Here is a 230686-nt window from a genome sequence, read left to right as displayed (position 1 = left end):
ACCTGGCAGCGCCGCAAGGCGGGCCGGCTGACGCTGGCGGGCTACCGCGCGGCCGGCGGCATCCAGGGGGCGGTGGCGGCGACCGCCGAGCGGGCCTGGTCGGACCTCGACCCGGCGGCCCGCACGGCCGCGCGGCTGCTGCTGCTCCGGCTGGTGCGGGTGAGCGAGGACACCCAGGCCACCCGCAGGCGGGGCACCCGGCGCCGGCTGGCCGCGGAGTCCCGAGACCCGGAGAAGACCGAGGAGTCCCTGGAGGCGCTGGTGCGCGCCCGGCTGGTGACCCTCGACGCGGACACCGTGGAGATCACCCACGAGGCGCTGCTGCACGCCTGGCCGCGCCTGCGCGACTGGATCGACGAGGACCGGGCCGGGAACCTGCTGCGGCAGCGTCTGGAGGAGGACGGCCGGGCCTGGGAGGAGTCGGACCGCGACTCCTCGCTGCTCTACCGGGGCTCCCGGCTCGAGCAGGCCCGCGGCTGGGCGGAGTCCGCCGACGGCACCTTCCTCACCCGCGGCGCGGTGGACTTCCTGGCCGCCGCGGTCAGGCTGCGCAGGCGCACCGTCCTGATCAGGCGCGCCGCGGTGTCGTCCCTGGTCGTCCTGGCGCTGCTCGCGGTCGGTTCGGCGGTGATCGCCTGGCAGCAGCGCAACGACGCCGTGTTCGAGCAGGTGGTCGCCGAGGCGGACCGCGTCCAGTACACGGACCCGTCGCTGTCGGCCCAGCTCGACCTGGCGGCACACCGCCTGCGCCCGGACGACGCGGACGTGAAGAACCGCCTGATCTCGATCGTGAACGCGCCCCTGGCCACGCCGCTCCTCGGCCATACCGGCGCCGTCTACCTGACCTCCTTCAGTCCGGACGGGCGGACCCTCGCGACCGCCAGCTACGACCGGACCGTACGGCTGTGGGACGTGTCGGACCCCGCCCGCCCCGAACCGCTGGGCCGGCCTCTCACCGGTCACACCAGCTGGGTGAGCACCGCGGTGTTCAGCCCGGACGGCCGCACCCTGGCCAGCGCCTCGGACGACGGCACGATCCGGCTGTGGGACGTGTCGGACCCCGGCGAGCCGCGCCGGCTCGGTGATCCGCTGCCCGGCCGCGGCGGCACCGTCTACCTGCTCGCCTTCAGCCCGGACGGCCGCACCCTCGCCTCCGCCCACGACGACCACGCCGTACGGCTGTGGGACGTTGCCGACCCCGGGCGACCGAAGGCCGTGGACACCCTGACGGGCGCCACCGCGGCGGTGCGTTCGGTGGCGTTCAGCCCCGACGGGCGGACGCTCGCGGCGGGCGGCGACGACGAGACGGTCCACCTGTGGGACGTCGCCGACCCGCACGAAGCGACCCGGATCGGCTCCCCGCTGGCCGGCCACACCGGCCTGATCCACTCCGTGGCCTTCAGCCCCGACGGCCGCACCCTCGCCAGCGGCAGCGCGGACGACACCGTACGGCTGTGGAACGTCGCCGACCCGCAAGAAGCCGCGCGGATCGGCTCACCGCTGACCGGCCACACCGGGCCCGTCTGGTCCGTGGCCTTCAGCCCCGACGGCGACACGCTCGCCGCGAGCAGCGCGGACAGCACGGCGAGCCTGTGGAACGTCAGCGACCCGGCCTACCCCTCCCAGGTCGGTGTGCCCCTCGCGGGCAGCAGCGGGGAGATGTACGCGCTGGGGTTCAGCCCGGACGGCCACACCCTCGCCACCGGCAGCGGCGACAGCAAGGTCCGCCTGTGGTCACTGCCCACGTCGGACATGATCGGCCGCATCGGCGCGTTCCGCACGGACGGACACGTGCTGGCCACCGCCGCCCGCGACGGACGGGTACGCCTGTGGAACGTCGCCGACCCCGCCCGGCCCGTGTCCCTGGGCGGACCCTTCAGGCCGGGAGAGGGCGACATCCGCTCCCTGGTGTTCTCGCCGGACGGCCACACCCTCGCCGTGCTGACGGGCAGCCGCGCGATGCAGCTGTGGGACGTCACGGACCCGTCCCGGCCCACCGCGCACGGCCCCCCGGTGGCGCTGCGCACCCGCTACGCCGGCCCCGACACCCTCGCCTTCAGCCCGGACGGCCGCACCCTGGCCACCGCCCAGGACGACCGCAGCGTCCAGCTGTGGAACACCGAGGACCCCTCCCGCCCCCGCCCGCGCGGCGAGCCGCTCACCGGCCACACCGGCTACGTCAACACCCTCGCCTTCAGCCCGGACGGCCGCACCCTCGCCAGCGGCGGCGCGGACGACACCGTACGGCTCTGGGACGTGACCGACCCCGAGCACGCCACCGCCCTCGGCGCCTCCCGCACGGGCCACCTCGGACCCGTCAACGCCCTCGCCTACAGCCCGGACGGCCGTACGCTGGCCAGCGGCAGCGACGACGGCACGGTCCGCCTCTGGAGCGTCACCGACCCGGGCCGCCCCACACCGGCCGGCGAGCCGCTGACCGGCCACACCGACTCGGTGGTGTCGCTGACGTTCAGCCGGGACGGCGCCACCCTGGCCAGCGGCGCCAACGACAACACGGTCCGCCTCTGGGACGTCGCCGCACCCGCCGACGCCTCCCCGATCGGCGAGGCGATGAGCCCCAACGCCAAGACGGGCGGCTTCCTCACCTTCAGCCCCGTGCGCCACATGCTCGGGGTGTCGAGCGGCACGGACAGCGTCCGCCTGTGGAACCTGGACGTGGACGACGCCATCGACCGCATCTGCTCCGCGACCCGGGGCGTACTGACCGAGGAGAGGTGGCACGAGTACCTGCCACGCCTCTCGTACGAACCACCGTGCGAGCGTTGAATCCTTCCCGCGCCCCATCCGCCCTTGTTAGCCTGAGCCACAGCCCGGCCGCCGACGTATCCCCCGTCGTCGGCGGCCGGGCGCGAACGAAGAAGACCCCCGGTCGAATCCGACTGGGGGTCTCTTTGCTGGTGGGGCTGACAGGATTTGAACCTGTGGCCTCACCCTTATCAGGTCGATCACTGGGGCGGGTCGACGCCGCTCGACCTGATTCACGCCGATGAGGGCGATGCGCAGAGATGCGTCGTCAACCGGCTCGGTTCGCTCTTGTTGGTGTCAGACACTGGTGTCAGCCAAGCGGACAGTCCTGACGGGCGTCTGACTCAGAGACGATCATTCGGGTGCGCGCCACCGGCCCCTGTGCCGCGACGGGTTCCCGTGTCGTGTGTCTTACGCCGACGAGGGATGAGACCGAGCAGCCCCAGAAGGCCGGCGAGACCCCAAAGGCCCCACCCTCCATCGTCATCATCCTTGTTGTCATCATCCTGCGCTTGACTTTGGGCGGCCTGCACGGCGGCTGCCTGGGCCACCACCGGTGTCTGCGCTTCTGCGGTGACCGCAGCGGGTCCCGCGAGGAGAGCGGCGGTCAGCAGAGCACCGATAGTCATGCGACGCATAGTTCCTCCTTGAATAACCCAATAAAATGGGCCTTACCCCTATATCCGGTGATTCTGGAGAGGCGCGCAACCCCGGCAGGCACCACAGCTCCTTCCAAAAGCGGGGTGGAGCCCATTTCCCGGGCCCTGCGGCCAGTAGGGCCATTCGGCCGAATGGGTGACTGGGCGGAACGTCCCCGCCCAGTCACCCCAGCTCCCATCCCGTCCGCCGTCGACCCACACACCGTTCAGGGCGTCCAGGTGGAGCGCGCCACTGTACGAACGACCTGGACGCCCTGGGCCGCGTCTGCTCGGTTCTGCCTGGTGCGACGGTGGCGGGATGGGAGCACCCCACTCACGCCCCGACGTGCCCGCGGTCGGCGACGGCGCCCCCTCCCTCCCGGTGCCGGCCGATCCCCCGCCGGAGGCATCCTCGACCGCGCCCCGTTCTATGCGGTGATCGACTCATGGCTTCCGGCCCTGTCCACATGTGGCGCGCGTCGGGGAGGCAGCGTGATGGCGAAGCGTCGGCCCAACGGTGACGGCACGATCTCGAAGCGGGCAGACGGCCGCTACATGGGCCGCGCGTATGTCACCGACACGGACGGCAATCGCGTCCGCAAGACCGTCTACGGTGCCACGTGGGACGAAGCGGACGAGAAGCTCGGCAAGCTCCAGGATCAGGAGCGCAACGGCATCTCCGTGCCCTCCCGGTCCTGGACGCTCGGAGTGGCTGGCTACTGGCTGGAGCACATCGTTGCTCCGGAGCGCGAGCAGGCCCGGCTGTACCTGCTGCCGCACCTCGGTAAGAAACCACTGGTCAAGCTCACCCCGGCGGCACAGCCAGATCAGCATGCCCATGGACGTCTATACGCACGTCGTAGGGGACAGTGAGTGGGAAGCGGTCGTAATGCTCGCCGAGCTGCTGGAGGATCCGCTCATCGGCTGACCGCCGCCGTTGGTGTCAAAAGACCCCCGAACCTGATGGTCCGAGGGTCTTTTCGCTGGTGGGGCTAACAGGATTTGAACCTGTGGCCTCATCCTTATCAGGGATGCGCTCTAACCAACTGAGCTATAGCCCCGCCGCGCTCTGCGGTGTGTGTCCCGCGCGCTGACTCCTGAAGATTAGCGCACGAGGCGGGCAGTCCCAAAATCGGTTGGCGCCGGGCCGGCGAGCGGTGATCACTCGTCCTCGGCGAGCGTCAGCTCCACACCGCCGACGAAGCCCGCGGACAGGTTGTAGATGAACGCGCCGAGCGTGGCCAGAGCCGTCGCGAGGACGACGTCGATGACCGCGATGACCGTCGTGAACAGCAGCACGTTGGGCAGCGACAGGAAGGACTGCAGGTCGAAGCCGTTGGACTCGTTGGAGCCGGTCGCCTCCGAGATGGTGCCGCCGACGGTCGAGAAGACGCCCATGGCGTCCATGACCATCCACAGCACGGCGGCCGCGACGATCGTGCAGATGCCGAGCGCGATGGAGAGCAGGAAGCTGACCTTCATCACCGACCACGGGTCCGCCTTGGCCACGCGCAGACGTGCCTTGCGGACGCGGGGCGTGGTGCGGGCGCCGGTGCGCGGGCGGCGCACCGCGGCGGCGTTGCCGCCCTGGGTCTGGTAAGCCTGCGGCGGGTGGTACGGGCCGCCGGGCTGCTGGGGCTGCCGTTCTCCCGGCAGCGGCGAGGCCGCCTGCTGGGTCTGCTGGCCCCGGGTGTCCGTCACAGTTCCCCCCTGGGAATGCGTCTTGGACGAGCTCCCCGAGTGCGAGTCGGTCGCTCCGTCTTCGATCTTGCGCAGTTGAGTCGTGTGCGGATCCGCCGCACGCGTGGCGGAGCCACGGCCGCCCCCGTCCGTTTCCGTACCCCTGGAGGTACCGGCCGATCCGGCGCCCGTGGCTCCGCTCACGATGACTCTCTCCTCGTGCTACTCGGCCGAGGGCGCCTCACCCTCGTCCGTGCCGGTGGTCGCGGCACCTTCGGCGGCCTCGTCGACGACCACGTCGCCGTCGACCTCCTCCGCCTCGCGTCCCGCCTCGGCGTTGCGTGCGATGCCGACCACGGCATCGCGCTTGCCCAGATTGATCAGTTGGACGCCCATGGTGTCACGGCCCGTCTCCCTGACCTCGCTGACTCGCGTACGAATCACACCGCCCGAGAGTGTGATGGCGAGGATCTCGTCGTGCTCCTCGACCACCAGCGCGCCCACGAGCGATCCACGGTCCTCGACGATCTTGGCAGCCTTGATGCCCAGGCCGCCGCGGCCCTGGACGCGGTACTCGTCGACGGAGGTCCGCTTCGCGTATCCGCCGTCGGTGGCAGTGAACACGAACGTACCGGCTCGAACAACATTCATCGAGAGCAGCTCGTCCCCTTCGCGGAAACTCATGCCCTTCACGCCCGAGGTGGCACGGCCCATGGGCCGCAGCGTGTCGTCGGAGGCGGTGAACCTGATCGACTGCGCCTTCTTGCTGATCAGCAGCAGATCGTCCTCGGCCGAGACGAGTTCGGCTCCGATCAGCTCGTCGTCGCTTCCGTCCTGCTGCTCGCGCAGGTTGATGGCGATCACGCCACCGGAACGCGGCGAGTCGTAGTCCTTCAGCGGCGTCTTCTTCACCAGGCCCGCCTTGGTGGCCAGGACCAGATAGGGCACCGCCTCGTAGTCGCGGATCGCGCGGATCTGGGCGATCGTCTCGTCCGGCTGGAAGGCGAGCAGGTTCGCCACGTGCTGGCCGCGCGCGTCCCGGCCGGCGTCGGGCAGCTCGTACGCCTTCACCCGGTAGACCCGGCCCTTGTTGGTGAAGAACAGCAGCCAGTGGTGCGTGGTGGACACGAAGAAGTGGTTGACGATGTCGTCTTCCTTGAGCTTCGTGCCGCGCACGCCCTTGCCGCCGCGCTTCTGCGCCCGGTAGTCGTCGGTCTTGGTGCGCTTGATGTAGCCGCCCCGGGTGACCGTGACGACGATGTCCTCCTCGGCGATCAGGTCCTCGATGGACATGTCGCCCTCGTACGGGATCAGCTTGGTCTTGCGGTCGTCGCCGTACTTCTCGACCAGCGCCGTCAGCTCCGCGCTGACGATGCCGCGCTGGCGGACCGGGGAGGCCAGGATCTCGTTGTACTCGTTGATCTTCGCCTGGAGTTCGTCGTGCTCCTGGACGATCTTCTGCCGCTCCAGGGCCGCCAGGCGCCGCAGCTGCATCTCCAGGATCGCGTTGGCCTGGATCTCGTCGATGTCGAGGAGGTCCATCAGGCCGCCGCGGGCGATCTCGACGGTGTCGCTGCGCCGGATCAGCGCGATGACCTCGTCGATGGCGTCCAGGGCCTTGAGCAGACCGCGCAGGATGTGCGCCCGCTCCTCCGCCTTGCGCAGGCGGAAGCGCGTACGGCGGACGATGACCTCGATCTGGTGGTTCACCCAGTGCCGGATGAACGCGTCCAGGGACAGGGTGCGCGGCACGCCGTCGACCAGGGCCAGCATGTTGGCGCCGAAGTTGGTCTGCAGGTCGGTGTGCTTGTACAGGTTGTTCAGGACGACCTTGGCGACCGCGTCCCGCTTGAGGACGATGACCAGGCGCTGACCGGTGCGCGACGACGTCTCGTCGCGGACGTCCGCGATGCCGCCGATCTTGCCGTCCTTCACCAGGTCGGCGATCTTCTGCGCGAGGTTGTCCGGATTGACCTGGTAGGGCAGCTCCGTGACCACCAGGCACTGGCGGTTCTGGATCTCCTCCACCTCGACCACCGCGCGCATGGTGATCGAGCCGCGCCCGGTGCGGTAGGCCTCCTCGATGCCCCTGCGGCCCACCACCAGCGCGCCGGTCGGGAAGTCGGGGCCCTTGATGCGCTCCAGGAGCGCGTCCAGCAGCTCCTCGTGCGAGGCCTCGTAGTTCTCCAGGTACCACTGGGCGCCGGCCGCGACCTCGCGCAGGTTGTGCGGCGGGATGTTGGTCGCCATGCCGACCGCGATACCGGCCGAGCCGTTGATCAGCAGGTTCGGGAAGCGGGCCGGCAGGACGGTCGGCTCCTGGGAGCGGCCGTCGTAGTTGTCCGTGAAGTCGACGGTCTCCTCGTCGATGTCGCGGACCATCTCCATCGACAGCGGCGCCATCTTGCACTCGGTGTACCGCATGGCCGCCGCCGGGTCGTTGCCCGGCGAGCCGAAGTTGCCGTTGGAGTCGACGAGCGGCATACGCATCGACCAGGGCTGGGCGAGGCGGACCAGGGCGTCGTAGATGGAGGAGTCGCCGTGCGGGTGGTAGTTGCCCATGACGTCGCCGACGACGCGGGCGCACTTGTAGAAGCCGCGCTCGGGGCGGTAGCCGCCGTCGTACATCGCGTACAGCACGCGCCGGTGGACGGGCTTGAGGCCGTCGCGGACGTCGGGCAGCGCGCGCGAGACGATGACGGACATCGCGTAGTCGAGGTACGAGCGCTGCATCTCCGTCTCGAGCCCGACGGGCTCGACACGCATGGCGAGGGCGTCACCCTCGGGCGTCGTCACAGGGGTGTTCTCGTCGGTCATTGCTGGTGAAGGTCCTTCCTGGTGCGGTCAGCTGAGACCGACTCAGATGTCGAGGAAGCGGACGTCCTTGGCGTTGCGCTGGATGAACGCGCGCCGGGCCTCGACGTCCTCGCCCATCAGCACCGAGAACAGGTCGTCGGCCTGCGCGGCGTCGTCGAGCGTGACCTGGCCGAGCACCCGGTGCTCCTGGTCCATGGTCGTGATGCGCAGTTCCTCGGCGTTCATCTCGCCGAGGCCCTTGAAGCGCTGCACGGAGTCCTCGCGGATGCGCTTGCCGGCGTTGCGGCCCATCTCGATCAGCGCGTCACGCTCACGGTCGGAGTACGCGTACTCGAAGTCGTCCCGACCCCACTTGATCTTGTAGAGCGGCGGACGCGACAGGTACACGTGCCCGGACTCGACCAGCGGCCGCATGAAGCGGAACAGGAAGGTCAGCAGCAGGGTGTTGATGTGCTGGCCGTCGACGTCGGCGTCCGCCATCAGGATGATCTTGTGATAGCGGAGCTTCTCGATGTCGAAGTCCTCGTGCACGCCCGTACCGAACGCGGAGATCATCGCCTGGATCTCCTGGTTCTGCAGGATCCGGTCGATGCGCGCCTTCTCGACGTTGAGGATCTTGCCGCGGATCGGGAGGATCGCCTGGTACTGCGGGTTCCGGCCGGACTTGGCGGAGCCGCCGGCGGAGTCGCCCTCGACGATGAAGATCTCGCACTTGGTCGGGTCGTTCGACTGGCAGTCGGACAGCTTGCCCGGCAGCGACGCCGTCTCCAGCAGGCCCTTACGACGCGTCAGGTCCCGGGCCTTGCGGGCCGCCACGCGCGCGGTGGCCGCCTGGATGCCCTTGCGGATGATGTCCGCCGCCTCGTTCGGGTTGCGGTCGAGCCAGTCCGCCAGGTGCTCGTAGACGATCTTCTGGACGAAGGTCTTCACCTCGGTGTTGCCCAGCTTCGTCTTGGTCTGGCCCTCGAACTGGGGCTCGCTCAGCTTCACCGAGATGATCGCGGTCAGACCCTCGCGGATGTCGTCACCCGTGAGGTTGTCGTCCTTCTCCCGCAGCAGCTTCTTGTCCCGCGCGTACTTGTTGATCAGCGAAGTGAGCGCCGCGCGGAAGCCCTCCTCGTGCGTACCGCCCTCGTGCGTGTGGATGATGTTGGCGAAGGAGTACACGCCCTCGGTGTAGCCCCCGTTCCACTGCATCGCGATCTCGAGGGACAGGTTCTTGTCCTTGTCCTCGGCCTCGAGGTCGATCACGGTGGGGTGCACCAGGTCTCCCTTGCGGGAGTTGAGGTACTTCACGAAGTCGACGATGCCGCCCTCGTAGTGGTACGAGACGCTCTTGACCTCGTGCTTCTCGTCCTCGCCCGCCTCGTCCGCTCCGGCGGTGGCCTTCGCCGACTCGCGCTCGTCGGTGAGGTTGATCTTCAGACCCTTGTTGAGGAAGGCCATCTCCTGGAAGCGCCGGGAAAGCGTCTCGAAGGAGTAGTCGGTGGTCTCGAAGATGTCGCCGTCGGCCCAGAAGGTGACCGACGTACCGGTCTCCTCGGTGGCCTCGTGCCGGGCGAGCGCGGCCGTGGGAACGCCCAGCTTGTAGTCCTGCGTCCAGCGGTAGCCGTCGGTCTTGACCTCCACCGCGACCCTCGTGGAAAGGGCGTTGACGACGGAGACACCCACACCGTGCAGACCACCGGAGACCGCGTAACCGCCGCCGCCGAACTTGCCGCCCGCGTGCAGCACGGTCAGCACGACCTCCACCGCGGGCTTTCCCTCGGAGGGGACGATGCCCACCGGGATGCCACGGCCGTTGTCGACGACCCGGACACCGCCGTCGGCGAGGATCGTGACGTCGATCGTGTCCGCGTGACCGGCCAGCGCCTCGTCGACGGAGTTGTCCACGACCTCCTGCACCAGGTGGTGCAGACCTCGTTCACCGGTCGAGCCGATGTACATACCGGGTCGCTTGCGGACCGCGTCCAGACCCTCGAGCACGGTGATGGCACTGGCGTCGTACGAGGCGGAGGCCTCGCCGGCCGGGGCGCTCACCACGTCGTTCACGCCGGTGTCGATGGACGGGTTGTTCTCGTTGGGGTTGCCGGAATCGGCCACGAAGCGCCCTTTCTGGCACAGCACGAGCCGGGCTCGTCGGCGGGTTGCCGGAGCGGCTGCGGCATGTTGCGTTGGTAAGCCTTGATCAGCGTTGCTCAGCTAGTCCCGGACGGTCCCCACGTTCGGGGCGGGATTGTCTTCCATTCTACCGGTAGCACTGACACTGATGGGGGTTTGCCGGTACCTGAGTCCGCATGTGCCGCCCTGAACCGGGCTCGTCCTACTCCCGATATGCGGATGGGGGCCTCAAGAGGCTCACGACGGCACTCAGCGCTTCCGGGCGTCAACCCTTGGCTACTTGGGAGTCAGATCGCGATTCGCACCCCTGTGCGGTGGCACGACGAAGCGGCCTCCGACGGTTCACACCGGCCATTGACGGCCAATTATGTGAGGTACATCACCCAGTGCTGACGGGGTGCCAGAGCACCCGCCGAGCCCCTCCGGGTCACCCGTAGGTGTCTCCCGGCCCCCGGCTGCCAGGTGCGCGCAACGGACCGTACCGACGACCGGCACCGGCGGGGCCACCCGGACCCAGCACCTTGATCATCCGAACCGACCCGTGCCCGAGGTCCTCGTTGAGACGCGCCACCAGCGTCGGCGCGAGCAACCGCAGATTCGTCGCCCACGCCGTCGAGTCGCAGCGGACGATCAGCACCCGCTCGTCCTCGTCGTACCGCTCCGGCACACAGTGCTTCGCCACGTCCTCGCCGACGATCTGCGGCCAGCGCCCCATCACACCGCCCACCGCGGCCGGCGTCTCCCAGCCTCGCTCGGTGATCAGACGGTTGATCGCCGACCCCAGCGCCATCGGATCACGACCGTCGGCGCGCGCACCGGAACGCAGGCCACCGCGACGCGCCTGCTTCTTCTGCTGCGCGGCATCCCCACGCGCGCGTGCCGCCTCCCTCGCCGCCCTGAGGGCGACACGGGCGAGGTCGACACCCGAAGGCTCCGGATCTCCCTGCCCCGGGCCCTGATCGCCGGACGGCCGACCGGGAAGCGGTCCCTCCGCGCTCATACGCGCTCCACCGTCCCCTCCGTCACCGCGAACCGCGCGCCCGCCAGCACGTCCGGCACATCGTCGTCGACCGCGGCAGTCACCAGCACCTGCTCACCGGGCGCCACCAGCTCCGCCAACCGCTCCCGGCGCCGCGCGTCCAGCTCGGCGAAGACGTCGTCCAGGACGAGGACCGGCTCGTTGCCTTCCGCCCGCAGCAGATCGAACGAGGCCAGGCGCAGCGCCAGCGCGTACGACCACGACTCGCCGTGGGACGCGTAGCCCTTGGCGGGCAGCGAACCGAGCTTCAGCAGCAGGTCGTCCCGGTGCGGACCCACCAGGGTGACGCCCCGCTCGATCTCCTGCTTGCGGGCCTCGGCGAGCGCCGCCATCAGCTGCTCGTACAGGTCCTCGCGAGTGTGCGCCTCGCCGGGCGCCGACGGCTTGTACTCCAGGGCGAGGGGGCCGCCGCCCGGGGCCAGCTGCTCGTACGCCTTGTCGGCCAGCGGCTGCACGGCGGCGATCAGGTCCAGACGCTGAGCGAGGAGTTCGGCGCCCGCGCGCGCGAGGTGCTGGTCCCAGACGTCCAGCGTGGACAGGTCCATCGTGCGTCCACCGTGCCGACGGGCCAGCGCGGCCGACTTCAGCAAGGTGTTGCGCTGCTTGAGGACCCGGTCGTAGTCGGAGCGCACACCGGCCATGCGCGGGGAGCGCGCCGTGATCAGCTCGTCCAGGAAGCGACGCCGCTCCCCGGGGTCGCCCTTGACCAGGGCGAGGTCCTCGGGCGCGAACAGGACGCTGCGGACGATGCCGAGCACATCACGGGGCCTGACCTGCGAGGACCTGTTGATGCGGGCGCGGTTGGCCTTGCCCGGGTTCAGCTCCAGCTCGATCAGCTGCTGCCGCTCACCCTGCCGGACCTGGGCGCGGATCACGGCCCGCTCGGCACCCATGCGGACCAGGGGGGCGTCGGAGGAGACCCGGTGGCTGCCGAGGGTGGCCAGGTAGCCGACCGCCTCGACCAGGTTGGTCTTGCCCTGCCCGTTCGGACCGACGAAGGCCGTGACGCCCGGGTCCAGCGGGACCTCGACCCGGGCGTACGAACGGAAGTCGGCCAGCGACAGATGCGTGACGTGCATGGTCGTGCGCCGACCTCCCCAGCCTTTCGCTACTTCTTCTCGACCGCGTGGCCGCCGAACTGATTGCGCAGCGCGGCGATCATCTTCATCTGCGGCGAGTCGTCCTGCCGGGACGCGAACCGCGCGAACAGCGACGCGGTGATCGCCGGCAGCGGCACCGCGTTGTCGATCGCGGCCTCCACAGTCCAGCGTCCCTCACCGGAGTCCTGCGCGTAACCGCGCAGCCCACCCAGGTGCTCGTCCTCGTCGAGCGCGTTGACGGCCAGGTCCAGCAGCCAGGAACGGATGACCGTGCCCTCCTGCCAGGAGCGGAAGACCTCGCGGACGTTCTCCACGGAGTCGACCTTCTCCAGCAGCTCCCAGCCCTCGGCGTAGGCCTGCATCATCGCGTACTCGATGCCGTTGTGGACCATCTTCGCGAAGTGGCCCGCGCCGACCTTGCCGGCGTGTACGGAACCGAAGTCGCCCTCCGGCTTGAGGGCGTCGAAGATCGGCTGCACCTTCGCGACGTTCTCCGCGTCGCCGCCGTACATCAGCGCGTAGCCGTTCTCCAGGCCCCACACGCCGCCCGAGACACCGCAGTCGACGAAGCCTATGCCCTTGGCGGCCAGCTCCTCGGCGTGCTTCTCGTCGTCCGTCCAGCGGGAGTTGCCGCCGTCCACGACGACGTCACCGGGCTCCAGCAGCTCGCCGAGGCGGTCGACGGTGGCCTGAGTGGCCTCACCTGCCGGGACCATCACCCAGACCACGCGCGGGCCCTCGAGCTTGCCCACAAGCTCTTCCAGGCTGTGGACGTCGGCGAGGTCGGGATTGCGGTCGTATCCGACGACGGTGTGGCCCGCGCGGCGGATCCGCTCGCGCATGTTGCCGCCCATCTTGCCGAGGCCGACGAGACCGAGCTCCATCAGTTGCGTTCCTTAGGTGTGCGAGGTGGCGGGGCGGCACGTCCGACCGGCCGGAAGGCGTACCGCGGCACTTTCGTACCCGCCCCGAGCCTAAACCCGGACGTCCGTGCACAGCTGTGGGCGTACGCGCTCATACGTACGCCCTCACCTGCACGTTTGTCCTCAACCTGTGGACAACCGGACGCCGGCCCCTGCCGGATCCCCTGAGGGACCAGCCGCTCAGCCGCTCAGCCGCACCGGCATGATCAGGTACTTGTAGGCCTCGTCCGCCTCGGCGTCCAGGGCCGGCTTCCCGCTGAGCAGCGCCGGCTTCGTGGACGTCGTGAAGGACAGCTGGGCGACCGGGGAGTCGATCGCGCTCAGACCGTCCAGCAGGAACGTCGGGTTGAAGGCGATCGAGATGTCGTCGCCCTCCAGCTGGGCGTCAACCCTTTCCACAGCCTGTGCGTCGTCGCTGGAACCGGCCTCCAGGATCAGCACGCCCTGCTCGAAGCTGAGCCGCACCGGGGTGTTGCGCTCGGCGACCAGGGCCACGCGCTTGACGGCCTCCACGAAGGGGGCGGTCTCGATCACGGCGACGCTGTTGAACTCCGTCGGGAACAGCGTCTTGTACTTCGGGAGGTCGCCCTCCAGCAGACGCGTCGTCGTCCGGCGGCCCGCACCCTCGAAGCCGATCAGGCCCTCACCCGCACCGGAACCGGACAGCGCCAGGATCACCTGGTCACCGCTGGTCAGCGCCTTGGCGGTGTCCTGGAGCGTCTTGGCGGGCACCAGGGCGACCGCGGAGACCTCCGGGTTCTCCGGCTTCCACAGGAACTCGCGGACCGCGAAGCGGTAGCGGTCGGTGGAGGCCAGCGTCACCGAGTCGCCCTCGATCTCGATGCGCACACCGGTGAGGACGGGCAGCGTGTCGTCGCGGCCCGCGGCGATGGCGACCTGCTGCACGGCCGAGGCGAAGACCTCACCGGGGACGGTGCCCGTGGCCTCCGGCATCTGCGGCAGCGCCGGGTACTCCTCCACCGGCAGGGTGTGGAGGGTGAACCGCGAGGACCCGCAGACCACCGTCGCCCGTACACCGTCTGTGGAAATCTCCACCGGCCGGTTGGGGAGGGCGCGGGAGATGTCGGCGAGCAGGCGCCCGGAGACGAGGACCGTGCCCTCCTCCTCGATCTCGGCCTCCACCGACACCCGCGCGGAGACCTCGTAGTCGAAGCTGGACAGACTCAGCTGCCCCTCCTCGGCCTTCAGCAGCAGGCCCGCGAGGACCGGCGCCGGCGGACGGGCCGGGAGACTGCGAGCCGCCCAGGCCACTGCCTCCGCGAGTACGTCGCGTTCCACCCGGATCTTCACTGTTGCCGCCTCCTGCTGTTGCCGGCGCTTCTCGCCCTGCCTGGCTTCGTCGTCTGACTCGGTGTCGTCGGTCCCCGTCCGGGGCAGGACACCGGGGAACAGTCTGACGCACCCCACTGACAGTAGGTGCCCTTCGGGGTCAAGTCGTGGCGAGGGGCGGTCGGGCTCGAGAGGGCGAGTTGTGCACAGGGCCCGCTTCGAAACGAATTCCGCTCTCTTACTGGTTGGGAGTAGTAGTAGGGCCTGTGGATACCGTGGATAACCTCGTTTGCCCAGGTCAGCGCAGGAATTTTGTCCACGGGGCCTGTGGGCGGAGCCGGTGGACAACCGGGCGCATCTGTGGAGAACAGAAAGTTCTGCACACTCCGTGCACAGGGAGGGGCGACTTCTCCCCAGGGCTGTCCCCAGCTTTACCCACCTTTCCCACAGCCCAATCCGGTGCCTTGGTGTGACGGCTTTCACTCGACGCGGTGAGAGGGCGCGTTGTGTTGCCGAACAGTGGACAGAGGTGTGGAGAAGCTGGGGATCGCTGGGGACAACCGGGCGCAGCCTGTGGGTTGTCCGTGGACAACTTGATGCACAGCTTGTGGACCGGCCCGTCGTCCACAGGCTGTGGAGATCGTTCGTCCACGAATCCACAGGCGGCTGACCTGCCCTGATGATCCCTCAACAGCCTGGCCTGTGGACAGGATCGGGACAACTTCCCAGTCCCCAAGGTGTGGACGGAAAAAAGTCACCGAATCTGTGGAGGGCGGCCGTAACCCGGCAGGTAATCGAACAGCGGGGACGCCGCGGTGGTGCGGCGGTTGCTGGTCTGCGGTCGGGCGATGGCATGGCGGCGGCACGGTGGTGGTGCGCTGGTAGCTCGGTGCTCTCGGCGGTGCGCGGCGGTGCGCGGCGGTGGCGGTGGTGCCGCGGAGGCGTCTGTGTGGAGGCGGTACCGCGAGGGCTTCCTGCGGGCAAGGAAAAGGCGCCCCGGGGGTGTCCGGGGCGCCTCGGAGGCCGGTGCCGGCGGCTGTCAGCCGTTCTTGATGCGGTTGGTCAGCTCGGTGACCTGGTTGTAGATGGAGCGCCGCTCGGCCATCAGATTGCGGATCTTGCGGTCGGCGTGCATCACCGTGGTGTGGTCCCGCCCGCCGAACAGCGCGCCGATCTTCGGCAGGGACAGGTCCGTCAGCTCACGGCACAGGTACATGGCGATCTGCCGCGCCGTCACCAGCTGGCGGCCGCGCGAGCTGCCGCACAGGTCCTCCACCGTGAGGCCGAAGTAGTCGGCGGTCTCGCTCATGATGGCCGTCGAGGTGATCTCCGGCGTCGAGTCCTCCCCGCCGGGGATCAGATCCTTGAGGACGATCTCCGTCAGCCCGAGGTCGACCGGCTGCCGGTTGAGCGACGCGAACGCCGTCACCCGGATCAGCGCGCCCTCCAGCTCGCGGATGTTGCGGGAGATCCGCGAGGCGATGAACTCCAGCACCTCGGGCGGGGCGTTGAGCTGCTCCTGCACCGCCTTCTTGCGCAGGATCGCGATGCGCGTCTCCAGTTCGGGCGGCTGGACGTCGGTGATCAGCCCCCACTCGAAACGGTTCCGCAGCCGGTCCTCCAGGGTGACCAGCTGCTTGGGCGGCCGGTCGCTGGAGAGCACGATCTGCTTGTTGGCGTTGTGGAGGGTGTTGAAGGTGTGGAAGAACTCCTCCTGCGTCGACTCCTTGTCCGCAAGGAACTGGATGTCGTCGACGAGCAGGATGTCCATCTCGCGGTAGCGCTTGCGGAAGCTGTCGCCCTTGCCGTCGCGGATGGAGTTGATGAACTCGTTGGTGAACTCCTCGGAGCTCACGTACCGCACGCGCGTGCCGGGGGAGAGGCTGCGGGCGTAGTGCCCGATGGCGTGCAGGAGGTGGGTCTTGCCGAGTCCCGACTCCCCGTAGATGAAGAGCGGGTTGTACGCCTTCGCGGGGGCTTCGGCGACGGCGACGGCCGCGGCGTGGGCGAAGCGGTTGGAGGCCCCGATGACGAAGGTGTCGAAGAGGTACTTCGGATTGAGGCGAGCGGTCGGCTCGCCCGGTCCGGTGGCCGGCGCCGGCTGTGCGGCCAGTGGGCCGGGGGCGCCGGTGGCGGGGCCGGGGCCGACCGGGCCGCCGCGGTGCACGTGGCCGGAGCCGGACGGCGGTTCGGGCAGGTCCCGGCGGGGGCCGCGCTGGTCGTAGTCGTCGCGTGACTGGTCGTAGTCGGCGCGCGGCTGGTCGTAATCCGGGCGTGGCTGGCCGTGGTCGCCGCGGGACTGCTCGTAGTCGCGCGGTTCGTACTCGCCGCCGCGGTCGTACTCGCCCCGTTTGAAGTCGCCGTGCTGCGAGTCGTACGACGGGCGCACCGGAGGCTGCTGGCGGTAGTTCTGGCCGTACGAGTCCTGCGGGTACGGCTCCTGGTCGTAGCCGTCCTGGGCCGGGGATGCGTACGGGTCCCGCTCCGGGAAGCCGAGGCGCTGCTGTTGCCAGCCGTAGTCGTCCTGCTGCGCCGGGCGCGGCCAGGAGCCGGGCTCGGGGCGCTGGTACTCCTGCGGGTAGGCGGGGCGGGCCGTGGGGAGCTGGTCGGCGCGGTGGCGGCCGTATCCCTCGTAGTCGTCGCGGCCGCCCTGGCCGTGGCCGGGCGCGGGGAGCTCGGGCTCCTCGTAGCGGGGCTGGGGGCGCGTGGGCGGTGCCTGCGGGGTGGGGGCCGGTGCGGCGGGCGCGGGCTCGCCGGCGGTGTCGTCGACGGTGATGGCGATGCGGATGGGGCGGCCGCATTCGCGGCTCAGCGTCTCGCTGACGACCGGGGCGAGGCGGCCCTCCAGTACGCCCTTCGCAAATTCGTTCGGTACGGCGAGGAGGGCGGTGTCGGCGACCAGCGCGAGGGGCTGGCAGCGCCGGATCCAGTGCTCGTCCTTCGACTCGACGCCCTGCCCGCGGCCCTCTCCGAGGAGTTGCTCCAATACGCGTGGCCACACTGCGGCAAGATCGGCAGGTACGTCAGCCACAGGGCACGCTCTCTCACGAGTCCCTCGAAGGTGTGATTCGGGGACGGGTCGGGATGAAACTCGGGTGGGGCAGGGATAAGGGAACGAATCGGAGTCCAGTCACGGTAGTCAGCGTGGCCGGTAGGGTTCAAGTTGTTGTCCCCAGGCTGTGGACAAGTGTCTCCCGGTCACCGCTGGTTTGACCGAATGGCGCAGTCCCACGTACCGTAACCAGGTCGAGTTGTCGATGGCTGCTGCCGCCTGCCTCCGATGGGCACAGGTCACGTTCAAGGTGATCGAAAAGCGGTGCACTCGGGCGTAACGCGAGCTACTCGTGGGCGCACGGTGACAGCCAGGACGGCACCCCGCCAACCCCGATTCTTTCTGGAGCCCCCGAGTGAGCAAGCGCACCTTCCAGCCGAACAACCGTCGTCGCGCCAAGACCCACGGCTTCCGGCTGCGTATGCGCACCCGTGCCGGCCGCGCGATTCTCGCGACCCGCCGCAGCAAGGGTCGCGCCCGTCTGTCCGCCTGATCCGGTCAGGTCATGACGTCGTGCTGCCCACCGAGAACCGGCTGAGGCGGCGCGAGGACTTCGCGACCGCGGTACGACGAGGCCGCCGGGCCGGACGCCCGGCCCTGGTCGTCCACCTCCGAAGCGGTGCCACGGACCCGCACGCGCCTGGGGAGAGCGCTCCCCGACACGTGCGGGTTTCGTCGTGAGCAAAGCCGTGGGTGGTGCGGTGGTGCGCAACAAGGTGAAGCGCAGGCTTCGCCACCTGATGCGCGACCGGATCGACCTGTTTCCCCCCGGTAGCCTGGTAGTCGTACGAGCGCTGCCCGGTGCGGGCGACGCCGACCATGCACAGCTGGCCCGAGACCTGGACGCCGCCCTGGAGCGGCTACTGGGAGGGGGCGCGCGATGAAGTACCCGCTGCTGGCTCTGATCAAGCTGTACCAGTGGACGATCAGTCCTCTGCTGGGGCCGGTGTGCAAGTACTACCCGTCGTGTTCCCACTACGGCTACACGGCCATCGACCGACACGGTGCTCTCAAAGGCACGGCGCTCACCGCTTGGCGCATCCTGCGATGCAACCCGTGGTCGCTGGGTGGCGTGGACCATGTTCCGCCGCGCAAACGCCCGCGGTGGCACGAAATGCTGCGTGACGCCTGGCGTGCACGCAAGGGCGGGACCTCCGCCGCCGAACCGGCCAACGAGGGACAGACTCCTCCCACGAGTCAGTCCAGTCCTTCGAGTCCGGCCGCAGAGACCCCGTCCCATGCCCAAGGAGCATGATTAGTGGACACGATTGCCAGCCTCTTCAGTTTCATCACGACACCTGTCTCCTGGGTCATCGTCCAGTTCCACAAGGTGTACGGCGCGATCTTCGGCCCTGACACGGGATGGGCCTGGGGCCTGTCCATCGTGTCCCTGGTGATCCTCATCCGTATCTGCCTGATCCCGCTCTTCGTGAAGCAGATCAAGGCGACGCGTGGGATGCAGACGCTCCAGCCGGAGATGAAGAAGATCCAGGAGCGCTACAAGAACGACAAGCAGCGTCAGTCCGAAGAGATGATGAAGCTGTACAAGGAGACGGGCACCAACCCGCTCTCCTCGTGCCTTCCCATCCTGGCGCAGTCCCCGTTCTTCTTCGCCCTGTACCACGTGCTCAACTCGATCGCGTCGAACGACACCATCGGCGTGATCAACGACCGCCTCCTGGAGAGCGCCCAGAAGGCTCACATCTTCGGCGCGCCGCTGGCCGCGAAGTTCACCGACGGCTCCTCCAAGGTGGAAGCCCTCGGGTCCTCGCTGACGGACGTCAGGATCGTCACCGCGATCATGATCGTGCTGATGTCGGCGTCGCAGTTCTTCACTCAGCGCCAGCTGATGACCAAGAACGTCGACACCACGGTGAAGACGCCGTTCATGCAGCAGCAGAAGATGCTGATGTACGTCTTCCCGGTCATGTTCGCCGTCTTCGGTATCAACTTCCCCGTCGGTGTCCTCGTCTACTGGCTGACCACGAACGTGTGGACCATGGGCCAGCAGATGTACGTCATCCGCAACAACCCGACTCCGGGTTCCAAGGCCCAGGCCGCCTACCTGGAGCGCCTGCTCAAGCACGTCACGGACACCGGCAAGACCCGCGGTCGTGGTCAGCGGTCCATCGTCAAGGCCATCGTCGCCAAGGGCCGGGACCGCAACGAGTTCGAGCGCAAGTTCATCAACGGACTGAACAAGGCGGGCCTCGCGGCCCAGGCCGACGGCACCGTGGAGAAGAGCGACGCCGCCGTCGCCGCCCAGAGCGCGGAAGGCGCACCCGGCACCACCGCGGCACCCAAGCGGCAGCAGCCCAAGCGGCAGACCAAGGCGCAGCGCCAGTCCGCGAAGCCGGGCGGTGAGTCCGCCGGTGAGCCGGAGGCCAAGACCTCCCTCACCAAGTCCGGCGAGCCGGAGAGCGGCCAGCAGGGCGGCAAGTCCGCCGGCGCCGCCAAGAAGCCCGCGCAGAAGCCCGGCGGCGGTGGCCGCAGCAAGGCCCAGTCCGGACAGCGCAAGGGCCCGCAGCGGCCCAAGTCCCCGTCGAAGAAGTAAGAAGGAGTCCATCCCGTGACGGAAGGCACCACCTCCGCCGCTGCCGAGGGCGCAGACACCCTGACCCGCCTCGAGCAGGAGGGCGAGATCGCCGCGGACTACCTGGAGGGTCTGCTCGACATCGCCGATCTCGACGGTGACATCGACATGGACGTCGAGGCCGACCGCGCCTCCGTCTCGATCATCAGCGACACGAACAGCCGTGATCTGCAGAAGCTGGTCGGCCGGGACGGCGAGGTGCTGGAGGCTCTGCAGGAGCTCACGCGCCTGGCCGTGCACCGGGAGACCGGTGATCGCAGCCGGCTGATGCTCGACATCGCGGGCTACCGGGCCACCAAGCGCGCCGAGCTCTCCGAGCTGGGCGCCAAGGCCGCGGCCGAGGTCAGGAGCAGCGGCGAGTCCGTGCGGCTGAAGCCGATGACGCCGTTCGAGCGCAAGGTCGTGCACGACGCGGTCAAGGCCGCGGGGCTGCGCAGCGAGTCCGAGGGCGAGGAGCCGGAGCGCTTCGTCGTCGTGCTTCCCGCCTGATCGGTCCACACGTTCTCCGGCCCCGTCTGTTGCGCAGACGGGGCCGAGTTTTGTCAGCCTGATAGTTCTGGTGTTTCTGGCAGCGGCGCCCGGTGCGCCGGTGCCGTACGGAAGGACGGTCCCCTCGTGACGGAGGCAGCGGAGCTTCCCCCTGTTCCCGAGCAGGCACGTGATGTGTTCGGTGCTCGGTACGCGGACGCGATCCGCTACGCCGAGCTGCTCGCAGAGGCGGGGGTGAAGCGTGGCCTGATCGGTCCGCGTGAAGTCCCCCGCCTGTGGGAGCGGCATCTGCTGAACTGCGCGGTGCTCTCGGAGGTCGTGCCCGAGGGCGTAACGGTGTGCGATGTCGGTTCCGGCGCCGGCCTGCCCGGGATCCCGCTGGCGCTCGTCCGGGAGGACCTGAAGATCACTCTTCTGGAGCCCTTGCTGCGGCGCACCAACTTCCTGACCGAGGTCGTGGAACTTCTGGGCCTGGACCATGTGACCGTGGTGCGTGGTCGGGCCGAGGAGGTCATGGGCAAGTTGCCGCCGGTGCATGTGGTGACGGCCCGCGCCGTGGCTCCGCTGGATCGTCTGGCCACCTGGGGGATTCCGCTGCTGCGCCCGTACGGCGAGATGCTCGCTCTCAAGGGCGACACGGCCGAGGAGGAGCTGAAGGCCGCGTCCACCGCGCTCAGCAAGCTGGGGGCGGTGGAGACCTCCATCCTCCATGTGGGCGAGGGCGTCGTGGACCCCATGTCGACCGTGGTGCGGGTTGAGGTCGGGGAGAGCCCGGGCGGCGTGCGGTTCGCCGCCAAGCGGGCCAAGGCGGCGCGGACGGGCCGAGCCCGGCGGCGTCGCGGGTAGCCGTACTCCACACAAGCTGCCATACCTACGCATGCCGGAGTGTCGCGGCTGTTCGGCTTCGGCCGCTGTGCATCGTGTTTCACGTGAAACGTCGCTCACTGCTGCACGGCATCATCAGTCGGGGCCGCGCTGCGGCCGACCCCCGCGACCGAAAGCCTCTCGGGTCACTCGGAGAGGGCACGGAGTTGTCCACAGAGGTGGATTTCTCCACAGAACAACAGGCCTCACTGGTTCATGACCCGGAAGACATGGGAGGCTCTGTTCATTGCGAGCCTGAAGTCGAGGAGAGTGAATCCTTGCGGTCCGACGCCAATATCGCGGGACCGATGACCGATCCGGTCCCCGGTCCCCGTACCGAGTCGATGGGAGCGGATGTTTCACGTGAAACACCGCCTCCGATGGACGACACTCCGATCGGTCGTGCTGCCCAACTGGCGGTGGAGGCTCTGGGCCGCGCCGGCGAGGGTCTGCCGCGGCCCGAGCAGACCAGGGTCATGGTGGTCGCCAACCAGAAGGGCGGTGTGGGCAAGACGACGACGACCGTCAACCTTGCCGCGTCGCTCGCGCTGCACGGGGCCCGAGTCCTGGTCGTCGACCTCGATCCACAAGGCAATGCCTCCACGGCGCTGGGGATCGACCATCACGCCGAGGTCCCGTCCATCTATGACGTCCTGGTCGAGAGCCGGCCGCTCTCAGAGGTGGTCCAGCCGGTCCCCGACGTCGAAGGTCTCTTCTGCGCACCAGCCACGATCGATCTCGCCGGCGCGGAGATCGAGCTTGTGTCCCTGGTGGCGCGCGAGAGCCGGCTTCAGCGGGCGATTCAGGCGTATGAGCAGCCGCTGGACTACATCCTCATCGACTGCCCGCCCTCCCTCGGTCTGCTGACGGTCAACGCGCTGGTCGCGGGCCAAGAGGTGCTGATCCCGATCCAGTGCGAGTACTACGCGCTGGAAGGACTGGGGCAGCTGCTGCGTAACGTCGACCTGGTCCGGGGCCACCTCAACCCCACACTGCATGTGTCGACGATCCTGCTCACCATGTACGACGGCCGGACGCGGCTCGCGTCCCAGGTCGCCGACGAGGTGCGCAGCCACTTCGGCGACGAGGTACTGCGGACGAGCATTCCCCGCTCGGTCCGCATCTCGGAGGCCCCGAGTTACGGACAGACGGTCCTGACCTACGATCCAGGATCGAGCGGAGCCCTCTCCTATCTGGAGGCGGCGCGAGAGATCGCGCTCAAGGGGGTGGGCGTTAGCTACGACGCGACGCACGCCCACATCGGCGCACAGAACGACCCGAACATGGTGGAGGGGATCCAGTGAGTGATCGACGGAGGGGGCTGGGCCGTGGTCTGGGCGCGCTGATCCCCAATGCGCCGACCGAGAAGTCGGTGGCCTCGGCGGCGCTGGGGAATGCGGCTCCCGCGTCCCCGGCCGCGATGCCCCTGCTGCCCAACGACCGTGGGGTGGCGGCGGCCAAGGTGACCACGCTGCCGCCTGTTCCACGTGAAACCGAGGAGGGGGCAGCTCACAGCGGACCGGAGCCTCTCCGGCCTCCGATGGGGGCACACTTCGCGGAGATTCCACTCGACGCCATCACGCCGAACCCGCAGCAGCCACGTGTGGTTTTCGACGGTGACGCGTTGGCCGAGCTGGTCACCTCCATCAAGGAAGTGGGCCTGCTCCAGCCGGTCGTCGTGCGTCAGGTGGGACCGGCGCGCTACGAGCTGATCATGGGTGAGCGCCGCTGGCGAGCCTGCCGTGAGGCCGGCCTGGAAGCCATCCCGGCGATCGTGCGTGCCACAGAGGACGAGAAGCTTCTTCTGGACGCGCTGCTGGAGAACCTGCACCGGGCCCAGCTGAACCCGCTCGAAGAGGCAGCCGCCTACGACCAGCTGCTCAAGGATTTCGACTGCACGCATGACCAGCTGGCCGACCGCATCGGACGTTCCCGCCCTCAGGTCTCGAACACACTGCGTCTGCTGAAGCTCTCCCCGAAGGTGCAGAACCGGGTGGCTGCCGGGGTGCTCTCCGCCGGGCATGCACGGGCGCTGCTCTCCGTAGAGGACTCGGAGGAGCAGGAGCGGCTGGCCCACCGGATCGTCGCCGAAGGGCTTTCGGTTCGGGCGGTCGAGGAGATCGTGACCCTCATGGGCTCCCGACCGCAGAAGCCTCAGCGTGCCAAGGGACCTCGGGCCGGCTCTCTGGTATCCCCGGCACTGTCCGATCTGGCGACACGGCTCTCGGATCGCTTCGAGACGCGGGTGAAGGTCGACCTGGGCCAGAAGAAGGGCAAGATCACCGTGGAGTTCGCCTCCATGGAAGACCTTGAGCGGATCCTCGGGAGCCTCGCTCCGGGCGAGGGGCCGGTACTGCAGAAGAGCCTTTCGGACGGCGAAGCCGAGGAGCTCGACTCCTGAGGCGCGCGGGAGTGGCGCGCTGAAATCGCGCTTCCCTGTCGACACGGCGGGTCGTGCCCGGTGCGTTCCGGAACACGGCCCGCCCTTTGCTTTCCGCCGGTGCCGAGGGCAGCTCTTCGTGGATACGATGCGAACGGGATGGCGCAAGCACCTGGCAGCACCTCTGAGAGGAAGGCAGGGGCCATGCGAACGATGAGCCGTACCGGACTGGTGAGCGCGGGCCTGGGGCTGGGCGCGGTCGGTGGCTTCATCGGCAGTCTGCTCAGGGAACGGAGCGCTTTGACAGCCGCCCGCGACGCGGCGGGCGAAGGAAGCGAGGAACAGCCTTCATGGGGCGCCGGCTCGTACCGCTCACGCTGGACAACCTTCAGGACCTTCCCCAGCGCTGTCGCTCGTGTGTCTTCTGGGAACTGGACCCCGTCAGCGGCGAAGCCGCGGTAAAGGCGGGTACGCCTGCTCTGGAGAAGGAGTCCTGGATCTCCGCCGTCCTGCTGGACTGGGGGTCGTGCGGGCGGGTGGTCTACGTCGATGACGTGCCGGTGGGCTTCGTGCTCTATGCGCCCCCCGCGTATGTGCCGCGGTCGACCGCATTCCCCACCAGTCCCGTCTCGCCGGACGCGGTCCAGCTGATGACCGCGTTCGTGATACCCGGGTACCAGGGCCAAGGGCTGGGCCGGGTGATGGTGCAGACGGTTGCCAAGGACTTGTTGCGTCGAGGCTTCAAGGCGATCGAGGCGTTCGGGGACGCGCGCTGGAAGGAGCCGGCCTGTGTCCTGCCTGCCGACCATCTGCTGGCCGTGGGGTTCAAGACGGTTCGCCCCCACCCCAGTCACCCACGACTGCGCCTGGACCTTCGTTCCACGCTCTCGTGGAAGGAAGACGTGGAGATGGCTCTGGACCGCCTGCTGGGGGCGGTCCAGAAGGAGCCTGCACTACGGCCGCTGTAGCAGCGTCGCCGTGCCGGGTACGGAGGCAAAGCGAAGGGGCCGACCCGCTCGGGTCGGCCCCTTCGTGTTTCACGTGAAACGTCACTCGGCGATGAAGTCCTCGAGGTCGCGAACGATCGCGGCCTTCGGCTTGGCGCCGACGATGGTCTTGGCGACCTCGCCACCCTGGTAGACGTTCAGGGTCGGGATGGACATGACGCCGTACTTGGCGGCCGTACCCGGGTTCTCGTCGATGTTCAGCTTGACGACCTCGATCTTGTCGCCGTACTCGGCGGCGATCGCCTCGAGGGACGGCGCGATCTGGCGGCACGGACCGCACCAGGCGGCCCAGAAGTCCACCAGAACGGGCTTGTCGCTCTTGAGGACGTCCTGCTCGAAGGAGTCGTCGGTCACTTGCTTCAGGGTGCCGGCCACGGCGGGCTCCTTAACTGGTTGGTGCGTGGGGTGGGTGAAGGTCAGACGGCGGTCTTCTCGGGCTCGGCCTTGTCCTCGTCGGTGAGCGCAGCGAGGAAGCGCTCGGCGTCGAGGGCGGCGGAGCAGCCGGTACCGGCGGCGGTGATCGCCTGGCGGTAGGTGTGGTCGACCACGTCACCAGCGGCGAAGACACCGGTGAGGTTGGTGCGGGTCGAAGGGGCTTCGACCTTCAGGTAGCCCTCCGGGTCCAGGTCGAGCTGTCCCTTGAAGAGCTCGGTGCGCGGGTCGTGGCCGATCGCGATGAACAGGCCGGTCACCGGCAGGTCCGAGAGCTCGCCGGTCTTGACGTTGCGCAGCTTCAGGCCGGACAGCTTCTGGTCGCCCTGGACCTCGGCGACCTCGCTGTCCCAGACGAAACTGATCTTGGGGTCGGCGAAGGCGCGCTCCTGCATCGCCTTGGAGGCACGCAAGGTGTCACGGCGGTGGACGATCGTCACGGACTTGGCGAAGCGGGAGAGGAACGTGGCCTCCTCCATCGCGGTGTCACCGCCGCCGATCACGGCGATGTCCTGGTCCTTGAAGAAGAAGCCGTCGCAGGTCGCGCACCACGACACGCCACGGCCGGAGAGGGCGTCCTCGTTCGGCAGGCCGAGCTTGCGGTGCTGGGAGCCGGTGGTGACGATCACGGACTTCGCCTGGTGGACCGTGCCCGCGGTGTCGGTGACGGTCTTGATCTCGCCGGTCAGGTCGACGGCGACGACATCGTCCGGGATCAGCTCGGCGCCGAAGCGCTCCGCCTGGGCACGCATGTTGTCCATGAGCTCGGGGCCCATGATGCCGTCCTGGAAGCCCGGGAAGTTCTCCACCTCGGTGGTGTTCATCAGCGCGCCGCCCGCGGTGACGGCGCCCTCGAACACCAGCGGCTTCAGCGACGCGCGCGCGGTGTAGAGCGCCGCCGTGTAGCCGGCGGGCCCGGAGCCGATGATGATCACGTTTCGGACGTCGCTCACGGCTTCATTCCTCGTCTCTGGACTGCGTCTTCAGGGCGGGGTGGAGCTTCTCTCGGAGCTCTCACCCCACCCAACGGATCCTAAGGGGCGCGCATTCCCGCTGTGTCCGGGCACACGGCAGACACACGTCGGACGAGGACTGGGTGAGCGTTCAGGAGCGTGCGTAGGAGTGCTTCAGCAGGACCTTGGCCTTGCTGACGGTGGGCTGGTCCACACATGCCGACTCGACGATGTAGGCGGTGACCCGGCTGTCATTGGAGGCATCGGGCAGCACCACGAGCAGCGCTTCCTTGCCTTTGTAGACGCCCTCCTTCGTGGCGAGGGCCGCATCGTCACGACCGATGCCCTGCCGGACGCACTCGGGGACCGTCGGCTGCTTGAAGACATGGTTCTCGGCGCCGGTCTCGGACTCCATGCCGAAGCTGCGCGGCGTGCGCGGCCCGTTTCGGGTGCCCTGCTCGTCGGAGATGAGTCCGGAGACCTGCTCCTTGAGCTTCCCCTCGGAGAAGGTGTCCGCGAGCGCGGTCTGCTGCCCATGGGCGGTGTCGTCGGCCCGGTCACCACCGGTGAGGGACGAGACGATGACGGAGCCGAGCCCAAGGGTCGCGGCAGCTGCAACGGCGCCGAGTACGGCGATCCTGCGGCGTCCGCCTCGTCGGCGTTCCTTGCGGCCCGGGCCGGTGGACGAGGGACGGGCGTTTCCGGCAGGGCGGTCCGTGGATGCCGATGTTTCACGTGAAACACGCGCGCCGTCGTGGTCGCCGGTTGAGCTCAGCGCCGCCTCGGCGGCCAGGGCGGCGTCGATACGGTCGGCCACGTCATCGGGCATCCGAGTCGGGCCGGGCAGTGTGCCGAGCAGGCCCTGGAGCTCCTCCAGTGATGCGTAGACGTCCGCACAGAGCTCGCAGGTCTCCAGATGCCGTCGTACGTCCGAGGTCCGTGACGGAGGGAGCAGGCCCTCGGCGAGGTCGGAGATCTCCGCGACGTCCGGGTGTCCGGTCAGGTCTGTCGTCGACGACGTCACGTTCGTCCACCTCCGCCCTTCACTGCGGCTGAATCGCTCGGTCCTGCGTCCGACGGACCCGCACGGCGCGGTCCCGCTGCCGGTGGGACGGATGTCCCCTGAGTCCGGTTCCGTTCGTCGCTGGGCTTCCTGTCCTGGCCGGCCTTCCTGCTCTCGCCGCTGCCGTCCGGACGCAGGTGTGTCAGCAGCGGCAGGAGTCTGGCTCTGCCACGGGCACAGCGGCTCTTGACGGTGCCGGTCGGCACATCCAGGATCCGGGCCGCCTCCGCGACGGGGTAGCCCTGCATGTCCACCAGGACGAGTGCCGCCCGCTGGTCGGCCGGCAGGGTGCCCAGGGCCTCCAGGAGCTGGCGGTGCAGGTCGTTGCGCTCGGCGGGGGCCGACGCCGACTCGTGCGGCTCCAGGAGCTGCTCCAGGCGCTCGGTGTCGTCGACGGGAGCGGTTTTCCGGGAGGCGGCTTTGCGGGCGCGGTCCAGACAGGCGTTCACCGTGATCCGGTGCAGCCAGGTCGTCACGGCGGCCTGCCCGCGGAAGGTGTGCGCGGCCCGGTAGGCGGAGACCAAGGCGTCCTGGACGGCGTCGGCGGCTTCCTCGCGGTCACCCAGCGTCCGCAGGGCCACGGCCCAGAGACGGTCGCGATGGCGCCGGACGAGCTCGCCGAAGGCATCGGGGTCGCCCTCCACATGGCGGGTGAGGAGATCCCGGTCGCTGACGTCGCCGTAGGCGGTGCCGTCTGCCATTGGACCCCCTTCCTTCAGCCGGCTGGCTCTCAGCCCTTGAACGTCACGTCGGTGATGGCCTGCTTGTAACCGGGGTCGCTGTACTTGTCGCCAGGTGCGTGGGGCAGGGCGGTGAGCCACACGAGGACGTACTGCGTCTTCACCGGCTTGGTGAGCTTGACCGTCGCGTTGGTTCCGCTCGTGGTGACCGTGCCGATCTTCCGCATCGCGTCGATCGACGAGGGCTGCAAGGAGTCTGCGGCGTACAGCTCCACCGTCGTGTGGTCGCCGCTGTAGAAGAGCCCTATGTCCGCCGTCGACAGCTCCTTGGCCGAACCGAGGTCATAGACGATGCCGACGCCGGGCTTGAACGGGCCGATGACCGGGCCCTCGTAGAAGCTGTTCGTCCGCCAGAGGGTCGCGGTATCGCCGTCGTACGTCTTGCCGACGTCGGCCGGGTGCTGTGCGTCGCCCTTGGCGACGAACTCCTGGGCACCCTGGACCGCGATGGGCTTCACCGGACGGGGCTGCTCGCCGTTCTTGTCGTCGCCGTCCGTCGTCTGCGTCTGGTTCTGGTCGTCGGCCTTGCCCCCGCGCTCCATCAGCGCGTCCGCCAGCTGCCAGCTGCCCAGACCGAGCGCGGCGATCAGCAGAGCGGAGACGCTCCACTTCAGCGCCCTGCCGGTGCGGCTCTGCAGCGGAGGCGGCGGAGTCGGTACCGGCCGGGTGGCACCGGGACGCGGTGTCGGGCGGCCGTAGGCGCCCTGCTGGTAGGCGGTGCGCTGGTACTCGGGCGGGGCGGTGTACGCCGGCTCCGGCGGGCGGATGCGGGGCATCTCGCCGATCGCCTTCACCAGTTCCTCCGGCGTGGTGCACGGGGACTCGTGGCGGGAGGCGGTGGCGCCGTCATTGGCGAGGGCACGCATGGCGAGCTCGGACAGGCCGCGGTGGACTCCCGCACGTACCTGGTCCGGCGGAATCAGCCCGATGTCCTTGGGCAGCCCCGCCAGACCGTGTGCGTCGGTCTCGTAGGGCCAGCGCTGGGTGAGCGCGGCGTACAGCAGGGCACCGATGGCCTCGGTGTCGGTGCGCTGAGGCGTCTCCGAACTGATGCCGCGCAGAGCGGCGTTGACGGCGAGCCCGCGGATCCGCCACTGGCCGGTCGAGGTCCGCAGCACCGCGTTGGGGCTCAGACGCAGGTGGGCGAGACCCTCGCGGTGGGCCGCCGCCATGGCGGACGCGACCTGACTGACCATCTGGTAGGCGTCGTAAGCCTCCAGCGGACCGGAGGCGAGCAGCGCGGTCAGCTCGGTGGCGTCGGGGAGCCACTCGTGGACGACGTAGACCAGGTCGTTGTCCTCGACGGCGTCGAGGACCTGGACGAAGCGGGGATCACCGAGCAGGGCGGAGGAACGGGCCGCGGCCAGCACGGAGCGGGCGCGGGTGTGGTCCGCAGGGAGGAGGTGGACTCCGACGGCGCGGCGGAGCTTCTCGTCGACGGCCCGCCAACTGCTGAAGCCGTCCAGACGGGTGACGCACTCCTCGAGGCGGTAGCGTCTGGCGAGTTTGTGCCCGCTGTGCAGTTCGGGAGGCGAGGCCTTGCCGGAATCCTCGCTCTTCGGGCTCCCCTGTGCCTCGTCGCTGTCCGTGTCCCGCTCCCGGTTGTTGGCCACCCCGTCGGCCGTGGACTGGTCCGCCTGTGCGGTCAGCGGCTCGTCACCGCTGTTGTCTGCCACGTCGACGGCAGCTGTGCTCCGTTCCGCCACCGTCGTTCTGCCTCCCCATTCGATGCGCGCCGACCGGCTCCCGATGCGCGCGGTCCGACGCCGAACCCAATTGTGCCCACAGTCCGCCGCTATGCACGACACACGGCGGTGAACGATGGTTGTGCGCCTACCCCAGCCCTCAGCGTCCCAGGCGTCCGCGCACCATGCCGACCAGTGAGTTGACTTCCTCGATGCGCATGCGGCGGGCGGCGACGAAGAAGACGCCGAACAGCAGCACACCCCCGGCCAGCAGCGCTGCGAGCGATCCGAGAGCGTCCTGGCCGAGCGCACGGCTGACCGCGTAGCAGGCCGCGCCGCTGATCAGGGCGGCCGGCACGGACGCGATGCACAGCCGCGCGTACGTCCGCAGCACCCGTGCGCCGTCCAGGTCCCCGCCGAGCCGCTTGCGCAGCCTGCGCCAGGCGACGCCGACACCGATCACGTAGGCGAGGCCGTAGGAGGCGGCCATGCCGACGACGGCCCAGCGCGACGGTAGCAGGAGGTAACACAGTCCGGAGGCCGCGGCGTTGACCACGGCCACGATGACGGTGTTGTAGAAGGGCGTCCGGGTGTCCTCGTAGGCGTAGAAGGCGCGCAGGACGACGTACTGGACGGAGTACGGGATGAGGCCGAGGCCGAAGGCCATCAGCATGTAGCCCATGTTGGTGGCTTCGCTCGTGCCCGAGGAGCCGAACATGAGCGTGCACATCGGGATGCCGAGGGCGACGAAGCCGAAGGAGACTGGAACGATGGCGACGGCTGTGGTGCGCAGGCCCTGGGAAATGTCGTCCCGGACCGCGCCGCCGTCGTTCTCGGACGCCGAGCGGGAGATGCGGGGCAGCAGAGCGGCCATCAGGGAGACGGTGATGATGGCCTGGGGCAGACCCCAGATCAGCTGCGCGTTGGCGTAGGCGGCGAAGCCGGTGCCGTCGACGGGCGACGCCTTGCCGGCGGCCGTGGAGAGCTGGATGACGATCATGGCGCCCGCCTGGTTGGCGAGGACGAACAGGACCGTCCACTTGGCGAGGGTGACGGCCTTGCCGAGACCGTGACCCTTCCAGTCGAAGCGCGGCCGGATCCGGAAGCCCGTCTCGCGCAGGTAGGGGATCATGGCCAGGGCCTGCACGACGAGGCCCAGCAGGACCCCGATGCCGAGCAGTCGCTCGCCCTCCGGCGGGATGCTCGTGACCTTCATGCCGGAGGTCTCCGCGGTGCCGTACACCCAGATGAACATCGCCAGGGTCACGATGATGACGATGTTGTTCAGGACCGGGGTCCACATCATCGCGCCGAACCTGCCGCGGGCGTTGAGGACCTGCCCCATCACCACGTGGAGGCCCATGAAGAAGATCGAGGGCAGGAAGTAGCGGACGAAGGTGATGCCGACCTCGTTGGCGGCCGGGTCGCTGGCCACGGGGTTGGACAGGAGCCGGATCAGCAGGGGCGCGGCGAAGACCGTGATCACGGTGAGCACGCCGAGGGCCACCATGACGAGGGTCAGCAGGCGGTTGGCAAAGGCCTCGCCACCGTCCTCGTCCTCCTTCATCGCCCGCACGAGCTGCGGTACGAAGACCGAGTTGAGACCGCCGCCGACGGTCAGGATGTAGATCATCGTCGGTAGCTGGTAGGCGACCTGGAAGGTGTCGCCGAGCAGGCCGACGCCCAGCGCGGAGACGATCAGCGCCGACCGGATGAATCCCGTCAGTCGCGACACCATCGTGCCCGCCGCCATCACGGCGCTCGACTTCAGCAGACCGCCCGCCCGTCCGCCCTTCCTCGGGGCGGCGGCCGGTGCGGCCGCGGGTGCGGGCTCGGGCTCCTGGAGAGGGGCCTCGGCCGCTTCCGGAGTGGGAGCCACCGCGTACTGGCCCGGAGCGGGCGCCGCGTGCTGCTGACCGTACGCCGGCGGTTGCCCGCCGTACTGGCCGGGTTGTCCGCCGTACTGCCCAGGCTGCCCGCCGTACTGCCCGGGTGCCGGAGCGTTCCCGTACGGGGCGGGCCCCTGCGGGGCGCCGTACTGGCCCGGCTGCTGCCCGGGTGCACCACCGTACTGGCCCGGTGCCGGGGCGGGGGCGGGGACGGAGGCGTGGTCGTCGTACGAGGGGTGACCGCCGCCCTGCTGCTGGTCGCGGAACAGGTGGGCGAAGGCGTCCGGCTCGTGGCGCTGCTCGCCGGCCTGGGTGACCAGGTCGTCGACGCCGACGAACTGAGTGGTGCGCGGGTCGTCACCGTAGGGCAGGTACTGCGTCGGGCCCTCCGGCTCGGGGGCCGGGGTCTGGGCCCAGACGCGTGGGTCGGGGGCGTAGGGCGATTGGGAGGGCTGGGAGTACAGCGGCTGCTGCGGCGGGTGGGTGCCCGGCGGCGGTGGCGGGTGCGCGGCGCGGTCGTAGAGCGCTTCGGAGACCGGGTCCTGGGCGGAGAGGTCGTGCGCCCGGTAGGGATCCTGGTCGTAGGCGTCCTGGAGGTACATGTCCGCGTGCGGCTGCGGCGGTGTCTGTCCGGGGTCGGACGGCGGACCCTCGGGGTGACCCGAGCCGTCCGCGGCCCGACCGCGGTCACCGTCGTACGGCGCGTTCATGGTTACCCCACCTCATCGTCCCGGGCCCACCGGCCACGACATCCTCAACGGTCCACTCTCTCACCCGTGCCGGACGGGTCGGCGCTTTCCGCTGCGGTGTCCGGTGTCGGGTCACTCGGCTGCTCCGGGTCGCCTGCCCGGGGACGCGCCCCGGACTCATCATCGGGACGCTCGCCGGGGCCTTCCGGGTTCTCCGGACCGTCCTCGGGGCCCTCGGCGGTCCCCGCGTCACCGTTCTCGCTCTTCTCGGCGTCGCGGGCCGCGGCCCGCTTGCGCTGGGTGTACATCCGGAAGCCGGCCAGGACGAGCAGCAGGACGCCGCCGCCGATGACCAGCATCACGGTGGCCGTGATCTCGGTGACCTTGACGTCGAAGGTGACGGGATCGCCGTACGCGCGCCCGTCCGTCGTGTACAGCTGGGCGATCACCGTCGCCCGGCCGTTGGCGTTGGCCGACGTGGTGAACTTCACCGACTGGCTGTGGCCGCCGGAGACCGAGATCGGCTGCTCCTCGTAGTCGGCGCCGCCGATCTCCAGACGGGTCGGGTTCGTGGAGGTGAGCCGCAGGACCAGGGGCCCGACGTCCTGCACCAGGTTGTTCTGCACCGTCACCGGGATCGTCGCGCTGCGGCCGGAGAGCTTCGTCTCCGACTTGTCGATCAGTCTGACCCGGCCGGTCAGACCGTCGAGGTACTCCTTGACCCCGGTACGGAAGGACGTCGCCTCGGCGGCTCGGCCGCGCCAGGACGCGGACATCTCCCGGTTCAGCGCGCGCCCGAAGGGGGTCACCACCCGGGACGGGTCGGACAGGACGACCTGGAAGTTGTCGAGCGTGTCCTGGGTGCGCGCGATCTGTGCGAACGCCGACGGGGGCAGCTCCTGCTTGCGCAGGGCGGCGGGGTAGGCGGAGGCCCCCGGGACCTTCGTGGTGGCGTCCGGGTCCGGCTTCGCCGTGGCGGCCGCCGACAGCTTCTGGGACTCGGACCAGGTGCCGCTCTGCAGTGCTCGCAGAGCCTCTGCCATCGCGCGGGCCTGGCTGCCGGAGGGCATCCGCTGCGGGGCGACGACGACGCTGCGCTCCTTGCCGACCTGGTGGTTCAGAGCGAGGCTCTGGGCGAGGAACCGCTGCACCGCGAGCGTCGACGCGGAGGCCGTCGACAGGTCACCCTCGAAGGCCGTGGACAGCCGGGAGTCCGCGACGACGGCCGTCGTGCCGCCGCCGATGGGGCGGGCCGCGGAGGGCGTGTAGGGCAGGCCGTCGGTCTCCCGGAGGCTGTCGCTGCGGGCGATCACCTTGTCGGCGCCCGCCGAGGTGGCGACCTTGACGATGGACCGGTCGATCGCGCCGTCCACGGGCCAGGCGAAGTCCGTGCTCGGCTTCACGTGCAGGATCGGATCGACCGTGTTGTGGATGACGTCTGTGGCGCTCTTGAGCTGGCTCAGGGAGCCGGTGACGCCGGTGCCGTTGTGGGCCAGGGAGGCCAGGTCCGGGTCGGCGAAGGGGAGGGAGATCACCTCCTTGTCGGCCACCGCGTCCTGCACGTCCGCGAGCCACTGCTTGGCCACGTCCTGGTGGGTGCCGGCGACCGTCTTGTCCCCGTCCCGGACGCTGTAGCTGCCCGTCATCGCGTCGACCGAGGCCAGCAGGTCGGGATCGACGACCCAGGTGACGTCGAGGTCCTTGCCGAGCGTCACCATCTGGTTGAGGCGTCCCCCGGGGGAGATCTCCTTGGCCAGGTCGTCGTCGAGGAAGACCGGCGTCTGCTCCTCGTTCGCCCCGGTCTCGGCGGCCATGTGCGTGGTGGAGACGAGCGGCCACAGGGCCGTTGTCTTCGTCGTGGTGCCGGCCTCGTCGGGCTGCCAGGGGAGGAAGGTCCGCTGGATGCCCAGGACCCGCTCCCACGGCTGGGAGGACGTCTCCCCGGAGAGGGAGACGGCGAATTCGTAGACACCGTCATCACCGAGTTCCAGGTCGTCGACCGGAACGGAGATGTTGAAGTGCTCGGCGACGCCGGGGGTGAGCTTGGAGAACTTCTCCGTGTACTTGTCGTCGATCTCCGGGGCGATGGAACCCTGGAGATCGTCACCGTCCTTGGCGATCGCGTCCACGGCCGACCGGGTGTCGATCTCCGGTCCCAGGCGCAGACCCACGTGGGCGTCGGTGACGGTCTGCTTGCCGTTGTTGGTCACGGTGCCGGACACCGTCACCGTGTCGCCGTCGGTGGGCGCCGAAGGGGTGAGCGAGTCCACGGCGACGGCCACGGACCCCGCATCGCCGTCGGCCTTCGCGGCGGGCTGCCCCGCGGCGTGGGCCGAGCCCGCGGCCGGCAGCTGGACCAGGCCGGCCAGCAGCGGCGCACCCGCGACCAGCGCCGTGGTACGCCGTAGCCACCGGCGGGCAGGTGAGGGACTGGTCCCCTGGAAGTCTGCCGCCTCGGCCACGCGCTCGCCCGTCCCTCGTCATCGTCAGCGGTCGTCGGAATGTGCGTCCACGCATGGTAACGATGCGCGCTGAGGGTAAGTGCCGCGACGTACGCCACAAGATCCGCCACCGAGCGCGGCCGCCCCGTATGTGCGCCTATAAGGGGACGGACGCTGAAGAGGGGTATTCGGTGCGAGATCAATCGGGGCGCGGGCGGCCGCGCGGGCCACGTACCCTTTTCTGTTGTGCCGAACGCCAAGGAAGCCAACCCCAGTGCCCCCAGCCAGGAGCAGCGCCGAGCGGTGAGTGAACTGCTGCGGGTCGCCCCTGTCGCCGACGACCTCGCCCGCCGTTTCCAGGAGGCCGGGTTCTCTCTCGCCCTGGTCGGCGGCTCGGTGCGGGACGCGTTGCTCGGCCGGCTCGGCAACGACCTGGACTTCACGACCGACGCCCGCCCCCAGGACGTACTGAAGATCATGAAGCCCTGGGCGGACGCGGTCTGGGACGTCGGGATCGCCTTCGGCACGGTCGGGGCGCAGAAGGCCGCCCGCGTCGGAGACGCTGACCGGACCTGGCAGATCGAGGTGACCACCTACCGGTCGGAGGCGTACGACCGCACCTCGCGCAAGCCGGAGGTGTCGTACGGCGACTCCATCGAGGACGACCTGGTCCGGCGCGACTTCACGGTGAACGCGATGGCCGTCGCGCTGCCGGAGAAGGAGTTCATCGACCCGCACGGCGGGCTGGAGGACCTCGCCGCCCGTGTCCTGCGCACCCCCGGCACGCCCGAGGAGTCCTTCTCGGACGACCCGCTCCGGATGATGCGGGCGGCCCGGTTCGCCGCTCAGCTCGACTTCGAGGTGGCACCGGAGGTCGTGAAGGCCATGACGGACATGGCCGGGCGTATCGACATCGTCTCGGCCGAGCGGGTCCGGGACGAGCTGAACAAGCTCATCCTCTCCCCCCACCCCCGCAAGGGACTGTCCCTGCTGGTGGAGACCGGGCTGGCCGAGCACGTCCTTCCCGAGCTGCCGGCCCTGCGTCTGGAGCGGGACGAGCATCACCGGCACAAGGACGTCTACGACCACACGCTGATCGTTCTGGAACAGGCGATGGCCCTGGAGACCGAGGGTCCCGACCTCACCCTCCGGCTGGCCGCACTGCTGCACGACATCGGCAAGCCGCGCACGCGCCGCTTCGAGAAGGACGGTCGGGTCTCGTTCCACCACCACGAAGTGGTCGGGGCGAAGATGACGAAGAGGCGCATGACCGCGCTCAAGTACTCCAACGAGCTGGTGAAGGACGTCTCGCGCCTGGTCGAGCTGCACCTGCGTTTCCACGGCTACGGCACGGGCGAGTGGACGGACTCCGCGGTCCGCCGGTACGTCCGGGACGCCGGTCCGCTGCTGGACCGGCTGCACAAGCTGACCCGCTCGGACTGCACGACCCGCAACAAGCGCAAGGCGTCGGCGCTCTCGCGTGCCTACGACGGCCTGGAGGAACGGATCGCACAGCTCAAGGAGCAGGAGGAGCTGGACGCGATCCGTCCGGACCTGGACGGCAACCAGGTCATGGAGATCCTCGGTATCAGCCCCGGGCCGGCCGTGGGTCAGGCGTACAAGCATCTGCTGGAGCTGCGCCTGGAGAACGGGCCGATGGAGCACGACGCCGCGGTGGCGGCACTCAAGGAGTGGTGGGCCGCGCAGGAGCGGTGAGAATGCGAGAGCGGGTCATGTTTCACGTGAAACATGACCGCTTTTCGTGCCCGGTTGAGGGTCCTACTTCACTTCCTTGAGGCAGAGGACCACCTTGTGGCTGCTGCTGCCAGTCTGGTAGTAGGCGATCGTCGCTTCCTTGACCGCCTCGCACTTGCTGTCGTCGCTGGTGTTGTCGAACTTCTCGACCACCTCGAACTCCGCGTCACCCGAGGAGCAGTCGACCGTCTTGAGCTCCGGGCTGATCTGCGTGCCCTCGTTGTGCATGCAGTCGCCCACCGCGGTGCTCTCGGCGTCCGACTGCCCCAGGTACCACTTGACCCCGCCGATCGCGGCGGCCACCACGATGACGCCGACGATGCTCAGCAGCTTCTTCTTGAACCGGTTGGAGCGGGAGGGCGGCGGAACGGGGGCGCCGGGCGGGGGGAACCCCGGCTGGCCTGCCTGCTGCGGGAAGCCCTGCTGGCCCTGCGCGTACGGGTTCATGCCCTGGGTCTGCTGCGGAGCGGGCGGCTGGCCCTGCGTGAACGGGTTGCCCTGGGGCGGCGGAGTGGTCACTGGGTTCCCCCTGAAGAGATAGGTGCGTGACGCGAACATGTCGCGGATAAGACGCACGTAAGCTATCGCTCCCCACTGACATCTCTGTAGCCCAGTGTGGCTTCGTGGCACTGATGTGACACTTACTGCCTCTCGAACCGGGTCATAGCCACCGCAACCGCTCCGTAGACCACGGCGACTGTCACGATCAGCGCGATCGAGCGGCCGTCCGGCGGCAGCATCAGAGCGGCCACTCCGGCGGCGCCGACGAAGGCGACGTTGAACAGCACGTCGTAGACGGAAAAGATCCGGCCGCGGAAGGCGTCGTCGACCGAGGACTGCACCACCGTGTCCGTGGCGATCTTCGCCCCCTGGGTGGTCAGCCCGAGGACGAACGCCGCGACGAGCAGCGGACCCGTGGCGAACGGAAGGCCGAGCGCCGGCACCAGTACGGTGGCGGCCCCCGCGCACACGGCCATCCAGCGGCCGGGGCCGAGCCGTCCCGCGGCCCAGGGGGTGAGCACGGCGGCGGCGAAGAAGCCCGCACCGGAGACACCCAGCGCCAGCCCCAGCAGGGCGAGCCCCTCGTCCGTGTCCGAAGTCAGGGAGTAGCGGCACAGCATCAGCAGCATGACCAGCAGCGCGCCGTAGCAGAACCGCATCAGCGTCATGCCCGCGAGCGACCAGGCAGCCTCCCGGCGCGCGGGCGCGGCCAGGTGACGTACCCCCGCCACCAGATCGCGGGCGGTGACGGCGAGCGCCGATGCCAGCCGCGGTGCCTGCGTGCGGTCGGGCCCCAGCAGCTCCACCGCGATGCACAGTGATGCGAGCGCCCCGCACAGATACAGAGCCGCCCCGAGCAGCACCACGGCGGCGTCGGAGTCCGCCACCACGAGGCGGACGACGAAGGCGAGCCCGCCGCCCGCCGTGGCGGCCAGGGTGCCGGCGGTCGGGGAGAGCGAGTTGGCGATCACCAGGCGCTCGGCGTCGACCACGCGCGGCAGCGCGGCGGAAAGGCCCGCGAGGACGAAGCGGTTGACGGCGGTGACGCAGAGCGCGGAGACGTAGAAGAGCCAGTCCGGGACGGAGGCGATCATCAGGACCGCCGTCACCGAGGCCAGCGCGGCGCGCAGCAGGTTGCCGTACAGGAAGACCTGGCGGCGGCGCCAGCGGTCCAGCAGGGCGCCGGCGAAGGGGCCCACCAGGGAGTAGGGGAGCAGCAGGACCGCCATCGCGGAGGCGATCGCGGCCGGCGAGGTCTGCTTCTCCGGGGAGAAGACGACGTAGGTGGCCAGCGCGACCTGGTAGACGCCGTCGGCGCCCTGGGAGAGAAGGCGCACGGCGAGCAGGCGCCGGAAGCCCTTCAGACGCAGCAGGACGCGCAGGTCACGGACGACGGCCATGGGGCACAGCCTCACATACGGGAAGGTCCCCGGGGCACGCGACCCGGGGACCTCCTACGGACCTCAGTCCGTGTCCGTTCAGCGCTCGACCTCGCCGGCGATGAACTTCTCGACGTTGGCACGGGCCTCGTCGTCGAAGTACTGGACCGGCGGGGACTTCATGAAGTAGCTCGACGCCGACAGGATCGGGCCGCCGATGCCACGGTCCTTGGCGATCTTCGCGGCGCGCAGGGCGTCGATGATGACACCGGCGGAGTTCGGGGAGTCCCAGACCTCGAGCTTGTACTCCAGGTTCAGCGGGACGTCACCGAAGGCGCGGCCCTCGAGGCGGACGTAGGCCCACTTGCGGTCGTCGAGCCACGCGACGTAGTCGGACGGGCCGATGTGGACGTTCTTCTCGCCCATGTCCCGGTCGGGGATCTGGGAGGTGACGGCCTGCGTCTTGGAGATCTTCTTCGACTCGAGGCGGTCGCGCTCGAGCATGTTCTTGAAGTCCATGTTGCCGCCGACGTTCAGCTGCATCGTGCGGTCCAGGACGACGCCCCGGTCCTCGAAGAGCTTCGCCATCACGCGGTGCGTGATGGTGGCGCCGACCTGCGACTTGATGTCGTCGCCGACGATCGGGACGCCCGCCTCGGTGAACTTGTCCGCCCACTCCTTGGTGCCGGCGATGAAGACCGGGAGGGCGTTGACGAAGGCGACCTTGGCGTCGATGGCGCACTGGGCGTAGTACTTCGCCGCGTCCTCGGAGCCGACGGGCAGGTAGCAGACGAGGACGTCGACCTGCTTGTCCTTGAGGACCTGGACGATGTCGGCCGGCTCCTCGGCGGACTCTTCGATGGTCTCGCGGTAGTACTTGCCGAGACCGTCGAGGGTGTGGCCGCGCTGGACCTGGACGCCGCTGTTCGGCACGTCGCAGATCTTGATGGTGTTGTTCTCGGAGGCGCCGATGGCGTCCGCCAGGTCCAGGCCGACCTTCTTGGCGTCCACGTCGAAGGCGGCGACGAACTCGATGTCGCGGACGTGGTAGTCGCCGAACTGCACGTGCATCAGGCCCGGGACCTTGGCCGCCGGGTCGGCGTCCTTGTAGTACTCGACGCCCTGCACCAGCGATGCGGCGCAGTTGCCCACACCGACGATGGCTACGCGAACCGAACCCATTCCGGTTGCTCCCTGTGTGTACGAGTGAGGCCCTGACTGGGCTCTCACGTGGCGGTGTCGCCGGGCGTATCCGGCCTGGGGTCGTCCCCGGGCCGGGGCAGGCCGCCCGTCGCTCCAGATGTCGTGTCCTGTTGAGCGGTCCCCTCCGAAGCGGAACCCCGAAGGTCCCGCCCCGCCCGCTCGCTCTCGATGAGCTCGTTCAGCCAGCGCACCTCGCGCTCCACGGACTCCATTCCGTGGCGCTGGAGCTCGAGCGTGTAGTCGTCGAGTCGCTCCCGGGTGCGGGCCAGAGAGGCCCGCATCTTCTCCAGGCGCTCCTCCAGCCGGCTGCGCCGGCCCTCGAGAACGCGCATGCGCACGTCACGCGACGTCTGGCCGAAGAACGCGAAGCGAGCGGCGAAGGTCTCGTCCTCGTACGCGTCCGGGCCCGTCTGTGAGAGGAGCTGCTCGAAGTGTTCCTTACCGTCGGCCGTCAACCGGTAGACGATCTTGGCGCGGCGTCCCGTGAGGGATGCGGCGGCCTCGCCGACGTTCCCCGGTTCCTCGATCAACCAGCCGTTGGCGACCAGCGTCTTGAGGCAGGGGTAGAGCGTCCCGTAGCTGAACGCCCGGAACACACCCAGTGATGTGTTGAGCCGTTTGCGCAGCTCGTAGCCGTGCATCGGGGATTCGCGGAGCAGGCCGAGTACGGCGAACTCGAGGATGCCGGAACGCCGGCTCATCGTCGCCTCCTCTCGTCCTTATGCCGCGCTGATGTATCGACTCGATACATCAGCACGATAGAACGAGCTTCCGTGCGCGACAAGAGGGGGACCGGTGAACGGGATCACATCAGGGTTTCATCACGAGCAAGTTGCCTGATTTGAGATGAACTTCGGGGCTCGGGGGTTTTGGCGGTGCGTAGTCTGTGCGCCATGCAGACCACCGGGAACCGAGTGACGTCTGGGGGCGTCCCTGTCCCTGGTGCAGTACGGGTGAATGCGGAAGGGACCGCATCCGTACTTCGGGGGGACCGGAAACCAGCCGCCTTTTCCAGGCGCGCAAAGGTGCGCCTGCCCGAGGAGTAGTCGTTCGATGAGCGAGCACCGTCGCAAACCGCCGCAGCCGCAGGGAGGCGGACGTGCCGCGGCCCGACGCGGCCAGTCCGGCTCGTCCTCCGGCCGCCGCGCGGCACCGCGGGGCGCCACAGGGTCTCCGTCCGGCTCGTACGGCCAGGAGGGCGAGGAGCGTCCGTACGGGAGCCGGGCCGAAGCCAGGCGCGCGGCACAGCGGAGTGGAGGCGGCCGTCGCAGAGCGGCCGATCCCGGTCGCGGTGGCCGGCGGGCCGCCCCCGGCGGCACGGCAGGACCCGGGCGGGGCCGTGCGGTCGCGTCCGGCAGGAAGCGGTTGATCGACTACCCGCGCCACGACAAGGACGGGTGGCGCCGCTGGATGCCCTCCTGGAAGCTCGTCACAGGCCTGTTCATCGGCTTCTTCGGCACCGGGGTGGCTGCCGCGGGCCTCGCCTACGCCATGGTGCAGGTTCCTGATCTGGACAAGACCGCTACGGCCCAGAACAACGTCTACTACTGGGCCGACGGCTCGCAGATGGTCGCCACGGGCGGTGAACGGAACCGCCAGATCGTGAGCCTCCCGCAGATTCCCGAGGCGATGCGCAACGCCGTCATCTCCCAGGAGAACAAGACCTTCTACTCCGACAGCGGCATCGACCCCAAGGGCATCGCCCGTGCCGTGTTCAACATGGCCAGGGGGGGCGACACGCAGGGTGGCTCCACCATCACCCAGCAGTACGTGAAGAACGCGATGCTGAACGACCAGTCGCAGACCATCTCCCGCAAGGTCAAGGAGATCTTCGTCTCGATCAAGGTCGGCGCCGAGGAGCCGAAGGACAAGATCCTCGAGGGCTATCTGAACTCGGCGTACTACGGCCGTGGCGCCTACGGCATCCAGGCGGCGGCCCGAGCCTACTTCAACGTGGACGCGGTCGACCTCAACCCCGGCCAGTGCGCCTTCCTGTCGGCGACGCTCAAGGGCGCCACCTACTACGACCCCGCGGGAGCGACCTCGATCGACCCGGCCGCGACTCCGGAGGCCAACCGTGAGCGGGCTCAGCGGCAGATGCAGGACACGCTCGACAAGATGGTCGAGTACGGGCATCTGAGCCAGGAGGACAGGGCGAAGTTCCCCGATCTCCCCGAGGTGAAGAACCCGCAGTCGAACTCGCAGCTGGGCGGGCAGATCGGCTACCTCGTCAGGCTCGCCAAGTCCTCCGTGGTCAAGAACGGCGTGGTGACGGAGCAGCAGCTGGAGAGGGGCGGCTACTCGATCTACACGACCTTCGACAAGAAGAAGGTCGAGGATCTCGAGAAGGCGGTCCAGAAGGTCTACAAGGAGAACATCGACCCGAAGAAGCGGCCTGAGAAGGACACCCACGTCCAGTTCGGCGGGGCGTCCGTCGACCCTGAGACCGGGGCGATCAAGGCCATCTACGGCGGTGAGGACGCGACCAAGCACTTCACCAACAACGCGGACGTGACCGGTGCCCAGGTCGGTTCGACGTTCAAGCCCTATGTGCTCGCGGCGGCGATGAAGTGGGGTGTGCGAGACCCCGAAGGCCCCCCGACCCAGGCGCAGGACGCACGAACCGTCGTCTCGCCGCGGAGCCTCTACAGCGGCGAGAACGACTTCAAGGTCAAGGAATACGACGGGACGGTCTGGAAGAACGAGAAGGGCGAGCAGTGGCTCCAGGAGAATGACGGTGAGCTGTCGGTCGGTGAGGCGCCCGACTACATGATCGACCTCCGGGAGGCCATGCGGGAGTCGGTCAACTCGGCCTACGTACAGCTCGGCATGGATGTCGGCCTCGACAAGGTGGAGGAAGCCGCCGTCGACTCCGGACTCCTCAAGGACAGCCTGGCGGGTACGTCCTACCCGTCCTTCTCCCTCGGCATCTCCGACCCCAGCGCGATCCGTATGGCGGGTTCGTACGCCACCTTCGCGGAGAGCGGGAAGCAACGTGATCCCTTCTCGGTCACCAAGGTGACGAGCAAGGACGGCACGATCTTCACGCACAAGGTCGAGACCAAGCAGGCATTCACCGCGCAGGTCGCGGACAACGTGACCGATGTCCTGAAGACCGTCGTCGAGGACGGTACGGGTTCGAACGCTCAGCTGCCCGGTCGTGAGGTGGCCGGCAAGACCGGTACCACCGACGGAAACAAGTCCGCGTGGTTCGTCGGCTACACCCCGCAGTTGTCGACCGCCATCAGCATGTTCCGCTATCCGGACGACGAGACCATCAAGAACCGTACGTTCCTGGAGATGTACGGAACGGGTGGCCAGAAGCAGATCCACGGTGCGTCGTTCCCCTCCATCATCTGGAAGGACTACATGGAGGACGCGCTGAAGGGCACCAAGCCGCAGAAGTTCCCGAAGCCGGAGCCCATCGGGGAGGTCGTCAACGACGCCCCGCCGCCGAGCCCGACTCCTTCGCCCTCTCAGAGCGAGGAGGAGACGAGTCCGTCTCCGTCTCCGTCGCCGAGCCAGAGCGAGACCACCAGTCCTTCGCCCTCACCGAGTGACACCTGTGGCGTCTGGGAGTGGAATTGCGACACCGGGGACAACGGTGGCAATGACAGCGCCGGCAACGATTCGGGAGGCGTGGGCACCAGTCCGTCGCCCTCGACGTCACCCAGTCCCACAGGCGAAGAGGACGACAGCAGAGGCAATCAGAACGGTGGCCTCTTCGCGGGACCGAACGGCTAGCCACAGAATGCACCGCATGGGTGTTTCACGTGAAACACCCACACGTTTCACGTGAAACAGGGGCCGCCGCACCGACGAGGGTGCGGCGGCCCCGGCCTTTTCCCAGACGCGTACGGCAGGATGTGCCCCATGCCCAGTGCAGAATCGACGCCAGCGAGCGTGCGCGACCCGGACTCGGTGCGGCCGACCAGGGAGGACGCCGTCGCCGCGGCCGGTAGTGAGCTGATCGGCGGCCCGGTCGGCCGACGGGCCGTCCTCGGGGCGTCCTGGTGGACGCCTGTGCGGGTGATCGCACTCGTGGCGATCGGTGTGTTCGCCCTCGGCCTGGTCCAGAAGGCCCCCTGTTACAACGGAGCATGGTTCTTCGGTGCCAGTTCGCAGTACACGCACGCTTGCTACTCGGACATCCCGCACCTGTACCAGGGGCGCGGGTTCGTCGACGGCCTGGTGCCGTACTTCGACAAGCTTCCCGGCGACATGGAGTACCTCGAGTACCCGGTGCTGACCGGAGTGTTCATGGAGGTCGCGTCCTGGCTCACCCCCGGCAGCGGCTCCATCCAGCACCAGGAACAGTGGTACTGGATGGTCAACGCCGGGATGCTCATGGTGTGTGCGGCCGTCATCGCCGTCTGCGTGACCCGCACCCACGCCCGGCGTCCCTGGGACGGTCTGCTGGTCGCCCTCGCGCCCGCCTTCGCCCTGACCGCCACCATCAACTGGGACCTGCTGGCGGTCGCCCTGACGTCCGCCGCCATCCTGATGTGGTCCCGGAGGTGGCCGGTGGCCTTCGGGGTACTGCTGGGCCTCGCCACGGCCGCCAAGCTCTATCCCTTCCTGATCCTTGGGCCGCTGCTGGTGCTGTGCTGGCGCGCCGGCAGATGGCGGGAGTTCGGGAAGGCGCTGGGAGGTGCGGCGGTCGCCTGGCTCGGGGTGAACCTGCCGGTGATGCTCTTCGCCTTCGACGGCTGGTCGAAGTTCTACACGTTCAGCCAGGAACGGGGCGTCGACTTCGGCTCCTTCTGGCTGATCCTGGTCCACAACTCCGACAACCCGCCCAGTACCGAGACCGTCAACACCCTCGCCACGCTCCTGATGCTGCTGTGCTGCGGCGCGATCGCGGGGCTCGCCCTCACGGCCCCTCGGCGCCCGCGGTTCGCTCAGCTCGCGTTCCTGATCGTCGCGGCGTTCATCCTCACGAACAAGGTCTACTCGCCGCAGTACGTGCTCTGGCTGGTTCCGCTGGCCGCGCTGGCCCGGCCGAAGTGGCGTGACTTCCTGATCTGGCAGGTGTGCGAGGTCGCGTACTTCCTGGGCATCTGGATGTACCTCGCCTACACGACCAGCGGTGATGCCCACAAGGGCCTGCCGACGGACGGCTATCACTGGGCCATCGGCGTACACCTGCTGGGAACGTTGTTCCTGTGCGCGATGGTCGTCCGCGACATCCTGATGCCGGACCGGGACCCGGTCCGGCGGACGGGCGACGACGACCCATCGGGCGGGGTGCTCGACGGTGCGCCGGACGTCTTCGCCCTGGGACCCGCGGCGCAGACCGGGCAGCACGCGGCCAACTTCGAAGGGCCACAGGTGCAGTGGGGCGCGAGTCGTCAGACAGGTGGTTCGCTCTGAGCGAACGCACAGAAGGCCGTACACGGAGGAACCGTGTACGGCCTTCTCGCTAGCGGTCGAGAATGCGGTCGAACTGCGTGGTGGTGTGCCGCAGATGGGCCACCAACTCGTCACCGACCGTGGGCTCCGGGGCGTCCGAGGGCACGAACAGGATGGAGACCTGCATGTGCGGCGGCTCCGCGAACCAACGCTGCTTGCCGCCCCAGACGAACGGCGAGAGATTCCGGTTGACCGTCGCGAGGCCGGCCCGGGCGACGCCCTTGGCCCGCGGCATGACGCCGTGCAGCGCCTTCGGGGCTTCCAGGCCCACTCCGTGCGAGGTACCGCCCGCCACGACCACCAGGAAGCCGTCGGAGGCCGCCTTCTGCTGCCGGTAGCCGAAGCGCTCCCCCTTGGCCACGCGCGTGACGTCCAGGACCGCGCCGCGGTACTCGGTGGCCTCGTGGTCCCCCAGCCACAGCCGGGTGCCGATCCGGGCCCGGAAGCGAGTCTGCGGGAACTGCTGCTGGAGGCGCGCCAGCTCGTCCGCCTTGAGGTGGCTGACGAACATCGTGTGCAGCGGGAGCCGCGCCGCGCGCAACCGGTCCATCCAGCCGATGACCTCCTCGACGGCGTCCGAGCCGTCGGTGCGGTCCAGGGGCAGGTGGATGGCGAAACCCTCCAGCCGGACGTTCTCTATGGCGGCGTGCAACTGCGGCAGGTCCTGCTCGCTGATGCCGTGCCGCTTCATCGAGGACATCACCTCGATCACCACACGCGCGCCCACGAGGCCGTACACGCCGTCCACGGACGACACCGAGCGCACGACACGGTCGGGCAGCGGAACGGGCTCCTCACCGCGCCGGTAGGGGGTCAGCACCAGCAGGTCGCCCCCGAAGTAGTCCTTGATCCGGGCGGCCTCGTACGTGGTGCCGACGGCCAGTACGTCCGAGCCCAGCCGCGTGGCCTCCTCCGCCAGCCGCTCGTGCCCGAAGCCGTAGCCGTTGCCCTTGCAGACCGGGACCAGCCCGGGGAACTGCTCCTGCACGTGCTTGTGGTGCGCCCGCCAGCGCGCGGTGTCGACGTAGAGGGTGAGCGCCATGGCCGGACCTGGAACCTTTCTCGTGGCTGTCAGAGGTGCGGGTGAGGGTGCGGTGGTTCAGCGGCGCGACATGTAGATGTCGAGCGCCTTGTGGAGAAGCTTGTTCAACGGGAAGTCCCACTCGCCGAGGTACTCGGCCGCCTGCCCGCCCGTGCCGACCTTGAACTGGATCAGGCCGAAGAGGTGGTCGCTCTCGTCCAGCGAGTCGGAGATACCGCGCAGGTCGTAGACGGTGGCGCCCAGCGCGTAGGCGTCGCGGAGCATCGCCCACTGCATGGCGTTCGAGGGCCGGACCTCACGGCCGATGTTGTCGGAGGCGCCGTAGGAGTACCAGACGTGCCCGCCGACGACCAGCATGGTCGCCGCCGACAGGTTCACGCCGTTGTGCCGGGCGAAGTACAGCCGCATGCGGTTGGGGTCCTCGTTGTTGAGGGCCGCCCACATGCGCTGGAAGTACGACAGCGGACGCGGCCGGAAGTGGTCGCGCACCGCCGTGATCTCGTACAGGCGCTGCCACTCCTCGAGGTCGTGGTAACCACCCTGGACCACCTCGACGCCGGCCTTCTCGGCCTTCTTGATGTTGCGGCGCCACAGCTGGTTGAAGTTCTTGTGGACCTCTTCCAGGGAGCGGTTGGCCAGCGGCACCTGGAAGACGTAGCGGGGCTGCACGTCTCCGAAGCCCGCGCCGCCGTCCTCGCCCTGCTGCCAGCCCATGCGGCGGAGCTTGTCGGCCACCTCGAACGCGCGCGGCTCGATGTGGTCGGCCTCTATGTCGCGCAGGCGCTTGACGTCGGGGTCCTGGATGCCCTTCTTGATGGACGCGGCGTCCCAGCGCCGGATGATCACCGGCGGGCCCATCTTCACCGAGAAGGCGCCCTGCTGCTTCAGGTGCGCCAGCATCGGCTCCATCCAGTCCTGGAGGTTCGGCGCGAACCAGTTGATGACCGGGCCCTCGGGGAGGTAGGCGAGGTAGCGCTTGATCTTGGGGAGCTGCCGGTAGAGGACCAGACCCACACCGACCAGCTGACCGGTCCGGTCGTCGAACCAGCCGAGGTTCTCGGAGCGCCACTCCGCCTTCACGTCCGCCCAGGCCGGGACCTGCATGTGACTCGCCGCCGGCAGGCTCTGGATGTAGGCCAGATGCTGCTCGCGACTGATGGTCCTCAGGGTCAGGGTCATTCGGGGCGCTCCTCGGGCTGGTGTGTCCCCATGGGTACAGGGGCTCCGGCTCTCGCGCGAAGCCTACTGCGCCCTGTGAGCGCCCCGTCCGGCGTACGGGGGGAAGGCGGGCGGAACGACGTGTCCGACAGGCCGACGGCGGCCGGTACTCAGCCGAAGAGGCCGCCGTGGTGAATGCCGAAGAACAGACCGAGCGCGGAAGCCCCGAGGCCCAGCACCAGACCGAAGCGCTCACGCGTCGTCGCGGAGATGAGCTGGCCGTATCCGCCGGTCAGGACCCCCAGCAGCCCTGCCCAGGAGGTCAGGATGTGGAGCCCGCGGAAACTCGCGGTGGCCAGCGCCAGCACTCCCAGCACCAGCGTCACCGCCAGCAGCGTGTCCTGGAGGGGGTGCGGTTTTCCGTCAGTGGCCAGCAAGCCGGTCCGGGGCTTGGCGGGTCGCATGATCTGTGCCATGGGGAACCTCCTGCCAACGGCAGTGTGTCTTCGCCCTCACATCCGCTGAGTACCGATTGTGTCCCCTCACGGCCGGATTTCAACCGCAAGCCGGTGGCCGGGTACTCTGTACCTTCTGCACTGGTGTCTGTTGCCGTCCACGGCCGGGCCGCCTCCTCGGAGGAAGCCCGATTGTCAGTGGGTCCTGGTTTACTCGTTGATGCCGGTGCCAACGCATCGCAACCCTCCTGCCACGGAACGACCGTGGCCGCTGAGTCCAAAGGAGGTGGGTTCCACATGCGTCACTACGAGGTGATGGTCATCCTCGACCCCGATCTCGAGGAGCGCTCTGTCTCCCCGCTGATCGAGAACTTCCTCTCTGTCGTCCGTGACGGCGGCGGAAAGGTCGAGAAGGTCGACACCTGGGGCCGTCGTCGTCTCTCGTACGAGATCAAGAAGAAGCCCGAGGGCATCTACTCGGTCATCGACCTGCAGGCCGAGCCTGCGGTCGTCAAGGAGCTCGACCGCCAGATGAACCTGAACGAGTCGGTCCTCCGGACCAAGGTCCTCCGTCCCGAGATGCACTGAGCCTTCCGCTCAGCCGATCCCGGGATTCGAGTAGCAGCACAAGCAGCCAGCAGCAAACCCGCCGAGAGGTTCCCCCATGGCAGGCGAGACCGTCATCACGGTCATCGGCAATCTTGTCGATGACCCCGAGCTGCGCTTCACCCCGTCCGGTGCGGCCGTCGCGAAGTTCCGTGTCGCGTCGACTCCCCGCACCTTCGACCGCCAGACGAACGAGTGGAAGGACGGCGAAAGCCTCTTCCTGACCTGCTCGGTCTGGCGCCAGGCGGCGGAGAACGTCGCCGAGTCGCTCCAGCGAGGCATGCGCGTCATCGTGCAGGGCCGGCTGAAGCAGCGGTCCTACGAGGACCGTGAGGGCGTCAAGCGCACGGTCTACGAGCTGGACGTCGACGAGGTCGGCGCCAGCCTGCGCAGTGCCACGGCCAAGGTCACCAAGACCTCGGGCCAGGGCCGCGGAGGCCAGGGCGGTTACGGCGGCGGTGGCGGCCAGGGTGGCGGCGGCTGGGGCGGCGGCCCCGGCGGTGGCCAGCAGGGCGGCGGCGCTCCGGCCGACGACCCCTGGGCGACCGGCGCTCCCGCCGGCGGCCCGCAGGGCGGCGGCCAGGGCGGCGGCGGCTGGGGCGGAGGCTCCGGCGGCGGTGGCGGCTACTCGGACGAGCCCCCCTTCTAGGCGGGCTCCACCCACACTTCTTGATCACACAGGAGAAACATCATGGCTAAGCCGCCTGTGCGCAAGCCGAAGAAGAAGGTCTGCGCGTTCTGCAAGGACAAGGTCACGTACGTGGACTACAAGGACACGAACATGCTGCGGAAGTTCATTTCCGACCGTGGCAAGATCCGTGCCCGCCGCGTGACCGGCAACTGCACCCAGCACCAGCGTGACGTCGCCACGGCCGTGAAGAACAGCCGTGAGATGGCGCTGCTGCCCTACACCTCCACCGCGCGATAAGGGAAGGGTGACCGACTCATGAAGATCATCCTCACCCACGAGGTCTCCGGCCTCGGTGCCGCGGGCGACGTCGTCGACGTCAAGGACGGTTACGCTCGCAACTACCTGATCCCGCGGAAGTTCGCTATCCGCTGGACCAAGGGTGGCGAGAAGGACGTCGAGCAGATCCGTCGTGCTCGCAAGATCCACGAGATCCAGACCATCGAGCAGGCCAACCAGGTGAAGGCCCAGCTCGAGGGTGTGAAGGTCCGTCTGGCTGTCCGCTCCGGCGACGCCGGTCGTCTCTTCGGTTCCGTCACCCCGGCCGACGTCGCCTCGGCGATCAAGGCCGCCGGTGGTCCCGAGGTCGACAAGCGCCGCATCGAGCTGGGCTCGCCGATCAAGACCCTGGGCGCTCACGAGACGTCCGTGCGTCTGCACCCCGAGGTTGACGCCAAGGTCAGCATCGAGGTCGTCGCTGCCTGAGCTTCGCTCTCGCTGAAGCGATGAGATGGGGCCGCATCTCCCGAGTGGGGATGCGGCCCCATCTTTGATCGGTCGTCCTTTACTGGGAGCACCATGTTTCACGTACTTGAAGCACCATGTTTCACGTGAAACGGGATGGTTCACACGGGACACTCAGCGCGTCGCGCCTGTGACGACCCAGCGCCCCGACCGGGTGCGCAGCCACAGCGTCACCAGTCGCATTGCCATCATCAGCGTCATGGACGCCCACAGTGCGGTGAGTCCGCCGCCGAACGTCGGGACGAGCAGGGCCGCCGGGGTGAAGACGGCCAAGGTGAGCAGCATGGCCCAGGCGAGGTAAGGGCCGTCGCCGGCACCCATCAGTACGCCGTCCAGGACGTAGACCACTCCGCAGACCGGCTGCGAGACAGCGACGATCACCAGCGCGGGGAGGGCGGCCTCCTTGACCGCGGAGTCACCGGTGAACAGGGGCAGGAACGCCGGGCGGGACAGCACCACGAGCAGGCCGAGGACGACTCCGACCGCGACGCCCCACTCCACCATTCTGCGGCAGGCGGCGCGGGCACCCTGGGCGTCACCGGCTCCCAGGTAGCGTCCGATGATGGCCTGCCCGGCGATCGCGATGGCGTCGAGGGCGAAGGCGAGCAGGCTCCACAGGGACAGGATGATCTGGTGGGCCGCGATGTCGGCGTCGCCGAGGCGTGCCGCCACGGCGGTGGCGATCATGAGAATGGCCCGCAGCGAGAGCGTACGCACGAGCAGCGGGACCCCTGCCTGGGCCGAGGCTCTGATGCCGGCGATGTCAGGCCGGAGGGAGGCACCGTGCCGGTGCGCTCCACGGATCACCACCCACAGGTACACCGCTGCCATGCCGCACTGGGCGATGACGGTGCCCCAGGCGGAGCCGGCGATGCCGAGGCCGGCGCCGTAGACGAGCACGACGTTGAGGACGGCGTTGGCGACGAAGCCGGCCACGGCCACGTAGAGCGGGGTCCGGGTGTTCTGCAGACCCCGTAGGACACCGGTCGCGGCCAGCACGACGAGCATGGCGGGGATGCCGAGAGCGGAGATCCTCAGATATGTGATGGCGTACGGGGCCGCGGTGTCGGAGGCGCCGAAGAGTTCCACGAGGGAGGGGGCGGTCGGCAGGACGACGGCGATGACCGCGGCGCCCAGCAGCAGCGCCAGCCAGATGCCGTCCATGCCCTGGCGGATCGCGGTTTGCAGGTCGCCGGCGCCGACGCGGCGGGACACGGCCGCCGTGGTGGCGTAGGCGAGGAAGACGAAGACGCTGACGGCGGTGGTCAGCAGTGCGGAGGCGATGCCGAGTCCGGCGAGCTGTGCGGTGCCGAGGTGGCCGACGATCGCACTGTCGGCCATGACGAAGAGGGGCTCGGCGACGAGCGCGCCGAAGGCCGGGACGGCCAGCGCGATGATCTCTCGGTCGTGCCGGCGCCGGACGGTCCGGGAGCGCTCGGAAGCCTGTGTCATGAGCACCAATCTAATCGTCCACAGGTAAGAGATGCAAAGCTTTTGGGACCCTTACCTGCTGCCCCGTCGGGCGCACTTCGGAGCGCGGTTCGAAGCGATCTTGATCTGACTGGCAAAGTTTTTCTTCTGCACAGGACGTGGACGATGAATGTGCAGGTCAGCAGGGTTTATCAAGATGGCGCGAGGGCTTGTTCACAGGGCTGTCCACCGGGTCGTGCACAGGTTTCGGGGAGTTCTCCACAGCATCTGGCCCGTCGTCCACATGGCCTGTGGATAACCAGATTGGCTGACGCTGCCGACGGGCCTACGGTGGTCCGGCGCCTGCTCCGTCCGTCGGCTTGTGAACCAACACAAAACCGACGCGTCTGAACCGGAGTTGGGCGTCTTATTTGTCAGTGTCGTGCCGTAGAAATGAGGGGCACGGCGAGGTCCGCTCGGCGGACGGGAGGAGGTGGCTCGGTGAGTATTTCCGAGCCCTTGGACGACCCGTGGGCCGACAGCGGTCCCAGTGATCGTCTGCCCGCTTCCCGCCGCCGCGGTGACGGTGGCAGAGGCCGCGACGAGCAGCACGAGCGCGGTCCGGACAACGGTGCCTGGGACGGTGGCGGACCGTCGTTCGAGCGGGTCCCGCCGCAGGACCTGGACGCCGAGCAGTCCGTCCTCGGTGGCATGCTCCTGTCCAAGGACGCCATCGCCGACGTCGTCGAGATCCTCAAGGGCCACGACTTCTACAAGCCGGCCCACGAGACGGTCTACCAGGCGATCCTCGACGTCTATGCCAAGGGTGAGCCGGCCGACCCCATCACGATCGCGGCCGAACTCACCAAGCGCGGCGAGATCAACAAGGTAGGCGGCGCTTCCTATCTGCACACGCTCGTCCAGACCGTGCCGACGGCCGCGAACGCCGCCTACTACGCGGAGATCGTGCACGAGCGTGCCGTGCTGCGCCGCCTGGTGGAGGCCGGTACGCGGATCACGCAGATGGGATACGCGGCCGACGACGACGTCGACGAGATCGTCAACCGTGCCCAGGCGGAGATCTACGCCGTCACCGAGCAGCGCACCAGCGAGGACTATCTGCCGCTCGGCGACATCATGGAGGGCGCGCTCGACGAGATCGAGGCGATCGGCTCGCGCAGCGGTGAGATGACCGGTGTGCCGACGGGCTTCACCGACTTCGACTCCCTGACCAACGGTCTGCACCCGGGACAGATGATCGTCATCGCCGCACGTCCCGCGATGGGTAAGTCCACGCTGGCGTTGGACTTCGCGCGGGCGGCGTCGATCAAGAACAACCTGCCGAGTGTCATCTTCTCGCTCGAAATGGGGCGCAACGAGATCGCGATGCGTCTGCTGTCCGCCGAGGCCCGCGTGGCGCTCCACCACATGCGTTCCGGCACCATGACGGACGACGACTGGACCCGCCTGGCCCGTCGGATGCCCGACGTCTCGGCTGCCCCGCTCTACATCGACGACTCCCCGAACCTGTCGATGATGGAGATCCGCGCCAAGTGCCGTCGTCTCAAACAGCGCAATGACCTCAAGCTGGTCGTCATCGACTATCTCCAGCTGATGCAGTCCGGCGGATCCAAGCGGGCCGAGAGCCGTCAGCAGGAAGTGTCGGACATGTCCCGCAATCTCAAGCTCCTGGCCAAGGAGCTTGAGATCCCGGTCATCGCGCTCTCCCAGCTGAACCGTGGCCCCGAGCAGCGCACCGACAAGAAGCCGATGGTCTCGGACCTGCGCGAGTCCGGTTCCATCGAGCAGGACGCCGACATGGTCATCCTGTTGCACCGTGAGGACGCCTACGAGAAGGAATCGCCGCGCGCCGGCGAGGCCGACCTGATCGTGGCCAAGCACCGTAACGGTCCGACGGCGACGATCACCGTCGCCTTCCAGGGGCACTACTCGCGCTTCGTGGACATGGCACAGACCTGATCCTCGCGGCGCGAGAGAAATCGGCTCGACGTGTGGAGCCCGGGTCGATGGACTGGGGGCATGACGACACCTCAGGAAGAACTGCTCCCCGCAACTCGCCGGGCTCTGCTGCACCGGATCGCCGTGGCCCAGACCGAGGGGCGGGCGCCGTCGCTCGTGGCGGCGGTCGTCCGGGACGGTCGGCCCGTCTGGCACGGCGCGCGGACTTCGGTGGACGGGCACGGGCCGGACGAGAACGTGCAGTACCGGATCGGCTCGATCACCAAGACCTTCACCGCTGTGCTTGTGCTTCGGCTGCGTGACGAGGGTGCGCTCGATCTCGCTGACCCACTCGAGAAGCACCTGCCGGGTACGGGGGCGGGGGAGGCGACGGTCGCCGAGCTGCTGGCGCACTCCGGGGGTCTGGCCGCCGAGTCGCCTGCGCCGTGGTGGGAGCGGACGCCGGGATCGTTGCGGCCCGAGCTCGCCGATGTGCTGGGCAAGCAGCCGCTGCTTCACCCGGTCGGCCGTCGGCACCACTATTCGAATCCCGGATACACGCTGCTCGGCGCGCTGGTCGAGAAGGAGCGCGGTGCTTCGTGGGAGGAAGTGCTGCGGCAGGAGGTGCTGGAGCCGCTGGGCCTGAACCGAACCTCCGGGCGTCCGCAGGCGCCGCACGCCGGCGGCTGGGCGGTGCATCCATGGGCCGACGTGATGCTGGCGGAGCCTGCCGAGGATCTCGGGCGGATGGCCCCGGCCGGTCAGCTCTGGTCCACCACCGGGGACCTGGCCCGGTTCGCCGTCTTTCTGACGCAGGGCGACGACAGGGTGCTGAGCGCCGAGTCCGTACGGGAGATGCGGGCACCGGCTGCACCGGTGGAGGCCGCGGATGTCGCGGACGGTTCGGCGTACGGCCTGGGACTGCAGATCCAGTACCGGGACGGACGGCTGCTCGTGGGGCACTCCGGCTCACTGCCCGGCTTCCTGGCCAACCTCACGATCAGCGTGGAGGACGACGTGGCCGCGGTGGTGCTGGCCAACTGCACGTCCGGGCCGCTGGTGGCGGGGGTCGGTGCCGATCTCGTTCGCATCGTCGCCGAGGCGGAACCCAGGATCCCCGAACCGTGGCGCCCGCTGCCGGAGGTCGACGCCTCCGTCCTGGAGTTGGCCGGGCAGTGGTACTGGGGCACGCATGCCTTCGCGCTGCGGCTGATGGCCGACAAGGGGGTCTCGCTGGAGCCTCTTTCGGGCGTCGGTCGTCGCTCGCGTTTCCGGTCGAACGGCGATGGCACGTGGACCGGGTTGGAGGGCTACTACGCCGGGGAGCTGCTGCGAGCCGTGCGACGCCCGGACGGGACCGTGAGTCACCTGGACCTCGGGTCGTTCGTGTTCACACGGCAGCCGTATGACGAGGGTGCGCCTGTGCCGGGAGGAGTCGACCCGGAGGGGTGGCGCGGAATCGGCTAGGTCCCGCGCCCAGCCTCGCAGTGTGGCCCTGTTTCACGTGAAACAGGGCCACACGCCTCAGAGCTGGAGCTTGAAGCCTGTGTGCGAGGCCGAGAAGCCAAGCCGTTCGTAGAAGCGGTGTGCGTCGGTGCGGGTCTTGTCGGAGGTGAGCTGCACCAGTTGGCATCCCTGCCGACGGGACTGGTCAACGGCCCACTCGATGAGTTGCGTGCCCAGGCCGCTGCCGCGCTCGTCGGAGTGGATGCGTACGCCTTCGATGATCGACCGGGTGGCACCGCGCCGGGACAGGCCGGGCACGATCGTCAGCTGGAGCGTGCCGACCACACGGCCGCCGCGGACGGCGACGACCAGGTGCTGGTTCGGATCGGCGCTGAGCCGTTCCAGGGCGGCCAGGTATGGGCTCAGGTCGTCGGGTGACTCGCGTTGGGCGCCCAGGGGGTCGTCGGCGAGCATCGCGACGACCGCGGGGAGGTCGTCCCCCGTGGTGGGCCGAATCTCAAGATCTGCCATGGCCGCACCCTATGCAGGGAGGGTCAGGCGGGCACTGGTGTTTTGAGCGTCTCGACGACCCGGACCAGCGGAGCCAGATCGGGGTTCCTGGCGGCTTCGTCGAGGGCCTCGCGCAGGGCGGCGTCATTGGTGGGTCGTGCCTCGTCCAGCAGTTTCAGGCCGGCCGCGGTGACGTTGGTGTAGATGCCACGGCGGTCGGTGGGGCACAGATAGCGCTCCAGGAGCCCGCGGTCCTCGAGCCGGGTGACCAGGCGTGTGGTGGCGCTCTGGCTGAGGACGACCGCGTCCGCGACCTGCTTCATCTGCAGGTGCCCGCCGTCGCCGTCGTGCTGTCGGCTGAGTACGTCGAGCAGGGAGTACTCACGCACGCTCAGATCGTGTCCGGCCTGCAGAGCGCGCTCGATGTGCGCCTCGATTCTTCCGTGCAGCAGAGAGAGGGCACACCAGCCCTGGGAGAGGGCGGTGAGGGCGGGGTCCGTCGCTGTCATGTGTTCCTCCGTCCCGGAGCGGCTGAGACCAGGGTAGACCAGAGCCGCGATTGCCCGCGTTTGCCAGTAGCCCGCGTCTGCAACTATTGTGGACGCACGCAAAGCGCTCCTGCAATCTTCTGGGAAGGTATCCCCCTCCATGCCTCTCGCGCTCCTGGCCCTCGCGATCGGGGCCTTCGGTATCGGAACGACCGAATTCGTGATCATGGGCTTGTTGCCCGAGGTCGCCAACGACTACGGGGTCTCCATCCCCACCGCCGGCTTCCTGGTGACCGGATACGCGCTCGGCGTGATGTTCGGCGCCCCGCTGATGACCGTGCTCGGCACCAAGGTCCCGCGCAAGCGGATGCTGATGCTGCTGATGGGCCTGTTCATCGCCGGCAATCTGCTCTCCGCCCTCGCCCCCGCCTTCTCCGTCATGCTGGCCGGCCGGGTCGTCGCCTCCCTCGCCCACGGAGCCTTCTTCGGCATCGGCTCGGTCGTCGCGGCCGACCTGGTCGCCCCGCACAAGAAGGCCGGAGCGATCGCGATGATGTTCACCGGACTGACCGTCGCCAACGTCGTCGGCGTGCCACTGGGCACGCTCGTCGGACAGTCCGTCGGCTGGCGGGTCACCTTCGCCATCGTCGCCGCACTCGGTGTCGTCGGCCTGGCCGGTGTCGCCAAGCTGGTCCCCGACATGCCCAAGGCCGAGGGAGTGCGGCTGCGACACGAACTGGCCGCGTTCAAGAACGCCCAGGTCCTGCTCGCGATGGCCATGACCGTCCTCGGCTTCGGCGGCGTCTTCGCGGCGATCACCTACATCGCGCCGATGATGACCCACGTCGCGGGCTTCGCCGACGGTTCGGTCACCTGGCTGCTGGTCCTCTTCGGCCTCGGCATGGTCGGCGGCAACCTCGTGGGCGGCAAGTTCGCCGACCGCGCCCTGATGCCCATGCTGTACGTATCCCTGGGTGCTCTGGCCGTCGTGCTCGCCCTGTTCACACTCACCGCGCATGACAAGATCGCGTCGGCCGTGACCGTCTTCCTGATCGGCGCCCTCGGCTTCGCCACTGTCCCGCCGCTGCAGAAACGTGTCCTGGACCACGCGCACGGCGCACCGACGCTGGCATCGGCGGTGAACATCGGCGCCTTCAACCTCGGCAACGCGCTCTCCGCCTGGCTCGGGGGCGTGGTCATCTCCGCCGGCTTCGGCTACACCGCCCCGAACTGGGTCGGTGCCGCGCTTGCCGCCGCCGCCCTGGTCCTCGCCTTCGTATCGGCCGCCCTCGAACGGCGCGAGCCCGCTGACCGCGCGGTTGTCGCGGGCTCCGTACCGGCCGAGCGGCGGACAGCCGCCGTACACCACTGAACGACCCGGCCGCCGGGGCGCGGGGCCAGGGCCGCCCCCGCACTCCCGCGGTCGCTCCCGCCTCGACACCACCGAGGCACATACCACTCGGCATCAACCAAGGAGAACTCTCGTGACCACCACCGCTGTCGCCCCGCTGACCATCCAGGACGCCGACGCCCTCGTCACCGTCGCCCAGCGCGCCGCCGAGGCCGCCGGGGTCACCGTCAGCGTCACCGTCCTCGACGCGGGCGGCCACCTCCTGGCCTTCCGGCGCGACGACCGGGCCGTGCTGATCTCCGGAGAGACCAGCACCCGCAAGGCCTACACGGCGCTCCAGCTGAACACACCCACCGCCGACCTTGTCGACGCCGTTCAGCCCGGTGGCCTCTTCCACACCCTGCCCACCGCGCTCGACCGGCCGCTGCTGTTCATCGCGGGCGGCGTGCCCGTGCACCGCGACGGCCGGCTGATCGGCGCGATCGGGGTCGGCGGCGGAGCGCCCGAGCAGGACCACGCCTTCGCCACGGCCGCCGTGGACGACCTTGCCTGACGAAAACCGTCGGCCGCACGAGGCCGGTTCCCGGGACGTAACCGGGGACCGGCCTCGCCGCACCGATCGGGTCAGCCCGCCGCCACCGTGAGTGGAGCGAACCGCCGCTGCCAGACCCCGGGCAGCTCCGTGACGCCGTACGTCATGACCGCGTTGGTGGAGAGGGACGTGAGGCCGTGCCCCTTCACCCAGGCCAGCAGCTCCTCGTGCCGTACGTCGATGTCCGTGCGCAGCGGGCGGTCGGTGCGTGCGGCGAGGGAGGTGAGCAGCGCCTTGGCCGTCTCGGTGTCGCGGGCGATCAGAGGGCCCACGACGTGGGTGTCCATGTTGGGCCAGGCAGCGGCGTACCCGATGAGCCGTCCGTCCTCCTCGGCGACCCGGAGCTGATCGGCGAAGGCGGGCAACCGCGTGATGATGTGGGTTCGGTCGGTGCCGAACACCTCCTCGTCGAGGCGGAGGATCGCGGTCAGATCCTCGGCCGTGGCCGCACGCGTGGCGATCGAGGGCGTGAGCCCGTCGGCGACGAAACGCCCACGCACCATCTCCGCCCGGCCGGTGGACTTGAAGCCGAGCTCCTCGTAGAGGGGCCGTCCGTACGGAGTGGCGTGCAGGGTCAGTGGGGTGGGGCCCAGGGCGTTGACGACGTGGCGCATGAGCCGGCGGCCGACGCCCTGGCGGGCGTGCCGCTGTGCGACCAGCACCATGCCGATGGCGGCGAGGGACGGGCGCCCGTGAGGTCCGTACTCGGTGACGGTGCAGGCACTGACGAGACCGCCGCCGGGATCGTCGATGCCGTACCCCTTCCCGGCTGTGAGGAGGAAACCCCACTTGTGCTCCTCACGAGGCCACCCCCGGTCCTCGGACAGGTCGGCGCAGGCGGTGAGATCGCGGAGCGTCAGACGGCGGATCGGCAGCGAGGCGAGGGAAGGTGTCGACACGCAGGTCAGGCTGTCCGACGACAGCCGTCGGCGTCCACCGCTTTCCGCGGAACGAGCGAGCTTTTGGCCACCCCGTGCGACGGCCGGGTCAGCCGAGGTCGGGTGCGTGCATGGCACGGACGCCCTCGATGTTGCCGTCCAGATAGTGCCGGAGCGAGAGCGGTACGAGGTGGACGGAGGCGATCCCGACCCTGGTGAAGGGCACTCGGACGATCTCGTACTCACCGGCGGGCTCGTCGACCTCGGGGCCGTGCCGCAGCGACGGGTCCATGGACTCCAGTCGGCAGACGAAGAAGTGCTGCACCTTCACACCGGTCGCACCACCGTCCTCGCCGATGTGCTCCACCGTGTCCACGAAGCACGGGACAACGTCGGTGATTTTGGCGCCCAGTTCCTCGTACACCTCGCGGTGCAGGGCGTCCACGACGGTGGTGTCGCCCGGCTCGACCCCACCTCCTGGAGTGACCCAGTAGGGATCGACACCGGGCTTGGTGCGCTTGATCAGAATCAGGTGGCCGCCGTCCAGGAGGACGGCGCGGGCGGTGCGCTTGACCACGGGTCGGACGGTCATGGGAGAAATGTGGCCCGGCTGGTTCCACGTGAAACATCGCGACGCCGACCGCCCGGACCGTCGGCTCAGCTCCAGTCGGCGGCCGCACGCAGCAGCCACTCATGGGCCCGGGCGATGTGTGGCATCGCGAGCGTCCCGGTACGCACCACCAGGAAGTACGTCCGCAGAGGTGGCACCGCGGGGTCGTGCAGGGCGACGACTTCACCGCGCGCCAGCGCCTCGGCGCACAGGTAGCGAGGCAGTACGGCGAGCCCGGCGCCCGCGACCGTACAAGCGAGCACCGCACGCAGGTCTGGAGCGACGACGGTGCCCGGGGCTGCCGGACGGGCGTCGAAGACGGACGCCCAGTAGCGGGCGACGAAGGGCAGCGACTCGTGCACCTCGACCACGGGGACGTGTTCCAGATCGGGTGCGGCGGTGTGTCGGAGCTGATCGGGGCCGGCCCGTTCCGCCCACTGGGGCGCGGCGACCAGTACGTGCTCCTCGTCGCAGAGCGGAGTCGCCGTGAGCAGCGCCCCGCGCGGACGGGCCGTACCGATGGCCAGATCGTGATGCCCGGCGGCCAACCCTTCCAGGGCTTCTTCGGCGTTCCCGAACGAGGCGCGCAGGGCGAAGCCCTGTCCGTCCTCGCCGGTGAGCTCCGTGAGCGCGGGCAGCGCCCGCTCGGCGGTGAACTCCGGGGGGCCGGCCAGATGCAGGGTGCGCAGCGAGGAGTCGTCGTCCAGCCCGGTCTCGGCGATCTCCACCAGGGCATCGAGGTGCGGGGCGGCTTTGTGGGCGAGTTCGTCGCCGATGGTCGTCGGCGTCACGCCGCGGGCCTGCCGCAGGAACAGAGGGCGCCCGAGCTGTCGCTCCAGGGTGCGGATCTGCGAGGTGACGGCCGGCTGGGACAGGCCGAGCAGGGCCGCCGCGCGCGTGAAGGAACCGGCCCGGTGCACGGTCACGAACGTGCGCAGCAAGGCCAGGTCCACGGAAGCCACCCCCCTCTTCTGTTCTCCACCGGCCCTCCGGCCGCGCCCAACTATAAATATGTCGATAGGTCGCTGTCGCTACCGTGATTGGACACTGACACAGAGTCAACTAGCCTAAGTCGCGCGGTTCTTCGCGCGCGAGAACCGGAGGACGGTCCGAGCCACGAGGGGGGAGGCTCGGACCGTCCGTCGCGTTGGGCCGGCCGACGAGGGACGGTCGGCCGTGGTCAGCCGGCCGATTCCTCGAGCGCGCGCAGCAGATCCGCCACGAGGTCCTCGGGGTCCTCAGCCCCGACCGAGAGCCGGACGAAGCCCTCCGGTACCGCGTCGCCGCCCCAGCGTCCGCGCCGCTCGGCCGTGGACCGCACCCCGCCGAAGCTCGTCGCACCCTCGACGAGCCGCAGTGCGTCGAGAAAACGATCGGCACGCGCGCGCGTGGGGAGCGTGAAGGAGACGACGCATCCATAGCGCCGCATCTGCTGCGAGGCGATCTTGTGCGAGGGATCGTCGGGCAACCCCGGGTAGCGCAGGCCGGTGATCTCCGGCCGAGCACGGAGCGCTTCGGCCACCTTGAGCGCGGTGGCGTTCTGCCGGTCCACGCGCAGTTGGAGGGTGGCGATCGAGCGGTGCGCGAGCCAGGCCTCCATGGGCCCGGGGATCGCGCCGACGATCTTGCGCCAACGCCGTACGGCGGCCATCGCCTCGGCGTCCCGACCGGCCACGTAGCCGAGGAGGACGTCACCGTGCCCGGTGAGCTGCTTGGTGCCGCTGGCCACCGAGAAGTCGGCGCCCAGGTCCAGCGGACGCTGCCCGAGAGGTGTGGCGAGCGTGTTGTCGACGGCGACCAGGGCGCCGCGCGCGTGCGCCGCGTCGGCGAGCCGCCGGACGTCGCAGACGTCCAGCCCGGGGTTGGACGGTGTCTCGATCCACAGCAGTCCCGCCCCGTCCAGGACGTCCAGCTGGGCGTCCCCGCCGGTCGGCGCGGTGCGCACCTCGATGCCGTACGCCTCCAGCTGGGTGCGGACCAGCGGCAGCGCCTGGTAGCCGTCCTCGGGCAGGACGGCCACGTCCCCGGCGCGCAGCTGTGAGAAGAGCACCGAGGAGATCGCGGCCATGCCCGAGGCGAACACCAGTGTCTCGACGTCGTCCTGCCCGGGTGCCTCCAGTTCGCCGATGGCGCGCTCGAGGTGGGTCCAGGTCGGGTTCTCGTCGCGTCCGTAGGTGTACGGGCCGGTCGGCTCCCCCGGCAGGTGGAAGTGGGCGGCGAACACGGGCCCGGGCAGCGTCGGCTCGTGCTTGACGGGCTCCGGGAGGCCGGCCCGCACCGCCCGCGTGCCGTCGCCGGTGCCGGGAAGGGGCCGTCGTGTGCCTGTGCCGTCCCTGTTGTCGGTATCGGATTCGCTCATGCTGCCCGTCCTTCCACCTGCTCGCGTACCGCGGCGAGCAGTCCGTCGCTCGCCGCCTCCACCATCTCAAGGCACTCCTCGAAGCCCTCCACGCCCCCGTAGTAGGGGTCCGGCACGTCGAGGTCACCGCGGTCGGCGGCGGGGTCGTAGGAGCGCAGCAGCCGCACCTTGTCCGCGTCCTGTTCCGTGGGCGCGAGGCGGCGCAGTGCCCGCAGGTGGCCGGCGTCCAGGGCGATGACGAGGTCGAGACGGGAGAACCAGGACGGCTTGAACTGCCGCGCCGTGTGGTCCAGGCCGTAGCCGTTCTCCGCCAGGACGGCCATCGTGCGCGGGTCGGCGCTCTCGCCCTCGTGCCAGCCGCCCGTGCCGGCGCTGTCGGCCTCGACCAGACCGTCCAGCCCGGCATCCGCCACGCGCGCGTGGAAGACGGCCTCGGCCATCGGGGAGCGGCAGATGTTGCCCGTGCACACGAAGCAGACGCGGTAGGTCATGGGATCAGTCCTTGTCGGGCAGGAACGCGTTGAGGGCCCAGGAGACGATCGAGATGATCAGGCCGCCCAGGACTGCGGTCCAGAACCCGTCGACGTGGAAGCTCAGGTCGAGCTTGTCGGCCAGCCACGACGTGAGCAACAGCATCAGTGCGTTGACCACCAGGGTGAACAGGCCGAGGGTCAGGATGAACAGCGGGAAGGTCAGCACCTGCACGATCGGCTTCACCAGCAGGTTCACCAGGCCGAACACCAAGGCGACGACGATCAGTGCGAGTGCCTTCTCGCCGGTGCTGCCCCCGGTCAGAGTGATCTTGTCGAGCAGCCATACGGCGACCGCGAGGGCGGCCGCGTTGGCGATCGTCTTGACTAGGAAATTCTTCATGTGTCTGATCGTGGCAGACGCGATCGGAAACGAACGGTGAGGCAGGGGCGGACGAGGCGATGAAGGCATTTCGGCTGGACGAACTGGAGGCGGAACGCGCCGCCAATGACGGTGCCTACCTGCAGTTCCTGCGTGAGCGGAACATGTCGGTCGGTCTCTACGCCCTCGACGCGGGCTCGTCCGACCTGCAGCAGCCGCACGCGCAGGACGAGGTGTACTTCGTCGTGAGCGGCCGGGCCGCGATCACCGTGGGCATGGAGACCACCCAGGTCGCCCGCGGCAGCGTGGTCTACGTGCCGGCCGGGGTCGCCCACAAGTTCCATCACATCAGCGAGGACCTGCGGGTTCTGGTGGTGTTCTCTCCGCCCGAGAGCTGAGCCGCGCCTCAGGGTTCCCTAGGGGATCGGTCAGGGGGAGACAAGGGATGCGAGGGCCCTGCCGGGGCCCTCGTCGGCCCTAGCATCGGGTGCAGGACATTCAGGAGATTCCCAGCGGGCTTCCGGGCCACCGAAGGCCCCGACACTCGACGGGCGGAGAGGTAAGGACGAGGGCGATGCGAGAGATCTTCACGGAACTGCCGTGGTGGGTGAAGTGGATCGCGGTGCCGGTCATCGCCCTGGTCGTGTTCGGCGGGCTGATCGCCAGCGTGCTCGGCTTCGTGATCGGACTGCTGTTCAAGCTGCTGGTCTTCGTGGCCCTGGTCGGCGGACTGATCTACGTCGTGCGGAAGTTCATGTCGAATTCATCGTCCCGCAGCGACTGGTGAGAGCTGTGTGACACCGGTGGCGGTAACAGGAATCGCGGGTTCCCTCGCGCGAGGGAAGTTTCCCGGACGGAACGTCAGCAAGCGGTGACCGACGGTTAGAGTCCGGAACTCGACGCGGGGGCGACCCCGCGAGCGGCGTACACCCCCACCCGTGTTCCCCGCACGGGGCTGCCCCCTCGCGTTCCGGGAGTGACCCTTGGCCACGGCCGACACCGCACTTGTTCCGCTGCACGCCTTGCCCGCGCAGCCCCACTCGACGGCTCGGACGCCCCCCACGTCCCCCTCCGATGCCCCGTCCTCCGCGACGCTCATCGGATCCGTGCAGCGGGCGATGCGCCTTCTGGAGCGCGTCGCCGAGCACGAGTACGGAGCCCCCGCCAAGCAACTGGCCCGTGAGACCGGACTGGCACTGCCCACGGCTTACCACCTGCTGCGCACGCTGGTGCACGAGGGCTATCTGCGCCGTGAGAAGGGCCTGTTCTTCCTCGGCGAGGCCGCCGAGCGGCTGAGTAGCAGAGAGGCCCAGCAGAAACGTCGCAGCACGGTGGTCGACGCGTTGGCGCGCTGGCGCGACGCGATCGGTGTTCCCGTCTACTACGCCATGTACCGCGACGGCGAGATCGAGGTCATGTGCGTCTCCGACACCCCGGGCAATCCGGCCGTGGAGGAGTGGGCGGACTTCCGCGAGACCGCACACGCGCACGCCATCGGGCAGTGCCTGCTCTCGCAGCTGGACGAGGAAGCCCGCCGCGACCACCTGGACCGGTACCCGGTGCGGCCCGTGACGCCGTACACGGTGCGTGATGGCAATGCCCTGATGAAACGGCTGGAAAGCATGCGTCGGATGGCGCCGGTGGTCGAACGCCAGGAGTACGCACTGGGCACGGTCTGTGCGGCGATCCCGATCACGGTCGGCACCACGGCCGCCACCATGGCCATTTCTCTGCCCCTCCAGCAGGCCGACCGGCTGCTGCCCGCGGCACAGCGATTGCAGGACGAAGTGGGGCGCCTTTTGGGGTCACTGGCGATCTCTATCAGTATCTGAAAACTCACTCCTTGTGATCTGGTGTGTACGTTGAGCAAGATGCCACCAGTGTTAGAGGTTTGATTCCCGGACAGTCGACGGCGAATGACGGGTGTGCGATGGGCGAGTCCGTACAGGCAGAGGTCATGATGAGCTTTCTCGTGTCCGAGGAACTCTCGTTCCGCATCCCGGTGGAACTGCGCTACGAGACCTGTGATCCCTATGCCGTGCGACTGACCTTCCATCTGCCCGGAGACGCGCCGGTGACCTGGGCTTTCGGACGGGAGTTGCTGGTCGACGGCGTGGGCCGGCCGTGCGGTGACGGCGATGTGCGCATCGCTCCCGTCGACCCGGAGCCCCTGGCCGAGGTGCTGATCCGCCTTCAGGTGGGCAACGACCAGGCGCTGTTCCGCTCGTCGGCGGCACCTCTGGTGGCCTTCCTCGACCGGACCGACAAGCTGGTGCCGCTGGGGCAGGAGGGGGCGCTCGCCGACTTCGACGCCCACCTCGACGAGGCTCTGGACCGCATCCTGGCGGAGGAACAGAGCGCGGGCTGAACCGTTACGGCACCTCTTCCGCGGTGCCGTAACGCTTCGCCGGGGCGGGCGCCCGTGGTTCAGCGCTTACGGCGTCGGCCCCGCCCACCGCGTACGGGCGCCGCGCTCGCGCCGGGAGTCGCTCCGGCGGCCCGGGCCGACGGGCGGTCGGTGGGCCGGTCGGCCGACACGACCAGGGCCGCGAGCGCGGTGGTGACCGGAACGGACGCCACCAGGCCGATCGAGCCGACCAGCGTGCGCACGATCTCCTCCGCGACCAACTCGCTGTTGGCGACCGTCCCCACCCCGCTCTGCGCGATGGAGAACAGCAGCAGCAGCGGAAGGGCCGCGCCCGCGTAGGCGAGGACCAAGGTGTTGACGACCGAGGCGATGTGGTCGCGTCCGATCCGGATGCCGGCGCGGTACAGCCCGCGCCGGCCCAGCGTCGGGTTGGCCTCGTGCAGCTCCCAGACCGCCGACGTCTGGGTGACCGTCACGTCGTCGAGGACACCGAGCGAACCGATGATGACTCCTGCGAGCAGCAGACCGCTCATGTCGATCGTCGGGTACAGGCCGTGGATGAGGCCGGTGTTGTCGTCCGTATTGCCGGTGAGGGCGGCCCAGCCGATGAACAGCGACCCGAGCACGCCGATCAGCACCAGGGAGATGAGCGTGCCCAGTACCGCCACGGAGGTGCGGGCCGACAGACCGTGGCACAGGTAGAGCGCGATCAGCATGATGGCGCTCGACCCGATCACCGCCACGAGCAGCGGGTTCGAGCCCTGCAGGATCGCGGGCAGGATGAAGAAGTTCAGCACCAGGAAGCTGATGGCCAGGGAGATGAGGGCCATGAGGCCCCGCAGCCGCCCGACGACCACGACGGCGAGGGCGAAGATGCCGGCGAGCAGGGCCATCGGGACCCGGCGGTTGATGTCGGTCACCGAGTACTGCAGATCCCTGGGCGCGGAGGGCTCGTAGGCGACCACGACCTCCTGGCCTTCGTGCAGCTGCCGTGACTGGTCCGGCTGCACGATCTCGTCGAAGGTACGGCCCTTGTCCTTGCCGCTGTCGACGCGGATCGTCGCGCGCTTGCAGTCGCCGTTCGCCTGCTGCACCGCGGAAGAGCCCTCGGCGGTCGAGGTGTCGCCGGTCGGGGGAACCCCCGATGCGTTGACGGACTGGCAGCTCAGCTCGACCACCTTGGTGACCGTGGCCTGCTGCGTCTGCCGGTCGAAGCCGACCCCGGTGCGTTCGTGCGGCGGTGCGCCGCCCGGCCACAGCACCGCGAGCCCGATCAGCACGGCCGCGGCGAACGGGATGAGAATCGCGGCGATGACCTTCCGAAGGTGCCGGGAGACGGGCGCCGCCGGTCCGTGACTGTGCGCGTGGGAGTGGCCGTGTCCGCCGCCCGGGCCGTGCCCGCCGCCCGGGCCGTGCCGTCCGCCGGCACCGTGTCCGCCTCCCGGTCCCTGTCCGCCCTCCGCGTCATGTCTGTCGCCGCCGGGACCATGAGCGCCAGGTGAGGCCGGACCGGCTTCGCGGCCGTCGCCGTGCTCGGTGCCCGGTCCGCGGCGGGGCTCGTGCGGCGGGAAGGGGGGATGCTGCGGTGTGGTCACCGACCGATCATCGCAAGAACAAGGGGGGCCCTCTGTTCACCGCGCCCGAATTGACGCTAGCGTGGAGGCACCTTTGTACACGCGGGAGCTCGGAGCACCGGGCTGAGAGGGCGCTGACCTCCGTCCCAGCGATGTTTCACGGGAAACGTCACCGAAGCCGAGTGACGTTCCCCACGAAGCGTCGGCGGACGGACACGGCTGCGTCGACCGCCGAACCTGTTACCGGGTAATGCCGGCGTAGGGAGTAGGTCTCATGACCATCAAGGACGCACGCACGCCTGCCTCCGCACAGAACTCCGCCCAGGAGGAGACCGCGGAGGCCGGGAAGTCCGTCGGCTGGCACAAGGCGTACGTCGAGGGCTCGCGCCCCGACCTGCGGGTGCCGGTCCGTCAGGTGCACCTCACCAACGGGCAGTCGGTCACGCTCTACGACACCTCGGGCCCGTACACCGATCCGCTCGTCGACACCGATGTCCGCAGGGGACTGCCGCCCCTGCGGGAGAACTGGATCATCGCCCGCGGCGACACCGAGGAGTACGCGGGCCGTCCCGTGCGCCCCGAGGACGACGGAATCAAGCACACCTCACCACGTGGTGGTCTGCGCAACCTCGACGCCGTCTTCCCCGGCCGCCCGCGCCAGCCGCGCCGCGGACGCGACGGCACCGCGGTCACGCAGCTCGCGTACGCGCGCCGGGGAGAGATCACGCCGGAGATGGAGTACGTGGCCATCCGGGAGAACGTGGCGCCGGAGGTGGTCCGCGAGGAGATCGCGGCGGGCCGTGCCGTGCTGCCCGCCAACGTCAACCACCCCGAGATCGAGCCGATGATCATCGGCAAGCGGTTCCTGGTGAAGGTCAACGCCAACATCGGCAACTCGGCGGTGACGTCCTCCATCGAGGAGGAGGTCGAGAAGATGACTTGGGCGACCCGGTGGGGCGCCGACACGGTCATGGACCTTTCCACCGGCCGCAACATCCACACCACGCGGGAGTGGGTGCTGCGCAACTCCCCCGTCCCCATCGGGACGGTGCCGCTCTACCAGGCCCTGGAGAAGGTCGACGGCCGGGCCGAGGAACTGACCTGGGAGATCTACAAGGACACGGTCATCGAGCAGGCCGAGCAGGGTGTGGACTACATGACGGTCCACGCCGGTGTGCGCCTGGCGTACGTACCGCTGACCGCCAACCGCAAGACCGGCATCGTCTCGCGCGGCGGGTCGATCATGGCGGCGTGGTGCCTGGCGCACCACAAGGAGTCGTTCCTGTACGAGAACTTCGAGGAGCTCTGCGAGATTCTCGCCGCCTACGACGTCACCTACTCGCTCGGCGACGGCCTGCGGCCGGGTTCCATCGCGGACGCCAACGACCAGGCGCAGTTCGCGGAGTTGCGCACGCTCGGGGAACTCAACACGATCGCCAAGCGTTACAACGTACAGACCATGATCGAGGGCCCGGGCCACGTCCCGATGCACAAGATCAAGGAGAACATCGACCTTCAGCAGGAGATCTGTGATGAAGCTCCGTTCTATACGCTCGGCCCGCTGACGACCGACGTCGCGCCCGCCTACGACCACATCACCTCCGGCATCGGTGCCGCGATGATCGCCTGGTGGGGTACGGCCATGCTCTGCTACGTCACACCCAAGGAGCATCTGGGCCTGCCCAACCGTGACGACGTCAAGACCGGCGTCATCACCTACAAGATCGCCGCCCATGCCGCCGACCTCGCCAAGGGGCACCCAGGTGCGCAGGAGTGGGACGACGCGCTGTCGGACGCCCGTTTCGAGTTCCGGTGGGAGGACCAGTTCAACCTGGCCCTCGACCCGGAAACGGCTAGGGAGTTCCACGACGAGACACTGCCGGCCGAGCCTGCCAAGACGGCCCACTTCTGCTCGATGTGCGGGCCGAAGTTCTGTTCGATGAAGATCAGCCAGAGCATCACGGAGCGGTTCGGCGGTACGGCCGCCGAGGGAGCGTCTCCGGAGGAGGTCGCCGAGGGGATGCTCCAGAAGTCGAGGGAGTTCGCGGCGAGCGGGAACAGGGTGTACCTGCCGATCGCGGACTGACGTCACCCGCCCCGGTGCTCCGTACCCCCGAAGGCAAGGGGGGTACGGGGCCCGGGCGGTGACTACTCGGGCCGGTGCTCCGGGCCACCGAAGTCCGGGCTGCTGTAGTCCGGGCGGGAGTAGCTCGGACGCGGGCCGGTGGCGGGGCCCTCCCCGGGGCTCGTGAATCCCGGGCGGCCGTAGCCGAGGTGCGGCATGCGGTTCGTGGGTGCCGTCGGTCCCGTGTGCAGCGCCGCGGCGCCGGGATCGGCGAGTGCCTCTCGCAGGAACGGCAGGATGCCCCGCTCGAGCAGGGCGTCGTGCCAGGCACCCCTGGCCCGGACCACTTCCTCGTCGAGTTCGTCGTGGTAGCCGGACTCGGCGAAGGGGCGGTTGCGCAGCGCGGTGAGCAGCAGCCCCACCGCGGCGACGAGGATCGCCACCGCGGTCACGGCGCCGAACACCCATCCGGTGGTGAGCATGGTCTGCGCGAAGGTCTGCCCCGGGTCGAGCATCTTCAGGAGATAACCGACGAACAGGAAGATCGCCGCGGCGGTGCCGGCCAGGACGGGCGCCAGGACGGCGACGACGGCCACGGCCCCCGCGCCGGTCGCCTCGGCGACCTCACCCATGGTGGCGGCGAGCCCCGCCGCGCCCGTGCCCTGCTCCTCGGAGCCGGACTCGCGCGTGGCCGGTGCCTGGGAGGACGGCGTCGGATGGCGCAGTTCCTCCCGGACCTTGACGTAGTGCTGGTACTCGGTGGCGGCCGCCGCGGTGATGAGGGCGGTGGCGTTGAGTGCCATGGTGCGCAGTTGTTCGGAGTTGAGCCGCTGTCCGACAGCGGCCAGCTCCGGGCGGTGTGGTGCGGAGCGCAGCGCCTCGTCGAGGACCCGCTCGTACTCCTGGCGGTCCTCGTTCGGCAGGTGCTGCGGAACGCTGTTCATGTGCATCCCCCGATGCTCCGTAGGGCTTGGGGCTCGCATGCCAACGAGCCGTCGGGCAGAAACGGAGGGGAGCCTGCTACGGATAAGCCGATGGTAGAGCGGTGACGGTGGAGGGTGACAGGGGGTTTCCAGAAATTGGGTGCCGACCTGTACGGAAGCCGCAGCGGAAAAGACCGTCCGATGAACGGTCAGGCCTCCAGCGGAAGTTGCTGGACCAGCAGCTTTCCGGCCATGGTCACGCCGCCGTCCATCGCGATGGCCAGCCCGTCCGCGTAGACGTGAGGTCCTTCGACCGCGGTACGGGTGTCGTCCTCGCCGTCCTCGGAGCCGACCTCACCCAGCAGATAGGGGATGGGGCTGTGGCCGTGAACGATCCGGGTGCCGCCGTACGTATCCAGCAGGGACCGCACGGCGTCGGCGCCGCCCTCGTCGCGGAAGGAGAAGCGCTTGGTGAACTTGCGGAACAGGTCCCACACCTCTTCCGCGTCGTTGCGCGTGAGCGTCTCGCGGACGGTGTCGTTGACCTCCTCGATGGAGCGGCCGTAGTCCAGGTAGGTGGTGGCGTCCGAGTGGACCAGGAGGTGGCCGTCGACCTCCTCCATGGCGTCGAGGCGGGCCATCCACTGCAGATGGTGGTCCTGGAGGCGGTCCATGTCGGTCTTCTGGCCGCCGTTCAGCAGCCAGGCCGCCTGGAAGGTGGCGGTGCCGGCGCCGGAGTTGACGGGCGTGTCACCGAATCGTTTGGCGCCCAGCAGCAGCAGCTCGTGGTTGCCCATGAGCGCCTTGCAGTAGCCGCCGGCCGCGGCGGCCTCGGCGGACAGTCGCATCACGAGGTCGATGACGCCGATGCCGTCGGGGCCGCGGTCCGTGAAATCGCCGAGGAACCAAAGCCGCGTGGTGCCGGCGCACCACTGGCCGGCGGCGTCGATGAGGCCCTTCTCCTGCAGGGCGGCCACCAGCTCGTCGAGGTAGCCGTGCACGTCGCCGACCACGAACAGCGGGCCCTGGCCCGTGGCGGGCTGCGCCACCTGAACCGGATCGGGTTCGACGGTCACCTGGACAGTGTCACCCCGACGGATGACGGGCAGATCCCGCTGGGTGGGCGTGTACCCGTCCGGCAGGGCCTCCTCGTACCCCTCCTCGGAGGGCGGTGCGGCCTCGCTCGCCTGCGTCCCGGGGACGGCGTACGGAGCGGTCTCATGGACGTAAGCGGGTACCCGGAAGTCGCGCACCGTCGCCGTCCGCTGCACCTCGGGTCCCTGACCGGCCCCCTGAGTCATCGACCCCTCCACCATCGCGCCGCATCTGCACCGCTTCGGACTGCCTGGTCGCAGCGGCCCGCGGTGTGTGGGCCCATCATAGGAATGCGGATCGCGCTGTGTGATGACCCAGGGGTGGTGAATCAGAACAGGACTCCGGTTCACCGCGGCTTTCGCCCCGATTGGGCCCGGCTTCGCCCGTCCGCGACAGCGGCACGACCACGCTCCGGACGCGACCCTACTCGCGCTCGGGCGACCTCGGCGGGCTGACCGTGGTCCGGGGCGGGCGGCGCTGCGACGACGTGCGCACGATCAGCTCCGTCGGTATCACCTGCTCGACCGGCTGGTCCGACGCGAGCCCTTCGATGGCGTCGATCAGGACCTGGATCACCGCCGTACCGATGCGCCGGGGCTTCAGCGACAGCGTGGTGATGGGCGGCTCGGTGCTGGCGTACACGGTGGACTCGCTGCAGCAGACCAGCAGCAGGTCCTCCGGGACGCGCAGTCCGTAGCGGCGGGCGGCGGCGAGCAGGTCGGTGCCGTTCGGGTCGAACAGGCCGTACACGGCGTCGGGCCGGTCGGGGCGGGCGAGCAGCCGGTCGGCTGCCACGGCCCCGGCGCACGGGTCGTGTGCCGGGTAAGCCTCGTAGACGGGATCCTGGCCGACGCGTTCGCACCAGCGCAGGTAGGCGGTGGTCGACAGATGCGTGTACGTGTCGGTCGTGGTGCCGGTGAGCAGGCCGATCCGGCGGGCGCCGGCGTCGGCGAGGTGGTCGAGGATGCCGAGCACCGCGGCCTCGTGGTCGTTGTCGACCCAGGCGGTGACGGGGAGCGTGCCGGCCGGGCGGCCGTCGGAGACGACCGGTAAACCCTGGCGTACGAGTTCACTGACGACCGGGTCGTGGTCGGAGGGGTCGATGACGACCGTGCCGTCGAGCGCGACGTTGGACCACACGTCGTGACGGGAGGTCGCCGGGAGGATGACGAGTGCGTAGCCCCGGGCGAGCGCGGCGGACGTGGCGGCGCGCGCCATCTCGGCGAAGTACGCGAACTCGGTGAAGGTGAAAGGTTCATCCCCGTACGTCGTCACGGTCAGGCCGATGAGTCCGGACTTGCCGGTGCGCAGCGTGCGGGCGGCGGCCGAGGGCCGGTAGCCCAGTCGGTCCGCGACCTCGCGCACATGGCGCCGGGTGGCGTCCGGGAGTCGGCCCTTGCCGTTGAGGGCGTCGGAGACGGTCGTGATGGATACTCCGGCGGCGGCGGCCACGTCCCTGATGCCCGCCCGACCCGGCCGGCTGCCTCGACGTGAGGTTTCCGCGCGGCTCACCTGGTGCTTCCCTGCTGCTGTCATGGCGAGCCGATAGTAGGGCTCATGGGGCGGGGTAGGGCGGACGCATATGCACGCGTTGACAGTCACGTTTCTGCAAGATCATTAAGGGCTAACTGCCATGGAAAGGAAGCCGGTTGACGTCACTCGCCCCAGTATCTGACGTACCGACGACTGGGGGCCTGTCCCGTGGTCGATGTTGCGAAGAGGTCTCAACTCACCTGCACGAGGGATGCGCGCCACGGCGCGAGCCACCGGCGCGTAGATATATGTTCGGCGCGCCCCCCGAATCGTGCGCCTTCGTGTCCTGATGCCCCTGATGCCAGTGTGACGGATGAGGTCTGACCGTGCCTATACGCAGCGGAGCCGAATCCTCTTAAGGTGAGAAGTATTCGATGCCGGTGGTGGTCATGAGGAGGACTGCGGTGAGCGAGACGAGCCCCAAGCTGCGCGCCGAGCTGGAGGGGATTCCCACCTACAAGCCGGGCAAGCCCGCCGCGGCCGACGGCCCGGCGGCCTACAAGCTGTCCTCCAACGAGAATCCTTACCCGCCCTTGCCGGGCGTGATGGAGACGGTGACGGCCGCGGCCTCGTCCTTCAACAGGTACCCGGACATGGCCTGTACGTCCCTGATGAGCGAGCTGTCGGACCGTTTCGGTGTGCCCCTCTCCCACCTGGCCACCGGTACCGGTTCGGTCGGTGTGGCGCAGCAGCTGATCCAGGCGACCTCGGGGCCGGGCGACGAGGTGATCTACGCCTGGCGCTCGTTCGAGGCGTACCCGATCATTACGCAGATCAGCGGCGCGACCTCGGTGCAGGTGCCGCTCACCCCGGGCGATGTGCACGACCTGGACGCGATGGCGGCAGCGATCACCGACCGGACCCGGCTGATCTTCGTCTGCAATCCGAACAACCCGACGGGCACGGTGGTTCGGCGGGCCGAACTGGAGCGCTTCTTGGACCGGGTGCCCAGTGATGTGCTGGTGGTTCTCGACGAGGCCTACCGGGAGTTCATCCGCGACCCCGAGGTGCCGGACGGCTGCGAGCTGTACCGCGAGCGGCCCAACGTCTGCGTGCTGCGGACCTTTTCGAAGGCGTACGGCCTCGCCGGCTTGCGGGTCGGATTCGCGATCGCCCACGAGCCGGTGGCGGCGGCGCTGCGGAAGACGGCGGTGCCCTTCGGGGTGAGCCAGATCGCCCAGGAGGCGGCGATCGCCTCGCTGCGTGCCGAGGACGAGCTGATCGGCCGGGTCGGTTCGCTCGTGTGCGAGCGCACGCGCGTGGTCGACGCGCTGCGCGCGCAGGGCTGGACGGTGCCGGAGACCCAGGCGAACTTCGTGTGGCTGCGGCTGGGGGAACGCACGGTCGCGTTCGCGGACGCGTGCGAGCAGGCCGGCGTGGTCATCAGGCCGTTCCCGGGTGAGGGAGTGCGGGTGACGGTCGGAGAGAGCGAAGCGAACGACATCTTCCTGAAGGTGGCGGAGGCGTTCCGCAAGGAGCTGTAGGCGACTGCGCGCGCCCACCGCAGGGCGGTTGGGGTGCGCCCACGCAGGGTCGTAGCAGTGGGAAGGGCGGGCAGTTACGCGTCGACGCGCTCGACGCTTACCGGGTCGCCGTCGCGCACCGTTGCCAGCAGCCGCGGGTTGCCGTCGAGACGGCCGAGGACATTGCACTCGCGAGGCGACACTCGGCGCCTCGCGAGATCGGCGTGGGACCGTAGGGGAGCGCCAGAGCGTCGCCGTCGATCCAGAAGGCGACCGTGCCCGGCTCCACGACCTGCCGGGCGTCCGTTTCACGTGAAACCGACACACCTGTGTCGAAGTACACCTCCTCGCCCCACGTGTGAGCGGAGGCGGTGATAGGTAGCGCCTTGGCGAGCGCCTGCGCGGTCGGGGTGTCGTCGAGTACTGCGGTGAGGTGGCCCGCAGGCCATGAGATGTGTATCTCCATGCGGCGAATTCAACAAGATGTTGAAGTTCCCGCCAAGGGGTTGACGTCACAGGGGACCCCCCTTCCGGTGTCGAAAAGCTGTAGGTCATAATTGCTTGTGAATGTGAACGCGTTCACAAGCGTGTCCCGGTTGCGCCCGAGTTAGGTGTGGCATACACGCACAAACTGCCGCCGACCATGGCGAGTGGCGATGCAAGGAGAGTGACGACGTGGACATAGCTCTGGCGCCGGAGACGCTGGCGCGCTGGCAGTTCGGCATCACGACCGTCTACCACTTCCTGTTCGTCCCCCTGACGATCTCGCTGGCCGCCCTCACGGCAGGCCTGCAGACCGCCTGGGTGCGCACCGAGAAGGAGAAGTACCTCAGAGCGACCAAGTTCTGGGGCAAGCTCTTTCTGATCAACATCGCCATGGGTGTCGTCACCGGCATCGTGCAGGAGTTCCAGTTCGGCATGAATTGGTCCGACTACTCCCGCTTCGTCGGCGATGTCTTCGGCGCCCCGCTCGCCTTCGAAGCGCTGATCGCCTTCTTCTTCGAGTCGACCTTCATCGGCCTGTGGATCTTCGGCTGGGACAAGCTGCCCAAGAAGATCCACCTGGCGTGCATCTGGATGGTCTCGATCGGCACCCTGCTGTCGGCGTACTTCATCCTGGCGGCCAACTCCTGGATGCAGCACCCCGTCGGCTATCGGATCAACGAGGAGAAGGGCCGGGCCGAACTCACCGACTTCTGGGCCGTCCTGACCCAGAACACCACCCTCAATCAGGTCTTCCACAGCTTCTCGGCGGCCTTCCTGACGGGCGGAGCCTTCATGGTGGGCATCGCCGCCTTCCACCTGATGCGCAAGAAGCACATCCCGGTGATGCGGACCTCGCTCCGGCTCGGCCTCGTCACCCTGGCGGTCGGCGGCATCCTCACCGCGGTCAGCGGCGACACCCTCGGCAAGGTCATGTACGAGCAGCAGCCGATGAAGATGGCCGCCGCCGAGGCGCTGTGGGACGGCGAGGAACCGGCACCCTTCTCCGTCTTCGCCTACGGGGACGTCGACGAGGGACACAACAAGGTCGCCCTGGAGATCCCCGGACTGCTGTCCTTCCTCGCCCACAGCGACTTCGACTCGTACGTGCCCGGCATCAACGACACCAACGAGGCCCTGCAGGAGAAGTTCGGTCCCGGTGACTACAAGCCCATCGTTCCCGTCGCCTACTGGGGCTTCCGGTGGATGATCGGTTTCGGTATGGCGTCCTTCTCCCTCGGACTGCTGGGCCTGTGGCTGACGCGGAAGCGATTCCTGTTGCCGGCGGCCCTGCGGACCGGCGAGGACGAGGTGCCGCACCTGGTCCTGCTGCGCAAGCCGCTCGGCACCAGACTCAGCCGTCTGTACTGGCTCCTGGCGCTCTGGACGATGGCGTTCCCGCTGATCGCCAACTCCTGGGGCTGGATCTTCACCGAGATGGGCCGTCAGCCCTGGGTCGTCTACGGCGTGATGCAGACCCGCGACGCGGTCTCCCCCGGCGTCTCCACGGCCGAGGTCATCACCTCGATGTCCGTCTTCACCCTGCTGTACGCCGTCCTGGCCGTCATCGAGGTCAAGCTGCTCGCCAAGTACGTCAAGGCGGGCCCGCCCGAGCTCAGCGAAGCCGACCTCAACCCGCCCACGAAGATCGGCGGCGACCTCCGTGACGCCGACAAGCCGATGGCCTTCTCGTACTAGGCCGAGGGAGCTGCACAGTCATGGAACTGCACGACGTCTGGTTCGTTCTGATCGCCGTCCTGTGGACCGGCTACTTCTTCCTGGAGGGCTTCGACTTCGGGGTCGGCGTGCTCACCAAGCTGCTCGCCCGGAACAGGGCCGAGAAGCGGGTGCTGATCAACACCATCGGCCCCGTCTGGGACGGCAACGAGGTGTGGCTGCTCACGGCCGGTGGTGCCACCTTCGCGGCCTTTCCGGAGTGGTACGCCACGCTCTTCTCCGGCTTCTACCTTCCCCTGCTGGCCATCCTCGTCTGCCTGATCATTCGGGGAGTCGCCTTTGAGTACCGGGTGAAGCGCCCCGAAGAGCGCTGGCAGCGCAACTGGGAGACCGCGATCTTCTGGACCTCGCTGATCCCGGCGTTCCTGTGGGGCGTAGCCTTCGGCAACATCGTCCGCGGCGTGAAGATCGACCGGGACCTGGAGTACGTCGGTTCGGTCTGGGACCTGCTCAACCCTTACGCCCTCCTCGGCGGCCTGGTCACCCTGACGCTGTTCACCTTCCACGGAACGGTGTTCACGGCGCTCAAGACCGTCGGTGAGATCCGCGAGAGGGCCCGGACCCTGGCCCTGCGCGTCGGTCTGATCACCACCGTGCTCGCCCTCGCCTTCCTGGTCTGGACACAGGTCGCCAATGGTGACGGCAAGAGCCTGGCGGCCCTCGTGGTGGCCGCTGTCGCCCTGGTCGTCGCGCTGATGGCGAACCAGGCGGGGCGCGAAGGATGGTCGTTCGCCCTGTCCGGCGTCACCATCGTCGCCACCGTGGCGATGCTCTTCCTGACGCTCTTTCCGAACGTCATGCCGTCCACGCTCGACGCGGACTGGAGCCTCACCGTCACCAACGCCTCGTCCAGCGCCTACACCCTGAAGATCATGACCTGGCTGGCCGCGGTCGCCACCCCTCTCGTCCTGCTCTACCAGGGCTGGACGTACTGGGTGTTCCGCAAGCGGATCGGTACCCAGCACATCGCCGAAACCGCGCACTGAGTCCGGCGGGGTGTGTTTCACGTGACATGGTCTCTTGTTCCACGTGAAACACACCTTCCGAACGGGAGGGCACGTTTCACGTGAAACCCATCGACCCACGTCTCCTGCGGTACGCCCGCGCCACCCGACTCTTCCTGACGGCAGTCGTCGTCCTGGGTGCCGTCGGGGCCGGACTGCTCGTCGCGCAGGCCATGCTCATCGCCGAGGTGGTGGTGGGCGCCTTCCAGCACGGAATGACGGCAGCCGAACTCCGCACACCCCTGCTGCTTCTGGTGGCTGTCGCCTGCGGTCGCGCGCTGGCCGGCTGGCTCACCGAACTGGCCGCGCACCGGGCCAGCGCGGCGGTGAAGTCGGAGCTGCGCGGCCGGCTGCTCGAGCGGGCCACCGCACTCGGTCCCGGCTGGCTGAGTGGGCAGCGGACCGGATCGCTGGTCGCCCTGGCCACGCGTGGAGTCGACGCCCTCGACGACTACTTCTCGCGCTACCTGCCCCAGCTGGGGCTCGCTGTGGTCGTACCCGTCGCGGTGCTGGCCCGCATCGTCACCGAGGACTGGGTCTCCGCGGCAATCATCGTCGGCACCCTGCCGCTCATACCGATCTTCATGGTGCTGATCGGCTGGGCCACGCAGTCCCGGATGGACCGCCAATGGCGGCTGCTGTCGCGGTTGTCCGGGCACTTCCTCGACGTGGTCGCCGGACTGCCGACGCTGAAGGTCTTCGGGCGGGCCAAGGCGCAGGCCGAGTCGATCAAGCGCATCACCGGTGAGTACCGGCAGGCGACCATGCGGACCCTGCGGATCGCCTTCCTGTCGTCCTTCGCGCTGGAACTTCTGGCCACGCTCTCCGTCGCTCTCGTCGCCGTCACCATCGGCATGCGGCTCGTCCATGGGGACATGGCCCTCTATGACGGCCTTGTCGTGCTCGTACTCGCGCCCGAGGCCTATCTGCCACTGAGGCAGGTCGGGGCCCAGTACCACTCGGCGGCGGAGGGCCTCGCCGCCGCCGAGGAGATCTTCTCCGTGCTGGAGCGGCCCGTACCGGCCGCGGGGGCCGGTCCGGTGCCGGACGGCGGCACCCTGGCGTTCGAGGGCGTGACCGTCCGCTATCCCGGACGCGCCACAGACGCCGTGACGGACGTGAGTTTCACCGTCGATCCCGGTGAGGCGGTCGCCCTGGTCGGCCCGAGCGGGGCGGGAAAGTCGACGCTTCTCAGTACTCTGCTCGGCTTCGTGGGCCCGACCGGGGGGCGAGTCCGCGTAGGGGGAGCCGACCTCACCGACCTGGACCTTGAGCAGTGGCACGCCCGCGTCGCCTGGGTGCCGCAGCATCCGCACCTGTACGCGGGCACCATCGCCGAAAACGTACGACTGGCGCGGCCCGACGCCGACGACGACGCCGTACGGCGCGCGCTGCGGGACGCGGACGCGCTGGCGTTCGTCGATGCGCTGCCCGAGGGGGCGGCGACGGTGCTCGGCGAGGGCGGCAGTGGACTGTCCGCCGGGCAGCGGCAACGACTGGCGCTGGCCCGGGCGTTCCTCGCCGACCGGCCCGTGCTGCTGCTCGACGAGCCGACGGCCGCCCTGGACGGTGCCACCGAGGCCGAGATCGTGGCCACTGTGCGCAGACTGGCCAAGGGACGGACGGTTCTGCTGGTCGTGCACCGGCCGGCCCTGCTGGAAGTGGCCGACCGGGTGGTTCGGCTGGAGGAGACGCCGTCGCGCGCCACGGCGATAGAAGGCGCCCACGGGGCGGCACCGGCTGCGCGCCACCAGGAGGACGTCGCTGGCGGCCCTGCCCGAGCGGTCCTCGACGCGCCGATCACCGGGACGGAGACCGGGGGCGGTGTCCTCGCCAGGGTGCGTGCCCTGTCATCCGCACGGCGCGGGCGGCTGGGTCTCGCACTGCTGCTCAGCAGCCTGGCGCTCGGCAGCGCCGTCGGACTGATGGCCACCTCCGGGTACCTCATCTCGCGCGCGTCCGAGCAGCCACCGGTGCTGTATCTGATGGTGGCCGTGACGGCGACGCGCGCCTTCGGGATCGGGCGTGCCGTCTTCCGTTACGCCGAGCGGCTCGTGTCCCACGACGCGGTCCTGCGGATGCTGGCCGACACCCGGGTCGCCGTGTACCGGCGACTGGAGCGGCTGGCACCCGCCGGACTGCGCCACAGCCGCCGGGGAGACCTGCTGTCCCGGCTCGTCGCCGACGTCGACGCCCTGCAGGACTACTGGCTGCGCTGGCTGCTGCCCGCCGGTTCCGCTGTGATCGTCTCCGTCGCGTCCATCGGTTTCACCGCCTGGCTGCTGCCCGAGGCGGGCGTCGTGCTCGCCATCGGTCTGCTGGCGGCCGGAGCCGGGGTCCCGCTGGTCACCGGCGCCGTGGCCCGGCGGGCCGAACACAGGCTGGCGCCCGCCCGTGGCGTGCTCGCCACCCGGGTGACCGACCTGCTCACCGGCACCGCCGAACTGACCGTCGCCGGCGCTCTGCCCGCGCGGGCCGCCGAGGCGCGCCGGGCGGACGGCGCGCTCACCCGGATCGCCTCGCGCGCCGCCACCGCCACCGCGCTCGGCGACGGGCTCACCGCCTTGATCTCCGGCCTGACCGTCGCGGGGGCCGCTCTCGTCGGTGTCCAGGCGGTCGCCGACGGCCGGCTCGCAGGAGTGGCCGTGGCCGTCGTGGTACTCACCCCGCTGGCCGCTTTCGAGGCCGTACTCGGGCTGCCGCTGGCCGTGCAGTACCGCCAGCGGGTCCGCAGGAGTGCGGAGCGTGTACACGAGGTGCTCGACGCTCCCGTGCCGGTGCGGGAGCCGGAGACGCCCCGGCAGGCGCCCGCGTCGCCGTTCCCCGTCGTCCTCGAGGGACTGACCGCCCGCCACGCCGGGCAGAACCGGGACGCTCTGGCGGGGCTCGACCTGACCCTGGCGAAGGGCCGCCGCATCGCTGTGGTCGGCCCGTCCGGGTCCGGCAAGACGACGCTGGCCCAGGTGCTGCTGAGGTTCCTCGACGCGGACGCGGGCTCCTACACGCTGGCCGGCGTGGACGCCCACGCTCTGGCCGGCGACGACGTGCGGCGGCTCGTCGGGCTGTGCGCCCAGGACGCGCACCTCTTCGACAGCTCGGTGCGTGAGAACCTGCTCCTCGCCAGGAAGGACGCTTCCGAGGACGCGTTGCGTGACGCGCTGGGGCGAGCCCGGCTGCTGGACTGGGCCGACGGCCTGCCCGACGGCCTGGACACTCTGGTCGGGGAACACGGGGCCCGGCTCTCCGGCGGTCAGCGCCAGCGGCTGGCACTGGCCCGGGCGCTGCTCGCGGACTTCCCGGTCCTGGTCCTGGACGAGCCCGCCGAGCACCTGGACCTGGCGACCGCCGATGCGCTCACGGCCGATCTGCTGGCGGCCACCGAGGGCCGCACCACCCTCTTGATCACGCACCGGCTGGCAGGCCTGGGGGCCGTCGACGAGGTGATCGTGCTGGACGAGGGCCGGGTCGTGCAGCGGGGGACCCACGCGGAACTGGCCGCCGTGCCGGGGCCGCTGCGGACCATGGCCGAGCGGGAGGCGACGGCGGAACTGCTGGTGGGAGCCCGGTGACCGGCAGACGGGAACCGCGGTGGCCGGGAAATGCCACGGCCACCGGTTCTAGCAGTTCACGACATTCTCAGGAAATCCGACTTTCCTGAACAAACGGCTCTGATTAGGCTCGGGTCATGCCCCCAGCACCGCCTCCCGGCCCTCCGCCGCCCGGCCAGGGGGCCACGGCCGAACTCCTGGCCCGGGTGCCGAAGCTGCTGGACGCGATGCGTTCCGTCGGCAGCGGACTGGAGCTGCACTGCACGCTGAACCGGATCTGCGAGACGGCGGCGGACCTGGCGAACGCCCGGTACGCGGCCATCGGCGTCGTCGACGAGGACGGCTACGGCCTCGCCGAGTTCGTGCACCACGGAGTCGACGGGCCGACCGCGCGACGGATCGGCCACCTGCCCGACGGGCACAAGGGCCTGCTGGGAGCCCTCATCCGCGATCCGGAACCGATCCGCCTCACGGACCTGGCCGAGGATCCGCGTTCCTGCGGTTTCCCCCAGCACCACCCGCCGATGCGCAGCTTCCTCGGCGTCCCCATCCGGGTGCAGGGCGAGATCTTCGGCAACCTCTATCTGAGCGAAAAGCTCGCCGGGGAGCCGTTCGACGACTACGACCTCGCGATGGTCCGTGTCCTGGCCACCGAGGCCGGCATCGCGATCGGCAACGCACGGCTGTACGAGGCCGCCCAGCAGCGGGAGCGCTGGATCGACGGGTCGGTCGCCGTCACCACCGCGCTGCTCTCCGGCGGTGACATGGACGAGGCCCTCCAGGTCGTCGCAGAGCAGGCCCGCCGGCTGTCGGGAGCGAGGGCGGGAATCGTACTGCTGCCGGCCGACGGGGGCGGCCTCGAGATCGTGGCCGTCGCCGCACAGCACTCCACGAACGCCCTCGGCACCGTCATCCCGCCGGACAACGGCGTCGTCGCCGAACTGCTGGAGGGCCGCCCGATGTTCGTCGACGACGCTGCCACCGACCCGCGCATGGATGACGGACCGGTGCGCGGCTACGGGCCCGTCATGCTGCTGCCCCTGTGCAGGGACGGGCGGGTCCTCGGAGGGCTCGTCATGCCCCGAGCCCGGGGCGCCCGTCCGTACACGAGGACGGAGCGCGCGCTCGGCGACCGGTTCGCCTCACAGGCGGCGCTGGCCCTGATGATGGCCGACGCCCAACGCGACCGGGAACGGCTCGCGGTCTACGAGGACCGCGACCGCATCGCGCGGGACCTGCACGACCTCGTCATCCAACGGCTGTTCGCCACGGGGATGATGCTGGAGAGTGCCCAGCGCAGGGAGCTCCCGCCCGAGGTGCGTGACGGGGTGGGCGGGGCCGTCGACGAGCTCGACGTCACCATCCAGGAGATCCGCTCCGCGATCTTCGCGCTGCGGCAGCCGGACGAGGCGCCCGAGGGACTGCGCACCCGAGTGCTGCGCGAGATCGCCATGGCCGCCGTGCCGCTCGGCTTCACGCCCTCGCACCGCTTCACAGGCCCGGTCGACACCGCCGTCGGCGACCTGACCGGCAAGAACCTCATCGCCGCGCTGCGCGAGACCCTGTCCAACGCCTTCCGGCACGCCGGCGCGACCCGGATCGAGGTGATGGTCGATGCCACGGTGACGCTGCCGGACGGCCGTCCGGGGGTGCGGCTGACCGTTGCCGACGACGGTATCGGCATTCCCGAGGGCGGTCGGCGCAGTGGCCTGCGCAATCTCGAGCGCCGCGCCGAGACCGTCGGCGGCACCAGTCGGGTCGGGCCGGGGATCGGGAGGGACGGCAGCGGCACGGCGGTCCTGTGGGAGGCCCCGTACTGAGTGCGTCGCCGCGTTGCCCCATGTGCAGCAGCGTTACTGCGCCGTGTGCAGCAACAGGTCCCCCACTCGTACGACCTGAACAAGACCCCGCGCACCCGCTCGGTCCACGATCGCTGACATGCGCTCACCTCGCCGACATCCGCTGCTGGTTCCGGTGCTGCTGTGTGCGCTCGCCGTGCTCGCCGCCCGTCCCACGGACGCCATGGACGGGAACGGTGGCTCCGGCACCGGCACGCAGGTGGCGCGGCTGTACGCGGACGCGGCCAGGGCCACCCGGCAGTACGAGGACGGGCGGCGCGAGGCCGAGGCGCAGCGGTCGAAGGCCCTGGAGTACGAGAAGCGTCTCGACCGACAGCGGCAGAAGATCGACGCCATGCACGAGGACCTGGGCCGGATCGCCAGCGCGCAGTATCGCGGTGCAGGCGGCCTCCCGCTCACCGCGCAGATGCTGCTGGCCGACGATCCCGACGGACTGATGCGCGGTCAGCGCGCTCTGGACCGCGCCGACACGGCCGTGAACAACGCCATCGGCCGGAGTCTGCGGGCCGAGGCGCGGCTGGCGGCCGACGAGGCCAAGGCGCAGGCCGCCTGGCGGGCGCTGGAGGAACGCAACGCGGATCTGGCCGAGTTGAAGAAGGAGATCGAAGGCAAGCTCGAGGCGGCGCGGGCACGCCTGGAGGGGGAGGCGGACGCCTCGGTCTCGGCCGGCTCCTGCCCCGGCGCCGTCCGCCCCGACCAGCCCGACACGGACTTCGGCCGGGACTGGGTCGCGCCCGTCGAGACGTACACGCTGTCGGCGTCCTTCGGCAGCGGCGGGGCACGCTGGGCGAACCGGCACACCGGCCAGGACTTCGCGGTGCCGGTCGGTACACCGGTGCGGTCGGTCGGTGCGGGACGGGTGGTGAAGGTTTCCTGCGGCGGCGCCTTTGGGATGCAGGTCGTGGTCCAGCATGCCGGCGGCTACTACACGCAGTACGCCCATCTCGCCGCGGTCGCCGTCGATCAGGGCGACCGGGTCCGTCCCGGCCAGTGGGTCGGGCAGTCGGGCAGCACCGGCAACTCCACCGGGCCCCATCTGCACTTCGAGGTGCGGGTGACACCGGAGATGGGCTCGGCCCTGGACCCGGTGCCCTGGCTGTCACAGCGTGGGGTGGCCCTGTGACAGCACCGGGCAACGCTGCGGGCGCTCGCTAGGGCAGGTCCGCCAGAATCCGCTCGATGACCACGGCGACCCCGTCGTCGTTGTTGGCGACCGTCCGCCCCGACGCGGCGGCGACCACGTCCGGGTGAGCGTTGCCCATCGCGTACGACCGCCCCGCCCAGGTGAGCATCTCGACGTCGTTCGGCATGTCGCCGAAGGCGACGACCTCCTCGTGCGAGATCCCGCGCTCGGCGCAGCACAGGGCGAGTGTGCTGGCCTTGGAGACGTCCGGACCGCTGATCTCCAGCAGGGCACTGGGGCTGGACCGGGTGACGTTGGCGCGGTCGCCGATGGCGAGGCGCGCCAGCGAGAGGAAGCCGTCGGGGTCCAGCTCGGGGTGGAAGGCAAGGATCTTCAGGACCGGCTCGGCGGCGGCGCGGCCGCCCGGGGCCAGGATCTCCTCGGCGGGCAGGAGGCCGTCGGGGACCTCCATGTGCAGCTTCGGGTACGCCGGCTCCTGGTGGAACCCGTACGTCTGCTCGACCGCGTACACCGTGCCGGGCGCCGCCTCGCGCAGCAGCCGTACGGCGTCCAGCGCGTTCTCCCGGGCCAGCTCGCGGACCTTCACGAAGCGGTGCGCACCGGGGCCGCCGTGGAGGTCGACCACGGCGGCGCCGTTGCCGCAGATGGCGAGTCCGTGTCCATGGACATGGGCACTGACGACGTCCATCCAGCGGGCGGGGCGGCCGGTGACGAAGAAGACCTCGATGCCCGCCTTCTCGGCGGCGGCCAGTGCCGCGACCGTGCGCGGGGAGACCGACTTGTCGTCCCGCAGCAGGGTGCCGTCGAGGTCGGTGGCGATGAGCCGCGGGTGGAGTGCGGCGGCCGGGGGATCGGGCTGTCGGGTCGCTGAGGTCACCCGGTCATTGTCCCGCATATGCCTGCACGCCCGTGCACGACTCCGCACATTTGTGAGCCACGGCTCTCATGCCCGCAGCTGTGCCAGGGACTCCATGGCGATCCGCTCGAAGACCTTCTCGTCCGCCGTGAAGTCCGAATCCGGGATCGGCCAGTGGACGACGAGTTCGGTGAACCCCAGGTCACGGTGGCGGCCGGCGAAGTCGACGAAGGCGTCCACGGACTCCAGTGGCCGACTGCGGTCCGGCGTGAAGCCGGTGAGCAGGACCTTGTCGAGCTCGCCCACGTCCCGGCCGATGGCGGCGCAGGCGTCGGCGAGCTTGTCGGCCTGCGCCCGCAGGGCCCGGTCCGACTGCTCGGGAGTGCCGTGCTCGAAGAGCTTCGGGTCACCGGTGGTCACCCATGCCTGGCCGTACTGCGCGGCGAGTCGCAGCCCGCGCGGCCCGGTCGCGGCCACCGCGAACGGCAGCCGGGGCCGCTGCACACACCCCGGGATGTTGCGGGCCTCGTGGGCCGAGTAGAAGTCGCCCTCGTACGACACCGCGTCCTCGGACAGCAGCCGGTCCAGCAGTGGCAGGAACTCGGCGAACCGGTCGGCCCGCTCACGCGGCGTCCACGGCTCCTGGCCGAGAGCAGTGGCGTCGAAGCCGGTACCGCCCGCTCCTATGCCGAGCGTGACCCGGCCGCCGGAGATGTCGTCGAGGGAGATCAGCTCCTTGGCGAGCGTCACCGGGTGCCGGAAGTTGGGGGAGGTCACCAGGGTGCCGAGGCGCAGTCGCTCGGTGGCGGACGCGGCGGCGGTAAGTGTGGGCACGGCGCCGAACCACGGGCCGTCCCGGAAACTCCGCCAGGACAGGTGGTCATAGGTGTACGCGGTGTGGAAACCGAGCTGCTCGGCGCGTGTCCAGGCCGAACGGCCGCCCTCGTGCCAGCGGCGGTACGGGAGGATCACGGTGCTCAGGCGCAGGGTCATGCCTCCGAGCCTAAGCGGCACCCGGGGTTTCACGTGAAACATTCACGGGCGTCACCGCACGCGGCTGCTCAGCCACGGGGTGAGCAGGATCATCGGGACGAACTCTTTGTGGGTGCGGTCGCCCGGCAGCGGCACGATCAGACGGTAGGCCGGTGGGAAGCGGCGCCCCTTGACGTAGGCGAGACCGCCGAAGACGGAGCGCAGGAACGCGGGTACGTCGTCGCGCGGGATGTCGGGGCACTCGACGCCCTCGACATCGATGAGGGCGTCGCCCTCGTGGAAGAGCCGGACGCTCACCCGAGGTACCCCGCCGAACTCGACGAAGGCCTCATGAGGGATGGAGCCGTCGGTGTCGACGACCACTCCCACACCCGCGGCGCTGCGGCGGGAGGTCTGGTCGGCGCCGATGTCGTCGGTGACCTCGATCTCCAGCGCGTACTCCTCGGCTATGGCGCGGAGGGCGGTGACGGCGGCTTGGGTGGTGGGCAACTGCATGCCGCCGATCATGCGGTATCAGTGCCGGGCGGGAAAGCGCAGATACCGTGGCGGCACCGCCTTCGTCAGCCAGACCCCGTTGGCACTGACATGGAAGACATGGCCGTCGTGGTGCATGGCGGCGGCGTCCACCGACAGTACGACCGGTCGGCCGCGTCGGGCGCCGACCCGGGTCGCGGTCTCGCGATCCGACGAGAGATGCACGTCGTGCCGGTTCATCGGCCGCAGCCCCTCGGTGCGGATGGCGTCCAGATACCGGGCGACGGTCCCGTGGTAGAGGTACGGCGGTGGGGTAGCCGGGGGCAGTCCGAGGTCCACCTCGATGCTGTGGCCCTGGCTGGCGCGGATGCGGGTGCCCTCGACCGCGAAGCGTTGCTTGTCGTTGGTGGCGACCACGTGGTCGAGCTCTTCGCGGGTGAAACGGAAGCCGTGCGCGGCCGCCGCGGTGATGAGCGTGTCGATCTCGACCCAGCCGGCCTCGTCCGGCGTGAGTCCGAGTCTCTCCGGCTGATGGCGCAGATGCTTCGACAGGTACTTGGACACCTTCACGGTGCGTCTGTCGTCCATGGGTTCCTGGTGCATGGAGTCAGCCTGCCGAGAGAGACGCGCGTCACGCGAACGATTTATGTTCCGAGGTTTGATCCACAGTCAAGTGCGGTTATCCACAGGGCGATTGGGCCCTCCTGTGGAAACTAGACCGGCGGTCTCACCCGAGCGGCTCTCCTCAACGCCCGGGGGAAGAAGCGGGACATGAGGTGGGCGCCGCGTGCCTCCGGCGTCACCGGCACCACGGCCCGGTTGTGCGCGACCGCATCCAGAACGGCGTCGGCGACCTTCTCCGGCGGATAGTTGCGCAGCCCGTACAGCCGTGCCGTGCGCCGCTGAAGCCGCTTCTCCTCTTCGGCGTCGACGCCTGCGAAGCGCGCTGTCGATGTGATGTCGGTGTTGACGAGGCCGGGGCAGATCGCCGTGACGCCGATCCCCTGCTCGGCCAGTTCGGCGCGCAGACACTCGCTGAGCGTCAGTACGGCCGCCTTGGAGGTGCTGTAGGCGGGCAGCGCCCGGGAGGGCAGGAACGCCGCCGCCGACGCGACGTTGACGATGTGGCCACCCTGCCCGCGGGCGGCCATCCGCCCGCCGAACAGGCGGCAGCCGTGGATCACGCCCCACAGGTTGACGTCCAGGACCTTCTTCCAGTCCTGCGGTGTGGTGTCGAAGAAGGAGCCCGACAGGCCGATCCCGGCGTTGTTCACCAGAATGTCCACCACGCCGTACTCTGCGGCGACCCTGGCCGCGAGATCCTCCATGGCCCGCTCGTCGGAAACGTCGACGGTCTCGGCCCAGGCCGACGGCGCGCCGATCAGCCGGGACAGCTCCGCGGTGCGGACGGCGGCCTCGGCGTTGCGGTCGACGGCCACCACGCGAGCGCCGGCCTCGGCGAACGCCAGCGCGGTCGCCCGCCCGATGCCGGCTCCCGCTCCCGTGACCAGCACCAGCTGCCCGCCGAAGCGATCGGCGTGCTTCCCGCTCGCTGCGGTTCCGGGCCGTCCTGCGTCGACGGCGGTGACGAACTCCGTGATCCAGCCCGCCAGCCGGTCCGGCCGGGTCCGCGGCACCCAGTGCTTGGCGGGCAGCGTGCGACGGGTCAGCCGCGGCACCCACCGCTCCAGCTCGTCGTAGAGCCGCTCGGAGAGGAAGGCGTCCTCCAGCGGGGTGATGAGCTGTACCGGGGCATGCGCGTGGGCGTCATCACGCGGGCGGCGCAGCCGGGGCCGGACGTTGTCCCGGTACAGCCACGCCCCGTGTGCCGCGTCCGTCGGCAGTGAGGAGGTCGGGTAGTCGCCGCCGGGAACCTTCTCGACACGCCGCAGGATGCCCGGCCAGAGCCTGCCGAGCGGTCCGCGCCAGGCCAGTTCGGGCAGTACCGGCGCGTGCAGCAGGTACACGTACCAGGACTTGGCTCCCTGGCCGAGGAGCTGGCCCACCCGACGCGGGGTGGGGCGCCTCAGGCGCCTGTTGATCCAGTGCCCGAAGTGGTCCAGAGACGGTCCGGACATCGAGGTGAAGGACGCGATGCGGCCCTCGGTCCGCTCGACCGTGACGAACTCCCAGGACTGCACCGACCCCCAGTCGTGGCCCACCAGGTGCACGGGCCGGTCCGGGCTGACCGCGTCCGCGACGGCCAGGAAGTCGTCCGTCAACTTCTCCAGCGTGAACCCGCCGCGCAGCGGGCTCGGCGCGGTGGACCGGCCGTGGCCCCGGACGTCGTAGAGGACCACGTGGAAGCGGTCGGCGAGGCGGGCGGCCACCTCTGACCAGACTTCCTTGCTGTCCGGATAACCGTGTACGAGGACGACCGTGAGGTGGAGCGGGTCGCCCAGCTCGGCCACGCACAGTTCCACCTCGCCCGAGCGCACCCAGCGCTGCCGCGCACCGTCCAGCACCGTGATCTCCCCTCCGACGGCGACGCCGCCGAATCTCCCAGTTGTTAGACCTGGCGTCAACAGGTCATGGGTACGGCTCCTGTCCTCTCCTCCCGTAGCACTCAGGCAGGGCATCCCCTACGGGCCCGTACTACTCGAGACTGACGCGAAGACGGCTCTCCGGTCTGACGACCGCAGTGGCGCCCGTCACTACTGTCATGGATGTGACTGTGATCGCGACCGAAAGCCTGAGCAAGCGGTTCCCCCGGGTGACCGCGCTCGACCGGCTCTCCGTGGACGTCGGACCCGGTGTGACCGGACTCGTCGGGGCCAACGGCGCCGGCAAGTCCACCCTGATCAAGATCCTTCTGGGTCTGTCTCCCGCCACCGAGGGCCGGGCCGAAGTGCTCGGACTCGACGTCGCCACCAAGGGCGCCGACATCCGCGAGCGAGTCGGCTACATGCCGGAGCACGACTGCCTGCCACCCGACGTCTCGGCCACCGAGTTCGTCGTCCACATGGCGCGCATGTCCGGCCTGCCGCCCACCGCCGCCCGCGAACGCACGGCGGACACCCTGCGCCACGTCGGCCTGTACGAGGAGCGCTACCGTCCCATCGGCGGCTACTCCACCGGCATGAAACAGCGCGTGAAACTGGCGCAGGCCCTGGTCCACGACCCCCAACTGGTCTTCCTCGACGAGCCGACCAACGGCCTCGACCCGGTCGGCCGCGACGAGATGCTCGGCCTCATCCGCCGCATCCACACCGACTTCGGCATCTCCGTCCTGGTCACCTCGCACCTGCTGGGCGAACTGGAACGCACCTGCGACCACGTCGTCGTCGTGGACGGCGGAAAGCTGCTGCGCTCCAGTTCCACCACCGACTTCACCCAGACCACGACGACCCTCGCGATCGAGGTCACCGACACCGACGAGCACCCCGACGGCACCCGCACGGTGCGCGACGCGCTCCACGCGCGCGGTGTGACCGTCCAGGACGGCAGCGGCCTGCCGGGCGCCGGCCATGTCCTGCTGCTCACCACGTCGGGCGAGGAGACCTACGACCTGGTCCGGGACGTCATCGCCGACCTGGGCCTCGGCCTGGTGCGCATGGAACAGCGCCGGCACCACATCTCGGAGGTCTTCAAGGACAGCGACGCAGAACGGAAGGAGGCGGTCGGCCATGGCAACTGAGCAGCCCGTAGCCACTGCGGCGGGTGACCAGACCCGCATCCACAACATCGGCTACCGCAACTACGACGGCCCCCGCCTCGGCCGCGCCTACGCCCGCCGTTCGCTGTACTCGCAGTCCCTTCGCGGTGCCTACGGCCTCGGCCGCTCGGCGAAGTCCAAGGTCCTGCCCATGCTGCTGTTCGTGGTGATGTGCCTGCCCGCGGCCATCATGGTCGCCGTGGCCGTCGCCACCAAGGCGAACGACCTGCCGCTGGACTACACCCGCTACGCGATCGTCCTCCAGGCCGTGATCAGCCTCTACGTCGCCTCGCAGGCCCCCCAGTCCGTCTCCCGCGACCTGCGCTTCAAGACCGTGCCGCTGTACTTCTCACGGCCCATAGAGACCGCCGACTACGTACGCGCCAAGTACGCGTCGCTGGCCTCGGCCCTGTTCATCCTCACCGCCGCACCGCTGCTGGTGCTCTACGTGGGCGCGCTGCTCGCCAAACTCGACTTCGCGGACCAGACCAAGGGATTCGCACAGGGACTCGTCTCCGTGGCACTGCTCTCGCTCCTCTTCGCCGGCCTCGGCCTGGTCGTCGCGTCGGTCACCCCGCGCCGCGGCTTCGGCATCGCGGCCGTCATCGCCGTCCTGACCATCACCTACGGCGCGGTCTCCACGCTCCAGGCCATCGCGGACGTCCAGGGCAGCACGGGCGCCGTCGCCTGGATCGGCCTCTTCTCGCCGATCACCCTCATCGACGGAGTCCAGTCGGCCTTCCTGGGCGCCACCTCGGCCTTCCCCGGCGGGGTCGGCCCGAGCAACGCCGAGGGCGCGGTCTACGTCCTCGTCACCCTCGGCCTGATCTCCGGCGCCTACGGCCTGCTGATGCGCCGCTACAAGAAGGTGGGACTGTGACCACGCCCGTCCCGTCGCCCGCCACCACCCTTCCAAGGAACGGGCTGCGCCCATGAGCACTCTCTCCATCGACCACGTCTCGCGCTGGTTCGGCAACGTGGTCGCCGTCAACGACGTCACCATGACGATCGGCCCCGGCGTCACCGGCCTGCTCGGCCCCAACGGCGCGGGAAAGTCCACCCTCATCAACATGATGGGCGGCTTCCTGGCCCCCTCCACCGGCAGCGTCACCCTCGACGGACAGCCCGTGTGGCGCAACGAGGCCATCTACAAGCACATCGGCATCGTCCCCGAGCGGGAGGCGATGTACGACTTCCTGACCGGCCGGGAGTTCGTCCTCGCCAACGCCGAACTGCACGGCCTCGGCGCCAAGGCGGCCCAGGAAGCGCTCGCCACGGTCGAGATGGAGTACGCGCAGGACCGCAAGATCGCCACCTACTCCAAGGGCATGCGGCAGCGCGTGAAGATGGCCAGCGCCCTCGTGCACAGCCCCTCCCTGCTCCTGCTCGACGAGCCGTTCAACGGCATGGACCCGCGCCAGCGCATGCAGCTGATGGATCTGCTGCGGCGCATGGGCGACGAGGGCCGCACCGTGCTGTTCTCCTCGCACATCCTCGAAGAGGTCGAGCAGCTCGCCTGGCACATCGAGGTGATCGTCGCCGGGCGGCACGCGGCCAGCGGTGACTTCCGCAAGATCCGCCGCCTGATGACCGACCGGCCGCACCGCTACCTGGTGCGTTCCAGTGACGACCGGGCCCTCGCGGCGGCGCTGATCGCGGACCCGTCGACGTCCGGCATCGAGGTCGACCTCACCGAGGGCGCCCTGCGCATCCAGGCCGTCGACTTCGGCCGTTTCACGGCCCTGCTGCCCAAGGTCGCCCGCGACCACGGCATCCGGCTGCTCACGGTCTCGCCGTCCGACGAGTCCCTCGAGTCCGTCTTCTCGTACCTCGTCGCGGCGTAGGAGGCCGAAGAATGTACGACCCCACAGTCGCCCGGCTCACCTACCGAGCTCTGCTCGGCCGCCGCCGGGCCCTCATCCTGGGCGCCCTGCCCCTGCTGCTGCTCGTCATCGCCGTGGCGGTGCGTGCGCTCGCCGGAGCCGACGACCAGACCGCGACGGACGTGCTCGGCGGATTCGCGCTCGCCACCATGGTGCCGATCATCGGCGTCATCGCAGGCACCGGCGCCATCGGCCCGGAGATCGACGACGGCTCGGTGGTGTACCTGCTGTCCAAGCCGATCAAGCGGCCGACGATCATATTCACCAAGCTGATCGTCGCCATCACCGTGACGATGGTCTTCTCCGCCGTGCCCACGCTTCTCGCGGGGCTGATCCTCAACGGCAACGGCCAGCAGGTCGCCGTCGCCTACACGATCGCCGCGCTCGTCGCCTCCATCGCCTACGCGGCACTGTTCCTCCTGCTGGGCACGGTGTCCCGGCACGCGGTGGTCTTCGGGCTGGTCTACGCCCTCGTCTGGGAGGCCCTGTTCGGCTCCCTGGTCCCCGGCGCCCGCACGCTGAGCGTCCAGCAGTGGTCGCTGGCGGTGGCCCAGAAGGTGGCCGACGGAAACCTGGTCACCTCGGACGTCGGCCTGCCGACCGCGACGGTGCTGCTGGCAGCGGTCACCGTGCTGGCCACTTGGTACGCCGGTCAGAAGCTGCGGTCGCTGACGCTCGCCGGGGAGGAGTGACCGCGCGATGACCTGACGGGGCCTTGACCTCGGCCCGGGCACACTGGGCCGAGGCACAAGCGGAGGAAACACCCGGGGGAACGCAGGGCTGGGAGGAACCGGAATGGCGGACCAGGCACCTCAACGGGACGATCACGAGCAGCCGCAGCACGGCCTCACCTCAGACGCTCCGAACGACTCCGACACGACCGGTGCCGTCCCCCTCGGCAACGCTCCGACCGGGACTGCTCCCACCGGCAATGCTCCGGCCGACGACAGCCCCCCGGGCCAGGGACGTGACGGTCGCGACGACCCCTGGGACGGCCTCGTCCTGGACGAGGACTTCATACGCGACGCCGGGAGCTCCGAGCCGTCGGCCCGCGCGCGGATGCTGTCCGCCCGCTGGCGCCGGGCGCAGCCGGAACCCCAGCCGTGGCGCTCCGACGAGCCGCCCGCCGGGTGGTTCTTCAGCAAGGGCCGACGCCGCAGGTGGCGGCGGCGGTAACGCGCCGTACGTCCGCTTTTAATCGGTGGCGCCCGGCTTTCCGTACCGGCACTGTGGTGGATGCACGAGGCCGGACGGCACCGGCGAAATCGGGCAGCCGCTTCGAGCACGCCGGCCGTCTCTCGCGAGACACCTGGCGTGGGCCGCCCGACGGGGACGTCGGCGCCGTCCGGACCGTACGTGAGGCGGCGTTCTCCGCGCGCGGGACCGCCGACAGCTCGCGGGCGGATCGCGGACGAGGGGCGGCGGCGTCAGGCCGACAGCCGCTCCAGCACCACCGCGATGCCGTCTTCGTCGTTGGAGGACGTCACCTCGTCGGCCACCGCCTTCAGCTCCTCGTGGGCGTTGGCCATCGCCACGCCCCGGGCGGCCCAGCCGAACATCGGGATGTCGTTGGGCATGTCGCCGAAGGCGATCGTGTCCGCGGCCTTCAGACCGAGCCGGCGCGCCGCCAGCGACAGCCCGGTGGCCTTGGACAGCCCCAGGGGCAGCAGTTCGACGATGCCCGCGCCGGCCATCGTCACGGTGACGAAGCCGCCCGCCGTGCGCCTGGCGGCCTCGGCCAGTTCGTCGTCCGACAGGGTCGGATGCTGGATGTAGATCTTGTTCAGCGGCGCCGACCACAGGTCAGAGGCGTCGGTGAACGGCACCGCGGGCAGGTTGCCCCCGACCGAGTAGCCCGGGCCGACCAGGACGTCGCCGTCCAGGCCGTCACGGCTCGCCGCGAGGTACAGCGGTCCGGTCTCCGCCTCGATCTTGGCCAGCGCCACCCCGGCCAGCTGGCGGTCCAGCGTGACCGAGGTCAGCAGCCGGTGCTCGCCGGCGTGGTAGACCTGCGCGCCCTGACCGCAGACGGCCAGTCCGTCGTAGCCGAGGTCGTCGAGGATGTGCCGGGTCCACGGGACCGCGCGGCCGGTGACCACGATGTGGGCCGCGCCCGCCGCGGTGGCCGCGGCGAGCGCATCCCGGGTCCGCTGCGAGATCGTGTCGTCGCCACGCAGCAGCGTGCCGTCGAGATCGGTGGCGATCAGCCGGTACGGGAAACCACCCGGGGAGCCGGCGTCGGTCGCCGTGACGGAGGCGGTGTCACTCACTTGGCCACCGGTTCCAGGACCTCCCGGCCGCCCAGGTACGGGCGCAGCACCTCGGGCACGCGCACCGACCCGTCGGCCTGCTGGTGGTTCTCCAGGATCGCCACGATCGTGCGCGGTACGGCGCACAGCGTGCCGTTCAGCGTGGCCAGCGGGCGCACCTTCTTGTCCTCGCGGACGCGGATCGACAGCCGGCGGGACTGGAACTCGGTGCAGTCCGAGGTCGAGGTCAGCTCGCGGTACTTGCCCTGGGTCGGGATCCAGGCCTCGCAGTCGTACTTGCGCGACGCGGAGGAGCCCAGGTCGGCGGAGGCCACGTCGATGACCCGGAACGGCAGCTCCAGCGACGTCAGCCACTGCTTCTCCCACTCCAGCAGGCGCTGGTGCTCGGCCTGCGAGTCCTCGGGGAGGACGTAGGAGAACATCTCGACCTTGTCGAACTGGTGCACGCGGAAGATGCCCCGCGTGTCCTTTCCGTGCGAACCCGCCTCGCGGCGGAAGCAGGGCGAGAAGCCGGCGTAGCGCAGCGGAAGGCGGTCGGCGTCGATGATCTCGTCCATGTGGTACGCCGCCAGCGGCACCTCCGACGTGCCGACCAGGTACAGGTCGTCCTTGTCGAGGTGATAGACGTCCTGCGCGGCCTGGCCGAGGAAACCGGTGCCGGCCATGGACTGCGGGCGCACCAACGCCGGCGTCAGCATCGGCGTGAAGCCGGCCGCCGTGGCCTGCGCGATCGCCGCGTTGACCAGGGCAAGCTCCAGGAGCGCGCCGACGCCCGTCAGGAAGTAGAAACGCGAGCCGGAGACCTTGGCGCCGCGCTCGACGTCGATGGCGCCGAGCAGCTGGCCCAGCTCCAGGTGGTCCCGGGGTTCGAAGCCCTCGGCCGCGAAATCGCGGTGCGTGCCATGCGTCTCCAGGGTGACGAAGTCCTCCTCGCCGCCGACGGGGACGTCGGGGTGGACCAGGTTGCCGAGCCGCTGGAGCAGTTCCTGGGTCTCGGCGTCGGCCGCGTCGCGCTCGGCGTCGGCCGCCTTGACGTCGGCGGCGAGCTGGCTCGCCCGCTTCAGCAGCTCGGCCTTCTCGTCCCCGGAGGCCTTGCCGATGAGCTTGCCGAGGCCCTTCTGCTCGTTGCGCAGCTCGTCGAAGCGGACGCCGGACGACCTGCGCCGCTCGTCGGCAGACAGGAGGGAGTCGACGAGCGCGACGTCCTCTCCACGGGCGCGCTGGGACGCGCGCACACGGTCGGGGTCCTCACGGAGCAGGCGAAGGTCAATCACGCGGTCAAGGCTACCGGTGTGCGGTGACGGCTCTCGACTCACTATTGCCGATCGCGGGTCTCGCGTTCCGTTTTGTGGGTATTGCCCGTTGTGTACGCCTCGCATGGATCGTGGTGCGACTGTCAATAAGGGGTGTCCCATTCCCTGGAACGAGCCAGTCGGAGGGTGGTGGGTTGACCGGATTTCCTTGTGGAGGACGGGACTTGGGCGGTCGGCGTCCACCGAAATCCACAGCCTGGAAAAGTTATCCACAGGCTGTGCGAAAGATCTGTGGACTCACGGAATTGATCATTCCTAATTCCGGGAGAGGATGGGTTCAAACCCTTCACGCGCCCACTTTCGAGTGAAAACGGGGCACCCGGTGTCACTCCGGAGTATGGCGGGCGAGAAACAGGTGGACGATGGGTGACCTGCGACTCTGTGGACGAAGTGGGTGCCTGTGGGGTGATTTGTCGACTGAATGGCGGTTCGTTGTCGACTTGTCCCCAGGTCGAGAAGCGGACCTGTGGATAACTTCTGTGGACAACGACAATCAGCAGGTACGACGTACGACTGGCCGATTCCGACCGGTCAGAAACGGCCGTCCTGGCAGCGCGCCACCCAGTCCGCCGCCGCGGCGAACTCCTCGTCCGAGGTTCCCGGCCGCAGCGGGTCCACGTTCGCCGGTGTGACCTCCGCGCGCGGGTACGACCCGAGGTAGCGCACCTGGAGGCAGGACCGCTTGAGACCCATCAGGGCATCGGCGACCCGGCGGTCGGAGATGTGCCCTTCCGCGTCGATGCAGAAGCAGTAGTTGCCGATGCCGGCGCCGGTGGGCCGGGACTGGAGCAGCATCAGGTTGACACCCCGGGTGGCGAACTCGCCCAGCAGGTCGCGCAGGCCGCCGGGGTGGTCGTCGCGCTGCCAGAGCACGACGGAGGTCTTGTCCGCGCCGGTCGGTGCCGCGGGCCGGGCCGGACGGCCCACCAGCACGAAGCGCGTCTGGGCGTTCTCGGCGTCGTGGATGTCGGACTCCAGCACTTCCAGTCCGTAGCGGCCCGCGGCGAACTCGCCGGCGAAGGCCGCGTCGTACCGGCCTTCCTGCACCAGACGGGCGCCGTCCGCGTTGGAGGCGGCCGACTCCCAGGCGGCGTCCGGGAGGTGGGCCTTGAGCCAGTTGCGTACCTGGGGCTGGGCCGCCGGGTGGGCGGTGACCGTCTTGATGTCGGACAGCTCGGTGCCCGGGCGGACCAGCAGCGCGAAGGTGATGGAGAGCAGCACTTCGCGGTAGATCATCAGCGGCTGGCCGGCGACCAGCTCGTCGAGGGTCGTGGTGATGCCGCCCTCGACGGAGTTCTCGATCGGCACGAACGCGGCCTCGGCCTCGCCGGTGCGCACCGCGTCGAGCGCGGACTGGACGGACACGTACGGGACCAGCTCCCGTGTCGCCGTCTCCGGGAGTGTGCGCAGGGCGACTTCGGTGAAGGTGCCTTCGGGACCGAGATACGCGTAACTGGCTGGCATGTCCTCACCCTAATGGGCCCCGGGAGGGGCGGCTGACGCATCTCCCGCGGGCCCCTCCCCGGGGTGAAGCGCGGCCGGTTCACCCCTCCAGCAGCCGTTGGCCGACGTACTCTCCCTCCGCGGCCCCGCCCGGCACCGCGAACAGTCCGCTCGCCTCGTGCCGGATGAACTGCGACAGGGCGTCCCCCCGGTCCAGCTTGCGCTGCACCGGGACGAAACCGCGCAGCGGGTCGGCCTGCCAGCAGATGAAGAGCAGCCCGGCGTCCGGGACACCGTCGGCGTCGAAGCCGTCGTGGTAGGAGAAGGGCCGCCGGACCATGGCCGCGCCGCCGTTCTGGTCGGGGCGGGTGATGCGGGCGTGGGCGTTGATGGGAACGACCAGCCGGCCCGCCTCGTCCGTCTTCCCCAGATCCATCTCGGTCGTCTCGCTGCCCCCGGACAACGGCGCCCCGTCGGACTTGCGGCGCCCGATGACCTCCTCCTGGGCCTTGAGCGAGAGCTTCTCCCAGTCGTCGAGCAGCATGCGGATGCGGCGTACGACGGCGTAGGAGCCGTTCGCCATCCATGCCGGCTCGTTCTTCCCGTCGTGCCCGGGGTTCTCGGGGACGAAGATCCGCTGGTCGAAGTCGGTGTCGGACGGCTTCGGGTTGCGGGTGCCGTCGACCTGGCCCATGAGGTTGCGGGCCGTCATGGGGTGGGCGGTGGCGCCCGGCGAACGGTTGAAGCCGTTCATCTGCCAGCGGACGCGGGCGGCCGATCCGGCGTCCTTCTGGATCGCGCGCAGGGCGTGGAAGGCGACCAGGGCGTCGTCGGCACCGATCTGCACCCAGAGGTCGCCGTTGCTGCGGTTCTTGTCGAGGTGGTCGGAGGAGAAGTCGGGCAGCGGGTCGAGGGCGATCGGGCGCTGCTTCTCCAGGCCGGTCCGCGCGAAGAAGCTGTGCCCGAATCCGAAGGTGACGGTCAGGGAGGAGGGTCCCGCGTCCCGGGCCACGTCCGTGTCGCCGGACCCGGCCGGTTCCCCCGCCATCAGCCGCCGCGCGGTGTCGGACCAGCGGCGCAGCAGCGCGGCGGCCTCCTTGCGGCCGGCGCCCGCCGCCAGATCGAAGGCGACGAGGTGGCCGCGGGCCTGCATCGGTGTGGTGATGCCGGGCTGATGTTTCCCGTGAAACATCACCTGCTCGCTCCCCACCGAGGTGAGCGGAGTGGCCGCCGAGGACGGAGCGGCGGCGTAGCCGGCGGCGGCGCCCGCCGCGCCGAGTACGAGCCCGGTGGCACCGGCGGTGCCGAGCAGCCGCCGTCGTGAGATGCCCTCGCGGGCGGTGCCCTGGGCGTCGACGGGCCCGGACCCGCCGGGCGTCCCACTGGTCGCCTCGGGGGTGCGGGCGTCCGGAATGGACTGGTCAGCCATGGTGCGGTTCAGCCGATCTGCGCGTTCTTGGAGACGGTCACCTGGTCGATGTCGGAGGTCCGTACGGTCACGGCGACCTCCCAGTCGCCGGCGATCGGGATCTGTACTCCGCTCGCCGACCAGTGGCCGGTGGTGATGTGGTCGGGGACGACGGGCAGTGGCCCGATGTCCTTGGCCTTCTGGGTGAAGGCGACCTTCACCTCGGGGATGTCGAAGGCGTCGCCGTTCGGGCGTTCGACGTAGAGGTGCAGGTCGTTGGCGCCGACGCGGGCGGGGTCGAGCTCGACCCGTACGACGCCCTTGCCGTTCTGGCCGCCGGTGTCGAAGGGCATGTCCAGGGTCACGGCCCCGGATGCGGGGGAGGTCGCGGCGGCGGAGGACGGGTTGGCGGCCTTGGCCTCCTCTTCGGTCCGGCCCGGCTCGGTCTGGGTCAGAACGGTGGTCACGGCGAGCAGCACGACGGCGACACCCGCTTCGGCGAGCACGGAGCGCCGCAGTCCGAAGCGCTGGGGATCGGCGTCGCGTTGCCGTTTCCGCCGGGCGGCGTCCACGGCCGCGCGCTGCCGCGCGAGCTGGGCGGCGCGTCGGGAGTCACCGGAGCCGGTCACCGCTGCGGCTGCTTTCCCCGAGCCCGTGTCCGCGCTCTCCCCGGAGCCTGCTCCCGTGCTCGTGGCCTTCGCGGCCCCGGACGCCGCCCCGGATGCCTCCGCCTTCTTCGGCGTCCCGGCCTTCTCGGTCTTCCCCGCCTTGGAGCCGACCGCTGCCCCGACTCCCTCTTCCTCCGTCGTCCCCTCCCGCTGACGGACCACCGCAGGCGCGGCCTCGGTCAGTCGCGCCGTCCACCGCCGCGACAGGTAGGCGATGCCGACCAGCACGGCGACGAGTGCGATCTTGACGAGGAGCAGCTGCCCGTACCGCGTGTCGGTGAAGGCCGTCCAGGAGCCGAGCTGTCGCCAGGACTGGTAGGTGCCGGTCACCACCAGCGCGACCACGCTGCCGAAGGCGACGCGTGAGAACCGGCGTACGGCGAGGGCGGACACCGGTGTCTCGGCGGGTGCCCGGTACAGGGCGACGAGCAGGGAGGTGAGCCCGCCGATCCAGGCGGCGACGGCGAGCAGGTGGACGACGTCGACCGGCATGGCGATGCCCGCCTGGAGGCCGACGGAGGCGTGTTCGGACATCGCCCAGGTCGCGGCGAGGCCCGCCGCCACGACGGTCCCGCCGACCGCGAGCCCGAAGGTGAGGTCCCGCTTCTCCTCGTCCTCTCGCTTTTCGTAGGCCCCGAAGAGCACCGCGACGAACAGAGCGGCCGCCGCGAGCAGCAGCAGCCGGGAGACCAGGGCGGCGCCGGGCTTGGTCTGCAGCACCTCGCCGAGCAGGCTCAGGTCGAACACGTCACCGAGCTTGCCGGAGCTCGTGTAGGAGCCGCGCAGCAGGAGCAGCAGCAGCGTGGCGGCGGTCAGCGCGAGCCAGCCGGAGACGACGAGTCGCTGTACGGGCCGCACCCCGGAGCCGCGCGGCCAGCAGGCGAGGACGAAGACGGCGCCGCCCACCAGCACGGTGAACCCGGCGTACGACACGTACCGTCCGAGCCCGTAGAGCCAGCCGACGGCCCCGCCGCCCGCGTCGGTGCTGTAGAGGGAGACGGAGGTCTCTGACGGGGCGCCGATGGAGAAGGTGTAGGCCCCGGCGACGGGGTGGCTGTCGGCGGAGACGACCTGGTAGGTCACCGTGTACGTGCCGTCGGGCAGCCCGGCGTGCAGCTTCACGGTGTACGTCGTGCCGCCGGTGCCGGACGGCCTGCCCTCGTCGACGCGCTTGCCCTTGGGGTCCAGGATGCGCAGTGAGTCGTCGTCCATGGAGACCGACTCGGAGAAGGTGAGCGACACCTGGGCCGGAGCCTTGTCGACCACCGCCCCCTGCTGGGGGTCGCTGCCGGTGAGCGCGGCGTGCGCGGAGGCCGGTCCGGCGGCGGCGAGCAGTGCGCAGGCCGCGGCCAGGAGCAGCAGCACCAGGGTCCGGACGCGCGGGGCGATGGTCTGCGTCAAGGTGGTCCCTCCCTCAGTGTCCGGAGTGCCCGTGGGCGGGCTGATAGGTGGCCGCCTTCACGGGGAGCTCGACCGTGACGGGGTCGGAGTGGGCGAAGTGCAGCTCGACGGAGACCGTCTGGCCCTGCTCGGGCTGCTGCTTCAGCTTCTCGAACATCAGGTGGTTGCCGCCGCTTTCGAGGACGAGTTCGCCGTGGGCGGGGATGGGGAGGCGGTCGACCTCCTTCATCGTCCCGTCGACGGTCTCGTGCACGGTGACGTCACCGGCTTCGCTCGTCACGGAGGTCAGTTCGTCCTCGGCGTCGCCCTTGTTGGTGATCGTGAGGAATCCCGCCGCCATCGAGTCCGAGACCGGCTGCGGTATGTAGGCGGCGTCGACGGAGAGGTCGGCGCCGGAGCCGGACGAACCCGAGTCGGAACCGCCGCAGCCCGTGAGGACCAGTGCGCCGATCACGGTCACGGCCCCGAGAGCGGGACGGCCCCTCAGGCTCCTCAGGCTCCTCAGGCCCCTTGCGCCCCTCATGGCCTTCATGCCGGTCGCGACCCTCGCGACCCTCGTGCCGTTGGCCCCCCTCACGGGTTCTCCCCCTTGACGAGCTCGGGGAGGTCCTTGGTGTAGTCCTCGACGGTGGCGTCCTCGCCGTACAGCACGTAGCCCGCGTCGGACTTGGGGGAGAAGGCGACGACCTGGGTGCCGTGCGTCGAGACGATCTTGCCGTCCTTGTCCTTGGTCGGCGGGTCGATGGAGATGCCGAGGGTGCGGGCGCCGGCCTGGACGGTGTCGAAGTCGCCGGTGAGGCCCACGATCTGCGGGTCGATGCCCTTGAGCCACTTGCCGAGCGCGGCCGGGGTGTCCCGCTCCGGGTCGGTGGTGACGAAGACGATCTGGAGCTTGTCCTGCTCGGCCTGGGACAGCTGCTTCTTGGCGACCGCGATGTTGTTCATGGTCAGCGGGCAGACGTCGGGGCAGTGGGTGTAGCCGAAGTAGACCAGGGTGGGCTTGCCGGCGGTCCGCTCGCGCAGGTCGTACTCCTTGCCCTGGGTGTCGGTGAGTACCAGGTCGGGCTTGTCGAACGGCTTGTCGAGGACGGTGGCGGCCTGCTGGCCGGAGTCCTCGGAGACCATGGTGACGGGCTTGTCGCTGTCGGCGCCGCTGCCGCACGCGGTCAGGGTCAGGGCGGTGGCGGCGAGCAGGGCGGCCGCGGCGAACTTCTTCTTGCGCATAGGAAAATGTCCCAGATCTGAGGTGCTCGGGTGCGCGCCGGGGCCGTCACAGCGACGGGTGCCCGGCGCGCACCGGACGAGTGGTTGTGCCGGCGCGGTCACGTCGGCACACCGGTGCGGGCGTGGTTACGCCGAGGCACCGGTGTCGCGGCGGCGGCCGGCCAGCACGCCGTACGCGACGCCCGCGGCGCCGACGACGATGCCGACGGTGCCGAGGACCCGGGCGGTGGTGTCGCTGCCGTCGCCCGAGCCGGAGTCGGACGCGGCGGAGCTGTCGGCGGCCGTGTTCTGTGCGGCCGCCTCGGCGTCGTCGCCGGCCTTGGCGCCCGACGCGCCGTGGGCGTCGTCCTCGGCGGCGGACAGTTCGAGGACGGGAGCCGGGGTCTCGGGCTCCTCCTGGCCCTCCTGCGGCACCTCGATCCAGCGCACGACCTCCTTGTTGGAGTACGTCTGAATCGCCTTGAACACCAGATGGTCGGTGTCCTCGGGCAGGGCGCCGAGGGAGACGGGGAACTTCTGGAAGAAGCCCGGCTTGATGCCTTCGCCGTCGGCCGTCCAGGTCACCTTGGTGACGGCCTCGGTGAGCTGCTTGCCGTGCGACTCGAGCGGCTTGTCCAGCTTGGACTTGGTGACCTCGGCCTTCCAGCCGGGGACCGGCTGCGGCATCACGGACGCCAGCGGGTGGTCGGTGGGGAAGTTGATCTCCAGCTTGGTGGTGGAGGCGTTGTCGCGTTCGTTGGGGACCTTGAAGCCGACGGTCGCGTAGCCGCCCTTGGCGGCCGTGCCCTCCGGCTGCACGCTGACGTGCGCGAACGCGGGGGCGGACAGGGCGAGGACGGCGATGCCGGAGACGGCGCCGGCGGCGGCGATACGGGAAGCCTTCATTGGACGGAGCACTCCGCTTCGAGTGGGTCACCGGTACGGGACCGGTGACGGGTGTCGGATGACGGGAGGGGTGCGCGCACGCGCGCGTGCCGCACGACGGCGGCCCCTCCGTCCTCCGGCCGGCGAGCGGAAGCCCGTGGGGGCCGAGGCCCGTGCGAGCCGAGGCCCGTGGCGGAAGCGGTTGCGGTGGTCGCGTCGTGTCAGGCGGCGAGGGCGAACGCGCCGCTCGGCGGACCCCGCCTGATCACCGTGTGCTGCAGCGCGGTGGCGCACGGCCGCGGCGGTACCGGCTGGGCGGCGCGCGGCGGGCGCGGACCCGTGCCGGGAGCGCCGGAGAGCCCGGCATGAAGGGCGCGCACCAGGGAGAGCGCCGCGCGCAGGGCGCGTACGAACGCCGCCTCGGCCACCGAGTGGGCCGACTGCGCCGACAGTTCGACGAGCCGGGCCAGCGCCAGGTCCCCGCGGCGCAGCAGCCAGCCGGCGGCCAGGGCGGCGAGGACGTGGCCGAGCAGCATCGGCAGGGACGGCAGCAGGGAGGCCGAGGGACCGGCCAGTGCGTCGGCGGGGTGGTGCGCGGCGCCGGCGTGGGTGCCGGCGGCCGGGGCGATCCGCGCGTCGGTGAGGATGCGCTGGGCCTCGGCCGGACTGATCGCCGCCGCGGTGCTCCCGCAGACCAGCCGTGCGGCCTGCTGGACCAGTGAGGCGTCGGACAGAGCGCCGGACCCGCCGGTGACCGCGTCGGCCGTGCCGGAGGCGGTGACCGCCGCGGTGCCGTGCTGGCCCAGCCCGAACAGGGCGTGCAGCGCGGTCTGGCCGACGGCGAGCAGCACCGCGATGCCGGGCAGTGAGCGCTCGCGTCCGGCGAGCGGCGCGGCGACCACGACCGCCCCGAGGAATCCCGCGCCCAGCGACCACAGCGGAACGCCGGCGCAGGAGGCGAGGGTGTGCCCCGCCGCGGCCAGCACGACGCAGACCGCGGCGAACACCGCGGCCCGCAGGATCCGGAGATCGTTCCCGGAGCGCGCCGTTGGCGGGTGGGGGGCAGTCATGGCGGCCTCATCATCGCACTGGCGCCCCCCGCTGCGTACGGCAGGTCCACAAGATGACGTACGACCGGGAGAGAACGGGAAGATCACCTTCTGGTGCGAGTCGTCCCGCATACACCGATCGGCGGCAGGGACGCATCCGCCGTTCGGGCGGTCCGACGCGGACACCGCGCTTACGCCCGGGCACGGGGGGCAATACGTAACGGTATGTCGAGCCGCGGCCGGGAGGCTGGAGCATGAGCATCTGGTGGTCACTCCATCTGCGGCGCGAGGCTGCGAGCGTGCCCCTGGCCCGCCGGCTGCTGATCGGCACCATGGAGACCGCGGGCGTGGACCCGGACATCTCCTTCGACCTCTCCGTTGCTCTGAGCGAGGCCTGCGCCAACGCGGTCGAGCACGGCGGCGACGACGAGCCGGGCGGCCCCTCCGAGGCGTACCGCGTCACGGCCTATCTCGACGGCGAACGGTGCCGGATCGAGGTCGCCGACACGGGTCCGGGTTTTGCCGCGTCCGCTCCGGGCGGAGCGGGCGGGACGGCCCGCCGGGTGTCCGCCGACGCGGAACACGGCCGGGGCCTGTGCCTGATCCGGGAACTCGCCGACCACGTGCACATCGGCAGCGAGCCGGGACGGGCGGGCGCCGTGGTGAGCTTCGACAAGATCCTCAAGTGGCGCGAGGACGCTCCTCTGGTGGCGGTGTGACCCACCCGTAGGTGACGAGAGCCGTTCCACGGGGCCCCGGGTACGCCGATCACGGACCCAGGTACGCCGATCAAGGACCCCGGGTACGCCGATCAAGGACCCCGGGTACGCCGACGGCCGGGCACCCGCGCGGTACCCGGCCGTCGTGCGCGGAGGTCGGCGGAGGTCAGCCCTTCAGGCTCGCCATCCACTCCTCGACCTCGTCCGACCGGCGCGGCAGTCCGGCGGACAGGTTCCGGTTGCCGTCCGCGGTGACGAGGATGTCGTCCTCGATGCGGACGCCGATGCCCCGGTACTCCTCGGGCACGGTCAGGTCGTCGGCCTGGAAGTACAGGCCGGGCTCGACGGTGAGGACCATGCCGGGCTCCAGGGTGCCGTCGACGTACGTCTCCACGCGGGCGGCCGCGCAGTCGTGGACGTCCATGCCGAGCATGTGGCCGGTGCCGTGCAGCGTCCAGCGGCGCTGCAGTCCGAGCTCCAGCACGCGCTCGACCGGACCCTCGACCAGGCCCCACTCGACGAGCCGCTCGGCCAGCACGCGCTGCGCGGCGTCGTGGAAGTCGCGGTACTTGGCGCCCGGCTTGACCGCCGCGATGCCGGCCTCCTGGGCGTCGTACACGGCGTCGTAGATCTTCTTCTGCAGCTCGGTGTACGTGCCGTTGATCGGCAGCGTGCGCGTGACGTCCGCCGTGTAGTACGTGTGCGTCTCCACGCCCGCGTCGAGCAGCAGCAGGTCGCCGGAGCGGACCGGGCCGTCGTTGCGGACCCAGTGCAGGGTGCAGGCGTGCGGGCCGGCGGCGCAGATGGAGCCGTAGCCGACGTCGTTGCCCTCCACACGCGCGCGGAGGAAGAACGTGCCCTCTATGTAGCGCTCGCTGGTCGCCTCGGCCTTGTCGAGGACCTTCACGACGTCCTCGAAGCCGCGCACGGTGGAGTCGACGGCCTTCTGCAGCTCGCCGATCTCGAACTCGTCCTTGACCAGGCGGGCCTCGGACAGGAAGACGCGCAGCTCCTCGTCGCGCTCGGCGGTGACCTTGTCGGTCAGGGCCGCCTCGATGCCGGCGTCGTGGCCGCGCACGACGCGCACGGGACCGGTGGCCTCGCGCAGGGCGTCGGCCAGCTCGCGCACGTCGGAGGCGGGGATGCCGTACAGCTTCTCCGCCTCGGTGAGGGAGTGCCGGCGGCCGACCCACAGCTCGCCCTGGCCGTCCAGCCAGAACTCGCCGTTCTCGCGGTCCGAGCGCGGCAGGAGGTAGATCGTCGCGGTGTGGCCGTCGCCCTTGGGCTCCAGGACCAGGACGCCGTCCTCGGTCTGGTTGCCGGTGAGGTACGCGTACTCGACCGAGGCGCGGAAGGAGTACTCCGTGTCGTTGGAGCGGGTCTTCAGGTTGCCCGCGGGGATCACCAGGCGCTCGCCGGGGAAGCGGGCGGACAGGGCGGCGCGGCGGGCGGCGGTCTCGGCGGCCTGGGCGATCGGCTCCAGGTCGTGCAGCTCCGTGTCGGCCCAGCCGGACTTCATGTTCTCGGCCAGCTCGTCGGAGACGCCCGGGTACAGGCCGTTCTTGCGCTGCTTGATGGGCTCTTCGGCCTCGGCCGGGATCTCCGGGTCCGCTGCGTCAGCAGCAGGATCGGATACTGCCGGGTTGAGCTCCTCCGCCACGGTCATCCTCCTAGATACGGCACTGGACCACCCCCATCGTACGGTCGTACGGAAGGGGGCCCAGGGGCGAAGGGCCTGTTACAGGGAGGCACTACCGTCCGTTATCCGTGATGAGCCCGGTGCGAGCGTCCGTTAATCGAACCGAATCGCCAGCAGGGCCACATCCTCCGCCGAGTCCGCCTCGGCCTGCCCGTCCGGCAGCACGGTGCGCAGTACGTGCTCGGCGACGGCGTCCGGATCCTGGCGCGCGGACCGCGGAACGCAGGCCGCCGCCGCGTGCAACCGGGCGAAGGCGCGGTCGGCCGGGTCGCCGGTGCGGTGCAGCAGCCCGTCGGTGTACAGCAGAACCGTCTCTCCCGGCTCGGCCTGCACCTCCACGCTCGGTGCCTCCCAGCAGGCGAGCATGCCCAGCGGCGCGGAGACGGAGGTCTCCACGAACGCGGTACGCCGCTCCCCGACCAGCAGCGGCGGACTGTGCCCGGCACCGGCCAGCGTGATCCGGCGCAGCGCGGGCTCGCAGTAGCCGAACAGGGCGGTGGCCGAGCGGGCGGGCTCGGTGAGCCGCAGCAGCAGTTCCAGGTCGGACAGGACCGCGACCGGGTCCTCGCCCTCCATCACGGCGTACGCCCGCAGGGAGGCGCGCAGCCGTCCCATCGCGGCGACCGCGCTGGGGCCGGACCCGGTGACGGACCCGACGGCGAGACCGAGCGCGGCGTCCGGCAGCGGCAGGGCGTCGTACCAGTCGCCGCCGCCGCGCGGACCGGTGCGGTGCCGGACGGCGAGCTGGACGCCGGGCACCCGCGGCAGCCGGGAGGGCAGCAGTTCCTCGGCCAGGGTCGCCATGGACGCGCGGGTGCGCTCGACTTCCAGCAGCCGGGCCAGGTGCGGTACGGCGTGCCGGGTGTAGAGGCCCGCGAGGTGGCGCCGGCGTTCGTCCGGCTCGGCGGGCTCGTCGTAGAGCCATACGGCGGCTCCCAGGCGGGCGGTGCCTTCGGCGCCCTGCTCGGTCAGCGGGAGCGCGTAGCTGGCGGCGTAACCGAGGCGGGCGGCGACCTCGCGGTGGCGGGGGTCGAGCCCCGTCTCGGCGAACAGGTCGGGCTCGGCGATTCCGTCCTCGCCGACCGGCAGCCCGTCCAGAATCCGCCCGTGGGCCAGGGCACTTCTGGGCACGGTCTCGATGTGGCCGAGGTCGGCGCGGGCGAGCCCGAGGCCGACGGTGGTGTCCGGGCCCAGGCCGTCGGCCGGCTCCAGGGTGACGAGACCGCGCCGGGCGCCCACCAGGGCGGCTCCGGCGCGCAGCAGTTCTTGAAGGCCGTCGGCCAGGGAGTCCGTACGGGCCAGGCGCTCGGTGAGTTCGTGCAGGGTGGTGAGGTCCGATACCCAGCCGGCGAGCCGGTCCTGGAGCAGGGCACCCGGGGCGCAGGGGGTGTCCGGGGCCTGTGTGACGTCTTCGGTGTCCGTGACGTCGTCCTGCGGCGTGGCCGGGGAGGTGCCCGGGGCGGCGGACGGGACAGTGTGTGCGGGGGACGGAACCGTTGAATCGATTCCGGCCACTTTCGCAGGGTGCGGGGCGTTCATGGCGTCCGGCCTTCCGACCGGCGCTTACTGCTCAAAAGCATCGCAAACCCCCATGTCATTCTGCGCCGCCAGCAGTGTCTCCACATGTACACGCACTCGTGAGGAGATGTCCAGCATTGTCCTGCTGGGATTCCTGGTGTCCGTGGGGCGCGAGTGTCTTCTTCTGGACCTCTTGCGGAAAATTCAAATTGGCTTGAAACTGCCCCGGAGGACGCCTTGTTGCGGTCGACTGGGGGTGCTTTACGGAGCGTCACAGCGGTCGTGATGGGTACGTACTCGGTGAAGGCCAGGGGTGGTTGGGGACCACCCGGAACCTGGCGGCGGACCCGGGCGTCCTATCCACCGACGACCGTGCCCCATCCTCCCGTGGCGGAGGCGGAGAGAAATACGCGCGACGGAAAAACGCCAGACTTCGCCACCCCCGCGCCACGCCCATGCTTTTGATGGACGCAGTGCGGACGAACCGTCCCGGACGCAGTCAGAGCTCGGCCCGCAGGGCTTCTCCTTGCCCTCGGCGGAGACGTCGTCGGCGGAAGATGGCCCTCGGCAGAGGTGTGATGCGCCACCAGCTACGCACAGCGAAGTGATCGACACATGGTGATGTGACCACGGTGTTGCCAGGCGTGCAACGGAAAGGAACGAGCGCTCATGCGCGAGATCCTCGGAAGGCGACGCAGGCTCTTGTCCCGGCACGACGACGGACGGCCTGAGCTCATCGGCGCGGCCCTGACCTACGCGACGCAATGGCAGTGGCCCGTACTCCCGGGCGTGGCGGCGGACCCGCGGGCGCGATCGCGCTGCGGCTGTCCCGACCCCGAGTGCACGGTGCCGGGCGCGCATCCCTTCGACCCCGGGCTCCTCGCGGCCACCACCGACGCGCGCATGGTGCGCTGGTGGTGGACCAACCGGCCCACCGCGCCGATCGTCCTGGCCACCGGGGGCAACGCCCCGTGCGCCGTCTCCCTGCCCGCCCTGCCGGCCGCCCGCGCGCTCGCCGCGCTCGACCGCGCGGGCATGCGGCTCGGCCCGGTCGTCGCCTCGCCCACCCGCTGGTCGCTGCTGGTCCGGCCGTACTCCATGGCGCAGCTGGGCGAGCTGCTGTTCGCCAAGGACTTCGTGCCCGGCTCCCTGCGGTTCCACGGCGAGGGCGGCTACATCGCGCTGCCCCCGTCGGAGAGCGGCCGGGGCACCCTGCGCTGGGAGCGGGCGCCGCTGCCGGGCTCCGCCTCGCCGTGGGTGCCCGACGTGGAGGCCGTGGTGGACGCGGTGGTCGACGCCCTCACTCGTACGGGTGTGAGCGCGCCCGAGTTGTAGGGGTGTCCGGCGCGCGCGGAAGGGCGCGCCCGTCCGCCGTCGTTATCGTCCGCCCCATGCCGCTTCATGCAGGGGAGCACCGGGTCGCCCGGCAGTACTGTGCCTCCCGGCACGACTGCTCCACCGGGCAGCGCCGGGGTGTGTCGGACCGCCGGTGGGGCCGGCTGTACGGACTCGTCGGTCTCGTGGTGTGCGCGGTCGTACTGCCGTTCGCCGTGGCGTCCGCGGGGCCCCCGGGTGACGAGGAGGGGACGACCGCGTCCTTCCTCTCCCGGGGTGATGACGGCAAGGCGCCCGGAGCGGCGGGAGGCGCCGCAGGGGTCGGTCGGGCGTCCGGAGCTGCCGCCCCCGCCCGCTCCACGCTGCCGGCCGGACCGGCCACCGCCGTGCGCTGCGGTCCCGAACTCTCCTCCCCGGAGGGCATCGAGGCCCAGACCTGCGTCCTCACCCAGGGCACCGGGGCCGGCACGGAGACCTGGGCGCGGACCTACTACCGCAACGCGACCGGTGACCCGCTGGAAGCCGTACTGAGCCTGCTGGGGCCCGAGGGGCGCAGCATGCGGATGCGCTGCGCGGTCGGCGCCGATGACGCGCCGGGAACCTGCGAGACGCCGAGGGAGCCCGTGCGCGGTGGGCCGGCGGCCTACACCGCGGTCGTGGAGTTCGCGGGCAGAGCCGGCTACGGGCCGTTGCTGCTGCGTGCCGGGAGCAACCGTGGCGACGGAGGCGCCGACAGTATGGGCGGTGCGCCGGGGGCCGGCGTGGGCGGCGGCGGGTGGCGGGGATGACCGTGGTGAAACGAGCGGCGGTGGCGAGCGCGGTGGCGTTGGCGGTGCCGGTGGCGAGGGGAGCGGCGCGAGCAGCGGGGCCGTCGGTGGCGGTGGCGGCAGGCGGGGCAACTCGGCGCCGCGAACGGGGAGTTGGCGGGCGGTCGCGGTGCGTGTGCGGCCGGGCGCATGGAAAGACCCGGTTGCTGGCGACGGGGGATGCACCAGCAACCGGGCTACTCGAACGGTAACAAGAGATCGGCGGTTAGCAAATTCGATCTCTTGTTTTCCGGTCACCGACTGGCCTGTTCGAGCCGGGAGTTGTGACCGGAGTCACGCGGCTGCGCGATCAGGGGCCCGGCTGACCGGTCGGTCAGCCGGCGCCGGCTTCCGCGTTGATCAGCTGAGGGTGACCTGCCGGTTGGTCAGGCCGCCGCGCGCCCGACGCTCGTCGGGGGTGAGCGGGGCGTCCGTCGCCAGGGCCTCGGCGAGACGCTCGGCGAACTCGGCCGCGGGCTTCTCGATCTCCTGCGCGGTGATCTCGCTGGGCAGGTCCCACACCGGCACGGTGAGCCCGTGCGCCCGGAAGGAGCCGACGAGGCGGGTGCCCTCACCGAGCGACGACCGGCCCGCCGCGTGCAGCCGGGCCAGAGCGTCCAGAAGCCGCTCCTCCTCGTGCGGCATGACCCAGCGCAGGTGGTTCTTCTCCGGCGTCTCGCACCAGTAGGTGGAGTCCACGCCCTGGAGTCGGACGGTCGGGATCGCCGCGGCGTTGGCCCGCTCCAGGGACGCCGTCACCTCCGGAGCGGCGTTCTCCGGGTCCGGGACCCAGAACTCGAAGCCCGCGTGCACCTCCGGCCGGAACGCGCCCTCGGGAGCGAGCAGGTCCTGCAGCCGGGGCCCGTCGGCCGGCGCGCGGCGGCCCTGAACCGGGGTGCCCGGCTGGGCGGTCAGCGCCCGCTGGAGGGTGTCGGCGAGGTCGCGGCTGAGGTCACCGGAAGCGGTGTCGTTCTGCAGGCCGAGCAGGACGGAGCCGTCGTCGCGGCGCAGGGCGGGCCAGGCCATCGGCAGCACCGTGGCCAGTGTGACGGACGGGACGCCTTCGGGCAGGCCGTCCTTCAGCGTGAGCTCGGCCGTGGCTGCCGGCACCAGCTCGCGCAGGGCCACCCAGTCGCACTCGCCGGGCAGCCCCTCGAACGGGCGCTGCACCAGTGTGGTCGTGGCTTGTGCGGCGGCACGGCCGTGACAGGCCTTGTAGCGGCGGCCACTGCCGCACGGGCAGGGTTCGCGGGCGCCGACCACCGGGACGTTCCCGTCAGTGCCTGCGGCGCGGGCACCATCGGTGAGCTGCGGCCGCTTGGCCTTCGTCTGGGGTCGCTTCTTGGCCATCGTGGGTGTCTCCCGGTTGCGGCTCAATCTCGTACGGGCGCGAGCCTAGCCGTTCCCACTCCGGCCGACGGGACCCTGTGGACAACGGGCCGTCCGTGGACAACGGACCGGCTGTGGACGACGGGTCGCCGGTGGACGTCTTCCCGCCGGACGGCAACTGGGGCCGGGTCGGCGGGGATTCACCCGGCACGCGCGTCGACCGAGACCGTCGCCACCCGGCACGCGGGTCGGCGGGACGCACAGCGCCACGCACGACGCGGACCGTCGGTCGGCCAGCGCCACGCACGACGCGGACCGTCGGTCGGCCAGCGCCACGCACTACCCGCGCCACGGACCCGAACGGGACCGTCGGGGGACGCCCCGCACCACGCAACCAGCGGGACCGCCGAGTCACCCCACGTCGTCGAAGGCGTCCGCGAAGTCCAGCCCGGGGATCTCCGACACCGCCGGTGCCGTGATCCGCGTGGCGAAGTCGTCCCGGCGGTGCCCGGCGTCCGGGTCGTGCACGTCGTCGTGGACGATGACCCAGACCGTGACCTCTCCGCGGGCGTCGTCCCGCACGCCCCAGTCGTCGGCGAGCGCGGTGATGATGTTCAGCCCGCGGCCGCCGTGCGCGGTGACCGAGGGGGTCGCCGGCGCCGGGCGGGTCGGCCCGCCGCCGTCCGTGACCTCCACGACGAGCCGCCCGGCCGCGTCCACCCGCCACGCGGCGCGGACGTCACCGTCCCCGGCCAGCGCGTCGCCCAGCGGGCGACCGTGCTTGCACGCGTTGCTCAAAAGCTCCGAAAGGACCAGTACGGCGTCGTCGATGACCGATTCCGCCACACCGCCGCCGCGCAACTGCTCGCGCATCCGGCGCCGTGCCTTCCCCACGCCCGCAGGGCCATGGGGAACGGCCATGCTCGACGACGTGGGCACCTCCTGTGCCACCACCAACGCCACCCCCGAGACCTCCTTCGCCCCACGCCACGGTGTGGATGCCCTTCTGGCCTGAACCGGAAACCGGCCCGTCGCCGTCCAGTGACGCATTCGACACGGTCGAACACGTACCGAACGCGCCGGTGCACTCCCCGTAACCGTGTGGCTGGATTTCGTCGGTGTGGCCGAGTCCGGAGAATGGGGCAATGAGCCTGCCGGGTCAAGGTCTCCGGACGAATCAGCGGCCGAGGTGGTCCAGCACCGCTCGCGGCCGGTTGGTGATGATGGCGTCGACTCCCAGGTCGGCGCAGAGGTCGACGTCCTCGGCCTCGTTCACGGTCCACACGTGCACCTGGTGGCCGGCCCGCTTCAGGCGCTCGACGTAGGCGGGGTGATTGCGCACGATCCGGATCGAGGGGCCCGCGATCCGGACACCGGCGGGCAGTCGGCCGTCGCGCAGCCGGGGCGAGACGAACTGCATCAGGTAGACCGTCGGCAGGGTCGGCGACGCGGCCCGCACCCGGTGCAGCGAGCGGGCCGAGAAGCTCATCACGCGCACCGGGGACTCGGCGGCCGAGGCGGGGGCGTCGAGTCCGAACCGCTTCAGGAGCACCAGCAGCCGCTCCTCCACCTGGCCCGCCCAGCGCGTGGGGTGCTTGGTCTCGATGGCCAGCTCCACCCGCCGCCCCGCGTCGGACACCAGTTGGAGCAGCCGCTCCAGGGTCAGTACGGAGGTCTCCTCCCGGTCCTCGGGCCGGTGCTCCCAGTCGGGCTGCTCGTCGCGCGTCCGCCAGAACTCCCGGGTCCTGCGGGCGCCGAAGTCCAGGGCGGCCAGGTCGGCGAGCTCCAGCGCCGACACGGCACCGCGTCCGTTGGACGTACGGTTGACGCGCCAGTCGTGCACGCAGACCAGATGGCCGTCCGCGGTCAGGCGCACATCGCACTCGAGGGCGTCCGCCCCGTCCTCGATCGCCTTCCGGTACGCGGCCAGGGTGTGCTCGGGAGCGTCCTCGGAGGCGCCACGGTGGGCGACGACCTGGATCCGGTGCTGTCGTGCGTGGGTCACCGCGTCATGGTGCCACCGAGTGCGGGTAGACGTGCCACCGGAGTCGTCGATGACCATCGTCGATACGTCTGTTTAGTCTTGGATGCCCCATGTAAGGACTGTCCGTGGACCCACAGCAACCGCTTATGGTGCTCTGACGGCCCGTGGGAAAAGCTGATGGCATACGAAAACACTGCGCATCCGCGCCGCGCCGGACCGCGGAGCACCGCGTGAGCGTGGCCGAGACCGGCCGATGTGACCAGACAGCCCGTGGACCGGGAAGCACCCGTGGACCCGAAGACAGCCGTGGAACGAGGAGAGAAGCTGTGAGCACCGAGAACGAGGGCACCGCGGTACCCCCGGCCCCGTCCGCGCCTCCAGTGCCGGTGGACTCTCCCGCATCCTCCCCCCAGCCGGCCGCGCCGCACCCGGACGACCAGCCGCCGTCGCCGTCCCCCGCGCCCACGGCACCGCAGCCACAGGACGGCCACGCGCCCGCCGCGGCACCCGGCGCCCAGGCACCCGGCTCGCCTCACCGGTCCCCTGCTCCCGCTCCCTATGACCCGGCGGCACCCCAGGGATCCGGCGCGGCGCACAGCGCCCCGGACGCCTCCTGGCCGCCGCCCCCGCCGCCGGGCACCCCGTCGTACGGCGGCGGAGGCGGTGACGCCTACGGCGGTGGCGGCAATGGCGGTGACCCCTATGGCGGTGGCGGCCACGGCGGTGGCGGCTGGGGCGCGTCCTACCAGCCACCCGCGCCGAAGCCGGGCCGGGGCCGCGGCGGCCTGGTCACCGGACTTCTGATCGCCGCGCTGGTGGCGGGCGGCCTGGGCGGCGGCCTCGGCTACACCCTTGCCAAGAACAACGACGAGACCGGCTCTACCACGGTCTCCGCCTCCGACACCGGAGGCTCCGTCAAGCGCGACGCGGGCACCGTCGCGGGCGTTGCCGCCGAGGCGCTGCCCAGCACGGTCACCATCCAGGCCGAGGGCAGCAACGGCGAGGGCGGCACCGGCACCGGGTTCGTCTTCGACAAGCAGGGCCACATCGTCACCAACAACCACGTGGTGGCCGAGGCGGTCGACGGAGGCAAACTCAGCGCGACCTTCCCGAACGGCAGGAAGTACGAAGCCCGCGTGGTCGGTCACGCCCAGGGCTACGACGTGGCGGTCATCAAGCTGGAGAACGCCCCCTCGGACCTCAAGCCGCTCCCCCTCGGCAACTCGGACAAGGTGGCGGTCGGCGACTCCACGATCGCCATCGGCGCGCCCTTCGGCCTGTCCAACACGGTGACCACCGGCATCATCAGCGCCAAGAACCGCCCCGTGGCCTCCAGCGACGGCAGCGGCAGCAGCAAGGCCTCCTACATGAGCGCCCTCCAGACCGACGCGTCGATCAACCCGGGCAACTCCGGCGGCCCGCTGCTCGACGCGCAGGGCAACGTCATCGGCATCAACTCCGCCATCCAGTCCACGAGCAACGGCGGCTTCGGCACCGGTCAGGCCGGCTCGATCGGCCTGGGCTTCGCCATCCCCATCAACCAGGCCGAGTTCGTCGCCAAGCAGCTGATCAAGACCGGGAAGCCGGTGTACGCCAAGATCGGCGCCTCCGTCTCCCTGGAGGAGACCACGAGCGGCGCCAAGCTCACCGAGCAGGGCGTGAACGGCTCCGAGCCCGTCGAACCGGGCGGCCCCGCCGCCGACGCCGGCCTCAAGCCCGGTGACGTCATCACCAAGCTCGACGACCGCGTGATCGACAGCGGCCCGACCCTCATCGGCGAGATCTGGACCCACAAGCCCGGCGACGAGGTCACGGTCACCTACGAACGCGGCGGCAAGGAACACACCACCGAACTGACCCTGGGTTCCAAGCTCGGCGACGACTGAGCGCACCCCCGCGCACCGATCCGCCACCCTGGTCCCCGTGCCGCCGATCGCGAGCGGCGCGGGGTGGGTCGCCCGAGCGGCCCGAGGCAACGTCCGTGCGGCCGGTCTCCCACCGAGCCCCGCAGCCGCGGCGAGATCCGCCGGGCAGGTCCTGGCTAGCCGGCTACGGGCACGTAGTTGCTGACGATGTAGCCGACCTCGTCGTGGATCGTCTTCTCGTCCCAGTCGAGGGAGATCCGCTCGGGGCGGCCGTCGGAGGCGTAGTCGGCTTCGGCGATGTGGGCGTTCTCGGCGCGGGCCCGGCGCAGTTCGTCGAGGAGGTCGGCGAGGGTGGGTATCTCGTCGGGGAGTTCACGGTGGATGCGGCGGCCGGTGTCGTCGAGGCCGTGGGCCTCGATCACCTTGTGGTCCTCGACGGTGATCCGGATGGGGCCGACCGGCGCCTCGCCGCCCCCGGATTCGAGGGTGTACGAGTAGGACGCGGGCTCGGTCCACTCCTCCATCGTCAGCCCTTGCCCCTCGGCCTTGCCGTCCGGCCGGCCGTCACCGCATGCCGACAGCAGTCCCGTGAGCAGCACGGCGGAGGCAAGCGCGAGGGTGGCGTGGCGGGTCACGGTGGTCATGGTGTTGGTCCCCTTCGAGTACGACTGCACCTGTGACGTCGCGGGGCAGCGGAACGTTCGGAGGATCGCCGACTCACCTGTCGAGCCGGAGGACGGCCCGGAAGCCGCCGCCGCGTCGGCCCGGGGCACGACGGATCCAGGCCGACTCGTCCGGGGCCGTCAGATGCGGCGGCATCTGACGGCAATGACGGCGAACACCGGCGCTTGATCGCTGACCTGGGCACAGAGCCAGTGGACCCCGTACGGCCCACGGCCCCCGCCCAGCCGAATGGGCCGGTAGTCTGTAGCCGCTCCGCCCCGTGGGACGGGGCCGAGGTGGGTTGCCCGAGCGGCCTAAGGGAACGGTCTTGAAAACCGTCGTGGCGCGAGTCACCGTGGGTTCAAATCCCACACCCACCGCCGGCAGGTCAGAGACCATGCAGGTCAGAAGGGGTGCGGCTCTCCGGAGCGGCACCCCTTTCGCGTACCTGGCGCACATGCCGGAGGAGGCCGGGACGGCGTGTCCGGCATGGCGCTAGGGTCGTGGTCATGGGGGAACGGCGGACGCGTACGAAGAGGTGCCGGCAGTGCAATCGACCACTGGGCGAGCGCCGATGGAGGCGCCCGAAGCGGTTCTGCCGCCGGTGGCACCAGGTGCGGTACTGGGTGGAGGAACTGGTCGATCTCGTCGCCGGTTAGTCGGCCCGTCGGCCGCGTCGGGGCGGGCGCAGGGGTGCGTTGCCGGGCGAGGGTGGGACGGCTGCCCGTCTGCGGTGGAGGTACGCGTACTCGGGCGGCGTGAGTATGTGCGCTCTGGTCGGCCGTGCGGTGCGTCGGGACGCTTGGCGCATGGAACGGGGAACGGAACAGCGGCAGGCGAAGACCGTCCACCAGCTGGTGTCGGGGCTGCTCGCGGCCGGCCTGACGTCGGCGTTGTGGGCCGCCTGGCTGGGGTGGGACCAGAAGCGTGACGTGCACGCCGACGGTACGACGACCGGGCCTTACGAGGCGTGGCAGGTGATCGGGCTCGTACTGAGCCTCCTGGTGCCGGTGTGCTGGATGGTGGCCCGGCGCCATGTCGTGGGCGTTGTGCTCGGCGTGACCGTCGGTCTGACGGTTTCCGCCTTCTACGACTGGTCGGACGACGCGAGCGGGCTCTACGGGGTCGGTGCCGCGTTGGTCATGGTGGGCGGCTTCGCGGGGAGCGCCGTGGTGGCGGCCCTGGTCGTACTCGTGAGGCCAGGAGGGCGCGCTGTGACAGGGGTGTGACCGGAGGTGTGGCTTCCGCCACGGCCGGAACGGGATCCGGCTGGTGGGGTGGGGCGATGCGTATCCCCCAGCTCCGCATGCCGCTCGCGGTCTCCGGTGCTCTCCTCGCCAGTCTTCTGCTCGGTGCCTGTGGCACCCGGACCGCCGGGTCGGAAGCCGGGGGAGCCGGTGAGCCGACGGCTTCGTGCGGGGCGTCCGACGCCTACGGGGCGAGCGCCGGTGAGGGGCGTGCGCAGGGGCAGGTGGAGGGTCGAGAGCAGGGGCAGGGGCAGGCGCGGGACGGGGTGCGGGTCGTCGGGATGGTCGCAGGGGCCGGTTCCCGTTCAGGTTCGGGTTCACCGGGTTCACCGGGTTCCTCGTGCGTGCTCGCCTACTCCGTGACCAATCAGGACGCCGAGCCCTTCACGTACACCATCACCTTCTCCCTGGTGGACGACCGGGGACGGGCGATGTCGACCCACGAGGAGACGGTGGCGTCCGTGGGGGCGGGACGGACCGTGCGGCGCACTCTGGAGGCTGTCGGGTACGGGGGCGGCGGTGAGCCTCTGGGGCCCGAGCACGTGCGGATCATCGACGTGAAGCGGGTGCCCTCCGACGAGGCGCCGGCGTCCGCCGGTTCCTGTCCGCCGTCCGGGCTGCGGCTCACCGCCGACGACGGTGACGCGGCCATGGGACTGCGGGTGGTGGGGCTGCACCTGGAGAACTGCGGCAGTCGCCCGTACTCCCTGGAGGGATATCCGGTGCTCCAACTGCTCGATGACGAGCTGGAGCCCGTCGACGGGATCGAGATCCTGCGTGGTGTCGGCGGTATGCCCATGGCGGGTGAGGGGAGCGGGCCGCCCCGGCCGGTGACGCTGCGGCCGGGCGAGTCCGCCGGGGCGACTCTGGCGTGGCGCAACACGGCCCAGCTCGGGGCGGCGGTGACCGTGCCGTACGTCAGGGTCCGGGCCGAGTCCGGTGCCGACCCCGTGGTCATCGCGCCGAACCTCGACCTCGGTACCACCGGCGAACTCGGGGTCGACCCCTGGAAGAAGGAGACGGATGAGGCCGCGACCGGGTCGGTCCGGCCTCAGAGTTCGTAGTCCTGGGCCAGGGCCGCCCAGTCGACGTCGCGCAGGGCCGGGTCCGCGTCGTGGGCGCTCGGCACCTGCGGGGTCGGCTGGAACCAGATGACGGTCAGTCCGGAGCGGTGGAGCACCGGGTCGTTGGCCGGGTCGAGTGCCGTGGAGGAGAAGAGCCCGACGCAGCCCACCCGCGGCAGCAGTTCCACCGGGCCGAAGGCGCCCGCGTACTGGTCGGGGTACTCGCGCCGCGGCGGCACCAGGTGCACCGGGGTCGTGGGGGACATCCGCTCGGCGGTGTGCAGGAGAGCCTTGATGCGCATCTCGTTGATGGGCCGGCACGGGTAGCCCTCCAGTAGGCCGCCGTACGTCGACGTCAGGCGCAGTTCGGCCAGGTCGACGCTGCGGCCGGAGGACAGGACGACCCGGGTCAGCGACATGGTCGGCACTCTAGGGCGGTCGTGCATGAGGGGCTTTCGGTTTTCCGTGCCGGGTGGGGCCGATGGGGGCCGGTGGGGCGGCCGGTGGGGCGGCCGGTGGGGTGGCGCGAGGCTGGGTGGCGCGAGGCCGGGGGCGCGGGCGGCGGTCAGGGGTGGTGGCCCGTCATGCGGGCCGCGGACGCGATCGTGGCGCGGGCCTCGCGTTCGGTCAGGCCGGTGTCGAGGGCCGCCTCGACCAAGGCGTCCACCAGTGCGGCCCCGATGCCGTCCTCGTAGGCGCGGCAGGCCGCCCAGAACAGGCGGGTGTTGCGCTGGCCCTCGTGGGCGGCGAGGACGAACTGGACGAGTCCCCGGCCGTGCGCGTCGGTCGTGGCGTGGGCGGCAGCGGGCCGGTGCGGGCGGGGCGGCGGGAGCAATAGGCGCAGCAGCGAGGGCGGGCAGGCCGCGGGGGCGAGGTGGGCCGTGCCGGGCGCCGCGGCGTACGCGCCGTGGCGGGTGCGGGAGCCCGGGCCGACCAGGTAGCCGCCGGCGCCCCGGATGTCGATGCCGGGGGCGAGGCGGCCGGCCGAGTTGGGGACGACGACGTCGGGCGGGCCGCTCAGCCACAGGTGGCGGCCTCCGCTCGGGGTGAGGACGACGACCGTGGGCGGGATCGTGAACAGGTGGCGCAGGGCCAGTTCGCGCAGGGCGGCCGAGGAGTCCGTCTCCGACTTCGTGTCCAGGTCCACGCCGATGAGGTGGTGCGGGGGCAGGCCGCAGGCGATGCCGTAGCCGGTGGCCCAGGGGGCGGCGGCGAACAGCTCGCGGATGCGGGCCGGGTCGGTGGAGGCGTCGTAGACCCCGTGGCCGGGGCGGCCGCACTCGCCGTGGCAGGGGGCCGGGGCCGGGTCGTCGCGGTGGGGGGAGCGGAGGGCCGGGAGCTTCGTCCGGGACAGGGGGATGACGGCCAGGCCGCGTTCGGCGGCTGACAGGGCGTGTGCGAGGGCCAGCGTCGTGGCCTGCCGGTCGGTGGTGGCCATGGCTCTATGTTCGTACGTACGTTCGAAAAAGGGAAGGGCGGTTGCGCGCGACACGCCGGGGAGGGGTGGCGGGTCGAAAAAGTGCCGGAACGCTTCACCTCTTGCGGTGCTTGGGGTGGAGGTGTCCGCACTGCCCTGAGCTGGGGCGGAAGGGAAGCAAACGGGTTTATCGACTTGTCATCACGCTTGAGGGCGAATCAGGCCTTCCGAGGTGGTTCGCCGGGGTTCGCTGGGCAATTCTGATCACGCGACGTCGTGCACAGCGTCGAGGTGGTAGGCCAACTGCCTCGGCAAAAGCCAGAGTTCAGAACAGCTTCACGCAACTTCACGCAGGTTCAGGCAGCTTCACGTACTTCTCGCGCCTTCGGCTGCAAGCCGGTGCGCACTTGTTCTGGAGGAAACAACATGGCAAGCATCCGTACCGCTCGCGTCGTCGCCGCCGTCGCCGCCCTTCCGCTCGCCGCCGCTCTCTTCGGCGGCATCGCGACGGCGGACAACGGAGCCTTCGCGGACGACGGATCGAACGCGACCGCCTCGGAGGCCTACGCCGGCATCCTCGGCAGCGGCGTCGGCGACGACAACAACGGCAACTCGTCCACCACGCAGCAGCAGGCGGTCGGCTCGGGGGCCTCGAACCAGAGCAACACCGCGCAGGTCGACGGCTCCGCGTTCACCGCGATCAACCAGGGCAACGAGAACGTGGCCGTCAGCTTCTCCCCGCTGTGGTGGTGAGCTGAGGGGCCGGGGCGCGGGTGCGCTCCCGCGCCCGGCCCCTCAGTATCCGTGCGGGTGTGCTTGATGGGGTCGCAAGGCGTCTGGGCGGCGGTGAACCGGTCACTCCGGTACCGCCGCCCAGGCGTTTTCGCGTACGGCGGCCGGATCCGTCGGGGAGGCGGGTCCCGTCGGGGAGGCGGGTCCCGGCTCGGAGGCGGGTCCCGCCTCGGAGGCGGTGGGGCCCCGCGCCGGGCGCCCGCGGCCCGGCGGCCCCCAGGGGTGAACCCGCAGTTTCCCTCCTCCCCTCGTCCACCTACAGGAGGTGCAGCCGGCACCACCCCTACAACCTGAGGCGGACGCGGCTTCGGGACCTGCGGCCGATCCGCCGGGCACCCCCTCGCTCATAGCGTTGAGCCATGACCGCACCCGTCTGCACCAGCGCTTCGAACGCCGCCACCGCCGTGGCCCCGGGCAAGGTCCCGGCCAGGGCCACAGCACGGACGCAGACCTTCCCGTACCCGTCGTTCTCGTCGTACGTGAAGGCCCGCCAGCCGGTGCTGCTGCGTACCGCCCGGTCGCTCACCGCGAACCCGAGCGACGCCGAGGACCTGCTGCAGACCGCCCTCACCAAGACCTACGTGGCCTGGGAGCGCATCGAGGACCACCGCGCCCTCGACGGCTATGTGCGCCGGGCGCTGGTGAACACCCGGACGTCGCAGTGGCGCAAGCGCAAGGTCGACGAGTTCGCCTGCGACGAGCTGCCCGAGCCGGAGCCCGTGCCGGCCGGCGACGACCCGGCCGAGCGCCAGGCGCTGCACGACGCGATGTGGCGGGCGATCATGAAGCTGCCCGCCCGGCAGCGCGCGATGGTCGTCCTCAGGTACTACGAGGATCTCAGCGAGGCCCAGACGGCCGACGTGCTCGGCGTTTCCGTGGGCACGGTGAAGTCGGCGGTGTCCCGGGCGCTCGGCAAGCTGCGCGAGGACCCCGAGCTGGGGTTCGTCCGGTCGTGAGCCGGGGTTCGCCCGGTCCGGCTTCAGGGTTCGCCCGGTCCCGCGCCGGGGTCCGCCCGGTTCCGAGCCGGTGTGCGGACCGCCCCATAGGCTCCCGTCGGGACACCGCGGAGCCGTCCCGCACTGATCGATCAGCCTGGAGTAGTGACATACCGCGCGGTATGTGCGCAGAATCAGCGCAACCCTTGCCGCCGCGTAGGCAATGTCGCCCCGGGAGGACACCGTGCTGAGCACGATGCAGGACGTACCGCTGCTGATCTCGAGGATCCTGACCCACGGGTCGACGATCCACGGCAGCTCGCAGGTGACCACCTGGACCGGTGAGGGCGAGCCGCACCGCCGCTCCTTCGCCGAGATCGGCGCCCGCGCCGCCCAGCTGGCGCACGCCCTGCGCGAGGACCTCGAGGTCCAGGGCGACGAACGGGTCGCGACCCTGGCCTGGAACAACGCGGAGCACGTCGAGGCGTATTTCGCGATCCCCTCGATGGGCGCGGTCCTGCACACCCTCAATCTCCGCCTCCCGCCCGAGCAGCTGGCCTGGATCGTGAACCACGCGGCCGACCGCGTGGTGATCGCCAACGGCTCCCTGCTCCCCCTGCTCGCCCCGCTGCTCCCGCACCTGAAGACGGTCGAGCACGTCGTCGTCACCGGCCCGGGCGACCGCTCCCTGCTGGACGGGGCCTCCGTCCGGGTGCACGAGTACGAGGACCTGATCGCCGCAAAGCCGACGGCGTACGACTGGCCGGAGCTGGACGAACGGGCCGCCGCCGCCATGTGCTACACCTCCGGCACCACCGGCGACCCCAAGGGCGTGGTCTACAGCCACCGCTCCATCTACCTGCACTCCATGCAGGTCAACATGGCCCAGTCGATGGGCCTGACCGACGAGGACACCTCGCTGGTCGTGGTCCCGCAGTTCCACGTCAACGCCTGGGGACTGCCGCACGCCACCTTCATGACCGGCGTCAACATGCTGATGCCGGACCGCTTCCTCCAGCCCGCCCCGCTCGCCGAGATGATCGAGGGCGAGCGGCCGACGCACGCCGCCGCCGTCCCCACCATCTGGCAGGGCCTGCTCGCCGAGCTGACCGCCAGGCCCAGGGACGTCTCCTCCCTCACCCAGGTCACCATCGGCGGCTCCGCCTGCCCGCCCTCCCTGATGGAGGCGTTCGACGCGCTCGGCATGCGGGTCTGCCACGCCTGGGGCATGACGGAGACCTCCCCGCTCGGCACCGTCGCCCGGCCGCCGGCCCACGCGATCGGCACGGACCAGGAGTTCGCCTACCGCCTCACCCAGGGCCGCTTCCCGGCCGGTGTCGAGGCCCGCCTCACCGGTCCTGGCGGCGAGCGCCTGCCCTGGGACGGGGAGTCCGCCGGTGAGCTGGAGGTGCGCGGCAACTGGATCGCCGGCGCGTACTACAACGGCCCCGGCGCCGACCCGCTGCGTCCCGACGACAAGTTCAGCGAGGACGGCTGGCTGAAGACCGGCGACGTCGGCACCATCTCCCCCGACGGCTTCCTCACCCTCACCGACCGCGCCAAGGACGTCATCAAGTCCGGCGGCGAGTGGATCTCCTCCGTGGAGCTGGAGAACGCCCTGATGGCCCACCCCGACGTCGCCGAGGCCGCCGTGGTCGCCGTCCCGGACGACAAGTGGGGCGAGCGGCCCCTGGCCACCGTCGTCCTCAAGGAGGGCGCGAGCGCCGGATTCGAGGAACTCCGGGCCTTCCTCGCCGAGGACGGCAAGATCGCCAAGTGGCAGCTCCCGGAGCGCTGGACGGTGATCGAGGCGGTCCCGAAGACGAGCGTCGGCAAGTTCGACAAGAAGGTGCTGCGCAGGCAGTACGCCGACGGCGGGCTGGACGTCACCCGGCTCTGACCACCGCGGACGCCCGCACACCGGGCGGGAGCCTCGCTCTCCCGCCCGGCACCGGCTCTCACCGCGTCCGTCACCGCTTCCGCCGTACGGCCGTCGCCGCCCACCCCAGCACCAGCCACGCCCCCGCCACCGCGCAGACCCCGCTCCAGCCCGAGTGGCCGTATGCGGGCCCGGCGAGGGCGGAGGCGAGCGCACCGCCCGCGAAGCCGGACACGACGTACGCCGTGTTGGCGGTGGCCGGGGCGGAGGTGGTGGTCAGGGCGAGGGTCTGGTTGGCGACGTGGGAGGCGACCAGCGCGGCGTGCACCAGGACCGCCGCCGCGCACAGGGCCGCCATCACCTGCCCGCCCAGCCAGAACAGCGGCACCGACACCGCGGCGACCAGATACGCGGACCGCACGACCTTGGCGGCCCCGAACCGGTCGACCAGGCCGCCCGCGAGCGGCGCGACGACACTCGCGGCGAGCCCGAAGAGGCCGAACAGTCCGGCCGCTGCGGTGGTCATGCCGTACCCGTCGTCCCCGGCCAGGAGCAGCGCCAAAGAGGTCCACAGGGCGCTCCACGCGCCGTACATCCCCGCCTGGCGCACGCACGCGCGCCACAGGTCCGGCGAGTGCCGCACCACTCCGGGCAGCGCGGCCAGTCCCGCGAACAGCGGGCCCTGCCGAGAACGCCGCTCCACGGGCAGGATGTACGCGGTGGCCAGTCCCAGTACGGCGGTCAGGACGGCCGCGCCCACGAACACCGAGCGCCAGCCGAAGGCCTGGCCGGCCAGCCCGCCCAGCACCCGGGCCGCGACGACGCCGGTGAACAGGCCCGCGACGACGGCCGCGACATGACGGGCCCGCCGGTCCGCGGGGGCGCGCTCGGCGACCAGGGGGACCAGGAGCTGCGGCACGACGGTGGCCGCCGAGGCGACCAGGACGGTCGCCGCGAGAGAGCCGGTCCCGGCCGACACGGCGCCGGCGACCAGTGCGGCCGCCGCGACCAGGGCCAGTACGGCGACCAGGCGGCGCCGGTTCACGCTGTCCCCGAGCGGGGCGAAGAACAGCAGCCCGGCGGCGTACCCCAGCTGCGCGACGGAGGCGAGCCAGGCCACCGCCGAGGGAGTGGAGCCGAAGTCGTGGGCGATGAGGGGGAGCAGCGGTGCCGCGAGGTAGATGTTGGCGGCCGTGACCGCGGTGCAGACGGCGATCAGGGGGAGGAAGAGACGGGAGGCGCGGGCGGACGGTCCCTCGGGCGCTGCGCGGAGCACGCTCCGCGGTGTGGTCCGGGTGGCCGCTGGCGGTGACGACGACATGAGCGGAGCGACTCCTTCGAGTGCGCGCGAAGTAGCAACTAACTGGTTGGTTGGAAGCAACCCGGGGAGTCTGCTCGGCATTCCCGCCTGCTGTCAACCAAACAGTTGGTTACCGGCGTGGTCCCGCTACCCTGTCCCCATGGCAGCAAGGGACCCCGAGGCCACCAAAGCCCGGATCTTCGAGGCGGCGGTCGCCGAGTTCGCCCGCCACGGCATCGCCGGCGCGCGCATCGACCGCATCGCGGCCGAGGCCAAGGCCAACAAGCAGCTGATCTACGCCTACTACGGCAACAAGGCCGAGCTGTTCGCGTCCGTGCTCGAGAAGAAGATGCTCGACCTCGCGGTCTCCGTCCCCGTCGACCCGGACGACATCGAGGGCTGGGTCGACCGTCTGCTGGACTACCACGCCGCCCACCCCGAGCTGCTGCGCCTCCTCTTCTGGGAGGGCATGGAGTACGGCTCCGCCGAGCTGCCCCACGAGGCCGAGCGCCAGGCCCACTACGCCCGCAAGGTCGCCGCCGTACGGGACGGGCAGGAGCGCGGTGCGGTCACCGACGCGATCCCGGCGCCCGATCTCCTGTTCCTGCTGGTCGCGATGGCCAACTGGGCGTCGGTGATGCCCCAGATGAAACGCATCCTGGTAGGCGGCGAGGACACCGACGCCGACCGCCTGCGTGCCTCGATCAAGAAGGCGGCCCGCCTGATCGTCGACGGGTAGGGCGGCACCCGCACGGCCCTCGGCCCGCCCGGCACCCGCACGGCCCCCGGCCCGCCCGGCACCGCGCCTCAGTTGGTCCCGATCCGCGAGAGCAGCTCGACGATCCGGGACTGCACCTCGCCGCTGGTGGAGCGCTCCGCCAGGAACAGCACCGTCTCGCCCGAGGCCAGCCGCGGCAGGTCCGCCTGGTCGACGGCGGCGGTGTAGACGACGAGCGGGGTGCGGTTGAGCTGCCCGTTCGCGCGCAGCCAGTCGATGATCCCGGCGTGCCCCTCCTGGCGCCGTTCGATCTGCATCAGGTCCATCACGACCAGGTTGGGCCGGAACTGCCCGGCCAGCGTCACCGCGTCGGCGTCGCTCGCCGCCCGCGCCACCTGCATCCCGCGCCGCTCCAGCGTCGAGGTCAGCGCCAGCGCGATCTCCGCGTGCTCCTCGATCAACAGGACGCGCGGCGGGTGCTGTTCGCTGTCGCGCGGCGCGAGCGCCTTCAGCAGCACGGCGGGATCGGCGCCGTAGGCCGCGTCCCGCGAGGCCTGTCCGAGCCCGGCCGTGACCAGCACCGGCACCTCGGCCGCCACCGCCGCCTGGCGCAGCGACTGGAGCGCCGTGCGGGTGATGGGGCCGGTCAGCGGGTCCACGAACAGCGCGGCGGGGAACGCCGCGATCTGGGCGTCGACCTCCTCGCGCGAGTTCACGATCACCGGCCGGTAGCCCCGGTCGCTGAGCGCCTGCTGCGTGGACACGTCCGGTGCGGGCCACACCAGCAGCCGGCGCGGGTTGTCCAACGGCTCCGGCGGCAGCTCGTCGTCCATCGGCTGCGGACGCGGCGGGTCGGCGACCTCCACGGCGCCGCCGGGACCGTCCAGCGGTTCGGGTCCCTCGGCGGCGTTACGGTCCGGGGCGCCTATGGCGTACGACCGTCCGACGCCCTCCGTCCCCGGCATCCGCCGTGGCTGACCACCGGTCAGGGACGGCTGCTGCTCCTGGGACTGGGGCTGGGGCTGGCCCGTGCCCTGGGTGTGGTTCTGAGCCTGCGGTTGGGGCTGGGGCTGGGGCTGCGGTCGGTTCGGCGGCTGCGCGGCGGTGGCGGGCTGATCGGCCGGCGGGTGGGGGCGGGCCGACTGGTCCGCGCGCGCGGTGGCCGGGTCGGGCGGCGTGCCCAGCTTGCGGCGCCGGCCCGAACCGCCCGGCTGCTGCGGGAGCGGGGTGGCCGTCGGCTGCTGCACCTGGGCCGCCTGCCGATTGAACGGCACGCCCTGGCCCAGCGTCCGCACGCTGATCGCCCGCCCCTGGGTCGAGTTCGGGTCGGCGGGGGCGGACGCCTCGGCGGGCAGCGGCTGCGCAGCGCGCGGGGCGGGAGCGTTCTCGGGCGGCAGCGGCGTGCCCCGGCTGGGCGTGGTCGCGGGGATGCCCTGCGGGGGTGTCTGGGCCGGGGGCGAGGCGGGGGTCCCCGGCGCGGGCGTCGGCGCGGGGCCGGTGACGCCGTGGGGTGGCGCGGGGGTGTCCGTGCCCGGCGCGGCGGTGGGCGGCGCGGGGGTGTCCGGGGTCGCCGCGGTCGCGTTCGCACCGGCGCCCGGTACGTCAGTGGCGGCCGCGGGCCAGGGCTGCGGCGCGGGCTGCCCGGGGTGGGGCTGACCGGGGGCGGGCTGCCCGGGGTGGGGCTGACCGGTTGCGGCCTGGGCGCCGTCGGCGGTCGTGGCGGCGGGGCGCGGCACCCCGGGGTGGGCGGCGGCCGGTGTGGGTGCCGCCCCCGGCGCGTTCGCGGCGGACACCTGACGGCCGGCGGTGCTCTGCGGAGGAACGGGCGCTCCGTGTACGGGTGCCGACGGGGCCGGACCACCCTGCGCCGGCCCCGGCGAGGCCGCTTCGGCCTGCTGGGCGCTCCCGGCCCGGCGCCGTCGTCCCGTGGGCGCCTCGGCCGGGTGCGGCTGCGGCGGGGTGTGGTCGGCGGCCTGGTCGTGCGGTACGGCGTCGTGCCGGCCGTCGTCGACGAGGGCGTCACCGGGAACGGCCGGTCCGGGCAGCTGTCCGGGTACCAGTCCGTGTCCCTGGCCCTGTCCGTGTCCCTGACCCTGTCCCGGGCCCTGAGGCGCCGGGGACGCCACGGCCGCGGCCGTCGTCCCACCGGCGGACTCCTCCGGCTCCGCCGCGCCCTCCGGCTGCGCCGGGGCGTCGGACGGCCGGTCCGCGTCGGCGGGCGGCAGGGCGAACACCTGACGCGGTGCCGCCTCCTGCGCGGCGGCGCGCTCGTTCGCGGAGGCCAGGGCGCGGCGCCTGCGTCCCGTCGGCCGGTCCTCGCCGACCGGGTCCGCCTCGCCGGCCTGGGCGGGCAGGGCCGGGGGCAGCGCCTGCTGTGCGGGACCGTCCCGCCGGGCACGCCGGCCGGTCGGCGCGGGAACGCCCTGCGGCGGTACGGTCCCGCCCAGACCGGTGTTGGAGGCCGCGGCAGCGCCGCCGTGTTCGCCGGCCATGACGACGGCGCCCTCGGACACACCGGCGGGCGGCACCGCCTGGTGTGCGACTTCGACGCCGGCACCCACGTCCTCCGCCGGGCGACCGCGCCGACGGCCGGTGCCGCCGGACCCCTCGCCCGGAGCCGCCTGTGCGGGAACCGGAAGAGGTGCGGACGCCTGGACGCCCTGCTCCTGAACGGTCTGCTCCGCTGCGGCCGGCGCCTCGGGCGACCGGGGAGCCGCCGCCCCCTGTTCCCGGTCCTGCGCGGCACGCCGCCTGCGCCGTCCCGTCGGTGCGGCCGAGGTGCTCTCGGCACCGGCCCCGACTGCGTCCTCGCCCGCCGTGCCCGCGACCTCGCTCTCCAGGAACGCGTCGACGGACGCCCGCCGGGCACGCCGCCGCCCGCCGCCGACGGCCGCTTCCGCACCGGCCGGTGCGCCAGTCGCACCCGCACCCGCGGCACCCGCGTCCCCAGCGCCCTGCGCCGACGCCGGAACCAACGCCTGAGCCGACTCCGGTGCCGGAGCCCGGCCCGTGACGGCCCCCGCCCCGCCCCCGATCGGCACCTCCAGCACGTACGCGCTGCCGCTCATCCCCGGCACTTCGTGCGTCTGGAGCACACCACCGTGCGCCCGCACGATCCCGCGCACGATCGGCTCGTGCACCGGGTCTCCCCCGGCGTACGGCCCGCGCACCTCGATGCGTACGACCTCGCCGCGCTGCGCCGCCGCGACCACGACGGTGTTGTCGAGGTAGCCGCCGGTCGCCGACACGGGCGAGTTGCCGGTGGCGTCGACGCCCGCCACGTCCGCGACGAGGTGCGCGAGGGCGATCGCGAGCAGCCGGTGGTCGACCTCGGCCTCGATGGGCGGCGCGTGCACCGCGAACTGCACCCGCCCCGGCCCGATCAGCTCCACGGCCCCGTCGACACCGGAGGCGACGACGGCGTCCAGCATCACCTTCGTACGGGTGACGTCCTCGTTGCCGACGTCGAGGCGCTGGTAGCCGAGGACGTTGTCGATGAGGGTGGTGATGCGCGAGTAACCGGCCGAGAGGTGGTGCAGCACCTGGTTGGCCTCGGGCCACAACTGCCCGGCGTCGTCCGCGGCCAGGGCGGCCAGCTCCTGGCGCAGTTCGTCCAGGGGGCCGCGCAGGGAGTCGCCGAGGAGGGTGAGCAGCTGTTCGTGCCGGGCGGCGAGCGCCTCGTAGCGGTCCTTCTCCCGTTCACCGAGCGCGGCGTAGCGGTCCGCGTCGGCGGCCACCTCCTCCGCGTGCTTCTCCCGCAGCTCCTCCAGCTCGGTCACGTGCTCCTGGCGCAGGGCGGTCAGCTCGGCGGCGTGCTCCTCGGCGAGCCGCTCCAGCTCCTCGGCGTGCCGCCGCTCCGCCTCCTCGTGCTCCTTGACCAGCGCGTCGTACGGGCGCCGGTCGGTGAAGGTCATCACGGCGCCGACCAGCTGGTCGCCGTCGCGCACGGGAGCGGTCGTCAGGTCGACCGGCACCTGGTCGCCGCTCTTGGAGAACAGCACCTGCCCGCGCACCCGGTGCTTGCGTCCGGAGCGCAGGGTGTCGGCGAGCGGGGACTCGTCGTACGGGAAGGGGGAGCCGTCGGCCCGCGAGTGCAGGACGAGGGTGTGCAGCTCGCGTCCGCCGAGGTCGCTGGCGCGGTAACCCAGTATCTGGGCGGCGGCCGGATTGACGAGGACGATCCGCCCCTCGGTGTCGGTGCCGACGACACCCTCCGCGGCGGCCCGCAGGATCATCTCGGTCTGCCGCTGCGAACGGGCCAGTTCGGCCTCGGTGTCGACGGTGCCGGAGAGGTCGCGGACGACGAGCATCAGCAGTTCGTCGCCGGTGTAGCCGTAGTTGTCGTAGGCCTGCTGGCCGGTCTCCAGGTTGGCGCTGGTGACCTCGACCGGGAATTCGGAGCCGTCGGTGCGCCGGGCGACCATGCGCGTGGGCTTGGTGCGCGCCCGCGGGTCGATGTGGTCCGGGCGTCGCATCGACCCGGGGATGAGCCGGGAGTCGAACTCGGGCAGCAGGTCGAGCAGCCCGCGCCCGACGAGCGCCGTGCCCGGGGTCTCGAACGCCTCCAGGGCGATGGTGTTGGCGTTGACGACGGTGCCGTTGGCGTTGACCAGGACCAACGCGTCGGGCAGCGCGTCCAGTATGGCTGCGAGGCGAGCAGCGCCTCGGGATGGCCTGCTGCTCACGAGACGCTTCCCTCCTGTTACCGCACTTGCCGACCGCCTGGGCCATCTTGCCAATCGGCCCGCAGCGTGTCACGCGAGCGAGTCTAAGGGTTGGGGCCCGGCGGGCGGCGCGGGACGGGACGGAGGTCGCACGGGGGACTGACGTAGAACGTGTGACCGAGGTCCCCGTGCGCCGCCCTCCCGGACCGTCCCGGGGGCCGCCTACTGCCGTCCCGGCGCCCCCACCTCGGGCAGCAGCGGCACCATGCGGTCCCAGCGGGAGATCTCGCAGCCGTCGCGGCGGTCGTACGTCACGTCGACCGGTCGGCCGGCCCAGGTGCCCGTGACGTGGGCGGTGGCCGGGCCGCCGTACTGCATGGTGCAGAGGCTGCCCTCGGGGACCGGCGCGAAGGCGTCCTGCCCCCAGCGCGTGTCGCGCTCGACGACGGCGCACGCCCCCTCCGGGTCGGGGTGGGTGCCGCCGGCGGGGCCGCAGGACAGCTCGTACGTCCCGTCGGCGCCCGCGCCGGCGTCCCGGACGGTGATGGTCAGGTGGTCCGCGGCCGGTGCGCCCGGGGCGGCGGCCGCGGTGGGGAGGTGCGGGCCGGCGGCCGCGGCCGGGTGCGCGGCGGACAGGGCGAGGCTCGCGACGGACAGGGCGGCGGCGCCGAGGAGGCGCGCGGCGGGGAGTCGGGTGACCTGCAACATGACCTGACTAACGCGCCGGCCCGCCGGACGTTGCGCGACCGGCGCGGACCACGCCGTAAGCCTTTGCCCTGCGGCCCGCCCGCCTAGTACCGTAGGGGTCGATTGGTGACAGCGCGCTCAACTGTGTCATCATCGGCACGCACCGCTCGCGCTCGCACGCGAGTCGGTGATGTTGTCTGGAGGCGTCGCCTAGTCCGGTCTATGGCGCCGCACTGCTAATGCGGTTTGGGGTTTACCCCCCATCGAGGGTTCAAATCCCTCCGCCTCCGCACCGATCACCGAAGCCCCGGCCCACTAGGCCGGGGCTTCGGTGTTTTCGCAGGTCACAAGGGGTGTGGCCAATGGATTTCACATGACGGCGGCAGTCATGTAATGTTCTTCCTGTCGCCGCGAGCGGGCCGGAAGGAACGGGAGCGGCGGTAGAACAAAAGACAAGCACTCGTAGCTTAACGGATAGAGCATCTGACTACGGATCAGAAGGTTGCAGGTTCGAATCCTGCCGAGTGCACATGAGACAGAGGCCCCGGAGAAATCCGGGGCCTCTGTCGTTGTCGTGTCGTTGTCGTCTTCCGCGAGGCGTGACGGGTCCGCCCGGACCGGGCGCACGTGGGGTGGCTCGGTCCGGGCGGTTCGGCGTCAGGCGTTGTCCGCGGCCTTGCGGCGGCGCATGAGCAGGACCGTGCCGGCGCCGAGTGCCACGGCCGCGGCGCTCGCGATGCCGAGCGGCGCCAGCGCGGGGGACGTGCCGGTCCGGGCGAGGGTGCCGCCGGTGTCGGTGGCCGACGTCCGCACCGTCCGCACCGTCTGCTTCGAGGTGCCGCCCTGGGGCGAGGTGCCCGTGCCCTTGTCCGCGGTGTCCGGTCGCTTGTCGTCGTCCTCGCCGGGCTTGCCGGGATCGGCCTCGTCCACCGTGCCGGGGTCGCTGTCCGCGGGCAGGAGTTCGAAGTCGTAGCGGTTCATCGGGCCCAGGACGCACGGCTTGTACGCGTCGGAGGCGTCGGCGGCGAACAGGGCGAAGGCGTCGGCGGCCCCGGCGCCGGAGGCGACCTTCATCCGCAGCTTCACGTCGCTGTGCTCGCCGGGCTTCATGGTGTCGATGTGGGCTATGTGCTCGGGCCCGTCGCCGTCCAGGGCGTTCCAGCCGGAGCCGTTGGACCACTTCACCTCCAGCGAGCCCTTCGCACCCCCGGGCTCGCCGTCCACGTGCACGAAGGCAAGGGGGTCCACGCTCAGCGTGCGCCCGGACCCGTTGGTCACGCGCAGGGTGAAGTCGACGGTGGTCCCGGCGACGACCTTGGACGGCAACCCCACCGCGAGCGCGGTCAGTCCGTCCTCGCGGACGCATTCCTTCGCGGCGCCGAGCGCCTCCTCGGCGGCTTCCTCGGTCTCGAGCGCCTTGTCGAGGGCCGTTTTGAGCTTCCCGTACTCGCGCACCGCCGCCACCCTGGCGTCGTCCAGCGCGGTCCGGGCCGCCTCGGCGGTGGCGTCGGCCTCCTGCCTGGCCCCGGTCGCCTCCGCCAGATCGGCTTCGGCGGCCTCGAGGGCCTGCTGCGCCTCGGTCTTCTCGGCGTCCGTGACGGCCGCCTCTACCGCGGCCTCGGCGTCCTCGACGGCCTTCTCGGCGGCTGCCTCGGCGTCGGCCGCGTCCTTGGCCGCCTTGTCCGCGGTGATCGTGGCCGCCTTGAGCGGGTGGGTGTCGGAGTCCAGCGCCGCCAGGGTGGCCTCGACCGTCTTCCTCCCCTCCTTCTCGGCGGCGAGGGCGTCCTCGTACTCCTTGTTCGCGTCCGCCGCGGCCTTCTCCAACTCCGCGTACGTCGGCTGGTTCTGGGTCTGGGCCGTGGGCGTCCCGGCGGCGAACACCGGAGCGGCGGTGAACAGTGCGACGGGAGTGGCCACCGCGACGGCGGCGGCCACGGACAGGGAACGACGGAACTTCACAGACGGCCCTTTCCTGGGCGGAGAACGTGGGGCCGGCCGCCGACAGTGTGCGGGGCGGCCTGAATATGTGATGAGTTTATGATCAACAGGCGCTGCCGCGCCGGACGATACCGGGGCACAGGTCTGTCGCAGACGCGTCCCAAGGCCCCACCGCACGGTGAAGGCGCCCCGTGACTGTGTCTAGGGTGTGCCCATGTTGCGACGACGCGTCTCCATATCCGACAGGCCGACCGCCACCCGGCCGAGCCTCGACGGAGGCATCCGGTGAACAAGCCGCTGAGGGCCGTGGCGATCTTCTGCGGGCTGCTGGTGCTCGGCCTGCTGATCCGCGCGAACTGGCTGCAGTACGTCCGGGCCCCGGAGCTCGCCTCCGACACCAAGAACCGGCGGGTGCAGATCGAGCAGTTCTCCACCCCGCGCGGCGACATCATCGTCGGTGGCCGGGCCGTCACGGGCTCCACCGAGACCGAGGGCGACCTCAAGTACAAGCGCACCTACGCCAACGGGCCGATGTACGCGCCGGTGACGGGATACGCGTCACAGGCCCAGGGCATGACGCTGCTGGAGAAGACCTACGACGGCATCCTGACGGGCAAGGACGACCGGCTGGCGTTCCAGCGGTTCGCCGACATCGTCAGCGGCGAGGGACGGCGGGCCGGCTCGGTCGTCACCACCATCGACCCGAAGGCGCAGAAGGCCGCCTGGGACGGGCTGACCGACCTGAAGGGCGCGCGGGGAGCCGTGGTCGCCCTCGACCCCCGGACGGGGAAGGTGCTGGCGCTGGTCTCCGCGCCCTCCTACGACCCGTCGACGTTCTCGGGCGGCACCTTCAAGGAGTCGGACCGCTTCGTCGCGCTGGGCAAGGAGAAGGGCAAGCCGCTCGCCAACCGCGCGCTGCGCGAGACCTACCCGCCCGGCTCCACCTTCAAGATCCTCACCGCGGCCGCCGCGCTGGAGCACGGGGCGGTCTCCGACATCGACGCGCGCACGGACGCCGAGTCGCCGTACCAGCTGCCGCAGTCGACCAACAAGATCGGCAGCGAGGCCGGTGACGCGGTCTGCGACAAGGCCTCGATGAAGGTCGCGATGCAGCACTCCTGCAACAACGTCTTCCTGGACGCCGCCGCCGAGCTGGGCCAGGACAAGATGCGCGAGACGGCCGAGAAGTTCGGCTTCAACGAGGACGTCTACTCCGACGACTTCGGCGACCTGCTCGCCACCAAGAGCCTCTACCCCGAGGACCTCGACAAGCCGGGCACCGCGCTCACCGGCATGGGCCAGGGCAGCCTGACCAGTACGCCGATGCAGATGGCCATGGTCACCGCCGCCCTGGCCAACGACGGCAAGCTGATGCAGCCCTACATCGTCGACGAGGTCAAGGGACCGGACCTCGGCACGCTGGAGAAGACCGAGCCCGCGGTGATGAGCGAGGCCGTCTCCGCCGAGACCGCGCAGAAGGTCCAGCAGATGATGGAGTTCACCGCCAAGGAGGGCAGCGCCAAGCGCGCCCTGATCGACGGCATCACGGTCGGCGGCAAGACCGGTACCGCGCAGCGCGGTGTCGACGTGGACGACGAGGTGCCCTACGGCTGGTTCGTCTCCTACGGCAAGAAGGACGACGGGTCCTCCGTCGCCGTCGCCGTCTTCATCGACCCGACCGACATGGACATCTCCCGTGCGGACATCTCCGGTGGCCGGCTCGGCGCGCCCATCGCCCGCGACGTCATGAAGGCGGTCCTCCAGCAGTGACGCGGTGCGCGGTGGCGGGCCGGCCGGCGTCGTACGCCTCGCGGGCCCGCTCCACCGCCGCCATCCGCCGCTCCGTCCACCGCGCGAGGGCACGGACCTGTTCGGCGGCCTCCCGGCCGAGGTCGGTGAGGGAGTAGTCCACGCGGGGCGGATCACGGGCTTGGCGTCCCGGTGGACCAGGCCGTCCCGTTCCAGGGTCCGCAGGGTCTGCGCCAGCATCTTCTCGCTGACCGAGCCGATCTCCCGGCGCAGTTCGCTGAAGCGGTGGGGGCGGTCCAGCAGGGCGATCAGGGCCAGGGTGCCCCAGCGGCTGGTGACATGCTCCATGACCAGGCGCTCCGGGCACGTCGCGTCGCTTCCCATCATGCCCATACCGTACGTCGAGGCGGGCACTGTCTTCTGGGCAGTGCCCGCCTCGACGTCGTCGGCGGGCGTTGTCAGTGGCTCCCTCTACCCTCGGCAGGGATGGCACAGGCATGGAGGTGCTCGGGGCTGCGGTGGGCGGCGGACGGTCCCGTGCTGACGTGGGTCGGGGGCCGGCGCAGTGCGCTGGTCCGGGGCAGGAGGGTGGCCTTCGGGGTCGCCGAGGGGGGTGTGCGGACATGCGTGGGAGCACGGGGGCACGCGTGCCCGGCGCGGGCCGGCGTGCCAGGGCGGAGCACGGGGGCGCGGTGCGAGGAGTGCGCGCGGCTGGACCGGGCGCACTCCGTGGCCGCCGACACCATCGCGGACGATCCGCGGCCGTACCGGGTCTACCTGGCGTGGTTCGGGCCGGGTCTCGTCAAGGTCGGGATCACCGCGTACGAGCGGGGGGCCGCCCGGCTGCTGGAGCAGGGTGCCGTCTGCTTCAGCTGGCTGGGCCACGGGCCGCTGATGGCCGCTCGGCGGACGGAGGAGCTGCTGCGGGCCGCGCTGGGGGTGCCCGACCGCGTTCCCTACGCGCAGAAGCGTGCGGTGCGGTCCGGGCTGCCCCGGTCGGAGGGGGAGCGGGCGGCCGAGATCGCGGAGCTGCACGCGCGGGCGGTGGCGCTCGGCGGCTGGCCGGAGTCGTTGACGCCGGCGCCGTTCCGGGGCGCGGACCACGTGGGGGTGTTCGGGCTCGAAGGGGGCGAAGGCGGCGGTCCGGTCGCCGTGGGGGAGGTGACGGAGCTGGTGGCGGGCGGCGCGGTCGGGGGTGAGCTGGTGGCGGTCGCCGGTCCCGACCTGCATCTGGCGACGGAGCGGGGGGTGGTCGTGCTCGACACGCGGCTGATGACCGGGTGGGATCTGGTGCCGGCCGAGGGCGAGCCGTGCGCCGTTCCCGTGCGGGAGTTCGAGAGGGCCGTGGGGGTGCAGGACGGTCTGTTCTGACCCTTGTTCCCGGGGTGCGCCGGGCGCGATCGTGGCCCCATGAGTGATCACGAGGCCGAACAGGTCCGCCGGTTCCGGGAGGCGCTCGGGCTGCCCGGACTGGTCGACGTGCACACGCACTTCATGCCCGAGCGCGTGCTGCGCAAGGTGTGGGGCTACTTCGACTCCCTCGGGCCGCTGAACGGCGGCGTCGAGTGGCCGATCACCTACCGCAAGGCGGAGGAGGAACGCACGGCGCTGCTGCGGGAGTTCGGTGTACGGGCCTTCACCGCCATGCTGTACCCGCACAGGGCGGGCATGGCCCGGTGGCTGAACGGCTGGGCGGTGGACTTCGCCCGCCGGACCCCCGACTGCCTGCACACCTCCACCCTCTTCCCGGAGCCGGGAGTGGAGGAGTACGTCCGCGAGGCGGTCGAGGCGGGGGCGCGGGTCTTCAAGGCGCACGTCCAGGTCGGGGCGTACGACCCGACCGACGAGCTGCTCGACGGCGCGTGGGGGCTGCTCGCCGAGGCGGGGGTGCCGGTCGTGATCCACTGCGGTTCCGGGCCGGCGCCCGGCAAGCACACCGGGCCCGAGCCGATCGCACGGGTGCTGGCCCGCCATCCCCGGCTGCGGCTGGTCGTCGCCCACATGGGGATGCCCGAGTACGAGGACTTCCTGGACCTCGCCGAGCGCTTCGCGGAGGTGCGGCTGGACACGACGATGGCGTTCACCGACTTCAGCGAGCGGCTCGCCCCCTTCCCCCGGCGGGCGCTGCCGCGGCTGTCCGATCTGGGCGACCGCATCCTCCTCGGTACGGACTTCCCCAACATCCCCTACCCGTACCCGCACCAGCTGCGTGCGCTGGAGCGGCTGGAGCTCGGCGACGCGTGGCTGCGGGACGTGTGCCACGACAACGGGGCGCGGCTGTTCGGGCTGCCGACGCGCTGACGGCGGCCGTCCGGACGGTTCCTGAGAGGCCCCTGTGCGTTTCTCAGGAAAATCACAGCTCGGCGAAAGGGTGCTCTCAGAGCGCCCCGACATGGTGTCCGGTATGACCACGACCTCGCCCCAGGGGCGCACCGAACTGCTGAGGCCGGACGGGAGCCCCGTCCGGGTGCTTGTAGTGGACGACGAGCTGTCCATCACCGAGCTGCTGTCCATGGCCCTGCGCTACGAGGGCTGGCAGATCCGCAGCGCCGGGGACGGGCACGGCGCCGTCCAGGCCGCCCGCGAGTTCCGGCCCGACGCCGTCGTGCTGGACATGATGCTGCCGGACATGGACGGTCTGAGCGTGCTGGGGCGGCTGCGCCGCGACCTGCCGGACGTGCCGGTGCTGTTCCTGACCGCCAAGGACGCGGTCGAGGACCGCATCGCCGGGCTGACCGCCGGCGGGGACGACTACGTCACCAAGCCGTTCAGCCTCGAGGAGGTCGTCGCCCGGCTGCGCGGGCTGATCCGCCGCACCGGCGCCGCCGACCGGCGCTCCGACTCCGTCCTGGTCGTCGGCGACCTCACCCTCGACGAGGACAGCCACGAGGTCACCCGGGGCGGCGACGGTATCCACCTCACCGCCACCGAGTTCGAGCTGCTGCGGTTCCTGATGCGCAATCCGCGCCGCGTGCTGAGCAAGGCGCAGATCCTGGACCGCGTGTGGTCGTACGACTTCGGCGGGCAGGCCAACGTCGTCGAGCTGTACATCTCCTACCTGCGCCGGAAGATCGACGCCGGACGCGAGCCGATGATCCACACCCGGCGCGGCGCCGGCTACCTGATCAAGCCCGCGGCGTGAGCGGACGGCGACGGCCGCGGCCCAGGACCCTGCGGACGCGGCTCGTCCTCGCGTCCGTGGCGCTGATCGCGGTGGTGTGCGCGGTGATCGGCACGGTGACGACGGTGGCGCTGCGGTCGCACCTGTACGAGCAGTTGGACGGGCAGGTGCACGAGGTCGCGATGCGGGTGTCCGGCTTCGGGCCGCCGGGCGACCCGAAGGCGGGCGGCGGGGGCCCGAAGCGGATGGATCTCGACGAGTTCGTCACCCGCGGGCCGCAGCCGCGCGGCACGATCGTCGCCGAGGTGCGGGACGGCACCGTCGTCGACGCCAAGTACGGCATCGAGGACGACGACAGCACCAACTTCAGCGGCACCACGCCGGTCGCCCTCACCGAGGCGGAACGCGCCGCGCTGGCCACCGTCCCCCGCGACGGGGACACGCACACCGTCGACATCGGCGACCTCGGCGACTACCGCGTGCAGTACAAGGACGGCTACTACGCCGCCGTGCCGACCTCCGAGGTCACCGGCACCATCAGCACCCTGGTCATCGTCGAGGCCAGCGTCACCGCCGCCGGCCTCGTCGCCGCCGGCCTCGCCGGGGCCGTCATCGTCGGCGTCGCCACCCGCCCCTTGCGCCGGGTCGCCGCCACCGCCACCCGTGTCTCCGAACTCCCCCTGCACGCGGGCGAGGTGAACCTCGACGAACGCGTCCCGGAGTCCGAGTGCGACCCGCACACCGAGGTCGGCCGGGTCGGCTCGGCGCTCAACCGGATGCTCGACCACGTGCACGGGGCGTTGCACGCCCGTCAGGAGAGCGAGACCCGGGTACGGCAGTTCGTCGCCGACGCCAGCCACGAGCTGCGCACGCCGCTCGCCTCCATCCGCGGGTACGCCGAACTCACCCGCAGGGGACGGGAACAGGTCGGCCCCGACACCCGGCACGCGCTGGGCCGCATCGAGTCCGAGGCCGGGCGGATGACCCTGCTGGTCGAGGACCTGTTGCTGCTCGCCCGCCTGGACGCCGGACGGCCGCTGGAGTTCGCGCAGACCGACCTCGTACCGCTCGTCGTGGACACCGTCAGCGACGCCCGCGCGGCCGGGCTCGACCACAACTGGCGCCTCGACCTGCCCGACGAGCCGGCGATCGTCTCGGCGGACGCCGCCCGGCTCCAGCAGGTGCTGGTCAACCTGCTGGCCAACGCCCGCAACCACACCCCGCCCGGCACCACCGTCACCGCGCGCGTCCGCCGCAACGGGGCGTGGCTGTGCGTGGACGTGGAGGACAACGGGCAGGGCGTCCCGGCCGAGTTGCTGCCGCACGTCTTCGAACGGTTCGCGCGCGGCGACTCCGCGCGGTCCCGGGCCACCGGTTCGACGGGCCTCGGGCTCGCCATCGTGCAGGCCGTGGCGACCGCGCACGGCGGCGCCGTGACCGTCGACAGCGTGCCCGGACGGACGGTGTTCACCCTGCACCTGCCCGCCCAGGACGGCGCGGCCCGGCACTCACAGGCACAGCACAGCGTCACCACACGGGTGCGACAGGGGAGTTGAGAAGAGTCGGTCCCATGCGAACCGACTCTTCTCCCGGCTCCCTGCCGGCGCGGGAGCACCTCCCGGCCGCAGGAGCCGGTACGCCTGTCCTGGACGTTGTGATCCCCGTCTACAACGAGGAGAAGGACCTCCGGCCGTGCGTCCTGCGGCTGCACGACCACCTCACGCGGACCTTCCCGTACGGGTTCCGCATCACGGTCGCGGACAACGCCTCCACCGACGCCACGCCCCACGTCGCCGCCCGGCTGGCGGCGGAGCTGCCCGAGGTCGTCTCCCGCCGCCTGGAGCAGAAGGGGCGGGGCCGGGCCCTGCGCACCGTCTGGTCGGCCTCCGACGCCCCGGTCCTCGCCTACATGGACGTCGACCTGTCCACCGACCTCAACGCGCTGCTGCCGCTGGTGGCGCCGCTGATCTCCGGCCACTCGGACCTGGCGATCGGCTCCCGCCTCGCCCGCAGCTCCCGCGTGGTGCGCGGCGCCAAGCGGGAGTTCATATCCCGCTCCTACAACCTCATCCTGCGCGGCTCCCTCCAGGCCCGCTTCTCCGACGCCCAGTGCGGCTTCAAGGCGATCCGCCGGGACGTGGCCCAGGTGCTGCTGCCGCTGGTGGAGGACACCGGCTGGTTCTTCGACACCGAGATGCTGGTGCTCGCCGAGCGGGCCGGCTGCCGCATCCACGAGGTGCCGGTCGACTGGGTCGACGACCCCGACTCGACCGTGCACATCGTGCGGACGGCGACCGAGGACCTCAAGGGCGTGTGGCGGGTCGGCAAGGCCCTGGCCACCGGTTCCCTGCCGCTGGACCGGCTGGCCCGGCCGTTCGGCGACGACCCGCGCGACCGGGAGCTGGCCGGCGTACCGCAGGGCCTGGCGCGGCAGCTCGTCGGCTTCTGTGCCGTCGGCGCCCTGTCCACCCTCTTCTACCTGCTGCTCTACAGCGCCTTCCGGGGCTTCACCGGTTCGCAGGTCGCCAACGCGCTCGCCCTGCTGGTCTCGGCCGTCGCCAACACCGCCGCCAACCGGCGGCTGACCTTCGGCGTGCGGGGGCGGGGAGGTGCCGTGCGGCACCAGGCGCAGGGGCTGGTGGTCTTCGGCATCGGTCTCGTGCTGACCAGCGGTTCGCTCGCCGCCCTGAACGCGGCGACCGCCGACCCCGGCCACTCCACGGAGCTGGCGGTGCTGATCGCCGCCAACCTCGCCGCCACCGTGCTGCGCTTCCTGCTCTTCCGGGCCTGGGTGTTCCCGGACCCGGCGCCCGCGACGCAGCCGCTCCCGGCGCAACCCCGGCACCCCGACCCGTACCGCACCCGGGGCGACGCGACTGTGCGGCTGCGGCCCGTGCGCGACGCCCACACCGACCCGAGGGACGGACGATGACGACGCACCACGAACCGGCGACGCACGCGGGGGACACCCGCTCCCGGGACGAGAACGGGGGACTTCTGCCCACAGCGCCCCCCGAACCCGCGCGGCCCCGACCACGCGCGCTGGTGCGCAACCTGTGGCGCGGCCGGCCCGAGGACCCCCGCTGGGCACGCCCGGCCTTCCTCGGCCTGCTGCTCGCCACCGCCCTGCTGTACCTCTGCAACCTGAGCGCCTCCGGCTACGCCAACTCCTTCTACTCGGCGGCCGTACAGGCGGGCAGCCAGTCCTGGAAGGCGTTCTTCTTCGGCTCGCTCGACGCGGCGAACGCCATCACCGTCGACAAGCCCCCGGCCGCCCTGTGGCCGATGGCGCTCGCGGTGCGGATCTTCGGGCTCAGCTCCTGGTCGATCCTCGTCCCCGAGGTGCTGATGGGCGTCGCGACGGTCGCCGTCGTCCACGCGGCCGTGCGCCGCCGGTTCGGCCCCGCGGCCGGACTGATCGCCGGTGCGGTGCTGGCCCTGACGCCCGTCGCCGCGCTGATGTTCCGGTTCAACAACCCGGACGCGCTGCTCGCGCTGCTGATGTCCGTGGCCTGCTGCCTGGTCGTCCGCGCGCTGGATGACGGCCGGACCAAGTGGCTGGTGTGGGCGGGCGTGGCGATCGGGTTCGCCTTCCTGACCAAGACCCTCCAGGCGTTCCTGATCCTGCCCGCCCTCGCCCTGGTCTACGGCGTCTGCGCGCCGGTGCGGCTGAAGAAGCGGCTCGGGCAGCTCGCGCTCGCCACCCTCGCCCTCGTCGTCTCCGGCGGCTGGTGGGTCGCGGTCGTGGAGCTGTGGCCGGCGTCGTCCCGCCCGTACATCGGCGGCTCGCAGAACAACAGCTTCCTGGAGCTGACCTTCGGCTACAACGGACTGGGCCGGCTCAACGGCGAGGAGACCGGCAGCGTCGGCGGCGGCGGTGGCCCCGGCGGCGGGAGCGGCGGGCAGTGGGGCGAGACCGGCTGGGACCGGATGTTCAACTCCGAGATCGGCGGCCAGATCTCCTGGCTGCTCCCGGCGGCCCTGATCCTGCTGGTCGCGGGACTCGTCGCCCTGCGCCGCGGCGGGCGCACCGACGCCGCCCGCGCGTCCCTCCTGGTCTGGGGCGGCTCGCTGCTGATGACCACGGCCGTCTTCAGCTACATGGCGGGCATCTTCCACCAGTACTACACGGTGGCCCTCGCGCCCTACCTCGCCGCCGTCGTCGGCATGGGCGCGTCCGCGCTGTGGGACCGGCGCGAGCGGGTCTGGGCGTCGCTCGCCCTCGCCGCCGCCGTCACGGCGACCGCGGCCTGGGGGTACGTGCTGCTCAACCGCACGCCCGACTACCTGCCCTGGCTGAAGTGGCTCGTCCTCGTCGGCGGCCTGGTGGCCGCGCTGGGGCTGGTCTTCGCGGGGCGGCTGGGCCGGCGGCCGGCGCTCGCCGCGGCGGGGCTGGGTGTCGTGGCGTCACTGGCCGCGCCGGCCGCGTACACGGTGAGCACCGTGCAGGAGGGCCACAGCGGCTCCATCGTCACGGCCGGCCCGTCCGGCGCGAGCGTGATGGGCGGTCCGGGCGGTGGCGGTGGCCGGGGCGGCGGCCCCGGTGGCGGCGGCCCGGACGGGGGCGGCTTCCCCGGAGGCGGGACCGTGCCCGGGCAAGGGCAGGGCCAGGGTCAAGGCCAGGGCCAGGGCCAGGGCGGCCCCGGCACCGGCGGCTTTCCCGGAGGCGCGCCGGGTCAGAACGGCCAGACCGCCCCGAACGGCCGGACCGGCGAGGGTGGCACTGGCCCAGGCGGCGGCATGGGCGGAGGCGGCGGCATAGGCGGCCTGCTGAACGGCGCCCAGGTCGACTCCGAGGCCAAGAAGCTGCTGGAGACCGACGCCGACGACTACACCTGGGCCGCCGCCGCGGTCGGCTCCCAGAACGCCGCGAGCTACCAGCTCAGCACCGGCGAGCCCGTGATGGCGATCGGCGGCTTCAACGGCACGGACCCGTCACCGACGCTCGCCCAGTTCAAGAAGTACGTCGAGGACGGCGAGATCCACTACTTCGCCGGCGGCGGGACGGGCGGTGGCGCGGGCGGCGACTCCGGTACGTCGTCGCAGATCACGTCCTGGGTCGAGGCCAACTTCACGAAGGTCACGGTCGGTTCGGCCACCTTCTACGACCTCACCCGGCCGACCGCCTGACCGGCCGGGCCACCGTCAGGGCCTCTGCTGTACAGCGTATGGGAGCCCTTATACGCTGTACAGCATGACGACGTCCTCACCCTCGCCGGAACAGGAAAAGGAAAAGGAACCGGGCCGGGCCCAGCCCTCGCCCGCCACCGTCCAGGGCCACCCGCAGCGCTGGCTGATCCTCGGTGTCATCAGCCTCGCCCAGCTGACGGTGGTGCTGGACAACACCGTGCTGAACGTGGCCATCCCCTCTCTCACCGACGAGCTGGGGGCGGCCACCTCCGACATCCAGTGGATGATCAACGCCTACTCGCTGGTGCAGTCCGGCCTGCTGCTCACCGCGGGCAGCGCCGCCGACCGCTACGGCCGCAAGAAGATGCTGACCGCGGGTCTGGCGCTGTTCGGCCTGGGCTCGCTGGCGGCGGGCCTCGCGGACAGCACCGGCCAGCTGATCGCCGCACGGGCCGGCATGGGCGTCGGCGGGGCGCTGCTGCTGACCACCACGCTCGCCGTGGTCATGCAGATCTTCGCGCCCGAGGAGCACGCCAAGGCGATCGGCATCTGGAGCGCGGTGAGCGCGCTCGGCTTCGCCTGCGGGCCGCTGATCGGCGGCTTCATGCTGGACCACTTCTGGTGGGGCGCGATCTTCCTGATCAACCTGCCGGTCGTGGCGCTGGGCCTGGTCGCGGTAGTGACCCTGGTCCCCGAGTCGAAGAACCGGCAGGGCGACCGCCCCGACCTGCTGGGCGCCCTGCTCTCCACGATCGGCATGGCCGCACTGGTCTATGCGATCATCTCCGGCCCCGAGCACGGCTGGACCTCGGGCCGCGTACTGGCCACGGCGGCCGTCGCGGTGGGCGTGCTCGCGCTCTTCGCGTACTGGGAGAGCCGCATCCCGTACCCCATGCTCGACCTCGCCTTCTTCCGCAACCAGCGGTTCACGGGCGCGGTCGCCGGGCTGATGCTGATCACCTTCGGCATGGGCGGCGCGCTGTTCCTGCTCACCCAGCACCTGCAGTTCGTGCTCGGGTACGACCCGCTGGAGGCGGGGCTGGCGACCGCGCCGCTGGCTGTGACGGTGGTGGTGCTGAACTTCTCCGGCATCGCGGCGAAGTGGCTGGCCAAGCTGGGTACGCCGGTGGCGGTGATGCTGAGCATGGTGCTGATGTCGGCGGGCCTGGTGGCCATCGCCACGCTGACCGGAGTGGGCTATGCGGGCACGTTGCTGGGGCTGCTGCTGATCGGCGTGGGGTGCGCGCTCGGCAACCCGGCCATGGCGCACGCCATCATGAGTTCGATCCCGCCGGCCAAGGCGGGGGTCGGCGCGGGGATCAACGGGACGCTCGCGGAGTTCGGCAACGGGCTGGGCGTGGCCGTGCTGGGCGCGGTGCTGAACTCGCGGTTCGCGGCGCTGGTGCCGGTCGCGGCGGCGTCGTTGCCGGCCGCGCTGGCCTCGGCGGAGGGGGAGGCGGAGCGGGAGCGGGTCATCGACGCGTTCTCCTCCGGGCTGGAGAGCAGTCAGCTGGTGGGGGCGGTGGCCGTGCTGGTCGGCGGGGCCGTGGCGGCGGTGCTGCTGCGCAGGGCGGAACGGGCCGGCGCCTGAGCCCGGCCGGCGGGGTGTCCGCGCGGCTGCGGGCTCGTCGTGGCCGGTCGCGCCGTACCCCGCGTCCCCGAGGGGGCGCCTAGCATGACCGGCATCGTTGAACGAGGTAGGTGCGTATGGCGAAGGCGGGCCAGGGGCCGCGGTCCAGTGTCTGGCTGGTGGACGAGGGGCGGCGCGGCGGTCGTCGCGGCGGGCAGCCGTCCGGGCTCGACCGCGAGCGGATCACCGAGGCCACGGTCCGGCTGCTGGACGCCGAGGGACTGGCCAAGTTCTCCATGCGCCGCCTGGCGGCCGAACTGGACGTCACCGCGATGTCCGTCTACTGGTACGTCGACACCAAGGACCAGCTGCTCGAACTCGCCCTGGACGCCGTGTACGGCGAGCTGCGCCCCCCCGACCCGGAGGCCGCCGGCGAGGACTGGCGCGAGCAGCTGCGCACGCTGGCCCGGGAGAACCGCGCGCTGCTGGTGCGCCACCCCTGGCTGTCCCCGCTGGCCGGCACCTACCTCAACATCGGGCCGCACTCGCTGGCCTTCTCCCGCGCGGTGCAGGGCGTGATGCGCCGGAGCGGACTGCCCGTGCACCGGCTGACCGGGGCGATCTCCACCGTCTTCCAGTTCGTGTACGGCTACGGCACGATCGAGGGCCACCTCTTCGCGCGGGCGGCCGGGTCCGGGATGAGTCCGGACGAGTACTTCCAGGACTCCATGAACGCGGTGGCCGAGTCGCCGGACACCGCGCCGGACGTCATCGCGGAGTCCCGGGCCATCATGTCGGCCCGCGGCGGCGACACGGTCGCGGAGATGCTGGACCGGGACTTCGAGTTCGCGCTGGACCTGCTGATCGCGGGCATCGAGGCGATGATCGACCGGGGCTGACCGGCCCCCCGGAGGCCCGGTGCCTCCGACCGTGGCCTGCCGCCTGCCGCCTGCCGCCTGCCGCCTGCCGCCTGCCGCCTGCCGTCAGCCGTCCGACGCCAGCCGCGCCGGGAAGCCGCCCGTCGCCACCGGCCCCCACTTCTCCGGCGTCACCCGGATGATCGACTTGCCCTGCTTCACCATCGCCTGCCGGTACTCGTCCCAGTCGGGGTGCTCGCCGGAGATGTTGCGGTAGTACTCCACGAGCGGCTCGACGGAGTCGGGGGCGTCGACGACCTCCGCCGTGCCGTCGATCTGGACCCAGGGGCCGTTCCAGTCGTCGCTGAGCACGATGACGCTGACCCGCGGGTCGCGCCGTGCGTTGCGGGTCTTGGCGCGTTCGGGGTACGTGGAGACCACGATCCGCCCGGAGTCGTCGACCCCGCAGGTCAGCGGCGACCCCTGCGGGCTGCCGTCGGCCCGGCGGGTCAGCAGGATCGCCCGGTGCCGGGGACGTACAAACTCCAGCAACTCGTCCAGGGAGACACGAGTGTTCGTCGCGATGTTCGGTGCCATGCGGCCAGCCTAGGCCGGATGCGCCGGGCGGGCCTCAGACCGGGCTCCCGCTCACCGTCGCGCCGCCCGCCCCGCTCCCGGGGCGCAGCGCCTCCGCGACACTGTCGTACACCGGCACGTCCCGGCGCAGACCGGACAGTTCCAGGATCCGGCTGGGCACGCCCGTCGGGGTGGCCACCACCCGCAGCCGGGCGCGGCCGTGCAGGCGTTGGCGCACCTCGGTGAGGAGGCGGACGCCCTGGGAGTCCATGAAGCGGGTGGCGGTCAGATCCAGGACGAGGAAGCGCAGGCCGCCCGAGTGATGGTCCACGGCGGTCATGATCAGTGGGAGCAGCCCCGCGGCGTTGCAGAAGTCGATCTCGCGGGGCAGCGCGAGCACGGCGTAACCGGGTGGATCACACGGCTCGCACGGTCGGGGGAGGAAGGTCACGGCACTCACCTGGCAGACGTCCGTCCGGCTTCCGGCAAGGCCGCTTCCTGACCCGCTCCCCATTCCATCACGCCGTCGGCGGGATGCGGAAGGTGCCTGCCCGGTCCGTCGACCGGGCGTCACCGCAGCGCAACCAAGCAGCTAGAGTGCTGTCCGTCCTGTGCTCGCAGTCAGGAATGTGCTGCGGAGCTCTCCTGCGCACGGCCACCGGGTCGTGCACGCCGAAGAGGTTCGTGGTGGCTGCGTCCGAATTTACTGATTTGCCGCGTTTTCCGGTGGGCTTCGAGCTGGCCGAGGCCCTGACGTCGGCGGCTCGGCAACTGCACGGTACGGGCGCCCCCGACGACACCCTGACCGCCGCGGTCCAGCTGGCGGTGCGCCTGCTGCCCGGCGCCGAGCACGCGGGCATCTCGGAGATCCAGCGCGGCCGGCTGCGCACCCTCGCCTGGACCGACGAGGCCGTACGCTTCGACGCCGACTCACGGCACGGGGGCCGCGAGCCGCACCCGGACTGGGAACGCCTGTGGACCACGCCCGTGGTCCGCACCGACGACAGCGACGCCGACGGCGGCGGGAACGCCCTCTCCGGCCTCGGCCTGCGCTCCGCCCTGTCGCTGAGGCTGCGCGCCGACCGGCGCCGCCTGACCGTGCTGACGGCCTACGCCCGCAAGCCGCACGCCTTCGACGAGGACGCCACCCGCGTCGGCCGCCTGTTCACCGCGCACGTCTCCCTCGCCCTGGACTCGGCGACCGTGCGGGAGCAGCTCACCGAGGCCATGCGCACCCGGGACCTGATCGGCCAGGCCACCGGCATCCTCATGGAGCGCCTGACCATCGACGCGGCCGGCGCCTTCGACTCCCTGGTGAAGGCCTCCCAGCGGGAGAACGTGAAGCTGCGCGACCTCGCCCGCCGCATCGTCGACGCGAACAGCGGCGTGCAGGGCCGAGGAGTGGGCGAGCGATGACGGGATATCCGTACGGTCATGACCTCGCAGACCTCTGACACGCTCGACCAGGCGATAGCCAGGAGCCAGGGGCTCGACACCCTGCTGCGCGACCTGACCGACCGCGCGGTCGGCCAGGTGCCGGGGGCCGTGGCCTGCTCGGTCACCGTGCGCCGGGCCGACCGGCTGATGACGCTGGCGGGGAGTTCGGGGCTGCCCAGCGGGCTGGATCTCAGGCAGTACGAGAACGGTTCGGGGCCGTGCGTGGACGCGGCCGAGACGGGGAGCCCCCGGTACTCCCCCGATCTGGCCGCGGAGACCCGCTGGCCCGCGTACACGGAGTACGCGCTGGCCACCGGCGTGCGCTGTGTGCTGGCGCTGCCGATGGCGGTCGAGGGCGAGACGGGTGCCGCGCTCAACTTCTACGGCCTGGAGCCCGACTCGCTGGCCCAGGGGCGCGAAGCGGCCCGCACCTTCGCGGAGCGGGCCGCCGACGCGGTGAACGAGGCCCTGCGCCTGGAGCGGCAGCAGGCCTCCGCGGCCGATGTACGTACCGCGCTGCTCTCCCGCAGCATCATCGACCAGGCGGTCGGCATCCTCATGGCCCGGGAGCGGATCGACGCCCACCGGGCCCTGGCTCGGCTGCGCCGGGCCTCCCAACACCGGAACGTCAAGCTCCGGGACCTGTGCGGCGAACTGGTGGCCCAGGCGTCCGGCGGCGCCTCACGCGGCCGGCAGTGACTCCCCCTGGACCGCCTGGATGTCCAGCTCGACCCTGAGGGTCGTGCCGATGGCGGCGATGCCGGCCTGGAGGACCTGGTTGTAGTTCATGGCGAAGTCCTCGCGCCGCAGCTCCGTGGTGGCGCGGAACGCCGCCCGGGTGCCGCCCCACGGGTCGGCGCCGGTTCCGAGGTAGGCCAGGTCCAGGTCGACCGGGCGGACCACGCCGTGCAGGCCCAGCTCGCCGTGGACGGTCCAGCGGTCCGGGCCGGCCTCCGTCACCCCGGTGGAGCGGTAGGTGATCTCCGGGTACCGCTCGGTGTCCAGGAAGTCGGCGGAGCGCAGGTGGGTGTCGCGCATGCCGTTGCCGGTGTCGACGGAGGCCGCCTTGATCACCGCCTCCACCCGGGACTTGGTCACGTCGTCCGGCGCGATCTCGACCGTGCCGGCGAACTCCGTGAACCTGCCGTGCACGCTGGAGATGCCCAGGTGCTGGGCGACCGCGGCGACGCTGGAGTGCGCCGGGTCGATGGTCCACGGCCCGGGCGGCGGCAGTTCGGTGCCGCCCTGGCGGGCCAGCGTCACGGTGCCGACCTCGGCCCGGCCGCTCGCGGTGACGATCGCGCTGGACGCGGCCGGCGCGTAGCCGACGGCGGTGACGATCACGGTGTACGCCCCCGGCGCCAGCGGGGTGGTGTCCCGCACGGTGCCCTCGGTGTCCGCCTCGGCGCGCAGCACCTGCGTACCGGTCATGTCGGTCACCGTGACGACCGCGTGCGACACGGCCCATCCGTCCCGCGTTCGGATCCTCGCGGTCAGTCCCATCCCGTTTTCTCCCTGCAAAGGCTCAGAAAGTGGTCGTCAACAAAACCGGCCCGTGGCGGGCGGGCGCGCCTCCGCTCAGAGCGCGCACGCCACCACGGGCCGGGGTCTCGCTACTCGCCGGGGTGGGCGAGCTCGATGTCGTGGCCGTCGGCACCCGGGCCGGCGACCGTCAGGGACGTCGCCACCGGCGGGTAGCCGGTCGCGATCACGGTGTACTCACCGGCGTCCAGGTCGGTGAAGGCGTACGCCCCGTCCGCGCCGGTGGTGGCCGTGCCGACCACGTTGCCCGCCGCGTCGACCAGCGTGACGCGGGCGTCGGCCAGCGGACCGTGCGGCGCCCGCACGACGCCCTGGACCTGAGCGCCGGCCTGGAGGTCGACCTCCACGCGGGTGACACCGGCGCCGCCCACCTCGACCGGCAGGGCGCGCGGCCGGTAGCCGGCGGCGTTCACCGCGACGGTCACCGTGCCCGGCACCAGCTCGGTGAAGGCGAAGTCACCAGCCTCACCGGTGGCGGCGGTGGCCAGCAGGTCCCCGCGCACATCGGTCACGATCACCATCGCGTCCTTCACCGGCAGCCCGCTCTCCACGGCGCGCACCAGGCCGGTCAGCCCGCTGGTGCCGCTGAGCAGGATGTCGTAGGCGACGGGCTCGTCGTTCACGACGATCGTCGACGCCTGCGGCTGGAAACCGTCGGCGGAGGCGATCAGGACGTACGATCCCGCGCCCGGCGCGTCGACCGCGTAGGAACCGTCGGCCTGGGCGACCGAGCGGCCCAGCTGCCGGCCTCCCAGCGAGATCAGCGTGACCGCGGCCTGCGGGACCGGCGCGGACTCGGCGCCGCGGACGAAGCCGCGGACCGGGATGCCGCCGGAGACGGGTGCCGTCGGCTCACCGGAGCCGGCCGCCGAGGCGACGGCGGCGAGCCGCTGCGTGGCCGCGGGCTGGGTGCCGGAGTCGGCGACGGACGGGGCGGCGACCGCACCGGCCGGAACCGGCTCGGCGGCGACCCGGGTGGCCTCGGCCGGAGCCGGAGCCGCCGGGGAGGCGGTCTCGGCGGTGGCTTCGGCGGCCTGGGCGAGGGCGCCCGAGGTACGCAACGGGACCTCCTTGATGAACAGGGTGACGAGGAACGCGATCAGGGCGATCGGCGCGACGATCAGGAAGATGTCCGCGATGCCGTGCCCGTAGGCGCTCTCCAGCCACTCGCGGATGCCGGGGGGCAGCAGGTCCATGTCGGGGATCGAGCTGCCGCCGGCGGCCTTGGCGGCCGCCGCCTGCTCCTGCGGGCTGAGCGAACCGATGGTGTCCGAGGCGTAGTGGCTGATCCGGGTCGACATCACGGAGCCGAGCACCGAGACGCCCACCGCACCGCCGAGGGACCGGAAGAAGGTGACGACGGAGGACGCGGCACCCAGGTCGCTCGGGGCCACCTGGTTCTGCGTGCAGAGCACCAGGTTCTGCATCATCATGCCGACGCCGAGGCCCATCAGCGCCATGTAGACGGCGATGTGCCAGTACGGGGTGTCGTAGCGCATGGTGCCCAGCAGGCCCAGGCCCGCCGTCAGCAGCACACCGCCGGCCAGCAGCCAGCCCTTCCACTTGCCGGTCTTGGTGATGATCTGACCGGAGACGGTGGACGAGATGAACAGGCCGCCGATCATCGGGATGGTCATGACGCCCGACATGGTCGGGGACTTGTCCCGGGCCAGCTGGAAGTACTGGCTGAAGTAGACGGTGCCCGCGAACATCGCGATACCGACGAACAGCGAGGCCAGCGAGGCCAGGGTGATGGTGCGGTTGCGGAACAGGCGCAGCGGGATGATCGGCTCGCTGGCCTTGGACTCGACGAACAGGAAGATCAGCGTCAGCACGATCGCGCCGCCGACCATGGCACCGGTCTGCCACGACATCCAGTCGTACTTGTCGTCCGCGAAGGTGACCCAGACGAGCAGCAGGCAGACGGCCGCGGTGACGAAGAAGGCGCCGGCCCAGTCGACCTTGACCTTCCGCTTGGCCACGGGCAGGTGCAGCGTCTTCTGCAGCACGATCAGCGCGAGGATCGCGAAGGGCACGCCGACGTAGAGGCACCAGCGCCAGCCGAGCCAGCTGGTGTCGGTGATGACGCCGCCGAGCAGCGGACCGCCGACGGTCGCGACGGCGAAGGTGGCGCCCAGGTAGCCGGAGTAGCGCCCGCGCTCACGCGGGGAGATCATCGCGGCCATGATGATCTGCGCCAGGGCGGACAGACCGCCGGCGCCCAGGCCCTGGATGGCCCGTGCGGTGATCAGCATCGCGGGGTTCTGCGACAGACCGGCCACGACGGAGCCGATGACGTAGACGATCAGGGCTATCTGGACCAGGGCCTTCTTGCTGACCAGGTCCGCGAGCTTGCCCCACAGAGGGGTGGAGGCGGTCATCGTCAGCAGCGAGGCGGTGACCACCCAGGTGTAGGCGCTCTGACCGCCGCCGAGGTCACCGATGATCTCGGGCAGGGCGTTGGTGACGATGGTCGAGGACAGGATGGCGCAGAACATGCCGAGCAAGAGCCCGGACAGCGCCTCCATGATCTGCCGGTGCGACATCGGAGCGTCTCCGGCGGAGCCTCCCCCGTGCTTGGCATGAGCCCGCACACCGGCTGGTGTGGTCGTTGCCATGTACTTCCTTTGCTTACTTCGTGGTGGTCGCGGGTGTACGGGTGGTCTGTTCGACCTCGGGTGGTGCGGGGGGCCGGGCCGGTGCGGACCGGCAGTCGTCGAAGCTCGCCCTGAGCCTGGTCATCAGCCGGGTGAGCTGGCCGACCTCGTCGTCGGTCCAGTCGCTCAGCCGGTGGGCCAGCAGCTGGGTCGTCCGCTCCGACAGCTCGTCGAGCTGCGACCGGCCCGCGGGCGTCAGGCGCAGGATGCGCGAGCGCTTGTCCGCGGGGTCGGGGGAGCGTTCGATCCAGCCCCGGTCGGCTATGTGTGCGACGTGGCGGCTGGTCACCGACATGTCCACGGCCAGCAGCTCGGCGAGCTTGCTGATGCGCATGTCCCCGTGGCGGCCCAGCAGGGTCAGTACGGCGGCGGATCCGCCGGGGCAGTCGGCCGGCAGGATGCGGCCCATCTCCCGTTTGACGGCGCCGAAGGCGCTGAACTGTCGGATCAGCTCCTCGTACTGCGCCCTCTCGGCCATGCGCACCTCCCGCATTCGTTGCTTAGGGCAACCATAGGAGCGGTTGGTTGCTACAGGCAAATAAAAACGGTCATGCGGCGACAAAAAGTTGGCAAAGGCAAGTATTGCGAAAGTAAACGTGCAGGTGGCGGGCGGTGGGGCGGGCCGGGCGCGGCCCGGAGCCGCCACAAGCCGGTTGGTCGGCCCCGCACTTGGGCCCCCACCACGGATTCGCTAGTGTCTCGGCCCATGGCTAACAACCAGGGCCCCCAGGGCAATTACGACCCCGCAGGCAGCACCCAGATGTTCCGCGCGTTCGTCGACGACGCCCCCCAGTCCCGGCAGGCGGCCCCCGCCGCCTCCTCCGGCCCCCGCATCGGCCTGATCGTCGGCATCGTGGCCGCCGTGGTGATCGTCGCCGCCGTGGCCTGGCTGGCGCTGAAGTAGCGGCACCGAGACGGAACGGCGCCCGGCGCGGGCGCCCACGTGACGGCGACCGCCGCGGCACCCCGATGGGCCGCGGCGGTCGCCGGAGTGTCCGGAGTCGGACTCAGTCGGAGATGAGGCCCTCGCGCAGCTGCGCCAGGGTGCGCGTGAGCAGCCGGGAGACGTGCATCTGCGAGATGCCGACCTCCTCGCCGATCTGCGACTGGGTCATGTTGGCGAAGAAGCGCAGCATGATGATCCGCCGCTCCCGGGGCGGCAGCTTGGCCAGCAGCGGCTTGAGGGACTCGCGGTACTCCACGCCCTCCAGTGCCGTGTCCTCGTAGCCGAGACGGTCGGCCAGCGAGCCCTCGCCGCCGTCGTCCTCCGGGGCCGGGGAGTCCAGCGAGGAGGCGGTGTAGGCGTTGCCCACCGCGAGGCCGTCGACGACGTCCTCCTCGGAGACGCCGAGCACGGTGGCCAGCTCGCCGACGGTCGGGGAGCGGTCCAGCTTCTGGGAGAGCTCGTCGCTGGCCTTCGTCAGGGCCAGGCGCAGCTCCTGGAGCCGGCGCGGGACGCGCACCGACCACGAGGTGTCCCGGAAGAACCGCTTGATCTCGCCGACGACGGTCGGCATCGCGAACGTCGGGAACTCCACGCCCCGTTCGCAGTCGAAGCGGTCGATCGCCTTGATCAGGCCGATCGTGCCGACCTGGACGATGTCCTCCATCGGCTCGTTGCGCGAGCGGAAGCGGGCCGCCGCGTAGCGCACCAGCGGGAGGTTGAGCTCGATCAGGGTGTCCCGGACGTAGGCACGCTCGGGGCTGTCCTCGTCGAGGGCGGCGAGCCGCAGGAACAGGGAGCGGGACAGGGTGCGGGTGTCGATGGCCTCCGGGGCCGCGAGGGCCTGGGCCGGCACGGCGTCGAGGGTCGGTACGGCTTCGCCGGCCTGACCGTCGTCGATGGAACCGACGGAGTCGATGGAGCCGACGGGGCCGAGCGCCTCGAGCGTGTCGGGCGCGGTCTCGCTCTCCGCGAGCGCGAGCACCTTCGAGCTGCCCTGGTCTGCGGACATGCCACCCCCTTTGGGTCGCGGGACGGTCACGGCGCACGTTCCCGGGACGGGAACGCAGCCTTCACCTGAATACCGGAGCCGGAGCCCCGGCAAACGCGTCTCCGGCAGAATGTCACATGTCGGCAACGCGCTGTAGTGACATGTCGACATCCGAGACGCGAATTCCCCCTGGAAACAGGGGGTCTGACGGCCTTTCGGCCTGATTCCGCCCGCAACGGCCCTGGTGAGCGATTCGCTCGCCCCGGTGACCGTTCGCTCGCGCCTTCGAATGCTTTCCGCGCTGGGGCGAGACTACGCCTCGATGCGGTTGGCGGACCTCAACCGCTGGAAACTACGCGCCAGTAGCCGCGAGACGTGCATCTGCGATACGCCGAGTTCCGCACTGATCTGCGACTGGGTGAGGTTGCTGTAGTAGCGCAGCAGCAGGATGCGCTGCTCCCGCTCCGGGAGCTGGACGAGCAGGTGCCGGACGAGGTCGCGGTGCTCGACGCCGTCGAGGGCGGGGTCCTCGTAGCCGAGCCGGTCGAGCAGTCCGGGCAGGCCGTCGCCCTCCTGCGCGGCCTCCAGCGAGGTGGCGTGGTACGACCGGCCCGCCTCGATGCAGGACAGCACCTCCTCCTCGGAGATGCGCAGCCGCTCGGCGATCTCGGCGGTCGTCGGGGAGCGGCCGAAGGCGGTCGTCAGGTCCTCGGTGGCGCTGTTGACCTGCACCCACAGCTCGTGCAGCCGGCGCGGGACGTGCACCGTGCGGACGTTGTCCCGGAAGTACCGCTTGATCTCGCCGACCACGGTCGGCATCGCGAACGTCGGGAACTGCACGCCCCGTTCGGGGTCGAAGCGGTCGATGGCGTTGATGAGCCCGATGGTGCCGACCTGGACGACGTCCTCCATCGGCTCGTTGCGGGAGCGGAAGCGGGCGGCGGCGTAGCGCACCAGAGGGAGGTTGGCCTCGATGAGCGCCGCGCGCACCCGGTCGTGCTCCGGCGTGCCCGGCGTGAGCCCCTTCAGCTCGCCGAAGAGTACTTGGGTCAGGGCCCGGGTGTCCGCGCCCCGGCTGCGCTGCTGCGTGGTCTCCCGCGCGGGCGCCTCGTTTGCCTGGGCGGGCGGCGCGGGCGGTGCTTGAGGCGCAGTACTGGCCGGCACGGTCAACTCCACCTCGTGATCCGTCAACTCTTCCGTCACTCATCCGTCAAAAGCGGTCATAGCATCACAAGACATGTGCACTGTGTGCAAGCACCGCATAACGTCGTGTTGAGTGAACGAAAGCAGATCGGCCCCGCACCGGTCGGGTGCGAGGCCGATGGCGGACGGCGGGGGCTCAGAACTCGTAGTCGGCGATCACCCAGGTGGCGAACTCCCGCCACAGCGCCACGCCCGCCTGGTGCGCGGGGTGTTCCAGGTACCGCTTGAGGGCGTCGGCGTCGTCCACGGCCGAGTTGATGGCGAAGTCGTAGGCGATGGGCCGGTCGCTGATGTTCCAGGCGCACTCCCAGAAGCGCAGCTCCTCGATCCGGTCGCCGAGCGCGCGGAACGCCTCGACGCCCTCCACGACGCGCGGGTCGTCGCGCCGCACGCCGTCGTTGAGCTTGAACAGCACCAGGTGGCGGATCATCACTTTCCTCCGTTGGCGGCCCAGGTCATGAAGTCGCCCACGGCGCCCGCCGCGTCGGAGATGCCCTGGAAACCTATCTGGACGTAGTCGGCGGCCTTGGCCGGGTCCGTGATGATCACATACAGCACGAAAACCACGAGTGCGTAGACGGCGATCTTCTTCGCGTTCACCGCCACCGCGGCCTCCCCTGTCCTTTGTTGCACGCCTTTCGATCGCACATGATCGCACGAAGGGCCCCGTCTTTCGACGGGGCCCTTCAGAAGCGGTAGCGGAGGGATTTGAACCCTCGGTGACTTGCGCCACACTCGCTTTCGAGGCGAGCTCCTTCGGCCGCTCGGACACGCTACCGAGACAGACCTTACAGCACAGTGCCGCATGGTTCGAAATCGGTATTCGGCGCCGGTCAGCGGTCGCGGAAGAAGTCGGTCAGCAGCCGCGCGCAGTCGTCCGCGAGGACCCCCTCGATCACCTCGGGGCGGTGGTTGAGCCGCCGGTCGCGCACGACGTCCCACAGGGAGCCGGCCGCGCCCGCCTTGTCGTCGCGGGCGCCGTAGACGACGCGGTCCACGCGGGACTGCACCAGCGCGCCCGCGCACATCGTGCACGGCTCCAGGGTGACGACGAGGGTGCACCCGGCCAGCCGCCACTCTCCGAGCGCCGCGGCCGCCCGGCGGACGGCGAGCACCTCGGCGTGGGCCGTGGGATCGCCGCCGGCCTCGCGCTCGTTGTGCCCGGCGGCCAGCACCGTCCGCCCGTCCGGTGCCAGCACGACGGCACCGACGGGCACGTCGCCGCCGAGCGCGGCCCGCCCGGCCTCGGCCAGGGCGAGCCGCATCGCCGCCCGCCACGGGTCGCGCACCGGGTCGGGCGGGCCGGAACGTTCCGCCGGTTCCTCCGCCACGTTCCGTCCGGTCAGCGGACCGTCTCCAGCACCTCGGAGGCGCCCAGGGCCTCGGCGATCTCGCCGACCGCGTCCCCGGACAGGGAACGCAGCTCCTTCTCGCTCACGCCCAGGTCGTCCAGGACCTCGGCGTCACCGACGGGCCCGTGCGGCACGGCCTCACCGGCGCCGGCGACCGCGTCACCGCCGTCGGCACCGTCCTCGTCGTCGTCGGACTCGCCGTCCTCCGTGCCGTCGAGGTCGAGGGCGTCGAGGTCGTCGCCGTCGTCACCGGGCTCCCGGCCCAGCAGTTCGTCGGTGAGCAGGATCTCGCCGTAGCTGCTGCGGGCCGCGGCGGCGGCGTCCGAGACGTAGATACGGGGGTCCTCCTCGCCGTCCACCCGGACGACTCCGAACCACGCGTCCTCCTGCTCGATCAGCACGAGCACCGTGTCCTCGTCGGGAGAGGCTTCCCGGGCCAGGTCGGCCAGATCCGACAGGGTCTCCACATCGTCGAGCTCCGTGTCGCTCGCTACCCATCCGTCTTCGGTGCGCGCGAGCAGTGCGGCGAAGTACACCGTGACTCTCCCACTGGTCATAGGCGTGCCGGTTGGGGGTCCCCCCGGCGGAGGCTGCGGGCGGGGGAGCGGTGCTCCGAGCCCCACCCACTCGGAATCGTGGCAGAAACAAGGCCGTCAGGGGACGTCTTCGGCGCCCTGTGTCCGGCAGTTTTGACCGGGGACCCCGACTCGTCGCCGCCACGTGCGGATCGTACGCGGATTCTCACGGCAGCCGCGTACTCCCACCGCACCGACACCGGCGCGGCGCGCGATCTTCCCCCCGCCGGTCCGGGGGACTACCAGCGGAAGGTGCGCATGCGCATCGCGTGCCGCAGCCGGGCCGCCTTGGCGCGGCGCGGCTGCACCCGGTCCCGCAACTCCCGGGCCTCAGCCAGGTCGCGCAGGAACTGGGCCCGCCGCCGACGGCGCTCGCCCTCCCGCTCCGGCTCCGTACTCCGCTCCGTACCCCGCGCCCTTCCCGGCTCCTTGCCGAGGGACGGCGTGTCGTGGATGTCCCGGTCAGGCACAGCGTCACCACCCAGCGTCAGTCCCTCCCACCTTCCCCCGACCGGGGGGTTTGACTCCAGCGAGCGAGTGAAGCGTCCGCCCCAGGGCCCGGTTACTGTGGTGGACATGCGTCTCCACGTCGTCGACCACCCCCTGGTCGCCCACAAGCTCACCACGCTGCGCGACCAGCGCACCGACTCCGCGACCTTCCGCCGTCTCGCCGACGAGCTGGTCACCCTGCTCGCCTACGAGGCCACGCGCGACGTGCGCACCGAACAGGTCGACATCCACACGCCGGTCGCGCAGACCACAGGCGTCAAGCTCTCCCACCCGCGCCCGCTGGTGGTGCCGATCCTGCGGGCCGGTCTCGGCATGCTCGACGGCATGGTCCGGCTGCTGCCGACCGCCGAGGTGGGCTTCCTGGGCATGGTGCGCAACGAGGAGACGCTCCAGGCCTCCACCTACGCCACACGCATGCCGGACGACCTCTCCGGGCGTCAGGTGTACGTCCTGGACCCGATGCTGGCCACGGGCGGCACCCTGGTCGCGTCGATCCAGGAGCTGATCAAGCGCGGCGCCGACGACGTGACGGCCGTGGTGCTGCTCGCCGCGCCGGAGGGCGTCGAGCTCATGGAGCGCGAGCTGGCCGGCACCCCGGTGACGGTCGTGACGGCCTCGGTCGACGAGCGCCTCAACGAACTGGGCTACATCGTGCCGGGCCTCGGCGACGCGGGCGACCGCATGTACGGGGCGGCCGAGTAGGTCGTACGGCTGCTCAGCAGCCCTTCTTCTCCGCGGCGGGCGTCGGCTGCGGCGCGGCCAGTGCGGCCAGTGCCGCGTCGGCGTCCGCCGGCTTCGTCAGCCCCTTGAAGCCGTTGCCGATGATCAGATCGACCTCGGCGCCCTTGCGGGCCGCGTCGGTACGGCGTTCCGCGCCGGCGAGCTGGGCACCGAGCACGGGCAGCGAGCTCTTCAGGGCCGTGGCGGGGCCGAGCAGGAGGCCCGCGCCCTGGACCTTCTTGTCGTACTCCTTGGGCGCGTTGCTCACCTCGCCGATGCGGAAGCCGCGCTTCTTCAGCTCGTCGGCGGTCTTCTGGGCGAGGCCGCCGCGGGTCGTGGCGTTGAGCACGTTGACGGTGACCTGGGCGGGCTTCGGCAGCTTCACCGCCGCGGGTGAGGCGCTCGCCTTCGCGGCGGTGGTCCGGCAGTCCGAGGCCGCGCCGAGGGCGGAGGCCTTGTCCCCGCCGGTGAAGACGTCGATCAGCTGGAGCGTGCCCCAGCCGAGCACCCCGAGAACGGTGACGCAGGCGACGGCGACGAGCGCGAGCCTGCCGCGTCGCCGGGCCGGTCGCATCCGCGGGTACCTGTCCCCCGTGATCTTGTACTGGCCGCCCATACCAGGGGGAGTGAGCATGCTCATGGGCGCAGCGTAGTGCGATGAGGCGGTGATGCCTATTAGATGATCAGTCGACGTTCCGCCGTTCGGCCCGAAGCAACCCGAAAGAGTCAAAGCCGAGGCGTCGCGGGGCTGGTCAGTCGAGTTCGAGGACCCGCGCGTGCAGCACCTGGCGCTGCTGGAGTGCCGCGCGCACCGCGCGGTGCAGCCCGTCCTCGAGGTACAGGTCGCCCTGCCACTTCACGACGTGCGCGAAGAGGTCGCCGTAGAAGGTGGAGTCCTCGGCGAGGAGGGTCTCCAGGTCGAGCTGGCCCTTGGTCGTCACGAGCTGATCGAGGCGGACCGGGCGCGGCGCGACGTCCGCCCACTGCCGGGTGCTCTCCCGGCCGTGGTCGGGGTACGGCCGGCCGTTTCCGATGCGCTTGAAGATCACACGGAAAGCCTACCGGCCCAGACGTCGCGGGCGCAGCCATGGCGGCGGAGTGCGGCGCTGGAAGAGAAGCCGTAAACGGGGGCAAACAGGGCCGGGACCCGGTCGGTACGGCCGTGACCGGGTCCCGCCGCGGCGGAGGCGGCCGGACCGCCTCCGCAGTGCTCGGCCGGCTCGGTCAGTCACGCCTCCCCTCGTGCTCGGGCGGGCGGGGTTCGCCGGGAGCCTGCGGCTTGCCGGTGTCGGGATCCGGGGTGCGCCGGGCGCCCTCGGCGCGCAGGAGGGCGCGCAGGACGGCGTAGGGGTCGTCGGACATGGCTGCTTCCTCGTTCCTGTTCGGGTGTGTCGGCGCGGGGCGTTCGGACCGGGCGGACCGCCCGGCCGGGCGCTCTCAGCAGCGCAGGACCACGGAACGAGGAGAGGACGGTGGCCCGGCCGGTACGGGAGGTGCGACGGACCGCCGCTCCCGGGGTCCGGCCTTCCGCCCCGGCGACAGGGCCCGGAGCACGGCACCGCGCCGGACGCTTCGGGCCGGTGCGCGCGGGGCGGTGTCGAGATGGTCGTACTCGCCGGCACCGACGCCTGTGCCGCTCGCACCCGCGACCGGCGCGAGGGGCGCCGCCTGGGCCGTCGCGTGGGCGCAGGGCAAGACGAGGGCGACCAGCAGGACGAGGACCCGCAGCCACGCACCACGGCGCCCGCCACGCGCCGCCCGCCCGGCGGGTGCGGCGCGGACGGTGGTGGCGGCGTGCGGTGCGGGTCTCACGTCGGTTCGTGTCCCCGCCGGGCGGGCGTCGGTCATCGCGTCGGCGCGAGAACCGCTCGCTCGGCGTAGGGTCGGGCCGGGGGCGCCGGTCACTGCGTGCGCGGGACCCGCGGGGGCACGTCTGCGCAGGACCGCGGCCGTGACGGGCCTCCACCACTCCGACGACGACCAGCCGGCAGCCGCCGACCGGCATGGGGACGGTGGCCGACTCGACCGGTCAGTCGATCGGCACGCCACCGAGGAAGGCGTGCGGGCATCGCCGGGTCGTGGACGGCGGCCACGATCTGCCTGAGGCCGCGGAACAGGGGGCCACGCTGCTCACGGGAGGCCGGGGACAGCCGGCCCAGGCTACTTGCCGGATGCCTTCGCCGCCTTCGCCGCCGCCTTGGCCTCCTGCTTGTACGCCCGGACCTTCGTCAGTGACTCCGGCCCGGTGATGTCGGCCACCGAGCGGAAGGAGTCCGGCTCGCCGTACGCGCCGGCCGCCTCGCGCCAGCCCTCCGGCCGGACGCCGAGCTGCTTGCCCAGCAGGGCCAGGAAGATCTGGGCCTTCTGCTTGCCGAAGCCCGGCAGTTCCTGGAGCCGCTTCAGCAGCTCCTTGCCGCTGCCGACGCCCCGCCACACCGCCTCGGCGTCACCGTCGTACGTCTCGACGAGGTACCGGCACAGCTGCTGCACCCGTCCCGCCATCGAACCGGGGTAGCGGTGCACCGCCGGCTTCTCGGAGAGCAGCGCGGCGAAGCCCTCCGGGTCGTACGCCGCGATGTCGTGGGCGTCCAGGTCCTCCGCGCCCATGCGCCGGGCGATGGTCGACGGCCCCTTGAACGCCCACTCCATGGGCACTTGCTGGTCGAGCAACATGCCCACCAGCGCGGCGAGCGGACTGCGGCCGAGGAGCTCGTCGGCCTCGGGGTCCTGGGCGAGGTGCAGTGTGACGTCCATGCCCCCGATGATCGCAAGGGACGGCTCAGGTCGCGCGCCAGTACCCCAGGGCGTTCACCCGCTGCTTGGGCACTCCCAGCTCCTTACGGGCGTACGCGCCCAGCGCCCGCGTCGTCGCCGTGTCGCAGGCGATCCAGACGTACGGCTCGGGAGTGGACCGCAGCAGCTCCGGCAGCGCCTCCTTCACCTGTGCGACCAGGTGGGCGCCCGCGTCCCGGCGAGGGACCGTGCGGACCTCGTGGCGGTCGGGGTCGGTGCGCAAGGGCAGTCCGTCGTCCGCGCCGCCGCCCTCGAACCAGATCGTCGCCGGGACCGGCCCCATCGCGTCGAGCAGCGAGTTCAGCGCGGGCAGGGACGCCGGGTCCGCGACCGCGAAGAGCCGGGAGGGCGCGGGCTCGGGAGCCTGGAAACCCGTGCCCTGGACGGTCGCCTCGATGGTGACGCCCGGCTTCGCCGCCCGCGCCCAGTCACTCGCGCACCCCTCGTGCAGCGCGAACTCCATGCCGAAGGTGCCGGCCGCCGGGTCCGGGTCGACCAGCGTGTACGCCCGCTGGTGCGGCTTGCCCGCGTTGTCGAACCACAGCCGCACCCACATCGTCGGGTGCACCCCGGTCGCCGCCAGCATGCCGCCGTCGGTCAGGCGCAGCCGCCGGAAGTCCGGCGTCACGTCCTCGACGTCCGTCACGGTGAACTCGAAGTCCTTGCCCCGCATCAGCTTGAGGACCGCGCCCTCCCAACCCCGCCCCTGCCCCATCGTTTCTTCACCCTTCACGTACTATTCGGCCACGACGAAAGACTTAGGTGAGCCTAACCTAAAGGAAAGTAGAGGCACAGGGGTGAGCGCCGAGACATACCGCGACGCCTGGGGGATTCCCCACCTCCGCGCGGCCGACGCGGACGAACTCGCCCGCGCCCAGGGCCGGGTGACCGCCCGGGACCGGGCCTGGCAGCTGGAGGTCGAGCGGCACCGCGCCCAGGGCACCTCCGCGTCCTTCCTGGGCCCCGAGGCGCTGTCCTGGGACCGCCTGGCCCGGCGCGCCCGCCTCGCGGACACCGCCCGCCGCTGCTTCACCGCCCTGGAGGAGAAGGACCCGGAGACGGCCGCCTGGGTACGGGCGTACGTGGACGGCGTGAACGAGGGGCTCGCCGCCTGCGACGCCCCCGAGTTCGCCCGGGTGGACCTCACCCCCGGCCGCTGGGAGCCGTGGACCCCGCTCGCCGTCTGGCTCGCCACCCACATCCTCTTCGCCGGCTTCCCCGCCAAGCTCTGGCGCGAGCACATCACCGCCCACCTCGGCCCGGACGCCGTGGCCCTCTTCGCCACCGACGGCCCCGGCACCGCCGGCAGCAACGGCTGGCTGGTCTCCGGCGAACGCACCGCCACCGGACACGCGATCGTCGCCGGCGACCCGCACCGCTTCATCGAGGACCCCGGCGTCTACCAGCAGATCCACCTGTCCTGCCCGGAGTTCGACGTCGTCGGACTCGCCGTGCCCGGTGTCCCCGGCATCGCCCACTTCGGCCACACCGGCACGGTCGCGTGGGCGATCACCAACGCCATGGCCGACTACCAGGACCTCTACCGCGAACGGCTGCGCCGCACCGGCGCCGGCGTCGAGGCGCTCGGCCCCGACGGCGCCTGGCACCGCGCCGCCCGGCACACCGAGACGATCCACGTCGCGGGCGAGGAGAGCGTCGACATCGAGGTCATCGAGACCGACCGGGGACCGGTGATCGCCGGCGGCCCCGAGGGTCTGGACGACGGCACCCCGGCCGCCCTCAGCCTGCGCTACCCGCCCCGCGTCACCGCCGACCTCGGCTTCAGCGCCCTGCTGCCGCTGCTGCGGGCCCGCCGGGTCGCCGACGTGGACCGCGCCCTGGACGCGTGGGCCGAGCCGGTCAACGTCGTGCAGGCCGCCGACACCGAGGGCGGGCTGCTGCACCGGGTGGCGGGACGCGTACCGGTGCGGGCGAGCGCCAACAGCCTGCGCCCGGTGCTCGCCTGGGAGCCCGGCCACGAGTGGGCCGGCTGGCACACCCCGCCCCGCGCCGGCCTCACCGAGGGCGTCGCCGTGATGGCCAACCAGCGCGGCCCGGCCGCCCCGCTCGGCGTCGAGTTCGCCCCGCCGCACCGCGCCGACCGCATCGCCGCCCTGCTCGCCGGCAAGGACGACTGGTCGGCGGCCGACATGCCCGCGATCCACACGGACACCCACCTCGCCTCGGCCGGCCCCCTCCTGGACCGCCTCGCCGCCCTGGACGACCTGTCCCCCGAGGCCGCCGCCCTCCGCGACCGCCTCCTCGCCTGGGACCGGCACATGGACGCCGACAGCACCGAGGCGGCGGCGTACGCGGCCGTGCGCGGAGCCGTCGTACGGCGCCTCGCGGCCCACCCGGCCCTCGCCCCCGCGGCCGTGGCACCCGCGTACCCCGAGGTGCTCCTGCCGTGGCTCGCGCTGGTACCGCGCGTCGCGTACGCCCTCGAACACCTGCTGCGCGCGGACGACCTGTACGGCGTCGACCGCGCCGAAGCCGTCCGCTCCGCGCTGGAGGAGGTGGCCGCCCGGCCCCCCGCAGGCACCTGGGGCGACACCCACCGCCTCGCCCCCTGGCGAGCCCTGCCCGACACCTCCGACGGCCGGGAGGAACCCCGCCTGCCCGGCGACCACGACTGCGTGCTGTGCACCTCCGCCGTGCCCGGACTCACCGACCGCGCCGCGCGGGGCCCGGCCGCCCGCTACGTCTGGGACCTGGCCGACCGGCAGCACAGCCGCTGGGTGGTGCCCCACGGCGCCTCGGGCGTCCCCGGCTCGCCCCACCACCGCGACCAGCAGACCCTGTGGCTCGACGGCGAACTCGCCCCGGTGATCACCGACTTCGACCGGCTCACGAAGGAAACCGATGACTGACCCGCACACGGCCCCCCGAACGTCGGCGTACGCCTCCCGCACACCCGTCCACGAGCAGGAGCTGGACGGCTTCGGCACCGTCCGCCTCCTCCCCCTCGACGCCGCCGCGGACGCCGACGTGATCCACCGCTGGGTGAGCGAGGAGCGCGCCGCCTTCTGGGGCATGACCGGCCTCACACGGGATCAGGTCGCCGGTGTCTACGCCCACATGGACACGCTCGACACCCACCACGCCTTCCTGGTGGTGAAGGACGGCGAGCCGGTCGCGCTGCTCCAGACCTACGACCCCGAGGCCGACCGGGTGAGCGAGTGCTACGACGTCGAACCCGGTGACATCGGCGTCCACCTGCTGCTCGCGCCCGCGGGGCCCGAGGGCGCGCGTCCCGGCTGGACGGCCGCGCTCGCCTCGGCCGTCATGGCGTACGTCCTGGTCGGCCTGGACCGGAGGCGGATCGTGGTCGACCCGGACGTGGGCAACGACAAGGCGATCGCCCGCTTCGTCAAGCAGGGCTTCACCGCCGGACCGGCCGTCGTGCTGCCCGAGGTCGATCTGCCGGACGTGTACCTGCCGGAGAAGAAGGCGCAACTCGCCTTCCTCCGCCGGGAGGTAGCCTTCCCGGCGTGACGCCGCCCCCGCCGACCGCCGAGGACCTGATCGCGCACTACGGGCTGGAGCCCATCCCCCGGGAGGGCGGCCTGTTCCGCCGCACCTGGGCCGGTCCCGAGCGCCCCGACGGACGCCCCGCCGGGACCGCCGTCGTGGCGCTGCTGACCGCCCGGCCGGACGACTTCTCCGCGCTGCACCGGCTGCCCACCGACGAGGTCTGGCACTTCTACCTCGGCGACCCCCTGGAGCTGCTGCTCCTCGGCCCGGACGGCGGCACGCGTACGGCCGTGCTGGGACCGGACGTCCTGGGCGGCCAGCACGTGCAGTTCACGGTCCCCGCCGGGACCTGGATGGGCGGCCGGGTGGCCCCCGGCGGGGCGTGGTCGCTCTTCGGCTGCACGATGGCGCCCGGTTTCACCTACGCGGACTACGAGCACGGCGACGCGGCCGAACTCACGGCGCGCTACCCGGACCGGGCGGAGCGGATCGTGGAACTGTGCCGCCCATGACACTCCTCGACGGACAGGTCGCCCTGGTCACCGGCGCGGGCGGCGGCATCGGCCGGGGCATCGCGCTGCGCTTCGCCGAGGAGGGCGCGGCGGTCGCGGTGCACTGCCGTACGGCGGTGGTGGCGGCGGAGGACGCCGCCGCGCGGATCAGGGGGCTCGGCGGACGGGCGACCGTGCTGCGCGCCGACCTCACCGACGAGGACGCCTGCCGCGCCCTGGTCGGGGACGCCGCCGACTGGGGCGGCGGACGGCTGACCGCACTGGTCAACAACGCGGGCGTGCAGCCGCTGCGGGAGCTGCCCGGCATGACGGCCGCCGAGTGGCGGGAGGTCGTCGACACCAACCTCACCGGCGTCTTCGCGTGCACCCAGGCCGCCGCCGGGATCATGCGGGACCAGGACGACGGCGGCACCGTCACCCACATCGCGTCCATCGAGGCCGGCGCGCCCGCTCCCGCCCACGCGCACTACAGCGCATCCAAGGCGGCGGTCGTGATGCACGCCCGTTCGGCGGCCCTGGAGTACGGGCCGTGGGGAGTCAGGGTCAACACCGTCTCGCCCGGCCTCGTCGACCGGGACGGTCTCGCCGAGTCCTGGCCGGACGGCGTACGGCGGTGGCTGCGGGCCGCGCCCACGGGACGCCTGGGGCGGCCGGAGGACGTCGGCGACGCGTGCGTGTTCCTCGCCTCACGGCTAGCGTCCTGGGTCACCGGTCACGACCTCGTGGTGGACGGCGGGGTGACGGCACGTCCGTCGTGGTGAGGAACCGGCCGCGCATCCGCTGAGCGGTGCGGCCGCCGCGTCCGTACGTATCCCCGAGGCAGTGGCTTCCGACGACGGGGACACGACGTGAGGTGTGATGACGGTGCGCGTGCCGGGAACCGGCGACCGCGAGGACGACGGGCGCTTCGGTGGCCGGTGCTGCTGGGCGCCGCGCTGGTCCTGCTCGTCCTCGGCGGCGCGGGACCGGCGTCCGCCCACGCGGCCCTCCGCTCCACCGACCCCGGGGACGGCAGCGTCCTCCAGCGCGCCCCGCGCCACGTCACCCTGACCTTCACCGAGTCCGTCGGCCTGCGCGACGACTCGTTCCGCGTCCTCGACCCAGGAGGCCACCGGGTGCGGACGGGGGAGGCCGGCCGGGCGGACGGCCGTTCCGACACGGCCCGCGTCACGCTGCCGGGCCGGCTCGGCGAGGGCACGTACACCGTGGCCTGGCGAGTGGTCTCGGCCGACAGCCACCCCGTCTCCGGCGCCTTCACCTTCTCCGTCGGCAAGCCCTCCGCCTCGACGGCACCGGTGGACCCCGGCCCCACCGAGAACCCGCTCACCGCCACCCTCCACAAGATCGCCCGCTACCTCGCCCACCCCGCCGCCGCCCTGCTCATCGGCACCGCCGCCTTCGTCGCCCTGTGCCGCCCGCCGGACACCGCCCCGCTGCGCCGGCCGCTGGTGGCGTCCTGGTGGACGCTGCTCGCCGCCACCGTCGCCCTGCTGCTGCTCAGGGCCCCGTACGAGGCGGGGACGGGACCGTCGGCCGTCCTGGACGTCTCCGCGCTGGGCGACACGGCGACGACCCGGCCGGGCGCGCTGCTGCTGCTCAGACTGGCCCTGCTGGTGCCGGTCGCGCTCTTCCTCACCCGCACGTCCCGTACCGCCCGGCGCCGAGTGCCCACCCCCGTCCCGGCCGCGGTGGGCGCCGCGCTCGCCGTCGGTCTCGCCCTGACCTGGTCCGCCGCCGAGCACGCCTCCGCCGGCATCCAGGTACCGCTCGCGGTGACGTCGTCCGTGCTGCACCTGCTCGCCACCGCCGTCTGGCTCGGCGGCCTTGTCGCCCTCCTCGTCACCCTGCGCGGCACCACGGACGTCGCCACGGTCACCCGCTTCTCCCGGGTCGCCCTCGCCTCCGTGACCGTCCTGGCCGTCACGGGCGTCTACCAGTCCTGGCGCGGCCTCGGCTCCTGGCAGGCGCTCACCGGGACGACGTACGGCAGGCTGCTGCTGGCCAAGCTGGCGGCGGTCGCCGTGCTGCTGGCCGCGGCGGCGGTGTCCCGACGGTGGACGGCGGCCCTGGTGGACCCCGGGACAGCCGTACGGGAACGGAAGCGCGCACCCGAGAGGGTGCCGGAACGGGTGGGCGGGCCGCCCGGGGGCGGGGAGGCCACCCCGGAGCCGTCCGGGCCGGTGCCACCGCCCGGAACCGTCGGCGAGGCACACCGCCGGGGCCTGCGCAGGTCCGTCCTCGCCGAGGCCGGCGTCGCGGCGGTCGTCCTGGGGATCACCACCGTGCTCACCAGCACCGTGCCGGGCCGCGCGGCGGCCGAGGCGGCGCGCACCGCGCCGGCGGGCGGGGTGCTGCCCGCGTCCGTCACCACGATCCCCTTCGAGATCGGCGCCTCGGGCCGGGGCACGGTCCAGATCACCCTGGACCCCGGCCGCACCGGCGACAACGCCGTGCAGGCCGTCGTCTTCGGCCCCGACGGCAGCCTGGCCGCCGTCCCCGAACTGCGCCTCTCCTTCACCCTGCCCGACCAGGACGTCGGTCCGATCGACGCGGCACTCGTGGACCGGGGCGGCTACTGGAGCGCCAACTCCCTCACCCTCCCGCTTCCCGGCACCTGGACGATGAGGACGACGGTCCGGGTGTCGGAGATCGACCAGGTGAGCGAGTCGAGGCGGATCCGCATCGAGAGATAGCGCGCCACCACCCCCCCGTCCGCGCGCACCCCTCTGCACTCACGCCGCTCCTCCACTCACACCGCTCCGCCGCGCAACCGGCGCACGCCCAGCGCGCAGACGCCGCAGACCGCGCCCCACACGCCGTTGACGAGGAGCATCGGCAGGATGGCCTGCGGCCGTGCCAGGGGACCTCGCAGTTCACTCGTGAGCACGGGCGACAGCACCCCGCTCAGGACCAGGGCGGCCACCGCGTACGCCACCCCGGCGGCCACCGGCGTCAGCAGCGGCTCCCGCACCCGGCTGAGCCCGACGGCGAGAATCCAGAACAGGCTGATCAGCAGGGTGAGCAGGAGGGGCGTGAGCGGTCTGCCGAGCGCGTCGGTCGCTCCGGTGACCGAGAACACCGGCCGGAGGTGGCTCCCGTCGCCCCTGGCCCGGCACCTGCCGAAGGTACGGCTGGAGACGGAGATGGAGACGGAGGGGGAGACGGAGATGGAGACGGAGGGGGAGACGGAGACGGAGACGGAGACGGAGCGGTGAAGGGGGAGGGGCGCCCGCGCGGCCGGCCCCCTCGACCCGCCACTCACGAGGACCGGGATGAACGGCGGCCGCGAACGGCTTCTTCCCTCCAGGGACGACGATCGGGCGGGCCGCGGCCCGCAGGAGAGGAGAGGGGAGCCGGATGAGCCTTCGTCAGTTCGAGTACGCCCTGGCCGTGGCCGAGAAGGGTTCGGTGACCGCCGCGGCGGAAGCGCTGCGCGTCGCCCAGCCCTCGGTGTCCCAGCAGATCCGCGGCCTGGAGCGGGAGCTGGGCGTGGAGCTGTTCGCCCGCACGCCGACCGGGCTGGTGCCCACCGCCGTCGGCCGGGCGTTCCTGCGGGACGCCGAGGCCGCGGTGAGCGCGGCGCGGCGGGCGCGGGCCACGGCACGGGCCGGGGCCGAGGAACTGGTGGGCGAGCTGGTGGTCTCCGCACAGCTGGGCCTGGGCACGGGGCAGCTGCCGGGTGCGCTGGGCGCCCTGCGCCGCCGCTTCCCGCGTCTTGAGGTCACCGTCTTCGAGGAACCGAACTCCGCCGAGCTGGAGCGCCTGTGCCGCCGGGGCGTCCTGGACCTCGCCCTGATGGCGGTGTGCGAGCGGAGCCCCGCCGACGCCCACCACCTCGGCGACGAGGAGTTCGTCGCGGTGCTGGGCGCCGGACACCCGCAGCTCGCCGCGGACCGGGTCGAGCTGAGCGCGCTGAAGGGGGAACCGTGGGTGCGGTTCGACCGCGACAGCGTCTTGGACGGCGTACTGCTGAACGTGCTGCGCGACACCGACCCGGCGCCCGTCACGGCCGCCCGCGTCTCCCAGACGGCGACGGCCGTGCGCTGGGCCGCCCACGGACTGGGGGCGGCGCTGGTGCCCGCCTCGGTGGTGCCCCGTGATCACCGGCACCTCGTCCGCCCGGTCTTCCCGGCCGTGTCCCAGCCCGTCATCGCCGTGCTCCGCCAGGGCGCGGGTCCGGCGGAGCAGGCCCTGCTCACCTTCCTGCGCGAGGAATTCCGGTCCGACTCCCTTCCCTTCCCGTCAATTCCCTGACAGTCGGGGCGAGGGCAGGCACCACCAGATCGACCCGCCCGAATTCCCGCCACGTTGATCAGCCACGAAGCCCTCCGCGGAGCCCTCCGCGAAACCATTCCACGAAAACACTCCACGGAATACTCGACGGATATCCGCCGGTGTCATCCCCTGGGGAATTCCCCGCCGTCCACGAAGATGTTGCTTCCGGTGAGCCAGCCCGCCCGGTCGGACGCGAGGAACAGCACCGCGTCGGCGATGTCGCCGGGCCGGCCGTCGCGTCCCAGCGGCGTGGTGGTGTCCGGGCCCGGGCCCTCGGACAGACGCGCCCACTGCGCACGCGTCGCTTCGCCCCCGGGCGTGGCGACCCGGCCGGGGCTCACCGTGTTGACCCGGACCCCGGCCGGGGCCAGCTCCGCGGCCATGCCCCGGCTGTAGTTCTCCAGCGCCGCCTTCGCCGCCTCGTAGTGCAGGAACGGCGGCAGCGCGGCGGGGACCGCGGCCGAGGAGACGTGCACGATCACGCCCGAACGCCGCTCCCGCATGCCCGGCGCCAGCAGCGCGTCCAGCCGCACCGCCGCCAGGAAGTTGAGATCCAGCGCCGCCCGCCACTCCTCGTCGGGGATGTCCAGCGCGCTCCTGTACGGTTGGGCACCACCCGCGTTGTGGACCAGGACGTCCACGCCTCCGAGCACGTCCCGCGCGGCCTCCGCGAGCACCTTCCCGCCGGCCGGGGTCCCCACGTCGGCCGCGACGAACGCGGCCCCTTCCGGCGCCGTGCCCGCCGCCGACCTGGCGGCCGTCAGCACCTTCGCACCCGCGTCGAGGAACTGACGCACGACGGCCGCCCCGATTCCCCGGGTGCCACCCGTGACGAGCACTCGCTTCCCCGTGAATTCCCGTTCGTCATATCCGGTCCCGTTCGAGTTCTCGTTCTCGGTCATTCCGCATTCCTTGCCGTCGTGAGCGTGAATCGAGGTGATCACCTCGTCGATCGGCTTCACGCTACGACCGAAAAAGAAAGGGAGGCAAAGACGAAATGTGAGCGGGGGGCATAGGGAATCCCTATATCGGCGCTGTGGCTGTGGCTGTGGCTGTGGCTGTGGCTGTGGCTGGGTCGCCGACGCCGACGCCGACGCCGACGCCGACCGGACCGCCGGCGCCGCCGGGACCACCGCGCCGCGCCGGTGCCACCGAGGAGAGGTCACCCGAGATGCGCGGGCGCCGGCACCACGCACGTCGAAGGGCCCCACCGCGAACGGTGGGGCCCTTCGACATCGTGCCCGGTGAGGCACTGGCGGAGGATACGAGATTCGAACTCGTGAGGGGTTGCCCCCAACACGCTTTCCAAGCGTGCGCCCTAGGCCTCTAGGCGAATCCTCCGCAGAGAACATTACATGACGTCGGAGAGTGCTCGCGAACTCGTTCTCCGGCCCCCGGATCGGGTAACGTGTGGCTCAGCCCCTCACGCGGCGCTATCTGACTGAACTCCCCCAGGGCCGGAAGGCAGCAAGGGTAGGTCGGCTCTGGCGGGTGCGTGGGGGGCGCTTGCGTTCACGGGGCGGGGGCGGTCGGGGTCCGCGGGCGGGGCCGGTTGTCGGTGGGCGCCTATAACCTCGTATGCGTGTCGTCTCTCGCGCTCTACCGCCGTTACCGCCCGGAGTCCTTCGCCGAGGTCATCGGTCAGGGGCATGTCACCGACCCGTTGCAGCAGGCGCTGCGGAACAACCGGGTCAATCACGCGTACCTGTTCAGCGGTCCGCGCGGCTGCGGCAAGACGACCAGCGCCCGCATCCTGGCGCGCTGCCTGAACTGCGAGCAGGGCCCCACTCCCACCCCGTGCGGCGAGTGCCAGTCCTGCCGTGACCTGGCGAGGAACGGGCCGGGTTCCATCGACGTCATCGAGATCGACGCCGCCTCCCACGGAGGCGTGGACGACGCCCGTGACCTGCGCGAGAAGGCGTTCTTCGGGCCTGCCTCCAGCCGGTACAAGATCTACATCATCGACGAGGCCCACATGGTCTCGCCGCAGGGCTTCAACGCCCTGCTGAAGGTCGTCGAGGAGCCGCCGGAGCACCTCAAGTTCATCTTCGCGACCACCGAGCCCGAGAAGGTCATCGGCACCATCCGGTCCCGGACCCACCACTACCCCTTCCGCCTCGTGCCGCCCGGCACCCTGCGCGACTACCTCGCCGAGGTCTGCGGCAGGGAGGGGATCGCGATCGAGGACGGCGTGCTGCCCCTGGTGGTGCGGGCCGGCGCGGGTTCCGTCCGGGACTCCATGTCCGTCATGGACCAGCTGCTCGCGGGCGCCGGTGCCGACGGTGTGACGTACGACATGACGACGGCCCTGCTCGGCTACACGGACGGCTCGCTGCTCGACTCCGTCGTCGAGGCGTTCGTCACAGGGGACGGCTCGGCCGCCTTCGAGGTCGTGGACCGGGTGATCGAGAGCGGCAACGACCCGCGGCGCTTCGTCACCGATCTGCTGGAGCGCCTGCGTGACCTGGTGATCCTCGCCGCCGTGCCCGACGCCGCGGAGAAGGGGCTCATCGACGCCCCCGCCGACGTCGTCGAGCGCATGCAGGCCCAGGCGCGGTCCTTCGGCGCCGCCGAGCTGAGCCGTGCCGCCGACATCGTCAACGAGGGGCTCACCGAGATGCGGGGTGCCCACTCGCCCCGCCTCCAGCTGGAGCTGATCTGCGCGCGCGTGCTGCTGCCCGCCGCGTACGGCGACGAGCGTTCGGTGATGGCGCGGCTGGACCGCATCGAGCGCGGCGTGCAGTTCCCGGCGGCAACCGGCGCGCCCGCCATGGGGTACGTGCCCGGACCTGAGGCGCATGCCGGTACCGCGGTCCCCTCCGCTGCCGCTCCTGCCGCTCCTGCCGCTCCGGTCCCGCCGGGCGGTGGGCCCGCCGCTGCCCGGGCCGCCGTGCGGGCGCCCGGGGCCGGTGGCGGGGGCGCCCCGGCGGCGGCCGGCCGGAGTGGTCCCGCCCCGGAGCCGGCCGCCGGTGCCGGTCACTCTCACGGTGACGGTGACGGCGGCGGCCCGGTCGGCGGTGGCCGGCCTCCCGCCGCTCCCGCGCCCGCCCCTGCGCCCGACGCCGCTCCTCCCGCGGCGCCCGCCTCGACGCCCGCGCCCGGTGCCTGGCCCACCGCGGCGCCCGCGGGTGGCGGGCGGCGCCCCGGCGGGTGGCCCACCGCGGCTCCCGCGGGCGGTGGGCAGTCCCGGACACCGGCCGCCCCCGCTCCCGGCCCCGGCCCCGCCGCGCCTCCGGCCGCGGCTCCCGCACCCGCGCCGACCGCCGCCGCCCCCGCCTCCCCGCCGCCGGGCTCCGGAGTCGACCCCCGCCAGATCTGGCCCAACATCCTGGAGGCGGTGAAGAACCGCCGCCGGTTCACCTGGATCCTGCTCAGCCAGAACGCCCAGGTGACCGGCTTCGACGGCACCACCCTGCAGATCGGTTTCGTCAACGCCGGGGCGCGCGACAACTTCCTGAGCAGCGGGAGCGAGGACGTGCTGCGGCAGGCCCTGGCGGAGCAGTTCAACGTGCAGTGGAAGGTCGACGCGGTCGTCGATCCGTCCGGCGGCTCGGCGCCTCCCTCTCCGTCCGGCCCCGCCGGCGGGTACGGCGGACCCGGCGGCTTCGGGAACGCCTCGGGCGGAGGCGGTGGCGGCTTCGGCGGCGGTGCGCCCGCGCAGCGCCCGTCGGCGCCCACGCCGGGCGCCCAGCCCCCGGCGTCCGCGCCGTCCGCGCCCGCCGCGCCGACGCCCGCGTCCGCCCCGGCCGCCGCCCCCGCTCCCGCGCCCAGACCTCCGGCGCCCGAGCCGCGTCCGGTCTCCCCCGAGGACGACATCCCCGAGGACGACGACCCGGACCTGGACGAGTCGGCCCTCTCCGGCAAGGAGCTGCTGGTGCGGGAGCTGGGGGCGACCGTGGTCGAGGAGATCGCGAACGAGTAGGCCGGACGGGGCGCGCTCGCCACCCGCCCCGAGTCCGGTTCCGCGGCGGCACTGGAGGAAAGTACGACACTCCGGGCCCCGCTCCTTCGGAAGCCCGCACAAGGCGCACCGGCGCCTTCCCATTAGGCTGACCCCGTGAAGGTCCTTGTCATCGGCGGCGGCGCCCGCGAACACGCCCTGTGCCGTTCCCTGTCCCTCGACCCCGACGTCACCGCGCTGCACTGCGCACCCGGCAACGCCGGTATCGCCGAGGTCGCCGAACTGCACCAGGTCGACGCCCTCGACGGCGCGGCCGTCACCGCGCTGGCCACCCGGCTCGGCGCCGAACTGGTCGTCGTCGGGCCCGAGGCCCCCCTCGTCGCAGGGGTCGCCGACGCCGTGCGCGACGCGGGCATCCCGGTCTTCGGCCCCTCCGGGGAGGCCGCGCAGCTGGAAGGCTCCAAGGCCTTCGCCAAGGACGTCATGGCCGCCGCCGGAGTACCCACGGCCCGCTCGTACGTCTGCACGAACGCGGACGAGGTCGACGCGGCCCTCGCCGCCTTCGGCGCCCCCTACGTCGTGAAGGACGACGGGCTCGCCGCCGGCAAGGGCGTCGTCGTCACCGAGGACGTCGAGGCGGCCCGCGCGCACGCGGCGGCCTGCGACCGCGTCGTCATCGAGGAGTACCTGGACGGCCCCGAGGTCTCCCTCTTCGCCGTCACCGACGGCGAGAACGTCCGCCCGCTCCAGCCCGCCCAGGACTTCAAGCGGGCCCTCGACGGCGACGAGGGCCCCAACACCGGCGGCATGGGCGCGTACTCGCCGCTGCCGTGGGCCGACCCCAAGCTGGTCGACGAGGTCGTGGAGAGCGTGCTCCAGCCGACCGTCGACGAGATGCGCCGTCGCGGCACCCCGTTCTCCGGGCTCCTCTACGCGGGTCTGGCGATCACGTCCCGCGGCGTCCGCGTGATCGAGTTCAACGCCCGCTTCGGCGACCCCGAGACCCAGGTCGTGCTGGCCCGCCTCAAGACCCCGCTCGCCGGACTGCTGATGGCCGCCGCCACCGGCAACCTCGCCGACCTGGAGCCGCTGCGCTGGAGCGACGACGCCGCCGTCACCGTGGTCGTCGCCTCCCACAACTACCCCGGCACCCCGCGCACCGGCGACCCGATCACCGGCCTCGACGAGGTCGCCGCCCAGGACGCCCCGCACGCCTACGTCCTGCACGCCGGCACCCGGCACGAGGGTGACGCCGTCGTCAGCGCAGGCGGCCGCGTCCTGTCCGTCACGGCCACCGGGGCCGACCTCACCGAGGCCCGCGACCGCGCGTACCGGGCCGTCGCCCGCATCCGCCTCGACGGCTCCCAGCACCGCACCGACATCGCGGCCAAGGCCGCGGGAGCGTAGTCCGGACAGCCCCTTCGCACCGAACCCGGCAGGCCCCGGCTCCGTCCCAGGAGCCGGGGCCTGATCCTTGCTGTCCGTCATCCACCTTTCCCCAAAGCCATTCCATCGAGTGACCGATGAGCCATACGGCTGACGGGTGCCGGACCCCCAACTAGGGTGCCGCGCAGGCATTCCGGCACTTGGCCCACCGGCATTGCGATGTCAGTGGCGGGTGCCACAGTGGGGTGAGTGAGCAAGAGCGGGAGAGCAGCAGGACAGCCCTGGACGGACAGGACAGCGAGGAGGGGGTGAGGTCCGGCCGTGACCGGTATCGGTGATGGAGTGGAGCTGGGCGCGCAGGCCGCGCGTTCCCGGGCCCTGGCGGTGCTGCGCATCCGCAGCCGGGCGTTCGCCGTCGCCCTGTTGCCCGCTGCCGCCGCGGTGATCCTGCTGGCGGGCGGCTCGACGGGGCATCTGGTGGGCGGGGGCTGGGACGCCGCGCGCTGGGCGGTGTCCGTGCTCGCGCTCCTCGTCCTGTCGGCCGCCGCCGCGGTCGCCCTGGTCGTCGCCCGCTCCCGGCCCGCCGTCACGCCGACGGTCGCGGTCGCCGAGGAGTCGGCGCCGGATCTCTACCGGATGGTCCGGGACCTGGCCGACCGGCTCGACGTACCCGCCCCTTCCGCGATAGCCCTCACTCCGGACTGCGACAGCTGGCTGGAGGACCGCAACCACCCGGCCCACGGCCCGCCGCCGACGGAGGATCACGACGACGTGGCCGGCCCGGGCCGACCCGCCCACCGCCGGAGTGCCGCCGCCCCCGTCCTCGTCATCGGATCGCCCTTCCTGTGGTGGATGCGGGTGGGGGAGCTGCGCGCCGTCCTCGCCCCGGTCGTCGCCGGTACGGGGCCCTCGGCACACCCCGACATAGCGGCGGCCCGCCGCTTCATACGGGGCCTGGACGCCGCGGTGGCGGCGACCTCGGCCGTCGGTCGGGGGCCGTCGGCCCGTGCGGTGGGCGCGGGTCTCGGCTGGGTGTCCCGGCTTCTGCTGCGAAGCTGCCGCGTGCACGCGGCGGAGATGGAGCGCGGGGTCGCCGTGGCCGCCGCCGAGCGTGCACAGGCTGTGGACTACGGTCTGCGGATCGTCGCGCAGGAGCAGGTGGGACTCGCCTACGCGGGCTGGGACCGGCTGCTGACCCGGGTGGCGTTGCCCGCCTGGCGGATGGGCCGCTGGCCCTCCCGGCTGGACGTGGGCGTCGTCGCCGCGCTCACGGAGCTGTCCCGCCGCGACCGCCTGGCCGAGGGTTTCGCCTCCCGCCTGGGCGAGCGCCCCGCGTGCGACCTGCTGGAGGAGCCCGGGGTGATGGACGAGTCGGTCTCGCTCCTCGCCGCGCGTCTCTTCCACGGGGGACCCGCCGAGACGGGCCCGGACTGGGCGCCGGTCGGATGGGACGAGTACGCCGAGGAGGTCGTCGACCGGACCTGGCGCACGGACGCGGCGCGCCTGCACCGCGTCCTGGACACCCTGGGCGTCCGCCGCGCCGCCGAGGACGCCGCACCCGGCACGGACGGCCCGACCCTGTCCCGCGTGCTGGACCACCTCGCGACCACGCCCCCCGACGATCCCGCGCCCGCGGGGGCCTCGGCAACCGAGACCGACACCGCCCCCGCTCCCGTCCCCGAAACCGAGACCGGTCTCGCCCCCGACACCGCCCCCACCCCCGACGACCCAGCCGCCCCCCACGCCCCCGCTCTCCCCACCACCACTCCGACCCCCGACGACGATGACGACCTCGCCGGCACCACCGCCCGCGGTGCCGCCCTCGCCGCCGGACTCAGCGCCCAGCTGGCCCGCGAGGAGGCACGGGCGCAAGTCCCCGGAGCCCCCACCCCGCCCCCGCCCTCCGGGACGGCCGGCGGACCGGCGGCCCCCGACGCCGCCCTCTGGGACGACCGCGCGCTCCCCCTCCTGCCGTTGCAGCCCCCGCGCACCGGACGCGAGATCCTCACCGCCCACATCACGGCGATGGTGTGCTGCGCGGCGATGGACACCGCCGGCGCGGCCCCCGGCCTCGACTGGCTCGACGGGCCGTCCCTCCTGGTCAACGGCGTGCGCACCACCGATCTGGGGCCCCACGTCCGCAGCCTCGTGGAGACCGGCGACCCGGGCCCCCTGCGCGCCTGGCTGGCCGAGCTCGGCGTACGCCCCGAGAAGCCGGTGCGCCTCGTCTGACCCGGGCCCGCCCCGCGTCGGCCCCGCCCGGGCCCTCCCGAAGCGGACTTTCGCATTCCTCTTTCGGCCACTTCGCAACGAACAGTGACAGCACACGCGCGAAATGTGATGTGCTGGGAGCGATCGCGCACATGGCAAAGGCGTTCGTCATACGCACGACCACGGGGGCACGAGGGAGGGGACTGTCCCATGGGGCCCGAGCAGATCCGCCGCTGGGAATCGGGTGCACTCGCGCACGCCGTGACGGACCCCTTCGGACAGGGGCCCCTTCCCTGGCTGCGCGGCGGCGAGACGTACTTCGGCGACACCGGCCAGGTCGTCGCCTGGTACGCGGACCAGGACGCGGTACCGGACCAGGACGGCACACCCGGCGCGAGGGCCCGCGAGCGGCGCACCGCCGGCGGCGGACCGCGCGCCGCCGACGACGTCGGCCGCCAGATCAAGGGTTTCACCGCCACCGGAGCCGCCGCCCCCGGCGAGGCCATCGACTTCCACATCACCGTCGACCCGCCCCAGGAATTCAGCGTCGACGTCTACCGCATCGGCCACTACGGCGGGGACGGCGCCGCCAAGATCACCACCAGCCCCCGCCTGTCCGGGATCGTCCAGCCCCCGCCGCTCACCGCCGACCGCACGGTCTCCTGCCACCACTGGTGGCTGTCCTGGCGGCTGCAGATCCCGTCGTACTGGAACATCGGCGCCTACGTCGCCGTCCTCACCACCGCCGACGGCTACCGCTCCCACGTCCCTTTCACGGTCCGCGACAGCCACCCCGCCGACCTGCTCCTCCTCCTGCCGGACATCACCTGGCAGGCGTACAACCTCTACCCGGAGGACGGCCGCACCGGCGCCAGCCTCTACCACGCCTGGGACGAGGAGGGCCGTCTGCTGGGCGAGGCGGACGCCGCGACGACCGTCTCCTTCGACCGCCCGTACGCGGGTGCCGGACTCCCCCTCCACGTCGGCCACGCCTACGACTTCATCCGCTTCGCCGAGCGCTACGGCTACGACCTCGCCTACGCCGACGCCCGCGACCTGCACTCCGGCCGCATCGACCCCACCCGCTACCGGGGCCTGGTCTTCCCCGGGCACGACGAGTACTGGTCCGTCCCCATGCGCCGCACCACGGAACTCGCCCGCGAGCACGGCACCTCCCTGGTCTTCCTCTCCGCCAACACGATGTACTGGCAGGTGGAGCTGGGCCCGTCCCCGTCCGGCGCCCCCGACCGCCTGCTGACCTGCCGCAAACGCAGGGGGCCCGGCAAGCCGGTGCTGTGGCGGGAGGTCGACCGCCCCGAGCAGCAGCTCCTCGGCATCCAGTACGCGGGCCGCGTGCCCGAACCGCACCCGATGATCGTCCGCAACGCCGATCACTGGCTCTGGGAGGCCACCGGAGCCCACGAGGGCGACGAGATCGAGGACCTGGTCGCGGGGGAGGCCGACCGCTACTTCCCACGCACCCCGCTCCCCGAGCACGACGAGCGGATCCTGCTCGCCCACTCGCCGTACACCGACGCGGACGGCGTCCGGCGCCACCAGGAGACGTCCCTGTACCGGGCACCGTCCGGCGCCTGGGTCTTCGCGTCCGGGACGTTCGCCTGGTCCCCGGCCCTGGACCGGCCGGGCCACGTCGACCCCCGCGTCCAGCGGGCCACCGCGAACCTCCTGGACCGCATCTGCAAACGGGACTGACCCCGCCCGCTGCCACCCCGCAAGGAGACCGATCCGCGCATACGGGAGAATCGACGTACTTGGACAGAACCACGGGGAGGAACCGTGTCCGGATTCGTCGAAAAGCCCGAGCCGCTCCAGGTTCCGGGTCTGGTGCATCTGCACACCGGCAAGGTGCGCGAGCTGTACCGGAACGAGGCGGGCGACCTCGTGATGATCGCCAGCGACCGCATCTCCGCCTACGACTGGGTGCTGCCGACCGAGATCCCCGACAAGGGCCGGGTCCTCACCCAGCTCTCCCTGTGGTGGTTCGACCAGCTCTCCGACCTGGTCCCGAACCACGTCCTGAGCACCGAGCTGCCCCCCGGCGCCCCCGCCGACTGGGAGGGCCGCGCCCTGGTCTGCAAGTCGCTGCGGATGGTCCCCGTGGAGTGCGTGGCCCGCGGCTACCTCACCGGCTCGGGACTGGCCGAGTACGAGCAGAGCCGCACCGTCTGCGGCCTCGCCCTCCCCGAGGGCCTGGTCGACGGCTCGGATCTGCCCGCCCCGATCTTCACCCCGGCCACCAAGGCCGAGGTCGGCGAGCACGACGAGAACGTCTCCTACGAGGAGGTCGCCCGCCAGGTCGGCGCGGACACCGCGGCCCGCCTGCGCCAGGCCACCCTCGCCGTCTACTCCCGGGCCCGGGGCATCGCCCGCGAACGCGGCATCGTCCTGGCCGACACCAAGTTCGAGTTCGGCTTCAGCGACGACGACCTCATCCTCGCCGACGAGGTGCTCACCCCGGACTCGTCCCGCTTCTGGCCGGCCGACCAGTGGCAGCCGGGCCGGGCGCAGCCGTCGTACGACAAGCAGTTCGTCCGGGACTGGCTGACCTCGGCGGAGTCCGGCTGGGACCGGAAGAGCGAGCAGCCCCCGCCGGAGCTGCCCCAGCGGGTCGTGGACGCGACCCGCGCCAAGTACGTGGAGGCGTACGAGCGCCTGACCGGCCTGAGCTGGTCGTAGCGCCGGCCGGTGCGCACCGCCGCCGAGGCCCCCGGCCGTGACCGGGGGCCTTCGCACGGGCACGAGGACATCGCCGCGCACGGGCACGAAGATCCTGCCGAGCCCGAGCCCGAGCCCGAGCCCGAGCCCGAGTCCGAGTCCGAGCCCGAGTCCGAGTCCGAGCGCGAGCCCGAGCACGGGCGAGCCACGCACGCAGACACGAAGAAGCCCCCGGCCGTAACCGGGGGCTTCCTCATGTGGAGCGAACGACGAGGTTCGAACTCGCGACCTCAACCTTGGCAAGGTTGCGCTCTACCAACTGAGCTACGTTCGCACTGCGCCGTGAAGTGAAGCCGTCGGCCGGAACCGGTGACTTCCCCGTGGCGCGACAGCCACTATACCCAACCGCGCTCCCTCGCGAGCCGCACCGCCGCATGCCGGTTCTCCGCGCCGAGCTTGCTCGCGGCCGACGACAGGTAGTTCCGCACCGTCCCCTCGGCGAGCGCGGCCCGCTCGGCGATCTCCGCGACGGGCGCCCCGTCGGCGGCGTGCTCCAGCACCTCGGCCTCACGCGCGGTCAGCGGCGAGTCCCCGGCGGAGATCGCGTCGGCGGCCAACTCCGGGTCGACGTAGCGGTTTCCGGCGTGCACGGTGCGGATCAGCTCGGCGAGCCGCTGGGCGCTGACCGTCTTGGGCACGAAGCCGCGCACCCCCGCCGCGAGCGCCCGCTTCAGGTGCCCGGGCCGCCCGTGACTGGTCACGATCAGCACCCGGCAGGAGGGCAGCTCGGCCCGCAGCGATGTGGCGACCTTCACACCGTCCGCGCCTGGCATCTGGAGATCCAGGACGGCGACGTCCGGTTCGTGGGCCCGGGCCATCGCCAGCGCCTCCGGCCCGGTGGCCGCCTCGGCGACCACGGTGAGGTCCTCCTCGAGCGAGAGCAGGGCGGCCAGCGCCCCGCGGATGAGGTGCTCGTCGTCCGCGAGCAGCACCCGTACGGGAGTCGTCACGACGAGACCTCCAGCACGGCCGCCCCGGCGGACGGCGGCAGCGGCACCTCGGCCGTGAGCCGGAACACGCCCTTGCCGACGCTCCCGGCCTCCAGCGTGCCGTCCACGGCGGCCAGCCGCTCCCGCAGCCCCGCGAGCCCGGAGCCGCCGCCCGCACCCACGGCGTCTGCGGACCCGGTCACCTCCGGCACCCCGTCGTTCTCCACCGTCAGCACCACACGTCCCTCCGATATCCGTACCGCCACGGCACACTTCTGCGCGTCCCCGTGCCGCAGCACGTTGGTGGTCGCCTCGCGGACGACCCAGCCGAGCGCCGACTGCACCTCGGCGGGCAGCCCGTCCGTCCCGCCGGTGACCTCCGAGTCGATGCCGGCCGCCGAGAGCACCCCCCGGGCGCCGGTGAGCTCCACCTCCAGGGCGGCCTCCCGGTAGCCGCGCACGACGTCCCGGACCTCCCGCTGCGACTCCTGGGCGATGCGCTGCACCTCGATCATCTGCTCCACCGCCTCGGGCCGTCCGCGCCGGGACAGCTGGACGGCCAGTTCGCTCTTGAGGGCGATCACCGCCAGGTTCCGCCCCATCACGTCGTGCAGGTCCCGGCCGAAACGCAGCCGTTCCTCGGCGACGGCGAGCCGCGCCCGGGTCTCCTTTGCCTCGTCGAGGGTGTAGACGGCGTCGAGCAGCCACACGGAGAAGACGGAGGTGAAGGCGAGGAGCCCGCCGGCGACCAGCACCAGGGCCGCCACCGCGAGCGCGCCGGCGGCCCCGAGGCCCAGCGGGAACGACACGAGTCCGGCGCCCAGGGCGAAGCCCCCGACGACGGCGACCGCCCGACGCCGGTCGCGCACCCCGAGCGTGATCATGCCCGCGCCGAAGCACAGGACGCCCCCGAAGGCCGACCCCGCCGCGGTGTCCACGGCGTCACCGGACGCGTGCTCCGCGAGCAGGACCGTGCCGCTGGAGATCACCGCCGTGAGGGCGGCGTAGCCCCACAGCAGCCGCAGGGGCTGCGGTCGCAGGCCGCGCGTCCAGTCCAGGGACCGGGAGGCGACCGCCATGCCCACCGCGGCGTGCACGGTGACCAGCACGGCCAGCCCGGTGGCGGGGCGCGGCCCGACCCGTTCGTAGGCCGACGCCCCCATCGCGAGCATCTCGATGACCCCGAAGAAGTGGAACGACCACCGCGTGTACGTCTCCACCTTGGCCGGCGTGCTCTTCCGCCCCCACCAGCGCCTCGGCCTGCGCATGCCCTCGCTCAACTCCGCTCTCCCTGCTCCCGGCCCCGATCCGGGACTCCCCGGAGGTCAGCGCCGTGGCTCCCAGCGGAACCACCGCCGTACAGCAAACACCGCGACCACGGTCCAGGCCACCGCCGTCGCCAGGGCGCCCAGCGTCTCGTACGCCGAGAGGTCGCCGGTCCAGCCGCCGCGGACCAGGGTGACGACGGGCGTCAGCGGCAGCAGCTCGCAGACGGAGGCCACCTGGTCGGGGAAGAAGTCCAGCGGCACGAACATGCCGGAGCCGAGCATCGAGACGAACGTGAACGGCAGGGGCGTGACCTGCGCGCTCTCGCCGGTGCGGGTGAAACTCGCGGTGACCGCCGCGAGCGCGGCGCACATCATGAGGCCCAGCAGCAGGCCGAGGACGGCGAGGTGGGGCGCGGACGGTGCGGACAGGTCCAGCAGGACGGCACAGCCCACGGCGAGCACCAGGCTCTGCACCAGTCCGCTGAGCACCGCCGGCATCGCGGAGCCGCTCAGGATCTCGACGTCCCGGAGTTCGCCGGTGCGCAGTCGCTTGAGGACGAGTTCCTCGCGGCGGACGACGAAGACGCCGACGAGCGCGGAGTAGACGGCGAACAGGAGGGAGAAGCCGATCGCGGCGGGCAGGACCAGTAGGCCGGGGGTGAGTCCGGCCTCGGCGAGGTCCATCTCCTTGGACGCCGAGTGCACGCTGAAGGGCAGCACCAGCGGCACGAACAGCGCCGCGAACACGGTGCCCTTGTTCCGCCCGAGCAGGGTGAGTTCGGCGCGGGCGAGCGCCGTCATGCGACTCGTCGGCGTGGTGGCCGCGCCCTTGGCGGAGCGTGCCGTGCGGGCCGGGGTGTCCGTGGCGCTCATGCCGCGTACTCCTTCGTCGTCGTCGACCCGGCCGTCTGCGCGGACGCGTCCTTCGCGGACGCCTCCTTCGCGATGCCCAGGAACGCCTCCTCCAGGGACGCCGACCGGACGTCCAGGCGGCGCAGTTCCACTCCGGTCTGTCCGGCCCAGACCAGCAGTTCGGTGGCCGCGCGCTGGAGCTCGCGGGTGCGGAGCCTGACCAGCCGGCCGTCGACCTCGTGGTCGCTCACGCCCAGTTCGCCGAGCGGCGGAAGGTCGCCCACGAAGTAGCCGTCGGGCAGTTCGAAGGAGATCCGGGACGGCTGCGCGGCCGTCACCTCGGCCGGCGTGCCGGTGGCGGCGATCCGGCCCTCGTGCATGATCGCGAGCCGGTCGGCGAGGTTCTCGGCCTCCTCCAGGTAGTGCGTGGTCAGCAGCACCGTCGTACCGCCGTCGCGCAGCGCGCTCACCAACTCCCAGGTGGCCCGGCGGCCTTCGGCGTCCAGTCCGGTGCTGGGCTCGTCGAGGAAGAGCACCTCGGGGTCGCCGAGCAGCGCGAGCGCCAGGTCGAGGCGGCGCCGCTGGCCCCCGGAGAGCTGCTTCACGCGGACGTTCGCCTTCGCCTCCAGTCCGACCAGGGCCAGCACCTCGGCCGGCGGGCGGGCCCCGCTCACGCATCCCGCCCACATCCGCGCGGTCTCCGCGACGGTCAGCTCGGACGGGAAGCCGCCCTCCTGGAGCATGACCCCGGTGCGGGGGCGTACGGCGGCCCGCTCGGTGTAGGGGTCGTGCCCGAGGACACGCACCCGCCCGCCGGCCGGAGCGGCGAGGCCCTCCAGGAGCTCGACCGTCGACGTCTTGCCGGCGCCGTTGGTGCCGAGCAGGGCGAAGACCTCTCCGCGGCGCACGGAGAAGTCGATCCCCCGCACGGCCTCGAACCCGCCCCCGTACACACGCCGCAGGTCGGTGACCTCAATCACGTGTTCGTGTCCGTTTGCTTGCATGGCTCAAGCGTCGCGGCACTCGGGGCCGGGCAACAGTGCGAGCCGTCATCACCGGCCATGACAAATGTCAGAAGGAGGATGTCCGGGGCACCGCACCGGGCGCACGAAAAGACCCCGGTCACGGAGGACCGGGGTCTGATTCCCGAGCGGACGACGAGGCTCGAACTCGCGACCTCAACCTTGGCAAGGTTGCGCTCTACCAACTGAGCTACGTCCGCATTGCCCCCGACCGGCCTTCACCGATCGGTGCGAGCACCAGCCTACCTGATCCAATCGAGTGATCGGTACGGCGATGCAGAGCGGGTGACAGGAATTGCACACTGCGCCTTCCCCCTGGAAGGGGGATGTTCTACTACTGAACTACACCCGCGTGTTCCGTGAGCCGGGCCTTTCGGCCTCGCCCCTCGGCGTGCTCCAGACTTTAGCTGATCACCCGGGGTGTCGCGCAAGTCGGTTGCCGCGAGGGGCGGCTGAGCGGACGTCGGCCGCTCCCGGCACGGGCGGCGCCTCACTGCGCCGCGGCGAACGCCTCGTAGACCTTCTTCGGGATCCGGCCCCGCGCGGGCACGTCCATCCTGTTCGCCTGCGCCCAGGCACGGACCGCCGCCGGGTCGGGGGCGACCTCCGTCTGCCGGTACGCCTTCCCGGACCGCGACCGCTTGCGGCCGGCCGACACGTAGGGCTCGAGGGCCTTGCGCAGTTTCCGGGCATTGGCTTCGTTCAGGTCGATCTCGTACATACGGCCGTCGACCCCGAAGGCGATCGTCTCCGCCGCTTCCGAGCCGTCGATGTCGTCAAAGAGAGTGACCACGACACGCTGCGCCACGAATATCGGTCCCTTCGTGCGGCATCTCCGCGATGACGTGCCAAGACGCCGCGATGATGCCGACTGTTCGCCTGTAATTGGGCAAAGTATCGGCTAATGACATTTCATTTGTACAGTGCCCGGCATTGCAATGGGAAGCCCGACTAAATCTCTCCGCGTGTCCGCACGCAATAGTTGGCCCCGCTCGATCCGAGATCTTTCCCGAAGCTTTTCGCAGCCACCTCCTTCCGATACCCGATCGTGACAGGGGTCACGTAGTTTCCTCCAAGGCTACGCGCGTAGAATTTTTGTACGGGTAGTCTGAAGGGACCTGCTCAGCACCACACACCGGGAGTGCCAGTGGCACGCGTCGTAGTCGACGTCATGCTCAAGCCGGAGATCCTCGACCCCCAGGGCCAGGCGGTGCAGCGCGCACTGCCGCGACTGGGTTTCGAAGGGATCTCGGACGTACGTCAGGGAAAGCGATTCGAACTGGAAGTGGACGGGCCCGTCGATGACGCAGCCCTCGCCCGCATCCACGATCTTGCGGAATCCTTCCTCGCCAACACCGTGATCGAGGACTTCACCGTGAAGGTCGAGTCCGCGGACGTAGTCGCGGAGGCCTCGAAGTGACCGCTCGTATTGGCGTCGTCACTTTCCCCGGCTCTCTCGACGACCGGGACACGCAGCGCGCGATCCGCGTCGCCGGCGCCGAACCCGTCGCCCTCTGGCACAAGGACAAGGACCTCAAGCAGGTCGACGCCGTGGTGCTCTGCGGTGGTTTCTCGTACGGCGACTATCTGCGGGCCGGCGCCATCGCGCGGTTCTCGCCGGTGATGGACACCGTCATCGACCAGGCCAAGGCCGGGCTGCCCGTCCTCGGCATCTGCAACGGCTTCCAGATCCTCACCGAGGCGCACCTGCTGCCCGGCGGCATGCTGGGCAACGACCACCTGCACTTCATCTGCCGCGACCAGAAGTTGCGGGTGGAGAACGCGGACACCGCCTGGACCAGCGACTACAGCGCCGGTCAGGAGATCCACATCCCGCTGAAGAACATGGACGGCCGGTACGTCGCCGACCGGCGGACGCTGGACGAGCTGGAGGCCGAGGGCCGCGTCGCGTTCCGCTACATGGACTTCAACCCGAACGGCTCGCTCAACGACATCGCCGGCATCACCAACGCCGCCGGCAACGTCGTCGGCCTCATGCCGCACCCCGAGCACGCCGTCGAGCCGCTGATCGGCACCGGCCGCACCGACGGCCTCCCGTTCTTCACGTCGATCCTCAAGAAGCTGGTCAACGCATGAGCCGGACGCCTCTGGACACGGTCGAGCACGCGGCCGCGACCCCCGACGTCGAGCTGCCCTGGGCCGAACTGGGCCTGAAGAAGGACGAGTACGAGAGGGTCGTGGAGATCCTCGGCCGCCGCCCCACCGGGGCGGAGCTGGCCATGTACTCGGTGATGTGGTCCGAGCACTGCTCGTACAAGAGCAGCAAGGTCCACCTGCGCCAGTTCGGCGAGAAGGCCCCCGAGTCCGACGCGATGCTCGTCGGCATCGGCGAGAACGCCGGTGTCGTCGACGTCGGCCAGGGCTACGCGGTCACCTTCAAGGTCGAGTCGCACAACCACCCGTCGTACGTCGAGCCCTACCAGGGCGCGGCCACCGGTGTCGGCGGCATCGTCCGCGACATCATCGCCATGGGCGCCCGCCCGGTCGCCGTCGTGGACCCGCTGCGCTTCGGCGCCGCCGACCACCCGGACACCAAGCGCGTCCTGCCCGGCGTCGTCGCCGGCATCGGCGGCTACGGCAACTGCCTGGGCCTGCCCAACATCGGCGGCGAGGTCGTCTTCGACGCCTGCTACCAGGGCAACCCGCTGGTCAACGCCGGTGCCATCGGCGTCATGCGGCACGAGGACATCCACCTCGCCAAGGCCTCCGGCGCGGGCAACAAGGTCATCCTCTACGGGGCCCGCACGGGCGGCGACGGCATCGGCGGCGCCTCGATCCTGGCCTCCGAGACCTTCGACGACGCCAAGCCCTCCAAGCGCCCGGCCGTCCAGGTCGGCGACCCCTTCCAGGAGAAGCTCCTCATCGAGTGCACCCTGGAGGCCTTCAAGGAGAAGCTGGTCGTCGGCATCCAGGACCTGGGCGCCGCGGGTCTGTCCTGCGCCACGTCCGAGCTGGCGTCGAACGGCTCCGGCGGCATGCGCGTCACCCTGGACGACGTCCCCCTGCGCGACTCCACGCTCTCGCCCGAGGAAATCCTCATGAGCGAGTCGCAGGAGCGCATGTGCGCGGTCGTCGAGCCGGGCAAGGTCGACCGCTTCCTGGAGATCTGCGAGAAGTGGGACGTCATCGCCACCGTCATCGGTGAGGTGACCGACGGCGACCGCCTGGAGATCTACTGGCACGGCGGCAAGATCGTCGACGTCGACCCGCGCACGGTCGCGCACGAGGGCCCGGTCTACGAGCGCCCGTACGCCCGCCCGTCCTGGCAGGACGAGCTCCAGGCCGACGACGCGAACAAGCTGCCCCGGCCGGAGACGTCCGACGAGCTGAGGGCCCAGGTCCTCAAGCTGGTCGGCTCGCCCAACCAGGCCTCCAAGCAGTGGATCACCCAGCAGTACGACCACTTCGTGCAGGGCAACACCGTCCTCGCCCAGCCCGAGGACTCCGGCATGATCCGGGTCGACGAGGAGACCGGCCTCGGCGTCGCGATCGCCACGGACGGCAACGGCCGCTACGCCAAGCTCGACCCGTACACGGGCGCGCAGCTGGCCCTCGCGGAGGCCTACCGCAACGTGGCGACGACCGGCGCGAAGCCGCTGGCCGTCTCCGACTGCCTGAACTTCGGCTCGCCGGAGGACCCGGCGGTCATGTGGCAGTTCGCGGAGGCCGTGCGCGGCCTGGCCGACGGCTGTCAGCAGCTCGGCACCCCGGTGACCGGCGGCAACGTCTCGCTCTACAACCAGACGGGCGAGGCCGCCATCCACCCGACCCCGGTGGTCGCGGTCCTCGGCGTCATCGACGACGTGGCCCGCCGCACGCCGGTGGCCTTCCAGGAGGAGGGACAGCTGCTCTACCTCCTCGGCGACACGCGTGAGGAGTTCGGCGGCTCGGCCTGGTCCCAGGTGATCCACGACCACCTCGGCGGCCTGCCCCCGAAGGTCGACCTGGAGCGCGAGCGTCTGCTGGGCGAGATCCTGATCTCCGCCTCCCGCGACGGCATGATCGACTCCGCGCACGACCTGTCGGACGGCGGTCTGGTCCAGGCGGTCGTCGAGTCGGCGCTGCTCGGCAGCAAGGGCGCGCGTCTGGTCGTACCGGACGGGCTCGACGCCTTCACCTTCCTGTTCTCGGAGTCGGCGGGCCGCGCGGTCGTCGCCGTCCCGCGCTCGGAAGAGGTCCGCTTCAACGACATGTGCGGTGCCCGGGGCCTGCCGGCCACCCGCATCGGTGTCGTGGACGGGGACGCGGTGGAGGTCCAGGGCGAGTTCACGCTCCCCCTGGCCGAGCTGCGCGAGGTCCACGAGCGCACCATCCCGGCGCTGCTCGCGTAACAGGTCCGCACGGCCGAGGTCCCGTCCGCTCACGGGCGGGGCCTCGTCGTCTCACCGCACGCAGGTCTTGAGGATCTCCGTGTCGAGGTCGGTACCGACCGGGTCGGGGAGGGGCACCGTCTCGCCGAACTCGGCGACCCGGACGTCGCGGTGTCCACCGACCTGCCGGTCCGGGTGACTGTGCACCGTGAGAGTGCGGGAGTCCCGGTCGTTCAAGAGGTACTGAGGGTATCCGTGACCGTCCGCCCGCACCCCCGCATAAGCTCCCCGCATGCCCGCAGCCAAGAAGCGTGCCCGCGCCTACGACCCCGCCCGCACCCGCACCGCCGTGCTCGCCCAGTTCGGGGACGTACGGGCGGCCGTCCGCACCCTCACCCCCGAGCAGCTCGCGCTGCCGACGCGGCTCGGGGAGTGGAGCGTGCGGGAGCTGGTGGCGCACGTCGGGACGGCGCTGACGGCCGTGGACCGGTTGCTCGGTGAGCCCGAGCCCGCGCGGCAGGACGGGCACCTGCTCGACTGGCCGTTCGCCATCGCCACCGACGCGGACGGCATCGCCGCCACCGCCCGGCGACTCGCGGCCGAGCACCCGGACCTCGACGCCCACCTCGCCGACGTCGAGCGATGCTTCACCGAGCGCCTCGACACCCACCCCGGCACCCGCCTGCTGCCGACCAGCGCCGGCGCGCTCCCTCTGGCCGACTACGTCGTCACCCGCACCGTCGAGCTGGTCGTCCACACCGACGACCTGAACGCCGCCGTGCCCGGCCTCGACATTCCGTACGACCGGCAGGCGCTGGCCGCCGCGACCCGGCTGCTGGCCGACGCGCTCGCCGTGAAGGCGCCCGGCGGCTCGACGGAGGTGCGGATTCCGCCGTACGCCGTCGTGCAGTGCGTCGAGGGCCCCCGGCACACCCGGGCACTCCGCCGAGCGTCGTCGAGACCGACCCGTTGACCTGGGTCCGGCTGGCGACCGGGCGGCTGACCTGGAAGGACGCCGTGGACGACGCGAAGGTCAGCGCGAGCGGGGAGCGCGCCGACCTCGGAGGGCTGCTGCCGCTGCTCAGCTGAGCGGAAGAGGGGAACCAGATCCTCCGTGCCTCCGTCGAATCGGCATGTACAGGCAGAAGCAGCAGCGCAGCATCCCCTTGACCGTGGCCGCCGTCGCCGCGCTCGTGCCGCTCGCGGCGGCCTGCGGCACCGAGAAGGCCGACGGCGGCAGTGGCTCCGTCGGCGCGGGAAAGCCCGTCACCGGCGTCCAGTGGAGCATCGACTCCGTCACCGTGGACGGCTCCACCCACAAGGCGCCCGACTCCGCCCGGGTACTGATCCACGAGAGCGGGGAGGCGGTCGGCAGCACCGGATGCAACACCTTCAGCGCCCGCGCCGACGTCGACGGCGAGCGCGTCCGGCTCAGCGACGCCATGTTCACCGAGAAGGGCTGCACGGACACGCCCCCCGCCTTCGAGAAGTCCCTCGGCCGCGCCCTCGACGCCGACCTCACCGCCGAGACCCGGGGTGAACGGCTCACCCTGACCACCGCCGACGGCGACACCGTCGAGCTCAGCAGGCCGAAGGACGCGTCCCTGCACGGCACGAAGTGGACCGCCACGGCGGCCGACGGGAAGATCCGCACCCAGCTCACCTTCGACAAGGAGGCGAAGACCGTCGCGGGCCGCCTCCCCTGCAACCACGTCAACGCGAAGGCCACGGTCGGCGACGGCCACATCACCCTGGGCGCCCCGGCGACCACCCGAATGATGTGCGAAGGCTCACTCATGGACGCCGAGAAGCGGATACTGGGCTTCTTCGAGGGGCGGGTCGATTACCGCATCGATCACGAAACCCTCACGCTGACCAGGGAAGACGGCGAAACCCTGAGGGCCTATGCCGATCAGTGACCCGGTCGTGAGCCCCTGTCCCCAATTCGGACCAGTGGTCGACCTCGCCTACACTCGGAGGCGTGCCACGTGGTGACGGTCGACTCAATCACGATCTGCTTCCCGGCGAGAAGGGCCCCCAGGACGCTTGCGGCGTCTTCGGTGTCTGGGCTCCGGGCGAAGAGGTCGCAAAGCTCACGTACTTCGGGCTCTACGCCCTCCAGCATCGGGGCCAGGAATCCGCGGGAATCGCGGTCAGCAACGGCTCCCAGATCCTCGTCTTCAAGGACATGGGCCTGGTTTCCCAGGTCTTCGACGAAACCTCTCTCGGTTCGCTCCAGGGTCACATCGCGGTCGGTCACGCCCGCTACTCGACCACCGGTGCCTCCGTCTGGGAGAACGCCCAGCCGACGTTCCGTGCCACCGCCCAGGGCTCCATCGCGCTCGGACACAACGGCAACCTCGTCAACACCGCCCAGCTCGCCGAGCTGGTCGCCGACCTGCCCAAGCAGGAAGGCCGCTCCACGCGGGTCGCGGCGACCAACGACACGGACCTGCTGACCGCGCTGCTCGCGGCCCAGGTCGACGAGGACGGCAAGCCGCTGACCATCGAGGAGGCCGCCCACCGGGTGCTTCCCCAGGTCATGGGCGCCTTCTCCCTCGTCTTCATGGACGAGCACACCCTCTACGCCGCCCGGGACCCGCAGGGCATCCGCCCGCTGGTCCTCGGCCGCCTCGAGCGGGGCTGGGTGGTCGCCTCCGAGTCCGCCGCCCTCGACATCTGCGGCGCCTCCTACGTCCGCGAGATCGAGCCCGGCGAGTTCGTCGCCATCGACGAGAACGGCCTGCGCACTTCCCGATTCGCAGAAGCGAAGCCCAAGGGCTGTGTCTTCGAGTACGTGTACCTGGCCCGCCCGGACACCGACATCGCCGGCCGGAACGTGTACCTCTCCCGCGTGGAGATGGGCCGCAAACTGGCCGAGGAAGCTCCCGCCGAAGCCGACCTGGTCATAGCGACCCCGGAGTCCGGCACGCCCGCCGCGATCGGGTACGCCGAGGCCTCCGGCATCCCCTTCGGCGCCGGCCTGGTGAAGAACGCCTACGTCGGCCGCACCTTCATCCAGCCCTCCCAGACCATCCGCCAGCTGGGCATCCGCCTGAAGCTGAACCCTCTGAAGGAAGTCATCAAGGGCAAGCGGCTGGTCGTCGTCGACGACTCCATCGTCCGCGGCAACACCCAGCGGGCCCTGGTCCGCATGCTCCGCGAGGCCGGCGCCGCCGAGGTCCACATCCGGATCTCCTCGCCGCCCGTGAAGTGGCCCTGCTTCTTCGGTATCGACTTCGCCACCCGCGCCGAGCTCATCGCCAACGGCATGAGCATCGACGAGATCGGCACCTCGCTCGGCGCCGACTCCCTGGCGTACATCTCCATCGACGGCATGATCGAGGCGACCACCATCGCCAAGCCGAACCTGTGCCGCGCCTGCTTCGACGGCGAGTACCCGATGGAGCTCCCCGACCCCGAGCTGCTCGGCAAGCAGCTCCTGGAGACCGAGCTGGCCGCCGGGCCCGCCGCGACGGCCGCCGCCGACGCCATCCGTCGCCCGTAGCGCCGCCCGCACCACCTGCCGTACGACACAAAGGTTCTCATCGTCATGTCTGACACAACTGGTGCCAGCTACGCAGCCGCGGGCGTCGACATCGAAGCGGGCGACCGCGCCGTCGAGCTCATGAAGGAATGGGTGAAGAAGACCCGGCGCCCCGAGGTCCTCGGCGGCCTCGGCGGCTTCGCCGGCCTCTTCGACGCCTCCGCCCTCAAGAACTACGAGCGTCCGCTGCTCGCCTCCGCCACCGACGGCGTCGGCACCAAGGTCGACATCGCCCGGCAGCTCGGCGTCTACGACACCATCGGCCACGACCTGGTCGCCATGGTCATGGACGACATCGTGGTCTGCGGCGCCGAGCCGCTGTTCATGACCGACTACATCTGCGTCGGCAAGGTCCACCCCGAGCGCGTCGCCGCGATCGTGAAGGGCATCGCCGAGGGCTGTGTGCTCGCCGGATGCGCCCTGGTCGGCGGCGAGACGGCCGAGCACCCGGGCCTGCTCGGCGCGGACGACTTCGACGTCGCCGGCGCCGGTACGGGCGTCGTGGAGGCCGACCGGCTGCTGGGCCCCGACCGCATCCGCAAGGGTGACGCGGTCGTCGCCATGGCAGCCTCCGGGCTTCACTCGAACGGGTACTCGCTCGTCCGCCACGTCCTGCTGAACGAGGCCGGACTGTCGCTCGACGCCCACCTGGACAGCCTCGGCCGCACCCTCGGCGAGGAGCTGCTGGAGCCCACCAAGATCTACTCCCTGGACTGCCTGGCCCTCACCCGCACCACCGAGGTCCACGCCTTCAGCCACGTCACCGGCGGCGGCCTCGCGGCCAACCTGGCCCGCGTGATCCCCGACGGCCTGCACGCGACCGTCGACCGCTCCACCTGGACCCCGGGCGCGATCTTCGACCTCGTCGGTACGACGGGCAAGGTCGAGCGCCTGGAGCTGGAGAAGACCCTGAACATGGGTGTGGGCATGATCGCGATCGTGCCCGAGGAGTCGACGGACGTCGCACTGGCGACCCTGGCCGACCGCGGTGTGGACGCCTGGGTGGCCGGCGAGATCACCGACCGTGGCGACCACGGGACCGGCGCGGCCCTCGTCGGCGACTACGCCGCCTGAGCCGCTGCGGTACCCGCGGGTAGCACAGAACCCGGTCGGTGACCTGAGTCACCGACCGGGCGGGTGTTCAGTGCGAGGTCAAGCGCCGCGACGTTGTTGCGGGGACTGGCCGTCCTCGTCCTCGTCGTCGTCCTCGTAAAGGTCGGCGTACCGTGCGTACACGTCGTCGTCCTGCTCATCGTCCTCGAACCGCTCGCCGTTAGGCGGTTGCGGACTCGACGTCGATGCGCCCAGCTCCTCGGCCAGGCGGGAGAGATCAGTCCCACCGCTGTTGTACTTCAGCTGGCGGGCGACCTTCGTCTGCTTGGCCTTGGCCCGGCCGCGCCCCATGGCTCGACCCCCTCAACGACGGGGCTCGACGGCCCCAGAGTCTTGACACGCGTTCATGGTCCGGAACGGGCTCTCCGTGGAGAGACCGGTCCGTAGGGCTCCCACGGTACCTGAGCCCACGCCCATACGGTACGTCGCCCGCAGGACGTGACCACGCCCAGGACCCTCGAGGCGCCCCGTCCTTGCTGGTCAAGGGCGATTTTAACCACCTTTCGACGGTCGACCCGCCGGGATAAGTGAGAGTTCTCTCCAACAGCCCCCCGACGGGTACCGCTCAAACTTTCGAAGCCCGGCCGCGCGAATCCCCGCAGGGGTACCGCGCGGTCACCACCCGGTCACCGCCGGGTACGTGCCTCGGCCATCCGCTGCTCGGCGATCCGGTCGGCCGCGGCGGCTGGCGGGATACCGTCCTCCTTCGCACGTGCGAATATGGCCAGCGTGGTGTCGTAGATCTTCGCTGCCTTCGCCTTGCACCGGTCGAAGTCGAAGCCGTGCAGCTCGTCGGCGACCTGGATGACGCCGCCGGCGTTCACCACGTAGTCCGGCGCGTAGAGGATGCCGCGGTCGGCGAGGTCCTTCTCCACACCCGGGTGGGCGAGCTGGTTGTTGGCCGCTCCGCAGACCACCTTGGCGGTCAGCACCGGCACGGTGTCGTCGTTCAGCGCGCCGCCGAGCGCGCAGGGGGCGTAGATGTCCAGGTTCTCCACCCGGATCAGCGCGTCCGTGTCGGCGACGGCGACCACCGACGGGTGCCGCTCGGTGATGGACCGCACCACGTCCTTGCGCACGTCCGTGATCACGACGTGCGCGCCCTCGGCGAGCAGGTGCTCGACCAGGTGGTGGCCGACCTTGCCGACGCCCGCGATGCCGACCGTGCGGTCGCGCAGGGTCGGGTCGCCCCACAGGTGCTGGGCGGCGGCCCGCATGCCCTGGTAGACGCCGAAGGAGGTGAGGACGGACGAGTCGCCCGCGCCGCCGTTCTCGGGGGAGCGGCCGGTCGTCCAGCGGCACTCGCGCGCCACGACGTCCATGTCGGCGACGTAGGTGCCGACGTCGCAGGCGGTCACGTACCGGCCGCCGAGCGAGGCGACGAACCGGCCGTAGGCGAGCAGCAGCTCCTCGCTCTTGATCCGCTCCGGATCGCCGATGATCACGGCCTTGCCACCGCCGTGCTCGAGGCCGGCCATGGCGTTCTTGTACGACATCCCGCGCGCGAGGTTCAGCGCGTCGGCGACCGCCTCCGCCTCGCTCGCGTACGGGTAGAAGCGCGTACCGCCGAGCGCGGGGCCCAGGGCGGTGGAGTGGATGGCGATGACGGCCTTGAGGCCGCTGGCCCGGTCCTGGCAGAGCACGACTTGCTCATGGCCACCCTGGTCCGAGTGGAACAGGGTGTGCAGTACATCAGCAGGTGCGCCGTTTACGTCGGTCACGGTGGTGACTCCTGTGCAGTCGCGGCGGGTGTGAGACCTGTCCCCAAGGGGTGGCGGGGACTGTGGCACGAGATTAGAGCCTGCCGGGGTCCCCCCGCCGCACAGTGCTCAGGATCACCTCCGCACGGAGTACGGGCGTGCGACGATTTGCTGAGGTTCCCGCGCGTTTGTGATCGGTTCCGGCAGGTTTTCGGGGCGGTGCGCGGGGGAGGGAGCAGGCGTGCCCAAGGTGTCCTCGGTGATCGTCCCCTACGCGGCGTACCTGCGTGTGTACGAGCCGCTGGCCGCGTTCCCCGACGACGAGCGTGCCCACTGGACCCGATACGCCCGCCGCACCGACCTGCCCTCCTACCAGGACGAACTGCGCCGCTCCCTGGCCGACCTGCTACCCACCCCGCCTGTCGCGGTGCCGGTGCACGAGAGCGCCGACGCCTTCGTGACCGAGGTCGACGGCGTGGTCTGCGTCTGCCCCTGGCGGACCCGGCTGCGGGGCTGGCAGGCCCTCGGGGAACTGACCGAGGACTTCCCGGAACCGGTGCTGGACGCCCTGCTGCCCCCGGTCGTACGCCGCGAGAGCGCACAGGACTACGCACGGTGGCTGGAGCGGAACCCGGACGCCCGCCCCTGGATCCGCACCGCCACCTGGCAGGTGCCGATCAACTGGTTCGTGCTGGTCTCCGACGCCGAGCGGGAGTACGAGGAGGGCGGCGAGGGCGAGGGTGCCGCCGCGCCGGTGCTGCGGTACCGGACGCCGATGGTGCAGGCCCGCCGGCGGGTGGCGCGGGGTCTGCGGGCGCTCAAGGAGGCCATGGACGAGGGGCCGCTCATCGACGGCCTGGTGGACGTGGGGCGCTGGCTGGAGGAGTTCCACCCGCGCTCCCTGGTCGAACTCGACTACGGCGGGCTCGTGCACGCCCTGCCCGCCGGCGAGTTGGCGGATGACCACTCCGCGGCGGACGTGGCCGAGGGCATCGAGGCGCTGCGGCACGGTGACGGGGTCACGGCGGGGGCGGCGTACGGGCGGCTGGTGCAGCGCTGGCGGGCGGTCCGGGACCGGCGGTCGGCGAACTGACGTTTGACGTACCGCCCGATGTGAGGTTTCGTCTTCCGATCCGACACTCGCCCGGTGTGGGCTGATGTTTTGTCAACAAGGGACGTAGGTCCCGATCCGGGCGTAAGCGTCAAGCGTGACGGACCGCACGTACATCACTCTTGCGCCCGTTCCCCCTCCTCGTGCCAAAATAGGACAAGGAGCCCGGGGAGGGCTCGTTCCGTCCCGTTGTGATGCACTGTGGGCGGAATCCTGGGTTCGCACGCTTTGGGGGGTCTGGTGACGCCTGATCGCCCTGTGACTGATCGTCACAGTGGCGTGACTGTCCGCTATGGCATGGTCCATCGGCTTCCGTCGCTGATGAACACCTGGGAGGGCAATTCCATCGGTTTGGCCGACGCGGCTGGACAGATGGTGTAGTTGTAGTGCCGAGGACAAGCCGTTCGTCCTATAACCGACTCGACTCGCGTCCGCCATTTCGGGCAACGCGGGTCAAGGTGCAGAATTTAGAGGAAAGAACCGAGAAGGTTCGGTTCTCCCGAGGAGGCCGCTCATGACCGCTCGCACCCCTGATGCCGAGCCGCTGCTGACCCCGGCTGAGGTCGCCACCATGTTCCGCGTCGACCCGAAGACGGTCACGCGCTGGGCGAAGGCCGGCAAGCTCACGTCGATCCGCACGCTCGGCGGGCATCGCCGCTACCGCGAGGCCGAGGTCCGCGCTCTGCTCGCGGGCATTCCGCAGCAGCGCAGCGAGGCCTGAACAACCGCATAACCGGGCATAACGGCAGGTCCCCCAACCCGCCCAGACGCTCGGAACCACAGCTCCACACGGCGCCGTTCCTGCCCCAACAGGGGTGCGTCGTGGATCGCGCTGGACTCCGCCGGGTCCAGCGCGATCTTTTTGTGTGCGGTCCTGTGCCTGGTGAGGGGTCCTGTCAGGCCTTCTGTGAGCGGCCTTGTCGGACTCTGGGGAGGGGTGTCGGAACGGCTGCGCGGAGGCTGGGGGGCCACTGGGGAAGCCGGTGCAATTGCACATATTAAATTGACCAGTTGTAGGGGAGCCGTAAGTGCCACCGTTTCAAAAACTCATGCGGTGACACCCGTCACAGGTCTCGGTGCTTGTTGGCCGCGGCGCGGGTGCGCTATTGGAAGCCCGCGTTCCAGGAGGCCCTGGCGCCAAGGGCGTTGGGGCCGGCGGACCTCACGCGGGGGACGCGGTCTCGCTCTCGACGCCCTCTTGACGGTCCGTCGGGGACTGCGGCGCGGGCGAGTCCAGCGCCAGTCGCAGCAGCCGGTGGCAGATCGGACAGTGGCGCGTCAGATGGCGGTAGGACGACGCGGCCGACAGGTGCGCGCGGAGCAGGGCCCGCGTCTCGTGCCTGACCGATGCCGCCATACGCCACCTCCGGGGCCGTACAGGGACGTTCCCTGTCTTTGGAGTACCGAGCGAATGTGACGCCGTCAAGGCCGGGAGAGGGGCACCGAGGGCTTTCTGGGGGGCAGGGGGCGGAACTCGCAGAGGGAGCACGCGAAGAGGCCCGCACCAATCGGTGCGGGCCTCTTCTGCTGCGGTCCTGACGGGATTTGAACCCGCGGCCTCCACCTTGACAGGGTGGCGAGCACTCCAAACTGCTCCACAGGACCAGGTTTGCCGCGCTTTTTCTTGCGTTGCGCTGCGAGAAGAGACTCTACAGGAGGGTGGGCCCCCGGTCGAACTCACCCTCCGTGCACGTCTAGTCACGGATTCCGCTACGGCGCGAGCGCGTCGATCGCCTTCACGATCCGCTTGTCGGAGACGGGGTACGCCGTGCCCAGCGCGTGCGCGAAATAGCTGACCCGCAGCTCCTCGATCATCCAGCGCACGTCCAGGACCTGCTGCGGAACCGGCCGGCCCCGCGGCATCTGCTCCAGCAGCCACGCGTACTCGTCGCGCATCTCGTGGATCTTCTCCATGCGGGACGTGTCCCGCTGGGCGCCCGTCGGCATCTGCTGCAACCGCCGGTCGGCGGCGACCAGGTAGCGCATCAGGTCCGGCAGCCGCCTGATCCCCGCCTCCGTGACGAAGCCGGGTTTCACCAGCGCGTCCAGCTGCCCCCGCACGTCCTGGAGGTTCGCCAGCAGCGCGGGGCTCCGCACGGCCTTCAGACGGCGCTCGCAGGCCTGCCAGGCCGCCAGCACCTGCTGCACCTGCCCCACCGTACGGACGGTCGTGTCGACGATCTCCGCCCGGACCTTGTCGTAGAGCTTCCGGTACGACTCCTCGTCCCAGGCCGGTCCGCCGAAGTCGGCGATCAGCTTGTCCGCCGCCGCCATCGCGCAGTCGTCGAACAGCGCCTGGATCGAACCGTGCGGATTCGCGGACAGGTTCAGCTTCTGCTGGTTGGTGAGCTTCTCGGACGCGAACTTCGCCGGATTGACCGGGATGTTGCGCAGGATCAGCCGGCGCGTGCCCTTCCACATCGCCTGCGCCTGCTCGGCCTCGGTGTCGAAGAGCCGTACGGACACCGTGTCGCCGTCGTCGACCAGCGCCGGGTACGCCTTCACCGGCTGGCCCGCCCGGCGGGTCTCGAAGACCCGGGACAGCGTGCCGATCGTCCAGTCCGTCAGCCCGGAGCGCTCCAGCGACTCGCCGCCGCTGCGCTCGGCGGTGGCCGCCGCGGCCTGCGACAGCGCCTTGCGCGCCCTCGGCTTCAACCGGAGCTTCAGCGCTTCCAGATCCTTGTCCTCGGCCAGCTTGCGCCGCCGCTCGTCGACGATCCGGAAAGTGATCTTCAGGTGGTCCGGGACCTTCGACCAGTCGAAGTCCTCCGCGTCGAAGGGCACCCCCACCATGCGCTTCAGCTCCCGCGCCATGGTCACGGTCAGCGGCTCCTGGAGCGGTACCGCCCGCTCCAGGAACTTCTGCGCGTAGTTCGGGGCCGGCACGTAGTTGCGGCGGATCGGCTTGGGAAGCGACCGGATCAGCTCCGTGACCACCTGCTCCCTGAGACCCGGGATCTGCCAGTCGAAGCCCTCGTCGGTGACCTGGTTGAGCACCTGGAGCGGAATGTGGACGGTCACGCCGTCCGCGTCCGCGCCCGGCTCGAACTGGTACGTCACCCGGAACTTCAGCTGCCCCTGGCGCCAGGAGTCCGGATAGTCGTCCTTGGTGACCGCGCCCGCCTTCTCGTTGATGAGCATCTCGCGCTCGAAGTCGAGGAAGTCGGGCTGCTCGTGCCGCTTGTGCTTCCACCACGAGTCGAAGTGCGCGCCCGAGACCACGTGTTCGGGCACCCGCTGGTCGTAGAAGTCGTACAGCGTCTCGTCGTCGACCAGGATGTCCCGGCGCCGGGCGCGGTGCTCCAGCTCCTCGACCTCGGTCAGCAGCTTGCGGTTGTCCGCGAAGAACTTGTGGTGCGTGCGCCAGTCGCCCTCGACCAGCGCGTTGCGGATGAACAGCTCGCGGCTGACCTCCGGATCGATCCGCCCGTAGTTCACCTTGCGCTGCGCCACGATGGGCACGCCGTACAGCGTGACCCTCTCGTACGCCATCACCGCAGCCTGGTCCTTCTCCCAGTGCGGCTCGCTGTAGGTGCGCTTGAGCAGGTGGCCGGCGAGCGGCTCGACCCACTCCGGTTCGATCTTCGCGTTGACGCGGGCCCAGAGCCGGGAGGTCTCCACCAGCTCGGCGGACATCACGAACCGCGGTGGCTTCTTGAAGAGCGCCGAACCCGGGAAGATCGCGAACTTGGCGTTCCGCGCGCCCAGGTACTCGTTCTTCGCGCCCTCCTTAACGTCCTTCATGCCGACGTGGGAGAGCAGGCCCGCCAGCAGCGACACATGGACGCGATCCTCGGGCGCGTCCTGGTCGTTGAGGTGGATGCCCATCTGCTTGGCGACCGTGCGCAGCTGCGTGTAGATGTCCTGCCACTCGCGGATGCGCAGGAAGTTGAGGTACTCCTGCTTGCACATCCGGCGGAAGGACGACGAGCCGCGTTCCTTCTGCTGCTCGCGCACGTACCGCCACAGGTTGAGGAACGCGAGGAAGTCGCTGGTCTCGTCCTTGAAGCGGGCGTGCTGCTGGTCCGCCTGCGCCTGCTTCTCGGCCGGCCGCTCCCGCGGGTCCTGGATGGACAGCGCCGCCGCTATGACCATGACCTCCCGGACGCAGCCGTTCTTGTCGGCCTCCAGCACCATCCGGGCCAGCCGCGGGTCCACGGGCAGCTGCGCCAGCTTGCGCCCGGTCTCCGTGAGCCGCTTGCGTACGTCCTTCTGCGCGGGGTCGAGTGCCCCCAGCTCCTGGAGGAGCTGCACACCGTCGCGGATGTTGCGGTGGTCCGGCGGGTCGATGAAGGGGAACTTCTCGATGTCGCCGAGGCCGGCCGCGGTCATCTGGAGGATGACGGAGGCCAGGTTGGTCCGGAGGATCTCGGCGTCCGTGAACTCCGGCCGTGCCTCGAAGTCCTCCTCGGAGTACAGCCGGATGCAGATGCCGTCGCTGGTACGCCCGCAGCGGCCCTTGCGCTGGTTGGCGCTGGCCTGGGAGATCGGCTCGATCGGCAGCCGCTGCACCTTGGTGCGGTGGCTGTACCGGGAGATCCGGGCGAATCCGGGGTCGATGACGTACTTGATGCCCGGCACGGTCAGCGAGGTCTCGGCGACGTTGGTCGCCAGAACGATCCTGCGCCCGGTGTGCTGCTGGAAGACGCGGTGCTGCTCGGCGTGCGAGAGCCGCGCGTACAGCGGCAGCACCTCGGTGAATCTGTACTTCTTCTTCTCCAGCGCGTCCGCGGTGTCCCGGATCTCCCGCTCACCGGAGAGGAAGACGAGGATGTCGCCCTTCCCCTCGGCCATCAGCTCCTCGACGGCGTCGGTGATCGCGGTGATCTGGTCCCGGTCGGCGTCGTCACCGTCCTCCTCCAGAAGCGGCCGGTACCGCACCTCCACGGGATACGTCCGCCCGCTGACCTCGATGATCGGGGCGTCGCCGAAGTGCCGGGAGAAGCGCTCGGGGTCGATGGTCGCCGAGGTGATGACGACCTTGAGGTCCGGGCGCTTCGGCAGGAGCTGCGCCAGGTATCCGAGCAGGAAGTCGATGTTGAGGGACCGCTCGTGCGCCTCGTCGATGATGATCGTGTCGTAGGCGCGCAGCTCGCGGTCGGTCTGGATCTCGGCGAGCAGGATGCCGTCCGTCATCAGCTTGATGAACGTGGCGTCCGGGTTCACCTGGTCGGTGAACCGCACCTTCCAGCCGACGGCCTCACCGAGCGGGGTGTCCAGCTCGTCCGCCACCCGCTCGGCGACGGTGCGGGCGGCGATCCGCCGGGGCTGGGTGTGCCCGATCATGCCGCGCACGCCGCGTCCGAGCTCCACGCAGATCTTCGGGATCTGCGTGGTCTTCCCGGACCCGGTCTCACCGGCGACGATGACGACCTGGTGATCACGGATGGCGGCCGCGATCTCGTCCTTCTTCTGGCTGACGGGCAGCTGCTCGGGATAGGTGACGGCGGGCACGCGCGCCCGGCGCTCACCGATGCGCTGCTCGGCCTTGGCCACCTCCGCCTCGATCTCGGCGAGAACGGCGGCCCGGGCCTCCGGCTTACGGATCTTCCGCGCACCCTCCAGCCTCCGACCGAGCCGATGCGCGTCGCGCAGCGACAGCTCGGTCAGCCGAGGGGCGAGAGTGCCGAGAGTGGGGGCGGGATGCGTAGACATACGGCTTCCAGGATCTCATCCGACGGAAAAACCTGGCGAACGCTTTTGTCCGCCGGACACGGGCGGCAGGACCGGACGGGTGGGGCGGGCCGGACGGGCCGGACACAACAAGGCCCCGATCCGAAGATCGGGGCCTTTGCTGTGGCTGGGGCCGGGGTCGAACCGGCGACCTATCGCTTTTCAGGCGATCGCTCGTACCAACTGAGCTACCCAGCCGCGAGGTTTCACGTGAAACCTCAGCGGTCCTGACGGGATTTGAACCCGCGGCCTCCACCTTGACAGGGTGGCGAGCACTCCAAACTGCTCCACAGGACCAAGCTTCGTACGACAGTGTCGCACATGTACTGCGTGCCCCCAACGGGATTCGAACCCGTGCTACCGCCTTGAAAGGGCGGCGTCCTAGGCCGCTAGACGATGAGGGCTATCGGCCCGCCTGGGCGCTTCGCAGCGCGTCGGGGACGTGAGAAGCATATGGGATGGCGGGAGCTATCGCCAAAACGGTTTACGGAGAGGCCGGGGAAGGGGCCGCGGGCGTGCGGGTCCTCCCGGTGGGCGAGGGCCCGGTTCCGGTCGGCGACGGGGTCGCGCCGGGCTGGTTCTCCTTGGGGAGGTGGCGGCTGACCTCGGCCGTAGTCAGCCCCAGGCCGCCGAGCTTGATCTCGTCCCAGGCCTGGAGGCGCCGGCTGTCGCGGTCGAAGTAGAGGATCGACGCCTGGATCGGGTCGGGGTACTCGCCCTCGACCGCGCGCAGGCCGCTGCCGCCGGTGGACCCCTCGATGCGCAGCCGGGTGCCGTACTTCATGACCTCCATGTCCTCGCGGTGGAGGTGGCCGGCGAGGACCAGCGGCACCTCGCCGTCGACCTCGCGGGCGGCCGACGGCTCGTGGGTGATGGCGACGTCGACGGGGGTGCCGGCCGCGCGCTGGTCGCGCAGGGCGGAGGCGAGTCGGGCGCCGGCCAGTTCCTGGGAGGCCTCGGCGCCGTCCGGCTCGGAGCGGTCGGGGGTGTACTGCGGGTCGCCGATGCCGGCGAAGCGCAGGCCCGCGACGGTCCGGGCGCGGCCGTCGTCCAGGACGTGCACGTTCTTCAGGCCCTCGAGGTACTTCTGGGTGACGCGGGAGTCGTGGTTGCCGCGGACCCAGACGTAGGGGGCGTCGAGGTCCTCGATGGGGTCCAGGAAGCCGTTCTCCGCGGCCGTGCCGTGGTCCATGGTGTCGCCGGAGTCGACGATCACGTTCACCTTGTACTGCTCCACCAGTGAGGCGATGATCTTCCAGCTCGCCGGGTTCAGGTGGATGTCGGACACGTGCAGGACGCGGATCGTGGTCGGGTCGGGCTGGTAGGCGGGGAGCGTGGAGGTGACGTCGTAGAGCTTGGTCACGTTCGTGACCAGGCGGGCCAGTTCCTTCTGGTAGACGTCGAACTCGGTGACGATGCTGCGTGCGTCGCCGACCAGGGAGGGCGCGGAGGAGAGCAGCCCGGAGAATCGGGGTTCCAGGACGGAGTCCGGGTTCCAGGTGGCGTAGGCGGTGCCGCCGGATGCGACCAGGAGAGTGAGGGCGAGTCCGCCGGCGGCCAGTGCGCGCCGGGGGCGGCGGTAGACGGCGAGGCCGAGGGCGGTGGCGCCGGTGACGACGGCGACGCAGGAGCGGACGGCCAGGTCGAGGGTGCCGCGTTCGACGTCCTGGGCGACCTCGTCCTGGAGGCCGGAGAGGCGCTCGGGGTGGTCGACCAGGGCCTGGGCGCGGTCGGGGTCGAGCTGGTCGACGTTGACGTCGAGGCGGACGGGGGCGACGTGGCTGTCGAGCTGGAGGGCGCCCAGCGGGGAGACGTTGATCTTCGTGCCGCCGCTGACGGACGGACGCAGGGTCATCGTGGTGTTCATGGGGCCGACGGGCACGCGGACGTCGCCCACGATCAGCAGGCCGAGCCAGGCCCCGAGCAGGACGACGGCGACGAGGCCGACGGCGCGGGTCCAGGGGCGTCGCCGGGAGGCGAGTTCGACGGTCGTGGACGTCCGGCGGGTGCGGTGGCGGTGGATGAGGGCGCGCGGCGCGTTGCGGATGGGGTTCATCACCTCGGCCAGGGCGTGCAGGGCGGCGGCGGGGACGCGGGCCATTGGTCCCGTATGCCCAAGGTCCGGGGCGGGTATGCGGGCGGCGGCCTCCCGCTGCCCGGGGGCGGTGAGTGCGGGTGACTTCGGAGCGGTCTGTGTCGTACCCCACGGTCGTACCCGACAATGGGCCCTGTGCTGGAGATGACGCGCGAGGAGTTCGAGGAACTGGTCGCCGAGGCCCTGGACCGGATTCCGCCGGAGCTGACGCGACTGATGGACAACGTCGCGGTGTTCGTCGAGGACGAGCCGCCGGCCGACGATCCCGAGCTGCTCGGGCTGTACGAAGGGACGCCGCTGACGGAGCGCGGGGAGTGGTACGCGGGTGTGCTGCCGGACCGGATCACCATCTACCGGGGGCCGACGCTGCGGTTCTGCGAGACGCGCGAGGACGTGGTCGCGGAGACCGAGGTGACGGTGGTGCACGAGATCGCGCACCACTTCGGCATCGACGACGCGCGGTTGCACGCCCTCGGGTACGGGTGAGCGCCGTCGCCGGGCTCGGGTACCGCTGACGCGCTCGGGTCAAGGTCCGCGGTGCGCGGCGCGTGTCCTCTTGTGGGTGAAGGGAGTTGGGCACGGCGACTCCTGACCCCCGGAGGTGGCCGCCCGTGCGCCCCTTGTACGTACCCGTCCGTCTGGCCGCCACCGCCGTGGCCGTCGCCGCTGCCGCCGGCTGCATGAGCGTCGGCGACGACGCGTCCGGCGGGGGCGCCAGGCCGTCGCACTCCGCCGGGGAACAGGGCGGTGCGGCGCCGGACGGCGGGCCCGCCGTGTCGAGCGGCAACGTCGGGTACGGAGCGGCGGCGGCCGACGAGGCGCGCGGGCGCGGCAAGGGGAAGAAGGGCAAGGGCAAGGGCGAGGACGACGGCGAGGAGCACGGCGAGGGCGGGAAGGGGAAGGGCGGGACCCCCTCGGCCGAGCCGCCCGCGCGTGCGACGCCGCCGCCGGTGAAGGGCGGGGACGACGAGCCCGCGCCGACCCGGACGCCGCCCCCGGAGCCGACGCGGACGGCCGAGCCGGAGCCGACGCCGACCGAGGAACCGCCCGCCTCGCCGTCGCCGGAGCCGACGACGGCGGAGCCGTCCTCGTCGGCGCACGAGCCGCCGGGGACGCAGCTGGCGCAGCGTGAGCCGGCGCCGACGGCCGGGGCTCCGGCGTAGCGGACCGGGTGGGGCGGACGGGTGGCGGCGAGCGGTGACGCGCGGGTGGCGGCGAGCACCGAAAGCCGCGCTGAGCTGGGCATGTGTGGGTCGCCCGTCGCTCGGTTTGCCTTTGGGGGTATGGGGTGCGTATGGTGGTAGATCGTTTGATCCCATTTGCCCGGCGCCACAACAGAGCGCGCCGTGTGGCGCGTACTCTCCTTTGCCGTGGTGGACCGCATCGAGGCGGTCGTATTGCGAATCGCGATTCACGGAGTTGACGGGCGCGTGCCGACGAGAGACTCCGGAAGGTTTCGCATTCGCATGTCCATGACCAGTACTGATCACGTCGTCGTGCCCGAGAACGCCGACATCCCCGAGGCCCCCGAGGCCGTCGAGAACCCCGGGAACGAGGCCGTCGAGGCCGCTCCCGAGGTCACCTTCGCCGACCTGGGCCTGCCCGAGGGCGTCGTGCGCAAGCTCGCGCAGAACGGCGTGACCACCCCCTTCCCGATCCAGGCCGCGACCATCCCGGACGCCCTGGCCGGCAAGGACATCCTCGGCCGGGGCCGCACCGGCTCCGGCAAGACCCTCTCCTTCGGTCTGCCGACCCTGGCCACGCTGGCCGGCGGCCGCACCGAGAAGCACAAGCCCCGCGCCGTCATCCTGACGCCCACCCGTGAGCTGGCCATGCAGGTCGCGGACGCGCTCCAGCCGTACGGGGACGTCCTCGGGCTGAAGATGAAGGTCGTCTGCGGCGGCACCTCCATGGGCAACCAGATCTACGCCCTGGAGCGCGGCGTCGACGTGCTCGTCGCCACCCCGGGCCGGCTGCGCGACATCATCAACCGCGGCGCCTGCTCCCTGGAGAACGTGCAGATCGCCGTCCTCGACGAGGCCGACCAGATGTCCGACCTGGGGTTCCTGCCCGAGGTCACCGAGCTGCTCGACCAGGTCCCGGCGGGCGGCCAGCGGATGCTCTTCTCCGCCACCATGGAGAACGAGATCAAGACCCTCGTCGACCGCTACCTGAAGGACCCGGCCCTCCACGAGGTCGACGCGGCCCAGGGCGCGGTGACGACCATGTCGCACCACATCCTGGTCGTGAAGCCCAAGGACAAGGCGCCGGTCACCGCGGCCATCGCCTCCCGCAAGGGCCGCACCATCATCTTCGTCCGCACCCAGCTGGGCGCCGACCGCGTCGCCGAGCAGCTGCGGGACGCCGGCGCCAAGGCGGACGCCCTGCACGGCGGCATGACCCAGGGCGCGCGCACCCGCACGCTGGCCGACTTCAAGGACGGCTACGTCAACGTCCTGGTCGCCACCGACGTCGCCGCGCGCGGCATCCACGTCGACGGCATCGACCTGGTCCTGAACGTGGACCCGGCCGGCGACCACAAGGACTACCTGCACCGCGCCGGCCGTACGGCGCGCGCGGGCCGCACCGGCACCGTCGTCTCCCTCTCCCTGCCGCACCAGCGCCGCCAGATCTTCCGGCTGATGGAGGACGCGGGCGTCGATGCCACGCGCCACATCATCCAGGGCGGCGCGGCCTTCGACCCCGAGGTCGCCGAGATCACCGGCGCCCGGTCGATGACCGAGGTCCAGGCCGAGTCGGCGGGCAACGCGGCGCAGCAGGCCGAGCGCGAGGTCGCCCAGCTCGCCAAGGAGCTGGAGCGGGCCCAGCGGCGGGCCACCGAACTGCGCGAGGAAGCGGACCGGCTGGTCGCCAGGGTCGCGCGCGAGCGGGGCGAGGACCCCGAGGCGGTGCTGGCCGAGGTGGCCGCCGCCGCGTCCGAGGCGGAGGCCGAGGTCGTGGTGCCCGAGCAGCCGGGTGCGCGGGACGTGGAGAAGACCGAGCGCGGCGGCAGCGGCCGGGACCGTTTCGCCGACCGCGACCGTTCCTTCGACCGTCGTGACGACCGGGGCGACCGTGGCGGCTTCCGCCGCGACGACCGTCGTGACGACCGGGGCGACCGTGGTGGCTTCCGTCGGGATGACCGTCGTGACGACCGTGGCGGGCGTTCGTTCGACCGTCGTGACGACCGCGGTGACCGTGGTGGCTTCCGTCGGGATGACCGTCGTGACGACCGTGGTGGCCGTTCGTTCGACCGTCGTGACGACCGCGGTGACCGTGGTGGCTTCCGTCGGGATGACCGTCGTGACGACCGTGGCGGGCGTTCGTTCGACCGTCGTGACGACCGCGGTGACCGTGGTGGCTTCCGTCGGGATGACCGTCGTGACGACCGTGGCGGGCGTTCGTTCGACCGCCGCGACGACCGGGGCGACCGTGGCGGCTTCCGCCGCGACGACCGTGGCGGCCGTTCCTTCGACCGTCGTGACGACCGCGGCGGCCACCGCGGCAGCGACCGTCCGTTCAACCGCGACCGCCAGGGCGACCGCCCCGGCTTCCGCGCCGGCGGACACGACCGCCCGTCCGGCCGTCGTGACGACCACCGCGGCTCCTCCTTCGGCCGTCGTGACGACAAGCCGCGCTGGAAGCGCAACGGCTGACGCCGAGTAGTACCGAGCGCCGTGGCCTCCGCCCTCACCGGGTGGAGGCCACGGCGCTTCGCGTTCCGCTTCCTCGGACCTGTTTTCGGCCACCGAGTGACGCATGTCACGTCTCCCGCAGGGGAATTGCTGGGGGCATGACAGATGACGCCAAGGCGAGCGGGCTCTCGGACGAGGAACGGCTGGCCCAGCTCGGCTACACCCAGGTTCTGGCCCGCCGCATGTCGGCGTTCTCCAACTACGCGGTCTCCTTCACCATCATCTCGGTCCTCTCCGGCTGCCTGACCCTCTACCTGTTCGGCATGAACACGGGCGGCCCCGCCGTCATCACCTGGGGCTGGGTCGCCGTAGGCCTGATGACCCTCTTCGTCGGCCTGGCGATGGCCGAGATCTGCTCCGCGTACCCGACCTCGGCGGGCCTGTACTTCTGGGCGCACCGCCTCGCGCCGCCCCGTACCGCCGCCGCCTGGGCGTGGTTCACGGGCTGGTTCAACGTGCTGGGCCAGGTCGCGGTGACCGCCGGCATCGACTTCGGCGCCGCGTCCTTCCTGGGCGCCTACCTGAACCTCCAGTTCGGCTTCGAGGTCACCCCCGGCCGCACGATCCTCCTCTTCGCGGCCATCCTCGTCCTCCACGGCCTGCTGAACACCTTCGGCGTCCGCATCGTCGGCCTCCTCAACAGCATCAGCGTCTGGTGGCACGTCGTCGGCGTCGCGCTCATCGTCGGCGCGCTGACCTTCGCGCCGGACCATCACCGGTCGGCGTCCTTCGTCTTCGGGGAGTTCGTCAACAACACGGGCTGGGGCAGCGGCGTCTACGTGGTCCTCATCGGTCTCCTGATGGCCCAGTACACCTTCACCGGCTACGACGCCTCCGCCCACATGACCGAGGAGACCCGCGACGCCTCCACAGCCGGCCCGAAGGGCATCGTCCGCTCCATCTGGACCTCGTGGATCGCCGGCTTCGTCCTCCTCCTCGGTTTCACCTTCGCCATCCAGTCCTACGAGGGCGCCCTCACCTCCCCGACCGGCGCGCCGCCCGCGCAGATCCTGCTCGACGCGCTCGGCGCCACCGCCGGCAAGCTGCTCCTCCTCGTCGTCATCGGCGCGCAGCTGTTCTGCGGGATGGCGTCGGTGACGGCCAACAGCCGCATGATCTACGCCTTCTCACGCGACGGCGCGCTCCCCTTCTCCCACGTCTGGCACACGGTCAACCCGCGCACCCGCACACCGGTCGCCGCGGTCTGGCTCGCGGCCCTGGGCGCGCTGGTCCTCGGCCTGCCCTACCTGATCAACGTCACGGCGTACGCGGCGGTGACGTCGATCGCCGTCATCGGCCTCTACATCGCCTACGTCATCCCGACCCTGCTGCGGGTGCGCAAGGGCGCCGCCTTCGAGCGGGGGCCGTGGCACCTGGGCCGCTGGTCACAGGCGGTGGGCGTGATCGCGGTGGCGTGGGTCTGCGTCATCACGGTCCTGTTCATGCTGCCGCAGGTCTCCCCGGTCACCTGGGAGACCTTCAACTACGCGCCGGTCGCCGTCCTCGTCGTCCTCGGCTTCGCCGCGACCTGGTGGCTGGCGTCGGCCAGGCACTGGTTCCTCAACCCCGACCACGAACGCACCAGGGCCCGCGCGGCGGCCCGCGCGAACGCCCCCGAGCCGATTGACCCCTAGCCCCGCCGGCCCCACGAAGCCCACCGACGCGGCCGTGACCCGGATACCCGATCGGCGTCCCGGCCGCGTCGGGCTATGCTCGGTGTGGCAACATCACGCAACACCGCGCGACACCCCTGGGCCCTTAGCTCAATTGGCAGAGCAGTGGACTTTTAATCCATTGGTTGTGGGTTCGAGTCCCACAGGGCCTACCGAACGGCGCTCGGGTCGGCTTCGGCCGGCCCGGGCGCTGACCGATTCTCGTCAGTGGGTCCACGTCGGCGGTTAGGGTCCCTCGGCATGAGCACAACACCGCCTGACGGGCGCCGGGTCACCCCACGCCGCCTCGGGGCCGCCGCCGCGATTTACGGCGTGTTCGTCGCGGGCTGGTACCTGGGTCAGCCCGTGTCCTCGGATTGCCGCGTCGACCGGGCCGCCGTCGACCGGGCGGTCGAGCGGTACGGAACCGAACAGTCCCCCACGTTCACACCGCCCGTATCCAGCCCCACCTCCCTCCCCACCCCCGCGCCGTCGGCGTACCGGACCCACGACTCGCTCGATGACGCCGGCACCGGCATGTCCGAGACGCTCACCGCCTACGCCGTCGTCTGCACGAACGACACGAGCGAACGTCCTCGCCTCGAAGCGTGGTCCGAGGGTGACTGGAGGTAGAGCGGGATGCCCGCCTGGACAACCTTGCGCCGCCTGAGTCTCGTCACCACTCTGTACGCCGGAGCGCGCCCGCCTCCTCTCGTGGGTCAACGGCGACTGGGGCTGACCGCGGGACCGCCGGGCCGCGGGGCCCTACCCGTGAGCTGCCGGCCGGGGCCGGCGAAGGGCCTGGACCACCCAGGGCTGGAAGGGCAGGTGCCCGGGGACCACCTGCCAGTCGTTGACGGTCCAGACCAGGCGCCAGTACCGCTCGACGACCGGGTCGTGTCCCGCCTCGAACTGCCCGGCCATCCACTCCCGCAGATCCGGGCCGTCGTGGCGGCCGAGTACGGCGGCGAAGCGCTCCACGACGGCGTCGACGACCGGGACCGCGTCGTCACCCTCCGCGTCGACGCCCGCCGCTCTCGCCGCCGCGACGGTCCGCCTGACGAACGGGATGAGTTCCGCCGCGGCCTCGGGGGCCACACCCGGCAGGGCGTCCTCGTCGGCGGGCGGGAGTGCCGCTTGCGCCATGCGCGTGCGGAAGCCGTCGTCGGCGATGAGTTCGGCGATCTCCACCCACGCGGCGAGCTGGGCGTCGGACGGTTCATCGGGGAGTTCCGGCAGGGCGGTGCGCAGGGCGGTGACAGCGCTGCGGGAGTGGGGGGTGGCGGCGTCGAGGCCGGCGACGAAGTCGGCCACCATGCGCCGTCGTTCGTCGGCGGTGAGGCGGGTGAGGCGGTGCATCAGAACGGTCTCCTCGGTACTCGAACCGCGCCGGGCAACGAGCCGCAGCATGCTGTGCCGCAGCCGCAGCGCGCGGATTCGGAGGGCGGTGGCGTCGGCGTGCGCGGCGGCGACCTCGGCGACGGAGAGGTCGCCCTCCAGGACGCGGCGGACCGTGGCGAGATCGACGTCCAGCTCCCGTAGGGCGCAGATGAGGTGGAGCCGGCCGATCGCCGCGTCGCCGTAGCGGCGGTAGCCGGCCGGAGTGCGGTCCGTGGGCGGCAGTAGTCCGGTGTCCGAGTAGAACCGGATCGTCCGTACCGGAACGCCGGTACGGGCCGACAGTTCACCGATCGAGTGCAGGGGCGTCACGCCGTTCATGACGCCCACCCTCCGGTCTCCGGCCGCTGGAGAGTCAAGCGGTACGAGACTTTCGCGGGTTCCTACGCGGCCCGGTCGCCGAGCCAGGCCAGCGCGGCCACCGTCACCGCGCTGACGCCGGTGTCCAGGGTCGGCTGGACGACGGGGGCGAAGGTGGCGCTGTGGTTGACCGGGATGTCCTGGGCGACGGTCCCCTTCTTCGCGGCCTCGGCGTAGCGCTCGGGGTCGGTGCCGCCGATCATCCAGTACGTGAACGGCACCCCGAACGCCCGGGGGATCTCGCTCATGTCCTCGCTGGCGGTCTGCCGTTCGACGGTGTGGGCGTCGTCGCCGAAGTACGCGGCGAAGGCGTCGGCGACGCGCCGGGTCGGCTCCTCGTCGTTGACGGTGGGCGGGAAGGACGAGAGCCGCTCGATCTCGGGGGCCTCGGGCGTGCGGGACGCCTCGCACTCGGCCTTGACGATCCGTTCGATGGCGTCCAGGACCCGGGCGCGGGTGACGTCGTCGTAGGTGCGGACGTTGAGCTCGATGACGGCCCGGTCGGGGATGACGTTGGGGCTGCTGCCGGCGTGGACGCTGCCCACCGTGACGACGGCGGGGGTGGTGGCCGCCAGCTCGCGGGAGACGATGGACTCCCGCAGGGCGTCCGCCGCCGTCTTCGCCGTACGGTGCTCCCGCAGGCCGAGTTCGGGATGCCGGTGCAGGTCCCGGTAGAGGTCCTCCAGGTCGGAACGGATGTCGTCCAGGCCTGCCAGGACGGTCCGGGCGGGGTCGGTCATCGCAGCTCCATGCTTTCGAGACTACTCACGGCCCCGTTTTCGGCCACCGGACGAACGGGTCTCGGGTGGTTCGGGCGCGTTGAGGCGGAGGCGGAGGCCGAGCACGCGGATCAGGAAGCAGACGGTGGCCGCTGCCAGCGCGGCCGGGAGGCCGTAGAGGCCCGCCTCGATGGCGGCGACGGTGAGCGCCGCGCCCACCAGCGCGGGGATGGCGTACAGGTCACTGCGGAGCACCGTCGGGACCTGTCGGACGAGCGTGTCGCGGATCGTCCCCCCGCCCACCGCGGTGACCACCCCCAGCAGCATCGCGGGCGCGACGCCCAGCCCGGCGTCCAGCGCCTTGCTCGCGCCGATGACCGCGAAGGTGCTGAGCCCGACCGCGTCGAGCACGGTGATCGCCGGTTCCAGGCGGCGCAGGTGCCGGCTGAGGGCGAACGCGATCAGCCCACCGGCGGCGGCGAGCGTGTAGTAACGCCAGTCCAGGAGCGTGGCGGGGGGCAGCGAGTCGATGAGGACGTCGCGGACGAAGCCGCCGCCCAGCGCGGTGATCATCCCGAGTACGACCACACCGACCACGTCCAGCCGCGCGGCCCGCACCGCCGTCAGCGCCCCGTTCAGCCCGAACGCGAACGTGCCGGTGAGATCCAGGGCGAGCAACGGCCCGGGTTCGGAGCTCATGCGGGGGCGGGTACCCCGCGCCGGGGGCGTCAGCCGGAGGGCGGTCGCTCCACGACGAACGCCGCGCGCTCATCGGGTCCAGGGGTGTGGAGTGCTCTGTATCGCTCACCTGTCCAACGTAGCTTCAGGCACGTGAAGACCCCGGCGAGGTGGCCAGACCTCCCGGGGCGTGGCCAACGCTTACCAACAGGAGCGTCGACGTGTACGACCTTATCCACCGCATCGCCCATTGGCTGGGCCTTCTCCTCGGTCCCGGCACCGGAACCCACCGCGCAGGCGCCCCGCGCCACCGCGCGCCCCACCTCACCCAGCGCCCCCCCGCCCCCGCACGCCTCCCCCTCCACCACTCCCCGTACTGCCGTCACCTCCCCCTCGACGGCACCACCACCCGCCTCGTCCGCCCCTACCTCGCCGCCCACGAGCGCGCACAGGAACTCGAACGGGACCGTCGGCGGCACCGCCGTCCCGCCCTCGTGCCCGCCGCCGACTTCGGCATCGACCAGCACGTCGTCGGCGCGCGGAAGGCGGCCGCGTGATGGAGGCGTTCACCGCGTTGCGGCTGCTGCCCTGGCTGTCGGCCGAGGGCAAGCCCTGCTTCCTCGCCCCCGGCGACGACGGCTCGCCGTAGCGGCGGCATTGAAGGTCCTGCCGCGGAGGTGGTGGAGTACGACCATGCCCCTCCCCTACGTCCTCCTCTCCGCCGCCGTCTCCCTCGACGGCTACCTGGACGACACCGGCCCCGAACGGCTCCTGCTCTCCTCGCCCGCCGACTTCGACCGGGTCGACGACGTGCGGGCGTCCGTCGACGCGATCCTGGTCGGGGCCGGCACGATCCGCGCCGACAATCCGCGACTGCTGGTGAACTCGGCCGCGCGGCGGGCGGCCCGGACCGCTGCGGGGAAGGCGGAGTACCCGCTCAAGGTCACCGTCAGCGCCACCGGCGAGCTGGACCCGGGGGCGCGGTTCTGGCACACGGGCGGGGAGAAGGTGCTGCTGACCACGGACGAGGGCGCCCGGCGGGCCCGCGCCCTCGGTGTCGCCGCCGACGTCGTGCCGCTCGGGGCGGTGCTCGACTGGCGGGCGGCACTGGAGTACCTGCACGACCGGCGGGGTGTGCGGCGGCTCATGGTCGAGGGCGGGGGGACCGTGCACACCCAGCTGTTGCAGCAGGAGCTCGCCGACGAACTGCAGCTCGTCCTCGCGCCGCTGCTCGTGGGGGACCCGGACGCGCCCCGCCTGTTCGGGCCCGGCGCCTATCAGAGGGGGCGGCTCAGGCTGGTGGAGACGCGGCACATCGAGGACGTCGTGCTGACGCGCTACCTGCCGACCGCGCCCGGCACCGGCGACCGCGTCACCGCCGCCGACCGGCACTGGCTGGCGCTCGCCTGCGAGCTGGCGGAGCTGTGCCCGCCGTCCCGGACGGCGTTCAGCGTGGGGGCGGTCGTGGTCGCCGCCGACGGGAGCGAGCTGGCGCGAGGGCACTCGCGGGAGGGCGGCGACGCCGTCGTGCACGCCGAGGAGGCCGCGCTCGCCAAGCTCGACCCCGCCGACACCCGGCTCGCGACCGCCACCGTGTACAGCAGCCTGGAGCCGTGCGCCCGCCGCGCCTCCCGGCCCGCGCCCTGCGCCCGGCTGATCCTCGACGCGGGGGTGCGCCGCGTGGTCACGGCCTGGCGGGAGCCGGACACCTTCGTGCCGGGGGCCGACGGCAGCGGAGTGCTCGCGGCCCAGGGCGCCGCCGTGGTCGTACTGCCGGAGTACGAGGAGCGGGCGAAGGCGCCCAACCGCCACCTGGAGGGGTAGGAGGAGGGGCGGGGAGATACGGATGTGCATTCCGCCCCCCGGATGACGTACAGTGGAGACACAACGACGCGGGGTGGAGCAGCTCGGTAGCTCGCTGGGCTCATAACCCAGAGGTCGCAGGTTCAAATCCTGTCCCCGCTACTGAAGGCCGGAGGCCGGAATCCGAAAGGGTTCCGGCCTCCGGTGCGTTTGTGCGTTCACCCGTTCGGCCCGCACCGCTCGCCGCCCGCCCCCGCCCCGGGAAATCTGGAGGACGGGACGGCAGACGGCGCGGACGTGCGGGGTGGCGGGAGACGAGTGGTGCGGCCAGGTGACGTGGACGACGAGAGCGCGTACGCCAGGGCCGGCGGCCGGCTCCCCGGCGATCCCGTGCCCGACCCCGGCCTGGGCGAGGCCGCCGGAGTCCTGCCGTCCGAGGCCGAGCAGCGGCGGCGGTGGCTCCCGTACGGGCGGGTCCTCATCCGTCTGCTGCCCGTGCTGCTGATCGTCGTCGCCGTCCTGTACGACCTCCTCACCCCCCGGTACTTCACCGCCGGCCCCCTCTACACGGCCGCGCCCCTGGTCGCCGCGGCGGTCTACTCCCGGCGCGGCACGGTGCTCACGGGCGTCACCGTGGTCGCCGCCGTCATCGGGCTGCAGCTCGGCAAGGGCGTCATCCACTACGTCGACTCCCTCACCGAGCTGATCAGCATCGCGACGGCGGCCGCGCTCGCCGTCGTCGTCAACACCTTCGTCCGCCGTGCCGGCGAGCGGCTCGTCTCCGTCCGCGAGATCGCCGAGGCCGCCCAGCGCGCCGTGCTGCCCGAGCCCGCCGAGCGGATCGGCGGCTTCGAGATCGCCGCCTGCTACGAGGCCGCGCAGGCCGACGCGTTCATCGGCGGCGACCTGTACGCGGTGCAGGACAGCCCGCGCGGCATCCGGCTCATCGTCGGTGACGTGCGGGGCAAGGGCATGGGCGCGGTCGCCGCCGTCGCCGTCGTGATCGGCGCGTTCCGGGAGGCCGCCGAGCAGGAGGCGACGCTGGAGGCGGTGGCCCAGCGGCTGGAGCGGGCGCTGGCCCGCGAGGGCACCCGGCGCGAGGGACTGGACGCCTTCGAGGGCTTCACCACCGCCGTACTCGCCGAACTCCCGCACGGCGACGGCGTCGTCCGCATCCTCAACCGGGGCCATCCGCCGCCGCTGCTGCTGTACGCCGACGGCACCCTGCGCCCGCTGCCCGCCCGGGAGTCGGCGCTGCCGCTCGGCATGGGGGAACTGGGCGTATGGCCCGACCGGGCGGAGGAGGCCCCGTTCCCCGGCGGGGCCACGCTGCTGCTGTACACCGACGGGCTGTCGGAAGCCCGCGACGCCCGGGGAGAGTTCTACGACCCGCACGAGCGGCTGGCCGGTTGCGTGTTCCGGCACCCGACGGAACTGCTCGGCACCCTCGCCGAGGACGTGCGCCGGCACTCCGGCGGGGGTATGGCCGACGATATGGCGCTCCTCGCCGTGCGGCGACCCTGATCACATCCTGTGATGGCGCGAGCGCCCTCCGCATAACAACTGACATACAGTCAGATGGGACGAGTGCGGAAGGTGATGCTGAGGGGCGGTCAACTCGCCCCGATTTCACCGCTCGTGAGGCGTGTGTCCACCCGGGTTCCGTTAATGATCAAGCGGAACGGCTTGGAATCCGAGGCCCGCGTCTATTAACGTTCGATAACGCAGCGCGGTCGTCCCAGCCGTCACAGAAGGCGGCTCCGTGCGCACGCGCCGAATCCCGCGAGGGAACCGGGGAACCACCACTTGGGGTGAATCGGGCGTATGCCGCTGTGTGTACACGGCCGGTATACGCGCGTAGGAGACCTTCCTGCTCCGAACCCGTCAGCTAACCCGGTAGGCGGAAGGAAGGAAAGGAGTACGCCCACGTGGCGTCCAACCGGCCTGCCCCCGAGGCCCCGTTCGTGCCCAGCGGGCACGACACCGAAACCTTCGGCTACGACGTCCACCGCGCCGAAGAGGGCCCCTGGGAGGAGTGGAACCCCACCGCGGAGTCCATCCGCCCCGTGCGCGGCCGGCACCGCGTCGCCAAGCAGCGCGGCGGACTCGCCCGCAGCTCCACCGTCCTCGGCGTCGGTGTCATAGCCGCAGTCGGCGCGGGCGGCATGGCCAGCGCGCAGACCGGCAAGCCGCCGGTCTCCATCTCCATGCCGGACCTGCCCAACGTCGGCTCGCTCATCTCCGACGGCGAGGAGCCGGAGCCCCAGGGTTCCGCCACCCCGCTCAGCACGATCGCCGCGGCCTCCGCCGGCACCGGGCAGGACAGCAGCGCCGCCGACGCCGGCGAGTCGCTGCGCGCGCGCATCATGGCGCAGGCCGAGCAGCAGCAGGCCCAGGTCGAGAGCAAGGCAGCCGCCGAGGCCGCTGCCGCCGCCGAGAAGAAGGCCGCGGAAGCCGCCGCCAAGGCGGAGAAGGAGGCCGAGGCCAAGGCCGCCGCCGCCAAGAAGAAGGCGGAGGAGGAGGCCGCGAAGAAGGCCGAGGCCGAGCGGCTGGCGAAGCTGGCCAAGCAGTACACGCTGCCCACCTCCTCGTACACGATCTCCTCCACCTTCGGGCAGGCGGGCCCCTACTGGTCCTCCGGCCACCACACCGGCCTCGACTTCGCCGCTCCCACGGGCACGCTGCTCAAGGCGGTGCACAGCGGCACGATCACGTCGGCCGGGTACGAGGGCTCGTACGGCTACAAGACCGTGCTCACCCTCGACGACGGCACCGAGATCTGGTACGCCCACCAGTCGTCGATCAATGTCAGCGTCGGCCAGAAGGTCACCACCGGCGACGTCATCGGCCGCGTCGGCGCCACCGGCAACGTCACCGGCGCCCACCTCCACATGGAGGTCCACACGGCGGGCGGTGGCAGCCTCGACCCGATGGCGTGGTTGCAGAGCAAGGGCCTCACCCCCTGAGCCGCACCGCACACGCCGGTCGTCACTCCTGATCCCCGGCGGTCCTGACGGCGACCCCCCGACGTCAGGGCTGCCGGTTTGCGGGAACTTTGCCCCGCTTCCGGAATCGCGGGGTCCGTCGGGTTCGTTGACGCAGTACATGACTTCTCTGCGCAAACTCGGCTCCTCCGACCTGGAGGTCTTCCCCCTCGCCCTCGGCGGCAACGTCTTCGGCTGGACCGCCGACCAGGCCACCTCCTTCGCCGTCCTCGACGCCTACACGGCGGCCGGCGGCAACTTCGTCGACACCGCCGACTCCTACTCCGCGTGGGTCGACGGCAACAGCGGCGGAGAGTCCGAGACCCTCATCGGCAAGTGGCTCGCGGCCCGCGGCAACCGGGATGACGTCGTCCTCGCCACCAAGGTCAGCCAGCACCCCGAGTACCCGGGACTGAGCGCCGCGAACATCAAGGCGGCAGCCGACGCCTCGCTGCGCCGCCTGGGCACCGACCACATCGACCTCTACTACACCCACTTCGACAAGCCCGAGGTGCCGGTCGAGGAGATCATCGGCGCGCTCGACGAGCTGGTGCGGGCGGGCAAGGTCCGGCACATCGCCGCCTCCAACATCTCCGCCGAGCGGCTCGCAGCCTCCCTGGAGTTTTCCGACCGCGAGGGCCTCGCCCGGTACGTGGCCCTCCAGCCCCACTACAACCTTGTCTCGCGGGACACGTACGAGGGCGCGCTGCGCGACCTCGCCGAGCGGGCGGGACTGGCCGCCGTGCCCTACTACGCCCTCGCGTCCGGCTTCCTCACCGGCAAGTACCGGCCCGGTGCGACCGTCGACAGCCCGCGCGCGGGCGGCGCCGCCAAGCACCTGGAGAGCGAGCGCGGGCAGCGGGTCCTCGCGGTCCTGGACGAGATCGCCGAGGCCCACGGCGCCCCCGTCGCCACGGTCGCCCTGGCCTGGCTGGCCGCGCAGCCGACGGTGACCGCGCCGATCGCCTCCGCGCGCACGGTGGAGCAGCTGCCGGCGCTGCTGGGGGTGGCGGAGCTGACCCTCACCGAGGACGAGACCGCGCGGCTGACCGAGGCCTCGGCCTGAGGACCGCCGTGCCGGGCGCTACGGCCCGTAGGGGCGGGGCCGGGCGTAGGGCGGGTACGGGTACGCCGACCGGTCGGCGGGGTGCTGCGCCTGGGCGAGCCCGGGACACGGAGCCGGCGTGAACGCCGGGGGCCCGGGGTGGTGCGCCCGGACCGGCGTGAACGCCGGGGCCCAGGGCGCCGTGCGGCCGTACGGCACGTAACCGGAGTGGCCGCCGGACGCGTACCCGTGCGGCACGTACCCGGCGTGCACGCCGTACACCCCGTGACCCGGCCAGGCGGCGACGGGCGGCGGTGCCGTGGCCCGGGCGGCGTGGTCCAGCGCCGGGCGGGCCACTTCGCGGCGCTGCCACAGGGCGTCCAGCAACTCCCTCTCCCGTACGGCGAAGTCGGCGCCCGCCCGGCCCTTGCGCCCCCGCTGCCGCAGGAGCGCCAGTGAGGTCGCGTACGACTCGTACCGCGCCACCGCCCGCGCGGCGTCCTTCCCGGCGTGCCGGTGGGCGTGGCGCCGGGCGAGGCTGCGGGCGTGCATCGAGCCGAGCGCGTACGGCTCCGCCGGTGTCAGCCAGCCGGCCGTCACGTAGGCGGGCAGCTCGTCGCGCACGGTGCGCAGTTCGCGCTGCCGGGTCCAGATCGCCAGCCAGGTCAGCAGGCCGAAGCAGGGGACCATGAACGCCCCGTACACGGCGAGGAAGCCGTACTCGCCGAACGCGGCCGAGCCGTTCCACAGCGCGTGCATGCCCATCGCGAGCAGCAGGCCGGCCAGCGGGAGCAGGGCGCGGCGCAGGTGGTGGCGGCCGGTGGAGAGGGCGGCGATGCCGAAGCCGATGCCGGTGAGCACGGTGAACAGCGGGTGGGCGAAGGGCGACATCACGACGCGGACGAAGAAGGTCGCGGCGGTGACGGAGGCGAAGCCGCTGTCCCCGGTGAGCTGGTCGGTGCCGAAGGCGTTGCCCAGGTAGAGGATGTTCTCGGTGAAGGCGAAGCCGGTGGCGGTGACCCCGGCGACGACCACGCCGTCGACGATGCCGGTGAAGTCCCGTCGGCGGAAGAGGAAGACCAGGAGGACGGCGGCGGCCTTGGCGGACTCCTCGACGACCGGCGCTATGACCGTGGCGCCCAGGGTGTCGGCGCCCGCCGGGTCGGCGGTGGCCGTGGCTATCCATCTCGTCGCGAAGCTGTTGGCGATGATCGCTATCAGGGCGGCGGCGCAGGCACCCCAGGCGAAGCAGAAGAGCAGGTTCCGCCAGGGGCCGGGGTCGACCCGGTCCAGCCAGTGGAACGCGGCCAGGAGCAGCGGCACGGGCAGCACCGCGAGGCCGAGCCCCACCAGGAAGCCCTGGGTGCCGGTCTGTTCGCGCACCAGGGCCAGGATCACCAGGCCGGAGATCGCCAGTAGCGTGGTCAAGGCCCCGTAACGCACCCAGGCGCGCTGCCACCAGTGCGGAGGCGGCGGATTCGTCGGGTACGGGGGACAGGTGGCCACGGCATGGACCCTAACCGGTGGGGGGCTGCTCCTGGTGCTGGTCGGGGGACGGTACGCGGTGCGGTACGCGGCGGAAGAGCAAGTCGTTCACCACATGTCCCTTGTCCAGGCCCTGGCCTTCGAAACGGGTCAGCGGCCGGTGGGCGGGACGCGGCGCGAAACCTCCGCCGGGCACGGTGTTCTCGAAGTCGGGGTGCGCGGTGAGCACCTCGAGCATCTGCTCGGCGTACGGCTCCCAGTCGGTGGCGCAGTGCAGCACGGCCCCCGGCGCGAGCCGGGCCGCGGCCAGGGTCAGGAACTCCGGCTGGATCAGGCGGCGCTTGTGGTGGCGCTTCTTGGGCCAGGGGTCGGGGAAGTAGACGCGCAGTCCGGCGAGGGAGTCGGGGGCGAGCATCTCGCGCAGGAGGATGATCGCGTCACCGTTGGCCACCCGGACGTTGGACAGGCCGTCCCGTTCCGCGAGAGCGAGCAGGTTGCCCTGGCCCGGGGTGTGGACGTCCACGGCGAGGATGTCGGTGTGCGGGTCGGCGGCGGCCATCTGGGCGGTGGCCTCGCCCATGCCGAAGCCGATCTCCAGGACGACGGGGTGGTCGTTGCCGAACAGCTCGCCGAGGTCGATGACCCGCTGCCCGTCGATGTCCAGCCCCCACAGCGGCCACAGCCGCTGCAGCGCGTCCGCCTGCCCGGCGGTCACCCGGCTCCGGCGGGGCTGGAAACTCCGGATCCGCCGCTCGAAGTGCGACCCGGCCGGGTCGGCCTTCGGCCCGTCGGGGAACCGGGGCTCGCCCTTGGCACGGGTGTGCCTGACGGGGGCGCCGGGGTGCGGTGCGGTCGGCTGGGGGGCGTCGGAGGCGCTGCGGGAATCAGACACAGTGCCTTCGATTTTACGGCGGGGTGCGCGACGGTGCGGCTGCCACCCGGTCAGGCGCCCTCCAGCATGGCCAGGGCGCGCCGGCCCACCTCGCGCCCGATCGGCAGGGAGGCCGTCGCGGCGGGTGACGGGGCGTTGAGGACGTGCACCGCGTGGGCGCCCTCGCGGATCAGGAAGTCGTCCACCAGCGTCCCGTCCGCCAGCACCGCCTGCGCCCGCACCCCCGCGGGGGCCGCCACCAGGTCGTCCTCCGTCACCTCGGGCAGCAGCCTGCGCACGGCCGTGGTGAACGCCGTCCTGGACAGCGACCGCCGCAGCTCGCCCGCCCCGTACCTCCAGTGCCGCCGGGCTATCCGCCACGAGCCCGGCCAGGCCAGCGTCCCGCCCAGCTCGCGGGGCCGCACCACGCCCCAGCCGTAACCCTCCCGGGCGAGGGCGGGCACCGCGTTGGGCCCGACGTGCACGCCACCGTCGATCCCTCGGGTGAGATGCACCCCGAGGAACGGGAAGGCCGGGTCCGGCACCGGGTACACCAGGCCCCGGACCAGCTCCGGACGCGCCAGCTCGTAGTACTCGCCCCGGAAGGGGACGATCCGCATGCCGGGGTCGTCGCCGGTCAGGCGGGCGATCTCGTCGCAGTGCAGCCCGGCGCAGTTGACCATGACGCGGGCGCGGAGCACGTCCCCCGAGCGGGTGCGGACGGCGACACCGAGCCCCGGGCGGCGGTCGATGCGGCGGACCTGCGCCCCGTACCGGATCTCCGCGCCGGAGGCGTGTGCCAGCTGCCGGGCCACGGCGACGTAGTCGCAGACGCCGGTGGTGCCGACGTGCATGGCGGCCAGGCCCCTGACCTCCGGCTCGTACTCCGGGATCTGGGCGGCGCCCAGCTCGCGCACCGGTATGCCGTTCTCCCGGGCGCGCTGCACGAGGGCGTGCAGGCGGGGCAGCTCGGTGCGCTCGGTGGCGACGATCAGCTTGCCGGTGACGGCGTGGGCGATGCCGTACTCGGCGCAGAACTTCACCATCTCCGCCGCGCCCCGCACCGCGTAGCGGGCCTTCAGCGAGCCCGGACGGTAGTAGACGCCGCTGTGGATGACGCCGCTGTTGCGGCCCGTCTGGTGCCGGGCGGGTCCCGGCTCCTTCTCCAGCACCGTCACCCGGGTGCCCGGCGCGGCGCGCGTGATCGCGTACGCCGTCGACAGGCCGACGATGCCGCCGCCGATCACCAGCACGTCGCAGTCGTACGCGGTGCTGCGCGCGGTGCCGTGCGCGGGCACGGCCCCTGCTCGTTCCATCTCCCGGTCCACCTCCCGGCTCCGATAGTGCACTGCGCCACTGACAATGCCCTCAAACCCGGGAGGGGCGGTGAATCAGGCCGTGGTCATCAGCAGCGGCCGGGCGCGCTCGCGCAGCTCGACCACGCGCGGCTCGTCCCCGTACGGCTCCAGGCGGTGCAGGAGGTCCCTGACGTACTCGGTGGTGCGGGCCGAGGAGATGCGCCCGGCGACCTCGACCGCCCGCACGCCCTGCTCGCAGGCCGCGTCCAGGTTGCCGGACTCCAGCTCGGCCACCGCCGAGACGACGAGCCGGAGGCCGTGCGAGCGTACGAACTCCTCCGTCGGCTTCGACAGCGCCTGCTCGGTGAAGCGGCGGACCTGGCGTGGTGCCTTCAGGTCGCGGTAGCACTCGGCCGCGTCGGCGGCGAACCGGTCGTAGGAGTAGAAACCCAGCCACGTCGGGTCGCTGTCGCCGGGCCGGGCGCGCTCCAGCCAGCTCTCGGCGGCCTTCAGGGCCGCGCCGGCCGCCGGTGCGTCGCCCGCGCGCGCGTGGGCGCGGGCCTCGACCAGGCGGAAGAAGCTCATGGTGCGGGCCGTGGCCAGGCCCCGGTTGCGTTCGAGCGCGGCCTGGGCGAGGTCCACGCCCTCGTCGCCGAAGCCGCGGTAGGTCGCCTGGAGCGACATGGAGGCGAGCACGTAACCGCCCAGGGGGACGTCGGCCGCCGCGCGGGCCAGGCGCAGGGCCTGGATGTAGTACCGCTGGGCCGCCTCCTGCTGGCCGGTGTCGAAGGCCATCCACCCCGCCAGGCGGGTCAGTTCGGCGGAGGCGCCGAACAGGGCGCGGCCGACCTCGTCGGAGTAGGAGCCGAGGAGGAGCGGTGCCGCCTCGACGCGTAAGCACTCGGGGACCATCGACGAACGCCAGTCGCCGCCGCCGTACTTGGAGTCCCAGCGCCGGGCGTCCTCGGCGGCCTCCCGCAGCTTCTGCACATCACTGTGGCCGACTTTGAGCGGTGCGCCGGAGCCCTCCGCCGGGCTCGCCTCGCGCGCCACCGAACTGTCGGCCGGGGTTATCAGCCACCGTGAGGCGGGCGTTGCGTATGCGCTCACCGCGAACGATCCGGCGAGCGACTGCCAGATGCCGCCGGTGCCGGCCCGGCGGCCGGCGAGGTCCAGCCGGTACAGCTCGGTGGCCGACCTGACCGCCTGGCCGACGTCCCGGGGGAAGGCCAGACCCACCTCGGGAGCCGGGTCCGCGTCCGCCAGGCCGATCTCGTGCAGCGGCACCGGGCGGCCGAGCTTCTGGCCGATGGCGGCGGCGATGAGGTGCGGCGCCGCACCCTGCGGCACCATGCCCTTCGACACCCAGCGCGCCACCGACGTCTTGTCGTAGCGAAGCGTCAACCCGCGCTGGGCGCCGAGGTCGTTGACGCGCCGGGCGAGACCTGCGTTGCTGATTCCCGCGAGGGCGAGAACGGCGCCGAGCTTTTCGTTCGGCCCGCGTTGCTCCCTGGACATGCGCCACCCCTCGACACAGACGGCTGCCGCGCTGGCATAACCACGCGGCATTCGTAAACCCAGCGTAGTTCGCCGCATCCCATGCGTTAAGAGGCATTGTTCCGGATGGCGGGATTGTGGTCCGTACTCGAGTGCGGTGTCTGTACTGTCCGTTGCCGCGTGCTCCCGGTGTGTGGCCGTGCGCCCGGCCGTGCGCTCTTCTCCGGCCACCGGGGGAGCGGTTCCATGGGCGGTGCGTGGGTCGGCCCGCTGTACTGGATCCAGTGGGCTGGGGGACACCGCCGCCTACATCCCCGCGGGCGGCGGACCGGTCCGGGGGGTGTGCCTCGCCTCCCGGACCGTGCGCGCACCACCGGCCGCCGGGCGGTGCGCAGAACCTGTACGGAGCGTGTTCGACCGTGTTTTCGTAACGTCGAATTGGCTGAAAATCGTCCCCGGTATTTCCGGGGGCCAGCGCCCTCACCATGGGAGTTGAGGGCGCTTTGGGTAGCCAAGGGGCGCGTTGCGGGGGCGCATTCGCGTCGACTTCGCGCCTTCCGGGCAGGCAGTCGGCCTTCGCGGGTGGACACCCGCGGGGGCGCATTCATGGGAGCACATGCGGCTCCGCCGCTGCTCCGCGGCGCGCCCTTCATGGCAGCATGGGACCAGTTCGTACGGTGCACTGGTTGTCCCCAGCCTGTGGAGGCGTCGATGCGGTGGTTGGTGGGGTGGAGCAGCGCCGCCGTGGGGGCAGCCGGGATCGCCGGGGCGGCCGGCTCCGCGGGGGCCACCGGATACGACGGCGAGACCGTTCAGCCGGTCGGTTCCCAGCTGTTGTGGGGCGACCCCGACCCCCTGTGGGCGGTCGGCGACTGGCGCCCCGACGAGGTGCGCGTCGTCACCGCCGATCCCCAGACCCGGATCGCCGTGCTCGGCATCTGCGGCGCGAGCGACGAGCAGTTGCGGGTCGGGCTGTTCGCCGCGCGCGGTGGCGCCCTTCGGCACCTGACCGCGTGGCCCGGGAGTTACACCGCCGTCGTCCAGGTCGGGCGGCGGATCACCGTCTGCGGCGATCTCGCGGGCGCGCGGCCGGTGTTCCACACCCCCTGGGCGGGCGGCACCGCCTACGCGACGGCCGCCCTGCCCCTGGCCGACCTCGTCGAGGCCAACCTCGACTTCGGGCACCTCGCCGCGCTGCTCGCCGCCCCCGACGTACCGGCCGCGCTGGACGACTCCACCCCGTACGACGGCGTGAAGCGCGTCCCGCCGGGGCATGCGCTGATCCTGCGCGCCGGGGCGCGGGAGATCGCCGGGTACGAACCGGTGGCCTCGCTCGCCGTCGCGGCGCCCGCGGCCGACCCCGGCCGCGCGGTGGACGCCGTACGGGACGCCCTGGTGGAAGCAGTGCGCACGCGCCTCGCCGCGCCCCGGCACGTCCCCGGGGACGGCATCGACCCCGGCCCGGTCCCGGGCATGGGCCCCGCGGAACGGCGTGCCGCGCGCGGGATGCCGGTGCCGGGGATCGGCGCCGACCTGTCCGGCGGGCCGGCCTCGGGGACGCTGGCGCTGCTGGCCGCCGGGCTGCCCGGGATGCCGGGGACCGTGCTCGGACACGGCACGGGTGCGGGGGAGCGGCTGCTGGCCGTCACCTTCAACGACCTCGCCGTCGGCGGGCAGGAGGCCGAGGTGGAGCGGGCGGGGGCGCTGGCGGCCAACCCCCGGCTGCACCACGTCGTCGTCACGGGCGGGGAGGACATGCTGCCGTACGGCGTCCTCGACGGGCCGCTGACCGACGAGCCCGGCTCGTCCCTGGTCGCGGCGGCACGGCACCGGGCGCGGCTGGCCGCGGGCAGCGCGGACCACTTCACGGGGTACGGGGCGCGGCAGGTCCTGGACGCGCATCCGGCCCGCCTCGCCGACCTGCTGATGGACCGCAAGCGGCGCCATCTCGTGCGGCCGGTCGCCGCGATGGCCAAGGCGGACGGCTCGGTGCTGGTCCCCGCGCGCGTCTACTCCGCGGCGCGGCGGCTGGCGCGGACGCCGTACCGGACCGGTCTCGAGGTGCTCTCCGAGCGGTTGCTGCGCAGACGCTTCGACGTGCCCGGCGACGGAGCGACGGACGCGTCGCTGGCCGTTCTGACCTGGGCGGGGCCCGGGCCGGCGGCGCGGTGGCTGACCGGGGAGGCGCTGGCTGAAGTATCGGTTCGCCTGCAGACGTCGTCGCAGCGGTCCGGGGTGGGGCCGGGGCAGCGGCCCGGTGACTTCCGGGCGCGGGCGGCCCTGGCGCGGCAGGCGGCGGAGGTGCGGGTGCTGGAGCAGGCCGCCGAGATCCGCTTCCAACGGCTGCACACACCGTTCCTCGACAATCAGGTCGTCCGCGCCTGCCGGGCCCTGCCGGAGGCACTGCGGGTACAGCCCGGCGCGCGGGCGTCGATCCTGCGGACGGTGCTGGAGGGCGCCGGGGTCAGCGAACTGCCCAGCGGGTGGGGGGCGCCGACGCAGGCGGTGGCCGCTTCGGCGGCACGGGCCGGGCTTCGCGTGGCCGCGGACTCCCTGCTGGGGCTGTTCGACACGCCGCTGCTCGCGGAGGCGGGGCTGGTGGAGGCGCGGGTCGTGCGCAAGGCGGTGCGGGGGGCGGCCGCGGGTGAGGCACTGCCGTTGGACGGGCTGGCCGACCTGATCTCACTGGAACTGTGGCTCCGCCGCCTGCTCGCCCGCCGGGGCACGTGCTGGACGGGGACGCCGGCGCGGCAGCGGGCGGTGCCGGCGGGTATCGCGCCGCAGCGCGGGGCGTTGGGCGGTGCGGGTGCGGTGGTTCGGCGGGGATGAGGAGGTCTCCGGCGGCTGGGCGGGGGTGACCGCGGGGGCCGCCGTGGTGGGCGACGTCGTGAGCGGCACGGCACTACGCGCAGGTGAACCGTGACTCCGCCCAGTCGGCCAGGGCCGCGCCGTCGAGGTGGTTGTGGGGGGTCACGGCCAGCGTCACGCTCTCGCGTCCCGTGAGGTCCACATGGACGGGCACGGCCGGGTCCCCGCCCTTGACCATCCCCGAGCTCCACAGCCGCACGCCGTCGGCGTACACCGAGAAGTAGACCTTGCCCAGCTTCATCGTCAGGTCGTCCACGCCGACCAGCGCGTCGTAGGACGAGCAGGAGCGGTTGAGGTCGATGACGGCGGTGGAGCGCCCGTGCGCCGTGACACCGTGCGCGTAGTGCTCGCCGTTGATCGAGAGTGCCGAGCGCTGCCACACCCAGCTGCTTCCGGTCAGCCGCATCTCGGGGCCGCTGCCGTCACCGGTGACGTCGTACGCCAGCTCGCTCCACTGGTAGACGGCCGGGGCGGGCGGAGGTGTCGGTGTGGGTGTCGGGGTCGGCGGAGGTGTCGGTGTCGGCGTCGGGGTGGGCGTCGGTTCGGGGGGAGCCGGCGTCGGGCGGGGGGTGGGAGTCGGCGTGGGTGTCGGGGTCGGCTCGGGTGCGGCCACCGGTGGACGTGTGAGGGGCGGCCGCGTCGAGGGCGTGGGGGTGTCCGGGGCGGGCTGGGCCACCGGCGAGGAGGCGGGCGGGGCCGCCTTCGGCGGCTGCTCGGCCGGCGTGTCATCGCCGGCCAGGGCGAAGACCAGCGCCGCCGCGGCGGCCACCGCCACCACACCGGCCGCGATGCCGGCCTTCACCGGGGCGCCCAGCCCTTCGGAGGCGGCGGCGCCGCTCCCGGCCCCCGCCCCGCCGGAGGCACCTCCGCCCGCCGCGGCCGCCGCCCCCGCCGCACCTGCGCCCGCGCCACCGGCGATGAGCCCGGCCGCCTTGGCGTACCCGGCGGCGCCGAACCAGCCGATGACCGCGACGGGCACCACGGCCGGGATGCCGCTCGCGACCTCCTCGATCTGACCGGCCGCCAGCCGGCACCGGGCGCACTCCTCCAGGTGCTTGCGCAGCCCTCGTTCGGCCCGGGTGCGCAGCCTGCCGCGCGCGTACGTGCCCAGCTGGTCGGCGTAGCGGGCGCACGCCTCGTCGGCGGCGAGGGTCTCGCTGACGTGGGCCTGGAGGTAGGCCTGCTTCAAGCCCTCCCGGGCACGGCTGGCGAGGACGCGGGTGCCGTTGGCGTCCAGCCCGAAGAGCACGGCCACCTCGCTCGGCGACTCGTCCTCGACCTCGGTGTGCCACAGCACGGCCTGCCACCGCTCGGGCAGCGAACGGAAGGCCCGCATGGCCATGGACTGCTCGGCCTCGTGCATGGCCCGGACGTCGGCGCCGAGCTCCAGGGTGTCGTCGTCCGGCACCTTGGCGGAGTGCGCGGCCTGCGCGGCGAACACCGCGAAGTCGTCCACCAGTTGTTCCCGCCCGGCCGACCGCGTCCAGCCGGCGGCGACCCGGCGGACGGCGGTGAGCAGGTAGGCGCGCACGGCGTACTCGGGGCCCGAGCCGCCGCGCACCGCCTGGAGCATGCGGGCGAAGACCTCGGCCGTGAGGTCGTCCGCTGTGTGGGCGTCGCGGCAGCAGGTGCGCGCGTACCGGCGCACCGCGTCCGCGTGGCGCCGGTACAGCTCCTCGTAGGCCGTGTCGTCGCCCGAGCGCATCCGCCCGATCAGCTCCGCGTCGGATTCCGGCAGGTCGCGCGGAGGCGGCAGGATTCCGCTGTCGGGAAGCTCGCCCGGCGCAGGCAGTGTGCCCCCGTCGTGCGGGTCGCGTGGCGGAGGCAGGACGCCCCCGTCGTGGACCTCGCGCGGTGGTGGGAGAACGCCGTCCTCGTGCAGGTCGCGCTGAGCGGGCACGGCTCCCTCGGCGGGCCCGGCCCCGTCCGCAGGCCCGATACCGCCCGTCGCTCCCTCGTGGTCCGCAGGCGCGCCTCTCAGCGGAATCCGGGCCGGACTGCCCTGGACCGGCACCTGCGGCGGATCACCGGGCCCGGTGCCGTCCTCGCCGAGTGATCCGTCCCGCCCGTCAACGCTCATCGCGGAAAGCCCCCGCCACCTGCCCGCCCAGTCCCGAACACCGGGTCAGCGTGCCATATTGGCTTTTGTTCAGGACGCCTCGGTGGGCACCATCACTCGTCTGTGGGGACTTTCCGGAACCCGGTAATAACGCACAGCCGTTCGGGGAAGGAGTACAGCCTCCTCGTGGCAGGCGGCGCGGGAGGTTCCGCCCGGCGCCGAGCGAGATTCCGCCTGACGCCGAGCGAGACACGCGGACTCGTCCGCGACGCCCCGCCCGGCCGAGGGCACCTCCGCGTCGTCAGGACGCGGGGCGCGACCGCAAACCCTCCAGCAGGATGTCCAGCAGCCGGGCCGAGGCCGCAGCCTGCTGCGCCGCGTCCGGTAGCGAGGGCGCCGCCGTGGCGATCACCAGCAGCACGTCCGACACCGACACGTCCGGCCGCAGCTCACCCGCCGCCCGCGCCCGCTCGACGAGCCGCCCCACGACCTCCAGCAGCGCCGCCGCCCCGTCGTCGTCCGCCACGGAAACGGACGTACCGGCGGACCCACCGGCCGCGGCGCCCGCGGACGCGGTGGCCTCGGGCACCAACCGCAGCTCACCGGAGCCCGGCTGTATCCGCTGCTGCGGCACCCGCGCTTCGCCGCGCACGGCACCGCCGTCACCGTCCTCGGACACCCCGACCCGCAGCACCTGCGGCGGCAGCAGCCGGCCGGCACCCGAGGCCACGGACGTCCGCAGGAAGCGCGAGAGCGCCGACCACGGTTCGTCCTCCTGCCCGAGCGCCGCCCGGGCCTGGTCCGTCAGCCGGGCCGTCTCCTCCTCGGCTATCCGCCGCACCAGGACGTCCTTGCTCGGGAAGCGCCGGTACACCGTGCCGACACCGACCCGCGCGCGCCGCGCCACGTCCTCCATGGGCGCGCCGTACCCCAGCTCGCCGAACACCTCGCGCGCCGCGCGCAGCACGTGCTCCAGATTGCGCTGGGCGTCCACGCGCAACGGAGCGGACCGCGCCCCGTCCCCACGTGCGCCGCCCGGTGCCGCACTCATCGCGCCACCGGGCGCGACGGCGGACGCGGACGACCAATGAGAGCCCTGAACATGCATAGCCAATCCCCCGGTAATGACGTCTCCCCCCGGAGACTCTCCCCGCCATCGAAAGCCGGAGTGCGGCGGAACAGGCCCGGATACCGGCCCGCCCGTCGCGGACCCGATGAGCACATCCCCCTACGCTCCGTGGGAAGAACATAGTTGAGCGGGAGTCAATTCAGAAGGGGCAGGTTCCGCACGGTGCGCCCCTCGATCGGAGTACGGATCGTATACGCCCAGAATGCGGCGCCCTCCGACCCCGTATCCACCCCCACTGACCTGCGCGTCCGTCCCACGTCGAAGCCGTCGCCCCCGCCGCCCGCCGCCACGTTCCCCGGTCACACAAATCGACGAGCCTGTGGACAAACGCAAGCGCCGGGTGCGTCATGGGATGGTGAAGGAACGTGCGCGCATTCTCGTTGTCGGCGGTGGCTACGTCGGGATGTACACGGCCCTGCGTCTCCAGCGGAACCTGAGAGGCGAACTGAGGCGCGGCGACGCCGAGATCACCGTCGTCACCCCCGACCCCTACATGACGTACCAGCCGTTCCTCCCCGAGGCGGCGGCCGGATCCATCTCCCCCCGGCACGTCGTCGTGCCGCTGCGCCGCGTCCTCGACCAGTGCGACGTCGTCATCGGTGAGGTCCGGTCCATCGACCACACGGCCCGCACCGCCACCGTCACCACCCTCGCCACCGAGGAGGGCGCGGACGCCCGCAGGCTGACGTACGACGAACTCGTCCTCGCGCCCGGCTCCGTCTCGCGCACCCTCCCCGTGCCCGGCCTCGCCGACCACGGCGTCGGATTCAAGACCGTCGAGGAGGCCATCGGCCTGCGCAACCACGTCCTCGAACAGATGGACATCGCCTCCTCCACCCGCGACCCCGCCCTCCGCGACGCCGCCCTCACCTTCGTCTTCGTCGGCGGCGGCTACGCGGGCGTCGAGGCCCTGGGCGAGCTGGAGGACATGGCCCGCTACGCCGCGCGGTACTACCACAACGTCACGCCCGACGACATGAGGTGGATCCTCGTCGAGGCCTCCGGCCGCATCCTCCCCGAGGTCGGCGAGGAACTCGGCCGGTACACGGTCACCGAACTGCGCCGCCGCAACATCGACGTACGCCTTCAGACCCGCCTGGAGTCCTGCGCGGACCGCGTCGCCGTCCTCAGCGACGGCTCCCGCTTCCCGACCCGTACGGTCGTGTGGACGGCCGGCGTCAAACCCCACCCGGTCCTCGCCGCCACCGACCTCCCCCGCGACGAGCGCGGCCGGCTCAAGTGCACCCCGCACCTCTCCGTCGACGGCGCCCCGCACGCGTGGGCCGCCGGTGACGCCGCCTCCGTCCCCGACGTCACCGCCGGCACACCGGGTGCGGAATGCGCCCCCAACGCCCAGCACGCCGTCCGCCAGGCCAGGGTCCTCGGCGACAACATCGCGCACGCCCTGCGCGGCGAGCCCCTGGAGACGTACGAGCACGCATACGCCGGTTCGGTCGCCTCCCTCGGCTTCCACAAGGGCGTCGCCCACGTCTACGGGCGCAGGCTGAAGGGCTACCCCGCGTGGTTCATGCACCGCGCCTACCACCTCAGCCGCGTCCCCACCGTCAACCGCAAGGCGCGCGTGCTGGCCGAATGGGCCCTCGCCGGGCTCTTCAAACGGGAGATCGTCTCCCTGGGATCACTCGAACATCCGCGAGCGGAGTTCGAACTCGCGGCCGGTGGAAAGCCTTCTCAGGAACCTCCGAACAACCCGAAGGGGTCGTCCTGACCGGACTGAGGAACTCCCCCGGCAGGTCCGGCGTCTGACGAATGTCGGTCCGGCCGGCACCCTGCCAGACTGGTCCACCACCGCGGGCGCGCCGCCGCTCGCGACGCGCGGTCCCCGGCATTCCGCCCGGTTTCACGATCCGTCCGGTCCCGGGCCGCCGACAACTACACGAGGCAAGGACACGAGGCAAGGATTCGTGAACTTCACGCGCTGGAGCGCCCGGCTCCCCGGAACGCAGCGCCGCGCCGCAGCGCGGACCGACCCGCCGCTTCCCCCGGACCGCCGGCCGGACGGCTCCGTACCCCCCGCCCGCGCCGAGCAGCTGACCGACGAGGCCCCGCCCGTACCCGCCGTCGACGACCTCCCCGTACGCGACGTCCTCGACCGCGTCCCGGCCCTCGTCGCCCTCGTCCACGGCCCCGACCACCGCCTCGCCTACGTCAACGGCGCCTACGTCGGCGCCTTCGGCGACCGCACCCTGGGCGAACGGGCCCACGAGGCCCTCCCCGAACTCGCCGAACTCGGCCTCTTCCCCCTCCTCGACCAGGTCCAGCGCAGCGGCCGCCCCCGCACCCTCAAGTCCCGCAAGGCCCCCGACGGCCGCTCCTACACCTTCACCTGCACCCCGGTCACCGAGCCCCACCACGGCGACGGCGACCGCGGCGTCCTCGTCTTCGCCACCGACGTCACCGACCACGCCGAGGCCGCCGCCCGCCTCCGCGCGAGCGAACGCCGCCAGCGCGAGACCGCCGTCACCCTCCAGCGCTCCCTGCTCCCACAGGAACTGGAGGAGCCCGACGACCTGCGCGTCGCCGCCACCTACCACCCCGGCGGCACCGAGGCCGCCGTCGGCGGCGACTGGTACGACGTGATCACCCTCGGCGGCGGACGCACCGCCCTCGTCATCGGCGACGTCATGGGACGCGGCGTCCGCGCGGCGGCCGTCATGGGCCAGCTCCGTACGGCGGTCAGGGCCTACGCCCGCCTCGACCTGCCCCCGCACGAGGTGCTCCAGCTCCTCGACGGCCTCGCCACCGAGATCGACGCCAACCAGATCGCCACCTGCGTCTACGCCATCCACGACCCGAACGAGGGCCGCCTGGTCTACGCGTCCGCCGGCCACCTGCCCATCCTGGTCCGCGACGAGAACGGCACCGTCCAGCGCGCCGACGAACCCACCGGCCCCCCGCTCGGCACCGGCGGCTGGATGCACACCTCCGGTTCCATCGCCCTGACCCCCGGCTCCACCGCCGTCCTCTACACCGACGGCCTGGTGGAACGCCGCAACGAGGACCTGGACGAGGGCATCGCCGCCCTGGAACGCGCCCTGTCGGGTGCCACCGGCACCCCGCAGGTGGTCTGCGACCGCCTGGTCCGCTCCGCCGGCGTCACCCCCGACCACGACGACGACGTCGCCGTCCTCGTCCTCCAGCACCCCGCCCGCAAGGGCGCCGAGGCCGAGCGCTTCCGCAACGCCGCCCTGGAACTGCTCGGCGGCGTGGAAGCGGCCCCACGCGCGCGTGCCTTCGCCTCAGGCGTCCTGACCAGCTGGCGCTTCCCCACCGACCTGCACGACCTGGGCGTCCTGGCCACCAGCGAACTGGTCGCCAACTCCCTCCAGCACGGCACGCCCCCCATGCGGCTGCGCCTGCGCCGCACCGACCGCCGCCTGATCATCGAGGTGACCGACGGCGACGACCACCTGCCCAGACGCCGCCGCGCGGAGCCCGGCGACGAGTCCGGCCGGGGCATCGCCATCGTCGCGACGATCGCCTCCAACTGGGGCTCCCGGCGCACGCCCGGCGGCGGCAAGGCGGTCTGGTGCGAATTCCTCCTGCCCAAGCGGTGACGCAAGGCCACGAAGGGAAAAGGGGCGCGGCTGCTCGAGCCACGCCCCTGCCGCACCCCCCGGCCACGCCGGGGTCCGGTTCCGCTCAGGCCTCCGCGGTCGCCACCGCGTCGGCCGGCGCCCGACCCTGCGTGACCACCCGGCTCCGCGCGAGCGACGGCTGGTTCTGTACGTCCGTGAGCTGCCGCCCCAGCCGCACCGCCAGCACCGTGATGCCCAGCGAGAACAGCGTGAAGGCCACGATGTACGGCGCGTGCAGCGACGCCCCGATCGGCCCGCCCACCGCCGGCCCGATCGCCAGCGCGAGCTGTTTCACCAGCGCGAAGGCGGAGTTGTACTGCCCGGCAAGACCGGTCGGTGCCAGGTCCGCCACCAGCGGCGCCAGCGTCGGCGACAGCAGCGCCTCACCCAGCCCGAACAGCGCGTACGTCGAGATGAAGGCGGCCGTCGCCATCGCCTGGCTGCCGTGCCCGAGCCCGGCGTACCCGGCCACGGCCCACGCCACGGCCCAGATCAGCCCCACGGACGCGATCACCCGCGACCGCTTCCGCCGCTCCACGAACTTCAGCACCGCGAACTGCGCGACCACGATCATCAGCGTGTTCGCCGCCAGCGCGGTCCCGAGCGCGGACGTGGAGATCCCGGCGGCCTCGACGCCGTACGCGCTCAGCCCCGACTCGAACTGCCCGTAGCAGGCGAAGAACAGCACGAAGCCCAGGACGCACAGCTGCACCATGGCCCGGTTGCCGAGCAGCTGCTTCCAACTGCCCCCGGCGGACCCTCCCGGGGCCTCCTCCACA

Annotated in this window: 195 protein-coding genes, 15 tRNA genes, 1 other RNA gene, 5 pseudogenes and 2 riboswitches (2 of these 218 only partly in view); of the genes and pseudogenes, 101 read left to right on the top strand and 115 right to left on the bottom strand. The window is 71.4% G+C overall.

Annotated elements, in window-relative coordinates; translation table 11 throughout:
• Positions 1-2787, top strand: partial view of a WD40 repeat domain-containing protein gene (locus ACLIN4_RS17655; protein ID WP_307652470.1) — the 3' portion only. The gene continues 1236 nt to the left of window position 1, outside the view; only the last 2787 of its 4023 coding nucleotides appear in the window; the start codon falls outside the window, past its left edge; its stop codon occupies positions 2785-2787.
• A 323-nt stretch (positions 2788-3110) separates the two neighbouring features.
• Here the strand turns inward: ACLIN4_RS17655 and ACLIN4_RS17650 are convergent, their stop codons facing one another.
• Positions 3111-3395 carry a WGxxGxxG family protein gene (locus ACLIN4_RS17650; RefSeq protein WP_354671087.1) on the bottom strand — a complete coding sequence of 95 codons (285 nt, stop codon included), beginning with the start codon at positions 3393-3395 and terminating at the stop codon, positions 3111-3113.
• Positions 3396-3899: 504 nt separating this feature from the next.
• Between ACLIN4_RS17650 and ACLIN4_RS17645 the strand changes: the two genes are divergently transcribed.
• Positions 3900-4277, top strand: a complete 378-nt coding sequence (locus ACLIN4_RS17645; RefSeq protein ID WP_289909058.1) for a hypothetical protein — start codon at positions 3900-3902, stop codon at positions 4275-4277.
• 111 nt (positions 4278-4388) lie between these two features.
• Here the strand turns inward: ACLIN4_RS17645 and ACLIN4_RS17640 are convergent.
• The 9 genes from ACLIN4_RS17640 to dnaA all read right to left on the bottom strand — a co-directional run bounded on the left by ACLIN4_RS17640 (position 4389) and on the right by dnaA (position 17405).
• Positions 4389-4465: transfer RNA gene (locus ACLIN4_RS17640), tRNA-Ile, on the bottom strand.
• 100 nt (positions 4466-4565) lie between these two features.
• On the bottom strand, positions 4566-5288 hold the full coding sequence (locus ACLIN4_RS17635) for a DUF3566 domain-containing protein (RefSeq protein WP_107478382.1): 723 nt from the start codon (positions 5286-5288) through the stop codon (positions 4566-4568).
• Positions 5289-5306: 18 nt separating this feature from the next.
• Positions 5307-7901, bottom strand: a complete 2595-nt coding sequence (gyrA, locus tag ACLIN4_RS17630) for a DNA gyrase subunit A (RefSeq protein WP_100048232.1) — start codon at positions 7899-7901, stop codon at positions 5307-5309.
• Positions 7902-7943: 42 nt separating this feature from the next.
• The gene (gyrB, locus tag ACLIN4_RS17625) at positions 7944-10004 is read right to left on the bottom strand and encodes a DNA topoisomerase (ATP-hydrolyzing) subunit B (RefSeq protein WP_179342519.1); all 2061 of its coding nucleotides are present in this window, start codon (positions 10002-10004) and stop codon (positions 7944-7946) included.
• Between the two features lie 445 nt (positions 10005-10449).
• Positions 10450-11022, bottom strand: coding sequence for a DUF721 domain-containing protein (locus tag ACLIN4_RS17620; protein WP_290013455.1), 573 nt, complete (start codon positions 11020-11022; stop codon positions 10450-10452).
• Positions 11019-12140 carry a DNA replication/repair protein RecF gene (gene recF / locus ACLIN4_RS17615; RefSeq protein WP_100048229.1) on the bottom strand — a complete coding sequence of 374 codons (1122 nt, stop codon included), beginning with the start codon at positions 12138-12140 and terminating at the stop codon, positions 11019-11021. Before recF ends, ACLIN4_RS17620 begins: the two co-directional genes overlap by 4 nt.
• A gap of 29 nt (positions 12141-12169) precedes the next feature.
• Positions 12170-13045 (bottom strand): phosphogluconate dehydrogenase (NAD(+)-dependent, decarboxylating), encoded by an 876-nt coding sequence (gene gnd / locus ACLIN4_RS17610; RefSeq protein WP_100048228.1) that lies wholly within the window; start codon positions 13043-13045, stop codon positions 12170-12172.
• A gap of 219 nt (positions 13046-13264) precedes the next feature.
• A complete protein-coding gene (gene dnaN / locus ACLIN4_RS17605) occupies positions 13265-14395 on the bottom strand; it encodes a DNA polymerase III subunit beta (protein WP_043382592.1) in 1131 nt (376 codons plus the stop codon).
• A gap of 1018 nt (positions 14396-15413) precedes the next feature.
• Positions 15414-17405, bottom strand: a complete 1992-nt coding sequence (gene dnaA / locus ACLIN4_RS17600) for a chromosomal replication initiator protein DnaA (protein ID WP_411575992.1) — start codon at positions 17403-17405, stop codon at positions 15414-15416.
• Between the two features lie 376 nt (positions 17406-17781).
• Between dnaA and rpmH the strand changes: the two genes are divergently transcribed.
• The 9 genes and pseudogenes from rpmH (at position 17782) to ACLIN4_RS17555 (ending at position 24720) form a co-directional block, all read left to right on the top strand.
• Complete coding sequence (gene rpmH, locus ACLIN4_RS17595) at positions 17782-17919, top strand: 50S ribosomal protein L34 (RefSeq protein WP_003975051.1); 138 nt, start codon at positions 17782-17784, stop codon at positions 17917-17919.
• Positions 17920-17939: 20 nt separating this feature from the next.
• Positions 17940-18310 (top strand): annotated as a pseudogene (rnpA, locus tag ACLIN4_RS17590) (ribonuclease P protein component).
• The gene (gene yidD / locus ACLIN4_RS17585) at positions 18307-18681 is read left to right on the top strand and encodes a membrane protein insertion efficiency factor YidD (protein ID WP_107478056.1); all 375 of its coding nucleotides are present in this window, start codon (positions 18307-18309) and stop codon (positions 18679-18681) included. The pseudogene rnpA and the gene yidD overlap by 4 nt, the downstream one beginning before the upstream one ends.
• Positions 18682-18684: 3 nt before the next feature.
• A complete protein-coding gene (yidC, locus tag ACLIN4_RS17580; protein ID WP_107478057.1) occupies positions 18685-19980 on the top strand; it encodes a membrane protein insertase YidC in 1296 nt (431 codons plus the stop codon).
• 15 nt (positions 19981-19995) lie between these two features.
• Positions 19996-20508 (top strand): protein jag, encoded by a 513-nt coding sequence (locus ACLIN4_RS17575; RefSeq protein ID WP_100048246.1) that lies wholly within the window; start codon positions 19996-19998, stop codon positions 20506-20508.
• A 126-nt stretch (positions 20509-20634) separates the two neighbouring features.
• Positions 20635-21354, top strand: a complete 720-nt coding sequence (gene rsmG / locus ACLIN4_RS17570) for a 16S rRNA (guanine(527)-N(7))-methyltransferase RsmG (protein ID WP_043382580.1) — start codon at positions 20635-20637, stop codon at positions 21352-21354.
• A 248-nt stretch (positions 21355-21602) separates the two neighbouring features.
• Positions 21603-22676, top strand: coding sequence for a ParA family protein (locus tag ACLIN4_RS17565; RefSeq protein WP_107478070.1), 1074 nt, complete (start codon positions 21603-21605; stop codon positions 22674-22676).
• Positions 22673-23773, top strand: coding sequence for a ParB/RepB/Spo0J family partition protein (locus ACLIN4_RS17560; RefSeq protein ID WP_100048247.1), 1101 nt, complete (start codon positions 22673-22675; stop codon positions 23771-23773). Before ACLIN4_RS17565 ends, ACLIN4_RS17560 begins: the two co-directional genes overlap by 4 nt.
• Positions 23774-24102: 329 nt before the next feature.
• Positions 24103-24720: a GNAT family N-acetyltransferase gene (locus tag ACLIN4_RS17555; protein ID WP_289909045.1), complete on the top strand. Its 618-nt coding sequence runs from the start codon at positions 24103-24105 to the stop codon at positions 24718-24720.
• A gap of 81 nt (positions 24721-24801) precedes the next feature.
• On the opposite strand, the gene trxA is transcribed toward ACLIN4_RS17555, so the two are convergent.
• From trxA to ACLIN4_RS17520, 7 genes are all read right to left on the bottom strand, one after another.
• Complete coding sequence (trxA, locus tag ACLIN4_RS17550; RefSeq protein ID WP_019324700.1) at positions 24802-25134, bottom strand: thioredoxin; 333 nt, start codon at positions 25132-25134, stop codon at positions 24802-24804.
• A 41-nt stretch (positions 25135-25175) separates the two neighbouring features.
• Entirely contained in the window at positions 25176-26144 is a 969-nt protein-coding gene (gene trxB / locus ACLIN4_RS17545) for a thioredoxin-disulfide reductase (RefSeq protein ID WP_107478059.1), read from the bottom strand.
• A 151-nt stretch (positions 26145-26295) separates the two neighbouring features.
• Positions 26296-27168, bottom strand: a complete 873-nt coding sequence (locus tag ACLIN4_RS17540; RefSeq protein WP_179342479.1) for an anti-sigma factor family protein — start codon at positions 27166-27168, stop codon at positions 26296-26298.
• The gene (gene sigM, locus ACLIN4_RS17535) at positions 27165-27908 is read right to left on the bottom strand and encodes an RNA polymerase sigma factor SigM (protein WP_107478060.1); all 744 of its coding nucleotides are present in this window, start codon (positions 27906-27908) and stop codon (positions 27165-27167) included. The genes ACLIN4_RS17540 and sigM overlap by 4 nt, the downstream gene beginning before the upstream one ends.
• Positions 27909-27937: 29 nt before the next feature.
• Positions 27938-29653 carry a protein kinase family protein gene (locus ACLIN4_RS17530; protein WP_107478061.1) on the bottom strand — a complete coding sequence of 572 codons (1716 nt, stop codon included), beginning with the start codon at positions 29651-29653 and terminating at the stop codon, positions 27938-27940.
• 139 nt (positions 29654-29792) lie between these two features.
• A complete protein-coding gene (gene murJ, locus ACLIN4_RS17525) occupies positions 29793-32231 on the bottom strand; it encodes a murein biosynthesis integral membrane protein MurJ (RefSeq protein WP_307652472.1) in 2439 nt (812 codons plus the stop codon).
• A gap of 44 nt (positions 32232-32275) precedes the next feature.
• Positions 32276-34672, bottom strand: a complete 2397-nt coding sequence (locus ACLIN4_RS17520) for a DUF6049 family protein (RefSeq protein ID WP_411575991.1) — start codon at positions 34670-34672, stop codon at positions 32276-32278.
• A 225-nt stretch (positions 34673-34897) separates the two neighbouring features.
• Between ACLIN4_RS17520 and ACLIN4_RS17515 the strand changes: the two genes are divergently transcribed.
• The gene (locus ACLIN4_RS17515) at positions 34898-36367 is read left to right on the top strand and encodes a CCA tRNA nucleotidyltransferase (protein WP_107478064.1); all 1470 of its coding nucleotides are present in this window, start codon (positions 34898-34900) and stop codon (positions 36365-36367) included.
• 63 nt (positions 36368-36430) lie between these two features.
• Here ACLIN4_RS17515 and ACLIN4_RS17510 read toward each other — a convergent pair whose 3' ends face one another.
• The 4 genes from ACLIN4_RS17510 to ACLIN4_RS17495 form a co-directional block, all read right to left on the bottom strand.
• The gene (locus tag ACLIN4_RS17510; RefSeq protein ID WP_411575990.1) at positions 36431-36925 is read right to left on the bottom strand and encodes an LppU/SCO3897 family protein; all 495 of its coding nucleotides are present in this window, start codon (positions 36923-36925) and stop codon (positions 36431-36433) included.
• Positions 36926-37047: 122 nt separating this feature from the next.
• Positions 37048-38307 (bottom strand): MFS transporter, encoded by a 1260-nt coding sequence (locus tag ACLIN4_RS17505; protein ID WP_100049574.1) that lies wholly within the window; start codon positions 38305-38307, stop codon positions 37048-37050.
• 78 nt (positions 38308-38385) lie between these two features.
• Entirely contained in the window at positions 38386-39468 is a 1083-nt protein-coding gene (locus tag ACLIN4_RS17500) for an inositol-3-phosphate synthase (protein ID WP_100049573.1), read from the bottom strand.
• A 44-nt stretch (positions 39469-39512) separates the two neighbouring features.
• A complete protein-coding gene (locus ACLIN4_RS17495; protein WP_100049572.1) occupies positions 39513-40190 on the bottom strand; it encodes a PadR family transcriptional regulator in 678 nt (225 codons plus the stop codon).
• Positions 40191-40854: 664 nt separating this feature from the next.
• Here ACLIN4_RS17495 and ACLIN4_RS17490 point away from each other — a divergent pair.
• On the top strand, positions 40855-43233 hold the full coding sequence (locus ACLIN4_RS17490; RefSeq protein WP_107478066.1) for a transglycosylase domain-containing protein: 2379 nt from the start codon (positions 40855-40857) through the stop codon (positions 43231-43233).
• Positions 43234-43353: 120 nt separating this feature from the next.
• Positions 43354-44862 carry a glycosyltransferase family 87 protein gene (locus ACLIN4_RS17485; RefSeq protein WP_411575989.1) on the top strand — a complete coding sequence of 503 codons (1509 nt, stop codon included), beginning with the start codon at positions 43354-43356 and terminating at the stop codon, positions 44860-44862.
• A 49-nt stretch (positions 44863-44911) separates the two neighbouring features.
• Here ACLIN4_RS17485 and ACLIN4_RS17480 read toward each other — a convergent pair whose 3' ends face one another.
• From ACLIN4_RS17480 to ACLIN4_RS17470, 3 genes are all read right to left on the bottom strand, one after another.
• On the bottom strand, positions 44912-45943 hold the full coding sequence (locus ACLIN4_RS17480) for an alanine racemase (protein WP_100049527.1): 1032 nt from the start codon (positions 45941-45943) through the stop codon (positions 44912-44914).
• A gap of 57 nt (positions 45944-46000) precedes the next feature.
• Entirely contained in the window at positions 46001-47122 is a 1122-nt protein-coding gene (gene femX / locus ACLIN4_RS17475; RefSeq protein WP_100049528.1) for a peptidoglycan bridge formation glycyltransferase FemX, read from the bottom strand.
• A gap of 149 nt (positions 47123-47271) precedes the next feature.
• Positions 47272-47577: a hypothetical protein gene (locus tag ACLIN4_RS17470; RefSeq protein WP_107478068.1), complete on the bottom strand. Its 306-nt coding sequence runs from the start codon at positions 47575-47577 to the stop codon at positions 47272-47274.
• A gap of 276 nt (positions 47578-47853) precedes the next feature.
• On the opposite strand from ACLIN4_RS17470, the gene rpsF reads away from it, so the two are divergent.
• From rpsF to rplI, 4 genes are all read left to right on the top strand, one after another.
• The gene (rpsF, locus tag ACLIN4_RS17465; protein WP_003975025.1) at positions 47854-48144 is read left to right on the top strand and encodes a 30S ribosomal protein S6; all 291 of its coding nucleotides are present in this window, start codon (positions 47854-47856) and stop codon (positions 48142-48144) included.
• Between the two features lie 76 nt (positions 48145-48220).
• On the top strand, positions 48221-48811 hold the full coding sequence (locus tag ACLIN4_RS17460; protein WP_043382521.1) for a single-stranded DNA-binding protein: 591 nt from the start codon (positions 48221-48223) through the stop codon (positions 48809-48811).
• A 42-nt stretch (positions 48812-48853) separates the two neighbouring features.
• Positions 48854-49090: a 30S ribosomal protein S18 gene (gene rpsR / locus ACLIN4_RS17455; protein ID WP_003949403.1), complete on the top strand. Its 237-nt coding sequence runs from the start codon at positions 48854-48856 to the stop codon at positions 49088-49090.
• Between the two features lie 18 nt (positions 49091-49108).
• On the top strand, positions 49109-49555 hold the full coding sequence (rplI, locus tag ACLIN4_RS17450) for a 50S ribosomal protein L9 (RefSeq protein WP_003975023.1): 447 nt from the start codon (positions 49109-49111) through the stop codon (positions 49553-49555).
• A 153-nt stretch (positions 49556-49708) separates the two neighbouring features.
• Here the strand turns inward: rplI and ACLIN4_RS17445 are convergent, their stop codons facing one another.
• Positions 49709-51046, bottom strand: coding sequence for an MATE family efflux transporter (locus tag ACLIN4_RS17445; protein WP_411575988.1), 1338 nt, complete (start codon positions 51044-51046; stop codon positions 49709-49711).
• 459 nt (positions 51047-51505) lie between these two features.
• On the opposite strand from ACLIN4_RS17445, the gene dnaB reads away from it, so the two are divergent.
• Entirely contained in the window at positions 51506-52984 is a 1479-nt protein-coding gene (dnaB, locus tag ACLIN4_RS17440) for a replicative DNA helicase (protein ID WP_107479440.1), read from the top strand.
• Between the two features lie 60 nt (positions 52985-53044).
• Positions 53045-54430 carry a serine hydrolase domain-containing protein gene (locus ACLIN4_RS17435; protein ID WP_289909039.1) on the top strand — a complete coding sequence of 462 codons (1386 nt, stop codon included), beginning with the start codon at positions 53045-53047 and terminating at the stop codon, positions 54428-54430.
• Positions 54431-54487: 57 nt separating this feature from the next.
• Here ACLIN4_RS17435 and ACLIN4_RS17430 read toward each other — a convergent pair whose 3' ends face one another.
• Positions 54488-54940 carry a GNAT family N-acetyltransferase gene (locus tag ACLIN4_RS17430; protein ID WP_107479442.1) on the bottom strand — a complete coding sequence of 151 codons (453 nt, stop codon included), beginning with the start codon at positions 54938-54940 and terminating at the stop codon, positions 54488-54490.
• 23 nt (positions 54941-54963) lie between these two features.
• On the bottom strand, positions 54964-55428 hold the full coding sequence (locus ACLIN4_RS17425; RefSeq protein ID WP_100045400.1) for a MarR family winged helix-turn-helix transcriptional regulator: 465 nt from the start codon (positions 55426-55428) through the stop codon (positions 54964-54966).
• Positions 55429-55567: 139 nt separating this feature from the next.
• On the opposite strand from ACLIN4_RS17425, the gene ACLIN4_RS17420 reads away from it, so the two are divergent.
• Together ACLIN4_RS17420 and ACLIN4_RS17415 are read left to right on the top strand one after the other, a co-directional pair.
• A complete protein-coding gene (locus tag ACLIN4_RS17420) occupies positions 55568-56779 on the top strand; it encodes an MFS transporter (protein ID WP_107479443.1) in 1212 nt (403 codons plus the stop codon).
• A 112-nt stretch (positions 56780-56891) separates the two neighbouring features.
• Complete coding sequence (locus ACLIN4_RS17415; RefSeq protein ID WP_290013472.1) at positions 56892-57311, top strand: GlcG/HbpS family heme-binding protein; 420 nt, start codon at positions 56892-56894, stop codon at positions 57309-57311.
• Between the two features lie 71 nt (positions 57312-57382).
• Here ACLIN4_RS17415 and ACLIN4_RS17410 read toward each other — a convergent pair whose 3' ends face one another.
• The 6 genes from ACLIN4_RS17410 to ACLIN4_RS17385 all read right to left on the bottom strand — a co-directional run bounded on the left by ACLIN4_RS17410 (position 57383) and on the right by ACLIN4_RS17385 (position 62070).
• A complete protein-coding gene (locus ACLIN4_RS17410) occupies positions 57383-58249 on the bottom strand; it encodes a GNAT family N-acetyltransferase (RefSeq protein WP_100045397.1) in 867 nt (288 codons plus the stop codon).
• A gap of 88 nt (positions 58250-58337) precedes the next feature.
• A complete protein-coding gene (locus ACLIN4_RS17405; protein ID WP_100045396.1) occupies positions 58338-58820 on the bottom strand; it encodes an NUDIX hydrolase in 483 nt (160 codons plus the stop codon).
• Between the two features lie 65 nt (positions 58821-58885).
• Positions 58886-59791, bottom strand: coding sequence for a LysR family transcriptional regulator (locus tag ACLIN4_RS17400; protein WP_289909067.1), 906 nt, complete (start codon positions 59789-59791; stop codon positions 58886-58888).
• Between the two features lie 227 nt (positions 59792-60018).
• Positions 60019-61197, bottom strand: coding sequence for a cystathionine gamma-lyase (locus ACLIN4_RS17395; RefSeq protein WP_289909038.1), 1179 nt, complete (start codon positions 61195-61197; stop codon positions 60019-60021).
• Positions 61194-61688, bottom strand: a complete 495-nt coding sequence (locus ACLIN4_RS17390) for a low molecular weight protein-tyrosine-phosphatase (protein ID WP_107479447.1) — start codon at positions 61686-61688, stop codon at positions 61194-61196. The genes ACLIN4_RS17395 and ACLIN4_RS17390 overlap by 4 nt, the downstream gene beginning before the upstream one ends.
• A 4-nt stretch (positions 61689-61692) precedes the next feature.
• Positions 61693-62070 (bottom strand): phage holin family protein, encoded by a 378-nt coding sequence (locus ACLIN4_RS17385; protein WP_100045393.1) that lies wholly within the window; start codon positions 62068-62070, stop codon positions 61693-61695.
• Positions 62071-62129: 59 nt separating this feature from the next.
• Between ACLIN4_RS17385 and ACLIN4_RS17380 the strand changes: the two genes are divergently transcribed.
• From ACLIN4_RS17380 to ACLIN4_RS17365, 4 genes are all read left to right on the top strand, one after another.
• A complete protein-coding gene (locus ACLIN4_RS17380; protein WP_411575987.1) occupies positions 62130-62447 on the top strand; it encodes a cupin domain-containing protein in 318 nt (105 codons plus the stop codon).
• Positions 62448-62623: 176 nt separating this feature from the next.
• Positions 62624-62836, top strand: a complete 213-nt coding sequence (locus ACLIN4_RS17375; protein ID WP_043382480.1) for a DUF5326 family protein — start codon at positions 62624-62626, stop codon at positions 62834-62836.
• Between the two features lie 319 nt (positions 62837-63155).
• On the top strand, positions 63156-63881 hold the full coding sequence (locus ACLIN4_RS17370) for an IclR family transcriptional regulator (protein ID WP_100045408.1): 726 nt from the start codon (positions 63156-63158) through the stop codon (positions 63879-63881).
• 98 nt (positions 63882-63979) lie between these two features.
• On the top strand, positions 63980-64417 hold the full coding sequence (locus ACLIN4_RS17365; protein WP_073726029.1) for an SsgA family sporulation/cell division regulator: 438 nt from the start codon (positions 63980-63982) through the stop codon (positions 64415-64417).
• Positions 64418-64476: 59 nt separating this feature from the next.
• Here the strand turns inward: ACLIN4_RS17365 and ACLIN4_RS17360 are convergent, their stop codons facing one another.
• Positions 64477-66012, bottom strand: coding sequence for a YibE/F family protein (locus ACLIN4_RS17360; protein WP_290013473.1), 1536 nt, complete (start codon positions 66010-66012; stop codon positions 64477-64479).
• A 71-nt stretch (positions 66013-66083) separates the two neighbouring features.
• Positions 66084-66273, top strand: a riboswitch (TPP riboswitch).
• On the opposite strand from ACLIN4_RS17360, the gene thiC reads away from it, so the two are divergent.
• Positions 66266-68077, top strand: coding sequence for a phosphomethylpyrimidine synthase ThiC (thiC, locus tag ACLIN4_RS17355; protein ID WP_289909036.1), 1812 nt, complete (start codon positions 66266-66268; stop codon positions 68075-68077). (Overlaps the previous riboswitch by 8 nt.)
• 62 nt (positions 68078-68139) lie before the next feature.
• On the opposite strand, the gene ACLIN4_RS17350 is transcribed toward thiC, so the two are convergent.
• The 3 genes from ACLIN4_RS17350 to ACLIN4_RS17340 all read right to left on the bottom strand — a co-directional run bounded on the left by ACLIN4_RS17350 (position 68140) and on the right by ACLIN4_RS17340 (position 71610).
• Positions 68140-69006 (bottom strand): hypothetical protein, encoded by an 867-nt coding sequence (locus tag ACLIN4_RS17350; protein ID WP_411575986.1) that lies wholly within the window; start codon positions 69004-69006, stop codon positions 68140-68142.
• Between the two features lie 182 nt (positions 69007-69188).
• Positions 69189-70295, bottom strand: a complete 1107-nt coding sequence (locus ACLIN4_RS17345; RefSeq protein ID WP_107476850.1) for a metallophosphoesterase family protein — start codon at positions 70293-70295, stop codon at positions 69189-69191.
• Positions 70296-70497: 202 nt separating this feature from the next.
• The gene (locus tag ACLIN4_RS17340) at positions 70498-71610 is read right to left on the bottom strand and encodes a LacI family DNA-binding transcriptional regulator (protein ID WP_071528902.1); all 1113 of its coding nucleotides are present in this window, start codon (positions 71608-71610) and stop codon (positions 70498-70500) included.
• A 401-nt stretch (positions 71611-72011) separates the two neighbouring features.
• Here ACLIN4_RS17340 and hisC point away from each other — a divergent pair, with 401 nt between their 5' ends.
• Entirely contained in the window at positions 72012-73091 is a 1080-nt protein-coding gene (gene hisC / locus ACLIN4_RS17335; RefSeq protein WP_100045386.1) for a histidinol-phosphate transaminase, read from the top strand.
• Between the two features lie 74 nt (positions 73092-73165).
• On the opposite strand, the pseudogene ACLIN4_RS17330 reads toward hisC, so the two are convergent.
• A pseudogene (locus tag ACLIN4_RS17330) lies at positions 73166-73536 on the bottom strand (cyclophilin-like fold protein).
• Between the two features lie 209 nt (positions 73537-73745).
• Here ACLIN4_RS17330 and ACLIN4_RS17325 point away from each other — a divergent pair.
• From ACLIN4_RS17325 to ACLIN4_RS17305, 5 genes are all read left to right on the top strand, one after another.
• Positions 73746-75251, top strand: coding sequence for a cytochrome ubiquinol oxidase subunit I (locus tag ACLIN4_RS17325; protein WP_411575985.1), 1506 nt, complete (start codon positions 73746-73748; stop codon positions 75249-75251).
• A gap of 20 nt (positions 75252-75271) precedes the next feature.
• On the top strand, positions 75272-76276 hold the full coding sequence (gene cydB, locus ACLIN4_RS17320) for a cytochrome d ubiquinol oxidase subunit II (protein ID WP_107476853.1): 1005 nt from the start codon (positions 75272-75274) through the stop codon (positions 76274-76276).
• Positions 76277-76356: 80 nt separating this feature from the next.
• Entirely contained in the window at positions 76357-79863 is a 3507-nt protein-coding gene (cydD, locus tag ACLIN4_RS17315; protein WP_290013477.1) for a thiol reductant ABC exporter subunit CydD, read from the top strand.
• A 116-nt stretch (positions 79864-79979) separates the two neighbouring features.
• Entirely contained in the window at positions 79980-81662 is a 1683-nt protein-coding gene (locus ACLIN4_RS17310; RefSeq protein ID WP_411575984.1) for a GAF domain-containing sensor histidine kinase, read from the top strand.
• A gap of 118 nt (positions 81663-81780) precedes the next feature.
• Positions 81781-82824: a M23 family metallopeptidase gene (locus tag ACLIN4_RS17305; RefSeq protein WP_289909032.1), complete on the top strand. Its 1044-nt coding sequence runs from the start codon at positions 81781-81783 to the stop codon at positions 82822-82824.
• A gap of 28 nt (positions 82825-82852) precedes the next feature.
• On the opposite strand, the gene ACLIN4_RS17300 is transcribed toward ACLIN4_RS17305, so the two are convergent.
• From ACLIN4_RS17300 to ACLIN4_RS17280, 5 genes are all read right to left on the bottom strand, one after another.
• Entirely contained in the window at positions 82853-83740 is an 888-nt protein-coding gene (locus tag ACLIN4_RS17300) for an HAD family hydrolase (RefSeq protein ID WP_411575983.1), read from the bottom strand.
• Positions 83741-83788: 48 nt separating this feature from the next.
• Positions 83789-84694, bottom strand: coding sequence for an LLM class flavin-dependent oxidoreductase (locus ACLIN4_RS17295; RefSeq protein ID WP_381910793.1), 906 nt, complete (start codon positions 84692-84694; stop codon positions 83789-83791).
• 51 nt (positions 84695-84745) lie between these two features.
• Positions 84746-85201 carry a hypothetical protein gene (locus ACLIN4_RS17290; protein ID WP_289909031.1) on the bottom strand — a complete coding sequence of 152 codons (456 nt, stop codon included), beginning with the start codon at positions 85199-85201 and terminating at the stop codon, positions 84746-84748.
• Between the two features lie 6 nt (positions 85202-85207).
• A complete protein-coding gene (locus ACLIN4_RS17285; protein ID WP_107476859.1) occupies positions 85208-85756 on the bottom strand; it encodes an RNA 2'-phosphotransferase in 549 nt (182 codons plus the stop codon).
• 125 nt (positions 85757-85881) lie between these two features.
• Complete coding sequence (locus ACLIN4_RS17280) at positions 85882-87639, bottom strand: SDR family oxidoreductase (protein ID WP_289909065.1); 1758 nt, start codon at positions 87637-87639, stop codon at positions 85882-85884.
• 203 nt (positions 87640-87842) lie between these two features.
• On the opposite strand from ACLIN4_RS17280, the gene ACLIN4_RS17275 reads away from it, so the two are divergent.
• The 5 genes and pseudogenes from ACLIN4_RS17275 to ACLIN4_RS17255 all read left to right on the top strand — a co-directional run.
• On the top strand, positions 87843-88805 hold the full coding sequence (locus ACLIN4_RS17275; protein WP_107476860.1) for an ABC transporter ATP-binding protein: 963 nt from the start codon (positions 87843-87845) through the stop codon (positions 88803-88805).
• Positions 88795-89703: a hypothetical protein gene (locus ACLIN4_RS17270; RefSeq protein WP_107476861.1), complete on the top strand. Its 909-nt coding sequence runs from the start codon at positions 88795-88797 to the stop codon at positions 89701-89703. Before ACLIN4_RS17275 ends, ACLIN4_RS17270 begins: the two co-directional genes overlap by 11 nt.
• Before the next feature lie 52 nt (positions 89704-89755).
• Positions 89756-90667 carry an ABC transporter ATP-binding protein gene (locus tag ACLIN4_RS17265; RefSeq protein WP_100045374.1) on the top strand — a complete coding sequence of 304 codons (912 nt, stop codon included), beginning with the start codon at positions 89756-89758 and terminating at the stop codon, positions 90665-90667.
• A gap of 11 nt (positions 90668-90678) precedes the next feature.
• Positions 90679-91398, top strand: a complete 720-nt coding sequence (locus ACLIN4_RS17260) for an ABC transporter permease subunit (RefSeq protein WP_411575982.1) — start codon at positions 90679-90681, stop codon at positions 91396-91398.
• Positions 91399-91684: 286 nt separating this feature from the next.
• A pseudogene (locus ACLIN4_RS17255) lies at positions 91685-91882 on the top strand (hypothetical protein); the annotation flags it as partial.
• Between the two features lie 251 nt (positions 91883-92133).
• Here the strand turns inward: ACLIN4_RS17255 and ACLIN4_RS17250 are convergent.
• The 9 genes from ACLIN4_RS17250 to ACLIN4_RS17210 all read right to left on the bottom strand — a co-directional run bounded on the left by ACLIN4_RS17250 (position 92134) and on the right by ACLIN4_RS17210 (position 102367).
• Complete coding sequence (locus ACLIN4_RS17250; protein WP_107476863.1) at positions 92134-92976, bottom strand: HAD family hydrolase; 843 nt, start codon at positions 92974-92976, stop codon at positions 92134-92136.
• A complete protein-coding gene (serS, locus tag ACLIN4_RS17245; protein ID WP_100045372.1) occupies positions 92973-94250 on the bottom strand; it encodes a serine--tRNA ligase in 1278 nt (425 codons plus the stop codon). The genes ACLIN4_RS17250 and serS overlap by 4 nt, the downstream gene beginning before the upstream one ends.
• 570 nt (positions 94251-94820) lie before the next feature.
• The gene (gene pheA, locus ACLIN4_RS17240) at positions 94821-95753 is read right to left on the bottom strand and encodes a prephenate dehydratase (RefSeq protein WP_381942747.1); all 933 of its coding nucleotides are present in this window, start codon (positions 95751-95753) and stop codon (positions 94821-94823) included.
• A gap of 79 nt (positions 95754-95832) precedes the next feature.
• Positions 95833-97161: an iron uptake transporter deferrochelatase/peroxidase subunit gene (gene efeB, locus ACLIN4_RS17235; protein ID WP_411575981.1), complete on the bottom strand. Its 1329-nt coding sequence runs from the start codon at positions 97159-97161 to the stop codon at positions 95833-95835.
• An 8-nt stretch (positions 97162-97169) separates the two neighbouring features.
• Positions 97170-99209 carry a copper resistance CopC/CopD family protein gene (locus ACLIN4_RS17230; protein WP_411575980.1) on the bottom strand — a complete coding sequence of 680 codons (2040 nt, stop codon included), beginning with the start codon at positions 99207-99209 and terminating at the stop codon, positions 97170-97172.
• Between the two features lie 13 nt (positions 99210-99222).
• Positions 99223-99732, bottom strand: coding sequence for a copper chaperone PCu(A)C (locus ACLIN4_RS17225; protein WP_179342329.1), 510 nt, complete (start codon positions 99730-99732; stop codon positions 99223-99225).
• A gap of 50 nt (positions 99733-99782) precedes the next feature.
• Positions 99783-100433 (bottom strand): SCO family protein, encoded by a 651-nt coding sequence (locus ACLIN4_RS17220; protein WP_107476867.1) that lies wholly within the window; start codon positions 100431-100433, stop codon positions 99783-99785.
• Positions 100434-100559: 126 nt separating this feature from the next.
• On the bottom strand, positions 100560-101318 hold the full coding sequence (locus tag ACLIN4_RS17215) for a YcnI family protein (RefSeq protein ID WP_411575979.1): 759 nt from the start codon (positions 101316-101318) through the stop codon (positions 100560-100562).
• 200 nt (positions 101319-101518) lie between these two features.
• Positions 101519-102367, bottom strand: coding sequence for a hypothetical protein (locus ACLIN4_RS17210; RefSeq protein ID WP_107476869.1), 849 nt, complete (start codon positions 102365-102367; stop codon positions 101519-101521).
• A 233-nt stretch (positions 102368-102600) separates the two neighbouring features.
• On the opposite strand from ACLIN4_RS17210, the gene ACLIN4_RS17205 reads away from it, so the two are divergent.
• The gene (locus tag ACLIN4_RS17205) at positions 102601-103065 is read left to right on the top strand and encodes an ATP-binding protein (protein ID WP_100045365.1); all 465 of its coding nucleotides are present in this window, start codon (positions 102601-102603) and stop codon (positions 103063-103065) included.
• A 166-nt stretch (positions 103066-103231) separates the two neighbouring features.
• Here ACLIN4_RS17205 and ACLIN4_RS17200 read toward each other — a convergent pair whose 3' ends face one another.
• Both ACLIN4_RS17200 and ACLIN4_RS17195 read right to left on the bottom strand, forming a co-directional pair.
• Positions 103232-104725 (bottom strand): aminopeptidase P family protein, encoded by a 1494-nt coding sequence (locus ACLIN4_RS17200; RefSeq protein ID WP_107476880.1) that lies wholly within the window; start codon positions 104723-104725, stop codon positions 103232-103234.
• Positions 104726-104857: 132 nt separating this feature from the next.
• Positions 104858-106303, bottom strand: coding sequence for a PP2C family protein-serine/threonine phosphatase (locus ACLIN4_RS17195; protein WP_107476870.1), 1446 nt, complete (start codon positions 106301-106303; stop codon positions 104858-104860).
• Positions 106304-106951: 648 nt separating this feature from the next.
• Here ACLIN4_RS17195 and ACLIN4_RS17190 point away from each other — a divergent pair.
• Together ACLIN4_RS17190 and ACLIN4_RS17185 are read left to right on the top strand one after the other, a co-directional pair.
• Positions 106952-107617 (top strand): bifunctional DNA primase/polymerase, encoded by a 666-nt coding sequence (locus ACLIN4_RS17190; protein WP_290013481.1) that lies wholly within the window; start codon positions 106952-106954, stop codon positions 107615-107617.
• 56 nt (positions 107618-107673) lie between these two features.
• Positions 107674-108405: a hypothetical protein gene (locus ACLIN4_RS17185; protein ID WP_257101480.1), complete on the top strand. Its 732-nt coding sequence runs from the start codon at positions 107674-107676 to the stop codon at positions 108403-108405.
• Positions 108406-108783: 378 nt separating this feature from the next.
• On the opposite strand, the gene ACLIN4_RS17180 is transcribed toward ACLIN4_RS17185, so the two are convergent.
• The 3 genes from ACLIN4_RS17180 to ACLIN4_RS17170 all read right to left on the bottom strand — a co-directional run bounded on the left by ACLIN4_RS17180 (position 108784) and on the right by ACLIN4_RS17170 (position 111757).
• The gene (locus ACLIN4_RS17180; RefSeq protein ID WP_411575978.1) at positions 108784-109773 is read right to left on the bottom strand and encodes a DUF5926 family protein; all 990 of its coding nucleotides are present in this window, start codon (positions 109771-109773) and stop codon (positions 108784-108786) included.
• A gap of 390 nt (positions 109774-110163) precedes the next feature.
• Entirely contained in the window at positions 110164-110715 is a 552-nt protein-coding gene (locus tag ACLIN4_RS17175) for an ATP-binding protein (RefSeq protein WP_257003025.1), read from the bottom strand.
• 214 nt (positions 110716-110929) lie between these two features.
• Complete coding sequence (locus ACLIN4_RS17170; protein ID WP_289909022.1) at positions 110930-111757, bottom strand: glycerophosphodiester phosphodiesterase; 828 nt, start codon at positions 111755-111757, stop codon at positions 110930-110932.
• A gap of 305 nt (positions 111758-112062) precedes the next feature.
• Here ACLIN4_RS17170 and ACLIN4_RS17165 point away from each other — a divergent pair, with 305 nt between their 5' ends.
• Positions 112063-113622, top strand: coding sequence for a S1C family serine protease (locus ACLIN4_RS17165; protein ID WP_411575977.1), 1560 nt, complete (start codon positions 112063-112065; stop codon positions 113620-113622).
• A gap of 155 nt (positions 113623-113777) precedes the next feature.
• Here the strand turns inward: ACLIN4_RS17165 and ACLIN4_RS17160 are convergent, their stop codons facing one another.
• Complete coding sequence (locus ACLIN4_RS17160; protein ID WP_107476872.1) at positions 113778-114245, bottom strand: DUF6174 domain-containing protein; 468 nt, start codon at positions 114243-114245, stop codon at positions 113778-113780.
• A gap of 314 nt (positions 114246-114559) precedes the next feature.
• Here ACLIN4_RS17160 and ACLIN4_RS17155 point away from each other — a divergent pair.
• The 3 genes from ACLIN4_RS17155 to ACLIN4_RS17145 all read left to right on the top strand — a co-directional run bounded on the left by ACLIN4_RS17155 (position 114560) and on the right by ACLIN4_RS17145 (position 116575).
• A tRNA-Ser gene (locus ACLIN4_RS17155) sits at positions 114560-114644 on the top strand.
• Between the two features lie 429 nt (positions 114645-115073).
• Complete coding sequence (locus tag ACLIN4_RS17150) at positions 115074-115493, top strand: hypothetical protein (protein WP_411575976.1); 420 nt, start codon at positions 115074-115076, stop codon at positions 115491-115493.
• Positions 115494-115855: 362 nt separating this feature from the next.
• Positions 115856-116575, top strand: coding sequence for a DUF4232 domain-containing protein (locus ACLIN4_RS17145; RefSeq protein ID WP_411575975.1), 720 nt, complete (start codon positions 115856-115858; stop codon positions 116573-116575).
• Here ACLIN4_RS17145 and ACLIN4_RS17140 read toward each other — a convergent pair.
• Both ACLIN4_RS17140 and ACLIN4_RS17135 read right to left on the bottom strand, forming a co-directional pair.
• Positions 116563-117021, bottom strand: coding sequence for a hypothetical protein (locus ACLIN4_RS17140; protein ID WP_411575974.1), 459 nt, complete (start codon positions 117019-117021; stop codon positions 116563-116565). The two genes, ACLIN4_RS17145 and ACLIN4_RS17140, sit on opposite strands and share 13 nt — an antisense overlap.
• A 119-nt stretch (positions 117022-117140) precedes the next feature.
• Entirely contained in the window at positions 117141-118013 is an 873-nt protein-coding gene (locus ACLIN4_RS17135; protein WP_411575973.1) for a bifunctional DNA primase/polymerase, read from the bottom strand.
• Positions 118014-118418: 405 nt separating this feature from the next.
• Between ACLIN4_RS17135 and ACLIN4_RS17130 the strand changes: the two genes are divergently transcribed.
• From ACLIN4_RS17130 to ACLIN4_RS17120, 3 genes are all read left to right on the top strand, one after another.
• Positions 118419-118745, top strand: a complete 327-nt coding sequence (locus tag ACLIN4_RS17130) for a hypothetical protein (protein WP_100049648.1) — start codon at positions 118419-118421, stop codon at positions 118743-118745.
• Between the two features lie 398 nt (positions 118746-119143).
• Positions 119144-119740 (top strand): SigE family RNA polymerase sigma factor, encoded by a 597-nt coding sequence (locus ACLIN4_RS17125; RefSeq protein ID WP_107480321.1) that lies wholly within the window; start codon positions 119144-119146, stop codon positions 119738-119740.
• 202 nt (positions 119741-119942) lie between these two features.
• Complete coding sequence (locus ACLIN4_RS17120) at positions 119943-121619, top strand: long-chain fatty acid--CoA ligase (RefSeq protein ID WP_411575972.1); 1677 nt, start codon at positions 119943-119945, stop codon at positions 121617-121619.
• A gap of 70 nt (positions 121620-121689) precedes the next feature.
• Here ACLIN4_RS17120 and ACLIN4_RS17115 read toward each other — a convergent pair whose 3' ends face one another.
• Positions 121690-122919 (bottom strand): MFS transporter, encoded by a 1230-nt coding sequence (locus ACLIN4_RS17115; RefSeq protein ID WP_107480319.1) that lies wholly within the window; start codon positions 122917-122919, stop codon positions 121690-121692.
• A gap of 139 nt (positions 122920-123058) precedes the next feature.
• On the opposite strand from ACLIN4_RS17115, the gene ACLIN4_RS17110 reads away from it, so the two are divergent.
• The gene (locus ACLIN4_RS17110) at positions 123059-123637 is read left to right on the top strand and encodes a TetR family transcriptional regulator (RefSeq protein ID WP_100049644.1); all 579 of its coding nucleotides are present in this window, start codon (positions 123059-123061) and stop codon (positions 123635-123637) included.
• Between the two features lie 68 nt (positions 123638-123705).
• On the opposite strand, the gene ACLIN4_RS17105 is transcribed toward ACLIN4_RS17110, so the two are convergent.
• Both ACLIN4_RS17105 and ACLIN4_RS17100 read right to left on the bottom strand, forming a co-directional pair.
• The gene (locus ACLIN4_RS17105) at positions 123706-128301 is read right to left on the bottom strand and encodes a PAS domain-containing protein (protein WP_411575971.1); all 4596 of its coding nucleotides are present in this window, start codon (positions 128299-128301) and stop codon (positions 123706-123708) included.
• Positions 128302-128502: 201 nt separating this feature from the next.
• The gene (locus ACLIN4_RS17100) at positions 128503-128988 is read right to left on the bottom strand and encodes an SSI family serine proteinase inhibitor (RefSeq protein WP_307652505.1); all 486 of its coding nucleotides are present in this window, start codon (positions 128986-128988) and stop codon (positions 128503-128505) included.
• Between the two features lie 178 nt (positions 128989-129166).
• Here ACLIN4_RS17100 and ACLIN4_RS17095 point away from each other — a divergent pair.
• Together ACLIN4_RS17095 and ACLIN4_RS17090 are read left to right on the top strand one after the other, a co-directional pair.
• Positions 129167-129257: transfer RNA gene (locus ACLIN4_RS17095), tRNA-Ser, on the top strand.
• A 166-nt stretch (positions 129258-129423) separates the two neighbouring features.
• Positions 129424-129496: transfer RNA gene (locus ACLIN4_RS17090), tRNA-Arg, on the top strand.
• Between the two features lie 128 nt (positions 129497-129624).
• Here ACLIN4_RS17090 and ACLIN4_RS17085 read toward each other — a convergent pair.
• Positions 129625-130926 (bottom strand): hypothetical protein, encoded by a 1302-nt coding sequence (locus tag ACLIN4_RS17085; RefSeq protein ID WP_307652506.1) that lies wholly within the window; start codon positions 130924-130926, stop codon positions 129625-129627.
• A gap of 264 nt (positions 130927-131190) precedes the next feature.
• On the opposite strand from ACLIN4_RS17085, the gene ACLIN4_RS17080 reads away from it, so the two are divergent.
• Positions 131191-132675: a peptidoglycan D,D-transpeptidase FtsI family protein gene (locus ACLIN4_RS17080; RefSeq protein ID WP_100049257.1), complete on the top strand. Its 1485-nt coding sequence runs from the start codon at positions 131191-131193 to the stop codon at positions 132673-132675.
• Here ACLIN4_RS17080 and ACLIN4_RS17075 read toward each other — a convergent pair.
• A pseudogene (locus ACLIN4_RS17075) lies at positions 132650-133047 on the bottom strand (winged helix-turn-helix transcriptional regulator). The gene ACLIN4_RS17080 and the pseudogene ACLIN4_RS17075 sit on opposite strands and share 26 nt — an antisense overlap.
• A gap of 93 nt (positions 133048-133140) precedes the next feature.
• On the opposite strand from ACLIN4_RS17075, the gene ACLIN4_RS17070 reads away from it, so the two are divergent.
• The 8 genes from ACLIN4_RS17070 to ACLIN4_RS17035 all read left to right on the top strand — a co-directional run bounded on the left by ACLIN4_RS17070 (position 133141) and on the right by ACLIN4_RS17035 (position 143374).
• Positions 133141-134025 (top strand): DUF2797 domain-containing protein, encoded by an 885-nt coding sequence (locus tag ACLIN4_RS17070; protein WP_100049259.1) that lies wholly within the window; start codon positions 133141-133143, stop codon positions 134023-134025.
• 39 nt (positions 134026-134064) lie between these two features.
• The gene (locus ACLIN4_RS17065; RefSeq protein WP_411575970.1) at positions 134065-134955 is read left to right on the top strand and encodes an amidohydrolase family protein; all 891 of its coding nucleotides are present in this window, start codon (positions 134065-134067) and stop codon (positions 134953-134955) included.
• A 103-nt stretch (positions 134956-135058) separates the two neighbouring features.
• Positions 135059-135796 carry a response regulator transcription factor gene (locus tag ACLIN4_RS17060; RefSeq protein WP_179342676.1) on the top strand — a complete coding sequence of 246 codons (738 nt, stop codon included), beginning with the start codon at positions 135059-135061 and terminating at the stop codon, positions 135794-135796.
• Positions 135793-137331 (top strand): HAMP domain-containing sensor histidine kinase, encoded by a 1539-nt coding sequence (locus tag ACLIN4_RS17055; RefSeq protein ID WP_411575969.1) that lies wholly within the window; start codon positions 135793-135795, stop codon positions 137329-137331. The genes ACLIN4_RS17060 and ACLIN4_RS17055 overlap by 4 nt, the downstream gene beginning before the upstream one ends.
• A 14-nt stretch (positions 137332-137345) precedes the next feature.
• Entirely contained in the window at positions 137346-138707 is a 1362-nt protein-coding gene (locus ACLIN4_RS17050; protein ID WP_289909011.1) for a bifunctional glycosyltransferase family 2/GtrA family protein, read from the top strand.
• Positions 138704-140905: an ArnT family glycosyltransferase gene (locus ACLIN4_RS17045; RefSeq protein WP_411575968.1), complete on the top strand. Its 2202-nt coding sequence runs from the start codon at positions 138704-138706 to the stop codon at positions 140903-140905. The genes ACLIN4_RS17050 and ACLIN4_RS17045 overlap by 4 nt, the downstream gene beginning before the upstream one ends.
• Positions 140906-140969: 64 nt before the next feature.
• Positions 140970-142496: an MFS transporter gene (locus tag ACLIN4_RS17040; protein ID WP_354671143.1), complete on the top strand. Its 1527-nt coding sequence runs from the start codon at positions 140970-140972 to the stop codon at positions 142494-142496.
• 116 nt (positions 142497-142612) lie between these two features.
• Positions 142613-143374, top strand: coding sequence for a TetR/AcrR family transcriptional regulator (locus ACLIN4_RS17035; RefSeq protein WP_107479612.1), 762 nt, complete (start codon positions 142613-142615; stop codon positions 143372-143374).
• An 84-nt stretch (positions 143375-143458) separates the two neighbouring features.
• Here ACLIN4_RS17035 and ACLIN4_RS17030 read toward each other — a convergent pair whose 3' ends face one another.
• Both ACLIN4_RS17030 and ACLIN4_RS17025 read right to left on the bottom strand, forming a co-directional pair.
• Positions 143459-143929, bottom strand: coding sequence for a PPOX class F420-dependent oxidoreductase (locus tag ACLIN4_RS17030; RefSeq protein ID WP_107479613.1), 471 nt, complete (start codon positions 143927-143929; stop codon positions 143459-143461).
• Positions 143930-143963: 34 nt separating this feature from the next.
• Positions 143964-144359, bottom strand: a complete 396-nt coding sequence (locus ACLIN4_RS17025; RefSeq protein WP_411575967.1) for an STAS domain-containing protein — start codon at positions 144357-144359, stop codon at positions 143964-143966.
• A 260-nt stretch (positions 144360-144619) separates the two neighbouring features.
• Between ACLIN4_RS17025 and ACLIN4_RS17020 the strand changes: the two genes are divergently transcribed.
• Together ACLIN4_RS17020 and ACLIN4_RS17015 are read left to right on the top strand one after the other, a co-directional pair.
• Entirely contained in the window at positions 144620-145324 is a 705-nt protein-coding gene (locus tag ACLIN4_RS17020) for an ANTAR domain-containing protein (RefSeq protein ID WP_411575966.1), read from the top strand.
• A gap of 18 nt (positions 145325-145342) precedes the next feature.
• Positions 145343-146044, top strand: coding sequence for a GAF and ANTAR domain-containing protein (locus tag ACLIN4_RS17015; RefSeq protein ID WP_107479615.1), 702 nt, complete (start codon positions 145343-145345; stop codon positions 146042-146044).
• Here the strand turns inward: ACLIN4_RS17015 and ACLIN4_RS17010 are convergent.
• The 3 genes from ACLIN4_RS17010 to ACLIN4_RS17000 all read right to left on the bottom strand — a co-directional run bounded on the left by ACLIN4_RS17010 (position 146027) and on the right by ACLIN4_RS17000 (position 150022).
• The gene (locus tag ACLIN4_RS17010; RefSeq protein WP_289909008.1) at positions 146027-146848 is read right to left on the bottom strand and encodes a YceI family protein; all 822 of its coding nucleotides are present in this window, start codon (positions 146846-146848) and stop codon (positions 146027-146029) included. The genes ACLIN4_RS17015 and ACLIN4_RS17010 overlap by 18 nt on opposite strands.
• A gap of 110 nt (positions 146849-146958) precedes the next feature.
• The gene (locus ACLIN4_RS17005) at positions 146959-149505 is read right to left on the bottom strand and encodes an MFS transporter (protein ID WP_289909007.1); all 2547 of its coding nucleotides are present in this window, start codon (positions 149503-149505) and stop codon (positions 146959-146961) included.
• Positions 149506-149518: 13 nt separating this feature from the next.
• Positions 149519-150022, bottom strand: coding sequence for a MarR family winged helix-turn-helix transcriptional regulator (locus ACLIN4_RS17000; protein WP_100047658.1), 504 nt, complete (start codon positions 150020-150022; stop codon positions 149519-149521).
• 228 nt (positions 150023-150250) lie between these two features.
• Between ACLIN4_RS17000 and ACLIN4_RS16995 the strand changes: the two genes are divergently transcribed.
• Positions 150251-150448, top strand: coding sequence for a hypothetical protein (locus ACLIN4_RS16995; protein ID WP_219178853.1), 198 nt, complete (start codon positions 150251-150253; stop codon positions 150446-150448).
• A 103-nt stretch (positions 150449-150551) separates the two neighbouring features.
• On the opposite strand, the gene ACLIN4_RS16990 is transcribed toward ACLIN4_RS16995, so the two are convergent.
• From ACLIN4_RS16990 to ACLIN4_RS16955, 8 genes are all read right to left on the bottom strand, one after another.
• The gene (locus tag ACLIN4_RS16990; protein WP_100047656.1) at positions 150552-151499 is read right to left on the bottom strand and encodes an RNA polymerase sigma factor SigF; all 948 of its coding nucleotides are present in this window, start codon (positions 151497-151499) and stop codon (positions 150552-150554) included.
• 291 nt (positions 151500-151790) lie between these two features.
• Positions 151791-152642: an RNA polymerase sigma factor SigF gene (locus tag ACLIN4_RS16985; RefSeq protein ID WP_100047668.1), complete on the bottom strand. Its 852-nt coding sequence runs from the start codon at positions 152640-152642 to the stop codon at positions 151791-151793.
• 175 nt (positions 152643-152817) lie between these two features.
• The gene (locus ACLIN4_RS16980) at positions 152818-153111 is read right to left on the bottom strand and encodes a Dabb family protein (protein ID WP_269955486.1); all 294 of its coding nucleotides are present in this window, start codon (positions 153109-153111) and stop codon (positions 152818-152820) included.
• A complete protein-coding gene (locus tag ACLIN4_RS16975; RefSeq protein ID WP_030979209.1) occupies positions 153111-153287 on the bottom strand; it encodes a hypothetical protein in 177 nt (58 codons plus the stop codon). Before ACLIN4_RS16975 ends, ACLIN4_RS16980 begins: the two co-directional genes overlap by 1 nt.
• 87 nt (positions 153288-153374) lie before the next feature.
• A tRNA-Ser gene (locus ACLIN4_RS16970) sits at positions 153375-153459 on the bottom strand.
• A gap of 55 nt (positions 153460-153514) precedes the next feature.
• Positions 153515-153946, bottom strand: a complete 432-nt coding sequence (tadA, locus tag ACLIN4_RS16965; protein WP_100047667.1) for a tRNA adenosine(34) deaminase TadA — start codon at positions 153944-153946, stop codon at positions 153515-153517.
• A 77-nt stretch (positions 153947-154023) separates the two neighbouring features.
• Positions 154024-154569, bottom strand: a complete 546-nt coding sequence (locus ACLIN4_RS16960; protein WP_100047654.1) for a hypothetical protein — start codon at positions 154567-154569, stop codon at positions 154024-154026.
• Between the two features lie 278 nt (positions 154570-154847).
• Positions 154848-155078: a hypothetical protein gene (locus ACLIN4_RS16955; protein ID WP_100047653.1), complete on the bottom strand. Its 231-nt coding sequence runs from the start codon at positions 155076-155078 to the stop codon at positions 154848-154850.
• A gap of 106 nt (positions 155079-155184) precedes the next feature.
• Between ACLIN4_RS16955 and upp the strand changes: the two genes are divergently transcribed.
• Positions 155185-155820 carry a uracil phosphoribosyltransferase gene (gene upp, locus ACLIN4_RS16950; RefSeq protein ID WP_029393037.1) on the top strand — a complete coding sequence of 212 codons (636 nt, stop codon included), beginning with the start codon at positions 155185-155187 and terminating at the stop codon, positions 155818-155820.
• A 13-nt stretch (positions 155821-155833) separates the two neighbouring features.
• Here the strand turns inward: upp and ACLIN4_RS16945 are convergent, their stop codons facing one another.
• From ACLIN4_RS16945 to ACLIN4_RS16920, 6 genes are all read right to left on the bottom strand, one after another.
• Positions 155834-156454: a LytR C-terminal domain-containing protein gene (locus ACLIN4_RS16945; protein ID WP_411576759.1), complete on the bottom strand. Its 621-nt coding sequence runs from the start codon at positions 156452-156454 to the stop codon at positions 155834-155836.
• A gap of 136 nt (positions 156455-156590) precedes the next feature.
• Positions 156591-156887, bottom strand: a complete 297-nt coding sequence (locus ACLIN4_RS16940) for a type II toxin-antitoxin system VapB family antitoxin (protein ID WP_003999914.1) — start codon at positions 156885-156887, stop codon at positions 156591-156593.
• A 175-nt stretch (positions 156888-157062) separates the two neighbouring features.
• On the bottom strand, positions 157063-157200 hold the full coding sequence (locus ACLIN4_RS16935) for a hypothetical protein (RefSeq protein ID WP_179342627.1): 138 nt from the start codon (positions 157198-157200) through the stop codon (positions 157063-157065).
• Between the two features lie 75 nt (positions 157201-157275).
• Positions 157276-157650: a hypothetical protein gene (locus ACLIN4_RS16930; RefSeq protein WP_290014720.1), complete on the bottom strand. Its 375-nt coding sequence runs from the start codon at positions 157648-157650 to the stop codon at positions 157276-157278.
• Positions 157651-157998: 348 nt separating this feature from the next.
• Entirely contained in the window at positions 157999-158592 is a 594-nt protein-coding gene (locus tag ACLIN4_RS16925; RefSeq protein ID WP_100047651.1) for an HhH-GPD-type base excision DNA repair protein, read from the bottom strand.
• 25 nt (positions 158593-158617) lie between these two features.
• Complete coding sequence (locus ACLIN4_RS16920; RefSeq protein ID WP_289908991.1) at positions 158618-159346, bottom strand: siderophore-interacting protein; 729 nt, start codon at positions 159344-159346, stop codon at positions 158618-158620.
• A gap of 82 nt (positions 159347-159428) precedes the next feature.
• On the opposite strand from ACLIN4_RS16920, the gene ACLIN4_RS16915 reads away from it, so the two are divergent.
• The 5 genes from ACLIN4_RS16915 to ACLIN4_RS16895 all read left to right on the top strand — a co-directional run bounded on the left by ACLIN4_RS16915 (position 159429) and on the right by ACLIN4_RS16895 (position 165310).
• A complete protein-coding gene (locus ACLIN4_RS16915) occupies positions 159429-161501 on the top strand; it encodes a penicillin acylase family protein (protein ID WP_411575965.1) in 2073 nt (690 codons plus the stop codon).
• Positions 161494-162126: a GNAT family N-acetyltransferase gene (locus ACLIN4_RS16910; RefSeq protein ID WP_107479281.1), complete on the top strand. Its 633-nt coding sequence runs from the start codon at positions 161494-161496 to the stop codon at positions 162124-162126. The genes ACLIN4_RS16915 and ACLIN4_RS16910 overlap by 8 nt, the downstream gene beginning before the upstream one ends.
• Complete coding sequence (locus ACLIN4_RS16905; RefSeq protein WP_107479282.1) at positions 162123-162617, top strand: cupin domain-containing protein; 495 nt, start codon at positions 162123-162125, stop codon at positions 162615-162617. Before ACLIN4_RS16910 ends, ACLIN4_RS16905 begins: the two co-directional genes overlap by 4 nt.
• Positions 162614-163378, top strand: coding sequence for an SDR family NAD(P)-dependent oxidoreductase (locus ACLIN4_RS16900; RefSeq protein WP_411575964.1), 765 nt, complete (start codon positions 162614-162616; stop codon positions 163376-163378). Before ACLIN4_RS16905 ends, ACLIN4_RS16900 begins: the two co-directional genes overlap by 4 nt.
• A 156-nt stretch (positions 163379-163534) precedes the next feature.
• On the top strand, positions 163535-165310 hold the full coding sequence (locus ACLIN4_RS16895; RefSeq protein WP_411575963.1) for a copper resistance CopC/CopD family protein: 1776 nt from the start codon (positions 163535-163537) through the stop codon (positions 165308-165310).
• A 56-nt stretch (positions 165311-165366) separates the two neighbouring features.
• On the opposite strand, the gene ACLIN4_RS16890 is transcribed toward ACLIN4_RS16895, so the two are convergent.
• Positions 165367-165696, bottom strand: a complete 330-nt coding sequence (locus ACLIN4_RS16890; protein ID WP_289908986.1) for a hypothetical protein — start codon at positions 165694-165696, stop codon at positions 165367-165369.
• Here ACLIN4_RS16890 and ACLIN4_RS16885 point away from each other — a divergent pair.
• Both ACLIN4_RS16885 and ACLIN4_RS16880 read left to right on the top strand, forming a co-directional pair.
• Positions 165683-165832: a hypothetical protein gene (locus tag ACLIN4_RS16885; protein ID WP_411575962.1), complete on the top strand. Its 150-nt coding sequence runs from the start codon at positions 165683-165685 to the stop codon at positions 165830-165832. The two genes, ACLIN4_RS16890 and ACLIN4_RS16885, sit on opposite strands and share 14 nt — an antisense overlap.
• 142 nt (positions 165833-165974) lie before the next feature.
• Entirely contained in the window at positions 165975-166871 is an 897-nt protein-coding gene (locus ACLIN4_RS16880) for a LysR family transcriptional regulator (protein ID WP_381910637.1), read from the top strand.
• 143 nt (positions 166872-167014) lie between these two features.
• On the opposite strand, the gene ACLIN4_RS16875 is transcribed toward ACLIN4_RS16880, so the two are convergent.
• On the bottom strand, positions 167015-167794 hold the full coding sequence (locus ACLIN4_RS16875) for an SDR family oxidoreductase (RefSeq protein ID WP_411575961.1): 780 nt from the start codon (positions 167792-167794) through the stop codon (positions 167015-167017).
• Positions 167795-168145: 351 nt separating this feature from the next.
• Positions 168146-168233, bottom strand: a tRNA-Ser gene (locus tag ACLIN4_RS16870).
• Between the two features lie 73 nt (positions 168234-168306).
• Here ACLIN4_RS16870 and ffs point away from each other — a divergent pair.
• From ffs to ACLIN4_RS16840, 6 genes are all read left to right on the top strand, one after another.
• Positions 168307-168405: signal recognition particle sRNA small type (gene ffs, locus ACLIN4_RS16865), an RNA gene on the top strand.
• 69 nt (positions 168406-168474) lie between these two features.
• A complete protein-coding gene (locus ACLIN4_RS16860; protein WP_411575960.1) occupies positions 168475-170814 on the top strand; it encodes a DNA polymerase III subunit gamma and tau in 2340 nt (779 codons plus the stop codon).
• 135 nt (positions 170815-170949) lie between these two features.
• Positions 170950-172200 (top strand): phosphoribosylamine--glycine ligase, encoded by a 1251-nt coding sequence (gene purD / locus ACLIN4_RS16855; RefSeq protein ID WP_107479828.1) that lies wholly within the window; start codon positions 170950-170952, stop codon positions 172198-172200.
• A gap of 300 nt (positions 172201-172500) precedes the next feature.
• The gene (locus tag ACLIN4_RS16850; RefSeq protein ID WP_290014921.1) at positions 172501-174411 is read left to right on the top strand and encodes a hypothetical protein; all 1911 of its coding nucleotides are present in this window, start codon (positions 172501-172503) and stop codon (positions 174409-174411) included.
• 189 nt (positions 174412-174600) lie between these two features.
• Positions 174601-176103 (top strand): N,N-dimethylformamidase beta subunit family domain-containing protein, encoded by a 1503-nt coding sequence (locus tag ACLIN4_RS16845; RefSeq protein ID WP_411575959.1) that lies wholly within the window; start codon positions 174601-174603, stop codon positions 176101-176103.
• 84 nt (positions 176104-176187) lie between these two features.
• Entirely contained in the window at positions 176188-177087 is a 900-nt protein-coding gene (locus ACLIN4_RS16840) for a phosphoribosylaminoimidazolesuccinocarboxamide synthase (RefSeq protein WP_382088463.1), read from the top strand.
• A 237-nt stretch (positions 177088-177324) separates the two neighbouring features.
• On the opposite strand, the gene ACLIN4_RS16835 is transcribed toward ACLIN4_RS16840, so the two are convergent.
• The 8 genes from ACLIN4_RS16835 to ACLIN4_RS16800 all read right to left on the bottom strand — a co-directional run bounded on the left by ACLIN4_RS16835 (position 177325) and on the right by ACLIN4_RS16800 (position 182005).
• A tRNA-Gly gene (locus ACLIN4_RS16835) sits at positions 177325-177400 on the bottom strand.
• A 61-nt stretch (positions 177401-177461) separates the two neighbouring features.
• Positions 177462-178076 carry a response regulator transcription factor gene (locus ACLIN4_RS16830; RefSeq protein WP_100046320.1) on the bottom strand — a complete coding sequence of 205 codons (615 nt, stop codon included), beginning with the start codon at positions 178074-178076 and terminating at the stop codon, positions 177462-177464.
• On the bottom strand, positions 178073-179323 hold the full coding sequence (locus ACLIN4_RS16825) for a sensor histidine kinase (protein WP_289909063.1): 1251 nt from the start codon (positions 179321-179323) through the stop codon (positions 178073-178075). The genes ACLIN4_RS16830 and ACLIN4_RS16825 overlap by 4 nt, the downstream gene beginning before the upstream one ends.
• Before the next feature lie 57 nt (positions 179324-179380).
• Complete coding sequence (locus tag ACLIN4_RS16820) at positions 179381-180196, bottom strand: ABC transporter permease (protein ID WP_290014920.1); 816 nt, start codon at positions 180194-180196, stop codon at positions 179381-179383.
• A complete protein-coding gene (locus tag ACLIN4_RS16815) occupies positions 180193-181179 on the bottom strand; it encodes an ABC transporter ATP-binding protein (RefSeq protein ID WP_290014919.1) in 987 nt (328 codons plus the stop codon). The genes ACLIN4_RS16820 and ACLIN4_RS16815 overlap by 4 nt, the downstream gene beginning before the upstream one ends.
• A gap of 145 nt (positions 181180-181324) precedes the next feature.
• Positions 181325-181397: transfer RNA gene (locus ACLIN4_RS16810), tRNA-Gly, on the bottom strand.
• A gap of 80 nt (positions 181398-181477) precedes the next feature.
• Positions 181478-181549 (bottom strand) — tRNA-Gly (locus ACLIN4_RS16805).
• A gap of 138 nt (positions 181550-181687) precedes the next feature.
• A complete protein-coding gene (locus tag ACLIN4_RS16800) occupies positions 181688-182005 on the bottom strand; it encodes a histone-like nucleoid-structuring protein Lsr2 (RefSeq protein ID WP_107477041.1) in 318 nt (105 codons plus the stop codon).
• Positions 182006-182344: 339 nt separating this feature from the next.
• On the opposite strand from ACLIN4_RS16800, the gene purS reads away from it, so the two are divergent.
• The 3 genes from purS to purL are packed head-to-tail and all read left to right on the top strand — an operon-like array spanning position 182345 to position 185549.
• Positions 182345-182617 carry a phosphoribosylformylglycinamidine synthase subunit PurS gene (purS, locus tag ACLIN4_RS16795; RefSeq protein ID WP_043382202.1) on the top strand — a complete coding sequence of 91 codons (273 nt, stop codon included), beginning with the start codon at positions 182345-182347 and terminating at the stop codon, positions 182615-182617.
• Complete coding sequence (gene purQ / locus ACLIN4_RS16790; protein ID WP_100046315.1) at positions 182614-183294, top strand: phosphoribosylformylglycinamidine synthase subunit PurQ; 681 nt, start codon at positions 182614-182616, stop codon at positions 183292-183294. Before purS ends, purQ begins: the two co-directional genes overlap by 4 nt.
• Entirely contained in the window at positions 183291-185549 is a 2259-nt protein-coding gene (gene purL, locus ACLIN4_RS16785) for a phosphoribosylformylglycinamidine synthase subunit PurL (RefSeq protein WP_382053871.1), read from the top strand. The genes purQ and purL overlap by 4 nt, the downstream gene beginning before the upstream one ends.
• Positions 185550-185600: 51 nt before the next feature.
• Here purL and ACLIN4_RS16780 read toward each other — a convergent pair whose 3' ends face one another.
• Positions 185601-185765: a hypothetical protein gene (locus ACLIN4_RS16780; RefSeq protein ID WP_179342349.1), complete on the bottom strand. Its 165-nt coding sequence runs from the start codon at positions 185763-185765 to the stop codon at positions 185601-185603.
• Positions 185766-185820: 55 nt separating this feature from the next.
• Between ACLIN4_RS16780 and ACLIN4_RS16775 the strand changes: the two are divergent.
• From ACLIN4_RS16775 to purM, 4 genes and pseudogenes are all read left to right on the top strand, one after another.
• Positions 185821-186617, top strand: a pseudogene (locus ACLIN4_RS16775) (sterol carrier family protein).
• Between the two features lie 44 nt (positions 186618-186661).
• Positions 186662-187447 (top strand): META domain-containing protein, encoded by a 786-nt coding sequence (locus ACLIN4_RS16770; RefSeq protein WP_107477044.1) that lies wholly within the window; start codon positions 186662-186664, stop codon positions 187445-187447.
• Between the two features lie 62 nt (positions 187448-187509).
• Positions 187510-189036, top strand: a complete 1527-nt coding sequence (gene purF, locus ACLIN4_RS16765; RefSeq protein WP_107477045.1) for an amidophosphoribosyltransferase — start codon at positions 187510-187512, stop codon at positions 189034-189036.
• 45 nt (positions 189037-189081) lie between these two features.
• Complete coding sequence (purM, locus tag ACLIN4_RS16760; protein ID WP_289908976.1) at positions 189082-190149, top strand: phosphoribosylformylglycinamidine cyclo-ligase; 1068 nt, start codon at positions 189082-189084, stop codon at positions 190147-190149.
• Between the two features lie 78 nt (positions 190150-190227).
• On the opposite strand, the gene ACLIN4_RS16755 is transcribed toward purM, so the two are convergent.
• Together ACLIN4_RS16755 and ACLIN4_RS16750 are read right to left on the bottom strand one after the other, a co-directional pair.
• Entirely contained in the window at positions 190228-190479 is a 252-nt protein-coding gene (locus tag ACLIN4_RS16755; protein ID WP_019330669.1) for a DUF3073 domain-containing protein, read from the bottom strand.
• A 335-nt stretch (positions 190480-190814) separates the two neighbouring features.
• Positions 190815-191909 carry a Leu/Phe/Val dehydrogenase gene (locus ACLIN4_RS16750; RefSeq protein WP_100046309.1) on the bottom strand — a complete coding sequence of 365 codons (1095 nt, stop codon included), beginning with the start codon at positions 191907-191909 and terminating at the stop codon, positions 190815-190817.
• 220 nt (positions 191910-192129) lie between these two features.
• Here ACLIN4_RS16750 and ACLIN4_RS16745 point away from each other — a divergent pair, with 220 nt between their 5' ends.
• Positions 192130-192981 (top strand): hypothetical protein, encoded by an 852-nt coding sequence (locus ACLIN4_RS16745; protein WP_107477047.1) that lies wholly within the window; start codon positions 192130-192132, stop codon positions 192979-192981.
• Positions 192982-193513: 532 nt separating this feature from the next.
• Entirely contained in the window at positions 193514-193720 is a 207-nt protein-coding gene (bldC, locus tag ACLIN4_RS16740) for a developmental transcriptional regulator BldC (RefSeq protein WP_003949541.1), read from the top strand.
• Positions 193721-194161: 441 nt separating this feature from the next.
• On the opposite strand, the gene ACLIN4_RS16735 is transcribed toward bldC, so the two are convergent.
• From ACLIN4_RS16735 to ACLIN4_RS16705, 7 genes are all read right to left on the bottom strand, one after another.
• Positions 194162-194356 carry a DUF6274 family protein gene (locus ACLIN4_RS16735; RefSeq protein WP_107477048.1) on the bottom strand — a complete coding sequence of 65 codons (195 nt, stop codon included), beginning with the start codon at positions 194354-194356 and terminating at the stop codon, positions 194162-194164.
• Positions 194357-194529: 173 nt separating this feature from the next.
• Positions 194530-194604, bottom strand: a tRNA-Asp gene (locus tag ACLIN4_RS16730).
• A 105-nt stretch (positions 194605-194709) separates the two neighbouring features.
• On the bottom strand, positions 194710-198654 hold the full coding sequence (hrpA, locus tag ACLIN4_RS16725; RefSeq protein ID WP_307652561.1) for an ATP-dependent RNA helicase HrpA: 3945 nt from the start codon (positions 198652-198654) through the stop codon (positions 194710-194712).
• A 142-nt stretch (positions 198655-198796) separates the two neighbouring features.
• Positions 198797-198870: transfer RNA gene (locus ACLIN4_RS16720), tRNA-Phe, on the bottom strand.
• Between the two features lie 24 nt (positions 198871-198894).
• Positions 198895-198969 (bottom strand) — tRNA-Asp (locus ACLIN4_RS16715).
• Positions 198970-199003: 34 nt separating this feature from the next.
• Positions 199004-199076: transfer RNA gene (locus ACLIN4_RS16710), tRNA-Glu, on the bottom strand.
• Positions 199077-199156: 80 nt separating this feature from the next.
• A complete protein-coding gene (locus ACLIN4_RS16705) occupies positions 199157-200773 on the bottom strand; it encodes a metallophosphoesterase family protein (RefSeq protein WP_289913207.1) in 1617 nt (538 codons plus the stop codon).
• Positions 200774-200902: 129 nt separating this feature from the next.
• Here ACLIN4_RS16705 and ACLIN4_RS16700 point away from each other — a divergent pair, with 129 nt between their 5' ends.
• From ACLIN4_RS16700 to ACLIN4_RS16675, 6 genes are all read left to right on the top strand, one after another.
• The gene (locus ACLIN4_RS16700) at positions 200903-201253 is read left to right on the top strand and encodes a metallopeptidase family protein (protein ID WP_043383624.1); all 351 of its coding nucleotides are present in this window, start codon (positions 200903-200905) and stop codon (positions 201251-201253) included.
• A 125-nt stretch (positions 201254-201378) separates the two neighbouring features.
• Positions 201379-201930 carry a hypothetical protein gene (locus ACLIN4_RS16695; RefSeq protein WP_100046305.1) on the top strand — a complete coding sequence of 184 codons (552 nt, stop codon included), beginning with the start codon at positions 201379-201381 and terminating at the stop codon, positions 201928-201930.
• Between the two features lie 303 nt (positions 201931-202233).
• Positions 202234-204423, top strand: a complete 2190-nt coding sequence (locus ACLIN4_RS16690) for a DEAD/DEAH box helicase (RefSeq protein ID WP_289913202.1) — start codon at positions 202234-202236, stop codon at positions 204421-204423.
• Positions 204424-204560: 137 nt separating this feature from the next.
• The gene (locus ACLIN4_RS16685) at positions 204561-206096 is read left to right on the top strand and encodes an amino acid permease (protein ID WP_289913200.1); all 1536 of its coding nucleotides are present in this window, start codon (positions 204561-204563) and stop codon (positions 206094-206096) included.
• Positions 206097-206214: 118 nt separating this feature from the next.
• Positions 206215-206287: transfer RNA gene (locus ACLIN4_RS16680), tRNA-Lys, on the top strand.
• A gap of 88 nt (positions 206288-206375) precedes the next feature.
• Entirely contained in the window at positions 206376-206747 is a 372-nt protein-coding gene (locus ACLIN4_RS16675) for a hypothetical protein (protein WP_289913198.1), read from the top strand.
• A 132-nt stretch (positions 206748-206879) separates the two neighbouring features.
• Here the strand turns inward: ACLIN4_RS16675 and ACLIN4_RS16670 are convergent, their stop codons facing one another.
• The 3 genes from ACLIN4_RS16670 to ACLIN4_RS16660 all read right to left on the bottom strand — a co-directional run bounded on the left by ACLIN4_RS16670 (position 206880) and on the right by ACLIN4_RS16660 (position 209290).
• The gene (locus tag ACLIN4_RS16670) at positions 206880-207833 is read right to left on the bottom strand and encodes a MerR family transcriptional regulator (protein WP_107477058.1); all 954 of its coding nucleotides are present in this window, start codon (positions 207831-207833) and stop codon (positions 206880-206882) included.
• Between the two features lie 62 nt (positions 207834-207895).
• Positions 207896-208612, bottom strand: a complete 717-nt coding sequence (locus ACLIN4_RS16665) for a peptidase dimerization domain-containing protein (protein WP_411575958.1) — start codon at positions 208610-208612, stop codon at positions 207896-207898.
• Between the two features lie 21 nt (positions 208613-208633).
• A complete protein-coding gene (locus ACLIN4_RS16660; protein WP_107477052.1) occupies positions 208634-209290 on the bottom strand; it encodes a trimeric intracellular cation channel family protein in 657 nt (218 codons plus the stop codon).
• A gap of 200 nt (positions 209291-209490) precedes the next feature.
• Between ACLIN4_RS16660 and ACLIN4_RS16655 the strand changes: the two genes are divergently transcribed.
• From ACLIN4_RS16655 to ACLIN4_RS16630, 6 genes are all read left to right on the top strand, one after another.
• The gene (locus ACLIN4_RS16655) at positions 209491-209826 is read left to right on the top strand and encodes a hypothetical protein (protein ID WP_411575957.1); all 336 of its coding nucleotides are present in this window, start codon (positions 209491-209493) and stop codon (positions 209824-209826) included.
• Positions 209827-209962: 136 nt separating this feature from the next.
• A complete protein-coding gene (locus tag ACLIN4_RS16650; RefSeq protein WP_307652568.1) occupies positions 209963-211093 on the top strand; it encodes a dihydrofolate reductase family protein in 1131 nt (376 codons plus the stop codon).
• A 67-nt stretch (positions 211094-211160) separates the two neighbouring features.
• Positions 211161-211234: transfer RNA gene (locus ACLIN4_RS16645), tRNA-Met, on the top strand.
• 174 nt (positions 211235-211408) lie between these two features.
• Entirely contained in the window at positions 211409-212596 is a 1188-nt protein-coding gene (locus tag ACLIN4_RS16640; protein WP_257101495.1) for a PP2C family protein-serine/threonine phosphatase, read from the top strand.
• Positions 212597-212833: 237 nt separating this feature from the next.
• Positions 212834-212989, top strand: a riboswitch (cyclic di-AMP (ydaO/yuaA leader).
• Between the two features lie 11 nt (positions 212990-213000).
• Entirely contained in the window at positions 213001-214038 is a 1038-nt protein-coding gene (locus ACLIN4_RS16635; RefSeq protein ID WP_289913183.1) for a M23 family metallopeptidase, read from the top strand.
• Between the two features lie 139 nt (positions 214039-214177).
• Positions 214178-215122, top strand: a complete 945-nt coding sequence (locus tag ACLIN4_RS16630) for an aldo/keto reductase (protein WP_411575956.1) — start codon at positions 214178-214180, stop codon at positions 215120-215122.
• Between the two features lie 18 nt (positions 215123-215140).
• Here the strand turns inward: ACLIN4_RS16630 and ACLIN4_RS16625 are convergent, their stop codons facing one another.
• From ACLIN4_RS16625 to ACLIN4_RS16610, 4 genes are all read right to left on the bottom strand, one after another.
• Complete coding sequence (locus tag ACLIN4_RS16625) at positions 215141-216607, bottom strand: PrsW family intramembrane metalloprotease (RefSeq protein WP_411575955.1); 1467 nt, start codon at positions 216605-216607, stop codon at positions 215141-215143.
• Positions 216608-216617: 10 nt separating this feature from the next.
• Positions 216618-217478 carry a tRNA (guanosine(46)-N7)-methyltransferase TrmB gene (gene trmB / locus ACLIN4_RS16620; protein WP_289913176.1) on the bottom strand — a complete coding sequence of 287 codons (861 nt, stop codon included), beginning with the start codon at positions 217476-217478 and terminating at the stop codon, positions 216618-216620.
• Positions 217479-217528: 50 nt separating this feature from the next.
• Positions 217529-218773, bottom strand: coding sequence for an L-2-hydroxyglutarate oxidase (lhgO, locus tag ACLIN4_RS16615; RefSeq protein ID WP_107477059.1), 1245 nt, complete (start codon positions 218771-218773; stop codon positions 217529-217531).
• A gap of 75 nt (positions 218774-218848) precedes the next feature.
• Positions 218849-220273 (bottom strand): hypothetical protein, encoded by a 1425-nt coding sequence (locus ACLIN4_RS16610; RefSeq protein WP_043382107.1) that lies wholly within the window; start codon positions 220271-220273, stop codon positions 218849-218851.
• Positions 220274-220963: 690 nt separating this feature from the next.
• Here ACLIN4_RS16610 and ACLIN4_RS16605 point away from each other — a divergent pair.
• Positions 220964-223081: an asparagine synthase-related protein gene (locus ACLIN4_RS16605; protein WP_269957465.1), complete on the top strand. Its 2118-nt coding sequence runs from the start codon at positions 220964-220966 to the stop codon at positions 223079-223081.
• A gap of 73 nt (positions 223082-223154) precedes the next feature.
• On the opposite strand, the gene ACLIN4_RS16600 is transcribed toward ACLIN4_RS16605, so the two are convergent.
• Both ACLIN4_RS16600 and ACLIN4_RS16595 read right to left on the bottom strand, forming a co-directional pair.
• Complete coding sequence (locus tag ACLIN4_RS16600) at positions 223155-225200, bottom strand: sigma-70 family RNA polymerase sigma factor (protein WP_411575954.1); 2046 nt, start codon at positions 225198-225200, stop codon at positions 223155-223157.
• Between the two features lie 280 nt (positions 225201-225480).
• Positions 225481-226287, bottom strand: a complete 807-nt coding sequence (locus ACLIN4_RS16595; RefSeq protein ID WP_107480136.1) for a TetR/AcrR family transcriptional regulator — start codon at positions 226285-226287, stop codon at positions 225481-225483.
• Positions 226288-226660: 373 nt separating this feature from the next.
• Here ACLIN4_RS16595 and ACLIN4_RS16590 point away from each other — a divergent pair, with 373 nt between their 5' ends.
• Entirely contained in the window at positions 226661-228037 is a 1377-nt protein-coding gene (locus tag ACLIN4_RS16590) for an NAD(P)/FAD-dependent oxidoreductase (protein WP_107480137.1), read from the top strand.
• A 196-nt stretch (positions 228038-228233) separates the two neighbouring features.
• Complete coding sequence (locus tag ACLIN4_RS16585; protein WP_107480138.1) at positions 228234-229886, top strand: ATP-binding SpoIIE family protein phosphatase; 1653 nt, start codon at positions 228234-228236, stop codon at positions 229884-229886.
• Positions 229887-229971: 85 nt separating this feature from the next.
• On the opposite strand, the gene ACLIN4_RS16580 is transcribed toward ACLIN4_RS16585, so the two are convergent.
• A protein-coding gene (locus ACLIN4_RS16580; RefSeq protein WP_369181951.1) for an MFS transporter crosses the window boundary here: on the bottom strand, positions 229972-230686 show its 3' portion. The gene runs 563 nt beyond the window's last position; 715 of the gene's 1278 nt are visible here — the last part of the coding sequence; its start codon lies beyond the right edge, outside the window; it ends in the stop codon at positions 229972-229974.

The sequence above is a fragment of the Streptomyces mutabilis genome, from assembly GCF_046628145.1.
Taxonomy (GTDB): domain Bacteria; phylum Actinomycetota; class Actinomycetes; order Streptomycetales; family Streptomycetaceae; genus Streptomyces; species Streptomyces mutabilis.
Note: the sequence above shows the minus strand (reverse complement) of the source record. Positions and strands in the feature narration are given on the sequence as shown.

Excerpts from the sequence above, each read along its gene's own strand:
- ACLIN4_RS17650 (WP_354671087.1), bottom strand. The coding sequence starts at position 3,395 with ATGACTATCGGTGCTCTGCTGACCGCCGCTCTCCTCGCGGGACCCGCT.
- ACLIN4_RS17645 (WP_289909058.1), top strand. The coding sequence starts at position 3,900 with ATGGCGAAGCGTCGGCCCAACGGTGACGGCACGATCTCGAAGCGGGCA.
- gyrA (WP_100048232.1), bottom strand. The coding sequence starts at position 7,901 with ATGACCGACGAGAACACCCCTGTGACGACGCCCGAGGGTGACGCCCTC.
- ACLIN4_RS17620 (WP_290013455.1), bottom strand. The coding sequence starts at position 11,022 with ATGAGCGCGGAGGGACCGCTTCCCGGTCGGCCGTCCGGCGATCAGGGC.
- recF (WP_100048229.1), bottom strand. The coding sequence starts at position 12,140 with ATGCACGTCACGCATCTGTCGCTGGCCGACTTCCGTTCGTACGCCCGG.
- gnd (WP_100048228.1), bottom strand. The coding sequence starts at position 13,045 with ATGGAGCTCGGTCTCGTCGGCCTCGGCAAGATGGGCGGCAACATGCGC.
- yidD (WP_107478056.1), top strand. The coding sequence starts at position 18,307 with ATGAAGTACCCGCTGCTGGCTCTGATCAAGCTGTACCAGTGGACGATC.
- ACLIN4_RS17565 (WP_107478070.1), top strand. The coding sequence starts at position 21,603 with ATGGGAGGCTCTGTTCATTGCGAGCCTGAAGTCGAGGAGAGTGAATCC.
- ACLIN4_RS17555 (WP_289909045.1), top strand. The coding sequence starts at position 24,103 with ATGGGGCGCCGGCTCGTACCGCTCACGCTGGACAACCTTCAGGACCTT.
- sigM (WP_107478060.1), bottom strand. The coding sequence starts at position 27,908 with ATGGCAGACGGCACCGCCTACGGCGACGTCAGCGACCGGGATCTCCTC.
- murJ (WP_307652472.1), bottom strand. The coding sequence starts at position 32,231 with ATGAACGCGCCGTACGACGGTGACCGCGGTCGGGCCGCGGACGGCTCG.
- ACLIN4_RS17505 (WP_100049574.1), bottom strand. The coding sequence starts at position 38,307 with ATGGCCGTCGTCCGTGACCTGCGCGTCCTGCTGCGTCTGAAGGGCTTC.
- ACLIN4_RS17500 (WP_100049573.1), bottom strand. The coding sequence starts at position 39,468 with ATGGGTTCGGTTCGCGTAGCCATCGTCGGTGTGGGCAACTGCGCCGCA.
- ACLIN4_RS17495 (WP_100049572.1), bottom strand. The coding sequence starts at position 40,190 with ATGAGCCGGCGTTCCGGCATCCTCGAGTTCGCCGTACTCGGCCTGCTC.
- ACLIN4_RS17485 (WP_411575989.1), top strand. The coding sequence starts at position 43,354 with ATGTGCCCCATGCCCAGTGCAGAATCGACGCCAGCGAGCGTGCGCGAC.
- ACLIN4_RS17480 (WP_100049527.1), bottom strand. The coding sequence starts at position 45,943 with ATGGCGCTCACCCTCTACGTCGACACCGCGCGCTGGCGGGCGCACCAC.
- femX (WP_100049528.1), bottom strand. The coding sequence starts at position 47,122 with ATGACCCTGACCCTGAGGACCATCAGTCGCGAGCAGCATCTGGCCTAC.
- ACLIN4_RS17470 (WP_107478068.1), bottom strand. The coding sequence starts at position 47,577 with ATGGCACAGATCATGCGACCCGCCAAGCCCCGGACCGGCTTGCTGGCC.
- rpsF (WP_003975025.1), top strand. The coding sequence starts at position 47,854 with ATGCGTCACTACGAGGTGATGGTCATCCTCGACCCCGATCTCGAGGAG.
- ACLIN4_RS17460 (WP_043382521.1), top strand. The coding sequence starts at position 48,221 with ATGGCAGGCGAGACCGTCATCACGGTCATCGGCAATCTTGTCGATGAC.
- rpsR (WP_003949403.1), top strand. The coding sequence starts at position 48,854 with ATGGCTAAGCCGCCTGTGCGCAAGCCGAAGAAGAAGGTCTGCGCGTTC.
- rplI (WP_003975023.1), top strand. The coding sequence starts at position 49,109 with ATGAAGATCATCCTCACCCACGAGGTCTCCGGCCTCGGTGCCGCGGGC.
- ACLIN4_RS17445 (WP_411575988.1), bottom strand. The coding sequence starts at position 51,046 with ATGACACAGGCTTCCGAGCGCTCCCGGACCGTCCGGCGCCGGCACGAC.
- ACLIN4_RS17435 (WP_289909039.1), top strand. The coding sequence starts at position 53,045 with ATGACGACACCTCAGGAAGAACTGCTCCCCGCAACTCGCCGGGCTCTG.
- ACLIN4_RS17430 (WP_107479442.1), bottom strand. The coding sequence starts at position 54,940 with ATGGCAGATCTTGAGATTCGGCCCACCACGGGGGACGACCTCCCCGCG.
- ACLIN4_RS17425 (WP_100045400.1), bottom strand. The coding sequence starts at position 55,428 with ATGACAGCGACGGACCCCGCCCTCACCGCCCTCTCCCAGGGCTGGTGT.
- ACLIN4_RS17420 (WP_107479443.1), top strand. The coding sequence starts at position 55,568 with ATGCCTCTCGCGCTCCTGGCCCTCGCGATCGGGGCCTTCGGTATCGGA.
- ACLIN4_RS17405 (WP_100045396.1), bottom strand. The coding sequence starts at position 58,820 with ATGACCGTCCGACCCGTGGTCAAGCGCACCGCCCGCGCCGTCCTCCTG.
- ACLIN4_RS17395 (WP_289909038.1), bottom strand. The coding sequence starts at position 61,197 with ATGAGCGAATCCGATACCGACAACAGGGACGGCACAGGCACACGACGG.
- ACLIN4_RS17390 (WP_107479447.1), bottom strand. The coding sequence starts at position 61,688 with ATGACCTACCGCGTCTGCTTCGTGTGCACGGGCAACATCTGCCGCTCC.
- ACLIN4_RS17385 (WP_100045393.1), bottom strand. The coding sequence starts at position 62,070 with ATGAAGAATTTCCTAGTCAAGACGATCGCCAACGCGGCCGCCCTCGCG.
- ACLIN4_RS17380 (WP_411575987.1), top strand. The coding sequence starts at position 62,130 with ATGAAGGCATTTCGGCTGGACGAACTGGAGGCGGAACGCGCCGCCAAT.
- ACLIN4_RS17375 (WP_043382480.1), top strand. The coding sequence starts at position 62,624 with ATGCGAGAGATCTTCACGGAACTGCCGTGGTGGGTGAAGTGGATCGCG.
- ACLIN4_RS17365 (WP_073726029.1), top strand. The coding sequence starts at position 63,980 with ATGGGCGAGTCCGTACAGGCAGAGGTCATGATGAGCTTTCTCGTGTCC.
- thiC (WP_289909036.1), top strand. The coding sequence starts at position 66,266 with ATGACCATCAAGGACGCACGCACGCCTGCCTCCGCACAGAACTCCGCC.
- ACLIN4_RS17350 (WP_411575986.1), bottom strand. The coding sequence starts at position 69,006 with ATGCACATGAACAGCGTTCCGCAGCACCTGCCGAACGAGGACCGCCAG.
- ACLIN4_RS17345 (WP_107476850.1), bottom strand. The coding sequence starts at position 70,295 with ATGGTGGAGGGGTCGATGACTCAGGGGGCCGGTCAGGGACCCGAGGTG.
- ACLIN4_RS17340 (WP_071528902.1), bottom strand. The coding sequence starts at position 71,610 with ATGACAGCAGCAGGGAAGCACCAGGTGAGCCGCGCGGAAACCTCACGT.
- cydB (WP_107476853.1), top strand. The coding sequence starts at position 75,272 with ATGGAACTGCACGACGTCTGGTTCGTTCTGATCGCCGTCCTGTGGACC.
- ACLIN4_RS17310 (WP_411575984.1), top strand. The coding sequence starts at position 79,980 with ATGCCCCCAGCACCGCCTCCCGGCCCTCCGCCGCCCGGCCAGGGGGCC.
- ACLIN4_RS17305 (WP_289909032.1), top strand. The coding sequence starts at position 81,781 with ATGCGCTCACCTCGCCGACATCCGCTGCTGGTTCCGGTGCTGCTGTGT.
- ACLIN4_RS17300 (WP_411575983.1), bottom strand. The coding sequence starts at position 83,740 with ATGCGGGACAATGACCGGGTGACCTCAGCGACCCGACAGCCCGATCCC.
- ACLIN4_RS17295 (WP_381910793.1), bottom strand. The coding sequence starts at position 84,694 with ATGACCCTGCGCCTGAGCACCGTGATCCTCCCGTACCGCCGCTGGCAC.
- ACLIN4_RS17290 (WP_289909031.1), bottom strand. The coding sequence starts at position 85,201 with ATGATCGGCGGCATGCAGTTGCCCACCACCCAAGCCGCCGTCACCGCC.
- ACLIN4_RS17285 (WP_107476859.1), bottom strand. The coding sequence starts at position 85,756 with ATGGACGACAGACGCACCGTGAAGGTGTCCAAGTACCTGTCGAAGCAT.
- ACLIN4_RS17270 (WP_107476861.1), top strand. The coding sequence starts at position 88,795 with ATGGCAACTGAGCAGCCCGTAGCCACTGCGGCGGGTGACCAGACCCGC.
- ACLIN4_RS17265 (WP_100045374.1), top strand. The coding sequence starts at position 89,756 with ATGAGCACTCTCTCCATCGACCACGTCTCGCGCTGGTTCGGCAACGTG.
- ACLIN4_RS17260 (WP_411575982.1), top strand. The coding sequence starts at position 90,679 with ATGTACGACCCCACAGTCGCCCGGCTCACCTACCGAGCTCTGCTCGGC.
- pheA (WP_381942747.1), bottom strand. The coding sequence starts at position 95,753 with ATGCCAGCCAGTTACGCGTATCTCGGTCCCGAAGGCACCTTCACCGAA.
- efeB (WP_411575981.1), bottom strand. The coding sequence starts at position 97,161 with ATGGCTGACCAGTCCATTCCGGACGCCCGCACCCCCGAGGCGACCAGT.
- ACLIN4_RS17225 (WP_179342329.1), bottom strand. The coding sequence starts at position 99,732 with ATGAGGGGCGCAAGGGGCCTGAGGAGCCTGAGGAGCCTGAGGGGCCGT.
- ACLIN4_RS17220 (WP_107476867.1), bottom strand. The coding sequence starts at position 100,433 with ATGCGCAAGAAGAAGTTCGCCGCGGCCGCCCTGCTCGCCGCCACCGCC.
- ACLIN4_RS17215 (WP_411575979.1), bottom strand. The coding sequence starts at position 101,318 with ATGAAGGCTTCCCGTATCGCCGCCGCCGGCGCCGTCTCCGGCATCGCC.
- ACLIN4_RS17210 (WP_107476869.1), bottom strand. The coding sequence starts at position 102,367 with ATGACTGCCCCCCACCCGCCAACGGCGCGCTCCGGGAACGATCTCCGG.
- ACLIN4_RS17205 (WP_100045365.1), top strand. The coding sequence starts at position 102,601 with ATGAGCATCTGGTGGTCACTCCATCTGCGGCGCGAGGCTGCGAGCGTG.
- ACLIN4_RS17195 (WP_107476870.1), bottom strand. The coding sequence starts at position 106,303 with ATGAACGCCCCGCACCCTGCGAAAGTGGCCGGAATCGATTCAACGGTT.
- ACLIN4_RS17190 (WP_290013481.1), top strand. The coding sequence starts at position 106,952 with ATGCGCGAGATCCTCGGAAGGCGACGCAGGCTCTTGTCCCGGCACGAC.
- ACLIN4_RS17185 (WP_257101480.1), top strand. The coding sequence starts at position 107,674 with ATGCCGCTTCATGCAGGGGAGCACCGGGTCGCCCGGCAGTACTGTGCC.
- ACLIN4_RS17180 (WP_411575978.1), bottom strand. The coding sequence starts at position 109,773 with ATGGCCAAGAAGCGACCCCAGACGAAGGCCAAGCGGCCGCAGCTCACC.
- ACLIN4_RS17160 (WP_107476872.1), bottom strand. The coding sequence starts at position 114,245 with ATGACCACCGTGACCCGCCACGCCACCCTCGCGCTTGCCTCCGCCGTG.
- ACLIN4_RS17150 (WP_411575976.1), top strand. The coding sequence starts at position 115,074 with ATGGAACGGGGAACGGAACAGCGGCAGGCGAAGACCGTCCACCAGCTG.
- ACLIN4_RS17140 (WP_411575974.1), bottom strand. The coding sequence starts at position 117,021 with ATGCACGACCGCCCTAGAGTGCCGACCATGTCGCTGACCCGGGTCGTC.
- ACLIN4_RS17135 (WP_411575973.1), bottom strand. The coding sequence starts at position 118,013 with ATGGCCACCACCGACCGGCAGGCCACGACGCTGGCCCTCGCACACGCC.
- ACLIN4_RS17130 (WP_100049648.1), top strand. The coding sequence starts at position 118,419 with ATGGCAAGCATCCGTACCGCTCGCGTCGTCGCCGCCGTCGCCGCCCTT.
- ACLIN4_RS17125 (WP_107480321.1), top strand. The coding sequence starts at position 119,144 with ATGACCGCACCCGTCTGCACCAGCGCTTCGAACGCCGCCACCGCCGTG.
- ACLIN4_RS17120 (WP_411575972.1), top strand. The coding sequence starts at position 119,943 with ATGTCGCCCCGGGAGGACACCGTGCTGAGCACGATGCAGGACGTACCG.
- ACLIN4_RS17115 (WP_107480319.1), bottom strand. The coding sequence starts at position 122,919 with ATGTCGTCGTCACCGCCAGCGGCCACCCGGACCACACCGCGGAGCGTG.
- ACLIN4_RS17110 (WP_100049644.1), top strand. The coding sequence starts at position 123,059 with ATGGCAGCAAGGGACCCCGAGGCCACCAAAGCCCGGATCTTCGAGGCG.
- ACLIN4_RS17100 (WP_307652505.1), bottom strand. The coding sequence starts at position 128,988 with ATGTTGCAGGTCACCCGACTCCCCGCCGCGCGCCTCCTCGGCGCCGCC.
- ACLIN4_RS17070 (WP_100049259.1), top strand. The coding sequence starts at position 133,141 with ATGGCACAGGCATGGAGGTGCTCGGGGCTGCGGTGGGCGGCGGACGGT.
- ACLIN4_RS17065 (WP_411575970.1), top strand. The coding sequence starts at position 134,065 with ATGAGTGATCACGAGGCCGAACAGGTCCGCCGGTTCCGGGAGGCGCTC.
- ACLIN4_RS17060 (WP_179342676.1), top strand. The coding sequence starts at position 135,059 with ATGACCACGACCTCGCCCCAGGGGCGCACCGAACTGCTGAGGCCGGAC.
- ACLIN4_RS17050 (WP_289909011.1), top strand. The coding sequence starts at position 137,346 with ATGCGAACCGACTCTTCTCCCGGCTCCCTGCCGGCGCGGGAGCACCTC.
- ACLIN4_RS17045 (WP_411575968.1), top strand. The coding sequence starts at position 138,704 with ATGACGACGCACCACGAACCGGCGACGCACGCGGGGGACACCCGCTCC.
- ACLIN4_RS17040 (WP_354671143.1), top strand. The coding sequence starts at position 140,970 with ATGACGACGTCCTCACCCTCGCCGGAACAGGAAAAGGAAAAGGAACCG.
- ACLIN4_RS17035 (WP_107479612.1), top strand. The coding sequence starts at position 142,613 with ATGGCGAAGGCGGGCCAGGGGCCGCGGTCCAGTGTCTGGCTGGTGGAC.
- ACLIN4_RS17030 (WP_107479613.1), bottom strand. The coding sequence starts at position 143,929 with ATGGCACCGAACATCGCGACGAACACTCGTGTCTCCCTGGACGAGTTG.
- ACLIN4_RS17015 (WP_107479615.1), top strand. The coding sequence starts at position 145,343 with ATGACCTCGCAGACCTCTGACACGCTCGACCAGGCGATAGCCAGGAGC.
- ACLIN4_RS17010 (WP_289909008.1), bottom strand. The coding sequence starts at position 146,848 with ATGGGACTGACCGCGAGGATCCGAACGCGGGACGGATGGGCCGTGTCG.
- ACLIN4_RS17005 (WP_289909007.1), bottom strand. The coding sequence starts at position 149,505 with ATGGCAACGACCACACCAGCCGGTGTGCGGGCTCATGCCAAGCACGGG.
- ACLIN4_RS17000 (WP_100047658.1), bottom strand. The coding sequence starts at position 150,022 with ATGGCCGAGAGGGCGCAGTACGAGGAGCTGATCCGACAGTTCAGCGCC.
- ACLIN4_RS16995 (WP_219178853.1), top strand. The coding sequence starts at position 150,251 with ATGGCTAACAACCAGGGCCCCCAGGGCAATTACGACCCCGCAGGCAGC.
- ACLIN4_RS16990 (WP_100047656.1), bottom strand. The coding sequence starts at position 151,499 with ATGTCCGCAGACCAGGGCAGCTCGAAGGTGCTCGCGCTCGCGGAGAGC.
- ACLIN4_RS16980 (WP_269955486.1), bottom strand. The coding sequence starts at position 153,111 with ATGATCCGCCACCTGGTGCTGTTCAAGCTCAACGACGGCGTGCGGCGC.
- tadA (WP_100047667.1), bottom strand. The coding sequence starts at position 153,946 with ATGCGGCTCGCCCTGGCCGAGGCCGGGCGGGCCGCGCTCGGCGGCGAC.
- upp (WP_029393037.1), top strand. The coding sequence starts at position 155,185 with ATGCGTCTCCACGTCGTCGACCACCCCCTGGTCGCCCACAAGCTCACC.
- ACLIN4_RS16945 (WP_411576759.1), bottom strand. The coding sequence starts at position 156,454 with ATGGGCGGCCAGTACAAGATCACGGGGGACAGGTACCCGCGGATGCGA.
- ACLIN4_RS16935 (WP_179342627.1), bottom strand. The coding sequence starts at position 157,200 with ATGTCCGACGACCCCTACGCCGTCCTGCGCGCCCTCCTGCGCGCCGAG.
- ACLIN4_RS16925 (WP_100047651.1), bottom strand. The coding sequence starts at position 158,592 with ATGGACGTCACACTGCACCTCGCCCAGGACCCCGAGGCCGACGAGCTC.
- ACLIN4_RS16920 (WP_289908991.1), bottom strand. The coding sequence starts at position 159,346 with ATGGGGCAGGGGCGGGGTTGGGAGGGCGCGGTCCTCAAGCTGATGCGG.
- ACLIN4_RS16910 (WP_107479281.1), top strand. The coding sequence starts at position 161,494 with ATGACTGACCCGCACACGGCCCCCCGAACGTCGGCGTACGCCTCCCGC.
- ACLIN4_RS16900 (WP_411575964.1), top strand. The coding sequence starts at position 162,614 with ATGACACTCCTCGACGGACAGGTCGCCCTGGTCACCGGCGCGGGCGGC.
- ACLIN4_RS16880 (WP_381910637.1), top strand. The coding sequence starts at position 165,975 with ATGAGCCTTCGTCAGTTCGAGTACGCCCTGGCCGTGGCCGAGAAGGGT.
- ACLIN4_RS16875 (WP_411575961.1), bottom strand. The coding sequence starts at position 167,794 with ATGACCGAGAACGAGAACTCGAACGGGACCGGATATGACGAACGGGAA.
- ACLIN4_RS16845 (WP_411575959.1), top strand. The coding sequence starts at position 174,601 with ATGGGGCCCGAGCAGATCCGCCGCTGGGAATCGGGTGCACTCGCGCAC.
- ACLIN4_RS16825 (WP_289909063.1), bottom strand. The coding sequence starts at position 179,323 with ATGCGCAGGCCGAGGCGCTGGTGGGGGCGGAAGAGCACGCCGGCCAAG.
- ACLIN4_RS16820 (WP_290014920.1), bottom strand. The coding sequence starts at position 180,196 with ATGAGCGCCACGGACACCCCGGCCCGCACGGCACGCTCCGCCAAGGGC.
- ACLIN4_RS16815 (WP_290014919.1), bottom strand. The coding sequence starts at position 181,179 with ATGCAAGCAAACGGACACGAACACGTGATTGAGGTCACCGACCTGCGG.
- purL (WP_382053871.1), top strand. The coding sequence starts at position 183,291 with ATGAGCCGGACGCCTCTGGACACGGTCGAGCACGCGGCCGCGACCCCC.
- ACLIN4_RS16770 (WP_107477044.1), top strand. The coding sequence starts at position 186,662 with ATGTACAGGCAGAAGCAGCAGCGCAGCATCCCCTTGACCGTGGCCGCC.
- purM (WP_289908976.1), top strand. The coding sequence starts at position 189,082 with ATGTCTGACACAACTGGTGCCAGCTACGCAGCCGCGGGCGTCGACATC.
- ACLIN4_RS16755 (WP_019330669.1), bottom strand. The coding sequence starts at position 190,479 with ATGGGGCGCGGCCGGGCCAAGGCCAAGCAGACGAAGGTCGCCCGCCAG.
- bldC (WP_003949541.1), top strand. The coding sequence starts at position 193,514 with ATGACCGCTCGCACCCCTGATGCCGAGCCGCTGCTGACCCCGGCTGAG.
- ACLIN4_RS16735 (WP_107477048.1), bottom strand. The coding sequence starts at position 194,356 with ATGGCGGCATCGGTCAGGCACGAGACGCGGGCCCTGCTCCGCGCGCAC.
- hrpA (WP_307652561.1), bottom strand. The coding sequence starts at position 198,654 with ATGTCTACGCATCCCGCCCCCACTCTCGGCACTCTCGCCCCTCGGCTG.
- ACLIN4_RS16705 (WP_289913207.1), bottom strand. The coding sequence starts at position 200,773 with ATGGCCCGCGTCCCCGCCGCCGCCCTGCACGCCCTGGCCGAGGTGATG.
- ACLIN4_RS16690 (WP_289913202.1), top strand. The coding sequence starts at position 202,234 with ATGTCCATGACCAGTACTGATCACGTCGTCGTGCCCGAGAACGCCGAC.
- ACLIN4_RS16685 (WP_289913200.1), top strand. The coding sequence starts at position 204,561 with ATGACAGATGACGCCAAGGCGAGCGGGCTCTCGGACGAGGAACGGCTG.
- ACLIN4_RS16675 (WP_289913198.1), top strand. The coding sequence starts at position 206,376 with ATGAGCACAACACCGCCTGACGGGCGCCGGGTCACCCCACGCCGCCTC.
- ACLIN4_RS16670 (WP_107477058.1), bottom strand. The coding sequence starts at position 207,833 with ATGAACGGCGTGACGCCCCTGCACTCGATCGGTGAACTGTCGGCCCGT.
- ACLIN4_RS16665 (WP_411575958.1), bottom strand. The coding sequence starts at position 208,612 with ATGACCGACCCCGCCCGGACCGTCCTGGCAGGCCTGGACGACATCCGT.
- ACLIN4_RS16660 (WP_107477052.1), bottom strand. The coding sequence starts at position 209,290 with ATGAGCTCCGAACCCGGGCCGTTGCTCGCCCTGGATCTCACCGGCACG.
- ACLIN4_RS16650 (WP_307652568.1), top strand. The coding sequence starts at position 209,963 with ATGCCCCTCCCCTACGTCCTCCTCTCCGCCGCCGTCTCCCTCGACGGC.
- ACLIN4_RS16630 (WP_411575956.1), top strand. The coding sequence starts at position 214,178 with ATGACTTCTCTGCGCAAACTCGGCTCCTCCGACCTGGAGGTCTTCCCC.
- lhgO (WP_107477059.1), bottom strand. The coding sequence starts at position 218,773 with ATGGAACGAGCAGGGGCCGTGCCCGCGCACGGCACCGCGCGCAGCACC.
- ACLIN4_RS16610 (WP_043382107.1), bottom strand. The coding sequence starts at position 220,273 with ATGTCCAGGGAGCAACGCGGGCCGAACGAAAAGCTCGGCGCCGTTCTC.
- ACLIN4_RS16605 (WP_269957465.1), top strand. The coding sequence starts at position 220,964 with ATGCGGTGGTTGGTGGGGTGGAGCAGCGCCGCCGTGGGGGCAGCCGGG.
- ACLIN4_RS16600 (WP_411575954.1), bottom strand. The coding sequence starts at position 225,200 with ATGAGCGTTGACGGGCGGGACGGATCACTCGGCGAGGACGGCACCGGG.
- ACLIN4_RS16595 (WP_107480136.1), bottom strand. The coding sequence starts at position 226,287 with ATGCATGTTCAGGGCTCTCATTGGTCGTCCGCGTCCGCCGTCGCGCCC.
- ACLIN4_RS16590 (WP_107480137.1), top strand. The coding sequence starts at position 226,661 with ATGGTGAAGGAACGTGCGCGCATTCTCGTTGTCGGCGGTGGCTACGTC.